General features: G+C 71.3%; 155 protein-coding genes and 3 pseudogenes. 81 read left to right on the top strand and 77 right to left on the bottom strand.

Going from position 1 to position 177,120, the window contains the following annotated elements:
- The first annotated feature begins 58 nt into the window (after positions 1–58).
- Entirely contained in the window at positions 59–2,920 is a 2,862-nt protein-coding gene (gene pglX, locus AB0D67_RS16355; protein ID WP_362935252.1) for a BREX-2 system adenine-specific DNA-methyltransferase PglX, read from the top strand.
- A 62-nt stretch (positions 2,921–2,982) separates the two neighbouring features.
- Here pglX and AB0D67_RS16350 read toward each other — a convergent pair whose 3' ends face one another.
- The gene (locus tag AB0D67_RS16350) at positions 2,983–3,195 is read right to left on the bottom strand and encodes a DUF397 domain-containing protein (protein ID WP_362935233.1); all 213 of its coding nucleotides are present in this window, start codon (positions 3,193–3,195) and stop codon (positions 2,983–2,985) included.
- Entirely contained in the window at positions 3,186–4,007 is an 822-nt protein-coding gene (locus tag AB0D67_RS16345) for a helix-turn-helix transcriptional regulator (RefSeq protein ID WP_362935230.1), read from the bottom strand. Before AB0D67_RS16345 ends, AB0D67_RS16350 begins: the two co-directional genes overlap by 10 nt.
- Positions 4,008–4,366: 359 nt before the next feature.
- On the opposite strand from AB0D67_RS16345, the gene AB0D67_RS16340 reads away from it, so the two are divergent.
- Positions 4,367–5,089 carry an ATP-binding protein gene (locus tag AB0D67_RS16340; protein WP_362935227.1) on the top strand — a complete coding sequence of 241 codons (723 nt, stop codon included), beginning with the start codon at positions 4,367–4,369 and terminating at the stop codon, positions 5,087–5,089.
- 74 nt (positions 5,090–5,163) lie between these two features.
- On the opposite strand, the pseudogene AB0D67_RS16335 reads toward AB0D67_RS16340, so the two are convergent.
- Positions 5,164–5,382: pseudogene (locus tag AB0D67_RS16335) on the bottom strand (transposase); the annotation flags it as partial.
- Between the two features lie 267 nt (positions 5,383–5,649).
- On the opposite strand from AB0D67_RS16335, the gene AB0D67_RS16330 reads away from it, so the two are divergent.
- Entirely contained in the window at positions 5,650–6,054 is a 405-nt protein-coding gene (locus tag AB0D67_RS16330) for a type II toxin-antitoxin system PemK/MazF family toxin (protein ID WP_362935224.1), read from the top strand.
- Between the two features lie 163 nt (positions 6,055–6,217).
- Here the strand turns inward: AB0D67_RS16330 and AB0D67_RS16325 are convergent, their stop codons facing one another.
- On the bottom strand, positions 6,218–6,859 hold the full coding sequence (locus tag AB0D67_RS16325) for an RloB family protein (protein ID WP_362935221.1): 642 nt from the start codon (positions 6,857–6,859) through the stop codon (positions 6,218–6,220).
- Positions 6,795–8,108, bottom strand: coding sequence for an ATP-binding protein (locus AB0D67_RS16320; protein WP_362935218.1), 1,314 nt, complete (start codon positions 8,106–8,108; stop codon positions 6,795–6,797). The genes AB0D67_RS16325 and AB0D67_RS16320 overlap by 65 nt, the downstream gene beginning before the upstream one ends.
- A 345-nt stretch (positions 8,109–8,453) precedes the next feature.
- Between AB0D67_RS16320 and AB0D67_RS16315 the strand changes: the two genes are divergently transcribed.
- The 5 genes from AB0D67_RS16315 to AB0D67_RS16295 all read left to right on the top strand — a co-directional run bounded on the left by AB0D67_RS16315 (position 8,454) and on the right by AB0D67_RS16295 (position 20,153).
- Positions 8,454–12,305, top strand: coding sequence for a hypothetical protein (locus tag AB0D67_RS16315; RefSeq protein WP_362935215.1), 3,852 nt, complete (start codon positions 8,454–8,456; stop codon positions 12,303–12,305).
- Positions 12,302–15,262 carry a BREX-2 system phosphatase PglZ gene (gene pglZ, locus AB0D67_RS16310; protein WP_362935212.1) on the top strand — a complete coding sequence of 987 codons (2,961 nt, stop codon included), beginning with the start codon at positions 12,302–12,304 and terminating at the stop codon, positions 15,260–15,262. The genes AB0D67_RS16315 and pglZ overlap by 4 nt, the downstream gene beginning before the upstream one ends.
- Complete coding sequence (gene brxD / locus AB0D67_RS16305) at positions 15,259–16,596, top strand: BREX system ATP-binding protein BrxD (protein WP_362935209.1); 1,338 nt, start codon at positions 15,259–15,261, stop codon at positions 16,594–16,596. Before pglZ ends, brxD begins: the two co-directional genes overlap by 4 nt.
- Before the next feature lie 40 nt (positions 16,597–16,636).
- Complete coding sequence (locus tag AB0D67_RS16300; protein WP_362935206.1) at positions 16,637–18,841, top strand: DEAD/DEAH box helicase; 2,205 nt, start codon at positions 16,637–16,639, stop codon at positions 18,839–18,841.
- A 214-nt stretch (positions 18,842–19,055) separates the two neighbouring features.
- Positions 19,056–20,153 (top strand): hypothetical protein, encoded by a 1,098-nt coding sequence (locus AB0D67_RS16295; RefSeq protein ID WP_362935203.1) that lies wholly within the window; start codon positions 19,056–19,058, stop codon positions 20,151–20,153.
- 158 nt (positions 20,154–20,311) lie between these two features.
- Here the strand turns inward: AB0D67_RS16295 and AB0D67_RS16290 are convergent, their stop codons facing one another.
- From AB0D67_RS16290 to AB0D67_RS16280, 3 genes are all read right to left on the bottom strand, one after another.
- Positions 20,312–21,457, bottom strand: coding sequence for a serine hydrolase (locus AB0D67_RS16290; RefSeq protein WP_362935200.1), 1,146 nt, complete (start codon positions 21,455–21,457; stop codon positions 20,312–20,314).
- 177 nt (positions 21,458–21,634) lie between these two features.
- Positions 21,635–23,125: a HAMP domain-containing sensor histidine kinase gene (locus AB0D67_RS16285; protein WP_362935197.1), complete on the bottom strand. Its 1,491-nt coding sequence runs from the start codon at positions 23,123–23,125 to the stop codon at positions 21,635–21,637.
- Between the two features lie 10 nt (positions 23,126–23,135).
- The gene (locus tag AB0D67_RS16280; protein ID WP_362935194.1) at positions 23,136–23,822 is read right to left on the bottom strand and encodes a response regulator transcription factor; all 687 of its coding nucleotides are present in this window, start codon (positions 23,820–23,822) and stop codon (positions 23,136–23,138) included.
- 383 nt (positions 23,823–24,205) lie between these two features.
- Here AB0D67_RS16280 and AB0D67_RS16275 point away from each other — a divergent pair, with 383 nt between their 5' ends.
- Complete coding sequence (locus AB0D67_RS16275) at positions 24,206–24,661, top strand: helix-turn-helix domain-containing protein (protein WP_362935191.1); 456 nt, start codon at positions 24,206–24,208, stop codon at positions 24,659–24,661.
- A gap of 11 nt (positions 24,662–24,672) precedes the next feature.
- Positions 24,673–25,158, top strand: a complete 486-nt coding sequence (locus AB0D67_RS16270; protein ID WP_362935188.1) for a PIN domain-containing protein — start codon at positions 24,673–24,675, stop codon at positions 25,156–25,158.
- Here AB0D67_RS16270 and AB0D67_RS16265 read toward each other — a convergent pair.
- The 3 genes from AB0D67_RS16265 to AB0D67_RS16255 all read right to left on the bottom strand — a co-directional run bounded on the left by AB0D67_RS16265 (position 25,128) and on the right by AB0D67_RS16255 (position 28,507).
- Positions 25,128–26,024 carry a hypothetical protein gene (locus tag AB0D67_RS16265; RefSeq protein ID WP_362935185.1) on the bottom strand — a complete coding sequence of 299 codons (897 nt, stop codon included), beginning with the start codon at positions 26,022–26,024 and terminating at the stop codon, positions 25,128–25,130. The genes AB0D67_RS16270 and AB0D67_RS16265 overlap by 31 nt on opposite strands.
- A gap of 131 nt (positions 26,025–26,155) precedes the next feature.
- Positions 26,156–27,631: an ATP-binding protein gene (locus AB0D67_RS16260; protein WP_362935249.1), complete on the bottom strand. Its 1,476-nt coding sequence runs from the start codon at positions 27,629–27,631 to the stop codon at positions 26,156–26,158.
- 129 nt (positions 27,632–27,760) lie between these two features.
- Positions 27,761–28,507, bottom strand: coding sequence for a methyltransferase domain-containing protein (locus tag AB0D67_RS16255; RefSeq protein WP_362935182.1), 747 nt, complete (start codon positions 28,505–28,507; stop codon positions 27,761–27,763).
- 370 nt (positions 28,508–28,877) lie between these two features.
- Between AB0D67_RS16255 and AB0D67_RS16250 the strand changes: the two genes are divergently transcribed.
- Positions 28,878–29,558 (top strand): hypothetical protein, encoded by a 681-nt coding sequence (locus tag AB0D67_RS16250; protein WP_362935179.1) that lies wholly within the window; start codon positions 28,878–28,880, stop codon positions 29,556–29,558.
- 2 nt (positions 29,559–29,560) lie between these two features.
- Positions 29,561–30,730, top strand: coding sequence for a copper amine oxidase (locus AB0D67_RS16245; RefSeq protein WP_362935176.1), 1,170 nt, complete (start codon positions 29,561–29,563; stop codon positions 30,728–30,730).
- 145 nt (positions 30,731–30,875) lie between these two features.
- On the opposite strand, the gene AB0D67_RS16240 is transcribed toward AB0D67_RS16245, so the two are convergent.
- The 4 genes from AB0D67_RS16240 to AB0D67_RS16225 all read right to left on the bottom strand — a co-directional run bounded on the left by AB0D67_RS16240 (position 30,876) and on the right by AB0D67_RS16225 (position 34,111).
- Positions 30,876–31,970: a pirin family protein gene (locus AB0D67_RS16240; RefSeq protein WP_362935173.1), complete on the bottom strand. Its 1,095-nt coding sequence runs from the start codon at positions 31,968–31,970 to the stop codon at positions 30,876–30,878.
- A 104-nt stretch (positions 31,971–32,074) separates the two neighbouring features.
- On the bottom strand, positions 32,075–32,422 hold the full coding sequence (locus AB0D67_RS16235) for a GNAT family N-acetyltransferase (RefSeq protein WP_362935170.1): 348 nt from the start codon (positions 32,420–32,422) through the stop codon (positions 32,075–32,077).
- A 155-nt stretch (positions 32,423–32,577) separates the two neighbouring features.
- Positions 32,578–33,345 carry a pirin family protein gene (locus AB0D67_RS16230; protein ID WP_362935167.1) on the bottom strand — a complete coding sequence of 256 codons (768 nt, stop codon included), beginning with the start codon at positions 33,343–33,345 and terminating at the stop codon, positions 32,578–32,580.
- A gap of 205 nt (positions 33,346–33,550) precedes the next feature.
- Positions 33,551–34,111: a YceI family protein gene (locus AB0D67_RS16225; RefSeq protein ID WP_362935164.1), complete on the bottom strand. Its 561-nt coding sequence runs from the start codon at positions 34,109–34,111 to the stop codon at positions 33,551–33,553.
- Positions 34,112–34,238: 127 nt separating this feature from the next.
- Here AB0D67_RS16225 and AB0D67_RS16220 point away from each other — a divergent pair, with 127 nt between their 5' ends.
- The 3 genes from AB0D67_RS16220 (at position 34,239) to AB0D67_RS16210 (ending at position 39,437) form a co-directional block, all read left to right on the top strand.
- A complete protein-coding gene (locus AB0D67_RS16220; protein ID WP_362935161.1) occupies positions 34,239–34,721 on the top strand; it encodes a MarR family winged helix-turn-helix transcriptional regulator in 483 nt (160 codons plus the stop codon).
- A gap of 340 nt (positions 34,722–35,061) precedes the next feature.
- On the top strand, positions 35,062–37,557 hold the full coding sequence (gene glgB / locus AB0D67_RS16215; RefSeq protein WP_362935158.1) for a 1,4-alpha-glucan branching protein GlgB: 2,496 nt from the start codon (positions 35,062–35,064) through the stop codon (positions 37,555–37,557).
- A 248-nt stretch (positions 37,558–37,805) separates the two neighbouring features.
- Positions 37,806–39,437: a glycosyl hydrolase family 18 protein gene (locus AB0D67_RS16210; RefSeq protein ID WP_362935155.1), complete on the top strand. Its 1,632-nt coding sequence runs from the start codon at positions 37,806–37,808 to the stop codon at positions 39,435–39,437.
- 176 nt (positions 39,438–39,613) lie between these two features.
- Here AB0D67_RS16210 and AB0D67_RS16205 read toward each other — a convergent pair whose 3' ends face one another.
- Positions 39,614–41,368 carry a ricin-type beta-trefoil lectin domain protein gene (locus AB0D67_RS16205; RefSeq protein ID WP_362935152.1) on the bottom strand — a complete coding sequence of 585 codons (1,755 nt, stop codon included), beginning with the start codon at positions 41,366–41,368 and terminating at the stop codon, positions 39,614–39,616.
- 494 nt (positions 41,369–41,862) lie between these two features.
- On the opposite strand from AB0D67_RS16205, the gene AB0D67_RS16200 reads away from it, so the two are divergent.
- Both AB0D67_RS16200 and AB0D67_RS16195 read left to right on the top strand, forming a co-directional pair.
- Positions 41,863–42,978 carry a MerR family transcriptional regulator gene (locus AB0D67_RS16200; protein ID WP_362935149.1) on the top strand — a complete coding sequence of 372 codons (1,116 nt, stop codon included), beginning with the start codon at positions 41,863–41,865 and terminating at the stop codon, positions 42,976–42,978.
- A 131-nt stretch (positions 42,979–43,109) separates the two neighbouring features.
- Positions 43,110–43,334 (top strand): annotated as a pseudogene (locus AB0D67_RS16195) (transposase); the annotation flags it as partial.
- Between the two features lie 43 nt (positions 43,335–43,377).
- On the opposite strand, the gene AB0D67_RS16190 reads toward AB0D67_RS16195, so the two are convergent.
- Together AB0D67_RS16190 and AB0D67_RS16185 are read right to left on the bottom strand one after the other, a co-directional pair.
- The gene (locus AB0D67_RS16190; protein WP_362935146.1) at positions 43,378–44,124 is read right to left on the bottom strand and encodes an aminoglycoside phosphotransferase family protein; all 747 of its coding nucleotides are present in this window, start codon (positions 44,122–44,124) and stop codon (positions 43,378–43,380) included.
- Between the two features lie 209 nt (positions 44,125–44,333).
- Entirely contained in the window at positions 44,334–44,684 is a 351-nt protein-coding gene (locus AB0D67_RS16185) for a hypothetical protein (RefSeq protein ID WP_362935143.1), read from the bottom strand.
- A gap of 247 nt (positions 44,685–44,931) precedes the next feature.
- Between AB0D67_RS16185 and AB0D67_RS16180 the strand changes: the two genes are divergently transcribed.
- Positions 44,932–45,786: a helix-turn-helix transcriptional regulator gene (locus tag AB0D67_RS16180; RefSeq protein ID WP_362935140.1), complete on the top strand. Its 855-nt coding sequence runs from the start codon at positions 44,932–44,934 to the stop codon at positions 45,784–45,786.
- 5 nt (positions 45,787–45,791) lie between these two features.
- Positions 45,792–46,034, top strand: coding sequence for a DUF397 domain-containing protein (locus tag AB0D67_RS16175; RefSeq protein WP_362935246.1), 243 nt, complete (start codon positions 45,792–45,794; stop codon positions 46,032–46,034).
- A 73-nt stretch (positions 46,035–46,107) separates the two neighbouring features.
- Here the strand turns inward: AB0D67_RS16175 and AB0D67_RS16170 are convergent, their stop codons facing one another.
- Both AB0D67_RS16170 and AB0D67_RS16165 read right to left on the bottom strand, forming a co-directional pair.
- Entirely contained in the window at positions 46,108–46,623 is a 516-nt protein-coding gene (locus AB0D67_RS16170) for a hypothetical protein (RefSeq protein ID WP_362935137.1), read from the bottom strand.
- Positions 46,613–47,176, bottom strand: a complete 564-nt coding sequence (locus tag AB0D67_RS16165; RefSeq protein ID WP_362935134.1) for a MarR family transcriptional regulator — start codon at positions 47,174–47,176, stop codon at positions 46,613–46,615. The genes AB0D67_RS16170 and AB0D67_RS16165 overlap by 11 nt, the downstream gene beginning before the upstream one ends.
- A gap of 177 nt (positions 47,177–47,353) precedes the next feature.
- Between AB0D67_RS16165 and AB0D67_RS16160 the strand changes: the two genes are divergently transcribed.
- Positions 47,354–49,462 carry a S8 family serine peptidase gene (locus AB0D67_RS16160; protein WP_362935131.1) on the top strand — a complete coding sequence of 703 codons (2,109 nt, stop codon included), beginning with the start codon at positions 47,354–47,356 and terminating at the stop codon, positions 49,460–49,462.
- A gap of 30 nt (positions 49,463–49,492) precedes the next feature.
- On the top strand, positions 49,493–51,193 hold the full coding sequence (sppA, locus tag AB0D67_RS16155; protein WP_362935128.1) for a signal peptide peptidase SppA: 1,701 nt from the start codon (positions 49,493–49,495) through the stop codon (positions 51,191–51,193).
- Between the two features lie 99 nt (positions 51,194–51,292).
- Here the strand turns inward: sppA and AB0D67_RS16150 are convergent, their stop codons facing one another.
- From AB0D67_RS16150 to AB0D67_RS16130, 5 genes and pseudogenes are all read right to left on the bottom strand, one after another.
- Complete coding sequence (locus AB0D67_RS16150) at positions 51,293–51,787, bottom strand: flavin reductase family protein (RefSeq protein WP_362935125.1); 495 nt, start codon at positions 51,785–51,787, stop codon at positions 51,293–51,295.
- 166 nt (positions 51,788–51,953) lie between these two features.
- A complete protein-coding gene (locus AB0D67_RS16145; protein ID WP_362935122.1) occupies positions 51,954–52,886 on the bottom strand; it encodes an ABC transporter substrate-binding protein in 933 nt (310 codons plus the stop codon).
- Between the two features lie 37 nt (positions 52,887–52,923).
- Positions 52,924–53,595, bottom strand: coding sequence for an ABC transporter permease subunit (locus tag AB0D67_RS16140; RefSeq protein ID WP_362935119.1), 672 nt, complete (start codon positions 53,593–53,595; stop codon positions 52,924–52,926).
- Positions 53,592–54,266, bottom strand: coding sequence for an ABC transporter permease subunit (locus AB0D67_RS16135; protein ID WP_362935116.1), 675 nt, complete (start codon positions 54,264–54,266; stop codon positions 53,592–53,594). Before AB0D67_RS16135 ends, AB0D67_RS16140 begins: the two co-directional genes overlap by 4 nt.
- Positions 54,267–54,474: 208 nt before the next feature.
- A pseudogene (locus tag AB0D67_RS16130) lies at positions 54,475–55,548 on the bottom strand (ATP-binding cassette domain-containing protein); the annotation flags it as partial.
- 330 nt (positions 55,549–55,878) lie between these two features.
- Between AB0D67_RS16130 and AB0D67_RS16125 the strand changes: the two are divergent.
- Positions 55,879–58,035: a hypothetical protein gene (locus AB0D67_RS16125; RefSeq protein ID WP_362935113.1), complete on the top strand. Its 2,157-nt coding sequence runs from the start codon at positions 55,879–55,881 to the stop codon at positions 58,033–58,035.
- A 39-nt stretch (positions 58,036–58,074) separates the two neighbouring features.
- Here AB0D67_RS16125 and AB0D67_RS16120 read toward each other — a convergent pair whose 3' ends face one another.
- The 5 genes from AB0D67_RS16120 to AB0D67_RS16100 all read right to left on the bottom strand — a co-directional run bounded on the left by AB0D67_RS16120 (position 58,075) and on the right by AB0D67_RS16100 (position 63,142).
- Positions 58,075–59,247 (bottom strand): lipid-transfer protein, encoded by a 1,173-nt coding sequence (locus tag AB0D67_RS16120; protein ID WP_362935110.1) that lies wholly within the window; start codon positions 59,245–59,247, stop codon positions 58,075–58,077.
- A gap of 154 nt (positions 59,248–59,401) precedes the next feature.
- On the bottom strand, positions 59,402–59,812 hold the full coding sequence (locus AB0D67_RS16115) for a MaoC/PaaZ C-terminal domain-containing protein (protein WP_362935107.1): 411 nt from the start codon (positions 59,810–59,812) through the stop codon (positions 59,402–59,404).
- Positions 59,812–60,906 carry a bifunctional MaoC family dehydratase N-terminal/OB-fold nucleic acid binding domain-containing protein gene (locus AB0D67_RS16110; RefSeq protein ID WP_362935104.1) on the bottom strand — a complete coding sequence of 365 codons (1,095 nt, stop codon included), beginning with the start codon at positions 60,904–60,906 and terminating at the stop codon, positions 59,812–59,814. The genes AB0D67_RS16115 and AB0D67_RS16110 overlap by 1 nt, the downstream gene beginning before the upstream one ends.
- A complete protein-coding gene (locus AB0D67_RS16105) occupies positions 60,903–62,057 on the bottom strand; it encodes an acyl-CoA dehydrogenase family protein (RefSeq protein ID WP_362935101.1) in 1,155 nt (384 codons plus the stop codon). The genes AB0D67_RS16110 and AB0D67_RS16105 overlap by 4 nt, the downstream gene beginning before the upstream one ends.
- Complete coding sequence (locus AB0D67_RS16100) at positions 62,057–63,142, bottom strand: acyl-CoA dehydrogenase family protein (protein WP_362935098.1); 1,086 nt, start codon at positions 63,140–63,142, stop codon at positions 62,057–62,059. Before AB0D67_RS16100 ends, AB0D67_RS16105 begins: the two co-directional genes overlap by 1 nt.
- A gap of 408 nt (positions 63,143–63,550) precedes the next feature.
- On the opposite strand from AB0D67_RS16100, the gene AB0D67_RS16095 reads away from it, so the two are divergent.
- The 4 genes from AB0D67_RS16095 to AB0D67_RS16080 all read left to right on the top strand — a co-directional run bounded on the left by AB0D67_RS16095 (position 63,551) and on the right by AB0D67_RS16080 (position 68,114).
- Complete coding sequence (locus AB0D67_RS16095) at positions 63,551–64,090, top strand: TetR family transcriptional regulator (protein WP_362935243.1); 540 nt, start codon at positions 63,551–63,553, stop codon at positions 64,088–64,090.
- Positions 64,091–64,279: 189 nt separating this feature from the next.
- Positions 64,280–65,437 carry a steroid 3-ketoacyl-CoA thiolase gene (locus AB0D67_RS16090; RefSeq protein ID WP_362935095.1) on the top strand — a complete coding sequence of 386 codons (1,158 nt, stop codon included), beginning with the start codon at positions 64,280–64,282 and terminating at the stop codon, positions 65,435–65,437.
- A 198-nt stretch (positions 65,438–65,635) separates the two neighbouring features.
- Positions 65,636–66,754, top strand: coding sequence for an Lrp/AsnC family transcriptional regulator (locus AB0D67_RS16085; protein WP_362935092.1), 1,119 nt, complete (start codon positions 65,636–65,638; stop codon positions 66,752–66,754).
- A gap of 157 nt (positions 66,755–66,911) precedes the next feature.
- Positions 66,912–68,114 carry a cytochrome P450 gene (locus AB0D67_RS16080; RefSeq protein WP_362935089.1) on the top strand — a complete coding sequence of 401 codons (1,203 nt, stop codon included), beginning with the start codon at positions 66,912–66,914 and terminating at the stop codon, positions 68,112–68,114.
- 98 nt (positions 68,115–68,212) lie between these two features.
- Here the strand turns inward: AB0D67_RS16080 and AB0D67_RS16075 are convergent, their stop codons facing one another.
- The 4 genes from AB0D67_RS16075 to AB0D67_RS16060 form a co-directional block, all read right to left on the bottom strand.
- Positions 68,213–69,109, bottom strand: a complete 897-nt coding sequence (locus tag AB0D67_RS16075; RefSeq protein WP_362935086.1) for a haloalkane dehalogenase — start codon at positions 69,107–69,109, stop codon at positions 68,213–68,215.
- 63 nt (positions 69,110–69,172) lie between these two features.
- Positions 69,173–69,754 carry a TetR family transcriptional regulator C-terminal domain-containing protein gene (locus AB0D67_RS16070; RefSeq protein WP_362935084.1) on the bottom strand — a complete coding sequence of 194 codons (582 nt, stop codon included), beginning with the start codon at positions 69,752–69,754 and terminating at the stop codon, positions 69,173–69,175.
- A gap of 144 nt (positions 69,755–69,898) precedes the next feature.
- Positions 69,899–70,879, bottom strand: coding sequence for a polyprenyl synthetase family protein (locus tag AB0D67_RS16065; RefSeq protein ID WP_362935081.1), 981 nt, complete (start codon positions 70,877–70,879; stop codon positions 69,899–69,901).
- A gap of 86 nt (positions 70,880–70,965) precedes the next feature.
- A complete protein-coding gene (locus AB0D67_RS16060; protein WP_362935078.1) occupies positions 70,966–71,847 on the bottom strand; it encodes an NAD(P)-binding domain-containing protein in 882 nt (293 codons plus the stop codon).
- Positions 71,848–71,934: 87 nt separating this feature from the next.
- Here AB0D67_RS16060 and AB0D67_RS16055 point away from each other — a divergent pair, with 87 nt between their 5' ends.
- The 3 genes from AB0D67_RS16055 (at position 71,935) to AB0D67_RS16045 (ending at position 73,761) form a co-directional block, all read left to right on the top strand.
- A complete protein-coding gene (locus AB0D67_RS16055) occupies positions 71,935–72,564 on the top strand; it encodes a TetR/AcrR family transcriptional regulator (RefSeq protein ID WP_362935075.1) in 630 nt (209 codons plus the stop codon).
- A gap of 110 nt (positions 72,565–72,674) precedes the next feature.
- Positions 72,675–73,415, top strand: a complete 741-nt coding sequence (locus AB0D67_RS16050) for a TetR/AcrR family transcriptional regulator (protein WP_362935073.1) — start codon at positions 72,675–72,677, stop codon at positions 73,413–73,415.
- A 4-nt stretch (positions 73,416–73,419) separates the two neighbouring features.
- The gene (locus AB0D67_RS16045; protein WP_362935071.1) at positions 73,420–73,761 is read left to right on the top strand and encodes a DUF6204 family protein; all 342 of its coding nucleotides are present in this window, start codon (positions 73,420–73,422) and stop codon (positions 73,759–73,761) included.
- Positions 73,762–73,850: 89 nt separating this feature from the next.
- Here the strand turns inward: AB0D67_RS16045 and AB0D67_RS16040 are convergent, their stop codons facing one another.
- Positions 73,851–74,879 (bottom strand): GDP-mannose 4,6-dehydratase, encoded by a 1,029-nt coding sequence (locus AB0D67_RS16040; protein ID WP_362935068.1) that lies wholly within the window; start codon positions 74,877–74,879, stop codon positions 73,851–73,853.
- Positions 74,880–75,167: 288 nt separating this feature from the next.
- Here AB0D67_RS16040 and AB0D67_RS16035 point away from each other — a divergent pair, with 288 nt between their 5' ends.
- The 5 genes from AB0D67_RS16035 (at position 75,168) to AB0D67_RS16015 (ending at position 80,541) form a co-directional block, all read left to right on the top strand.
- On the top strand, positions 75,168–76,412 hold the full coding sequence (locus tag AB0D67_RS16035; RefSeq protein ID WP_362935065.1) for a glycosyltransferase family 4 protein: 1,245 nt from the start codon (positions 75,168–75,170) through the stop codon (positions 76,410–76,412).
- Positions 76,413–76,559: 147 nt separating this feature from the next.
- The gene (locus AB0D67_RS16030) at positions 76,560–77,273 is read left to right on the top strand and encodes a methyltransferase domain-containing protein (RefSeq protein ID WP_362935062.1); all 714 of its coding nucleotides are present in this window, start codon (positions 76,560–76,562) and stop codon (positions 77,271–77,273) included.
- Positions 77,270–78,322: a prenyltransferase gene (locus AB0D67_RS16025; protein WP_362935059.1), complete on the top strand. Its 1,053-nt coding sequence runs from the start codon at positions 77,270–77,272 to the stop codon at positions 78,320–78,322. Before AB0D67_RS16030 ends, AB0D67_RS16025 begins: the two co-directional genes overlap by 4 nt.
- A gap of 93 nt (positions 78,323–78,415) precedes the next feature.
- Positions 78,416–79,468, top strand: coding sequence for an enediyne biosynthesis protein UnbU (locus AB0D67_RS16020; RefSeq protein WP_362935056.1), 1,053 nt, complete (start codon positions 78,416–78,418; stop codon positions 79,466–79,468).
- A complete protein-coding gene (locus AB0D67_RS16015) occupies positions 79,465–80,541 on the top strand; it encodes a polyketide synthase dehydratase domain-containing protein (RefSeq protein ID WP_362935053.1) in 1,077 nt (358 codons plus the stop codon). Before AB0D67_RS16020 ends, AB0D67_RS16015 begins: the two co-directional genes overlap by 4 nt.
- On the opposite strand, the gene AB0D67_RS16010 is transcribed toward AB0D67_RS16015, so the two are convergent.
- On the bottom strand, positions 80,448–81,095 hold the full coding sequence (locus AB0D67_RS16010) for a class I SAM-dependent methyltransferase (protein ID WP_362935050.1): 648 nt from the start codon (positions 81,093–81,095) through the stop codon (positions 80,448–80,450). The genes AB0D67_RS16015 and AB0D67_RS16010 overlap by 94 nt on opposite strands.
- Positions 81,096–81,222: 127 nt before the next feature.
- Here AB0D67_RS16010 and AB0D67_RS16005 point away from each other — a divergent pair, with 127 nt between their 5' ends.
- From AB0D67_RS16005 to AB0D67_RS15995, 3 genes are read left to right on the top strand one after another with little or no spacing between them, the layout of a single operon-like run.
- The gene (locus tag AB0D67_RS16005) at positions 81,223–81,687 is read left to right on the top strand and encodes a pyridoxamine 5'-phosphate oxidase family protein (RefSeq protein WP_362935047.1); all 465 of its coding nucleotides are present in this window, start codon (positions 81,223–81,225) and stop codon (positions 81,685–81,687) included.
- 10 nt (positions 81,688–81,697) lie between these two features.
- Positions 81,698–81,892, top strand: coding sequence for a ferredoxin (locus AB0D67_RS16000; RefSeq protein ID WP_362935044.1), 195 nt, complete (start codon positions 81,698–81,700; stop codon positions 81,890–81,892).
- 10 nt (positions 81,893–81,902) lie between these two features.
- Entirely contained in the window at positions 81,903–82,988 is a 1,086-nt protein-coding gene (locus AB0D67_RS15995) for a Zn-dependent alcohol dehydrogenase (RefSeq protein ID WP_362935041.1), read from the top strand.
- Between the two features lie 133 nt (positions 82,989–83,121).
- Here AB0D67_RS15995 and AB0D67_RS15990 read toward each other — a convergent pair whose 3' ends face one another.
- Entirely contained in the window at positions 83,122–83,709 is a 588-nt protein-coding gene (locus AB0D67_RS15990; protein WP_362935038.1) for a Uma2 family endonuclease, read from the bottom strand.
- Positions 83,710–83,960: 251 nt separating this feature from the next.
- Between AB0D67_RS15990 and AB0D67_RS15985 the strand changes: the two genes are divergently transcribed.
- From AB0D67_RS15985 to AB0D67_RS15975, 3 genes are all read left to right on the top strand, one after another.
- On the top strand, positions 83,961–84,584 hold the full coding sequence (locus tag AB0D67_RS15985) for a hypothetical protein (protein WP_362935036.1): 624 nt from the start codon (positions 83,961–83,963) through the stop codon (positions 84,582–84,584).
- Between the two features lie 186 nt (positions 84,585–84,770).
- A complete protein-coding gene (locus tag AB0D67_RS15980) occupies positions 84,771–85,133 on the top strand; it encodes a type II toxin-antitoxin system RelE/ParE family toxin (protein WP_362935033.1) in 363 nt (120 codons plus the stop codon).
- Between the two features lie 2 nt (positions 85,134–85,135).
- Positions 85,136–85,486 (top strand): helix-turn-helix transcriptional regulator, encoded by a 351-nt coding sequence (locus AB0D67_RS15975; protein WP_362935030.1) that lies wholly within the window; start codon positions 85,136–85,138, stop codon positions 85,484–85,486.
- Between the two features lie 223 nt (positions 85,487–85,709).
- Here AB0D67_RS15975 and AB0D67_RS15970 read toward each other — a convergent pair whose 3' ends face one another.
- From AB0D67_RS15970 to AB0D67_RS15945, 6 genes are all read right to left on the bottom strand, one after another.
- Positions 85,710–86,717, bottom strand: a complete 1,008-nt coding sequence (locus tag AB0D67_RS15970; protein ID WP_362935027.1) for a sugar phosphate isomerase/epimerase family protein — start codon at positions 86,715–86,717, stop codon at positions 85,710–85,712.
- Positions 86,714–87,973, bottom strand: coding sequence for a Gfo/Idh/MocA family oxidoreductase (locus tag AB0D67_RS15965; protein ID WP_362935025.1), 1,260 nt, complete (start codon positions 87,971–87,973; stop codon positions 86,714–86,716). Before AB0D67_RS15965 ends, AB0D67_RS15970 begins: the two co-directional genes overlap by 4 nt.
- Complete coding sequence (locus AB0D67_RS15960; protein WP_362935022.1) at positions 87,973–89,031, bottom strand: ABC transporter substrate-binding protein; 1,059 nt, start codon at positions 89,029–89,031, stop codon at positions 87,973–87,975. Before AB0D67_RS15960 ends, AB0D67_RS15965 begins: the two co-directional genes overlap by 1 nt.
- A 140-nt stretch (positions 89,032–89,171) precedes the next feature.
- On the bottom strand, positions 89,172–90,281 hold the full coding sequence (locus tag AB0D67_RS15955; protein ID WP_362935019.1) for an ABC transporter permease: 1,110 nt from the start codon (positions 90,279–90,281) through the stop codon (positions 89,172–89,174).
- Positions 90,278–91,792, bottom strand: coding sequence for a sugar ABC transporter ATP-binding protein (locus AB0D67_RS15950; RefSeq protein ID WP_362935016.1), 1,515 nt, complete (start codon positions 91,790–91,792; stop codon positions 90,278–90,280). Before AB0D67_RS15950 ends, AB0D67_RS15955 begins: the two co-directional genes overlap by 4 nt.
- A 241-nt stretch (positions 91,793–92,033) precedes the next feature.
- A complete protein-coding gene (locus tag AB0D67_RS15945; protein WP_362935013.1) occupies positions 92,034–92,930 on the bottom strand; it encodes an SDR family oxidoreductase in 897 nt (298 codons plus the stop codon).
- A 409-nt stretch (positions 92,931–93,339) separates the two neighbouring features.
- On the opposite strand from AB0D67_RS15945, the gene AB0D67_RS15940 reads away from it, so the two are divergent.
- A complete protein-coding gene (locus AB0D67_RS15940) occupies positions 93,340–94,401 on the top strand; it encodes a dihydrodipicolinate reductase (protein WP_362935010.1) in 1,062 nt (353 codons plus the stop codon).
- 387 nt (positions 94,402–94,788) lie between these two features.
- On the opposite strand, the gene AB0D67_RS15935 is transcribed toward AB0D67_RS15940, so the two are convergent.
- The 3 genes from AB0D67_RS15935 to AB0D67_RS15925 form a co-directional block, all read right to left on the bottom strand.
- Positions 94,789–95,826, bottom strand: coding sequence for a hypothetical protein (locus tag AB0D67_RS15935; RefSeq protein WP_362935007.1), 1,038 nt, complete (start codon positions 95,824–95,826; stop codon positions 94,789–94,791).
- Between the two features lie 136 nt (positions 95,827–95,962).
- Complete coding sequence (locus AB0D67_RS15930) at positions 95,963–96,469, bottom strand: flavin reductase family protein (protein ID WP_362935004.1); 507 nt, start codon at positions 96,467–96,469, stop codon at positions 95,963–95,965.
- 208 nt (positions 96,470–96,677) lie between these two features.
- A complete protein-coding gene (locus AB0D67_RS15925) occupies positions 96,678–97,736 on the bottom strand; it encodes an MBL fold metallo-hydrolase (protein ID WP_362935001.1) in 1,059 nt (352 codons plus the stop codon).
- Positions 97,737–97,826: 90 nt separating this feature from the next.
- On the opposite strand from AB0D67_RS15925, the gene AB0D67_RS15920 reads away from it, so the two are divergent.
- The 7 genes from AB0D67_RS15920 (at position 97,827) to AB0D67_RS15890 (ending at position 108,564) form a co-directional block, all read left to right on the top strand.
- Positions 97,827–98,720: a glutathione S-transferase C-terminal domain-containing protein gene (locus tag AB0D67_RS15920; RefSeq protein ID WP_362934998.1), complete on the top strand. Its 894-nt coding sequence runs from the start codon at positions 97,827–97,829 to the stop codon at positions 98,718–98,720.
- A gap of 349 nt (positions 98,721–99,069) precedes the next feature.
- Positions 99,070–101,607, top strand: coding sequence for a glycoside hydrolase family 9 protein (locus AB0D67_RS15915; RefSeq protein WP_362934995.1), 2,538 nt, complete (start codon positions 99,070–99,072; stop codon positions 101,605–101,607).
- Between the two features lie 110 nt (positions 101,608–101,717).
- Entirely contained in the window at positions 101,718–102,392 is a 675-nt protein-coding gene (locus AB0D67_RS15910; protein WP_362934992.1) for a phenylalanine--tRNA ligase beta subunit-related protein, read from the top strand.
- A gap of 227 nt (positions 102,393–102,619) precedes the next feature.
- On the top strand, positions 102,620–106,309 hold the full coding sequence (locus AB0D67_RS15905; RefSeq protein WP_362934989.1) for a multifunctional oxoglutarate decarboxylase/oxoglutarate dehydrogenase thiamine pyrophosphate-binding subunit/dihydrolipoyllysine-residue succinyltransferase subunit: 3,690 nt from the start codon (positions 102,620–102,622) through the stop codon (positions 106,307–106,309).
- A gap of 186 nt (positions 106,310–106,495) precedes the next feature.
- Entirely contained in the window at positions 106,496–106,672 is a 177-nt protein-coding gene (locus AB0D67_RS15900; protein WP_362934986.1) for a DUF6104 family protein, read from the top strand.
- 294 nt (positions 106,673–106,966) lie between these two features.
- Entirely contained in the window at positions 106,967–107,764 is a 798-nt protein-coding gene (locus AB0D67_RS15895) for a DUF4097 family beta strand repeat-containing protein (RefSeq protein ID WP_362934983.1), read from the top strand.
- The gene (locus tag AB0D67_RS15890; protein ID WP_362934980.1) at positions 107,761–108,564 is read left to right on the top strand and encodes a helix-turn-helix transcriptional regulator; all 804 of its coding nucleotides are present in this window, start codon (positions 107,761–107,763) and stop codon (positions 108,562–108,564) included. The genes AB0D67_RS15895 and AB0D67_RS15890 overlap by 4 nt, the downstream gene beginning before the upstream one ends.
- A 129-nt stretch (positions 108,565–108,693) precedes the next feature.
- On the opposite strand, the gene AB0D67_RS15885 is transcribed toward AB0D67_RS15890, so the two are convergent.
- A complete protein-coding gene (locus tag AB0D67_RS15885) occupies positions 108,694–109,656 on the bottom strand; it encodes a zinc-binding dehydrogenase (RefSeq protein ID WP_362934976.1) in 963 nt (320 codons plus the stop codon).
- Positions 109,657–109,848: 192 nt separating this feature from the next.
- Entirely contained in the window at positions 109,849–110,781 is a 933-nt protein-coding gene (locus tag AB0D67_RS15880) for a hypothetical protein (RefSeq protein ID WP_362934973.1), read from the bottom strand.
- A gap of 497 nt (positions 110,782–111,278) precedes the next feature.
- On the opposite strand from AB0D67_RS15880, the gene AB0D67_RS15875 reads away from it, so the two are divergent.
- Positions 111,279–112,400 (top strand): serine protease, encoded by a 1,122-nt coding sequence (locus AB0D67_RS15875; RefSeq protein WP_362934970.1) that lies wholly within the window; start codon positions 111,279–111,281, stop codon positions 112,398–112,400.
- Between the two features lie 283 nt (positions 112,401–112,683).
- On the opposite strand, the gene AB0D67_RS15870 is transcribed toward AB0D67_RS15875, so the two are convergent.
- Complete coding sequence (locus AB0D67_RS15870; protein ID WP_362934967.1) at positions 112,684–113,421, bottom strand: SSI family serine proteinase inhibitor; 738 nt, start codon at positions 113,419–113,421, stop codon at positions 112,684–112,686.
- Between the two features lie 415 nt (positions 113,422–113,836).
- On the opposite strand from AB0D67_RS15870, the gene AB0D67_RS15865 reads away from it, so the two are divergent.
- From AB0D67_RS15865 to AB0D67_RS15850, 4 genes are all read left to right on the top strand, one after another.
- Positions 113,837–115,393 (top strand): hypothetical protein, encoded by a 1,557-nt coding sequence (locus AB0D67_RS15865; protein ID WP_362934964.1) that lies wholly within the window; start codon positions 113,837–113,839, stop codon positions 115,391–115,393.
- Positions 115,394–115,624: 231 nt separating this feature from the next.
- On the top strand, positions 115,625–116,836 hold the full coding sequence (locus AB0D67_RS15860) for a serine protease (protein WP_362934961.1): 1,212 nt from the start codon (positions 115,625–115,627) through the stop codon (positions 116,834–116,836).
- Positions 116,837–116,953: 117 nt separating this feature from the next.
- Positions 116,954–118,120, top strand: a complete 1,167-nt coding sequence (locus AB0D67_RS15855; protein ID WP_362934958.1) for a hypothetical protein — start codon at positions 116,954–116,956, stop codon at positions 118,118–118,120.
- A 641-nt stretch (positions 118,121–118,761) separates the two neighbouring features.
- Entirely contained in the window at positions 118,762–120,291 is a 1,530-nt protein-coding gene (locus tag AB0D67_RS15850; protein ID WP_362934955.1) for a hypothetical protein, read from the top strand.
- A 90-nt stretch (positions 120,292–120,381) separates the two neighbouring features.
- On the opposite strand, the gene AB0D67_RS15845 is transcribed toward AB0D67_RS15850, so the two are convergent.
- Together AB0D67_RS15845 and AB0D67_RS15840 are read right to left on the bottom strand one after the other, a co-directional pair.
- Positions 120,382–121,572, bottom strand: a complete 1,191-nt coding sequence (locus AB0D67_RS15845) for a hypothetical protein (protein WP_362934952.1) — start codon at positions 121,570–121,572, stop codon at positions 120,382–120,384.
- Positions 121,573–122,008: 436 nt separating this feature from the next.
- On the bottom strand, positions 122,009–123,208 hold the full coding sequence (locus AB0D67_RS15840) for an NADP-dependent malic enzyme (RefSeq protein ID WP_362934949.1): 1,200 nt from the start codon (positions 123,206–123,208) through the stop codon (positions 122,009–122,011).
- Between the two features lie 269 nt (positions 123,209–123,477).
- Here AB0D67_RS15840 and AB0D67_RS15835 point away from each other — a divergent pair, with 269 nt between their 5' ends.
- Positions 123,478–124,011 (top strand): CGNR zinc finger domain-containing protein, encoded by a 534-nt coding sequence (locus tag AB0D67_RS15835; protein ID WP_362934946.1) that lies wholly within the window; start codon positions 123,478–123,480, stop codon positions 124,009–124,011.
- On the opposite strand, the gene AB0D67_RS15830 is transcribed toward AB0D67_RS15835, so the two are convergent.
- Positions 123,978–124,286: a S24/S26 family peptidase gene (locus tag AB0D67_RS15830; RefSeq protein WP_362934943.1), complete on the bottom strand. Its 309-nt coding sequence runs from the start codon at positions 124,284–124,286 to the stop codon at positions 123,978–123,980. The two genes, AB0D67_RS15835 and AB0D67_RS15830, sit on opposite strands and share 34 nt — an antisense overlap.
- Before the next feature lie 91 nt (positions 124,287–124,377).
- On the opposite strand from AB0D67_RS15830, the gene sodN reads away from it, so the two are divergent.
- The 3 genes from sodN to AB0D67_RS15815 all read left to right on the top strand — a co-directional run bounded on the left by sodN (position 124,378) and on the right by AB0D67_RS15815 (position 126,195).
- Positions 124,378–124,779 (top strand): superoxide dismutase, Ni, encoded by a 402-nt coding sequence (sodN, locus tag AB0D67_RS15825; protein WP_179825179.1) that lies wholly within the window; start codon positions 124,378–124,380, stop codon positions 124,777–124,779.
- A 226-nt stretch (positions 124,780–125,005) separates the two neighbouring features.
- A complete protein-coding gene (locus AB0D67_RS15820; RefSeq protein ID WP_179826373.1) occupies positions 125,006–125,398 on the top strand; it encodes an anti-sigma factor in 393 nt (130 codons plus the stop codon).
- Positions 125,395–126,195, top strand: a complete 801-nt coding sequence (locus tag AB0D67_RS15815; protein ID WP_362934940.1) for an RNA polymerase sigma factor SigF — start codon at positions 125,395–125,397, stop codon at positions 126,193–126,195. The genes AB0D67_RS15820 and AB0D67_RS15815 overlap by 4 nt, the downstream gene beginning before the upstream one ends.
- Before the next feature lie 26 nt (positions 126,196–126,221).
- Here AB0D67_RS15815 and AB0D67_RS15810 read toward each other — a convergent pair whose 3' ends face one another.
- Complete coding sequence (locus AB0D67_RS15810) at positions 126,222–126,611, bottom strand: hypothetical protein (RefSeq protein WP_362934937.1); 390 nt, start codon at positions 126,609–126,611, stop codon at positions 126,222–126,224.
- 77 nt (positions 126,612–126,688) lie between these two features.
- Here AB0D67_RS15810 and AB0D67_RS15805 point away from each other — a divergent pair, with 77 nt between their 5' ends.
- Together AB0D67_RS15805 and AB0D67_RS15800 are read left to right on the top strand one after the other, a co-directional pair.
- A complete protein-coding gene (locus AB0D67_RS15805) occupies positions 126,689–127,657 on the top strand; it encodes a diacylglycerol kinase family protein (RefSeq protein ID WP_362934934.1) in 969 nt (322 codons plus the stop codon).
- Positions 127,658–127,939: 282 nt separating this feature from the next.
- Positions 127,940–128,194 carry a WhiB family transcriptional regulator gene (locus AB0D67_RS15800; protein WP_362934931.1) on the top strand — a complete coding sequence of 85 codons (255 nt, stop codon included), beginning with the start codon at positions 127,940–127,942 and terminating at the stop codon, positions 128,192–128,194.
- A gap of 33 nt (positions 128,195–128,227) precedes the next feature.
- Here AB0D67_RS15800 and AB0D67_RS15795 read toward each other — a convergent pair whose 3' ends face one another.
- Positions 128,228–129,691 carry a histidine kinase N-terminal domain-containing protein gene (locus AB0D67_RS15795; RefSeq protein ID WP_362934928.1) on the bottom strand — a complete coding sequence of 488 codons (1,464 nt, stop codon included), beginning with the start codon at positions 129,689–129,691 and terminating at the stop codon, positions 128,228–128,230.
- Positions 129,692–129,758: 67 nt separating this feature from the next.
- On the opposite strand from AB0D67_RS15795, the gene AB0D67_RS15790 reads away from it, so the two are divergent.
- The 6 genes from AB0D67_RS15790 (at position 129,759) to AB0D67_RS15765 (ending at position 138,010) form a co-directional block, all read left to right on the top strand.
- Complete coding sequence (locus AB0D67_RS15790) at positions 129,759–130,931, top strand: 8-amino-7-oxononanoate synthase (protein WP_362934925.1); 1,173 nt, start codon at positions 129,759–129,761, stop codon at positions 130,929–130,931.
- A 76-nt stretch (positions 130,932–131,007) separates the two neighbouring features.
- Entirely contained in the window at positions 131,008–131,727 is a 720-nt protein-coding gene (locus AB0D67_RS15785; protein ID WP_362934922.1) for a GntR family transcriptional regulator, read from the top strand.
- A gap of 135 nt (positions 131,728–131,862) precedes the next feature.
- Positions 131,863–132,585 carry a dethiobiotin synthase gene (gene bioD, locus AB0D67_RS15780; RefSeq protein WP_362934919.1) on the top strand — a complete coding sequence of 241 codons (723 nt, stop codon included), beginning with the start codon at positions 131,863–131,865 and terminating at the stop codon, positions 132,583–132,585.
- A 138-nt stretch (positions 132,586–132,723) separates the two neighbouring features.
- A complete protein-coding gene (locus tag AB0D67_RS15775; RefSeq protein ID WP_362934916.1) occupies positions 132,724–134,931 on the top strand; it encodes a transglycosylase domain-containing protein in 2,208 nt (735 codons plus the stop codon).
- A 186-nt stretch (positions 134,932–135,117) separates the two neighbouring features.
- The gene (locus tag AB0D67_RS15770) at positions 135,118–136,167 is read left to right on the top strand and encodes an aldo/keto reductase family protein (RefSeq protein WP_362934913.1); all 1,050 of its coding nucleotides are present in this window, start codon (positions 135,118–135,120) and stop codon (positions 136,165–136,167) included.
- A 190-nt stretch (positions 136,168–136,357) separates the two neighbouring features.
- Positions 136,358–138,010, top strand: coding sequence for an acetolactate synthase (locus AB0D67_RS15765; protein ID WP_362934910.1), 1,653 nt, complete (start codon positions 136,358–136,360; stop codon positions 138,008–138,010).
- Positions 138,011–138,205: 195 nt separating this feature from the next.
- On the opposite strand, the gene AB0D67_RS15760 is transcribed toward AB0D67_RS15765, so the two are convergent.
- Positions 138,206–139,918 (bottom strand): serine/threonine protein kinase, encoded by a 1,713-nt coding sequence (locus tag AB0D67_RS15760; RefSeq protein ID WP_362934907.1) that lies wholly within the window; start codon positions 139,916–139,918, stop codon positions 138,206–138,208.
- 363 nt (positions 139,919–140,281) lie between these two features.
- Between AB0D67_RS15760 and AB0D67_RS15755 the strand changes: the two genes are divergently transcribed.
- Positions 140,282–140,665 carry a hotdog domain-containing protein gene (locus AB0D67_RS15755; RefSeq protein ID WP_362934904.1) on the top strand — a complete coding sequence of 128 codons (384 nt, stop codon included), beginning with the start codon at positions 140,282–140,284 and terminating at the stop codon, positions 140,663–140,665.
- A 14-nt stretch (positions 140,666–140,679) separates the two neighbouring features.
- Here AB0D67_RS15755 and AB0D67_RS15750 read toward each other — a convergent pair whose 3' ends face one another.
- The 13 genes from AB0D67_RS15750 to AB0D67_RS15690 all read right to left on the bottom strand — a co-directional run bounded on the left by AB0D67_RS15750 (position 140,680) and on the right by AB0D67_RS15690 (position 154,094).
- Positions 140,680–140,892 carry a biotin/lipoyl-binding carrier protein gene (locus AB0D67_RS15750; RefSeq protein WP_362934901.1) on the bottom strand — a complete coding sequence of 71 codons (213 nt, stop codon included), beginning with the start codon at positions 140,890–140,892 and terminating at the stop codon, positions 140,680–140,682.
- A gap of 48 nt (positions 140,893–140,940) precedes the next feature.
- On the bottom strand, positions 140,941–142,272 hold the full coding sequence (locus AB0D67_RS15745; RefSeq protein ID WP_362934898.1) for a biotin carboxylase N-terminal domain-containing protein: 1,332 nt from the start codon (positions 142,270–142,272) through the stop codon (positions 140,941–140,943).
- A 110-nt stretch (positions 142,273–142,382) separates the two neighbouring features.
- Positions 142,383–143,687 carry an HD domain-containing phosphohydrolase gene (locus AB0D67_RS15740; RefSeq protein WP_362934895.1) on the bottom strand — a complete coding sequence of 435 codons (1,305 nt, stop codon included), beginning with the start codon at positions 143,685–143,687 and terminating at the stop codon, positions 142,383–142,385.
- 56 nt (positions 143,688–143,743) lie between these two features.
- A complete protein-coding gene (locus AB0D67_RS15735) occupies positions 143,744–145,102 on the bottom strand; it encodes an HD-GYP domain-containing protein (protein ID WP_362934892.1) in 1,359 nt (452 codons plus the stop codon).
- Between the two features lie 457 nt (positions 145,103–145,559).
- Positions 145,560–146,564, bottom strand: coding sequence for an NAD-dependent epimerase/dehydratase family protein (locus AB0D67_RS15730; RefSeq protein WP_362934889.1), 1,005 nt, complete (start codon positions 146,562–146,564; stop codon positions 145,560–145,562).
- 73 nt (positions 146,565–146,637) lie between these two features.
- Positions 146,638–147,396, bottom strand: a complete 759-nt coding sequence (locus AB0D67_RS15725; protein WP_362934886.1) for a phosphotransferase — start codon at positions 147,394–147,396, stop codon at positions 146,638–146,640.
- On the bottom strand, positions 147,393–148,241 hold the full coding sequence (locus tag AB0D67_RS15720; protein ID WP_362934883.1) for a class I SAM-dependent methyltransferase: 849 nt from the start codon (positions 148,239–148,241) through the stop codon (positions 147,393–147,395). Before AB0D67_RS15720 ends, AB0D67_RS15725 begins: the two co-directional genes overlap by 4 nt.
- Positions 148,242–148,278: 37 nt before the next feature.
- Positions 148,279–148,791 (bottom strand): topology modulation protein, encoded by a 513-nt coding sequence (locus tag AB0D67_RS15715; protein ID WP_362934880.1) that lies wholly within the window; start codon positions 148,789–148,791, stop codon positions 148,279–148,281.
- Between the two features lie 90 nt (positions 148,792–148,881).
- Positions 148,882–149,955, bottom strand: coding sequence for a hypothetical protein (locus AB0D67_RS15710; protein WP_362934878.1), 1,074 nt, complete (start codon positions 149,953–149,955; stop codon positions 148,882–148,884).
- On the bottom strand, positions 149,940–151,682 hold the full coding sequence (locus AB0D67_RS15705; RefSeq protein WP_362934876.1) for a carbamoyltransferase C-terminal domain-containing protein: 1,743 nt from the start codon (positions 151,680–151,682) through the stop codon (positions 149,940–149,942). The genes AB0D67_RS15710 and AB0D67_RS15705 overlap by 16 nt, the downstream gene beginning before the upstream one ends.
- Positions 151,679–152,635, bottom strand: coding sequence for a thymidylate synthase (locus AB0D67_RS15700; protein ID WP_362934874.1), 957 nt, complete (start codon positions 152,633–152,635; stop codon positions 151,679–151,681). The genes AB0D67_RS15705 and AB0D67_RS15700 overlap by 4 nt, the downstream gene beginning before the upstream one ends.
- A 593-nt stretch (positions 152,636–153,228) precedes the next feature.
- Positions 153,229–153,657, bottom strand: a complete 429-nt coding sequence (locus AB0D67_RS15695) for a hypothetical protein (RefSeq protein WP_362934871.1) — start codon at positions 153,655–153,657, stop codon at positions 153,229–153,231.
- Positions 153,654–154,094, bottom strand: a complete 441-nt coding sequence (locus AB0D67_RS15690; protein ID WP_362934868.1) for a hypothetical protein — start codon at positions 154,092–154,094, stop codon at positions 153,654–153,656. The genes AB0D67_RS15695 and AB0D67_RS15690 overlap by 4 nt, the downstream gene beginning before the upstream one ends.
- Before the next feature lie 232 nt (positions 154,095–154,326).
- On the opposite strand from AB0D67_RS15690, the gene AB0D67_RS15685 reads away from it, so the two are divergent.
- The gene (locus tag AB0D67_RS15685) at positions 154,327–155,730 is read left to right on the top strand and encodes a hypothetical protein (RefSeq protein ID WP_362934865.1); all 1,404 of its coding nucleotides are present in this window, start codon (positions 154,327–154,329) and stop codon (positions 155,728–155,730) included.
- An 18-nt stretch (positions 155,731–155,748) separates the two neighbouring features.
- Entirely contained in the window at positions 155,749–156,225 is a 477-nt protein-coding gene (locus tag AB0D67_RS15680; RefSeq protein ID WP_362934862.1) for an SAM-dependent methyltransferase, read from the top strand.
- 280 nt (positions 156,226–156,505) lie between these two features.
- On the opposite strand, the gene AB0D67_RS15675 is transcribed toward AB0D67_RS15680, so the two are convergent.
- The 3 genes from AB0D67_RS15675 to AB0D67_RS15665 all read right to left on the bottom strand — a co-directional run bounded on the left by AB0D67_RS15675 (position 156,506) and on the right by AB0D67_RS15665 (position 158,592).
- The gene (locus AB0D67_RS15675) at positions 156,506–157,450 is read right to left on the bottom strand and encodes an NAD-dependent epimerase/dehydratase family protein (RefSeq protein ID WP_362934859.1); all 945 of its coding nucleotides are present in this window, start codon (positions 157,448–157,450) and stop codon (positions 156,506–156,508) included.
- Positions 157,451–157,500: 50 nt separating this feature from the next.
- The gene (gene rsrA, locus AB0D67_RS15670) at positions 157,501–157,767 is read right to left on the bottom strand and encodes a mycothiol system anti-sigma-R factor (RefSeq protein ID WP_362934856.1); all 267 of its coding nucleotides are present in this window, start codon (positions 157,765–157,767) and stop codon (positions 157,501–157,503) included.
- Between the two features lie 102 nt (positions 157,768–157,869).
- Positions 157,870–158,592, bottom strand: coding sequence for a sigma-70 family RNA polymerase sigma factor (locus AB0D67_RS15665; protein WP_362934853.1), 723 nt, complete (start codon positions 158,590–158,592; stop codon positions 157,870–157,872).
- Positions 158,593–158,755: 163 nt separating this feature from the next.
- Here AB0D67_RS15665 and AB0D67_RS15660 point away from each other — a divergent pair, with 163 nt between their 5' ends.
- Positions 158,756–159,496: a methyltransferase domain-containing protein gene (locus AB0D67_RS15660; RefSeq protein WP_362934849.1), complete on the top strand. Its 741-nt coding sequence runs from the start codon at positions 158,756–158,758 to the stop codon at positions 159,494–159,496.
- A gap of 112 nt (positions 159,497–159,608) precedes the next feature.
- Here the strand turns inward: AB0D67_RS15660 and AB0D67_RS15655 are convergent, their stop codons facing one another.
- Both AB0D67_RS15655 and AB0D67_RS15650 read right to left on the bottom strand, forming a co-directional pair.
- Positions 159,609–159,938 carry a TraR/DksA C4-type zinc finger protein gene (locus tag AB0D67_RS15655; protein ID WP_362934846.1) on the bottom strand — a complete coding sequence of 110 codons (330 nt, stop codon included), beginning with the start codon at positions 159,936–159,938 and terminating at the stop codon, positions 159,609–159,611.
- A 193-nt stretch (positions 159,939–160,131) separates the two neighbouring features.
- Positions 160,132–160,893: an SOS response-associated peptidase gene (locus AB0D67_RS15650; protein ID WP_362934843.1), complete on the bottom strand. Its 762-nt coding sequence runs from the start codon at positions 160,891–160,893 to the stop codon at positions 160,132–160,134.
- Between the two features lie 59 nt (positions 160,894–160,952).
- Here AB0D67_RS15650 and aroA point away from each other — a divergent pair, with 59 nt between their 5' ends.
- The 3 genes from aroA (at position 160,953) to AB0D67_RS15635 (ending at position 164,724) form a co-directional block, all read left to right on the top strand.
- Positions 160,953–162,236: a 3-phosphoshikimate 1-carboxyvinyltransferase gene (gene aroA, locus AB0D67_RS15645; RefSeq protein ID WP_362934841.1), complete on the top strand. Its 1,284-nt coding sequence runs from the start codon at positions 160,953–160,955 to the stop codon at positions 162,234–162,236.
- A gap of 46 nt (positions 162,237–162,282) precedes the next feature.
- A complete protein-coding gene (gene rsgA / locus AB0D67_RS15640; protein WP_362935239.1) occupies positions 162,283–163,419 on the top strand; it encodes a ribosome small subunit-dependent GTPase A in 1,137 nt (378 codons plus the stop codon).
- Between the two features lie 447 nt (positions 163,420–163,866).
- Positions 163,867–164,724, top strand: a complete 858-nt coding sequence (locus tag AB0D67_RS15635) for an SGNH/GDSL hydrolase family protein (protein WP_362934839.1) — start codon at positions 163,867–163,869, stop codon at positions 164,722–164,724.
- Here AB0D67_RS15635 and AB0D67_RS15630 read toward each other — a convergent pair.
- Complete coding sequence (locus AB0D67_RS15630; protein ID WP_362934836.1) at positions 164,711–165,901, bottom strand: helix-turn-helix domain-containing protein; 1,191 nt, start codon at positions 165,899–165,901, stop codon at positions 164,711–164,713. The two genes, AB0D67_RS15635 and AB0D67_RS15630, sit on opposite strands and share 14 nt — an antisense overlap.
- Before the next feature lie 114 nt (positions 165,902–166,015).
- Positions 166,016–166,459, bottom strand: coding sequence for a DUF4442 domain-containing protein (locus tag AB0D67_RS15625; protein WP_362934833.1), 444 nt, complete (start codon positions 166,457–166,459; stop codon positions 166,016–166,018).
- A gap of 142 nt (positions 166,460–166,601) precedes the next feature.
- Between AB0D67_RS15625 and hisN the strand changes: the two genes are divergently transcribed.
- The 6 genes from hisN (at position 166,602) to AB0D67_RS15595 (ending at position 172,164) form a co-directional block, all read left to right on the top strand.
- A complete protein-coding gene (gene hisN, locus AB0D67_RS15620) occupies positions 166,602–167,405 on the top strand; it encodes a histidinol-phosphatase (protein WP_362935236.1) in 804 nt (267 codons plus the stop codon).
- Positions 167,406–167,590: 185 nt separating this feature from the next.
- The gene (gene pstS, locus AB0D67_RS15615; RefSeq protein ID WP_362934830.1) at positions 167,591–168,700 is read left to right on the top strand and encodes a phosphate ABC transporter substrate-binding protein PstS; all 1,110 of its coding nucleotides are present in this window, start codon (positions 167,591–167,593) and stop codon (positions 168,698–168,700) included.
- A 4-nt stretch (positions 168,701–168,704) separates the two neighbouring features.
- Positions 168,705–169,685 carry a phosphate ABC transporter permease subunit PstC gene (gene pstC / locus AB0D67_RS15610; RefSeq protein WP_362934827.1) on the top strand — a complete coding sequence of 327 codons (981 nt, stop codon included), beginning with the start codon at positions 168,705–168,707 and terminating at the stop codon, positions 169,683–169,685.
- On the top strand, positions 169,682–170,563 hold the full coding sequence (gene pstA / locus AB0D67_RS15605; protein ID WP_362934824.1) for a phosphate ABC transporter permease PstA: 882 nt from the start codon (positions 169,682–169,684) through the stop codon (positions 170,561–170,563). Before pstC ends, pstA begins: the two co-directional genes overlap by 4 nt.
- A 13-nt stretch (positions 170,564–170,576) precedes the next feature.
- On the top strand, positions 170,577–171,353 hold the full coding sequence (gene pstB, locus AB0D67_RS15600; protein WP_362934821.1) for a phosphate ABC transporter ATP-binding protein PstB: 777 nt from the start codon (positions 170,577–170,579) through the stop codon (positions 171,351–171,353).
- A 67-nt stretch (positions 171,354–171,420) separates the two neighbouring features.
- Positions 171,421–172,164, top strand: coding sequence for a response regulator transcription factor (locus AB0D67_RS15595; RefSeq protein ID WP_362934818.1), 744 nt, complete (start codon positions 171,421–171,423; stop codon positions 172,162–172,164).
- A 172-nt stretch (positions 172,165–172,336) separates the two neighbouring features.
- On the opposite strand, the gene AB0D67_RS15590 is transcribed toward AB0D67_RS15595, so the two are convergent.
- On the bottom strand, positions 172,337–173,224 hold the full coding sequence (locus AB0D67_RS15590; protein WP_362934815.1) for a phenylalanine 4-monooxygenase: 888 nt from the start codon (positions 173,222–173,224) through the stop codon (positions 172,337–172,339).
- Positions 173,225–173,343: 119 nt separating this feature from the next.
- Between AB0D67_RS15590 and AB0D67_RS15585 the strand changes: the two genes are divergently transcribed.
- Complete coding sequence (locus tag AB0D67_RS15585; RefSeq protein ID WP_362934812.1) at positions 173,344–173,808, top strand: Lrp/AsnC family transcriptional regulator; 465 nt, start codon at positions 173,344–173,346, stop codon at positions 173,806–173,808.
- A 50-nt stretch (positions 173,809–173,858) separates the two neighbouring features.
- Here the strand turns inward: AB0D67_RS15585 and AB0D67_RS15580 are convergent, their stop codons facing one another.
- Entirely contained in the window at positions 173,859–174,719 is an 861-nt protein-coding gene (locus AB0D67_RS15580) for an aminoglycoside phosphotransferase family protein (protein ID WP_362934809.1), read from the bottom strand.
- 330 nt (positions 174,720–175,049) lie between these two features.
- Between AB0D67_RS15580 and AB0D67_RS15575 the strand changes: the two genes are divergently transcribed.
- Positions 175,050–175,595, top strand: coding sequence for a PadR family transcriptional regulator (locus AB0D67_RS15575; RefSeq protein ID WP_362934806.1), 546 nt, complete (start codon positions 175,050–175,052; stop codon positions 175,593–175,595).
- 46 nt (positions 175,596–175,641) lie between these two features.
- The gene (locus AB0D67_RS15570) at positions 175,642–176,979 is read left to right on the top strand and encodes an FAD-dependent monooxygenase (RefSeq protein ID WP_362934803.1); all 1,338 of its coding nucleotides are present in this window, start codon (positions 175,642–175,644) and stop codon (positions 176,977–176,979) included.
- Positions 176,980–177,120 lie beyond the last annotated feature (141 nt).

Here is a 177,120-nt window from a genome sequence, read left to right as displayed (position 1 = left end):
AGCCACTACCGCCGACGAGGAGATCCGCTCCCTCAAAATCTACGAATGTAGTACCGGGATGGAGACGGACGCGGCGGTGCTGCGGATGGCGGGCGGGCAGCGCAGGCTGTTCGGGGTCCGGCACGAACAGGAGGACCTGTTCGAACAGGCGGCGGAGGCCGGTTCCGCCGGGGCGGACGAGGCGCGGGACGAGCTGGCCGAGTTCGCGTACGACACCGAGGACGTCCACGAGTTCCCGGGCATCCTGCGGGAGGGCAGCTACCACGTGGTGGTGGGGAACCCTCCGTACATCACGGTCAAGGACAAGAAGCTCAACGCGCTGTACCGCAGCCTCTACAGCGCCTGCGCCGGGGCCTACGCGTTGTCGGTGCCGTTCGCCCAGCGGTTCTTCGAGCTGGCGAGGCGCGCGGACAACGACGGCCGGGGGGCCGGGTACGTCGGGCAGATCACGTCCAACTCGTTCATGAAGCGCGAGTTCGGCAAGACCCTGATCGAGGAGTTCTTCGCCAAGGAAGTGGAACTGACCCACATCATTGACAGTTCCGGCGCTTACATTCCTGGCCACGGGACTCCCACAGTCATAATTTTTGGACGCAGCAGGAAATGGAAGCGTCGCGAAAAAATACGCGTCATCATGGGAATTCGAGGCGAGGCCCACCAACCCAAAAACCCGGCGGACGGACTAGTATGGAAATCCATAGTAGTCCAGATAGATCATCCAGACAGTGAATCTGACTGGCTTTCAACAGCAGACGTTCTGCGCTCGGAGATGAATGAGCACCCCTGGAGCCTCAGTGGAGGCGGAGCGAAAGAGCTACTAGGGTGTATCGAGAGAGCAGCCAAGACCCGCCTCACCAGCGTCGCATCTAACATCGGCTTTGGCGCAGTCACTCGGGAAGATAGCGCCTACATGATAGGTGAAGGCGCCCTACGCCGCCACAGAGTACCCGAGGCACTGCGACGCCCTTTAGTCGAAGGCGAAGCCATAAGAGACTGGAGTCTTTCCGACCCAATAACATCATTGTGGCCCTATGACACCGAAACCCTTGAAGCCAAGATAGATAGAAACTCATATATTTTAATATGGCCATATCGCACTATTCTTTCAAGTCGGATCGCCTTTGGGAAAACGCAAATATCCCGAGGATTGAACTGGTATGAATATTCGATGTTTTTCCGCAATCGATTCAAGCCGGATTATGTTATATCTACATCGGCCGTCGCGACACACAATCACTTCATACTTGACCGCAGGAAGAACGTCTTCAAAGACACTGCCGTAACAATTACGCTACCAGAAAAGGAGGATGAAGATAGGTATTTAGAAATAACCGGAATCCTGAATACCTCCACTGCATGTTTCTGGCTTAACTTAGTATGCCACGACAAGGGAAACAGGGGTGGCGAGAGATCCAGCGGACGCTACGCCTGGGAAAGATATCACCAATATAATGGAACACGCTTAGCCGAGTTTCCATTGCCGAAAACACTCCCACTGGAAAATAGCAGAAAGCTGGATTCTCTAGCCCAACATCTAACAACGATTAGCGCTGAGGAAATAACCACAGAAGCTATGCCGGCTCGGGAGCGGTTGAAGGCCGCTCAGGACGAATGGCATTCCGTTCGGGCTCAGATGATCGCGCTTCAGGAAGAACTGGACTGGGAGGTCTACTCCCTCTACGGGCTGCTGGACGACGACCTGACCGCCCCGGCCGACGCCGTACCGGAGTTGAAGCTCGGTGAGCGGGCCTTCGAGATCGTGCTCGCGCGCAGGATGGCGCGCGGGGAGACCGAGACGCAGTGGTTCAAGCGGCACGGCTCCACCCCCATCGTCGAGCTGCCCGACCACTGGTCCCCCGAGTACCGCGCCGTGGTGGAGCGGCGGATCGCGCTCATCGAGACCGACCGCAACATCGGCCTGATCGAGCAGCCCGAGTGCAAGCGCCGCTGGGCCATCGAGGGCTGGGACGCCATGCAGGCCAAGGCCCTGCGGGGCTGGCTGCTCGACCGATGTGAGGCACGGGAGCTGTGGTTCCACCACCTGGACGGGATCGAGCAACCGCGCGTGCTCACCACCGCCCAGCTCGCCGACCTGCTCCGGCCGGACGCCGACTTCGTCTCCGTCGCCGAGCTGTACGCGCCCGGGAAGGACCTGGAGAAGGTCGTCGCCGACCTGGTGGCCGACGAGCACGTGCCGTACCTCGCCCAGCTCCGTTACAAGGACTCCGGCCTGGTCAAGCGTGCCGACTGGGAGGACGTCTGGGAGCGGCAGCGCCGCGAGGACGCCGCGCAGGCCGTGGCCGACGCCGCCGGGGAGGCGGCGAAGCGACAGCGGGAGGTCGTCGAAGCCCTCGACGCCGCGGACGACGCGGCGGAGAACGGCGGGAAACACGATGAGGAGCGCGAGCGCGCCCACGCGGAGTGGGTCAGGCTGAGCTCCGAGCACCGGAAGGCCGAGGACGAGGTCAGGCGGATCAGGAACGCGATCCCGGTGCCGCCGAAGTACGGCTCCGGCGACTTCCTCAAGACCTCTTACTGGCGTAACCGGGGCAAGCTCGACGTCCCCAAGGAGCGGTTCGTCTCCTATCCGCACGCGAGCCGCGACGGCGACCCGGCGCTCCTGCTCGGCTGGGCGGGCTGGGACCACCGCGAGCAGGCTCAGGCCCTCGCGACCCTGGTCGTGGACCGGGAGCAGAGCCACGGCTGGGGCGCCGAGCGGCTGGCCCCGCTGCTCGCCGGCCTGCGCGAGGTGCTGCCGTGGGTCCGACAGTGGCACGACGAGTTCGACCACATGTACGGCGCCACCCCGCCCGACCTCTACGAGGGTTTCCTCGTGCAGACCCGTGACCGCCTGCATCTCACCGACGACGACCTCACCGCCTGGCGTCCCCCGAAGACCGCCCGCGCCCGCAGGCAGTAGCGAGCAGAAGCGAGGAGCCCTCGGCATCGAATGCCGGGGGCTCCTTTCGTCCGCACGGGACGTCAGAAGTCGAACTCGCCCTTCTTCGCACCGTCGATGAACGCGTCCCAGACGCTCGCGCTCACCACGAACGGCGCCTGCTCCGGCGCCTCGGTGTCCCGCAGCCCGACCCGTCCACCGGACAGCGGAGCGACCTCCAGGCAGTCGCCCTGGTTGGACGCACTCTTGGTGGCCTTGCGCCAAGCCGCCGTCTTCAGCTCGTCACTCAGCTCCACGACTTCGCCGCCTTCCTGATCAGCTCGACTGAGGCATGTCGCGGGTCCGCCTCAGCTCGAATGGTGTCATATCGCGCGCGGATCGCCTCGACGTTTTCCGGCCGGTCCGTCACGTGCCCGTTGATCGCCGACTCGATATATACCGTGTCCGGCCGTCCCTGGGTCTGCGCAATGGCGAACGCCCCCGATGTCCCCTTGGTGGAGCCGAGCGCCAGAGGGACGACCTGGATTCCGATGCGCGGGGATTCCACAGAATCCAAAAGGCGCTCAAGCTGACGGCGCATGACGTCCTCACCTCCGACGGGGCGCTGGAGGACGACCTCGTCGAGAACGACCCAGAGCATCGGCGACTGAGGACGGGAGAGAATTCCCTGCCGTTCCAACCTGGCTTCCACCGCCTTCTCCACCTGCTCATCCGTTATGCCCGGCTCACCGCGCAGGACCGCTCGGGCATATTCCTCGGTCTGCAGCAGGCCTGGGACGACGAGCGGTTGCCAGGTATGCAAGGTGTGGGCCTCCCGCTCGACGTCCAGCCAGCCGCGGAACCACGGCGGGCTCGCGGCCCGGGTGACGTGCTCCCACAGTCGTACCAGCTCACCGCCCGCCCGCAGGGCGTCATCGCACAGGCGCGCGAAGTTGCGGCTCGGGGTGCGCTCCCCTCTCTCGATGAAGCCGATCAGGCTCTGGCTGAACATGGTGATCTCCGCCAGCCGATCCTGAGTCAGGCCGGCCCGCTTGCGGTATCTGCGGACTTCGGCGCCGAATACCTCCAGCGGCTTCGCGTCGGGACTGATTTCAGAGAATGCGGACATTTCAGCTCCGTCCGGCAGGGGAACGACACGCCCAAGCACAGAAAAACACAGTTTCAGCACAAGCTGTCGGGTTGATGTGCTTCGGCTTCCATACCCAACGTAGCCATTCGGGAGCACGCTGTGAAGGGCATCGCCTCGCGCACGATCCCGCCCGGGAGCCCTTTCACCTATCTAGAAGAGACGCCTTTCAACTGCTCGCGAGAAACACCGGAAATATACGGATAAAGGAGGAATTAATGGCCGTCGAAAGAGCGGGACCCGGCCATTCGGCCGACCGGCCCTGCCGTTCCGCGGGCACGGGTTTGTCACCTTCCGGCAACCCCCACGCGGACAGGCCGGACCACCCTCAGCAGTCTCCCGTGTCACTGACCCGGCGCGGACGGCACCGGCGCGGCGCACCCGTCACGGCGGCCCAGCCCGGCCGCTGGGACGGCGTCCACCGCGACTCCGCCCGGCGTCTGGACCAGACCGAGCCCGCCTGGACCGTCTGGTACGGCGTCGGCACCCGCCGCTTCTACGCCGTCGCCGCCTGGCCCGCCCCGGAACCGCTGATCGTCCACGCCCGCACCCCGGACGAGCTTCGACACCTGATGCGCGGCACCGAACGGGCGGCCCAGCCGTACGGCGCCCCCGTCCCCGCCGACCGGCCTGCTCCACCACCGCTGTCACAAGGAGGCACGATGCCCGGAACGCCGTACGGCCCGCGCACCGCGCAGTGGACGCTCCCCCACGACCTGTCGGTCATCGGCAAGACACGCGGCCTGGTGCAGGAGACGCTCACCGCCTGGGGCCTCGGCCGCCTCGCCGACGACGTGGTCCTGGCCGCCGGCGAACTGCTGGCCAACGCGGTCTCCTACGGCGAGCCCCTGGTCCGGCTCACCCTCCGAGCCGAGGACACGGCGCTGTGGGTCGAGGTGACCGACCGCGGCCCCGAACTGCCGCGCCGCCTGAACCTCGGACTCGACGCCGTCCACGGCCGCGGCCTGACCATCGTCGAAGCCCTCTCCGACGCCTTCGGCGTCACCCCCCTCCCCGACACCCCCGGCAAAACCGTCTGGGCCCGTTGGAGCCTTCCCCGCTGAGCCTTTCCGCCCGCGACCCAGCCCACACGGTGCCCGGCGTCAAGGAACCGGCCGATCATGCGCGCGGCCGGCTCCGGCTTGGTCGCGAAGACGGTGCCCTCGCCCAGTCCTGCCGCCCGGCAGCGGTCCGGGTCGCACGTCCACGAGCGCGGGACGTAGAGCTCGCGGTCGATGGCCGCGTGTCCGCGGCGGCCTGCATAGACGAGGCAGACAGCGACCTGAGCGTTTTCGATCCTCCCGGCCGTGCCGGTGTACCGGCGCTGGACACCCACGGTGTGCGTGCCCTTCTTCACGTCCGCACCCGACGCCGGGGTTCAACCCGCGCGAACCGGCCCGCTACCCGGGACATCAGGACCTCGAACGCCTCCTGCCAGCGGGCAGGGTCTACGCTGTGACTCGCGGCCACCGCATGATCTTCAGTCTTCACACACCGATGATCAACGGTGCCGCACCCGTCTTCACCGCCCCTCGATCACGACCTGCGAAGACGGGGCCGCATCCCTTCCGTGTCCCGCACGGGGCACGCAGCGTTCGCCAGCCGTCTCGTGCCAGGAGGACACATGCAACGCGGTGAAGTCTGGTGGGTCGACTTCGATGAGCGACGCCCGGTCGTGCTGCTCTCGGACGAGAAGTCATCCGGATTTCAGGCGATGCAGGTCGTTGCGCCAGCGGGCGTCGACGTCAGCGGCCTGGGCGTTGAAGTGGCCGTAGGAGCCCCGGAAGGACTGCCCTTCGAAGGCGTGCTGCGGTTCGCGTTCCCGCGTCCAGGCTTTACTCCGTGCACATGGCTGACCACCGTGGCCCGGGATGACCTGATCGAGCGGGCGGGCGTGTTGTCCTCCGTAAAGCTCAGCGAGGTTGGAGAAGCCCTCCGTGCCGCTGGAGAGAGGAGGGAGTGGACCCCGATGACGGCTGCCAGGATCAGCGAGATCAAAGATGCCCGCCGTCTCGAAGGACTCGAGTAGCGGACGCCTGTGCTGCCCAGCTCGATCTCGTCGACGACTGAACGCTGCCCCCTCTCCACCGCACTCCAGCAACAAGATCACGATCTACGGCCGGCGTATTAGAGCGTTCCCGTGGGAAGCGAGGACCGGCACCGATGAGCAGGCCGGGCGTCCGCTCTCGGATTCACGGGCGGTCGGGGCCGGACCGCCCCGGATCGGCCCGGAGGAGTGTCGTCAACTGCCACACGTTGGTCGAGGGGTTCCGCCCATGGTCGTCGCCCTCGCGGTCGAGCTCCCGCGCCCTGTCGCAGGCGTCGGCGACCCCGTCGGCGAAGTCGGAGAAGCGGGTGTCACCCTCGCTCCAGGCCGGCAGGATGTCCTTCAGCTTCCTCTTGGCCTCATCGGCCGTCTGGAACGGCTTGCGGTGGTCGTCGTGGTGCAGGATCAGCCAGAACTCGAAACACGGCGTGGACAGGCCGAGGTGGAGTTTCTTGCCGTCCTTGCTCTCTTTGCTTCCCATGTGGGCCTCGTGGAGCATTTTGTCGGTGAGCGTCTGGTCCAGCTCGGTGTCCTGGACGCACCACACCGCGTCGTACTCGTCCGACACGCGGGCGACGGCCTTTCGCACCCTGGTGACGTGGTCGCCCTTGATGACGTCCACCTCGATCTGCGGGCCGCGCCGGGATCTCATGCCGGAGAAATATCCTTTCTCCGTGGTCCCCTCGACCAGGATCAGATAACTTCCGCGCTCCCTTTTCTCGTCACCCCTCCGAGTGAGGGACGTCCTGGAGCTGACCTTCGTGGATTTGCTCGTCCGGGGGGACATCGCCTGCCTCTCCGCGCGCTGCCAGCGCCGCCGCGAATAACTCGTCATTGACGATCGGGACAGCACCATAGCGGCCCGTGAGGTATCGGCGCTCCCGGTTCTCCTGCGTCGCGTTGAAAGCGGAGAGGGGAAACAGCTCCGTCGCCCCGCATTCGTCCTTCTCGGTGAACCAGACGTGATCCCGACGCAGCACCTCCTCCCCTTGGATCCGGCCGAGCAGCGTGGTGTCGTGGCTGCTGAAAACGAGCTGCGCCCCCCGGGGGTTGGTGACGGGGTCGCGGAAGAGTTTGACGAGCTGAGCGGAGAGATAGGGGTGAAGGCTGGCGTCCAGCTCGTCCACGAGAAGAGGCGTCCCCCGGTCGAGGGAACGGAAGACCGCCGGCCCCAACTCGTAGAGGGTCCTCGTCCCGAGGGACTGGTCTCCCAGCCCCAGGGCGAACGTGCCGCTTTCTCCCTTGTGATTGAAAAGAATGTTCTTACGCCGCTGCCCCGGATACCAGTCCGCAGTTGCCGGGTCTGCCGAGCGCGCGGCGAACTCCGCCTCCGACTCCTCGACGATCTCGGCCGACTCGATCCCGGTGTCCGCGGCTCTCAGCAGTGCGTTCAGCCGGTCGAGGTAGCCGGGGCGCTCGGCGTACTCAACGACGGAAGGGAAGCGGGGGTATCTCGTCGCCAGGGGCTTGCGATCCAGGAGGTTGGCGAACCACTGATAGACCGTCCGCACCGCAGGCTGCCGCGATCTGGCCGCGACGGACAGGAAGAGGACGTTGGACTCGGTGATCTCCTGCACCTGCCGCATCGAGTCCGGGGAGTCGTCCTCGAAGTATTCGTCCCCTTGCCGGTTGAATATCACCTTTTCTTGCCCTTGCGGGTAACTGTACATCCACTCCTCGGTCACCCTGTCGTCGTCGACCGAGAATCCGTAGGTGTGCCTGATCTCCCGCAGGAGCAGGTCGACCACATATGTCGACGGCTCCTTTCGGGTATCCGGGTCCAGGGCGAAGGAGTGCCGGCGGATTCCGGTGCCCGGCTCGCTCTCCCGGAACGAACCGCGCACCATGTTGCGCATGTAGACCAGTGCGTCGATGACGTTGGACTTGCCGGAGGCGTTGGGGCCGAAGAGCCCGGCCACCCGGACTGCCTCACGGTTGACGGCATCCGGATCGTCGGCGTCGCCGGAGGGAACCAGCAGCAACTGCTGTTCATCGCGGAGTGAACGATGGTTCGCCACACGAAAGCTCAGCAACATCGGCGCGCCGACCTCCTTTCCATGGGGAATCTCCCCTGCTCACACGGAATAACCGCGCGGATGAGCAGGTGCAACTGTACGGGAAGGCCCTTCGGGTTGTCCCTTCAAGGGCGGGGTAGGGCCCGTTCTTCCCGTGCGATCGGCCGAAGGCGTGACGCTTCGTGCATTCCATATCCCGAAATGCCATTAGCCAACCAACCAAAGCCCCAGAAAGTGACTTTGGAGGACATAGAAGACAAGAAGTAAGTTAGCCCCCAGAGGACCCTCTTCCCTCTTCCCCCTGCCCTTCCCATCCGACTACCTTTGTGAGTTCACAATTCTCCGCGCGACCAAAAAGTGAGGACCATGACGTCGCCGAACCAGCCGCCGTTGCTCCGGGACCTCATCGACATCCCCGAGGAGATGAGCGACAGCGATTTCGTGCTCAAGCTGGCCGAGGGGGTCGGCGACGCCGAATCGACGCTGCGCGACTACGTCATCACCGACGACCTGCTCAGGAGCTTCGACCGCGCGTTAGGGCTGATCAAGGCCGCGGTCGGCGGGCACAGTTCGAAGGCCGCCTACCTCCACGGCTCGTTCGGCGCCGGCAAGTCGCACTTCATGGCCGTGCTGCACGCCCTGCTCCGCGGCGAGAAGGCCGCGCGGGAACGGGTGGAGTTCGCCGGACTGCTGGCCAAGCACGACTGGCTGGTCGGCAGGCGCTTCCTGCTTGTACCGTTCCACCTGCTCGACGCCAAGTCGCTGGAGCACCGGGTGCTGGGCCGCTACGTCGACTACGTCCGGTCGATCGAGCCCGGCGCCCCCATCCCGGCGGTGCACCGTACCGACGCCCTGCTGGAGCAGGCGCGGCACCTGCGCGGACGGATCGGCGACGAGGCGTTCATCCGCGGACTCCCCGGCGACGAGGAACCCGACGAGTGGGGCGAGACCGCGGCCTTCTGGACCCCGGAGAAGCTCGACGCGGCGTTCGCCGGGGCGCACGCCGACGCCTCCGACCGCGACGCCGAGCACCCCGTCACCGTGACCGAAGGGGACACCCTGCGGCGCCGCCTGGTGAACGACCTGCTGCAGACCTGGAACGTGGGGTTCTTCACCAACGCCAAGGAGGACGCCGAGGGGTTCGTCTCCCTCGACCGCGGCCTACGGGAGATCAGCGCGCACGCCAAGGACCTCGGCTACGACGCCCTGGTGCTCTTCCTCGACGAGCTGATCCTGTGGCTGGCCAACTCGGTGGGCGACTCCCGGTTCGTGGCCCGGGAGGTGCAGAAGATCACCAACTTCGTGGAGTCGGGGGACGCGACCCGGCCCATCCCGGTCGTCAGCCTCATCGCCCGCCAGCGCGACCTGCGCGAGCTGGTCGGCGAAGAGGTGGTCGGCGCCGTCGAGCTGGGCTTCCAGGACACCCTCGACCTGGCCAAGGGACGCTTCGACACGATCACCCTGGAGGACCGCGACCTGCCGGTGATCGCCCAGCAGCGCCTCCTCGCCGCCAAGGACGAGGAGGCGCGGGCCGCGCTGACCCGCGCTTTCGACCAGACGAGCAAGGTGCGGCGGGAGGTGTGGGACACCCTGCTCGGCTCGGGCGACGCCACCGGCGCCGACATCGAGGCGTTCCGCCGGACCTATCCGTTCAGCCCGGCCTTCATGGACACGCTGGTGCACATCTCCAGTGCCCTGCAGCGTTCCCGCACGGCGCTGAAGCTGATGCGGCGCATCCTCATCCGCCGCCGCGACGACCTGCGCCTGGGTGAGCTGGTCCCGCTCGGCGACCTCTATGACGTGATCACCGAGGGCGGTGACGAGCCGTTCACCCACAAGCTCAAGGTGGAATTCGAGGCGGCGCAGAAGCTCTACGACACCAAGCTCCGCCCGCACCTGCTCGCCCAGTACGGCGGCCTCACCGAGGAGGAGGTCGCCCGGGTACGGCGCGGCGACGCCTCCGACCCCCGGCTGGCCGGACGGGTCAAGGCGTTCACCGGCGACGACAGGCTGGTCAAGACCCTGCTGCTGTCGGCGCTCGCGCCGACGGTGCCGGCCCTGCGCAACCTCACCGCCAGCCGTCTGGCGGCGCTCAACCACGGCAGCATCGTCAGCCCGATCCCCGGCGGCGAGGTCGGGGTGGTCGCCCGCAAGGTCGAGGACTGGGCGGGCCGGTTCAACGAGATCAAGTTCACCAGGGGCGACGACCCGGGCGTCGGCCTGGAACTCGTCGGCGTCGACGTCGACTCGATCCTGGAGAACGCCCGCAACGCCGGCGCCGACACCGCGGGCAGCCGTAAGAACCTCATCCGCAGGCTCCTGTACCGGGAGCTGGGCGTGACGGAGACCGGGCACTACGACGGCGACCGGTTCGACTTCGTCTGGCGGGGCAGCCGGCGCTCGGTGGAGGTGGTGTTCGGCAACGTCCGCGACCACGACGACCTGCGTGACGACGCCTTCCGTCCGGCCGGTCCTGCGAGCTGGCGGGTCATCGTCGACTACCCCTTCGACGAGGGCGACTACACCCCGGCCGACGACCGGAACCGGGTGCAGACGATGTTCTCCGGCGGCTTCCGCGCTCGCACCCTGTGCTGGGTGCCCGCGTCCCTGTCCGCCGAGCGCGCCCAGGACCTGCGCAAACTCGTGACGATCGAGTACGCCCTGCACGGGCAGCGCTTCGAGGAGGTCGCCAAGGACCTCAGCCCCACCGACCGGCACCGAGCCCGCCAGACGCTCACCGGACAACGCGACGTGCTGCGGAGCAGGCTGGCCGACACCCTCCGGCAGACGTACGGCCTGACCCTCAAGCAGCAGGGCGACGTCGTCACCGGCTTCGACGACCACCTGCTCTCCCTGACGGAGGAACTGCACCCCCGTCTGCCTGCGGGCGCGGCCTTGGACGACGCCATGGAGGGCCTCGCGGTACAGATGATGGCGAGCCAGTTCCCGGCGCACCCCGACTTCGACCCCGACCGCGTCGGAGCGGCCGCCGTGGTCAGACCGGCCGAGGCCAAGCTCGTGCTCGACCACGTCCGCCGGGCCGTGGAGGATCCGGACGGGCGGGTGGAGGTCGACAAGCCGCACCGCGCCACGATGCGCCGCATCGCCAACCCCCTGCTGCTCGGCGAGATGCACGAGGCCGCCTTCGTCGTCGGTTCCCACTGGCGTCACCACTTCCACCGCTGCGCGAGCCAGGACGGGGTGACCGGCGACCTGAAGGTCTCCGCGCTGCTCGGCTGGATCGACCGGCCCGAGGCGCGCGGCCTGGACCGGCTCGTCGCCAACCTGGTGATCGCCTGCTTCGCCGAGCAGACCGACCGGGCCTGGATCCACCACGGTGGCCCGGTCAGCCCCGAGCTGACCCAGATCCGCGAGGACATGGCGCTCCGCGAGGAGCGGCCTCCCGGGGAGGAGGTCTGGGAGGCGGCACGTGAGAGGGCGGCGAAGGTCCTCGGTCTGAACCCCCCGGCCGCGCGGCGGGCCCGGCTGGCGGGGATCTTCGCCCGCGAGCTCTCCGAAGTGGCACGCCGCTACCGCGACGCAGCGCACGCGCTGGTGGCCGAACTGGAGGCGCATCAGGAGCTGCTCGGTCTCGACCTCAACGCCGAGGAAGGGCGGCTGGCCACCGCCCGCCGGGCCGTCGACCTCCTCGACGGACTCGGCTCACAGCGCGACAAGCTGGAGGTCATCGAGCAACTCGCCACGGCCGACGTCGGGCGGGCACCTGAGCGGGTCGGTGCGAGCATCAAGAGCGCCCCCGCGGTGGTGGCCGCCCTGCGCGCGGCCCGCTGGGACAACTTGTCCCTGGTCGGCGGGCTGCGTGAGCCGTACGGAAGCCGGGGGCGGACACTCGTGGAGACCCTGCGGCAGGTGGCGCTCGCCGACGAGCTGACGTTGCCGCAGTCGCTGGCGTCGGCGCTGGCCGAGGCAGGTTCCACCGCGACCGGGCTGATCGGCGAGGCGCTGAAGTCCGACCCGCCTCCTCCCCCTCCTCCGCCTCCCGCGACGCAGGTCGTCTACACCGGTCCGGTGTCGCTGCTGGAGGAGAAGCTCTCGCAGCTGATCGCCGATGCCCGCGCCCTCCCCACGGTGGGTGCCGAGCTGGAGCTGCGGCTGTCGGACCTCCTCGCCCACGCGCGCACCCTCGCGGAGAGCGACCCCGGCACCGTCGTCGAGATCTCCATGCGTCCGGTGCCCCGTCCCGGGGCCGGGGCGTGAGCGTCGCCGCGGGCGCGTCCCGCCCGCTACCACTGACCGCCGCCGCCCTGGAGCAGGAGATCGCCCGGCTGTTGCGCAGGTACGCCCAGAGCGACCAGCGGGTGCTGCTCGTCCGCGCCGACCCCGAGTGGACCGGACCCGCCGGGATCACCGTGGACGGCAGACAGGTCCACATCACCGGGTGCGTCTCCCCCCTGGCGGTCATGGAGCGGGTCTCCGCGCACCTGGACCGCGACGGCGACTCGGTATTGGCCGTGCTCACCGACGCCGAGGAGAGCACGCTCGGCACCGGCCTGCTGAGCAGGGTGATCCGCCAGCGTGTCTTCGTGGTGGAGCCCTGGCGGCTGGTCGAGGAGAGCTTCGGCGCCCAGCAGACGGACCCGCGGCTGGCCGCGGAGGGATGGGCGGCCGAGGCCCTGATCGACGCGATGCCCCCCGGCGGATGGCCGCGGCTGACGGGCGCCATGCTGACCCGGGAGACCGCGCTGGGACGACTCGCGGCCCGGCGGCTCCGGCTCGACCGGCAGGGAGTCGCGGACGGCGAGCCCAATGCCGCCGCGCTCCTGCTCTGGAGTACCGACACGGTGGCCGTGGAGGCGTTCCGGAGCCTGCGCGTCACCGAACGCGAGGGATTGACGGCGTGGCTCCGGGAGATCGCCGGACACCCCGCTGACATCCTGTTCCGGCTGGTCGACGGTGACCGCGTCGGCGACGCCCTGCCCTTGGGACTGCTGTGCGGGGCGCTGTGGCACCCCGACGCGCAGAGCGTCGCGCAGCGCGCTCAGGGAGGCGTGCTCGCCTACATCTCGGCCCTGGGCACATCGGCGGCCCGTGCGGGCGGCTCGCGTCCGCCGATCGAGGATGCGAGTGTCCGCGGCTTCGCCGCCGCCGCGGAGGACGTGGTGGCCCGGCTGCTTCGCGCGGAAGGCTCCACGGACGAGACACGGCTCGCCGAGGCGGTCCTCGACCGGGCCGAGGATCTCCTCGTGCAGTTCGACGCCCGCCAGGCGGCCCGGCACAGTGACCTGCTCCGTTCGGGTTTCGAGGACCGGATCGAGGTTGTCGCGGAGACGCTGTCCGCCGCGCTGGAGGAACTCCGGCCCGGCCGCGGGGCGACGGCCGCCGGTACGGCGGAGCCGGCCGTGCGGTCGGGGGTGGCCGCGTTGGCCCAGGCCACCTCCCGGCTGCGGACGCACACCCTGGCCGGCAAGCGGCACCACCGGGTGCGCCGCGCCGAGATGGCCCAGCGGCTCGTGCGGTGGCTGTGGCGACCGTACGACCCGGCGTCGCAGGTCAGTGGGGTCGGCGTCGCCGTACAGGCGCAGATCGACGAGTGGGGGTGGGTCGACCGCGCCAGGGACGACGTCTGGCTCGGCGAGCCGCGCAGCGCGGCGCTCAAGGACGCCTACCGGAGACTGCACGATCTCGTCCTCGACCGGGGGCGCGCGCTGAACGAGGCGTTCGCCGCGAAACTCGCCTCCTGGGCCGCCACCGGCCCTGGTGACCTGCTCACCGTCGACACCCTGCTCCCCCGCGTGGTGGCGCCCCTGGTCACCGACGCCGCGGACCACCGGCGGCCGGTGCTGTTCGTCGTCCTGGACGGGATGAGCGCCGCCGTCGCCACCGAGCTGGCGGAAGAGCTGCGGGCGCAGAACTGGGAGGAGTACGACCCGGTGCCGCGCGCCACCGGCCGGGCCCGGAGGCGCGCGGTCGTGGCGGCACTGCCCACCGTCACCAGGGTCTCCCGGGCCAGCCTGTTCGCCGCCCGGCTGACCGCGGGCGGCGCGGCCGACGAGCGCAAGGCGTTCGAGAGCCACCCGTTCTGGGGCGGGAGACCGGTCAGGCTCTTCCACAAGGGCAGCCTCTCCGGCGAGGCGGGCCGATCCCTGGGCGAGGACCTCACCGAGGCACTGGGCGACGAGTCGGTCCACGTGGGCGTGGTGCTCAACACGATCGACGACACCCTCGACAGAGGCCGGGGCCGGATCGACGACGCGTGGACGCTCTCCGACATCGGCGCTCTGCGCACCCTGCTGGAGTTCGCGCGCTTCCAGGGCAGGGCGGTCATCCTGACGAGCGACCACGGCCACGTACTGGAGCGGAACGGGACCCTGCGGGCCGTTCCGGGCGCCCCCTCGGCCCGCCACCGGGAGTCGGCCGAGCCGGCCGGTGACGGCGAGGTGGAGCTCTCCGGTCCCCGAGTCGCCGGTGGGCGGATCGTCGCCCTGTGGGACCCCGGGCTCCGCTATCTTCCCGCCAAAGCCGGCTACCACGGTGGCGCGTCACTCGCAGAGGTCACGATCCCCCTGCTGGCGTTCCTGCCGTTCGGCTCGTCCGTCCCGGCCGGGTGGCGAGCCCTTCCCGACCAGCGGCCCGAGTGGTGGTCCCTGGAGGCGGAGGCGGCTGAGACGCCGCAGGTCCCGGAACCACAGGAGGCCCGGATGCCGGTCGGGCCCCGGCGCAGGGGCAGGAAGTCAGCCGACGTCCCGGCGGGCCCGACGCTGTTCGACGATCTGGACGTGCCGGAGACACCCGGTGGGACCGGGGGCTCGGGTGGCCTCGTGGCGACCGGACGGCCCGGGACCGGTGCGGCTCCGACCGCGCCCGCGCCGAACGGGGACGAAGCTCTCGTCGCCGAGTTGCTCGCCACCGAGATCTTCGCCGCGCAACACCAGATGACGCCCCGCCGGGTGCCCAAGGCCAAGATCCGCGCCGTCCTGCTCGCCCTGCTGGGCGCCGGCGGGCCTCTGCCCCTGCCCGTCGTCGCCGAGAGCGCCGGGGAGCATCCCGTGCGGGCGGCGGGATTCGTGGCGACCCTCCAGAGGGTCCTCAACGTCGACAACTATCCGGTGCTGTCCATCACCGACAACGGGCGCAGCGCGCGACTCGACCCGCACCTCCTCAGGGAGCAGTTCGGTCTCGGCTCCCGGCCCGCACTCGGGGCGGCGGAGCGATGAGCGTTCCGGTGAGCGCCGCCCGGCGACGCGAGGTCATCGACGCGCTCCGGCAGGGCGCGGTCCCGCAGGCGGGTCTCGACCTGCTGGCGGTCGGCCTAGGCAGGTTCGAGACCACCGTGGCCGACGAGCTCGGCACGCTGGCCTCGGGCGGCTCGGTCTTCAAGGCGGTCCGCGGCGAGTACGGCTCGGGCAAGACCTTCTTCACCCGCTGGCTGGCCGAGCAGGCCAAGCGCAGGGGGATGGCTGCGGCCGAGGTGCAGGTGTCGGAGAACGAGACTCCCCTGCACCGGCTGGAGACCGTCTACCGGCGGCTGACCGAGCGTCTGGCCACCGCGAGCTACCCGCCCAGCGCACTGCGGTCCGTCGTCGACGCCTGGTTCTACGTGCTGGAGGAGGACGCCCTCACCGCCGGCGCCGAGCCGTCGGCGCTCGGTGAAGCCGTCGAGGAACTGCTCACCGAACGCCTGGCCGAGGTGAGCCGCTCGGCTCCCACCTTCGCCGCGGCCCTGCGCGGCTACCGCGCCGCGTCCACCGCCGGGGACGCGGCGACCGCCGACGCGATCCTGGCGTGGCTCGGCGGGCAGCCGAACGTCGCCGCCTCCGTCCGCCGTACGGCCGGCGTACGCGGCGATCTCGATCACTTCGGCGCGCTCGGTTTCGTCCAGGGGCTGCTGGCCGTACTGCGTGACTCCGGACATCCCGGCCTGGTGCTCGTGCTGGACGAGGTGGAGACCCTGCAGCGGGTCCGCTCGGACGCCCGGGACAAGGCGCTCAACTCTCTGCGGCAGCTCATCGACGAGGTGCACTCCGGCCGCTTCCCGGGGCTCTATCTGCTGATCACCGGAACGCCCGCCTTCTTCGAGGGGCCACAGGGGGCGCAGCGGCTGGCTCCTCTCGCACAGCGGCTGGCCACCGACTTCACCGGCGACCCGCGCTTCGACAACCCGCGGGCCGTCCAGATCCGGCTGCCGGGCTTCACCCTGTCGTCCCTCGGTGAGCTGGGAACGAAAGTCCGCGACCTCTACGCGGGCGGGGCCTCCTCGCCCGGCCGCGTCGCCTCTGTGGTGGACGACGCCTACGTGGCGGACCTCGGCCGCGCGGTGACCGGGGAACTGGGCGGCCAGGTGGGGGTCGCCCCCCGCCTGTTCCTGCGCAAGCTCGTCGACGTCATGGACCGCGTCGACCAGTTCGCGGACTTCGACCCGCGCCGGCACTACGCGCCCACGCTGTCCTCCACGGAGCTGACCGAGGTGGAACGCAACGCCGTCGCGGGGTACGGCGCACCCTCCGGGCATGGCGCGGTGTCCGCGGACGCCGTGGAACTGGACCTGTGACCGCCGTGACCGGGACCGCAGGCACCGGGACGGTGCACCGGTGAGCGAGCCGGTTCCGCTGCATCCGACGCTGGTGCACCACATCGTCAACACGCTCGGTTGGTCCTCGTTGCGGCCGCTCCAGCGGCAGGCCCTGCCTCCGCTGCTGGCGGGCGAGGACGTCCTGCTCCTCGCGCAGACCGCCGGGGGGAAGACCGAGGCCGCGGTGTTCCCTCTGCTGTCGATGATGGCCGAGGAGGGATGGCGGGGCATCTCGGTGCTCTATGTCTGCCCGATCAAGGCGCTGCTGAACAACCTGCTGCCGCGTCTGGAGCGGTACGCCGGGTGGCTCGGCCGCCGCGTCGCCCTGTGGCACGGGGACGTCACCTCCGCCCGGCGTGCCGCCGTCCTGCGTGATCCTCCCGACGTCCTGCTGACGACCCCGGAGTCTGTGGAGTCCATGCTCGTCAGCACCAAGGTGGACCACACGGTGTTCCTCGCCGGAGTGCGTGCCGTCGTGGTGGACGAGGTCCACTCCTTCGCTGGGGATGACCGGGGCTGGCATCTGCTGTGCGTGCTGGAACGCCTGGCCCGGGTCTCGGGACGGCCGATCCAGCGCGTCGGCCTGTCCGCGACGGTCGGAAACCCCGACGAACTCCTCGCCTGGCTTCAGGGGTCCGGGCGCGGCAGCCGCGCGGCGCGGGTGGTCACACCGGACGAGCGGCCTTTCCCCTCCGAGCGGGCCTCCCCTGCTCCACCCGTATCCGGGTCCCTGGAAACCGGCCGGCCCGCAGGTGACGTGGAAACCGGCCACGCCGGTCCGCCCGCGGGCGACGTGGAGCTCGATCACGTCGGGTCCCTGGCCAACGCGGCCAAAGTCATCGCGGCCCTGCACCGCGGGGAGAAAAGGCTCGTCTTCTGCGATTCGAGACGCGTGGTGGAGGAACTGGGGGCGCTCCTACGAGCCCTGGGCGTGACGACGTTCCTCTCCCACGCATCGCTGTCCGCCGAGGAGCGCCGCCGAGCCGAACACGCCTTCGCCGAGGCGCGGAACTGCGTCATCGTCTCCACCTCCACGCTGGAACTCGGCCTGGACGTCGGGGACCTGGACCGGGTCATCCAGATCAACGCGCCCGCCACGGTGTCCTCATTCCTGCAGCGGATGGGCCGTACCGGCAGAAGGCCCGGCTCGACGCGCAACTGCCTCTTCCTGGCCGACGACGACGAAGGGCTGCTCTCCGCCGCGGGGCTTCTGCACCTGTGGGGACGTCACTGGGTGGAACCGGTCACACCACCACCCGAACCGCGGCACATCGTCGCGCAGCAACTCCTCGCCCTGTGCCTCCAGGAACGCCGGATCGGAGATCACACATGGCCGGAATGGTGGCCCGGCCTGGAGCCCTTCGGCCCCTCCGGCGCCGCGGCGGCACCGATCCTGCGGCATCTTCTGGACACGGGGTTCATCGAGACCGACGGCGGCATGCTCTTCATCGGTCCCGCGGCGGAGAACGCCTTCGGTCACCGTAACTTCATGGAACTCACCAGCGTCTTCACGTCCTCGCCACAGTTCACCGTCCTGCACGGCCGGGCGGAGATCGGCCGTGTCGACCCGTCGCTGCTCTCCGACCGGCGGGAAGGACCTCGCCTGCTGCTGCTCGCGGGCCGGAGCTGGCATGTCACCTGGACCGACTGGAAGCGCCGCCGATGCCATGTCGAGGCCGCTGAGCGCGGTGGACGCGCCCGATGGCAGTCGGGCGGCTCACCGAGAGGCTCCTCCTTCCAGCTCATGCGGGCCGTGAGGCAGGTGCTTCTGGGCGCGGACCCTCCCGTACGGCTCACCCGTCGCGCCGTCGAAGCTCTGGCCGACGCACGGGAACACCACGTGGACGCCGTCCACCCGGGTGGGACGGTCATCGTGCGCGGGGACGACGTCCGCTGGTGGACCTGGGCCGGATACCGCGCCAACATGACCCTGCGGAGCACCCTTTCGTCAGTGACCGACCCCGTACAGGAGGCCACCGACGCCTGGCTGCGGCTCCGGCCGGATGTGTCGAGGGAGAGCTGGGCCCGTGCCGTACGCGACGCGGCGGAGAGGCTGAGCCTTCCCACGCCCGCCCCCGATGCCCTGACGGGCTTGAAGTTCACCGCGGCCCTCCCCGCGCGGCTCGCCGAGCGCACCCTGGCCGCCCGGCTGGCCGACATCGACGGAGCAGCCGCCGTCTTGGGAGAATTACAGCGCTTCATGGTCCGAGCGTCGGCGCCCTGACGGTTTCCAGGGAACCGCGGATTTCCAGGGCCGGCTCGGCACGGCGGCCAAGACATGACCGGCCGAGGGTATATCGGTGGATATCCCGGCGGCGGCGCGGCAGGATCCTTCCTGCCCCCGGGAACGACCCCCGGGGGACGGCCATCCGGCCGCCGTACTGCACGACCCCGGCGAGGACGGCGGAGTCTCGCCCGGGGCCCCGAGGAGATCCCCCATGGAAGCGATCCTGCGCGCGGCGAGCGAGGCGGCGGGCGTCGAGCTGTCCGATCCGGTCGATCTGGGCGGCAACCCCCGCAGCACCGTGCTGCGCTGCCGTACGGCCGGCGGGGGAAGCGTGGTCGTCAAGGCGTACGCCGCCGAACCCGACGCGCTGTACGGCTTCACCGCGGAGGCCGCCGGGCTCTCGCTGGGCCTGGCCGGTCCCGAACTGCTGGGCGTGGACCCCGCCGTCCCGCTCGTGGTGATGTCCGACCTCGGGACCGCGCCGACCCTCGCCGACGTGCTCCTCGGAGACGACCCCGAGGACGCCGCCGACGGGCTGCTGGCCTGGTCGGGCGGGCTCGGCCGGCTCGCCGCCGCGTCGGTGCCCCATCGGGCCGACTTCACGGAGCTGCGGGCCCGGTACGGCGGGCTCATGGCGGACCGGGCCCGGCACGGCGCGCCCCCGGTGGAGGACGAGCCGTGGATTCCGGCGCTCGCCCCCCGGCTGTCCGAACTGCTCGACGAGCTCGGCCTCGCCGCTCCGCCCGGGCTGGCCGAGGACCTGGCGCTGGCCGGGACGGTGGAGCACGACGAGTACCCGGCCTTCACCCCGGGTGACACCTGCCCCGACAACAACCTGCTCACCGACGACGGTCTCCGGCTGATCGACTTCGAGTCGGCGGCCTACGAGTCGGTCTTCCTGACCGCCGCGTACTGCCGGATGCCCTTCTCCTCCTGCTGGTGCGTCTTCACCCTGCCGGACGGCATGGCCGAGAAGATCGAGGAGACGTACCGGGCGGAGGTCGTCACGATCTACCCGGCGCTGGCCGACGACGCGGTGTGGAACGCCGGAGTCCGCCGGGCCGTCGCCGTCTGGACGGCGCACACGACGACGTTCCTGCTGCCCCGGGTGACGGAGGAGGACCGGCTCATGCACCGGACCCGGCGGCCGGTGGCGACGATGCGGCAGGTGATCCGGCACCGCTGGGAGACGGCGAGCGCGCTGACGGAGTTCCCGGCGTTCGCCGAGACGATGCGCCTGCTGCTGCGCGAGGTGGCCGGCCCATGGAAGGTGACCCCGCTGCCGGGTTATCCGGCGTTCGGCGGCTGAGCCGGCCCGCCGGGAGGGGGCTTCCCGCCCTGCCCGGCCCGCTGAGTCGGCCCGCCGGGGGCTTCCCGCTCCGCCCGGCCCCACGACCGGCGCCGTCGCGGTCGTACCGGCCGCGATCGGGCCGGTACGACCGCTCGGGGCGGGTCGCCGTCGCGTCGTCAGCGGGTCCTCGCCACCTCGGCGGCGATCGCGCGGAACGCCGTCAGGGTCTCGCCCTGGTCCGCCGGCTGGGACAGTCCGCCGTCCCCTTCGCCCGGGGAGCCGGAGGCGGACGACTTGACGATGACGACCCGCTTCCCGGGCGAGACGTAGATGTACTGCCCGCCGAAGCCCGCGGCCATGAAGTCGCCCTCGCCGCCATCTCCGAGCCACCAGTGCAGGCCGTAGGCGGGGTTGAAGGAGGCGGAGGGCCTGGTCGACTCCCTGACCCAGGAGGCCGGCACCACCTGGCGGCCGTGCGCCTTGCCGCCGTTCATGTAGAGCAGGCCGAACCGGGCGAAGTCGCGGTCGGTCGCGTAGTAGCAGCAGTAGCCGAGGCTGTCGCCGTCGCCGTCATGGGTGAGGCTGGCGGTGGACTCCATGCCGGCGGGCTTCCAGATCTTCTTCTCGACGTAGTCGTGGTACGGCACGCCCGTCGCCCGGCTCACCAGCCTGGCGAGCACGAAGGAGTTCATGCTGGTGTACTCGAACCTGGTGCCGGGCTTCCAGCCGTTCACCCGCCGCGCCGCCAGATCCTTGACCGACCGGCCACGCAGGGCCGCCAGGTGCACCTTCGGCACGTCGGTCTTCTCGTCCCACTCGATCCCCGACGACATCCGCAGGAGGTCGCGGATGGACACGCCGTCGTAGCCCGAGCCCTTCAGCTCGGGGAGATACCTGGTCACCGGGTCGTCGATCGAGCGGATGCGCCTCTCCCGCAGGGCGATGCCGACCGCGGCCGAGGTGAAGGACTTCCCGACCGACCACGACTGGAAGCGCGTGTCGCGGCCGGCGTCCCTGTACCGCTCGTACACGATCTTCTGGTTGTCGAGCACGACGAATCCGTCGGCCTTCGAGCGGGTGAGGAAGTCGTCGAGGGTGTACGTCCTCCCGTCGAAGGTGTAGCTGACGGAGAGCTTCCGGGGCGCGCTGCGCAGCGTGACCGGTTTCCCCGACGGCCGCACGAGGTCGGACGCGGCCGGCGGCTCGGCGGGGGCCTGCCGTACGGATGACGAGGGAACCGGCACCGCCACAGCGGGGGCCGCCGGGACGGCGAACGCCAGGGCGGCCGCGGCCGCGCAGACGGCGAGGAGTCTCTTGGGCATTCCAGCGCTCCAGGGAAATGGTCGGATCAGGGTACGGAAGGCATGGAGGGAGCGGGCTCGGAACGCCCGGCTCCCGGCCGGACATGATGTCGGGGTTTCATGGCAGTTCTCTGGCAAGCCCCGGACGCGCGGTTCCGCCCGGTTCCGGGCGTCCCCACCGGCCGGTCCCCCCGGCCGTCACTCCAGCCAGGACCGGGTTCCGGCCGTCCCTGCCGTCTCAGCCGGACCGCCGTGGCCCATCGGAAGCCGTACCTCGATCCGGGTTCCGGAGGTGGAACCCGGTTCGGCCACGGCGGCGGTGCCGCCGTGCAGCGTCGCCTGCTGGCGGACCAGGGTGAGGCCGAGCCCGGAGCCGGGACTGCCCGCGCGGCGGTGGAAGCGGGTGAAGACCCGCTCCCGGTCGGCCGGGGCGATCCCGGGACCGCCGTCCCGGACGGAGAGCACGGCGGTCCCTCCGTCGGCGGACAGGGTGACCGTGACCTCGGCGCGGCCGTGGCCGTCGGCGCCGTGGACCGCGGCGTTGTCGAGCAGGTTGTCGGCGATCACCCGGAGCCCCTCCGCCCATCCCCGCACGGGCACGTCGTCCGCCGTCGAGACGGTGATCACGGCATGGGGATGCCGCCGCCGGGCGTCCTCGACCGCGGCCGTCACGACCTCGGTCAGCTCCACGTCGGTGAAGGTCGCGGGATCCAGCAGTTCCCCCTGCGCCAGCCGCCGCAGCATCGTGATCAGCCGGTGCGTCCGGCCGTGCTCCGCGGCCAGGTCCGCGACGATCTCGGACCGCTCTCGCGGGTCGAGTCCGGGGTGTCCGAGGAGGGAGAGATTGGTGCCCATGCTGGTCAGCGGGGTGCGCAGCTCGTGCGCCGCGGTGGCCGCGAAGGCGCGGGCGGCCTCCAGCGCCTCACCGGTACGCGCGACCGCCGCGTCACGCCGGTCCAGCAGCCGGTTGAGCACCTGGGCCAGCTCGTCGATCTCGGCGACCCCGGAGGTGGTCGTCAGCCGGGTTCCCGCCCGCGGAGGCAGGTCGATCGTCCGTGCCTGCCGGTGCAGCGCCGCCAGCGGCCGCACCGCGAACCTGCCGAGGCCGAACCCCGCGACGGCGCCCGCCGCCGCCGCGAGCAGCGTGGTGACCGCCAGCCGCCGTCGGAGCAGCGCCAGCTGTCCGGCGAGGCGCTCGTCCGGCTCGAAGACCGACAGCCGGGCGCTGCGGCCCTCCACCCCCAGGGCGGCGGTCACGAACCGCCATCGCCGCCCGTCGGCGACGAGGTCGGCCGGGCCGGCCGTACCCGTGCCGGTGCCCGGCGGCGCGGCCGCACCGGTACCGGTGCCCGGCGGCGCGGTCGGCGCGTCCCCGATGACGAGCGGCTCGGCGCCGGCGACGTCGAGGCGGATCCCGCCCACGCCCTCGGCTCCGGCCGCGGCGGCGGCGAGCCGCTGCCTGAGGAAGTCGGGGGGAAGCTCGGGCAGGATCCGGGCCCGCCACGAGTACGCGGAGGCCGTCGGCGCAAGCGCCCGCAACCGGGCCGTGAGCTGCCTGTCCCGCTCGGCGCGCAGGTCGCCGGAGACCAGGTTCAGCACGAGCACCCCGGCCAGCAGCACCAGGAGCGGCACCAGGACGGCGAAGAGGAGGGCGAACCGCGTGGACAGCTTCTTGGGCACGGATCTCATGGCATGGACCTCACGGGGACGGGTCGCGCAGCACGAAGCCGACGCCGCGCACCGTGTGCACCATGCGCGGCTCGCCCCCGGCCTCCAGTTTGCGCCGCAGGTATCCGACGAAGGTGTCCACGGCGTTGCCGGTCACCTCGAACTCGTATCCCCAGACCCGCTCCAGCAGCACCGCCCGGGACAGCACGATGCCGGCGTTGAGCGCCAGCACCTCCAGCAGGTCGAACTCGCGTCTGGTCAGCCCGACCTCGCGGCCGTTCACGGTGACCCGGCGGGCCTGCGGATCGACGGTCAGCGGGCCCACCCGGACCACCGTACCGGGGAGGCGACCGGCCCGGCGCAGCAGGGCGCGCAGCCGCAGTACCAGTTCCTCCAGCTCGAACGGCTTGACGACGTAGTCGTCGGCTCCGGCCGCCAGCCCGGCGACCCGGTCGGCCACCTCGTCCATGGCCGACAACATCAGCACCGGCGTCTGCCAGTCCCGGGTCCGCAGGCGGGCGCACACCTCGATCCCCGACAGGCCGGGCATCGACACGTCGAGGACGACCGCGTCCGGCGCGGCGTCGCGGGCGAGCTCCAGCGCCCGTTCCCCCGAGTCCGCGGTCTCCACGTCGAAGCCCTCCAGGGTCAGGCCGCGCCGGAGGGAACGCAGGATCGCCGGGTCGTCGTCGACGACGAGGATTCGGTATCGGGCCATCGGAACGCTCTCGTACACGGTGTCGGGGGCGGCGCGCGGGTTCACCGAGGGCCGGACCTCCCGGAACCTCGCGATGCCCCGGAGTCCTCCCGGCCGAACCGCGCGCGAACGGTCATCACCGGCCGTCCGCAGCCGCGGGGAACCGGAGAACCACACGGGGCCTTGATCGACAGCGTAGGCCCTGACAACGCCTTCCGGGCGTCACCCGGACGAGCGACCTCGCCGCCACCCGTCCTGTAGCGCATGGCCACAAGCAGGCGGACCACAGTGATGCCCACGGTAAGGCCTCCGCGCAGGGGCCGGCCGTTGGAGGTCAGGCCGACGAATCTTCAGGTTGCGTTCGCTTCGGCTGTTGCGGATACTGCGAATGAGGAGGTGTCACCATGGCAAATGTCCAGGCCAAACGCGTACATCCGGGCACCATCGACGCCGAGGTGGCCGCGCGTGCCATGCGCCGCATCAAGGACTACCTCATGCGGCATCCCGAGGAGACGGTCGTCCCGGTCACGAGTGAGCATGGCGGTGAAGACGCGGTGATCCTGCCCCGTGAGGCCGTGAGCCTGCTCGCCTTCATCCTTGCTCAGGCGGCAGATGGACGCGGTGTCACCGTCATGCCCTCGCATGCCGAGTTGACCACTCAGCAGGCAGCGGAGATGCTGAACGTCTCGCGCCCTTATCTGATCAAGTTGCTGGAATCTGGAGAAATCCCATTCCGGCTGGTCGGCAGGCACCGACGGATAACTTGCCAGGATCTCCAGGAGTACAAGCGGCGAGACGACGCCAAGCGGCGAAGCGCCGCTGACCGGCTTGCCACGCTAGGCCAAGAACTGGGCATCTGACCGTGACGTTCGTGGCGATTTACGATGCCAATGCACTTTATGGCAATACGCTTCGTGACCTTCTTATTCGCCTCGCCACGACAGGTCTCGTACGGGCGAAATGGACCAACGAGATCCTCGACGAGATGCAACGCAACCTGGCCGCCAACCGCCCGGGCATCTCCAGGGAAAAGTTGAACAACCTGCGCGCACTCATGATTTCGGCTGTTCGCGACTGCCTTGTCGAGGAGTACGAACCGCTTGTCGACACCCTGAAGCTTCCCGACCCGGACGATCGGCATGTCCTGGCCGCAGCGATCAGGGCTGGTGCGCGGATGATCGTCACCTCCAACCTCAAGGATTTCCCGCCGGAGTGCCATATCCACCGCAGCCGACACCGACGGCTGCCCGCCCCGGGACGCGCCGGGAGGGCTCAGCGGCGCCGGCGCCCGGGACGGGCGACGGCGCCTGGCCGTACCGAAGGATCTCAGTCGCCGGTGGAGCCGTTGACGGTGTAGTTGAACGCGACGTCGCCGGGTGTCGTGACCTTCTCCTCCGGAGGGGAGACGATGGGAGTCTGGGTGCCCCAGTCGGTCAGGCGGGCGTCGCTGACGTGGACGACGTCGCCGGTGACGCCCTTGCGGCGCGGCTCGGTCCACGAGCTCCACGCGCGGCGCACGAGGTGGTCCTGCCCGAGCCAGACCCGCCACGAGAGCCTGGTCTTCAGGCGGGCGGCATCGAGGGGCGCGCCGGAGGCGAGGCGCAGACCGGGGAGCGCCTTGCCCAGCGAGGCGAAGGTGATCTTCCCCTGGTAGAGAGTGGTGCGGACGCCGTCGTAGGTCCCGCCGGAGTGCCTGGACGCGGCGGTGGCGAGCAGGGTCCTGACCACGGCCGGGTCGTCGAGGGCGAGGCTGCCGGAGGCGAGCCGGGGGCGGGCCGAGTCCGTCAAGACGACCCAGTCCTTGCCCGCGGGCAGGGTCGGGAAGAGCGCCCCGGTGCCGTAGGCGCGGTCGGCGAAGGAGATCCACCGCGTGGTGCCGTCCGTCGAGTCGGTGGCGACGATCCTCCCGCCGCCGAACCGGGCGACGCCCTCGGTCCGTGAGACGGTCCTGTGGCCGCGCTCCGACCCGGAGACGACCGTGTCGGTGAGGGTCTCGGCGAACTCCACGCCGCGACTGCCGGCGAGCTGGCGCTTGAGCGCGTCGGCCGCGCCGGAGGCGGTGGAGGCGGCGCCGGAGACTGTGGCGACGGTGGAAGCGGCGGAGGCGGTGGGAGCCGGGACGGCCTGGGCGTTCGCGACGCCTCCGAGTCCGATGGCGAGAACCGGGGCCGTCAGCGCGGCGGCCGTCACGGCGAGCCGCCGTCCCCTCGAAGTGGCCTTCATCGAAAGCGCCCTTTCCTATTGTCAACTACCGTCGTCCGGCGAAACCGGCGCTTGATCTTCCCAATCGAAGATCACAATGCGGTCACGGCAGGTTTGACCTTTCCGTCACGTGACATGTGGTCGAAACCTCGTCACGCATCCTGTCGGTAGAGCCGCGCCAGGTCGACCAGGACGACGTCGTCCGCCTCCCGGGCCACCTCGTGCAGCCCATCGTTGAAGCCCGCGCCACTGAAGCAGATCAGGCGGGTGCCGGCGGTGTCGTAGCGGCCGGATTCGGCGACGAGAGAACGGATGCGCCGGAGCCGGTCGATGTGTCCCATGCCCATCGTGTCGTTCAGCTTGGCCTCGCCGATGGCCAGCAACGGGGCCTTTCGCCCGTCCGCGATGCCGACGACCGCGACGTCGATCTCGTGACCGGTACGGGATCGGGGATCGTGGACGACCCCCTGGCCGACACGGGCGGGCAGGCCGCCGAACAGATCGGGATCGGCGTGGTGCAGCGCCCATTCCCGGCAGATCTGCTCGAAGTGCGGCCCGAGGACGTTACTGGCGAAACGCCGACGGCTGGCCTGCCAGACCCGCTCCGCCGATCCAGGGCGTTCGAGCTGGTCCCAGACCGGGCGCATGATCGCGTGGTGGAAGGCGATCAGCGGCTCCGCGATGCGGTAGGTGGATCGGTTCTCCCGGAAGACGTCCGCCTCCCGGCGCAGCAGACCGGCGTCCTCCAGGACGTTGATGGGGTGGGCGATGTCGACCGCCTTGCGCTCCAGATATCCCGCCATCCCTCCCCGGGTGGTGTTGCCGTCCGCCACCGCGGCGAGAACTGACAGGTACAGGGCGGTGTCCCGCAGGTCGGGCTCCTCTGCCAGCAGGTAACGGGCCTCGCGGAACAATGGCGTCTCCGGATTCAGGACCGTCCGCACCACCCAGGCGTCGAAGTCCTCAGGACCTCTCGGGGAGTCGCCGCGGGCGAACTCGCGCCGGTAGGCGGGGGTGCCGCCCACCACCGCGTTGACCTTCAGGGCCAGGAGCGGGTCCGAGATGCCCCAGAACTCTGCGGCGAGCCGGTGGTCGAGGGTGCGCACGACCAGTTCCAGACCCGCCCGGCCGCGCAGCGGGGCGTTGCCGGACAGCAGCCTGCCCATGAAGGGCAGCGCGGACCCGCACAGCAGCAGGCGCGTCCGCGAGGTGGTGCGCTGCTCACGCAGCGGCCGGAACGCCTCCTGGATCAGGGAGGGCAGTTCCGGATTGGCGCGGGCGAGGTAGGGGAACTCGTCGATCACCACGGGGGTGGGCCGCTCCCGGCCCAGATCGAGCAGGACGTCGATCGCCTCACCCCAGTTCGCGAAGTGAAACGGACTTGCCGACCGTACATGCTCGGTCAGCGCGGCACCGATCCGTCGCAGCGACTCGGCGTCCGTGGCCTCCGTCGCCCCGAAGTAGAACCCTCCGGCGGCCCGGCACGCCGCGTCGAGCAGGAAGGTCTTGCCCTGGCGGCGGCGCCCGGAGACGACTCCGAGGGTGGCGCCGGGCTGCGGGTCGGCGATGAACCGTGTCAGCGCCGCCCATTCGTGCACCCGGTCGAACATCTCCACCGGTCTGTCCATCTCCACCCGCCAGCTTGTAGGGGTACAGTTCTATAAACTGTACCCCTACAAGCTGGCGGGACGCGGCAGACACGGCGATCCCCGTGCTGCGCATAGGCGGTCCTGGTGTAGGCGGTCCTGTCGCCCGGTTCAGGTCCGGCGGGCGATGGTGACGATCACGCGGCTGTCGCCGGTGACGGGGCCGCGGAACCAGTCGCCGTACTGCCCCTCGACGGCGAGACCTGCCTCGGCCAGGAAGGCGTTCAGGGCGGGCACGTCCAGGAAGCGCAGGCTCGCCCGGTCAACGCGCAGGACGGCGCCGTCCGGCTCGGCGGTCGTCTCGGTGAACGTCACGACGTCGCCGGCCACCGACTCGACCTCGTGCCACATGCGCAGGACACGACCGGAGGCGTCCACGATCTCGGCCGCGTTGACGTCGGCGGAGTCGCCGGGGTTCCAGGTCTCCCAGGCCCGCGCCTGCGGGTGACGCGTCTCGAACGCGAACCGGCCGCCGTCGCGCAGCGCCGTACGGATCGCGGCCAGCGACGCGCGCAGCTCGTCATCGCCTACCAGGCACTGGAATGCGTTGCTCGCCATCGTCGCCAGGTCGAACTCACGGTCCCAGGAGATGTCGGCAGCGGTGCCCTCGTACCACTCGACGTCGGTCCGTCGACGGGCCCGCTCCAGCGCGGCGCGGTCCGGGTCGATCCCGGCGAGCCGTCCGGAGTGGCCGCGCTCGCGGGCGTGGTGCAGCATCGATCCGGTGCCGCAGCCGACGTCGAGCACGGCGTCGGCGGCCATCACGAGGTCGTCGTAGAAGGCGTCGGAAGGGTAGCGGGCGGCGTCCCAGGGATATATCAGGTCGTACAGCGCGGCGGCGTCTGCGTCGGAGAACATCCGGGCAGTATTCACCGGCCGTGGCCCGCGGCCAACCGGTTATCCGCCCGTACGGCCCGCCACCGGGACCCCGCCCGCTCCGGCCGGTTGTGTGGCTCGCCCGTATCCCGGGCCACCGTACGGCCCGGCCAGCGAGACCGCCGGTCGGCCCCGGGACCCGCGGGGTCGGGATACGGGAGGTAACGCGTCCGGTCATGGTCGCCCGGCGGGAAGCGGCGGACCATGCGAGAGAGACCATCCGGCAGCGGCCGCCGAACGCACAAAACCAGCAATACCGATCAACAGGACAATGCGCCGTCCGGCCCGACCGGAGGCACCGCATCGATTACCCTTCGCAGTTACACGTCAACAATCCGTAAAGAAGGCGCTCATGGGACGACGACGGACCACCGTGGCGGTCGCCGCCGCGGGGCTGGTGTCCGCCGCGGTGGCGGCGGTGCTGTTCCTGCCCGGCGAGCAGGGGTCGCAGGCCGCGCGGACGGCGGTGCGGACGCCCGCCCCCGGAGACCCGCTGACCGGCCAGGAGGTCGCGCTGGCGAGCGCGGTGGCTTCGGCCGGCTCGCGGGCGCACATGGCCGCCGGCCGGGTCGATCTGCTCTACGTCGAACGCGACGACGACAAGGACGCCGAGGAGCGACGCCAGGCCGACGCCTACCTGTACGACTACGGATCCGACCGGCTCATCGTGCGGAAGGTGGACATCGGCCTGCGGAAGGTCGTGGAGGAGACGGTGAAGCAGGGTGTACAGCCGCCTCCCTCCAAGGTCGAGGAGTCACGGGCCATCGGGCTGCTGCTGGACGACCCCCGGTACGGCCCGGTCGTACGGCGGTCCTTCGCCCAGGCGGGCGGCCGTGAGCTGCGGTCGCCGTCCGACCTGGGCGTACGGGGGCTGATCTTCACCCCGGCGCAGGAGGAGGCCGGCGGGGCCGCGCAGTGCGACACGCACCGGTGCGTACGGCTGTTCGTCCGGCTTCCCGACGGCACCTGGCTGGACACCAGCCGGATCGTCGTCGACCTGTCCGCCAAGAAGATCCACACCCTGGAATGGTGACCGTGCCCCTCCCCCCGGCCCTCCCCCGTCTCCTCACCCTCCCGGCGCTGCTGCTCCTCCTCGCCCTGCTTCCCGGCCCCGCAGGGCAGGCCGCTGCGCAGGCTCCGGCAGCGCAGTGCGGTGCGCCGTACCGGATCGACCAGGCCCTGCCGAACGGCGCGCGCTGGCAGATGTGCTGGGAGATGCGCAACGTCGAGGGGCTGACGCTGAACAAGGTCGTCTATACACCCAGGGGCGGCCGGCAGGTCAGCGTGCTGCGCACCGCCGCGCTGGCCCAGATCCACGTGCCCTACGACAGCGGCACCCCGCGCTACCACGACATCGGCGCCCTCGGCGCCACCGCCGTCCCGCTCCAGGCCGCCGACTGCCCCGGCGGCGAACGGCGCGGGCAGTTCGTCTGCGTCACGACCCGGCCTCGCGGCCACGCCTACCTCAAGGGCGGCGACGGCGAGCCGGCCAGGACGGCCCAGGGGCGCGAGCTGGTGGTGTTCTCCGCCTTCCAGGTCGGCTGGTACACCTACCTCGTCGAGTGGGGCTTCTCCGACGACGGCGCGATCACCCCCCGGGTGGGCGCGACCGGAGCGCTGTCGGGGTTCACCACCACCCCCGAGCACGGCTGGCCCATCGGGGTGGGCCGCGCGACGTTCGAGGAGAGCCACAGCCACAACATCTTCTGGCGCCTCGACTTCGACATCCAGGGCAGGCAGGACGACGTCGTCGAGCAGTACGACTTCTCCGGGTCCGGCACGGCCAAGCGGAAGATCTCCCACACCACGTTCACCCGGGAGGGCAAAGCCACGAACAGCCCGATGCGCTGGTGGCGGGTGGTCGATCCCCGGGTCCGCAACGCCGACGGGCACCCCGTCTCCTGGGAGATCAACAACACCGACAGCTCCCAGTACCGAGGCCCGGCGAACGAGAAGTTCACCCAGGCCGACCTCTACGTCACCCAGTACCGCGCCTGCGAACGGCTGGCGACCACCAACCCCTCGCCCGGCTGCGCCACGTCCGTGGACCGCTACGTCAACGGGGAGCGGATCACCGACCCGGTGGTCTGGGTGAACGTCGACTACCACCACGTCGCCCGCGACGAGGACGGCGACACCATGCCGACCCACTGGCAGGGCTTCCGCATCACCCCCCGCGACGTGACGGCCAAGAACCCCTACTGAGCACCGCTTCCCCGACCCGGGGCGGTTCCCGCCGAGACGACGCGAACCGCCCCGGCACGTCGGTCGAGAGCGTGGCCGCTCCGGCACGTCGGCCGAGGGTGTGGCCGAGACGGCGTGAACCGTCCCGGCGTGAACCGTCCCGGCGTCAGCCGAGGGTATGGCCGTGGCGGTCTCGGGCCTTGAGGCGGACGGTGGGCATCACCGGCGCCGGGAGCGGGTCGTCATCACAACCGTCCACCGTGCCGAATCGGCGGTCGCCCCGCATCCACTCGTCGCGGGCCCGGAGGATCTCCTCGTGGGTGCGTCCCACGAAGTTCCACCACATCACCAGCGGCTCCTCGAACGGCTCGCCCCCGAGCAGGAACAGCCTGGTCTCCCCGGCGGCCTCGACGGAGATCTCGGAGCGGCCCCGCCCGAGATACAGCAGCGAGCCGGGCGTGAGAACCGTGCCGGGTTCCGTGGACACTCGAGATTGCGGGGACGCGCCGGGTTCCCGGACCGGGTGGCGTTCCGAGGACGCGCCCGATTCCCGGGACGGGTGGCGTTCCGGAGCCGTGCCCGTGCCGGTGACGGTCGCGGTGCCGGACATGACCAGGACCGCGTTCTCGAACGCCGGGTTCAGCGGGATCCGGCACCGTCCGCCGGCGGGCAGCAGCACCTCCGCGCCGACCAGCGGGGTGTGCACCAGCGCGGGCGACCGTACGCCGCCCAGCTCGCCCGCCACGACGGTGACGGTCGCGTCCCCGTCGCGCAGCGTCGGCAGGGCGGGGTGGTGCTCGAAGCGGGCCTCGCCGTGGCGGGCGTCTTCGGGCAGCGCGATCCACAGCTGGAGCCCGTGCATGACCGGCGGATGGTCCAGGGGCGACTGCTCGGAGTGCGCGATGCCGTGACCCGCCGTCATCAGGTTGAGCTGCCCCGGCGTGATCGGCTGGGCGCTGCCGAGGCTGTCGCGGTGCATGATCTCACCTTCGACCAGCCAGGTGACGGTCTGCAGGCCGGTGTGCGGGTGCGGGGCGATCTGCATGCCGGGCCGGCCCGCGACGTCGTCCGGGCCGAAGTGGTCGACGAAGCACCAGGCTCCCACCATGCGGCGCGGACGCTGCGGCAGCAGCCGTCGCACCGTGGTGTAGCGGCCCAGCGGCACGTCGTGCCCGGGAAGGAGGACGCTCTCCGGCTCGGGCCCCTCGGCGACCGCGCAGCCGTACACCGCCTGGTCCGCGTCTCTGCCGGGATCGCTCATCTGGGGTTCGGTCCTTCCGGCTGTGGGGTCGGGCGCCGGGCCGGAACCCCGCGCATCGACGCGAGGTTCTCCGTTCGGCACCGGGGGGAGGCCACGGGCGAACCCTACGGCGCGGCCGGCCGGTCCGGCTCACCGGCGGGAAGGCCGAAGCGGGCCCGCTGGTCTGAGGGCACGAGGTCCAGGTAGTCCGGGTGACGCTCGATGTAGCGGCGGACGAAGGGGCAGAACGGCAGCACCGACAGCCCGTCGGCGCGAGTGGCGTCGAGGGCACCGCGCACCAGGATGGAGCCGAGGCCGCGTCCCTCGAAGCGCGGGTCCACCTCCGTATGGGTGAAGGACCGCCTGTCCCCGGCCCGCCGGTACTCGGCGAACCCGGCGACCTCTCCGTCCACGACGACCTCGAAGCGGCCCGCCTCCGGGTTGTCGGCGACCCGCGGCTCTGTCTGCTCCATGTTCACGACGTTCACGGCTCCCCTGCTCGGTGTTCACTCATCATCCCGCTCCGTCCCACGCGCCGCGATCCGGGACCGGCCGACCCGGGACGGCGGTCCCGGGTCCGGTCGTTCGGGCGGCTCAGGCGCCCGGCGGCTCAGGGCACCCGGGCGGCTCAGGCGGCGAGGGCCGCGTGCATCTCCCACACCAGGATCTCGGCGGGCTCCACGGCCGTGACCCGCTGTCCGCCGGTCGCGGTGAAGCGGACGGCGTCGCCCTGGCCGAGGGCGCCGGCGCCTTCGAGGGTGACCGTTCCCCTGGGCACGAACAGGTGCAGGAACGGCGCCTCGGGGAGCTCGACGCTCCGGCCGGGCTCCAGGCGGGCGGCGTGCAGGGCGGCGTAGCGGTTCTTGATGCGGATGGCCGAGGCCCCTTCGTGCTGGGGCATGCCCGAGGCGACCGGGACCAGGCCGCCGGCCAGCAGTTCGCCCTCGATCTCCAGCTGCTCGTAGCCGGGGGCGATGCCGGGCTCGTCGGGCACCACCCACATCTGCACGAAGTGCACCGGCTCGTCGTGGACGTCGCCGGAGAGGCGCCAGGAGTCGTTCTTCTCCGAGTGCAGGATGCCGGTGCCCGCGCTCATCCGCTGGGCCAGCCCCGGATAGATGACGCCGTTGTGGCCCTCGGAGTCCTGGTGGACGAGGGAGCCGCGCAGCACCCAGGTGACGATCTCCATGTCACGGTGCGGGTGGGTGTCGAACCCGGTGCCCGGGTGCACGACGTCGTCGTTGTTGACCAGCAGCACCCCGTGGTGGGTGTTGGCCTCGTCGTAGTGCCCGCCGAAGGAGAACGAGTGCTTGGAGTCCAGCCAGCTGATCTTGGTGGCGAACCGCTCGTCGGCGCGGCGGATGTCCACGGCCGGGGTGGGCGGGGTGATGGTCATGGTTTCCCCTTTCCGGGACGGATTGTGCTGCTGATCTCGGAAGACTCGATGAGATGGGGCGGGCGCCGTACGGCTGTCCGTGGCACCCGTACGCCGGGTGTCGCGGAGCGCGCCGGTCTCGGGCGACGTGCGGGTCTCCGGTGGCGCCGGTCCCGGGCGGTCTGCCGGGGTACGGCGGGCGGGGGTGCTCCGGGGTGGCGGGGCGTCAGGCGTTCTTGATGGCGGAGATCTCGAACTCCAGGACGATCTTGTCGCCGACCAGCACGCCGCCGGTCTCCAGGGCGGCGTTCCAGGTGACGCCGTAGTCCTTGCGGTTGATCGTCACGGAGCCCTCGAAGCCGACGCGCAGGTTGCCGAACGGGTCGGCCGCCGTGCCCTCGTAGGTGAAGGGGATCGTCACCCGGTTGGTGAGGCCCTTGATGGTGAGGTCGCCGGTCAGGTCGAACTCGGTCTCGCCGGTCTGGCGGACGGCGGTGGAGACGAAGGTGATCTCCGGGTGCTCCTCCATGGCCAGGAAGTCGTTGCTCCGCAGGTGCTCGTCGCGCTGGGCGTTGCGGGTGTCGATGCTGGCGGCCTTGATGACGACCCTGGCGGACGAGGCGGACGGGTCCTCACCGTTGATCACGGCGGTGCCGTCGAACTCGTTGAACGCGCCGCGGACCTTCGTCACCATCGCGTGCCGGGCGACGAACCCGATGCGGCTGTGGGCCGGGTCGATGGTGTAGGTGCCGGTGAGCTTGGCGAAGCCGGTGGTGGTGACGGTCATGGCTCTTCTCCTTCTGGATCCGCCATCCGGTTGGATGACGTGTCATTCACACGCCCACAACGTACATGACACGTCATTCATTCCGCAATCCCGATGACGTGTCATCCACTTGGGTAGGGTGGGACGCATGGACAGCCCTCAATGGCTCCGCGAGGACGAGCAGCGCGCCTGGCGGGCGTACATCCGGATGCACGGGCAGCTGACGGCCCTGCTCAACCGGCAACTGCAGGCCGACTCCGGCCTCTCCCTGGCCGACTACGGCGTGCTCGTCGAGCTCACCGAATCCCCGGACGGGCGGCTGCGGCCCTTCGAGCTCCAGCGCGAGCTGCAGTGGGAGCAGAGCCGCCTGTCGCACCACCTGACCCGGATGCAGCGCCGTGGCCTGATCGGCCGCCAGGAGTGCCCCGAGGACGGCCGGGGGGCGTTCGTCGTGCTCACCGACGCCGGCCGCGAGGCCATCACCGCCGCGGCCCCCGGGCACGTCGAGGCGGTCCGGAGCCTGTTCTTCGAGGGGCTCACCGCCGAGCAGGTCACCGCGCTCGAACGGCTGTCCATCCAGGTGACGGCCCGGATCGAGACCTCGGCCGGCGACTGCGCCGAGCCCGCCTGAGGGCGGCGCCGGCCGTACACCGGGGCTCCGGCCGCACCCCGGGAATGCCGCCTGCCGTACCTCCCGGAGACGTCACCCTCCGGACGGCCGACATCGTGAAGTGCGGGGCGGAGACCGGGAAGTACGCGGTGGACGTCGTGAAGGGCGCGGCGGGTTTTGCGGGCGGCGTCCGCCGGGTGGGACCCTACGACCAGGCAGTGGGCAGCCGGCAACGGACGAACGGACTTCCCCGCCTGCGTCTCCCACGTTTATCCGACACGCATGGTGATAGCGGACAAGGGCATGGGTTGAGGTGCCCGGGGAGGGCAGGGTAGGGGACACCGAGCTACGGGAGTGATCCATGAACGCGCACCTGGACCTGAACCGCCTGGCGGGAGGGGCACACCACGACCCGCACTCGATCCTCGGGGCGCATCCCGGGCCGAAAGGCGTGACGGTCCGGGCGCTGCGTCCCCTGGCGCAGAAGGTCCAGCTCGTGCTGGACGACCAGGTCCACGACATGGAGCACGTGGCGTACGGGGTCTTCGAGGTGACGCTCCCCGGGCTGGACAAGGTCCCCGACTACCGGTTCCGGGTCTCCTACGCCGGGGCCGAGCCGTACGAGATGACCGATCCCTACCGGCACTGGCCCACGCTGGGCGAGGTGGACCTGCACCTGATCGGCGAGGGGCGTCACGAACGGCTGTGGGAGGTGCTCGGCGCCCGGATCATGCGGCACGAGGACACCGACGGCGTGGCCTTCTCCGTGTGGGCGCCGAACGCGCGGGGCGTCCGGGTGATCGGCGACTTCAACCACTGGGACGGCTCGGGCCACCCGATGCGGTCGCTGGGCTCCTCGGGGGTGTGGGAGCTGTTCGTCCCCGGCCTGGGTGAGGGCGAGCGGTACAAGTTCTCCGTCCTGGGCGCCGACAGCGTCTGGCGGGCCAAGGCCGACCCGATGGCCCGGCGCACCGAGGTGCCGCCCGCGACGGCCTCGGTGGTCGACGCCTCGTACCACGAGTGGCAGGACGCCGAGTGGATGCGCCACCGTGACGGGCGCGTCGCGGTGCAGGAGCCGATGAGCGTCTACGAGGTGCACCTCGGGTCGTGGCGGCCGGGCCTGTCCTACCGCGATCTGGCCACCCAGCTGGTCGACTACGTGGTGGACATGGGGTTCACGCACGTGGAGCTCATGCCGGTGGCCGAGCACCCGTTCGGCGGCTCGTGGGGCTACCAGGTGACGTCCTACTACGCGCCGACCTCCCGGTTCGGCACGCCCGACGAGTTCCGCCACCTGGTGGACAGCCTGCACCGGGCGGGCATCGGGGTGCTGGTCGACTGGGTGCCCGCGCACTTCCCGAAGGACGAGTGGGCGCTGGCGCGGTTCGACGGGACGCCGCTGTACGAGCACGGCGACCCGCACAGGGGCGAGCACCCCGACTGGGGCACCTACGTCTTCGACTTCGGCCGCCGGGAGGTGCGCAACTTCCTGGTCGCCAACGCGCTGTACTGGCTGCGCGAGTTCCACATCGACGGGCTGCGGGTGGACGCGGTCGCCTCCATGCTCTACCTCGACTACTCGCGGCGCGAGGGCGAGTGGACGCCCAACCAGTACGGCGGGCGGGAGAACCTCGACGCGGTGGAGTTCCTCAAGGAGATGAACGCGGTGGTCTACCGCGACCAGCCGGGGATCGTCACCATCGCCGAGGAGTCGACGGCCTGGCCCGGCGTCTCGCGGCCGGCGCACCTGGGCGGCCTCGGGTTCGGGTTCAAGTGGAACATGGGCTGGATGCACGACAGCCTCGCCTACCTCGCGCACGAGCCGGTCTTCCGGCAGTACCACCACCACCAGATGACGTTCTCCCTGATGTACGCCTACTCGGAGAACTTCGTGCTGCCGCTGTCGCACGACGAGGTGGTCCACGGCAAGGGGTCGCTCCTCGGCAAGATGCCCGGCGACGAGTGGCAGCGGTTCGCCAACCTGCGCGCGCTGTTCGCCTACATGTGGGCCCACCCCGGCAAGCAGCTGCTGTTCATGGGCGGGGAGTTCGGCCAGGGCTCGGAGTGGTCGGAGACGCGCGGGCTCGACTGGTGGATGCTCGACTTCGACCTGCACCGGGGCGTGCAGCGGCTGGTGCGCGACCTGAACCGCGTCTACCGGGAGACCCCGGCGCTGTGGACGCAGGACGTCTCCCCCGACGGCTTCCGCTGGATCGACGCCGACGACGCGCAGGGCAACGCGCTGTCGTTCCTCCGCCTGGCGCCGGACGGCTCGGCCGTCGCCTGCGTGGTCAACTTCTCCGGCTCGCCGCACGACGACTACCGTCTCGGCCTGCCGTGGGGAGGCGCGTGGGAGGAGGTGCTCAACACCGACGCCTACGAGTACGCCGGCAGCGGGGTGGGGAACTTCGGCTCGGTGGAGGCGGTCGAGGAGTCCTGGCACGGCCAGCCGTACTCGGCACGGCTGCGCGTCCCGCCGCTGGGCGCCGTCTGGCTCCGGCACGCCGGGGAACGCGTCGAGGATCCGGCCGGCGAGGCCGCGGCCGCGCTGACCGCGGCGGCGGCCGTGGTGGAGGAGGTGGCCGAGGAGGTCCTGGCCGAGGAGACCGCCGTCGGCGACGTCCCGCCCCCGGACGCGGAGCCCGCGGCGTCGGAGACCGTCGCGGAATCGGTGGCGTCGGAGACCGTCGCGGAGCCGGTGGCGTCGGAGGTCGTCGCGAAATCGGCGGTTCCGGAGACCGTCGCGGTCACCGGGGGCGGCGAGGGCGTGATCGTGGAAGCCCTGGCCGCGACCCCGGAGGCGTCCGCGGGGCCGGCGGTTCCGGAGACCGTGAGCCGGCCCGACAGCGGCCGGTAAGTTTTTCCGACTCTCTTCTCACCGTCTCCGGCGGCCCCTGCCGCCGCCTCCGCGCCGCGAACGGGCCGGTCACACAGGTTGTGGCCGGCCCGTTCGGCGTTTCCGGACAGTCCCGGGCAGGCCGCGTCCGGCCACGAGGATGCGAACAGGGCATTGACCCCGGGGCAACGGGAATCTACGCTCTGCTAATCAATAGGAAACTTTCCTATATGTACGGGGGCTAGGAACTCTCTGACCTGGAGCGACCCTTGCGAAGACTCACCATCGGCTCCTTCATCGCCGCAGCGGCGCTGCTCGTCCCCGTCGGGATCGGCACAGCGACCGCCGCCACCCCGGCCACCGCCACCTACGTGACCGCCTCGGACTGGGGCAGCGGTTTCGAGGGCAAGGTCACCGTCAAGGCGGGCACGAGCCCCCTGACCAGCTGGAAGGTCGAGTTCGACCTGCCGGCCGCCAACTCGATCTCCTCGGCCTGGGACGCCGACATGACGAGGAGCGGCAGCCACTACACCTTCGTCAACAAGTCGTGGAACGGCGCCCTGGCCGCGGGCGCCTCGGTGAGCTTCGGCTTCAACGGCGCGCCGGGCGGGCTGTCCGGCGTGCTGAACTGCAAGCTCAACGGCGCCCCCTGCGGCGGCGGCCCCGTGGACCCCTCCCCCACGGCGACCCCGACGGTCACCCCGACCGCGACGCCCACGGCGACCCCCACCGCCACGCCGACCGCGACCCCCACGGTCACCCCGACCGACGACCCCGGCACCCCGGGGAGCAAGAAGCTCGTCGGCTACTTCACCCAGTGGGGCGTCTACGGCCGCAACTACCACGTGAAGAACATCGCCACCAGCGGCACCGCGGCGAAGCTGACCCACATCCTGTACGCGTTCGGCAACACCACGGGCGGCCGGTGCACGATCGGCGACTCCTACGCCGACTACGACAAGGCGTACACCGCCGACCAGAGCGTGGACGGCGTCGCCGACACCTGGGACCAGCCGCTGCGCGGCAACTTCAACCAGCTCCGCAAGCTCAAGAAGGCCTACCCGCACCTGAAGGTCATCTGGTCGTTCGGCGGCTGGACCTGGTCCGGCGGGTTCACCCAGGCGGCGGCCAACCCGGCGGCGTTCGCCGAGTCCTGCTACAACCTGGTGGAGGACCCGCGCTGGGCCGACGTCTTCGACGGCATCGACCTCGACTGGGAGTACCCCAACGCCTGCGGCCTGACCTGTGACACCAGCGGCCCGAACGCCTTCAAGAACGTGGTCTCCGCGGTGCGGGCCAAGTTCGGCTCCAGCGCGCTGGTCACCGCGGCGATCACCGCCGACGGCTCCTCCGGCGGCAAGCTCGACGTCGCCGACTACGCGGGCGCGGCGTCGAACCTCAACTGGATCATGCCGATGACCTACGACTACTTCGGCGCCTGGGACGCGAAGGGCCCGACGGCTCCGCACTCGCCCCTCACCTCCTACACCGGCATCCCCAAGGACGGCTTCAACTCCGACGCCGCGATCCAGAAGCTGAAGGCCAAGGGCGTCCCGGCCTCCAAGCTCCTCCTCGGCGTCGGCTTCTACGGCCGCGGCTGGACCGGCGTGACCCAGGCCGCGCCCGGCGGCACCGCCACCGGAGCCGCCCCCGGCACCTACGAGGCGGGCATCGAGGACTACAAGGTCCTCAAGAGCAAGTGCCCGGTCACCGGCACCGTCGCCGGCACCGCCTACGGCTTCTGCAGTGGCCAGTGGTGGAGCTACGACACTCCGACCACCATCGCCGGCAAGATGAGCTACGCCAAGAACCAGGGTCTGGGCGGCGCCTTCTTCTGGGAGACCAGCGGCGACACCACCAACGGTGAGCTGGTCAGCGCGATGGCGAACGGTCTCCGGTAAAGTTTCGACCGCTCGGCCCTCCGTGCGCCCAAGGCCGCGGGGGGTCGAGCCATGTCGGCTCCCCCGCCCCGGTCGGCGGGGTCGCTCCGGGCACGATATCCACGGCGCGATCGACGGGCCTCTCCCCCGCCGGGACGTGGTCGTCCCGGCGGGGGCGGGTCAGCGCGTCGCGCCGGTCAGGCGCGGGTCCATTTCTGGTTGTTCTGGCCGTTGCACGACCAGATCTGTGCCTTCGTGCCGTTGGCGGTGCCGTTGCTCGACACGTCCAGGCACTTGTTCGCGCCGACGGCCGTGATGGTGCCGTCGGAGTTGAAGCGCCACTTCTGGTTGCTCTGCCCGTTGCAGTCCCAGATGATCACGCCGGTGCCGTCCGCGGTGCCCGCGCCGTTGACGTCGAGGCACTTGTTCCCGTAGACGCGCAGCTCACCGGAGCCGGTCGCGGCCCACTGCTGGTTGCCCTGGCCGTTGCAGTCCCAGATCTGCACCTGCGCGCCGTTGGCCTGGGAGACGCCGTTGACGTCCAGGCACCTGCCGGAGGCCACACCCCGGATCGCGCCCGACGCGGGAGCGGTGGGGGTGGCCGTGGGCGAGGCGGTGGTCCCTGCGACGGTGATCAGAACCGCCTCACGGGCGGGCACGGAGGTCGTATAGCTCCCGGTGAAGGTGCCCGCGTCGGCGCCGGTCCACAGGTTCCGTACGGTGGCCGCTCCGCTCAGGCCGAGGTCGGACCAGCGGGCGGTGATGGACGCGGCGGACGTGGTGCGGTTCAGCAGGAGCACCGCGCGCCGGCCGTTCCCCGACAGCACCTTGCTGTACACCTGACGGCCGCTCTGGTCCTCGGCCACCTTCACGCCCTGCCGTCCGAGGGGGTCCTGGTCGACGGCCAGCACCTCCCGGTTGGTGAGGATCGCCCTGGTGTCGGCGCTCATCGTGGCGAGGTTGTTGCCGGCCAGCAGCGGAGCCCCGGAGATCGCCCACAGGCCCATGTGCGTACGGTTCTGCGCGGCCGAGAAGCCGTTCATGCCGACGACGAGCATGTCGGGGTCGTTGTAGTGGCCGGGGCTCTGCGCGTTCGGGTGCTGGGCGGAGTCGAAGTTGGCCAGCACCCGGTCCATCGAGGCGTTCTGGCCCCAGTAGATGATGTCCCCGCTGGTGCGCCACATGGTGGAGATGGCCGGCGCCCAGTCCCACGGGTTCTGGGCGCCCCAGTTGCAGACCGACAGCACCAGCGGCCTGCCGGTCTGCTCGGTGGCGCGGTCGATCGCGGCGCTGATCGACCGGTAGGCGGTGCGGGCGTCGAGCCCCTCGGCCTGGCCGCCGCACCAGTCGACCTTGACGAAGTCGAAGCCCCAGCGGGAGAACTGCAGGAAGTCCTGGTCGTAGTGGCCCTCGCTGCCGGTGTTGGGGGCGGCCGGGCGACCGGTCGGGTAGTAGTAGCCGCAGCCGTTGCGCCCGGCGTCGGTGTAGATGCCCGCCTTGAGGCCTTTGCTGTGGATGTAGTCGGCGATCGCCTTCATGCCGCCCGGCCATTCGGCCGTGTCGACCGTGATGTTCCCCGAGGAGTCCCGGGTTCCCTGCCACCAGCCTTCGTCGATGTTGACGTACTCGTAGCCGGCGTCCTTCATCCCCGACGACACCATCGCGTCCGTCTGGGCCTTGATGACGTTGTAGTTGATCTGCGCGGCGAAGGTGTTCCAGGACGCCCAGCCCATGGGGGGCGTGGCCACCGCCGCGACGGCCGCGGCGGGCACGGCGACCGCTCGTGCCGCGGTGTCCGGGAGGGCCCAGATCGCCGAGGCTAGAGCGAGGACCACCGTCTGTACGGCGACGACCAGCCGGAGCAGGGGCCGGGGGCCAGATCGCGCCGGAGCCCGGTGATCAACACCGGCGTCGCCGGCGGGGCGTCGCCGTACGGGGCCACGTGGTCGCATGGTGCCTCCTCGTCTCCGGGGTGCTCATGCCGGGGCCACGTGGTGACGAGGCGAGGCGTCCGCCTCACTTCGCCGGCGACCGGCCGGGCCACAATCCGGGAATGGGACGTTCTGGTTGGTGTTAGCGCTAACACAAGTGCCGCGCCGCCACCCTCTCCGCGAGGAGGGGAAGGCGGCGGTACTGAAGGCGAGCGAATACGACACCCGAGACGCCGTCAAGCCTCCGGCCCCCCCTGCCGCCCGCCTCCCTGCTGCCGCGTCCCCACCGTCCCACCGCGGGTGAAACGTTCATCCGTGGGGCGCCCCCGGCGTCTTCCAGCGGTGAGCTCGTCAGCGCGACGGCGAACGGCTCCGGTGAAGTCTCGCTCGCTCGGCCCTCCGTGCGCCCAAGGCCCCTGCGGGTCGAGCCATGTCTGAGCCCCTTCGCGTCCGGCTCCTGCTGCCCCGGTGAGGCGCTTGACCCTCACGCGGCGTCAGGCCGCATAGTCGGTGCCGTGGAGGATCACTGGACGGTGGGACGCGTGGCCGGGCTGGCCGGCGTGAGCGTCCGCACGCTGCATCACTACGACGAGATCGGGCTCGTCCGGCCGTCGGCGCGAACCGCGGCCGGGTATCGGGCCTATTCAGCGGACGACGTGGAGCGACTGCGGGAGGTGCTGGCCTATCGGCGGCTGGGATTCGGGCTGCGGGAGGTCGCCGAACTGGTCGGCGACCCGTCAACCGACACGGTCGCGCACCTGCGCCGGCTGCGCGGCCTGCTGCTGGAGCGGCGTGATCGCGCTGACGCCATGGTGACGGCCATCGACAGGGAACTCCGGGCGCGGGAGAAGGGACTGAAGGTGACACCGGAGGAGCAACTGGAGATGCTCGGCGCACGGCTGTACGACGCGATCGGCGGCGCTTACCCCGCGACACGGCGTACCGAGCCACGGATCGCCGCGCGGATCTGGAACGCGCTCGGGGACGCAGAGACGGTGCTGAACATCGGGGCCGGCACGGGCTCCTACGAGCCCGTTGACCGCAATGTGACCGCGGTGGAGCCGTCGGCGGTCATGCGGGGGCAGCGACCCGCCGGTGCGGCGCCGTGCGTGGCCGCCTTCGCGGAGAGCCTGCCGTTCGAGGATCGGTCCTTCGACGCCGCGATGGCCGTCTCCACCGTTCACCACTGGGGAGACCCGATGGCGGGGCTGCGCGAGATGCGGCGCGTGGCCCGCCGGGTGGTGGTCCTCACCTTCGACACCGACGAGCCCGGATGGCAGAACAGGTTCTGGCTCACCCGCGACCACCTGCCCGAGTTCGCCGCCGTCCTCGCGGGGTTTCCCTCGCTCGCCGGGATGGCCGGCGCGATCGGCGCCCGCGCCGAGCCGGTGCCCGTCCCGTGGGACTGCGCCGACGGCCTGTTCGAGGCGTACTGGCGCCGACCGGCGGCGTACCTGGAGGATCACGTGCGCCGTACGATGTCGGTGTGGACGAAGGTCGGGCCCGAGGCCGAGCGGCGGGCGGTGCGAAGCCTCCGCGACGACCTCGACTCCGGCCGGTGGGCCGAGCGCAACCACGACCTCGCCGACCTCGACGCGGCGGATCTCGGCCTCCGCCTGCTCATAGCGTGAACCGCGTCGCAGCCCTGCTCATCATCGAACCGTCGCTGCCGGTCTTGCCACACCGTACAGATCATCCGGGCCGCAAACGCCTGGACAACCGGAAGGTCCTGGCGGGCATCTTGTTCGTGCTCTGCACCTGTTACCGCCGGATGGTCGGGGCCGCAGGGGCCAAACCGGTCATCGCCCGCCGTGGCACCCCGCACGGCTCCGGCCTGGGTGGGCATCGCTGGGTGATCGAGCAGACGATCGCCCTGTTGCATTGGTTCCGCCGCCTGCGCATCCGCTGGAAGATTCGCGACGACCTCCACGAAGCCTTCATGACCCTCGCCGTCGCCATCTTCTGCCGGCGACGCCTCATCCACTGATCGTTTCGTTGGGACTTTTCATAGCAGTCGGGCCCGCGCAGCCTCACAGCCGGGATCTCAGCACGTCGATCTCGCAGCCCGGCGCGAACGGGTCGAAGCCGTGCTCGATCAGCCAGCGAACATTCAGCAGACTTCGCAACGACCACCACGCGCGGATCACGTCGAGGTCGACGTCGGTGCCGTAGCCGGCGACGACATCGCCGAGGTGCTCCTCGTGTCCAAGCGTCAAGGTGGCGAGGTCGTACAGGGCATCACCTTGGCCCGCCTCGGACCAGTCGATGATGCCCGTGATCCCGTCGCCGTCGACGAACACGTGGTCGATCTGCAGGTCGCCGTGCGTGAAGACCGGTGTCCACGGCCGGAGCGCGGCCTCGGCGACCTGGCGGTTACGGGTGACCAGGTCGGCGGGCAGAACGCCGTTCGTCACGAGCCACTCGCACTCGCCATCGAGATCCGCCGCCAACTCGTCGAGGCCCCGGCCGGCCTGGCCGGGCCTGGGCGGCAACGGCGCGTCGTGCAACCTTCGGATGGCGGCGCCCGCCGCAGCCCACGCCGCCGGGGACGCGGTCGACGGCTCGCCGAGGCGGCCGAGCGCCGTCCCTGGGACTGCGGCGATCGCGAGCACCGGCGGCTTGTGCCACAGGAGCTTCGGGGTCGGGACCGGCGCCAGGGCCATCGCCTCGACCTCGACCTCGATGCGCGCCTGATCGGCGTCCACTTTCAGGAACACGTCGCCGACGCGCAGGGTCGCGCGCTCGGAATGGGCCACGACCATTTCGACCTCATCCATGGGCGACCAGTATCCCGGGGGTGATCGCCGACGTCACCGGGTTTATCGCGTGCGATTGCGCGGCTGACCGTGTCCCGCTACCAAGCGGCCTCGTGCGCGACACCGCCCGCTGACCAGGTCAAGTCCACCACTTTCATTAGGAGCCCTAAGCCCGCCGATCGGCCGGCACCGTGGATCCATTTGATGACGGCTCTGTCAGTGGAGCGCAGTCACCTATCGTCTCCGAGCCAGACGAGGCCGGCGCGGAGACGCGACGCGGCGCTGTGGGCGCTCCTCCATCGGCCGAATCCGTCGGCCACGCCGACGGTCGCCGCCGTGCCGCACGGCAGGGCCAGCCCGTAGGCCACCACCTTCGCGATGATCTCCTCGCCGTCCTCCTCGACCCCCTGGACCAATGCGAACATACGAGGCAGGCCGCCGGCCAGCGTCCGCACCTCCTCCCTGGCAAGAGACGGGTCGAGTTCCCAGGACGAATCGTCCCCACTGCTTCCGATCTCGCCTCGCGGCGAGCACGCGCCGTGGTAGACAGGCGGATGGTCGGAACCGTTGAAGTGCTCCATCTCAGGTGCTTCCTTCCGGCGTCTCGGGCCGGGGTGGGCGTGGCCTCCAAGCGAAGCCCACCCCGGCCCTCTTTTCTTCTTTGGTGTTCAAGCGATAGTTCAGTGGTGGGACTCGGTGCCACTTTCACTCTCTGCGACCGTCTCGTTGCTTCAGGTATAGTTACACGCAGTCACGAGAGTTCACAAGATGTATAAGCCAACCTGGCAAAGTCGTGACCCGTAGAACACAGCCTGGAAGGAGAGGAGCATGGCTGCTCCGAAGTGGGTGACGCTCCGCGCGCAGTGGCTCGGCCAGCAACTCCGCGAACTCCGTGAGGCCAACTCTCTGCTGCTCAAGGATGTGGCCGAGTACCTTCAGCGCGATCCGTCGACCGCGAGCCGCTTCGAGTCGGGGGAGTATCCGATCCGGCGTCCGGATCTGCTGGCGCTTCTCGATCTGTACGGCGTCGCCGACAGCGGACGCCGCGAGAGCCTGATGAAGCTCAGCCAGGAGGTCTGGCAGAAGGGCTGGTGGGACGGATACGCCACCGAGGTCGCCGGTGCGCTCATCGACTACGTGTGGTTGGAGTCTCGGGCACGCGAGATCCGCGCATTCGACAACGTCCTGCTCCTTGGCCTCTTCCAGACGGAGGAGTACGCGCGAGCGGTGATCGAGGCAGCGGAGTCCGGCGCGGAAAAGCACCAGATCGAGCGATGGGTCGAGCTGCGAATGACTCGGCAGGAGATCCTCAAGGACGAGGACCCGCCCCGGCTATCAGTGATCATCGATGAGGCGGTGCTGCGCCGCGAGGTCGGTGGTCCCGAATGCATGGTGAACCAGTTGCACCATCTGATCGAGCACGCCTCCCAGCCGAACATCGAGATCCGGGTGCTCCCGTTCAGCGCCGGAGCACATGCCAGCCCCACGGGCGCTTTCCGCATACTGCAGATGAAGGATCCCTATCCAGAGGTCGCCTATGTGGAGACCCCGAAGGGCGCCGTATACGTGGAATCACCCGATACAGAGCGTTTCATGCTGACGTACGATGATTTGCGAAAGCTCACCCTCGCGCCCGAAGACTCGGCCGAGCTCATCTCAGCACTGGCGGAAGAGATGCGGTGAACGTGATGGAAAAGCATGGTGCGCCCACCCCCGCGGATTTGGCCAATGTCGCCTGGCACATCAGCACGAAGAGCGAGAACGGCGGCGGAAGCTGCGTGGAGGCCGGACCCCTGGCCGACGACAGCGGACGGATCGCCGTACGCCACAGCCACCACCCCGACGGCCAAGTGATCCTCTACACCCGCGCCGAGTGGGACGCCTTCATCGGCGGCGTCAAGGACGGAGAGTTCGACTTCCCCGCCCGGTGACCCCGCCGACGCGCCCGTGTTCCGTCCGGGTGCCGTCCATTTCCTCTCCGCCGCGTGGCGCGACGGCGGCCCGTCAGGGCTCTATCCACTCCCTCATCGACTGCCAGGGCGCGGTGTCGAAGATCAGCGTGATCGAGGTGATCGCGCCGTCGTCGAGGCGGAAGTGCTCGGCCGTGCGCTGGGTGCCGGCCGGTGTCGCGGTGTGCACGTCGTAGACGAGCGTCGCCTCCGCCTCGCCGTACAGCTCGCTGATCAGGTCGACCCCCGTCACGATCGACACGAACCCCGGCAGCGTGGCCAGGTGCCCCGTGCGGTCGTCGGAGGTGATGAACGGGCTCTGGAAGCGGAACGGCTCACCGAGGTACGCCGCCGCCGCGGTCGCGTCGCCACGGAAGCGCGCCTCGTGGTAGCCCCGTACGGCGTGGCGGGTCCGCTCCGGGGTGCCAGGGGCGCCGGTGGGACCGGTCGTGTCGGTGGTCATCACGCCGTCCGTTCCGGCCGGAACGTCAGTGGTCATCGCGCCGCCCGTTCCCGCCAAGGTGTCGGTGGTCATGGTGCCGGCCGCTCCGGCCGGGGTGTCAGTGGTCATCGCGCTGTCCGTTCTGGCGGAGGTGGGCGGAGAGGCGGATCTGGTTGTCGGCCAGCCGCAGACAGAGGTCGCGGAAGACGACCAGCTCCTCGGGCGTGAACCCCCGGAACATCGCCCGCATGGCCGCCTGCGCGGGCTTGCGGAAGGCGTCCAGCCAGGCCCGCCCGGCGGGCGTGATCTCGGCGAGGACCGAGCGCCGGTCCGTCTCGTCCGGGACCCGGCGGACCAGACCGTCGCGTTCCAGCGTGTCCACCAGTCCGGTGACGTTGCGCGAGCTGACCCCGGCGGCGCGGGCGAGCTCGCCGATGCTGAGCCTTCTCTCCTCGCCGTCCAGGCGGACCAGCACGTCCAGCGCGCCCGCGCTGACGCCCCGGCCCTCGGAGCCCTGGGTGCGCGTGCGCTCGATGGCGCGGTAGGCGGTGCGGACGGCCGAAGCCGCCTCGAAGGCGAGCGGGTCGCCGCCGTCGGCGATGAGCCGGGCCATCGTGGCCCTGGCCCGGGGGTCGTAGTGGAAACCTGCCGGATCGACTTCAAAGTTATGTACGTCGTTCATAGTTATGAAGCAGATTAGTACCTACTTCCATAAATGACCAGCCGACGGTCTCGCGTCCAGGATCGCCCGCCCCTGGACGCGGCCTAGGAAGATCCTGAAATCCGCCGCGAAGGTATTCACCGGAGGCGGAACGCTGCCTAGACTCCGAATCGCCCGTTTTCATCCCCCGGAGGACGTGTGCGACTTCGCGCTCTCGTGGCCATGGCGATCATGCTCACCATCACCCCGGCCGCGCCCGCGCTCGCCGCCGACTCCCTACCCGTCGCGCCGCCGCCCGCCGTCGCGCCCCCGGTCACGGACGCCGCCGTTACGGTCCCGGCCGCCACCGGTACGGCACCGCCCGCCGTACCGGAGACGTCGGCACAGGAGACGCCGCCGGTGGAGCGGCCGAAGCTGGAGGCCGGGCTCGGCGGCGATAAAGACGAGGCCGGTGGCGAAGACGGCGGCGGTCGGGTCATCGTCGAGGTGGCCGCGCCCGCCGAGGCCGCGCCCGTGGCCGGCGAGGCGCGGACGCTCCCCGATGCCGAGGTCGTGCTGCAACCGCCGGACGCCTCCTTCCTGGTCGTCGAGGGCACGGGCGAGGCCCTGGAGAAGCTGGCCGCCGACCCCCGGGTGGTGTCGGTCCGGCGCGACCGCGCCTACTCCGCCGCCTCGCTGTCCTCCGGGCTGAAGCTGATCGGAGCCGACCGGGCCGTCGCGGAGGGCGCGACCGGCGAGGGCCGCACGATCGCGGTGGTGGACACCGGGATCGACGCCGGCCACCCCGCATTGGGCGGGAAGGTCGTGGACGAGGCGTGTTTCTCGGCGACCGGCGACGGCGCGAAGTCCCTGTGCCCCGGCGGGCAGAACACGCAGACCGGTCCGGGCGCGGCCGACGCGAGGACGGCGGCGTGCGTGAGCGGCACGGTCAACCTGTGCGACCACGGCACCCACGTGGCGGGCATCGCGCACGTGGTCGCGCCGGGCGCCGACATGGTGGCGGTCCAGGTCTTCAGCCGGTTCGACGGCGTCGAGGAGTGCGTCACCGAGAACGCGTGCGTGGGCGCCTACGAGTCCACGATCCTGCTCGCCCTCGACCACCTCATCAAACTGAAGGACACCTCCCGGCCCGGCCTGGTCGCGGTGAACCTCAGTCTCGGCGGCGGTTTCTACGAGGGGGCCTGCGACGGTGCGCCCGAGATCGGTCCGCTGAAGGAGCGGATCGACGCGCTGCGCGCCCGGGGCGTCGTCACCGTCGCCGCCGCGGGGAACGAGGGCGTGACGGGCGGCGGCGCGCCGGCCTGCGTCTCCAGCGCGGTGACCGTGGGCGCGGTGGGCGACGACGACCGGGTCCCCTCCTGGTCCAACCACGGTCCGACGCTGGACCTCTTCGCGCCGGGCCTGGAGATCGACTCCGCGGTGCCCGGCGGCGGCACCGCCGTCTACAGCGGCACCTCGATGGCGGCCCCGCACGTCACGGGCGCGCTGGCCGCGCTGGCGCAGAAGTCCGCCGACGCCTCCCCCGACGCGCTTCTCGGCAGGCTGACCGCGGCGGGCCGCCCGATCGTCTACGGCGGGGTCACCACCCCGCGTCTCGACGTGTACGGCGCGCTGACCGGCCAGGCTCCCGGCCCGCCGGCCACCCAGGAGCCCGGCGACCCGGGCGACGGGGACGGTCCGGACGACGCCCCCGTCCCGGATCCCAGTTCCGGCCCGGCCCCGGACCCGCGGGACGACGCCCCGGCGCCGTCCGAGCCCGAGCCCGTCCCGCTGCCGACGGTGACGGTCACCGTGACGGTCACCGCCGCGCCCGTCACCGTCCCGCCTCCCGGATCCCCGGCGTCCGCGCCCGCCGTATGCACCCGGGGCAGGGGGACGGAGCGCCTGACCGCGGCGCAGTGGGCCGTCGAGATGACCCGGGGCAAGGGTGTGCTGAGTGACGGGACGCTCGGCTGCTATCTGCGGCTCGTCTCCAAGGCGAGCGCGGTCTTCCCCGAGGCCGTCCGCGCCTCCACGCCCGGCACGGCCTACCGGGTGCTGCGCCCGGCGAAGCGTACGGCGCGGGCCGCGCTCGACGGTGAGTTGCTGGCCGCCTGGCTGAACTGGGCGCACGGCGCGGCCGAGCTGACCGCGAAGGCCGGCCGTACGGGCTCGGCGGAGAAGGCGGGAAGCGCGAGGGCGGGGAGCGCGAAGGCCACGGTCGGGAGCGTCATCGCCGCGGCGGAGAGGCGGCGTCTGGCCGGCGCCTCGCTCGCCGCGTCCACCTCGATGCTGCGAAAAGAGGTGAATGTCCGCCGTACCGCATAAGTAGCTTTTTGGTCGCCTAGTGTGTTAGCCATGGACGCGACCAAGGTGATCATCGATTCCGTCGACCGGTTCCGGCAGCGGCGCACCGCCCCGCTGGTCCTGGAACTCGACCTCACCGAGGGCCTGCTCGACGGCCCCCCGGCCGACCCGCTGAACGCGGTGCTGTCCATGCGCAGGCCGCGGCTGAGCGACGTGCTGTCCGGCCTCAAGCGCGCCCGGACGGACACCCGGGTCAGGGCCCTGGTCGTCAAGATCGGCACCCGCCCGCTGGGACTGGCGATGGTGCAGGAGCTGCGCCAGGCCGTGACCCGGCTGCGCGAGGCGGGCAAGCTGACGGTCGCGTTCGCCGAGACGTTCGGCGAGTTCGGCGCGGGCACCGTCCCCTACTATCTGGCCACCGCCTTCGAGCGGGTCTACCTGCAGCCGTCGGGCGACGTGGGCCTCACCGGCGTCGCGATCGAGCAGCGCTTCCTGAAGGGCGCGCTCGGCAAGCTCGGCGTGGACTACCAGGTCGGCCAGCGGCACGAGTACAAGACCGCGGCCAACACCTTCACCCAGGACCACATGACCGAGGCGCACCGCGAGTCGATGGGCCGGATCACCGAGTCGATCACCGAGCAGGTCGTCGCGGGCGTCGCCGAGGGCCGCGGGATCGAGCCCGCCAAGGTCCGCGAGCTGGTGGACCGGGGCCCGTTCATCGGCGCCGAGGCCGTCGAGGCGGGCCTGGTGGACCGGATGGCCTACCGCGACGAGGTCTACGCCGAGGTCAAGAAGGCCGCCGGTGAGGACTCCCAGCTCCTCTACGTCACCCGCTACGCCCGCGGCCCGCTCGCGAAGAAGCTGCCCCGCCCCGGCGAGGACGTCGTCGCGCTGGTCCACGGCAACGGCGCGGTACGGCTCGGCCGCAGCGGCCGCAGCCCGCTGGGCGGCGGTGGGGCGATGGGCTCCGACACCGTCTGCGCCGCTCTGCGCGCGGCGCGCAACGACGACCACGTCAAGGCCGTCGTCTTCCGGGTGGACAGCCCCGGCGGCTCCTACGTCGCCTCCGACGCCATCTGGCGCGAGGTGGTGCTGACCCGCGAGGCGGGCAAGCCGGTCGTGGTCTCGATGGGCGACCTCGCGGCCTCCGGCGGCTACATGGTCTCGATGGCCGCCGACGCGATCGTGGCCCAGCCGGGCACGCTCACCGGCTCCATCGGCGTGTTCGGCGGCAAGGCCGTCATCGGCGGGCTGCTTGAGAGGCTCGGGATCTCCTCCGAGACGGTCGGCGAGGGCGCCAACGCCGGGATGTTCTCGCCCACGAACGCCTTCTCCGAGGAGCAGTGGGCACGGGTCAACACCTGGCTGGACCGGGTCTACGACGACTTCGTGGCCAAGGCCGCCGACGGCAGGGACCTGCCGCGCGAGCGCGTCCACGAGCTGGCCAGGGGCCGGGTCTGGACCGGTGCGGACGCCCACGCGCACGGGCTCGTCGACGAGCTCGGCGGCCTGGAGGACGCTCTCGCCCTGGCGCGGAAGAAGGCGGGCCTCGCCGCCGACGCCCAGGTGCGGGTCTACCCCAGGCTGAGCCCGCTGGAGCGGCTGCGCCCGGCGGAGTCGAGCGAGGACAAGGCGGCCGCCGTGGCCCGGGTCCGGCTGGAGTCGTGGGGACCGATCTCCCACCTCGCCGCCGAGCTGGGCCTGCCGTCGTACGGCCCGCTCATGCTCCACGGCTCCTGGACGATCCGCTAGCCACCGGGTTCCGCCGGCGCTCCGGTACCGCGGCGGAGGCCGGGGCGGTGTACGCGCCCGGCTCCTGAGCGGGTGACCAGGTGGTGCGCGCCCGGCGCTTCAGCGGGCGTCCGGGCCTCCTACGGGGCGGTAGCGGCCGCGGAGCCGTACGAGCGGGGTGAGCGACGCCTCGACGTAGCTCACCCCGAGCACCCGGGCGATGTAGATCGTGTGGTCGCCGGCCGGGACGACGTGCGTCGTCTCGGCCTCCAGCGCGGCCACGCCGCCCTCCACGACGAGCGCCCCACTCAGCTCGCCCCGGTGGTGCGGCGTCCCGGCGAGCAGCAGCCGCGCGCCGGGGCGGCCCGGGGTGGCGAAGCGGCTGGCGATCGCCTTCTGCCCGGCCGACAGCACGCTGGCCGCCCAGCGGTCGCGGCGCAGCAGCAGCTCGTTGAGGTAGCCGGTGTTCGCGAGGCTCACCATCACCAGCTCGGGGTCGAGCGAGACGGACGTGAAGGTGCCGACCGTTCCGCCCACGTCGTCGCGTTCGTCGTTGACGGTGACCACCGTCACCGCGGTCGCCACCCCCGCCATGGCCTCGGTGAACTCACTCATACCGCCATCATCCCGGACCCCGGCCACCGGTCCCGCCACGCGAACGGTCCCGGGACGCGGTACAGCGAAGCGCCCCGGGCGCGGACACGGCGCGGCCCGCGCCACCGGGTGGCGCGGGCCGTACGCGAGCTGTCGGACCCCTGAGCGGGTCCGGTGGGAGACCAGGTCAGGAGGCGAGGCCGTTCTTGGTCAGCCACTCCTTGGCGACCACGGCGGCGTCGTCCTTGTCCACCGCGACGCGCTTCATCATGTCGACGAGGGACTGGGTGTCGAGCTTGGCGGAGATCGCGTTCAGCGTGGTCCGGACCGTGTCGTTCGTGGCCGCCTTGTTGACCAGCGGGGTGACGTTCTGGGCGCTGAAGACGTTCTTGGGGTCCTCCAGCGCGACCAGGTCGTTGAGCACGATCTTCGGGTCGGTCGTGAAGACGTTGCCGGTCAGGACCGTGCCGCTCTTGATGGCGTCGGCGGTGGTCGCGCCGGTCGGCTTCCACTCCTTGAACTCCAGGCCGTAGACGTCCTTGAACTGGGCCTCGCGCCGCTTCTTGAACTCGGGCGGGCCGCCGACGGCGTTGTCCTTGGAGACCTTGGCGAGGTCCTCGATCGTGGTGAGCTTGTACTTGGTCGCGCTCTCCTTGGTGACCGTGAGGGAGTCCTTGTCCTCGGCGGCGGCCGAGTCGAGGATCTCCACCTCGGCCGGGAGCTTGGACTTCAGCTCGTCGTTGACCTCGTCCTTGGAGGCGGCGGTGCTCTTCGGGTCGAGGAACGCCAGCAGCGCCCCGTTGTACTCGGGCAGCACGGTCAGGCCGCCGCTCTTGACCTGGTCGTAGACGATCTCACGGCTGCCGATGTTGGGCTTCTCCTCGACCGTCACGCCCTTGGCCTCCAGCGCCTGGGCGTAGATGGAGGCGAGCAGGACGCTCTCGGGGAAGTCGAACGAGCCGACGACGGCCTTGCCGCCCGCCCCGGAACCCGATCCCGAGCCGGATCCGGTGGCGGCCGGGCTCGCGGAGGCGCTGGTCAGGGGGTCTCCCCCGCCGCACGCGGTAAGTGAGAGCATCGCGGACAGGACGACCGCCGCGGTGCCGAACAGACGCTTCATCGTGCATTTCCCTTTCAAGCGGGAGGTTATTAGTAGATTAGCGGACACGCTGCCTCCGGCTCACGCCCGGCGACACCGCCATCCGCTGTGCCAACGTGAACAACAGCTGTACGGCGAGCGCGAACAGCACCACCAGCACGGCTCCGCCCGCGACGCTCGCGTAGTCCTTCGTCGCCAGGCCGTCGATGATGAAACGGCCCAGCCCGCCGAGCCCGGCGTAGGCCGCCACGGTCGTGGTCGCCACCACCTGGACGGCCGAGAGCCGCAGCCCGAGCAGGATCAGCGGAAGCGCCACCGGCACCAGCACCCTGCCCAGGACCTGGCCGCCGCGCAGGCCCATGCCGTACGCGGCGTCCCTCAGGTCGGGGTCCACGCCCCGGACGCCCTCGTAGGCGTTGACCAGGATGGGCGGCGCCGCCAGCGCCACCAGCGGGATGAGCACCGGCAGGACCGTGGTGGTGCCGAGCAGCAGCACGAACAGCACGAGCAGGCCGAGGGTGGGCATCGCGCGGGCGACGTTGACCGTCGCCACGATGAGATAGGCGCCCCGGCCGGTGTGGCCGATCCACAGCCCCAGCGGCAGCGCGATCAGCGCGGCCAGGGCCAGCGCCGCCGTGGAGAACGCCAGGTGCTCCAGGAGCCGGGCCGGGATGCCGTCGGGCCCCGACCAGTGGGCGGGGTCGCCGAAGAAGTCGGTCAGCCAGTTCACGCGTTCCCCCTCGCCCGCTGCCAGGGGGTGAGCAGCCGCTGCGCGGCGAGCAGGAGGCCGTCCACCAGCAGGGCCAGCGCCACGATGAGCACGATGCCCACGACCGCCGGGGTGGGGAAGTCGCGCTTGAACGCGTCGGTGAACAGGTTGCCCAGCCCGCCCTGGCCGATGAGCGCGCCCACGCTGACCAGGCTGATGCTGGAGACCGCGACCACGCGCAGGCCCGCCAGCACCACCGGGACGGCGATCGGCAGCTCGACCCGTAGCAGCCGGCGCAGCGGGGTGAAGCCCATCGCGACCGCCGACTGCCGGACGTGGTCGGGGACCGAGGCGATGCCGTCCACCACGGCGGGGATCAGCACGGCCACGCCGTAGAAGCTCAAGGGGATGATCACGGTCGCCGGGCCGAGGCCGGTCACCGGGAGCAGGAGCATGAAGACCGGCAGGGACGGCAGCGCGTAGACGACGTTCATGAAACCGGCCGTCGGCTGGTAGAGCCAGCGCCAGCGCACACAGGCCAGCCCGATCGGCAGCGCGACGAGGAGTCCGAGCACGACCGGCAGCAGCGCCATCACGACGTGCTGCTGGAGCAGGGAGTCGATGCTGCCGGCCCGGCCGGTGCTCCAGTTGCGCCAGATCCAGTCCCAGCGGACCAGTGGCTCACCGTCCATCCGCGGCCTCCCGGGCTGCGCCGGTCTCCCCGGTCTCCCCGGTCTCCCCGGCCGCACCGGCGTCCCTGGCTCCGCCGGCCGTTCCGGTGTCCGCACCGGGCCCGGTCGATCCGGCTCCGTCGGCCATGCCGGTGCCCGCGCCGGGTCCGATGGATCCGGGTTCGGCGGGCCTCTCCGCCACGCGGGAAGCCTCCTCGGCCGCCATGACCAGCGCCTCGTCCAGCACCTCGCGGGTGACCACGCCCTCGGCCCGCCCGGAGTCGTCCACCGCGATCGCGTTCCCCGAGGGCGACAGCAGCGCCGCGTCCAGCGCCGCGCGGAGCGAGTCGCGGCCCCTGACGAACGTCCCGTACGGCGCGAGCCGCACCGCCTCGAACGTCCCGCTCTCCGGCAGGTCGGCGGTGGCGGCCCAGCCCAGGGGCTCACCGTCCGGGCCGACCACGGCCAGCCAGGGCTCCGCCGTACCGCGCGCCGAGGCGACATCGGCGGAGACCGGAACGGTCAGGCCGTCGCGCAGCCGCAGGCCCTCGCCGGGGACGAACGACAGCCGCCGGATGCCCCGGTCACGGCCGAGGAACTCCCGGACGAAACCGCCGGCGGGTCTGGCGAGCAGCGTCGCGGGGTCGTCGAGCTGCGCCAGGCGCCCGCCGACCTGCAGCACCGCCACCCGGTCGCCGAGCTTGACGGCCTCGTCGATGTCGTGGGTGACGAACACGATCGTCTTGTGCAGCTCGGACTGGAGCCGCAGCAGCTCGTCCTGAAGGCTCGCGCGCACGATCGGGTCCACCGCGCTGAACGGCTCGTCCATCAGCAGCACCGGCGGGTCGGCCGCGAGCGCGCGGGCCACGCCGACGCGCTGCTGCTGGCCTCCGGACAGCTGGAAGGGGTAGCGGTTCGCGAGCCCGGTCTCCAGGCCCACCCGCTCCAGCAGCTCCATCGCCCGGTCCCGGGCCTTCTTCCGGTCCCAGCCGAGGAGATGGGGAACGGTCGCGACGTTGTCCACGATCTTCCGGTGCGGGAAGAGGCCGGCCTGCTGGATCACGTAGCCGATGCCCCGGCGCAGCGTGGGCGGATCGACGGTGGTGACGTCCACACCGTCGAGGAGGATGCGGCCCTCGCTCGGGTCGATCATCCTGTTGATCATTCGGAGGGACGTCGTCTTGCCGCATCCCGAGGGACCGACGAACACGGTTATCCCGCCCGTGGGGACTTCGAGGCTGAGGTCGTCCACGGCGACGGTTCCGTCTGGATATCGCTTGGTGACACGGTCGAATGTGATCATGCGTAACCTTTTGCTCGCCGGCGGGGCGTGGGACCCCCTGCCCACAACCGCCCCATGGTCTAACGCGGGACCGACAAAGGTGATGTATCCAACTCAACCCTCCCATGGCCCCCACCAGGGGGCCGCTCAGGCTAGCAAGCCCTCCGGAGAAAGGGCAGTCAATAGTGCGATTGGGCCCGCCGACCCGGCATGATTACCCATATCGTGGGGAGTGACTCATCTGACACACATGGATCAACAGCCACACCGGCACCGCAGGTATTCCGCTCGTCCGGGTTCATCGTCAGATGCCCCGCCTGAACCATCCGAACCACCAGAGGAACCGGTCCCGTGACCCAACCCCTCCTCGGTCTGCGCCCGCGCGGTGGCCCCGTCACCGAGGTCACCGAGCTCTACGACCGTCACGCCGCCGGACTGTTCGCGTACTGCCACGACCAGCTCGGTGATCCCGGCGCCGCGGCCGGCGCGCTGACGGCCGTCTTCGCCGCCGTGGAGGCCGCGGGACCACGACACGCCACCGTGGCCGCGGAGGCCCCCGCGTCGTACCCCGCGGAGAGTTCCGCCGCGGAAGCCGCCGGGCCGCACGCCGCCGCGGAGGACGCCGGACCGCCGCGTGCCGCCCTCTACGCGCTGGCCCGCCGCGAGATCCAGCACCGCGACGTCGTCTACGCGCCGCCGGTCGTCGGAGCCGACCTGGTGGCGTCCTTCGTCGGGCGGATCCTGCGCGACCTGCGGCCCCACCAGCGCGAGGTGCTGTACCTGTCCGGCGTGTGCGAGATGGACGCCTTCGAGCTCTCCTGGGTGCTCGACGTGGCCGCCGACACCGCCGACGAGCTGACCGTCAGCGCCTGCCGGCGCTTCGCCCAGGCACTGCGCCCGGCCCTGGCCTCGATGAGGGTGCCGGACCACATGGCCGAGGTGTTCGGCGCCCTGGACGCCGCGCCCATCCGCGACGTGCTCGCCCGCGCCCCCTGGGCCGTCCCGCCGCCGGGACTGCGCGCCACCGTGCTGGGCGCCACCGCGCCGGGCACGCCGGGTACGGCCTCGGCCCCGTCAGGGGTCCGGCCGGTGACGCGGCCGGGTACGGTTCCCGCTCCGCCGGGGACCCGGCCGGGTACGGCCTCCGCCTCGCGTCCCTCCGGTCCCCCGCTCAGGGCGCTGTGGCCCGCGCCCCCGGTATGGCCGCTCCCGCCCTCCGCGGCCGACGCGCTGACCGGCACCACCGTGTTCCCGCTGCCCGGCGGCCCGGCGGGCGGCCCGCGCGACGGCTCGCCCGTCGCCCCGAGCCCCGCGGGCTCTCCGGGTTCCCTGAGCTCCACGGGCTCCGCGGGTTCTCCCGGCGCCTCGGACCTCTCCGGCTCCCCCGGCTCCCCCGTGCGGGACCGTGCATCCGACCCGCTCTCGCCACCGGACCCGGACGCGGTCTCCGCGCACGAGGCCACCACCGAGCCCATGCCCCGGCTCAGGGACTCGGTCCTGACCTCGCTCGACGACATGTCGCCCCGCGCCCGGCGGGCGAGGCTGCGCCGGCCCTCGCCGCGCGGCTCGGCTCCCGGCCCGGCTCCCCTGCCCGCCCCGGTCCCCGGGGACGTGCTCGAGCCCGAGACGCCGCCGTCGTCGCCACCGCCGTCACCGGACGGGTTCCCCTCCGTGGGAAACCTGTTCCAGCCCCTCACCCCCGAGGCGCGGGCGGCCCTGATCCGGACCGACAGGCTGGTCGCCGCCGCGCCGCGTGAGGAACGCGACCGCGACGGGCGGAGCACGGACCGCGGACGGCGGCAGGGCCCCGATCAGCGGGTGGACCAGGAGCGCCGCGAGGACTCCGGACCGCAGTGGGAGCACGGGCGGCGGCTGCCCGGCTGGCCGCTGCGGACCGACGAGCTGGACGACCTGCCCGCCTCCGGCGCCGCGGCGTCCCCGGCCCCCGACCGGGCGCCGTACGACGAGTGGCCGATCGTCGACTGGACCGCGCCGGAACGACCCGTCCGCGTGCACGGGACGGACCGGGCCGCGGGCACCGGGCGGCCCCTGAGCGGCCGGGAGCCCGAGGGGACGGCCGCCGCCGGGACGAGCGGCCTCCGGACGGCCGCCACGGAGACGCACGCCCTCCGGACGACGGGGACGCCAGGCCTCCGGACGGCCGCCGCGGCCACGACCGACTTCCAGGAGGTCGCCGCCTGGCGAGCCGAAATGCTGGCGAACACCGGGGACCTCGGGGACCCCGTGAAGCTCGGGGACCCTGTGAACGCAGAGGTCGGAGCCACGGTCGTGACCGGGGTCCGGACCGAGTTCCCGGAGACGGGCGCCCGGATGTCCCGGGCGTCCCGTACGGCGCGGACCGGCGGACGATCGCACCGCAGGACCAGGCGCCGGCCGGGCAGGCACGCCGAGCGTCACCACGACTGGGTCTGGGAGCTCGCAGGCTTCCTCATCTGCGTGGCGATCGCGATGATCGTCTTCCTCGCCATGCCCGCCCTGACACCGTGACGCCGTGGCGCGGCGGCCCTGCCCCGGGCGGTGCGCGTCTCAGCCCGCCGACAGGATCAGCCCGCTGGTCGGCACGCCGGTGCCCGCGGTGACCAGGACGTTGCGGACGTCCGCGACCTGGTTGGCCGCGGTGCCCCGGACCTGCCGTACGGCCTCGGAGATGCCGTTCATGCCGTGGATGTACGCCTCGCCGAGCTGCCCGCCGTGCGGGTTGACCGGCAGGCGGCCGTCGATCTCGATGCCGCCGTCCGCCACGAGGTGGCGCGCCTCGCCCCGCCCGCAGAACCCCAGCTCCTCCAGCTGGAGGAGCACGAACGGCGTGAAGTGGTCGTACAGGATGGCCGTCTGCACCCCCTCGGGCCCGAACCCCGCCTGCTCCCACAGGCGGCGGCCGACCACCCCCATCTCCGGCAGGCCGGTCATGTCGTCGCGGTAGTAGCTGGTCATCATCATCTGCCCGGCCCCGGACCCCTGGGCCGCGGCGGTGATCAGTGCCGGGGTCCGCCGCAGGTCGCGGGCGCGTTCGGCCGAGGTGACCACGAGCGCCACCGCGCCGTCGCTCTCCTGGCAGCAGTCGAGCAGGTGCAGCGGCTCGACGATCCACCGCGACGCCTGGTGCTCGGCGAGGGTGATCGGACGGCCGTGGAACCACGCGGCGGGGTTGGTGGCCGCGTGCCGCCGCATGGCGACGGCCACCCGGCCGAAGTCCTCGGACGTCGCGCCGTGGACGTGCATGTACCGGCGGGCGAACATGGCGACCCACGCCGCCGGGGTCATCAGACCCTGCGGCACGTGCCAGCTCATCTCCAGGCCCAGGGACGACGGCGCGCCGCCGAGCCCCGGGTCGGGCCGGCCGTACCTGCGGCCGGAGCGCTCGTTGAACGCCCGGTAGCAGACGACGGTCTCGGCGGCGCCGGTCGCGACGGCCATCGCCGCGTGCATCACCGTGCCGCACGCCGCGCCGCCGCCGTAGTGGACCCGGGAGAAGAAGGTCAGGTCGCCGATGCCCACCTCGCGGGCCACGGCGATCTCGTCGTTGGCGTCCTGGGTGTAGGTGACCAGGCCGTCCACGTCCGACGGGCCGAGACCGGCGTCGTCCAGCGCCGCGAACACCGCCTCGGCGGCGAGCCGGAGCTCCGACCTGCCCGACTGCTTGGAGAACTCGGTCGCGCCGATGCCGGCGACGGCCGTACTCCCCGAAAAGGAGACCACGGTGGGGCCTTTCTTCGAAGTCTTCAAAGGGGCGCGGTTCTGCGGGATGTCAGGGTTCGTCCGGGATGCCGGGGGCGCGGTTCTCCGGGGTCCGGAAACCGGCCCTCCGGGAGAGGACGCGGCCGGGAGGGGTGCGTGTGGTCTTCGGGGCGGATCAGCGGTCGGGGAGGGCGAAGCGGACGGTGCCGGAGGCGTGGTCGCCCAGGCTGACCCTGCCCCGCACCTCGACGGTGAACTCGCCGTCCTCCCGTCCGACGACGGCGCCGGTGAAGGTCAGCCGGTCCCCGGCGTAGGCCGGAACGCCCAGTTTGACGTTGATGCCGCGGATCAGCGCCTCTGGGCCCGCCCAGTCGGTGACGTAGCGCTCGACGAGGCCCATCGTGGTCAGGATGTTGAGGAAGACGTCCTTCGATCCCTGGGCCCTGGCGCTCGCCGGGTCGTGGTGGACGGGGGTGAAGTCCATCGTGGCCAGTGCCGTCGAGACGACCGTGGTGGGGGTCAGATCGATCGCGAGCTCGGGGAGCGCCACTCCGACCTGGACCTCGTCTTCGGTAAGCGTCCGCATCACGTCTCCCGGGGGACCCAGAGGGGCAGTATGAGGTTGTCGTCCTTCTGGCGATACGTCACACGCAACGGCATACCGATACCCACTTCCGAGGGAGGGCAGTCCACGACGGCGCCCACGATCCGCACGCCCTCCGGCAGCTGGACCACCGCCACCGCGAACGGCGTCTCCCATCCCGGGACCGGCGGACTGTGGTGCACCACGTAGCTGTAGACCTCGCCCTCACCGCTCGCCACGACGTACGTCCGGCCGGCCGAGCGGCACGAGGGGCAGACCGGACCTGGGGGATGCCGGAGCTCGCCGCAGTCGGCGCATCTCTGGATCCGCAACTCGCCTCGGGCCACACCCTCCCAGAAGAAGGCGGTGTCGTCGCCGACGGCCGGTCCCAGCGGGTACGGCTGCCGGGTATCGGTAGTGGTTATGCGCTCCTCGGGATGAAATTTCAGTACCCGGAACAGCATCTCGGCCACCCGTTCGCCCTCCGAGTACCAGGTGACGTTCCAGGTGACGAAGTAGCCCTCGCCGAGGGCCGTCCGTTTCGGCCCGGACAGCCCGGTGAGCCGGGTGGCCGGGACCGGCCGCTCGCCGAGCCTCAGGTAGCGGTCGTAGGTCTGCTCGCAGTTCGTCGCGACCACCCCGGTGTAGCCGGCGGCGTCCAGCGCCGCGAGCACGTCGCCGATCGGGTCGCCCGCCCGCTCGGTGGGTCCGGCGAGGCCCGGCATGGTCCAGACCTGGATCATCGCCGGGGGCGCCACGATCTCCCCGTGGACGCCCGCGGCCGCGGCATCCGCGTCGGTGTGGAGGGGGTTGGCGTCGCCCATGGCGGCGGCCCAGTGCCGGATCAGCGGGAGGTTGACCGGGTCGGCCGCGGCGTCGCCGTACACCTCGCCGACCGCCCTCTGTTTCCCGGCCAGCGCGACGAGCCGTTCGTGGAAGCCCGGGTCCGGGGCCCAGGCGGGACGTCCGGCCGGGTCCGGCGCGTCCTGACCGGACGTCCGGGCGTCCTGGGCGGGGCCGGGCGTCCGGGCGTCCTGGGCGGCGGGGCCTCGCCGGTCCCCGGGGGAAGGCGGGACGGGAGGGTTCGCGGCGGTCATCGGGGCGGCCTCGGCAGGTTCAGGCCCAGCATGGCGATGAGCTCGCGCTGGACCTCGTTGACGCCGCCGCCGAAGGTCAGCACGATCGCGCCCTTGACGCCGCGGTCGAGGCGCTCGGTGAAGCCGGCCGTCTCCTCGTCGTCCGGATCGCCGTACCGGGCCAGGACGTCCCCGACGATCCGGCCGACCTCCTGCATGCGCTCCGAACCGTAGATCTTGGTGGCCGAGGCGTCGGGGGCGCCCAGCCAGCCCGAATCCATGCCCGCCGCGACCTGCCAGTTCAGCAGCTCGTTGGTCCGCAGGCAGGCGTACACCCTGGCCAGCGCGCGCCGTACGGCGGGTTCGGCGATCAGCCCGGTGGCGCGGGCCCATCGCAGGAACCGGTCGTGGACGTGCGCGATGTTGCCCGCCGGGCCGAGCGTGACCCGCTCGTGGTTGAGCTGCTCGACGATCAGGTCCCAGCCCCGGTTCTCCTCCCCCACCACCATGTCCACCGGCACCCGCACGTCGGTGTAGTAGGTGGAGTTGGTGTGGTGGCGGCCGTCCATGGTGGTGATCGGGGTCCACGAGAAGCCCGGGTCGGCGCAGTCGACGATCAGCATCGTGATGCCCCGGTGCTTCGCCGCGGCCGGGTCGGTGCGGGCGGCCAGCCAGATGTGGTCGGCGTGGTGGGCGCCCGAGGTGAAGATCTTCTGCCCGTTGACGACGTAGTGGTCGCCGTCGCGGACCGCGGTGGTGCGCAGGGCCGCGAGGTCGGTGCCCGCCTCGGGCTCGCTGTAACCGATGGCGAAGTGGCACTCCCCGGCCAGGATGCGCGGCAGGAAGGACTCCTTCTGCGCGGCCGTGCCGTACCGCATGATGGTCGGGCCGACGGTCTGGACGGTGATGATCGGGTAGGGCACCTCGGCGCGGGCGATCTCGTTGGCGAAGATCTGCTGCTCCACCGGGCCGTATCCGCCGCCACCGTACTTCTCCGGCCAGCCCAGGCCGAGCTTGCCGTCGCGGCCGAGTCTGCGGCAGTGCCGCATGTAGGCCGGGCCGAACGGATCGGCGGCGATCTCCCGGCGTTCCTCGTCGGACAGGCAGACGGTGAAGTACTCGTGCAGCTCGTGGCGGAGCCGCCGCTGCTCGGGGGTCAGGTCGATCATCATCAGAGGAGCGCTCCGATCGCGTCGAGCCGGGCCTCCACGCCGCCCAGCAGGTGGGCGTGGTGCTTGCCCCAGGCGAAGTGGCGGTGCAGCGGGTAGGCCACGTCCAGGCCGATCCCGCCGTGCAGGTGCTGGCAGGTGTGCAGCGCGGCGAGCGCCGCGTCCGTGACGGTGAGGGCCGCGACGGACAGGTCCGCGTCGGCCTCGGCGTCCATGCCCTCGGCCAGCCGCCACACCCCGGACCACATGGCGACGTCGAGGGTGCGGGCGGCGATGTAGACGTCGGCGATCTGTACGGTGACCGCCTGGAACTCGGCCAGCGCGCGGCCGAACTGCCTGCGGTTCCTGATGTGCTCGGTGGTCAGCGCGAGCGCCCCGGCCAGCACGCCGGAGGCGACGGCGACGATCCCGGCGAGCGCCAGCAGGCGCAGGTCCGCGGCGGCCCGGCCGTCCGGCCCGCCCACGGGCTCGCCCGGGGAGTCGTGGAGGGCGAGGGTGGCGGCGGGCTCGCCGGTGGAGACGCGCACCGGCCGCAGGGTCGCCGTCCCGGGGGCGACGAGGAACAGGCCGACGCCGTCCGCGGTGGCCGCGGGGATGAGGATCGCCGACGCCTGGGCGGCGTAGGGGACGGTTCCGGCCCGCCCGGTCAGCAGCCACCCGTCGCGGCCGGGGCGGGCGGTCACGACGGGGGCGGCACCGAGGTCGCGGCCGGGGCCGCGCAGCGCGGCTGTCAGCACCGCCCTCCCCTCGGCCAGGGGGGCCAGCGCCGCGCGCTGCTCCGGGGAGCCGTGCCGGGCGACGGCCAGCCCGGCGACCAGGCTCGCCAGGAGCGGCGCGGGGGCCACGTGCGCCCCGGCCTCCCGCAGCAGGACGGCCGCCTCCACCGGTCCGAGCCCCGCGCCGCCCGCCTCCTCGGGAAGGCATGCGCCCAGCAGCCCGGCCTGGGCGAGGGAGCGCCAGAGCCCCGCGTCGTACGGCGCGCCGCCCGCCTCGTGGGCCTCGATCCGTTCGGTGGCGGCCTCCCGGCCGAGGAGGCCCCCGGCGAGGGTGCGCAACTCACTCTGTGTCTCGTCAAGGGTGAAGTCCACGGGCGCTCCAAGGGGCTCGCTCCAGGGGATGAAACGCTCAAGCCAACCGATCCGGAAACTAGAACAGATTTCAATCCCCGTCCAGGGGCGGCCGACGGGAACGCACGGCGACGTGCGGCGGACGGGCGTCTTCAGTGGAAGGACCGATGGCTCTCGTAACCGGTGGGTAACCCACTGGGACGAGCGGAGATCAGATAACGTGTTCTCATGCGTGTCCCGCGTACGACCATCGGAGCATCCGCGGCCGCCCGCGCCCCGCACGCTCCGGCCCCCGGATCCCCCCGCCCGGCCGCTGCCAAAGGCGCCTCGGGCGCGACCAAGGGCGCCCCGGGGGCGCGGGGAGCGCAGGGTGAGCCCGCGGCGTCCGGCGGCGTCCGCTCCAGGAGCCAGCACCAGCGCCGCAAGCGCATCATCCAGGCGGCCGCCGCGCTCGCCTCCCGCGGCGGCGTCGAGGCCATGCAGATGCGCACGGTCGCCGAGCGTGCCGGGGTCGCCCTCGGCACCCTCTACCGCTACTTCCCATCGAAGATGGACCTGGTCGTCGCGGTGGTCAGCGAGGAGTTCGACCTGCTCGAAGGCAGCATCGAGCGCCGTCCTCCAAGTGCGGCCACTCCCGCGGGCCGGGCCGTCGACGTGCTGATGCGCGCCACCCGCGGCCTCATGCGCGAGCCCGAGCTGGCCGACGCGCTCATCCGCTCACTGATCATGGCCGAGGTCGACACCCCGTTCGGCGACCGGATGACCGGCCTGCTGCTGCGCGCCGCCGGGGACCGCCCGGGAGACCGGCTGACGACGGAGACCGCCACGGAGGAGCAGGCCATCCTGGCCGGCTCCCTGTCCAGCGTCTGGGTGCAGGAGCTGCTGGAGATGCTCCGCGGTCGCCGTACGCACGAGCAGGCGCAGCGCCGCGTCGAGATCGCGGCCGACCGGCTGCTCGCCGGCTTCTGACCTCTCGTCCGCCTCCCGGAGGGCCCCCGGGCGACCCTTCGCCGGCGCTCCCGCCATGCCCCCGGGGAGCCCCCTCGGGACGCCCTCTCCCGCCGGAGACCTCGACCCGGCCCTTCCCTCCTCCGCCTTCCGCCCGAAACTAGAACGAGTTACAGTCACAGGGCGGGCGCGGTCGGGATGGGAGGCCGGATGGGCGCGGTGATCGTCGAAGCCGTCAGAACCCCGATCGGCAGGCGCGGCGGCCTGCTCGCGGGCCTGAAACCGCAGGCGCTGCTCGCCGCCGCGCTGAACGGCGTGATCGGCAGATCCGGGATCGACCCGGCGGCCGTGGACCAGGTCTTCGCCGGGTGCGTCACCCAGGCGGGCGAGCAGGGCGGGCACGTGGGCCGGTACGCCTGGCTCTACGCCGGCCTGCCGTACGGGACGGGTGTGACCACGGTCGACGCGCAGTGCGGCTCCTCGCAGCAGGCCGTGCACCTGGTCGCCGCCCTCATCGAGGCGGGCGTCGTCGAGGTCGGGGTGGCCTGCGGCGTCGAGGTGATGAGCCGGGCCCCGCTGGGCAGCAACGTGCTCCCGGCCGACCCCCGGCCCGAGGACTGGGCCATCGACATACCCGACCAGTTCACCGCCGCCGAGCGGATCGCGCGGCGGCGCGGGCTGACCCGCGAGCGGCTCGACGCCTTCGGCGTCCGGTCCCAGCGCCTGGCCGCCCGCGCGTGGGCCGAGGGCCGCTTCGGCCGGGAGATCGTCCCGGTGACGGCCCCGGTCCTCGGCGAGGACGGACGGCCCACCGGCGAGAGCCGCGTCGTCACCGCCGACCAGGGGCTCCGCGAGACCACCGCCGAGGGGCTGGCGCGGCTGCGGCCGGTGATGGGAGAGGGCGGACTGCACACCGCCGGGACCTCCTCGCAGATCTCCGACGGCGCGGCGGCGGTGCTGCTGATGAGCGAGGAGGCCGCCGCCCGGTACGGCCTGCGCCCCCGCGCCCGGATCCGCGCCCAGGCGCTCGTCGGCGCGGAGCCGTACTACCACCTGGACGGGCCGGTGGAGGCGACCGCCAGGGTGCTGTCCGCGGCGGGCATGCGGATGGAGGACGTCGACCTGTTCGAGGTGAACGAGGCGTTCGCGTCGGTCGTCCTGTCCTGGGCGTCGGTGCACCGGCCGGACATGGACCGGGTCAACGTCTGCGGCGGAGCCATCGCGCTCGGCCACCCGGTCGGCGCGACCGGCGCCCGCCTGGTCGTCACCGCCCTGCACGAGCTGGAGCGGTCGGACTCCTCGACCGCGCTGGTGACGATGTGCGCGGGCGGCGCGCTGTCCACCGCGACCGTCCTGGAACGGTCGTGACACGCCCGCGGCCGTCCCCGGAAACGCGCCGCGCCCGCGGACGGGCGGGGGCGGGCGGGGACACGGGGCGGTGCGGGGCCGGGCCGTACGGTCCGGCGACCGTCCGCGGGCCCGTGGGTTCTGTCCGCGTTCCCCCGCCGGGGGTGATCACGAAGCCGTACGCTTGCGGCGACCCGTTCCCCTCATGAGGATGACGCCATGCAGCCACTCGGTGAAGCCGATCTGCGGGTGGTCGCCGCCCTGCAGGTGAACGGGCGGGCCACCTGGGACCGCATCGGGCGCGTGCTGGGCGAGCCCACGCGCAACGTCGCCAGGAGGGCGACCCGGCTGATCGACTCGGGTGTGCTCTCGGTGATCGGGCTGGTCGACGACCGGCGGCTCGGGTCGTCGGTGCTGCGGCTGCGCTGCCGTCCCGGGACGGTGATCGACGCGGGCGAGGCGCTCGCCGAACTGCCCGAGACCCGGTTCGTCGCGCTGGTGTCGGGTTCGGTGGACTGCACGGCCGAGCTGTCCGTGGCCGACGACGCCATGATCGACCTGCTGTTCCGGGGCATCCCGTCGATCGACGGGGTGGTGGAGAGCGTCGCCTATCCGGCGCTGCGTTACTTCAAGACCCCCCAGGAGTGGCACCTCGACGTGCTGACCCCGCAGGAGGTGGAGGGGCTGCGCGAGCAGTGGGCCCCGCTGCCGGGCCGCCTGCAGCGCCCGCGCGAGGCGCCGCCGGCCGAGGACGCGCGGATCATCGCGGCGGTCGTCACCGACGGCCGCGCCACCCACGCGGAGGTCGCGTCCGCCGCCGGGATCAGCGAGTCCACGGCCCGCCGTCGCCTGGACTCCCTGCTGCGCCGGGGGATCCTGCGCATCCGCGCCGAGATCGAGCCCCCCTACCTGGGACTGCCGGTCGAGGCCGTGCTCTGGCTGCGGGTGGCCGAGTGCGAGGTGGAGGCGGCCGGGCACGCGCTGGCGGCTCTCCCGCAGGTGCGATACCTGGTGGCGGTGGCCGGCGACCACCAGCTCGTGGCGCACGTGGTCGTGCCGGGCCGGCCCGAGCTGTACGAGTTCCTGCGGGGCATCGGCGGCCTGCCCGGCATGCGGGCGATCGAGACCACGGTGGTGCTCCGGCCGCTCAAGCGCGGCTTCATGATCAAACGCGACGGCCGGGTGGAGCGCTGGGTCGGCCCGATCGGGACGTACGGCGGAGCCCCGGGAGGGAACGCGGAGGAACGCCGGGAGGAGGCACGGAAACCGGTGGAGGACGCGGAGGAACGCCGGAGGGAGACGCGGAGGCCGCTCCTTGACTCGCCCAGCGGTACATAATAGAACGCGTTACAGCAGGCGCCCCACCAAGCGCTTGATCGGTTAGGTCGGCGGGACGGGCGGGCACGCCCGTCACCCGCGGCGTGGCGCACGTCGTCAGCACGTCGTCAGCACGACGCCCCGCGAGGACGCGCGGGCGATTCCCCCGGGGAGGGCCATGGACATCAACCTCGTCGACCAGGATCTCTACGCGCGCGAGGGCGCGCCCCACGACCAGTTCGCCTGGCTGCGGGCCAACGACCCGGTCCACCGGCACGGAGGCGGCGACCCCGGCTGGCCCGACTTCTGGGCGGTAACCAGGCACGCCGACGTCGTGCAGGTCTCCCGCCGCCCCGACCTGTTCTCCTCCAGCAGGAAGCTCGCGCTCTTCGACGAGATGCCGGAGGAGCAGCGCGAGTTCCAGCGGTTGATGATGCTCAACCAGGACCCGCCGGAGCACACCCGGCGCCGTTCACTGGTCAACCGGGGCTTCACCCCGCGCGTCATCGGCGCCCTGGAGCAGCACATCCGCGACATCTGCCACGCCCTCGTGGACGAGGCCAAGGGCCGCCCCTCGGTCGACTTCGTCCGGGACATCGCCGCCCCGCTGCCGCTGTACGTGATCTGCGAACTGCTCGGCGCCCCCGTCGAGGACCGCGACAAGCTCTTCAGCTGGTCCAACCAGATGATCGGCGCGGAGGACCCCGACTACGCGGCCGACCCCGCCGAGGGACGCGACGCCGCCGCGGAGGTCTACGCCTACGCCAACCGGCTCGCGGCCGAGCGTCGCGAGGATCCCCGCGACGACATCATCACCAGGCTCCTGCGCCCCGACGACGACGGCGAGGTCCTCGACGAGAACGAGTTCGACCTGTTCGTGCTGCTGCTGGTGGTGGCGGGCAACGAGACGACCCGCAACGCCGCCTCCGGCGGCATGCTGGCGCTCTTCGAGCATCCCGAGCAGTGGCGGCGCCTGGTCGCCGACCCCTCGCTGGCCGGCACCGCCGCCGACGAGATCGTCCGCTGGGTCTCCCCGGTCAACCTCTTCCGCCGTACGGCGACCGCCGACACGGTGATCGGCGAGCAGGAGGTCAGGGAGGGCGACAAGGTCGTGGTGTTCTACACCTCCGCCAACCGCGACGAGGACGTCTTCGCCGACCCGGGGACGTTCGACATCGGCCGCACCCCCAACCCCCACATCGGCTTCGGCGGCGGCGGCGCCCACTTCTGCCTCGGCAACCACCTGGCCAAGCTGGAGCTGCGGGTGCTCTTCGAGGTGCTGGCCGAGCGGCTGCCGAACCTCGCCCAGGCTGGCCCGGCCCGGCGGCTCCGCTCCAACTTCATCAACGGCATCAAGGACCTCCCGGTCACCGTCTCCTGAACCCCCGCGGCCGGCCGGGGAGGCCGGCCGGCCGCGACACGGGCTCCGGGCGGGCGAGCGGTGCGGGGTCGCCCCGCCTCCCGCCTCCCGCCTCCCGCTCAGAGGCTCCTCAGGAAGTCGGCCAGGGCGGCGCCGATCTCGTGCGGTGAGTCCTCCTGCACATAGTGGCTGCCCGCCACGGTGACCTCGCGCTGCGCGGGCCAGGTGCGGGCGAACTCCAGCGCCCTTCCCACCAGCAGCGCGCCGGGCCGCGCCGACACGAGCAGCTTGGGCACCCGGCTCGTGGACAGCCAGGCGCCGTACGACTCGACGATCTCCGCGACGTCCTCGGGTGTTCCCTCGATCGGCAGTTCCCGGGGGAACATCAGCGTCGGGACGCGCGAGTCCGGGGTCGGGAACGGCGCCCGGTAGGCCGCCATCTCCTCTTCTCCCAGAGGGCGCAGCACGCTTTTGGGCAGGACCGTCTCCACGAAGAAGTTCTCCTCCAGGACGAGGCGCTCACCGTGCGCCGACCGCATCGCCCGGAACAGCGCGTCGCGGCCCTCCGGGAAGTCGCTCCAGAGCCTGGGCTGGACGATGGCCTCCATGTAAGCGATCGCCCGCACCCTCTCCCGGTGCCGCTCGGCCCAGTGGAAGCCCAGCGCGGAACCCCAGTCGTGCAGCACCAGGGTGACGTCCGCGTCCAGGCCGAGCGCGTCGAACCAGGCGTCGAGGTGGCGGACGTGGTCGGCGAACCGGTACCGCCCGTCCGGCGCGGGGCCCGAGTCCCCCATGCCCACCAGGTCGGGCGCCAGGCAGCGGCCCTGGTCCTCGACGTGCGGGATGACGTTGCGCCACAGATAGGACGACGTCGGGTTGCCGTGCAGGAAGACGATCGGTGCGCCCTCCCCGACGTCGACGTAGCTCATCTCGGTCCCGGCCACGCTGACACGGCGGCGCGGGTGGGGGTCGGCGGCGGGGATCTCCGGGCGGATCCCGGCGGGTGCGGAGGTCATGACGAACGGCCCTTCGAGGGGAGACGGGAGAAGACTTCAGGGGAGACCGGGGGAGAACGGACGTCAGCGCAGCACCGACGAGAACACGATCCGCTTGAAACGTTCGAGCGGCTCGGCACCGCGTTCGACCTTCATCCGCAGGATCGCGCCCTGCCACGAGGCGAGCAGGAAGTCGGCCAGGTCGAGCGCGGGCAGGTCGAGACGGATCTGCCCGGCCGCGGCGGCCTCCTCCAGGCAGTCGGCGAACGGCCGCCGCCATTCGGAGAAGATCTCCGACAGTCGTGTGCGCAGCGCCTCGCTGTGCTCGGCCGACTCCAGGCTCAGGTTGCCGATCAGGCATCCGTCACGCCAGCCGCGCTCCTCGAACCGGGCGGTGATGGCGTCGAAGTACGCGCGCAGCCTCGTCAGCGGCGGCAGGTCGCCGTCGCGCAGGGTGGTCTCGACGAGCACGCCGACATCCGCGAAGTACCGGTCGAGGATCTCCAGCCCGAACGCCTCCTTGGACGCGAAGTGGTTGGTGAAGGATCCCTGCGGCACTCCGGCCGCCGCCGTGATGTCGCGCACGCCGGATGTGGTGAACCCGCGCCTGCGCACGGTCTCCAGCCCTTCGCGCAGGATCTGCTCTTTGTTGGATGTCCTGGCCATGGCGTCCAATATGTACGACCGTATTAATCGTGTCAACCCGGTGCCGCATGGACGCTCCGGGCCCGGCCGGCGTGCGGCGTGCGGCGTGCGGCCGGACGGCGCCCGGCCGGGCGGACCGTCCCGCTCCGCCGGTCCCGGCCCCCTTCACCGCGCCAGCAGGGACTCCGTCCGGTCGACGTAGGCGCCGGGCAATGCGTACAGGGCGGCGGCGACCTCCGGGTCGGCGACGGCGGGCAGCGCGGCCAGGGCGTCCGCCGCCAGGCCCCGGCAGTACTCCAGCGTGTCGGCGACCATGCGGCCCTCGCGCAGGCGGGCGAGCAGGAGCGTGATCTCCTCCTCCGTCAGCCGCCTGCCGAGGAAGGACCGCAGCTCCCCGCGGTCGTGCCGGAGCGCCAGCAGCAGCGGCAGGGTGTAGACGCCCTGCCGCAGGTCGTTGCCGACCGGCTTGCCCAGCCGGTCGGCGGTGGAGGCCAGGTCCAGCAGGTCGTCCAGGACCTGGAAGAGGACGCCGAACCGCTCGCCGTACGCCGCCATGGTCCACCCGTCCGGGTGGGCCACCGCGCAGCTCGCCCGGAACAGGGAGGCGGTCTTGCCGGTGATGGACCGCAGGGCCGCCTCGGGGGTGCGCCCGGGGTCGAACAGGTCGGCCGTCTCCTGGAACTGCCCCTCGGCGAGCTCGACGACCACCGCGGCGAGCGTCCCGGCCACGTGTTTGGAAGCCGAGGTCAGTGCGGCGAGCCAGGCACGGGCGAGCATGAAGTCGCCGACGACCAGCGCCCGGGCGTCGCCGAGTTCGGCGTTGAGGGTCCGCACCCCGCGGCGCTGCGCGGCGCCGTCCATGAGGTCGTCGTGGACCAGCGACCCGGCGTGGACCAGCTCGACGCAGGCCGCCGCGGTGACCGTCCGGCCGTCGATCCGCCCGCCCAGGGCGAGCGCGGTCGCCAGCGTCAGCGCGGCGCGCAGGCGCTTGCCGCCCGCTCCGGTGATGTGCCCGGCCGCCCGGTTGACGAGCGGCAGCCGCGAGGAGGCGCTCAGCCGCCGGATGCGCTTCTCCACCCGCGCCAGCCCCGCGGAGACGGCGGGGACGGCGAGGATCTCCTCCGGCCGCACGGCGTGGACGGGCATGGCGCCTCCTCATGGCTCACCTCATCGACCGCCTCCACGGTGCCGGATGGTCGCTGAGGCGACGCTGAGCGCCGCTGAGACCCCTCTCAGCCCGCGCGCTCCGGAAGCTTCCGCATCACCTCGAACAGGCTGGTGAAGCTGGAGTCGGCGTGCCCGGCCGCCACGCCCCGCCGGAAGATCTCCAGGACGGCGCCCGGCAGCGCGACGTCGACGCCGGCCGCGTGGACGGTGTGCGTGACGTGCTCGACGCTGGCCACCCCCATGGCCAGCCGGTCCACATCACCGGGGTGTTCTCCGGCGTCGATCCGCGGCGTGTAGAACTCCATGAACCCCGGGACCGACGCCGCGGTCCGCGCGGCGTACGGCAGGAACTCCGCCGCCGTGATGCCGTTGGCGTCGGCCGTCGCGAGCGCGTGCAGCCAGCTGAGCATCGAGGTCCAGAAGATGTCCATCTGGAGCTGGTAGTACAGCGCCGCCAGCCCGGGATCCTCTCCCCGGTAGTCGGCGCCGGTCAGCACCTCCAGGGTCGGGCGGTGCCGTTCGAACACCTCCCGGGGGCCGCTGTAGAAGGTGGAGGAGGCCGGGTCCCCGATGCCGGACGGCGGCACCTGCACGCCACCGGTCAGCTGCCGGGCGCCGTGGGCGGCCAGCCACTCCGCCCCCTTCCGTGAGCGGTCCGGGGTGTCGGAGCTCAGGTTGACGATCACCTTGCCGTCCAGGTGCGCCGCGGCCGGTTCGAGGATCGCGTACATCGCGTCGTAGTCCGTCAGGCTGAGGACCGCCACCTCGCCCGCGGCCAGCGCGTCGCCGACCGTGCCGGCCAGGATCGCGCCCCCGGCCACCAGCTCGCCGGCCTTCTCCGGGGTCCGGTTCCACACGGTGACCTCGTAGCCCCGGCCGAGGAACGCCCGCGCCATCGCCCGGCCCATCGGCCCGAGCCCGATGACCGCCACCTTCCGCACGCTCATCGCGCCTCCCTTCTAAAACGAACGTTCTATTCAGAGAGGACCGTAGCACACCTCTAAAACGAACGCTCTATTCGGTAGAATCGCCGGATGAAGACCAGCGCACGACAGCGCGGGGCGGCCGACCCGCACGGCGCTCTCGGCACCCGCGACCGGATCGTCCGTACCGCCTCACGGCTGATGCAGCGGCAGGGCTACGACGGCACCGGGATCAAGCAGATCTCCCAGGAGGCCGAAGCCACGCTCGGCTCGGTCTACCACTTCTTCCCGGGCGGCAAGCAGGAGCTGGCCGTCGCCGCGATCCGGCACGGCGAGAAGGAGTTCGCCGACGAGCTGCGGGAGACCCTCGACGGCGAGGACGACCCGGCCGAGGCCGTCGTCGCCTGCACCCGCAGGCTCGCCGAGGGCCTGCGCGCCTCCGACTGGGTGGACGGCTGCCCGGTCACGGCCACCGCCCTGGGTACGGCGGGCCGGATGCCCGACGTGCAGCGGGCCGCCGCCGAGGCGTTCGCCCACTGGCGGCGGCTGGTCTTCGACCGGCTCCGCCTCGCGGGCCTGGCCGAGGACGACGCCCACGACCTGGCGCACACCGTGATCAGCACGCTGGAGGGCGCCGAGCTGGCCGCCCAGGTCTCCCGGGACGACCGGCCGCTGCACGCCGCCGGCCGGCACCTGGCCCGGCTGATCGACCTCCACCGGCCGGGCGCCGCACGCTCCTGACCGGACGGCGGCCGCACCGGGCCGGCCGGCGCCGGACGTCGGTCGCGAGGCCGCAGGCGGACCGGGAAATAATTTGCAGTGGACTCCAATTTTGCAATACGTTCCACCTCGTGGCCGAGGGACTGAGGGAGCGCAAGAAGCGCCGGACGAAACTGCACATCTCCGAGGTGGCCATCACGCTGTTCGTGGAGCGGGGCTTCGACCGCGTCACGATCGCCGAGGTGGCCGAGGCGGCCGAGGTGTCGGTCAACACCGTCTACAACCACTTCCAGGCCAAGGAGGACCTCGTCTTCCCGCCCGAGGAGGCGTCCGCGGAGCGGCTGGTCGAGATGGTGCGGGACCGCCCGCCGGGTGAGCCGGCCGCGCGGGCGATGCTGTCCGTCCTCCGCGCCGAGCTGCGCCGCGGGAACCGCAGGGTCGGCCTGGCCCACGGCTTCGGGCGCTTCCTGGAGATGACGCGCGCCGCCCCGACCCTCGTCGCCCGGTTGGAGGAACTGGCCGGGCGGATGGTCGCGGCGCTCGCCACCGTGCTGGCCGAGGAGACGGGCGCCGCGCCGGACGACCCGCTGCCGGGTCTCGTCGCCTCCCAGCTCGGCTGGGTTCACGAACAGGTCCTCCGGGAGATCGGCCGGCGTGCGGCGGCCGGGGAGGATCCCGGCGTCACCGCCGAGGCCGCGCTGACCCTCCTCGACGCGATCGAGGGGCTGCTCGGCGAGGCGGTCCTGACGTACGCCCCGGGGAGGCCGCCCGGAGACGCCGGAGACGCCCGGCGCGCTCCCGGGAGGCCGTCCGGAGCGTTCTCACACGCCCCCGGGAGACCGCCCGGCGGGCCTTCCGACGACGAAGGATGACGACGTGGCAGAGCACACGTTCCGCGTGACCATTCGCGGCAGGTTCGACGGGCTGGGCGACGACGACCGGGCCGCGCTCCTCGCCGGGGTCGGCGACCTCGACCCCACCAGGATCGCCTTCACCGACGAGGGCACGCTGGTCTACGACCGGAGCCTGTCCTGGTTCGCCTTCCGCTGCCAGGTGTACGGCGACGCCGGCGACGGTGAGGCCGCGGACGTCGCGGACGCCGAGCGGGCCGCACTCGACGCCCTCGCCGCGCACGGCTACGGCTTCCGGGACACGCAGTCGACGGTGACGGACATGAGCGCCGTCCCGATCCGCAGGAAGGGCCGCCGGACGGGCTGACCCGGGCCTTCCGCAGAGCCCGGCCCTTCCGGGGGCGTCCGGACCCTTCCCGGCCCTCCGGAACCCGGGGCGTCCCCGCTTCGGCCGGGTCAGGGCCAGGAGGAGTCCTGGCCGGGGTCGCCGCCCTCGGACAGGAGCCTGACGTCGGACTCGACCATCATCGCGACGAGCTCCTCGAAGGGGACCGTGGGCTCCCAGCCGAGCTGCACCCGGGCCTTCTTCGGGTCGGCGCAGAGCAGGTCCACCTCGGCGGGACGGCGCAGGGCCTCGTCGCACACCACGTACCGCTCCCAGTCGAGGCCGGCGGCGGCGAAGGCGGCGACCACCAGGTCGCGGACGGTGTGGGTGCGGCCGGTGCCGATCACGTAGTCCTCGGGCGCGTCCGCCCGGAGCATCAGGTGCATGGCGCGGACGTAGTCGCCGGCGTAGCCCCAGTCGCGGCGGGCCTCCATGTTGCCCAGGCGCAGCTCGTCGGCCAGGCCGAGCTTGATCCTCGCCACGCCGAGGCTGACCTTGCGGGTGACGAACTCCGCGCCCCGGCGCGGGGACTCGTGGTTGAACAGGATCCCGGACACGGCGTACATGCCGTAGGACTCGCGGTAGTTCTGGGTGAGGAAGTGCCCGTACGCCTTGGCGACGCCGTACGGCGAGCGGGGGTGGAAGGGCGTGGCCTCCGTCTGCGGGGTCTCGCGGACCTGGCCGAACATCTCCGAGGACGACGCCTGGTAGAAGCGGATCTGGCCGGAGCCGGCCGCCGTCCGGGAGGAGGAGACGCCGGAGCAGACCCGGATGGCCTCCAGCATGCGCAGCACGCCCATGCCGGTGACCTCGGCGGTCAGCTCGGCCTGCTCCCAGGACATGGGGACGAACGAGATGGCGCCCAGGTTGTAGACCTCGTCGGGCTGGACCTTCTCCACGGCGGAGATCAGCGATCCCTGGTCGAGGAGGTCGCCCCGGACGAGCCGGACGTCCTGCAGCAGGCTGCGGACCCGCGAGACGCGCGGGTTGGCCTGGCCCCGCACCAGGCCCCAGACCTCGTAACCCTCGCCCAGCAGGTGCTCGGCCAGGTAGGAACCGTCCTGCCCGGTGATGCCGGTGATCAGTGCGCGCCTGGCCAACGCGTCCTCCTTGCTGGTGGATGAGACTTTTGCCCCTCATATGGCGTGTGACGGCGAATGTACCGTCCTGCCGTCGGCATGGGCATCATGCCGACCGCGCCATAGCTAGAACGCGTTACATAGAATAATGCTCTGTCGCCCTGACATCGCAGATGGGACCGGGTGCGACGGACTGCGGGAACGATTACACCTCGGGTCGGCGAGACCTACTGAATGGTAGGGTCCGGAGGGAAAGGTCGTCTTTCACGGTACCTGTCCCCTTCCGGACAGGATAAGGAAGGGGTCGCCGTGCCAGGGGCGGATTCGCTGCGCGTCGCGCTGCTGTCGTACCGCAGCAAGCCGACATGCGGTGGCCAGGGCGTCTACCTGCGCCATCTCAGCAGGGAGCTGGTCGCTCTCGGCCACCACGTCGAGGTCTTCTCCGGCCAGCCCTACCCCGAGCTCGACGAGGGCGTCATCCTCAACAAGGTCCCCAGCCTGGACCTCTACCGCGACGAGGACCCCTTCCGCACCCCCGGCCTCCGCGAGTACCGCGACTGGATCGACCTCCTGGAGGTCGGCGCCATGTGGACCGCCGGCTTCCCCGAGCCGCTGACCTTCACCCTCCGGGCGTACCGCGAGCTGAAGAAGCGCGTCGGCGACTTCGACGTGGTGCAGGACAACCAGACGCTCGGCTACGGCCTGCTCGGCATCCAGAAGCTCTTCCCGGTGGTCGGCACCATCCACCACCCGATCAGCGTTGACCGGCGGATCGAGCTGAAGGCCGCGTCGGGACGCAAGCGGCTGTCGCTGCGACGGTGGTACGGCTTCGTCCGGATGCAGGCCAAGGTCGCCCCCCGGCTGAAGCCCATCCTGACCGTCAGCGAGTCGTCCCTGGCCGACATCCACCGCGACTTCAACGTGCCCCAGGCCAACATGCGGCTCATCCCGCTCGGCGTGGACACCCGCTACTTCCACCCCCGCCCGGACATGCCGAAGCGGCCCGGCTCGATCGTCGCGGTGGCCAGCGCCGACTCCCCCATGAAGGGCGTCGCGACGCTGCTGCGCGCCGTGGCGAAGCTGGCGACCGAGCGTGACGTGAACCTCACCGTGGTCAGCAGGCCGACCCCGGGCGGGCCGACCGAGAAGCTGGTCGCCGAGCTGTCCCTCCAGGACCGGGTGCGGTTCGTGCACGGCATCTCCGACACCGAGCTGGGCGAGCTGATCGCCACCTCGGAGATCTCGGTCGTCCCCTCCCTCTACGAGGGCTTCTCGCTGCCCGCCGTCGAGCACATGGCCTGCGGCACCCCGCTGATCGCCAGCCGTACCGGCGCTCTGCCCGAGGTGGTCGGCGACGCGGCCGTCCAGGTGACGCCCGGCGACCCCGAGGAGCTGGCCGCCGCGCTGCGCCGCCTGCACGACTCCCCCGAGGAGCGGGCGGCGATCGGCAGGAAGGGCTACGACCGGGCCATGGAGCGCTACACCTGGAACGTCGTCGCCCAGCGGACCGTGGACGCCTACCGCGAGGCCATCCGGGCACGCCGCGGCCGGTGACGCCCCCGCCGCCTCACCCCCCGGAACCCCCGAATCCCCCGCCCCCCGAACCCTCAGAACCCCCCGGAACTCCTGGAACCCCTCGGGTCAGAGCCTTCGGGCCCTGACCATCCCCTCCACCCCCGACCATCTGAAGAGGAGCGGCGAGTGCTGACTGTCGACTTCGGCCGGCTGCCCGTCGGACCCGGAACCCGGGTCCTGGATCTGGGCTGCGGCGCCGGGCGGCACGCCTTCGAGGTGCTGCGCCGGGGCGCCGACGTGGTGGCCTTCGACATGGACGCCAAGGAGCTCGAAGGCGTCGCCACCATGTTCACCGCCATGGACAAGGCCGGAGAGGTGCCCCCCGGCGCGACGGCGCGGACCGTGACCGGCGACGCGCTCGACATGCCGTTCGAGGACGCGGGCTTCGACCGGGTGATCGCCGCCGAGGTGCTGGAGCACATCCCCGATGACATGTCCGCGATGCGGGAGATCCTCCGCGTGCTCAAGCCCGGCGGCCTGGCCGCCGTCACGGTGCCGAGCTTCCTGCCGGAGCGGATCTGCTGGGCCCTCGACGAGGCGTACCACACGGCCCCCGGCGGCCACGTCCGCATCTACACGCTCGCCGAGCTGAGCGCCAAGCTCAAGTCCGTCGGCTTCGAGATCGGCCCCCACCACCACGCCCACGGCCTGCACGCGCCGTACTGGTGGATCAAGTGCGCCGTCGGTGTGGACAACGACGACCACCCGCTGGCCAAGGCGTACCACGAGCTTCTCGTCTGGGACATCATGAAGCGCCCAGCCGCCACCCGGATCGCGGAGGCCGTCCTCAACCCCCTCATCGGCAAGAGCGTGGTGCTCTACGTCCGCAAGCCCGCATGAGCGACTCCGTCATGGAGTGGGGGCGGGTCGTCCAGACCGCCCGGAGCATCGCGGCGTTGCAGGAACCCGACGGCGGCGTGCCGTGGCCCGAGGGGCACGTGGACGCCTGGAACCACGTCGAGTGCCTGATGGCGATGAGCGTGGCGGGACTCACCGGGCCGGTGCGCCGCGGCTACGGCTGGCTGGCCCGCACCCAGCGGGCCGACGGCTCCTGGCCGATGAAGCTGGTCGGGGGCCGCGCGGCCGAGCACGGCGGCGAGTCCAACCACGCCGCCTACGTCGCGGTCGGCGTCTGGCACGAACTGCTGGTCACCGGTGATGAGGCCTTCGCCCGTGAGATGTGGCCGGTCGTCCGCGCCGCGCTGGACTTCGTCGTCGGCCTGCAGACCACCCGGGGCGAGATCGTCTGGGAGCGTACGGCGAGCGGCGAACCCGCCGGGTACGCCCTGCTGACCGGGTGCGCCTCCATCCACCAGGGATTGCGCTGCGGCGTGCTGCTGGGCGAGCGCCTGGGCGACCCGCAGCCCGACTGGGAGCTCGCGGCCGACCGGCTCGGCCACGCCCTCGCCGCCCACCCCGAGGCGTTCGCCGACAAGAGCCGCTTCTCGATGGACTGGTACTACCCGATCCTCGGCGGCGCCGTACGCGGGGAGGCCGCCCGGACGCGGCTGGCCGAGGAGTGGGACACGTTCGTCGTGCCGGGCCTCGGCATCCGCTGCGTCTCCGACCAGCCGTGGGTGACCGGCGCCGAGTCGTGCGAGCTGGTGCTCACCCTGGACGCCCTGGGCGACCGGAAGCGGGCGCTGCGGCTGTTCGCCGACATGCAGCACCTGCGGCACGAGGACGGCTCCTACTGGACCGGCTGGCAGTTCGTGAACGGCAGGCACTTCCCGGACGAGCGCTCGGCCTACACCGCCGCGGCCGTCGTGCTCGCCGCCGACGCGCTGGACGGCCGCACACCCGCCGGGGGCGTCTTCCGGGACGCCGGCGGGTACACGGACCGCCCCACGGCGGACTGCGGGTGCAGCCACGCGGGCTCCCGCGCCTGATCCGTCCCGGGCCCTCCAGGCTGGCGTTTTCTTTGCCGGGCATCCGAAACGCGGTGCTTGAAGGCCCGGATGCGCGTTACTACGTTCGGGCCTGTGAGCGATGCCGAGGGTGCCCGGACGGGGGTCGCCGGACTCCCGCCCGCGAGGGCGCGGCGGACGGGGCTGCGCTGCCTCGCCGGCTCGCTCACCCTGGTGACCGTCCTCGGGCACCTCGTCCCCGGTTTCGAGCAGCCCTGCCTCGCGCCGGTCGCGGGCGCGGCCACCGGCGTCGCCGCCGAGTTCGCCCTGGAGAGCCTGGACGCGTGGGCGTACCTGCGCAGGCCCCGCTACCTCCGCCCCCGGAGCGGGCGGAGGGGCGGGACGCTCGACTTCTTCCTGCCGTCGTACGTCACCGGCCTGCTCTGCGCGATGTTCCTGTACGGCGGGGGCCGCCTGTCCCCCGTGGTGATGGCCACGCTGGTCGGTGTCAGCGGCAGGTACGTCCTCCGGTTCCGCGGGACGGGCGGGCCCGTCCTGAACCCCGCGGCCCTCGGCACGGCCACGGTGCTGCTGCTGTGGGCCGGCACGCCGCCGCCGTACCGGTTCGCCGCGGGGGTTCCGGGGCCGTTCGACGTGGTGGCGCCACCGGTCGTGCTGGGCCTGGGGGTGGCGCTGCACGCGGGACTGACCGGCAGGCTGCCGGTGCTCGCGGGCTGGGCCGGCGGGTTCGCCGCGCAGGCCGTCGCGCGGGGCTGCCTGTCCGGCGTCTCGGTGATGGACGCCCTGCTGCCGATGACCGGCCCGGCCTTCGCCCTCTACACCGTCTACGTGGTCGCCGACCCGGAGACGACCCCCGCCGGCCGCCGTGCCCAGGTCGTGTTCGGCGTGGCCACCGCCGCGGTCCACGGCCTGCTGGTCGCGCTGGGCGTCCTGGGCGTCGCCCACGGGCCGTTCCTCGCCCTCGTGGCCGTCTGCGCCTGCCGCGGCGCGCTCCTGGCCGTGCGGGCGCGGAGGAGGCGTCGCGCGGCCCGGCCCTCCGCCCCCCTGATCGTCCCCGCGGCTTCCCCGGGGGTCGCCGTACCAGCCGAAGGCGCCGTCTCCCTCGCCGCCCCCGGATCGGCGGGCGGCCCGGCGGGGTCCGGGGTTCCGGCGGGTCGCGGCGGATGAGCACCGGGACCGCAGGGACCGCCGGAGCGGGCGGGGCGGGCAGGGACGGCCGGGGACGGTTCCTGACCGGGGCGCGCGTCCACGTGCCCGGGGTGGATCTCGTCGCCGACAGCCGCCTGTCCCTCGCCGATGACCCCTACCTGGCCGACTACCGCGTCGACGGCCGCGCGACGCTCCCCGCCGTGGTGGCCCTGGAGGCCATGGCGCAGGCCGCGTGCGCGCTCGCCGGGCGGCCGCTGGACGAGATCACGCGGATGGCGTTCGACCGGCCGGTGGCCGTGCCCGACGACGGCGGCGCCGTGATCCGGGTGCGCGCCCTGCGGTGCGGGCCGCTGATCGAGACGGTGCTCCGCTGCGAGGAGACGGACTTCCACGTCGACCACTTCCGCGCCGCCTTCCCGCTGGAGCCGACCGACGGGACGCTGGAGGTCCCCCGGCTCGGCCCGGACGGCCCCCCGCTTTCGGCCGCCGACCTGTACGGCGCGGCCGGCCTCCCCGGCGGCCCGGCGTGCTTCCCCACCGGCCGGTTCCGCCGGGTGATCCGGCTCACCCTGGCCGGGCCGCGGGGCTGCCGGGGCGAACTGCGAGGCGACGACGCCCTGGGCTGGTTCGGCGCCGGGTACGGCAGGCCGGTGCTGGGCAGCCCCGGGCTGAACGACGCGGTGATCCACGCGTTGCAGGCGTGCGTGCCGCGTCACCGGCTGCTGCCCTCGGGGGGCGAGCGCCTCCTGGTGCGGCCCTCGCAGGGGGACGTCCGGCTGCACGCCGTCGGGCGCGGCCGCCGGGGGGACGAGCACGTCTGGGACGTCACCGCGACCGACGTGCGGGGCCGGCTGGTGGTGGCGTGGACCGGCCTGCGGCTGCGGGAGGCGGACCCCGCGGGGTGGGAGCCCCCGCCGGAGGCGGCAGGGGAGCCGGCCGGAGGGCCCGCGGAGCCGCAGGAGCCGGAGTCGGAGGAGGAGACGGAGGAGGCGAAGGGTCAGCCGGCGCCGGGAGCGACCCTCTCCAGCACGCGCAGCGAGCCGGTGTGCCTGACCTCCTTGAACTCCCCGGAGGCGAGGACCCGCTGGTAGACCCGGTACGGCGCCTGCCCGCCGTCGGCCGGGTCGGGGTAGATGTCGTGGAAGGCGAGCGCGCCGCCCGGCATGACGTGCGGCGCCCATCCCTCGTAGTCCCTGGTCACCGGCTCCTCGGAGTGCCCGCCATCGATGAAGAGCATCCCCAGCGGGGTGTTCCACAGCGCCGCGACCCGGTCGGAGGCGCCGACGACCGCGATGACCTCCTCCTCCAGGCCGGCCGAGGCGATCGTCTGGCGGAAGGTGGGCAGCGAGTCCATCTTGCCGAAGCGGTGGTCCATCAGCGAGGGGTCGTGGTAGGCCCAGCCGGGCTGGATCTCCTCCGAGCCGCGGTGGTGGTCGACGGTGACGACGACGGATCCCGCCTGCCGCGCCCCCGCGCCGAGGTAGATCGCGGACTTGCCGCAGTAGGTGCCGATCTCGCAGATCGGGCCGCGCGCGCCGTACTCGGCGGCGGTCTCGAAGAGGGCGAGGCCCTCGGCGTCGGGCATGAAACCCTTGGCGCGCCGGGCCGCGTTCCGCAGCTCGGCGGGCATGGTCGGGATGCTCATCGGGGCAGCCTACCCAGAACCGGCATCTTTCCGACGAACAACCCGTGACACCGTGTCAGCCCCAGAAACCGAACAACATTCCAAACAACCCTTGCCCGCCCCTGTGCCCCATGTTCTACTTTGCTCCGTGAACCAGCGCGCCCGCATCGCGATGGCGGAGGACGAGGTCACGGCCTTCGTCGCCGCGTCACGGAAACTCCAGCTCAGCACGATCAACCCGGATGGGACGCCGCACCTGGTGACCATGTTCTACGGGCTGACCGGCGGCAGGATCTCCTTCTGGACGTACGGCAAGGCCCAGAAGGCGCGCAACATCGAGCGGGACGCGCGGGTGACCTGCCTCATCGAGGCCGGTGAGGACTACTTCGACCTGCGCGGCGTCCTGCTGTACGGCACCGCCCGGCGGATCGGCGATCCCGAGGGCGTCCTCGGCGTGGGCATGGACGTGGCGCGCCGGATGGCCGGAATGCCCTCCGACGACGAGGCACTGCGGGGCTACGTCGAGGAGACCGGCCGCAAGAGGGTCGCCTTCGTCGTCGAGCCCGGCCGGGTGGTCTCCTGGGATCACCGTAAGCTCGCCTCACCGGCATAAGGAGGTCCCCATGAGAATCACCGTCGACTACATGGTCTGCGAGGCCAACGCCGTCTGCACCGGGCTCGCCCCCGAGGTCTTCGAGCTCGACGACGACGACCAGCTGCACCTGCTGCTGCCCGAGCCGCCCGCGGAGCTGTCGGACCGGGTCCGGCACGCCGCGCGGTCCTGTCCCAAAGCCGCCATCTCCCTAGCGGAGAACTAGGAGGATCCCCATGCGTGGTGCGCTTCTGCACGCCGTCGGTGACGACAAGCTGGACATCCGCGACGACTTCACCCTCGCCCCGATGGGCCCGACGGACGTCCGGATCAAGGTCAGGGCGACCGGCGTGTGCCACTCCGACCTCTCGGTGATCAGCGGCGTGCTGCCCATGCCGCTCCCGGTCATCCCGGGCCACGAGGGCGCCGGAGAGGTGCTGGAGATCGGCGACCACGTGACCTCGGTCCAGCCGGGCGACCGCGTCATCGTCAACTGGACCCCGGCCTGCGGCCACTGCTTCAACTGCCTGGCCGGCCAGCCGTACCTGTGCATGACCTACGTGATGGAGAGCTTCGTCAACGCCCGGTTCCGCTACGGCGGCGACACCCCGGCGTTCGGGATGGCCGGGTGCGGCACCTGGTGCGAGGAGATCGTCGTGCCCTGGCAGGGGGCGATCAAGGTCGATCCGGAGATCCCCTACGAGATCGCGGCGCTGATCGGCTGCGGCGTCACGACCGGCGTCGGCGCGGCGCTCAACACCGCCAAGGTGCGGCCCGGCTCGACGGTCGCGGTGGTCGGCGCCGGCGGCATCGGCCTGTCGATCATCCAGGGGGCGCGGATCTCCGGCGCGACCACCATCCTGGCGATCGACCCCCTCGAGTCCAAGCACGAGCTGGCGAAGAAGGTCGGCGCCACGCACGCCGTCACCCCCGACCAGCTCCAGGACGCCGTCGCCACGCTGACCGGCGGCCACGGGTTCGACCACGGCTTCGAGGCGGTCGGCAAGTCCGCCGCCATCATGACCGCCTGGCAGGCCACCCGGCGCGGCGGCGACATGATCGTGGTGGGCGCGGGAGCCGTCGACGACACCGTCCCGCTGAACGCCTTCAGCCTCCTGTTCGAGGGCAAGAACATCCTCAGCTCGATGTACGGCGGGTCCGACGTCCGGCACGACTTCCCCTTCCTCGCCGGGCTGTACAAGGCCGGCAAGCTCGACCTGGAGAGCATGATCAGCGCCCGGATCAGGCTCGCCGACCTCAACGACGCCGTGGCCGCCCTGCGCGGCGGCGAGGTCCTGCGCCAAGTCGTCGTCCTGGACTGACCGACCGCCGGGCACGGGTGCCGCGCGGCCTCCTCGGTGCGGGAAGGAGGCGGTCGCGCGGGTGAACTCCCGACGTCCCGGAACACGGGCATGAGGGGTCCGGCCGCCTACCCGGCTGGACCCCGCGCCGGAGCTACTTCCCGACCAGCCTGCCGGTGTCGATGGTCAGATCCCATGGCGCGGGCAGGTCGAGCGGCTTGCCAAGGGTGTCGGTCAGCTCGTCGGCGTAGCCTTGGGGGTTCGGTCGGCTGAGCAGCCTGAAGCGGTCCGCGAAGGCATCTATCACCAGATAGAGCGGAACCCCCGCCAAAGCGCAGTTTCGGGGCTTGGTGATGTGGTCATCGTGGCTGCTGCTCGGGGAGACGACCTCGGTGACCAGGAATGTGTCGTCGGCGTAGATGTGGCTGGGATCCCACAGCCGCGGCTCGGAAGGGACCACGATGATGTCGGGTTCGTAGCGATCCGCCTGCGCCTGCAGGAAAATCCGAGCTTCGGGATAGATCCGCCAGCCCTTCGTCATCACGAAGGGCATGAGTTGGGCCGTGAGCTGGTAGACGATGTCGGCATGGGCGATGGTCGGCATCTCCCTCACCACGATCCGGCTGTTGACGATCTCGATACGGTGTTTCTCGAACCGCTCGACGAGCTGCAGATAGAGCTGCTCGAGTTCTTCCTGGTCGGTGATCTGGTAGTTGAGGGGTTCGTCCGTGACCAATGCCATGGCTTCACCGTTCCCTCCGCGCGGGTGGGCGTAACGTGTCCGGAACGACACCCAAAGTAACGACGCGGACGCGTCCCCGCCCAGGTTTCGGTGGAATTCCCGCCGGAGCCTCCGAGCCGATCGTGTGGGGCGCGCCCCGCACACTGCCACGTCTCCCCCTCAACGCGCCGCCGGATGACCTGTCCGGAGCGATCAATGGCGACATAGGCTCGGCGATGACACCGGGTTCGACTGGCGAAGGGTTGGACGCTGTGACCACGCCCGAGTCCCGCCCCCTGCCGTCGTGGCGGGTCCGCCCGACCGTCATGCGATTGCTGGAGACGCTCCGGCCCAACCCGGCGTACGTCCTGAGCCGCACCAACGACCTTCTGGCGGCCACCCCCGGGGGCCTGCGGCTGCTCCACGGCATCGCCGACTGGCCGGAACGGCGGCGCAACACCATCCGGTACACCTTCCTGCACCCGGCCGCCCGGGACCTGTGGGTGGACTGGGAACGGAAGGCCAAGGGGTGCGTCGCCCAGCTGCGGGCGATCGCCGGCGCCGACCCGGACGCCCCGGACCTCGCCTCGCTCGTGGGCGAGCTGATCGTGAAGAGCCCCGACTTCAACCGGCTCTGGGAGCGGTACGAGGTGCACACGATCGGCGACGGCACCAAGACGCTCCGGCACCCGGAGGTCGGCACGATGACGCTCTCGCACGAGGGGCTGTCCCTGAACCGCGCGCAGGGCCAGCGCCTCGTCGTCTACATGGCGCCGCCCGGCAGCCCCGACCACGACGCGATGACACTCCTCGACCTCACCGCCCCCGATCCGCCCGGCGCCTCCGGTGGTTCCGGCCGGACGGCGCCCGTCTCATCGTCCAGGGGACAGCGCTGACCGGAGCCACCGGATCGGCACGGCGGCACGCGCAGGACGGCGCCCTGGCCCCTTCGCCCGGCGAGAACCGGGACACCACCGGTTTAAGCTGCGCGGAGGAGGTTCGCCCAATCACCCTCTGTCACAGTCGCCATGGAAGTAGGCTCCTCATCGAGTTAAGGCTATCCTTGAATTCTGGAGGCTTCCGTGACATGGACGGTGAAGGTCACAGATGAGTACGCCGCCTGGTTCAGAACTCTGATCAAGGAGGATCTCGATTCAGCGACCCAGGTCGCACAAGCCGTCACGGCTTTGCGCGAAGAAGGACCCACGTTGGGCAGGCCGCTGGTCGACCGGCTCAAAGGAACAGGCCTCCACCATCTGAAGGAACTACGCCCAGGGTCACGGGGTCGCTCAGAAATCAGAATCATCTTTGCATTCGATCCGACCAGGGCCGCCTTGCTGCTACTGGGCGGCGACAAGGCGCGGAACTGGGACCGGTGGTACAAGGAGAACATCCCCATTGCCGTCCGGCTCTACATGGAATACACAGGCGAGGACGAGGAGTGAGCATGCCCGAGCGGACGCCCGGAGACTGGGAAGACCTGGAGCGGGAGCTGCACGCGGCCGGAGTCGATCCCGCCGAGATCGAAGCGGGCGCGAAGCGTCTTCTGGCCGAAGCCAGAGGTCATCAGCTGGCCGGGGCACGCAAGCAACTGGGGCTCGGTCAGAAGGACGTCGCAGCGGCGATGAATGTGAGCGTTGCCCGGGTCTCCCAGATCGAACACGGCGAGGTCACCTCCATCGAGGTCATCGCCCGCTATGTCGAAGCGCTCGGCGCTCGGCTCGACCTGGTCGCCGACTTCGGCGACCGGACCTTGCGGCTGCCCGTATCCGAGAGGTCTGTGGACAGCGCCGCCTGATCGTCCCGTTCGTCGAAGGCGGGTGGCACGACACTCGGGCGGGCGGCGGTTCCACGGGTCGCGATGAGATCGGGGCAGCCCGAACCGTGCCGGAGTCGATCTTTCCGAAGCCCTGCGGGAAAAACGGGACCCGCGTCCGGACATGGGACGGAGCCTCGGTCGATCACCGCGCCGGCCGCCGCCGTACCCCGTATCCGTACGGCGGCGGCCGGCGTGACGGTCGTCAGTCGGTGGAGAAGGCCGCGTCGAAGGACGCGGTGGGCGGGGTGATCGCGTTGAGGGCCCGGATGAGGGCCAGCGCGTCGGGGGCGCCGTCCAGCCGGTCCATGCCCGCGTCCTCCCACTCGATGGAGATCGGCCCGTCGTAGCCGATCGCGTTGAGCGCGCGGAAGCAGTCCTCCCAGGGCACGTCGCCACGGCCGGTGGAGACGAAGTCCCAGCCGCGGCGCAGGTCGGCCCAGGCCAGGTGGGAGGCCAGCCGCCCGCGCCGGCCGTCCCCGGTGCGGACCTTGGCGTCCTTGCAGTCGACGTGGTAGATCCGGTCGGCGAAGTCCAGGATGAACCCGACCGGGTCGATCTCCTGCCAGACCATGTGGGAGGGATCCCAGTTCAGCCCGAAGGCCGGGCGGTGGCCGATCGCCTCCAGCGTCCGCACGGTGGTGTGGTAGTCGTAGGCGATCTCGCTGGGGTGCACCTCGTGGGCGAAGCGCACGCCGACCTCGTCGAAGACGTCCAGGATCGGGTTCCACCGGGCGGCGAAGTCGGCGTAGCCGTCCTCGATCATCGACGGCGGCACCGGCGGGAACATCGCGACGGTGTGCCAGATGGACGAGCCGGTGAATCCGACCACCGTGTTCACGCCGAGCTTCGCGGCGGCGCGGGCGGTGTCCTTCATCTCCTCGGCGGCGCGCCGCCGTACGCCCTCGGCCTCGCCGTCACCCCAGATCCGCGCGGGCAGGATGCCCCGGTGCCGCTCGTCGATCGGGCTGTCGCAGACGGCCTGGCCGACCAGGTGGTTGGAGATCGTCCAGACCTTCAGGTCGTACTTGGCCAGCGTCTCCTTCTTCCGCTCGACGTAGGAGTCGTCGGCCAGGGCCTTGTCCACCTCGAAGTGGTCACCCCAGCAGGCGATCTCCAGCCCGTCGTAGCCCCACTGGGCGGCCAGCCGGCACACCTCCTCGAAGGGCAGGTCGGCCCACTGACCGGTGAACAGCGTGATGGGTCGGGTCACGATTCCTCCTCCGGAGTCTGCGGAACGGCGTCCGATGCGGTGGCGTCCGGTACGGCGGAGCCCTCGGCCGGGGTGTCCTCCACCGCGGTGAACCGGCTGCCGTCCGCCGCGCTCGCCTCGACCGCGGCCAGCACCCGCTGCACCCGCAGGCCGTCGGCGAACGACGGTGACGGCGCCCGGCCGGCTGCGACCGCCTCGACGAAGTCCTTCACCTCGTGGGTGAAGGTGTGCTCGTAGCCGAGGCCGTGGCCGGGCGGCCACCACGCCCCCGCGTAGGGGTGGTCGGCCTCGGTCACGATGACGCGGCGGAAGCCCGCCTCGGAGGCGGGCAGGGTGTGGTCGTGGAACCACAGCTCGTTCATGGCCTCGAAGTCGAAGGCCAGGCTGCCGGCCGAGCCGTTGATCTCCAGGCGCAGCGCGTTCTTGCGGCCGGTGGCGAACCGGGTCGCCTCGAACGATGCCAGAGCCCCGCCCTCGAAGCGGCCGATGAACAGCGCGGCGTCGTCCACGGTGACCTCGCCGGTCTCCTGTGCGGCGCCGCCCGCGGACAGCCCGGCGGAGCCCTCGGCCAGCGGGCGGCGTTTGACGAACGTCTCGGTCAGCGCCGACACGCCGGTCAGGCGGCGGCCGGTGACGAACTGGGCGGTGTCGATGATGTGGGCGCCGATGTCGCCCAGCGCGCCGGACCCTGCCTTGTCCCGCTGGAGCCGCCACACCAGCGGGAAGTCCGGGTCGACGATCCAGTCCTGGAGGTACTGGGCCCGCACGTGGCGCAGCTCGCCCAGGCGGCCCTCGGCCACCCACTGCCGGGCCAGCGCGACGGCCGGGACCCGGCGGTAGTTGAAGGCGACCATGGCGTGCACGCCGCGGGCCGCGGCGCGCGTCGCCGCCTCGACCATCGCCTCGGCCTCCGCCACGGTGTTGGCCAGCGGTTTCTCGCAGATGACGTGCTTGCCGGCCTCCAGGGCGGCGATCGCGATCTCGGCGTGGGAGTCGCCCGGGGTGCAGATGTCCACCACCTGCACGTCGTCGCGGGCGATGAGGTCGCGCCAGTCGGTCTCGGCCGCCGCCCAGCCCAGGTCGCGGGCGGCGGCGGCCACGGACTCCTTCGACCGGCCGGCCAGCGCCGCCATCACGGGCCTGACCGGCAGGTCGAAGAACGCGCCGGCGCTGCGCCACGCCTGGGAGTGGGCACGTCCCATGAACGCGTACCCGACCATGCCGATCCCCAGCGTCGGTGAGTCGTGTGCGGCCATCAGGACTCGAACCCCAGCGGCAGGTACTTGTCGACGTTCTCCTTGGTGACGGTCCCCGACGCCAGCGTGATCGACTGCGGCACCTCGTTCTCCAGCAGGTCGCTCATGCCCTTGCCCTGCGCGATCAGGCGGGCCAGCTTGATCGCCGAGGCCGCCATCGTGGGGCTGTAGGTCACCGTCGCCTTGAGCACGCCTGTGTCGGCCTGGATGTCGCGCATCGCGTTGGCCGAGCCGGCGCCGCCCACCATGAAGAACTCGTTCCGCCCGGCCTCCTTGATCGCGGCCAGCACGCCGATCCCCTGGTCGTCGTCGTGGTTCCAGATCGCGTCGATCTTCTTGTGGGCCTGCAGCAGGTTGCTCGCCACCTTGGTGCCGGACTCCACCGTGAACTGCGCGTCCTGCTTGGCCGTCACGGAGAAGCCGTACGTCTTCAGCGCGTCCTCGAAGCCCTTGCTGCGGTCCTGGGTCAGCGGCAGCGTCGCGATGCCCTGGATCTCCAGGATCACCGGGTTCGACGCGCCCTTCTCCTTGAGCGTCTTGCCGATGTAGTGGCCGGCCGCGACGCCCATGCCGTAGTTGTCGCCGCCGATCCAGGTCCGGTACGACAGCTTGTCGGGGAACACCCGGTCCAGGTTGATCACCGGGATGCCCGCGTCGGCGGCCTGCCGGGCGACCTGGTTGAGCTGCTCGCCGTCGTTGGGCAGGATGACCAGCGCGTTCACCTTCGCCGCGATCAGCGACTCCACCGCCGAGATCTGCGCGTTGATGTCGTTGGTCGGCTCGACCGGCTTGAACTCCACGTCGGAGTACTGCTTGGCGGCGCTCTCGGCGTTCTTGGCGATCGCGGCGATCCAGCCGTGGTCGGCGGCCGGCGCGGAGAAGCCGATCACGACCTTCTCGCCGGGCTTGTCGTTGTCACCGGCGGGCGCGGGCGCCGCGGGCGGCGAGGTGGCCGCCGTACTGGCCGGGGTGTTGCTCGTGCAGGCCGTGACCAGCGCTCCGGCGCCGATCGCCGCGCCGCCGAAGAGTAGCCCCCGGCGGCCGACCGGTGTGGACATGTTGGTTCTCCTTGCTCCCGTGGAGGGTGGTGAGAGGTCTCGCGGACGAAGGGACGGTACGGCTGGCCGTACGGCGCCGCGGGTCTGTACGGCGTCCGCGGGCCGTACGGCGCGGCGGGCCGTACGGCCGGCGGCGCGGGTCAGGTCGGTGAGCGCAGGCTGCGCCGCTGCAGCAGCACGGCCACCACGATGATCAGTCCCTTGGCGACGAGCTGGTCGCTGGTGTTGAGGCCGTTGAGGATGAACAGGTTGGTGATCACCGTGAAGATCAGCAGACCGAGGATCGAGCCGATGATCGAACCCCGGCCGCCGGTCAGCAGCGTGCCACCGATGATCACCGCGGCGATCGCGTCCAGCTCGTACAGGTCGCCGTGGGTGGAGGAGCCGGTGGTGGTCCGCGCCATGATCAGTACGGCGGCGATGCCGCAGCACAGCCCGGACAGCGTGTACAGCCACATCGTGTGGCGGCGCACGTCGATGCCGGCCAGCCGGGCGGCCTCGGGGTTGCCGCCGACCGCGTAGGTGCGGCGGCCGAACGTGGTGCGGTTCAGCAGGATCCAGCCCGCCGCCACCACGACCGCGAAGATGTAGACCAGCAGCGGGATGCCGAGCACCCGCGTGGTCGACAGGTCCACGATGGCCTGGTTGCCCTGCTGGACGAGCTGGGTCCTGCGGTCCGACATCCGCTGGGCCAGGCCGCGGGCGGCCACCAGCATGGCGAGCGTCGCGATGAACGGCACCAGCCGCCCGTAGGCGACGAGCAGGCCGTTGACCAGCCCGGCGCCGGCGCCGACCAGCACCGCGCACACGATCATGACCAGCGGGCCGTAGGACTGGGTGGCCAGCGTGGTCGCCCACACCGACGCCAGCGCCATGACGGCCCCCACCGACAGGTCGATCCCGCCGCCGATGATGACGAACGTCGCGCCGACCGTGATCACGCCGATCGTCGCGGCCAGCGACAGGATGGCGACCAGGTTGGAGGTGGTGGCGAAGGCGTCGGGCACGGTGACCAGGCCCACCACGGCGAGCAGTGCCAGGGCGACGACCAGTCCCAGGTGCGGCACCTCCCCCAGCCGGGACAGCGGGGTCACCCGGCCGGCGGCGGGCCTGTGGACGGCCGTCCCCACCCGGTCGTCCTCCCCGGCCGGTGGCCCGGCGACGTCCACGGGGCTCGCGGGGCTCCCGGGGTCCACGGGGCTCTCGGGGCTCGCGGAGCTCGCGGGGGCCCGGCCCTGCGGTTCGGTCACAGCGCACCGCCTTCCATGATCATGTCCAGCACTCGATGTTCGTCCAGGTCGCGGGCGTCACCCTGGTGGATGGCCGCCCCCTCGCGGATGACCAGCACCCGGTCGGCCAGGCCCAGCACCTCGGGTACCTCGCTGGAGACCAGCAGCACGCCGAGGCCGGAATCGGCCAGCTCGCGGATGACGGCGTACAGCTCGGCCCGCGCGCCCACGTCCACGCCGCGGGTGGGCTCGTCCAGCAGGAGCAGCCTGCGCTCGTTGAGCAGCCAGCGGGCCAGCACGACCTTCTGCTGGTTGCCGCCGGACAGCGTCTTGACCGGCCGGTCCGGGTCGCCCGGCCGGACGTCCAGCCGCTCGACGAGGGCGCGGGCGTCGGCGGCCTCGCGGCGCCGGTCGAGCCAGCCGAGCCGGGAGTAGCGGCCCAGACCGGCCAGCGAGATGTTCCTGGTCACGCTCTGGTCCAGCAGCAGCGCCTGGGACTTGCGCTCCTCGGGGGCGAGGCCCATGCCGAGCCGGACGGTGCGGCCGGTGCCGCCCCGGCCCACCGGTCGCCCCTCCAGCAGGACGTTCCCGGTGTGGCGGCGCGCGCCGTAGACGGCCTCGATGATCTCCGAGCGGCCGGAGCCGACCAGCCCCGCCAGGCCGACGATCTCGCCGGCCCGCACCGAGAAGGAGATGCCGGACAGGACGCCGGGGACGGTGAGGTCCTCGACGCGCAGGACCTCGGGGCGGCCCTCATGGCTCCCGGGGTCCGGCCGGGGCGGGAAGACGTGCTCCACGGACCGGCCGGTCATCAGGGAGACGATCTCGCCGGTCGGGGTGGTCTTGGCGGGCAGGCCGACGGCGACCGTACGGCCGTCCTTGAGCACCGTCACCCGGTCGCCGATCTCGCGGATCTCCTCCAGCCGGTGGGAGATGTAGATCACCGCGACCCCCTGGGCGGTCAGCTCGCGGATGATCCGGAACAGGTTCGCCACCTCGTCGTGGGCCAGCGCCGCCGACGGCTCGTCCATGACGATCAGACGGGTGTCGCGCGACAACGCCCGCGCCATGCTCACCACCTGCTTGGCCGCCGGGGACAGCCGGCCGACCTCGGTGCCGGGGCGGATCTCGCCGTGTCCCAGCCGGGTCAGCAGGCCGCGCGTGGCGCGGCCGGCCTCGGACTGCCCGACGAACCCGAGGCGGGACGGCTCGTGGCCGAGGAAGACGTTCTGCGCCACGGTCAGCCCGTCGACCAGGTCGAGCTCCTGGTAGATCGTGGAGATGCCCAGCCGGATCGCGTCGATCGGGCTCGCCGGGCGCACCTCCTCGCCTCCGAGGATGATGACGCCCTCGTCGGGCCGGTGCGCACCGGCCAGGACCTTGATCAGGGTGGACTTCCCGGCGCCGTTCTGGCCGAGCAGGCAGTGCACCTCGCCGGGCAGGACCTCCAGGTCGACGCCGTCGAGCGCGCGCACGCCGGGGAACCGCTTGACGATCCCCTTCATCTGCAGCAGGGGGGTGACGGCGGACATGGAACCTCGCTGGGGGTCGGGGGTCTGGCCGCATCCGGAGCCGGTGCAGCAGAAGGTAACCCCCTTCTTCTAGCGTTGTGAAGACCTTTCGCCGAAAGTCACCAAACTTTTGCAGAAATCCGCAAAAGTCCGCCTGGCCGTACGGCCGGCGGTCCGGGCGAGGGTGCGCGAGCCGCCGGGAACCGTCCCTGAACAGCGAAGAGGGCGCCCCGGTCGGGGCGCCCTCTTCGACGGACGGAGGTCAGAGCATGGCCCGCAGCGACGCTCCGGCCTGCTCGCCGAGGGTGGTCGGGGTGAGGTAGGGCTGCTCGGCCATGATCGCCTGCCAGTTGTCCCGGATGTCCTCGACGGTGTGGTCCTCCTGCCGCCAGCCGGGCCCCTCGGCCACGAACACCCGGGCGATCCGGCCCGCGCCGACGCTGAAGACCTCGCCGCTGGTCTCGCAGGACTCGTGTGCAAGGTAGGCGACCAGGGCGCTGATCCTGCCCGGCGTGAACCTCTCCTCGAACTCGGCCGGCAGCAGCGACTCGGTCATCCGGGTCCAGGCGATGGGCGCGATCGCGTTGGCCCTGATCCCCGCCCTGGCGCCCTCGATGCCGAGCGTCTTGGTGAAGCCGACCAGCCCCATCTTGGCGGTGGAGTAGTTGGCCTGGCCGAAGTTGCCGAACAGCCCGGCCGGCGAGGAGGTGTTGACGATCCGGCCGTAGCCCTGCTCCTTGAGGTGGGGGAAGGCGGCCCGGGTGACCAGGAACGAGCCGCGTACGTGGACGGCGAGGACCTGGTCGAACTCCTCGACGCTCATCTTGCCGAAGGACTTGTCGCGCAGGATGCCCGCGTTGTTGACGACGACGTCGATCTTCCCGAAGGCGTCGATCGCGGCCTGCACGATCGCGGCGGCGCCGTCCGGGGTCGCGACGTCGTGGGTGCTGACGACGGCCTCCCCGCCGTTCTTGGCGATCAGCTCGGCCACCTCGGCCGCCGGGCCGGTGGAGGATCCGGTGCCGTCCAGCGCACCGCCGAGGTCGTTGACGACCACCTTCGCGCCACGCTCGGCCAGCGTCAGCGCGTGCGAGCGGCCGAGACCGTGCCCGGCGCCGGTGACGATCGCGACCCTGCCGTCGAACCGCAGCTCCGTCATACGGACTCCCTGGAGAATATAGTTCTGTTTTTCGCAGAATATCCGGCAAAGCCGTCGAATGCCATCTTTCGCCCGACAGGGCGCGTCTCCGAAAACCTGTCCGCCGCCTCTCCGTAAGTCCGCCCCGCGTCTCCCTGGGACGGCCCCCCGTCGCCGCTTTCTCCCGGATGCCCGGAGAAGGCCGCCAGAAGGCCCGGGGAAGGATCGCAGAAGGCTCACAGAAGACTCGGAGAAGGCCCCGGAGAAGACCGGTCCGCCGACCGGAAAACGCGGCCGAAGTGAAACCGTCGCGGATAGCGGGCGGACATGTGAATTTCTGCTAAAGTTTCTGCCCCCGCACAGGGCGAGGGTCATTGATGGCACTCCTCCGACCGCACCCCCGCCCCGATAACCGGGCTGGAGGCATGGCATGGCCACACAGCCGCCCCTCCGCGTGGTCCAGTGGGCCACCGGCGCCGTCGGCCGCTACTCGCTGCGCAGTCTGATCACCCGCCCCGAGTTCGAGCTCGCCGGGGTGCTCGTCTACGACCCCGACAAGGCCGGGCAGGACGCCGGCACGCTCGTCGGCCTGCCCGGGACCGGCGTCGCCTGCACCGACGACGTCGACCGCATCCTGGCCCTGGACGCCGACTGCGTGCTGCACATGCCGCTGCCCGCCGCGTTCTTCGGCGAGAGGAGCGCCACCGACGACGTCGAGACGATCTGCGCCCTCCTCGCCTCGGGCAAGAACGTCATCACCACCACCGGCTTCGTCTACCCCGCCTGCCACGGCCGCGGGCTGGTCGACCGCCTGGAGGACGCCTGCCGCCGGGGCGGCTCCTCGCTGCACGGCACCGGCATCAACCCGGGCTTCGTGAGCGACCTGCTCCCCCTGGCGCTGAGCGGGCTGTCCAGCCGGATCGACCACATCTACGTCCGCGAGTCGTCCGACTTCCGGGGCCACCCGTCCCGCCAGATCGTGGTGGACCTGTACGGCTTCACCCGCTCCGCCAAGGACTACGCCGTGGCGGTGCGCCCGTTCCGCGCCCTGCAGCGCTCGCTGTTCGCCGAGAGCGTCCAGCTCGTCGCGGGCCACCTCGGCGTGACCCTCGACGAGGTGGAGGAGAGCGACGAGTTCGAGCTCGCCACCGAGGAGTTCGAGATCGCCGCGGGCCCGGTGCGGGCCGGCACGGTGTGCGCGTCCCGCTGGACCTTCAGCGGGCTGGTCCGCGGCCGGCCCTTCATGACCGTGGAGTGCGTCTACAAGGCCGACTCCACCCGGGTGAGCCGCTGGTCCGCCCCGGGGTTCACCGTGCACATCGAGGGCGTCCCGCAGATGACGCTCGCGGTGGAGGAGATGTCCCACGGCCTGGCCGGGGCCGCCGCGCACGCCGTCAACGCGGTGGCCGCCGTCTGCGCGGCCCCGCCCGGCATCCGCACCGTCCTGGACCTGCCCCTCACCACCGGCCGGGGCACAGTACGGCTCGCCTGACGGAGGCCGTACGGCCCGCGTACGGGACGGGTACGGGACGGGTACGGGACGGGTACGGGACGGGTACGGCCTGGCCGGCGGGTGCGGACGGCACGGCCCACGGATGGGGGCGGGCGGGCCGGCTCCGGAACGCGCGGCGGAAGTCGCGCCGCAGCGACCATAAATAAAATGAAATAGGCGATATTTGCGGACAATCGCCTTTTACCGCCGGACCCGGCGACGGCACGACCGCGCCCGCGGCGCGGCCGTGCCGGTACGGTAATCGCCCGATTCCCGGGCCCCGCGCGATTATCCCGGGGAGCCGCTCCCCGTCGCGTTCGGGACCCGTCGCCGATGTCCTTTCCGGTGCCCGTTTCCGTCCCCGGGGACGCGCCCCGGGAACGGGGCTCAGAAGAGCCAGTCGAGCAGGCCGCCCCCGCGCTCCTTCTCGGGCGGCGGGTTCTGGGCCGGCGCGGTGGCCTCGGCCGGGGCGGAGGGCTGCGCGGGCTGCGTGGGCTGCTCGGGCGCGGTGCTCTGCCGGGAGTCGGGCGCCTCGGCCGACGGGGCGGAGGTGACGCGCGGCTCGCGCTCGGTGCCGCGCCGCTCCTCGCGTTCCCCGGTGGGCGCCGAGGTGCGCCTCGCGGTCGGCGTGGCGCGCGCCCGTTCCGGGCGGGGCGCCCTGGTCCGGGGCGCGGCGGGACGGGAGGTCTCCGGCGCGGCGGTGGCCCGCTCCTCGGCGGAGGGCGGCGTGGTCTCCGCGGGCTGCGCCTGATCCGTCGGCGCGTCCGCCGGTCCCTCCGTCGGCACGGCGGTGGGCGCCGGGGGCATCTCGGCCTTCACGCACCGGCCGCCGGCGGAGCATCCGGGCTCGGGGGCCGACCCCACGGACGACAGGAACCAGCCTCCGGCGAGGCCCACCGCCACCACGCCCGTGACGGCCGCCAGCAGGAGCCTGCCCCGGCGGCGGCGGGGCAGGTCGTCGCCCTCGGGTCCCCATATCGCACGGGCCACGTCGCGGTCGGCCTCCCGGTCCGCCGCGGCCATCTCGTCGCGATCGGGCGTCCACTGGGCCGTGAACGGCCCGTCCGCTCCCCTCGTTTCGTCCGCCCCGAGCGCGCCGGGCTCCGCGAGCTCCGCGGGCTCCACGGGCTCTCCGAGCTCCACGAGCTTCGCGAGCCCCGCGGCCGCGTCATGTGAGGCGTCGCCGTCGAGCACCAGGTCCGGGGACCGGAGGTGATAGGCGACCGCCCCGGGCTCCCGGAGTTCCACGAGGTCCGGGGACTCGCCGTCGCCGTCCGGTCCCCGCTCCTCCGCCGTGTCCCATCCGTCGGACAGCACGTCCCCCGCCGGGGGCACCGCCTCCCCCGACCGCGCGACCGGTTCCATGGGGCCGGTCTGCTCGCGGGCGTCCTCCTCGTACGGCTCCCGGTCGGGATGGTGCCGCATGACATACGGCCTCGGTAAGTTCTCCGGTTCCACAGCGTCCCTCCCCGTGGTGAATTTCGGTCCTGGGATTTCCTAGCAGACTTCACAGGGAGCTGTCCGAAAAATCCACCCATGTCGGTGATTTGACGTCTGTGGCTCAGGAGTGCGGGACGAAGTGACCGAAGCGGCCGCGATGGTAGAGAAGGGGCAGTCCCCCGGGATCGGTGCGGGCCTCGGTGACCAGGCCCACGACCAGCACGTGGTCGCCGATGTCCACGGTCGAGTGGGGCGCGCACACCAGGTGGGCCGACACCCCGGCCAGCAGCGGCACCCCCGGCGGGGCCAGCTCCCAGACGGTGGGGGCGGCGAAGCGGTCGACTCCCCGGCTCGCGAACCGGGCGGCCAGTTCCGCCTGGTCATCGGCCAGGACGTTCACCGCGAAGCAGCCCGCCTCGCGGAGCCTGGGCCAGGTCCTCGACCCCCGGCCGACGTAGAAGGAGACCAGCGGCGGCTCAAGGCTGACCGAGGAGAACGAGGTGGCCGTCAGTCCGACGGGCCCCTCCTCGCACTGCGCGGTGATCACGACGACCCCGGCCGCGTGCAGGGCCAGTGCCCGCCGGAACCGCTGGGCGTCGATCGCCCGGCGTGAGATGGCCTCGGTCACCGTTCCTCCTCGTCCTCTCCGGCGTCACACCCGCCCGCAAGCCGTCACGCCCGCCCGCACGACGCGACGTCCGTTCGCCCGCCCGACGTGACGTCCGCCCATAACCCGATAACAGCACTGCGTCTTCCCGAAGTGTCATAAATCTCCCCTGAACCAGAAACCCCAGAACGGCCCGGAACAGCCCGGAACAGCCCGGAACGGATCGCGGTCAGGCGGGGAACCAGAGCTCGGGCTCGCCCGCGACCCGGCGCAGCCGCCCGGCGGCCTCCAGCCACACCAGGTGCGCCAGCGTCTCGTTGTTGGCCCCCCGCCGCATGTACGAGGGGATGCTCTCCCAGGGCCGTGACCACGTCAGCCGGGTCGCCGTGTCCCAGCAGGAGACGCCGTCCGCCGCGCCGACCACCTCCTCGATCTCTGCCAGCCTCTCGTGGTGGTGGGCGATCACGTCGCCCACCCGGCCGGCCAGCTCCAGGAAGCGGTACTCGTGCGCGGGCAGCACCTCCTCCACGTCGAGCCGGCCCACCGCCGCCAGCGCCTCCAGGTAGTCGGCGAGCGGGTTGGGCCCGGACTGCGGGTGCACGGCGACGATCGGCGTGATCCGGGGCAGCACGTGGTCGCCGGAGAACAGCAGCCGCCGCTCCGGCTCGGCGAAGCACAGGTGGCCCGGCGAGTGGCCCGGCGTCCACACCGCCCGCAGGTCCCAGCCGGGCAGGCCGAGGCGTTCGCCGTCCTCGATCAGCCGGTCGGGCTTGGCCATGCTCACGAAGTGCCGGATCATCATGGACGCCCCGGCGAGCTCGTCCAGGGACGGCTCCGGCACCCCGGACCGTGCCAGCAGGCCGCGCTCACGCCGTACGAGGTCGTCGGCCAGGCTCTCGTCGTAGCGGCCGGCCAGCAGCCGGGCGTCCGCCGGGTGCAGGCCGATCCACGCGCCCGACGCCTCGCGGACCCGCCCCGCCAGCCCGTAGTGGTCGGGGTGCATGTGGGTCACCAGGACCGCCCGGACGTCGGTGATCTCGTACCCGGCGACCCCCAGCCCGGCGACCAGCGCGCCGTACGCCTCCTCCGTGTCCCACCCGGCGTCCACGATCGCCACCCCGCCGGGGAGTTCGAGGGCGTAGACCAGCACGTAGCGCAGGGGGTTGATCGGGATCGGCACCGGGATCGACCACACCCCCGGCCGCACCCGCTCCACCTCGGGGAAGCCCCCGCTCCGCCACGCCTGGCGCTGGGCCTCGTTCGCCGGGGTCACCGTCTCTCTCCGCATGTCCCGCTTCTCCCTTCGTCACCCCTGCTCTCCCGTGATTCTGCCGGGTTACCGAACCATGTTCTACTGCGGTGCCGTACGGTCGGGAGCATGGACCTGGCACGCGAGACCTCCGACACCGGGCGCTTCGTCCGGCAGCCGAACCGGTTCACCACGCGGATCGAGGAGGGCGGCGAGCACCCGCCCGAGGCCGGCCGCTATCAGCTCTACGCCTCCTACGCCTGCCCGTGGGCGCACCGCTCGCTCATCGTGCGCGAGCTGCTCGGCCTCCAGGAGGTCGTCGGCGTGACGATCGTCGACCCGATCCGCGACGAGCGGGGCTGGCGGATCCCCGGCGGCGACCCCGTCAGCGGCGCGGAGTTCCTCTCCGAGCTCTACCTCGCGACCGATCCCGGCTTCGAGGGCCGCTACACCGTGCCCTGCGTCTGGGACGCCAAGGCCGGGGTCCTGGTCACCAACGACTACCCGCAGATCACGCTGACGCTGGAGACGGCCTTCGCGCCCTGGCACGCCGAGGGCGCCCCCGGCCTGTACCCGGCCGCGCTCCGCGCGGAGATCGACGCGCTGAACGAGCAGATCTTCCACGGCCTCAACAACGGCGTCTACCGCGCCGGGTTCGCCACCTCGCAGGAGGCGTACGAGGAGGCGGTCACCGACGTGTTCGCCACGCTCGGCACGCTGGAGGAGCGGCTCGCCGACCGCCCCTACCTGCACGGCGACGCCCTCACCGAGAGCGACGTACGGCTCTACCCGACGCTCGCCCGGTTCGACGCGGTCTACCACTCGCACTTCAAGTGCTCGGTGCGGCGGCTGACCGACCATCCGGCGCTGTGGGCCTACGCCCGCCGTCTGTACGCGATCCCGGCCTTCCGCGACACGACCGACTTCGACCACATCAAGCGGCACTACTTCGTGACGCAGCGGAACATCAACCCCACCGGGATCGTCCCTCTGGGCCCAGAGATCGACTGGACGGCCCCCTGACCGTCGCGCCGGCACGCACCCGCCGCGACGCCGGCGGCCCCTGACCGCCGGCCCCGATCACCGGACTCCGGTCACCGGACCCGGCGACCGGGCCATGACCGACAGACCCCGAGCGCCGGGCCCGGCCGATCGGCCCCCGCCCGGCCGACCGGCCGCTCCATGAAAGTTTCACCGGGCGCGCCGCCCGCCGGGCCGGTCAGCGGGCGCGCCGGGGGCCAGGCCGTTGACTCCCTGGGAAACACGCTGGAACCATCGGGCGTCCCATCCGTGGGAACGCTCCCACGACCCTCCCCGGGTCGTCCCCGGTTCCCAGAGCACCCGCTGACCGCGCGCCCCCGAAGGACACCACGTGATCAGACCCCCCGCCTGGCTCGCCCTCGCCGTGGCCGCCGCCGCGATGACCTTCTCCGCGACGCCCGCCACCGCCGCCGCCGAGGAGGGCCCGGAGCAGATCCCCAACGGCACCTTCGACACCGGTTCGGCCCCCTGGTGGAGCACCGGCAACACCGCCCTGGAGGTCGACGGCGGCCGGCTCTGCGCCGACGTCCCCGGCGGCACCGTCAACCCCTGGGACGTCATCGTCGGGATCAACGACATCCCGCTGGTCAAGGACGAGACCTACGCGTTCTCCTTCTTCGCCGCCGCCGACCCCGGGCACGTCGCCAAGGCCATCGTCCAGATGCCCTCCGACCCCTACACCGCCTACCTGTCGGTCAGCCCCGAGCTGAGCGTGTCGGGCAACGACTACGCCTACACCTTCACCTCCCCCGTCGACCAGCCCAAGGGCCAGGTGGTCTTCCAGCTCGGCGGCGGCGCCACGCCCTGGCGCTTCTGCCTGGACAACGTGTCCCTCAAGGGCGGCGCCGAGCCCGACGTGTACAAGCCCGACACCGGCCCGCGGGTCCGGGTGAACATGGTCGGCTACCTCCCCTCGGGGCCGAAGAACGCCACCCTGGTCACCGAGCGGACCGAGCCGGTGACCTGGCGGCTGAGGAAGGGCGACGAGGTCGTCGCGACCGGCGAGACCGCCCCGCGCGGAACCGACGCCACCTCCGGCCAGAACGTCCACTCGATCGACTTCGGCTCCGTCGAAGCCGCCGGGACCGGCTACACGCTGGAGGCCGACGGCGAGACCAGCCGCCCCTTCGACATCGGCCGCGACCTCTACGACCGGATGCGGGACGACGCGCTGAAGTTCTTCTACCCCCAGCGCAGCGGCATCGAGATCCGCGACGACCTCCGCCCCGGGTACGGCAGGCCCGCCGGCCACCTGGGCGTCGCGCCGAACCAGGGCGACGTGAAGGTGCCCTGCCAGCCGGGCGTCTGCGACTACACGCTCGACGTCAGGGGCGGCTGGTACGACGCCGGAGACCACGGCAAGTACGTCGTCAACGGCGGCATCTCGGTCCACCAGGTCATGTCGGCCTTCGAGCGGGCCGCGGCGACGGGCGTCTTCTCCGACGGGCAGCTGAACATCCCCGAGAGCGGCAACGGGGTGCCCGACATCCTCGACGAGGCCCGCTGGGAGCAGGAGTTCCTGCTCAGCATGCAGGTCCCGGACGGCGAGCCGCACGCCGGGATGGCCCACCACAAGATCCACGACGCCAACTGGACCGGCCTGCCGCTGCTGCCGCATCTCGACCCGCAGAAGCGCGAGCTGCACCCGCCGTCCACCGCCGCCACCCTCAACCTGGCCGCCACCGCCGCGCAGGCCGCCCGGCTGTTCGCGCCGTACGACGCCGCGTTCGCCGAGCGCAACCTCAAGGCCGCCCGCAAGGCGTGGGCCGCGGCCAAGGCCGAGCCCGCCCTCTACGCCAGCGCCTCCGACGGCGTGGGCGGCGGCGCCTACGAGGACGCCACCGTGACCGACGAGTTCTACTGGGCGGCGGCCGAGCTGTACATCACCACCGGCGAGAAGGAGTTCGCCGACCACGTCCTCGCCTCCCCGCTGCACAAGGCCGACATCTTCAACCCCGAGGGCTTCAACTGGGGCAGCGTCGCCCAGCTCGGCCGCCTCGACCTGGCCTCCGTGCCGAACGCCCTGCCGGGCCGCGACGCCGTACGGGCGTCGGTCCTGGCCGGCGCGGACAAGTACCTCGCCATCCAGAAGGCGCAGCCGTACGGCATGCCGTACGGCCCGGCGAGCTTCGAGTGGGGCTCCAACAGCCAGGTGCTGAACAACGCGGTCGTGCTGGCCGTCGCCCACGACCTGAGCGGCGAGGCGAAGTACCGCGACGGAGCGGTCGAGACGATGGACTACATCCTCGGCCGCAACGCGCTCAACCAGTCGTACGTCACCGGCTACGGCGAGGTCGCCTCGCACAACCAGCACAGCCGCTGGTACTCCCACCAGCTCGACCCGTCCCTGCCCAACCCGCCGCGCGGCACCCTGGCCGGCGGCCCCAACTCCGGCCTGCAGGACCCGACCGCCCAGGCCAAACTGCGCGGCTGCGCCCCGCAGTTCTGCTACATCGACGACATCGAGTCGTGGTCGACCAACGAGCTGACCATCAACTGGAACGCCCCGCTGGCCTGGGTGGCGGCCTTCGTCGCCGACGACGCCCCCGCGGCCTCCTGCGAGGTCTCCTACACCCGGCACGGTGCCTGGCCCGACGGCTTCACCACCCAGGTCACCCTCCGCAACACCGGCACGAAGGCGATCGACGGCTGGACGCTGAAGTGGTCCTTCGTCGGCGGCCGGAAGATCACCGGTGCCTGGAGCGCCGAGGTCGACCAGAAGGGCGCGGCGGTCACCGCGCGGAACCTGAGCTGGAACAAGAAGATCGCCCCCGGCGGGTCGGTCACCTTCGGGTTCAACGGGAAGTCCGCCCCGGGCGCCGACCCGGCCCCCGAGCGGTTCCTCCTCAACGGCTCCCCCTGCCGCTGAGCGTCCCTCGCCCTCCCCGATCCCCGGCCCCTCCCCGGCGGCGCACCCGCCGCGGAGGGGCCGGTTCCACGTCCGCGGACCGTCCCCGCCGTCCCGCCTAAACTGGGCCCGTGATCGACGACATCCGGGTGGACCCCTCCGTCACCTCCCTGCGGCCCGACTTCGCGGTCCTGGTCATGGGCGTGTACGGCCTGCGCAACGGCCCGACCGACGACCGGTCGCGGGACTGGCTGGCCGAGGCCGCCCGCGACGCCGTACCGGCCGGAGACCCGAGGATCGAGGCGTGGCGGGAGGCCTACCGCGCCTTCGGGGCCAAACCGCAGCGGACCCGGCCGTCGGTGGACGCGCTGGTCCGGCGGATGCCGCTGCCGGAGGTCAACCTCGCGGTCGACGCCTACAACGCGGTCAGCGTCCGGTACGGCCTGCCGATCGGCGGCGAGGACCTCGGCCGCTACGAGGGGGCGGCCAGGCTGGTCCGGGCCGAAGGCGACGAGCCGTTCGAGACGACCGACCGGGGCGAGCCGGCCGTCGACCACCCCGAGATCGGCGAGGTGGTCTGGCGCGACGACCGCGGCGTCACCTGCCGCCGCTGGAACTGGCGTCAGTGCGTGCGGACCCGGATCACCGAGGAGACGACCGACGCGCTGTTCCTGCTGGAGCGGCTCGAACCCATGACGATCGGGGAGCTGACCGCCGCCGGCGACGAGCTGGCCGGGCTCCTGCGGGCCGTCAGCCCCGGCGCGCGCGTCGGGACGAGGATCGTCGGCCCGGCCGATGGCGAATGATCCGGTCCGGCGGGCGGCAGGCGGCCCGGACCGGCCGACGACGAGTGACGAGGATCGCATCTCCCGGACAGAGCCCTCGGGCGTGACCGTTTTCGACTACCCTGGGAAGGTCGGGCGGCGAGGTGCCGCCGGAATGGCGCAGGTCCGGGTCCGGGCGAGTAGCCTTGGACCGGTTCTCCATCATCAACATCATCAACGCCGATCTGCGGAAGAGGGCGATTTCCGCCGTGTCGTCTGAGTCGTCGCGGACAAACCCGCTGGCAGCCTTTGGTCAGAACGAATGGCTGGTCGACGAGCTGTATCAGAAGTACCTCCAGGATCCCGAGTCCGTCGACCGGGCCTGGTGGAACTTCTTCGCCGACTACACCCCTGACTCCGGGGCCGGTCGTGCCGCGCCCCCGGGCACGGCCGCCGCCGCGCCCGCCACCCCCACCCCGGCTGCGGCCCCGGCGACCCCGGCCCCCGCACCGGCAGCCCCCGCGCCGAAGGCGGCGGCCCCAGCGGCCGCCACGACCACCCCGGCGGCCAAGACCAAGCAGGAGACGAGCGTGCCCGCCGCCGGCGCCGAGGAAGTCCGACTCAGGGGGGCCGCCGCCCGTACGGCGTCCAACATGGAGGCCAGCCTCCACGTGCCCACGGCGACCAGCGTCCGCGCGGTCCCGGCGAAGCTGCTCATCGACAACCGCATCGTGATCAACAACCACCTGTCGCGCGGTCGCGGCGGCAAGGTGTCGTTCACACACCTGATCGGCTTCGCGGTCGTCAAGGCCCTCGCGGCCCTGCCGGAGATGAACTTCTCCTACACCGAGGTCGACGGCAAGCCGGTGCTGGTCAAGCACGAGCACGTCAACCTCGGCCTGGCGATCGACATCCAGAAGGGCGACACCCGCCAGCTCCTCGTGCCGTCCATCAAGGGCGCCGAGAACATGGACTTCCGCCAGTTCTGGGTCGCCTACGAGGAGATCGTCCGCAAGGCCCGGGGCGGCAAGCTCGCCGTCGAGGACTTCGCGGGCACCACGATCTCCCTGACCAACCCCGGCACGATCGGCACCGTCCACTCGGTGCCGCGCCTGATGCCGGGCCAGGGCACGATCATCGGCGTCGGCGCGATGGAGTACCCCGCCGAGTACCAGGGCGCCTCCCCCGAGACGCTCTCCCGGCTCGCGGTGAGCAAGGTCATGACGCTCACCAGCACCTACGACCACCGGATCATCCAGGGCGCCCAGTCGGGCGACTTCCTGCGCCAGATCCACCGCCTGCTCCTGGGTGAGGAGGGCTTCTACGACGAGATCTTCGAGGCCCTGCGCATCCCCTACGAGCCGGTCCGCTGGGTCCAGGACATCTCGGCCACCCACGACGACGACGTGGCCAAGTCCGCCCGGGTCATCGAGCTGATCCACGCCTTCCGGGTCCGCGGCCACCTCATGGCCGACACCGACCCGCTGGAGTACAAGCAGCGCAAGCACCCCGACCTCGACATCAAGTCGCACGGGCTGACCCTGTGGGACCTCGAGCGCGAGTTCGCCACCGGCGGCTTCGGCGGCCGCCCGCTGATGCGGCTGCGCGAGATCCTCGGCGTGCTGCGCGACTCCTACTGCCGCACCATCGGCGTGGAGTACATGCACATCCAGAACCCCGAGGAGCGGGCCTGGATCCAGGCGCGGGTGGAGCGCCCGCACGCCAAGCCCGACCGGGACGAGCAGCTGCGCATCCTGGAGCGCCTGAACACCGCCGAGGCGTTCGAGACGTTCCTGCAGACCAAGTACGTCGGCCAGAAGCGGTTCTCGCTGGAGGGCGGCGAGTCGCTGATCCCGCTGCTCGACTCGGTGCTGAGCGCCGCCGCCGACGACAAGCTCGACGAGGCCGTCGTCGGCATGGCCCACCGCGGCCGCCTGAACGTCCTGGCCAACATCGTGGGCAAGTCCTACGGCCAGATCTTCGGCGAGTTCGAGGGCAACATCGACCCGCGCAGCGCCCACGGCTCCGGCGACGTGAAGTACCACCTGGGCGCCCGCGGCGACTTCGTCTCCGCCGACGGCTCCAAGCTCAAGACCTCGGTCGTGGCCAACCCCTCCCATCTGGAGACGGTCGACCCGGTCCTGGAGGGCGTGGTCCGCGCCAAGCAGGACCTCCTGGAGCGCGGCGAGGAGGGCTTCACCGTCCTTCCGGTGCTGGTCCACGGCGACGCGGCCTTCGCCGGCCAGGGCGTGGTGGCCGAGACGCTGAACCTGTCGCAGCTGCGCGGTTACCGCACCGGCGGCACCGTGCACATCGTGGTCAACAACCAGGTCGGTTTCACCACCTCCCCGGCCTCGTCCCGGTCGTCGGTCTACGCCACCGACGTCGCCCGGATGGTCCAGGCGCCGATCTTCCACGTCAACGGCGACGACCCCGAGGCCGTGGTCCGGGTCGGGCGGCTGGCGTTCGAGTACCGCCAGGCGTTCCGCAAGGACGTCGTCATCGACCTGATCTGCTACCGGCGGCGCGGTCACAACGAGACCGACAACCCGAGCTTCACCCAGCCGCTGATGTACGACCTGATCGACGCCAAGCGCTCCATCCGCAAGCTCTACACCGAGGCGCTGATCGGCCGGGGCGACATCACGGTGGAGGAGGCCGAGGGCGCGCTCCGCGACTACCAGGCCAAGCTGGAGAACGCCTTCGCCGAGACCCGCGAGGTCGACAAGGAGGCGACCGGCGAGTTCACCCGCCCGGTCGACGTCGACGGCAGCATCGAGTGGTCCCACGACGACGTCCAGACGGCCGTCTCCGAGGAGACCGTCAAGCGGATCGTCGACACCCAGCTCAACCTCCCCGAGGGCTTCACCGTCCACCCGCGTCTGCAGCCGGTGCTGCAGCGCCGCGGCCAGATGGTCGCCGAGGACCGCGTCGACTGGGGCACGGGCGAGACCCTGGCCTTCGGCTCGCTGCTGATCGACGGCCACCCGGTCCGCCTGGTCGGCCAGGACTCCCGGCGCGGCACCTTCACCCAGCGGCACGCCGTGCTGGTCGACCGCCTCACCGGCGAGGAGCACACCCCGCTCAAGACGTTCAACCAGGGCACGACGAAGTTCTACGTCTACGACTCGCTGCTCAGCGAGTACGCCGCCCTCGGCTTCGAGTACGGCTACAGCGTGGAGCGTCCCGACGCGCTGGTCTGCTGGGAGGCCCAGTTCGGTGACTTCGTCGACGGCGCGCAGTCCGTCATCGACGAGTACATCACCGCCGGCGAGCAGAAGTGGGGCCAGCGCTCCGGCGTGACCCTGCTGCTGCCGCACGGCTACGAGGGCCAGGGCCCCGACCACTCGTCGGCCCGCATCGAGCGCTTCCTGCAGATGTGCGCCTACGACAACATGACCGTGGCCCAGCCGACCCTGCCGGCCAACTACTTCCACCTGCTGCGCTGGCAGGCGAAGTCGAACCGGCACCGCCCGCTGGTGGTGTTCACGCCCAAGTCGCTGCTGCGGCACAAGGCGGCGGTCTCATCGGTCTCCGACTTCACCTCGGGGGCGTTCCGGCCGGTGCTGGGCGACGCCACGGTGAACCCGGGCGACGTCCGCAAGGTCGTGCTCTGCTCCGGCAAGATCTACTACGACCTGGCCGCGGCGCGCGACGCGCAGGGCCGCAACGACGTGGCGATCGTCCGCCTGGAGCGGCTCTACCCGTTCCCGACGAACCCGCTCGCGACGGAGCTGGCGCGCTACGGCGACGGCGTCGAGCTGGTCTGGGCGCAGGACGAGCCGCTCAACATGGGGCCGTGGCCGTTCCTGACGCTGAAGATGGCGGAGAAGCCCGACGTGTTCGGCGGGCGTCCGATCCGGCGGGTCTCCCGCAGGGCCAACTCCTCCCCGGCGACCGGCTCGCACTCGGCGCACGAGCGGGAGCTGCAGCAGATCCTGGCGCAGGTCTTCGGCTGATCGCCGTCCCGGCCCAGGTCGCAGCCCGGCCGTCCCGGCTCAGGCCGCGAACCCGGCCGGCCCCGTCTCCCGCCGGATTCCCGGAGGAGGCGGGGCCGGAACCGGGCACCGCTTCCCGGAAGTCCCCCGCATGCTCCGTGCGGGGGACTTCCCCGTTACCGCCCCTTTCCACCTTCGAGGAGAACGATGTACTTCACCGATCGCGGCATCGAGGAGCTCGCCGCCCGCCGTGGCGAGGAGGAGGTCAGCCTCGCCTGGCTGGCCGACCGGCTGCGCGAGTTCGTCGACCTGAACCCGGAGTTCGAGACCCCGGTGGAGCGGCTGGCCACCTGGCTCGCCCGGCTGGACGACGAGGACGACTGACCCGGCCGGCCGCGATCCGGACGGGCGGCGAACGCGCCTCCGGCGGCCTTTCCCCGGGGTGGGCGGTGAGCACAGCTTCCGGCGGACGGGTTCCCGGGATGGGCGGTGAGCACGGCTTCCGGCGGACGGTTCCCGGCCGGAACGGCGGTGAGCACGCTTCCGGCGGAGGGGCGGGCGGGTTCGGTGGATGATGGACCTGCCGGGCACCGACGACGGAAATGACCGGTTTCGACGCGATATATCTTGACCTCCGTCGGCGACGCGACATATCGTGTTCTCAAGGAGGTCACCGACATGCGGCAGTGGACCATCGACAAACCCGGACAGCTCACCTTCGACGCGGTCAGCGGGCTCAACGTCCGGATCGTCGCGGGCAGACTGGCGGTACTGGCCAGCGACGGCCCCGCCACCCTGGACGTCACCGGCATCGACAGCCCTCCGTTGATCGTCACCCACGACGACGACGGCACCCTCACCGTCGCCTACGGCGACCTCACCTGGGACGGCCTGCTGAGCTGGCTGCGGTCCGGGCGCCGGGAGGCCACGCTGACGTTGACCGTACCCCGGGAGTGCCCGATCGCCGTGGGAGTGGTCTCCGCCTCCGCGGTCGTCACCGGCTTCGAGAACCGCACCACGGTCAGGAGCGTCTCCGGGGAGATCGTGCTCGACGGCGTGAGCGGCGAGACCCACGCGGACACCGTCTCCGGCTCCGTCGAGAGCCGCGGCCTGGCGGGCGACCTGTCGGTCAAGAGCGTCTCGGGTGAGCTGACCGTGGCCAAGGGCACGCCCCGCCGGCTGCGCGCCAACACCGTCTCCGGCCGGATCACCGCCGACCTGGAGCTCCCGCCGACCGGCCACGTGACGCTGCACAGCGTCTCCGGCGACATCGTGCTCCGCCTGCCGCACGACGTCGAGGCCGACGTCACGATCCGCTCCACCTCCGGCAGGCTGGCCAGCGCCTTCGCCGGGCTCGCCGAGTCCGGCCAGCCCGGGATCAGGACGCTCGGCGGCAGGCTCGGCGGCGGCATGGCGTCCCTGTCGGCGGCCACCGTCACCGCGGACGTCACGCTTCTGAAGGGAGAACGCGCATGAGCCCGGTCTTCGGTCACGGACGGCTCCGGCTTTACCTGCTGAAACTGCTCCAGGAGAGCCCCCGCCACGGCTACGAGGTGATCCGGCTGCTGCAGGACCGCTTCCTCGGCGTGTACTCCCCCTCCCCCGGCACGATCTATCCGCGCCTGGCCCGGCTGGAGGAGGAGGGCCTGGTCACCCACGAGGTGGTGAACGGCAAGAAGATCTTCACGATCACCGACCGGGGCCGCGAGGAGCTGGACGCCCGGATGGACGAGCTCGCCGACCTGGAGCAGGAGATCTCCGACTCCGTCCGCGACATCGCCCGCGAGGTCAAGGAGGACGTGCGAGACACGGTCCGCTCGCTGCGCGAGGAGCTCACCCAGATGGCACGCGACATGCGCCAGGGCGCCGGACAGCAGGGCGCCGGACAGCAGGGCGAGGGCCGCCGGGACCACCGCGACCACCCGGACGACCAGCGCAACCAGCGCGAGGCGTGGCGGGAGCAGAAGGCCGAGTGGCAGCGCCAGAAACAGGAGTGGCAGCGTCAGAAGACCGAATGGCAGCGCCAGAAGCAGGAGTGGCAGCGGCACGCCGGCGAGCTGAAGCAGGAATGGAAGCAGGAGTGGAAGCGCCTCTGGGCCGAGGGCTTCCCCGGGCAGGGCCCGTCGGGTGACCCCCGGCTCGGGCAGATGCTGGCCGAGTTCGCCGAGGAGGTCCGTGCCGACGCGGCCGGCCGCCGGGTGACCGAGGAGACCCTGGCCACCGCGCAGGACGCGCTCTACGACGCCGCCCGCCGCATCCGCGACGCCCTGCGCTGAGCCGCGCATCGACCCGCGGGTACGGCCCGCGGGGTCCGGAACGTGCCGGGGCGGCGCCGGCGGGCGACGGCCGCGCCGCCGGTCCCGCTCGGTACGGCCCGCCCGGTGGCCGGCCGTACCCTGTCCGGTTCAGCCTCCCGCGGTGAAGACGACCTTCCCGAAGAGGTCGCCCTTCTCCATGGCCGCGAACCCCTCGGCGGCGTCGGTCAGCGGGAGCGTCCGGTCGATCGGCGGGCGGACGCCGGTCTGCTCCAGGAACCGGGCGAGCCGGGCGAGCTGGTCACGGGTGCCCATGGTCGAGCCGACCACGGAGAGCTGGAGGAAGAACACCCGGTTCAGGTCGGCCGGCGGCACCGCTCCGCTGGTCGCGCCGGAGACCACGATCCGCCCGCCGGGCCGCAGCGACTTCAGCGAGTGGTCCCAGGTCGCCTGGCCGACGGTCTCCATCACCGCGTCCACCCGCTCGGGCAGCCGGGCCCCGCTCTCGAAGACCTGATCGGCGCCCAGGTCGAGGGCGCGGGACCGCTTCTCCTCCGAGCGGCTGGTGGCCCAGACCCGGTAGCCGCCCGCGCGGCCCAGCGCGATCAGCGCGGTCGCCACGCCGCCGCCCGCGCCCTGGACGAGCACGGTGGAGCCGGGCTCCAGACCGGCCTTGTCGAACAGCATCCGGTAGGCGGTCAGCCACGCGGTCGGCAGGCAGGCCGCCTCCTCGAACCCGAGCGCGGCGGGCTTGGGAACCAGGTTGCGCCGCGGCACGGCCACCCGCTCGGCGAACGTCCCGTCGTACGTCTCCGACAGCAGGGACCGCTTCGGGTCGAGCGTCTCGTCGGGGCCGTTCCCGATCACCGCGTGGACGATGACCTCGTTGCCGTCCTCGTCGACTCCGGCCGCGTCGCAGCCCAGGATGATCGGCAGCCGCTCCTGGCGGATGCCCACGCCCCGCAGCGTCCACAGGTCGTGATGGTTGAGCGCGGCGGCCCGGACCGTGACGGTGGTCCAGCCGTCGGGGACCTCGGGTTCGGGTCGCTCACCGAGCGTCAGTCCGGCGAGGGGGTTGTCGGGGTCGGTCTGTGTGGCGGTTACGGCGAACATGGCCGCACCCTACGCCTCCGGCCCGCGCCTCCCGCGGCACCCCCGCCCGCCCGGCGGGTCCTTCGGCACATGCGGGCCGCCCGACCCGGCAGACCCTTCGGGACACGCGGGTCGTCCGACCCGGCAGGCGAGACCGGGACGCGGCGACCCGGACCCGCCGACCGGCCCGCGTCGCCTGCGCCGGACGGCTCCTCACGGGACCGGGGTGCGGCCGGGCCGGAACCGGACGCCGTCGATCACCCGCTCGACGTGCCCGCGCTCGCCGGAGGCGGCGACGTACACCCCGTCGCGGCAGGTCTCGGCGGAGAAGCGGCGCCGCTCCCCGATCATCGCCATCCGGATCCTTCCGGCGTCGCAACCCGGCATCGGCGCCATCACCACCAGCGTCTCCCTGGCGCCCCCGAACCACAGCTGCGGCCCCGCGGGTTCCTCCCCGAACAGCTCCCCGGGCCGGGCCAGCCGCAGCGGAGGCCCGGCCGTCAGCACCAGGTAGCCGTTCCCGGTCGTCCTGCCGCGCAGGCCACGGGCCCACAGGAGCCGGTCCTCGAAGGCCATTCCCTCTTTGGAGTCGTGCAGCGCGACGTACCAGGGGGCGAAGTCGAACAGCAGCACGTCGCCTTCGGCGGGGCTCACCGGGGGCCACAGGGTGACCCGTTCCGCCATCGACCGGATCGGCGAGCCGTCCCGTTCCGGCCCGCCGGACGGGGCGACGAGCAGCCGGAACAGGCCGGGACGCCCGTCGGGCCATCCGCCGTACGCGGGCCGTACGCCCAGCTCCGCCAGGCCCAGCCCGGCCGGGTAGCTCAGCTCGGCCGCGGTGCCGTCGGGGAAGACGAGATCCAGGATCTCCCTGCCGTCCCGGTGCCGGGCCCGCGGACGCAGCACGTTGGGCGCCGGATCGTCGGACAAGGCCGGGGAGGCCCCTCCGGTGGGCGCCGCCGACGACGGGGACGGCCTGGACGGCGGGGACGGCGGGACCTCTCCGGGCTCGGGGCCGGACAGCAGGCCGGAGACCGTCACGGCCGCGAGCACGAGCAGTACGGCGATCCCGGCCCCGGCCCCGGTCCGCCGCCGGGCGCCCTCGGGCCGTCCCGTCTCGATGATGTCGTCTCGCTCGCCGGCCATGCCGCTGCCGCCTTCGTACGGGTGGTGCACTCCGCGTCCCATCATCGAGTCACGGAGGTCTCGGCGCCCTCGTCGGGGCGGTCACAGGTCGGCGTCTTTCCATTCCGCGCCGCCTTCGCACCGCCGCCCCGTCCGCATCTGAACCGAACCACCGCGCCGCCCACGCCTTGCACCGCGCCCCTTCCCATGCGTTCCGCACCGCGTCGCCCCAATCGACTCACGTGCCCCCGGTTACCGGGGAAACGAATTCCCGCCAGTGGTGACGATGGTGCTTCAGACCATTCCGCGCGATCCTTACAGGCACCCCCACCAGGGGATATACCTTTTCGGCAAATCATAACCAATCGCTATTCACATAACGCCTTCGCATCACGTGGAACCATTTCAGACTTTTTCGCGTCATTTCATCGCCGAAGCCTTGATCAATTCAGTAGCGTTCCGAGCGTTTTCCTGGCGAGCGGAAGTCCCGACCCTCGCCGAGAACGAAAGGAGCTCCATTGAATCCCCGAGCACGGCGCCTCGCGATCCCCCTCACCGGTGCCCTCATGGTCACCGGCGTGATCGGCGCCACCTCCGGCGCGCAGGCGAGCGCGTCGCCCCCCAGTGACGTGGTGAGTTCCTCCGCTTCGGAGACCCCCGTCGAGGCCACCTCCTTCTGGTCACCGGAGCGGATGCGCCGGGCCACCGACGCCTCCCGCGACCTCGACCTGAGCGTCAGGGGCGGTACGGCGTCCAAGGCCGCCGGGCAGCCCGACGGCAAGGCCGGATCGGTCCCGCCGATCGGGCAGGAGGGCGGCAGGTCCACCAGGAGCAGGAGCGTCAACCTGCCCAACACCGTCGGCCGGGTCTTCTTCACCCTGCCCGGCTCCAACCCGGCGGACCCCAAGAGCTGGAAGTACTGCTCCGGCAGCTCGATCCAGGGCAGGTACCGCAACCTGGTCGCCACCTCGGCGCACTGCGTCTACGACGTGAAGAGCAACAAGTTCTACGACAACTGGGTCTTCATCCCCTCCTACTGGGACGGGGACCAGGCGTGGAACGGCAAGAACCCGTACGGCATCTACGCCGCCAAGTGGTTCAACGCGCACGACGACTTCGTGGTCAAGGAGGACTACGACTTCGACTACGCGTTCGTCAACGTCAGCTCCGGCTACAAGGTCGACTGGGAGAAGGGCACCGACGGGAAGTGGAAGCCGGCCATCAAGAACGTCGGCCGGCTCGGTGACAACGTCGGCGGCCAGGGCTTCGCCTGGAACCAGAAGGTGAAGAACGACATCTTCTCCTTCGGCTACCCGGCCGGCCTGCACCCCAACGGCGACAAGCCCTTCAGCGGGCGCACCATGAAGTGGTGCTACGGCACCGCGGCCGCCATGCCCGCGGCCCCGCAGTACAACATCCAGGAGCACGTCGGCTTCAGGTGCGCCTTCACCGCGGGCGCCAGCGGCGGTCCCTGGCTGCTGAAGTACAAGAACTCCACGCGGACCGGCTACATCAACGGCGTCAACAGCGTCGCGTGGGACACCGACAAGAACGACCGCTACGACAGGATCTCCTCGCCGTACTTCGACACCGACACCTACAAGGTCTACAGGACCGCGGCCAACCGCTGGACCGGTTGACGGGGTGGCGCGAAACCCCCGCCGGGCGGCCGCAAGGCCATTCGGCCGCCCGCCGTGACGAGGGGCCCGGTCTCCGTGGAGACCGGGCCCCTTCGTGGTCCGGGGGCCCGCGGTTTCGGGATTCCGCGGCCCTCACCCGGGGCTTGCGGTGCGCTGCGGCACCGGGGGTTCACGACGCCCTCGGGCATCGGCGCCTCACGGCGCGGGGCGCCGCGAGGCACTCATGGGAACCGGATCCCCTTCTCCGGGATCCGGATCACCTCGGTTCGGGTCCGGACGTCTCCTAGAAGGCGAAGACCGAGCCGGTGCTGGCCCGCATCACGCAGGAGTTGCCGAAGGTGTGCTGGTACCTGATGCTGCGGCCGTCCCAGATGCCGCTCGCGGTCACGGTGACCGGGTCGTACTGCATCGTGCACGCCACCCCCGGCTGCGGCCGGAGCGCGGTGAACTCGCCGTTGACCATGCTGAGCTCCGCGCACGCCCTGGCCCCCTGCGGGTGCGAGCCGCGCGGCGGGTCGCAGACGAGCAGAGCGGACCGCGCCGCGGAGGCCGAGAACTGCTCCCCCGGTGTGACGGTCAGCACGAGCACCCGCATGTTCTCCGGCGACATCAGGGGCGCCGGCCTGCGCGGATCGGCCATGGACTGCGGGGAGACGGCGGGCCCCTGCTGCGCCACGGGAGCCGCGGGCGGCCGCTGCCGGGCCGAGGGGGGCCGCTGGCCGGTCGCGGACGGACGCTGCTGGTCGGCGGGCCGCTGCTGGTCGGTGGCGCGGGGTGGTGCGGCCGGTTCGATCCGGATGGTCTTCCAGGGACGCCTGCGCCGGGGCGGCGCGGCGTTGCGGTTCCGCATCCGCTGGACCCGCGGTGGTACGGGTTTCAGCGAGGAGGCTCCGGGCGTCCTCGCGATCCCGGTCTCCCGGGTTCCGGACGCGGCGGTGGCGGCGGTCGCCGCGGCGGTGGTGAGGGCGGTGCTGGAGATCAGGACGAGACCGGCGGCTGCCAGGCAGTGGAGACGTGACATGGAATCCCCCGAGGACGGCGTTGCGTGGGCGGGCCGGAACGAGGTGACCGGCCTGACCGGGGGGATGGATCAAGGCTCTGAACTGCGGGAATGCTACAACGCCCGGCCGCTTCCTGTCTCGCGGCGACGCACCTTCCGGGAAAAGATCGTGGACCGTTCCGCCGTCGCGGCGGCGGCGCGCAGCCCCAGCTCAGCGCGGCGTACGGCCGACTTCGAGGCAGTCGATCAAGAGGAAGTAGATCAGACGCCGGTTCGCGGCTTTCGGTTCCATGGTTTTGGTAACGACCCCGTAACGGTCCTCCTTGACTGTCCGCTTTCGGTCTCTTTAAACCATCTTTGCCGAGTACGGTCTCCTCTTGTCTCTTTACGCATGCATGAGTCAACCCGAGCGACTCATGACAAAGAAGGAGCTAGATTGAACTCCCGAGCCAAGCGCCTGGCCCTCCCCGCCGGTGGCGCCCTCGTCGCGGCCACCATGATCGCGGCCCCTCTCGCGGGCACCGCCCAGGCCGCGCCGAAGCCCGACGTCAAGTCGGCCGCGCTCACCCCGTCCGGCAACGCGAAGGCCATCGCGGCGTACTGGACCCCCTCCAAGCTGAAGTCGGCGAAGACCTTCACCGCCGACTCCACCATCTCGGCCAAGCTGACGAAGACCGGCGCCGCCAAGGCCGCCGCCGACGGCAAGCCGGGCCAGATCTCCCCGACCGGCGAGGGCGGCAAGACCGCCGGCCGTTCGAAGAACGTGAACCTGCCCATCACCGTCGGCAAGGTCTTCTTCGTCGACGACAAGGGCCAGGAGCGCTGGTGCTCCGGCACCTCGATCCAGTCGAAGTTCCGCAACCTGGTCGCCACCGCCGGCCACTGCGTGTACGACACCGACACCAACAAGCCGTACGACAACTTCGTCTTCATCCCCGGCTACTACCAGGGCAAGGCTCCCTGGGGCGTCTACGTCGGCTCCAAGGTCAACACCCACGACGATTTCACGATCTTCGAGGACTACGACTACGACTACGCCTTCGTCAACGTCTACAACGGCATCAAGCAGCAGCCCGAGAAGGAAGTCGACTACAAGACCTACAAGGCGCACGTCGACAAGGGCGGCGCGGGCCGCGAGGACGCCAGGGCCGTCGACCGCCAGACCTACGAGGAGTGGACCAAGAAGGGCGGCCTCGGCAAGGTCGACGGCGTCGACAAGGAAGACCAGGTCGGCCCGCAGTACAAGGGCGCCATCGGCGTCGCGGTCGAGACCGACAAGGCCGCCTGGGACAAGGCCGCCAGCCGGGTCTTCGGCCTGCACGACGGCAAGGTGACCCTGCACGGCCAGGAGCTGGACCAGGAGAAGTGGCCCAGGACCGGCGCCCGCCTGGAGCCCCGCGTCGAGCAGCTCACCAAGAGCGAGTACGAGGCGTACAAGGGTCCGGGCGTCAAGCAGATCGACCGCCGGGGCAACTACACGGTCACCCACTACTTCGTGATCAAGTACATCGCGAAGACCTCGTCCGCGAAGTACACGATCTTCCGCTACTACATCACGTACGTGACCGACGCCGGCCGCCTGGGTGACAACGTCGGCGGCCAGGGTGTGGCCTGGAACCAGAAGCTGGGCAAGAAGGTCTTCACCTTCGGCTACCCGACCCAGGGCCACCCCGACGGCAGCCGCCCCTACAGCGGCCAGACCATGAAGTGGTGCTACGGCACGACCGTGGCCGCCCCCGTGGTCTCGAAGTACAAGGCCCAGGAGCAGCAGGCCATCAAGTGCGCCTTCACCCCCGGCGCCAGCGGCGGCCCCTTCCTGCTGCGGTACTCGAACAGCAAGCGGATCGGCTACCTCAACGGCGTCGTGAGCCTGACGGTCGACAGCGACAACAACGACCGCTACGACCGGACGACCACGCCGTACTTCAACGGTGAGACCGCCGCCATCTACAAGCACGCCGCCAACCTCTGGACCGGGAAGCTCCCCTCCTAGTCCTCGCGGTGCGAAGCAGCGGAAGGGCCGGGTGCGCAAGCCCCGGCCCTTCCGGGTCTCCCGGGTCTTGACGGAGCGCTTATGCGCCCGGCGGCAGGCTGACAGGGCGACCGGGCCAGAGCGAATCGGTTGGCCGACCTGCCCAAAACCAAATTGATCTGGAAAAATAGTTTTTCACCGCCTCCCCAGTCCCTCCGCCCCCAGCTCCGTCCCCCCGGAAGGAAGCCCTTCATGTCCTCCCGCGTCCGGCGGCTCACCGCCACGCTCGGTGCGCTGTTCGCCGCCTGCGTGACGCTGGCGTCCGCGTTCGCCGGGAGCGCGGGAGCGGACGCGGTGGCCTCCCCCTGGGCCGGCACGCCCAACGGCATCACCTCCGTCACGCTGACCAAGACCGACGCGGACATGAAGCGGATCGCGGAGTACTGGAACCCTGACCGGCTGAAGAAGGCCCAGGACAACACGCCCGCCACCCCCGAGGTCAAGCCCAGCGGCGGCTCCACCTCCAGCGCGTCGGCGTCCCCGGCGTCCAGCGCGACGGCGAGCGCCACCGCGACGGCCGCAGGCGGGATGCCCATTCCCGCCGGAGGCGCCGCCGTCCCCGCGGCCGGAACGACCGCCGGGAGCGCGAAGACGACCAAGGACGCCACGTCCTCCGTCATCAGCCCCAGCTTCCCGAAGAAGAAGCAGCAGACCGGCGGCAACCCGATCACCGTCGGCAAGGTCTTCTTCCGGATCGGCGACAAGGACTACTGGTGCTCCGCCTCGTCGGTGGCCGCCGCCAACCACCGGCTGGTCGCGACGGCCGCGCACTGCACCTATGACGCCAAGCAGGACAGGTTCGCCGAGTACTGGATCTTCATCCCCGGTTACGCCGACGGCGGCACCCCGTACGGCATCTACGTCGGTCACACGCTCAACCTGCACTCCAAGTTCATCGCCCAGGGCGACTACGACTACGACTACGCGTTCATCACCGTGCACGACGGGTTCCGCTGGAAGCCCGGCAAGACCGCCGGCGCCTACACGATGGAGGACGTCGGCGCGCTGGAGGACAACGTCGGCGGGCAGGGACTGATGGTCAACCGCGGCGTCGGCCTGTCCACCTTCGCCTTCGGCTACCCCGCGGCCCCGCAGATCGACGGCAGCAGGCCGTACGACGGGCGGACGATGAAGCGGTGCGACGGGCGCACCTACCGGGCCAACGCCCCGGCCCGCCTCGTGGACCGCGGCATCGCGTTCCGCTGCGGGTTCACCGCCGGGGCCAGCGGCGGCCCCTGGCTGGTCTACTACGACCCCGCCAACGGCGTCGGCTACCTCAACGGCGTCAACAGTTTCGCCTGGGACACCGACACCGACAAGAAGTACGACCGCATCTCCTCGCCGTACTTCATGGCCTCGACATACGTCGTCTACCACTGGGCCGCGCACCAGACCGCGAGCTGAGTCCCGAAGGGGCGGATGAGGGGGATCCGCCCCCTCCGCCTGCGGGATCTTGGTAGGTTTCTTCCTTGTCTTCCCGCAGTTTCCGGATCATCCGGAAAACGGTGCAGCACAAGGAGCATGTCTGTGAAGCGTTCCCTCCTCCCCCTCGGCGGCGCCGCGCTCGTTCTCGGCCTGCTGGCCGGTGGCACGGCCGGCACCGCCCAGGCAGCCCCCGACTGGGCCACCGACTCCATGGCGACCAACAGCGCCTCGGCCGTCTCGGTCATCAACTTCTGGGCCGCCTCGAACTTCGCCGCCCTCAAGAGGGCCACGGCCTACAATCCCGACCCCGGCGGCGTGAAGATGAAGGCGGGCGGCGGCTTCTCCGCCGACGGGCGCCCCGGCAGCGTCGGCCCGACCGGCTCGGAGAGGCCGGCCCAGGGCCGCGTCACGAACGTCAACCTGCCCCGCACGGTCGGCAAGGTGTTCTTCGTCGTCAACGGCCAGTACCGCTGGTGCACGGCCACCTCGATCCAGTCGAAGTACCGCAACCTCGTCGCCACCGCCGGTCACTGCGTCTACGACCCGGAGACCAACAGCGACACGATGAGCAAGTGGGTCTTCGTCCCGGGTTACTACCAGGGCAAGGTGCCGTGGGGCATCTACGTCGGCAAGACCGCCTACACCCACTACGACTTCGCCAACTACGAGGACTACGACAAGGACTACGCCTTCGTCACCGTCTTCAACGGCGTGGCCTTCGACGGCATCAAGCAGGTCAGCCGGGGTGACTTCCAGAAGTTCACCGGTCCCAAGTGGGGCGGCGGCGGCCGCTACTACGTCCTGCGGTCCAAGGACGTCGGCGCGCTGGGCGACAACGTCGGCGGCCAGGGCGTCACCTGGAACCAGCCGACCGGCAAGCCCGTCTACGCCTTCGGCTACCCCGCGGCCCCGCACCCCGACGGCGACAAGCCCTACAGCGGCGTGACGCCCAAGTACATCTACGGCAAGCCGTCCGGCAAGGTCTACGTCTCCCCCGAGCACAAGGTCGAGGAGCACATGGGCCTCAAGGGCTCCTTCACCCCGGGCGCCGACGGCGGTCCGTGGCTGACGCAGTACAGCAGCGGCCGGCGTCTCGGCTACGTCAACGGCGTCACCAGCCTCTTCGGCGACCAGGACAAGAACGACCGCTACGACCTGATCACCTCGCCGTACTTCGACGGCGAGACGGCCGACATCTACCGCCAGGCCGCCAACGTATGGTCCGGCAAGATCGTCGGCCCGAACGGCGAGCTGTACCGGTAGGCCGTCCGTCCCTCAGAGCCCCTGGCGGGCTCTGAGGACGCTTCTCCACCCCATCCACGGGACCTGGCAGAGATCTCTGCCAGGTCCCGTCGGCGTTTACGGGGGTTGCACGACGGGTTTCCCGGTTTTCCGGCGGATTCCGGGGCTCCGGGCGGGATCCGGGGGTTCCACGGCGGCGTCCGGGAGGAGCGGGATCGGGCCACCCCTCCACAGAAAGCGGACTTTCAGCTATATAGAGGACGATCCACGCAGAGCCAAAAGGCAAGATCTCGGGGGTTGGAGGTCCGCTCGGGGTGGGGATCGGGCGCGTTAGACGTGGTTCGGCCGGATTCGGTGCCATCGGTTCCATGTGATCTGCGTCACATTGACATGATCACGTTCCGCGACCGGACACTCACCCCGCTTGGAGCACGTCCGCGACGAGATCATGACTATCTGCGGAAACAGGTCCGGCAAACCCCAACCGTCACAACGGTTTCATCGCGCGGCGAAGGTAACAGAACGGTCTCGGCGCCGCTCATACCCTTCTTACCCACCAAAGCGGCTTCCGATTCACAAGATCCGCCCTGTATGTTTCTGGCTATCCCTTTACTGACGCATGGGACGCAAGAAGCGTTCCACATCAGACCAAGGAGTTTCCCTTGAAGCGCATCCTCCTCCCCGCCGGTGGCGTCGTCCTCGCCTCCGGCCTGCTGGCCGCCGGCCTCGCCGGTACCGCCAACGCCGCTCCCGACTGGGCCTCCGACACGATGGCCAAGGACGCTCCTGCTGCGCAGGACGTGGCCGAGTTCTGGCTCGCGAAGAACGGCGACACGATCAACCTGGCCAAGGCCACTCCCTACACCTGGGAGACCAAGGCCACCCCGCAGCTGAAGGCCGGTGGCGGTTACACCGCTGACGGCAAGCCGGGTCTCGCCGCCCCCATCGGCGAGGAGAAGAAGACCGCGGCCAAGGTCAAGAACATCAACCTGCCGAAGACCATCGGCAAGGTGTTCTTCGAGGCCCCCGACGGCAGCCTGAAGTGGTGCTCCGCCACCTCGGTGCAGTCGAAGTACCACAACCTCGTCGCCACCGCCGGCCACTGCGTCTACGACGACAAGGCCAACGGCAGCGTCATGAACAAGTGGGTCTTCGTCCCGGCCTACTACCAGGGCAAGGCTCCCTTCGGCGTCTACGTCGGCAAGACCGCCTTCACGCACTACGACTACTCCGTGTTCAACGACCGCGACCGCGACTACGCGTTCGTGACCGTTTACAACGGTGTCCAGATCGGTGGCGGCTCGGCCAAGGAAGTCTCCAAGGCCGACTACGCCAAGTTCGAGGGCAAGAAGGAAGTCAAGCCGGTCGAGATCTCGAAGGCTGACTTCGAGAAGTGCCAGCTCAACCTCGGCGACTGCTACTCCGAGGGCAAGGACGGCGCCCCGCAGGTCGCCGGCCCGGACTACCCCGGCGCGGTGCTCGAGCGCGTTGAGGTCACCGAGGCGCAGTACAAGGCCGCCAAGGTCGGCCCCGGCAACGGCAACAAGCTGGGCGAGCCCGAGGTCGAGCCGCTGACCTACAACGAGGCCATCAAGTACTACGAGGCCCACCAGAAGAACCCGGCGAAGTTCCCCGGCACCGTCAACGTTGACGACAAGACCAACGCTTTCGTCACCCACTACTTCGTCCAGAAGTGGGTGAAGCCGGGCACCTCCCAGAAGTACTTCAAGAACACCTACTGGGTGTTCGACGGCTTCATCAAGGACGCCGGCAAGCTCGGCGACAACGTCGGTGGCCAGGGTGTGGCCTGGAACCAGAAGACCGGCCAGAAGGTGTTCGTGTTCGGCTACCCGGCCGACGCGCACCCCGACGGCAACAAGGCCTTCACCGGTGTCACGCCGAAGTGGTGCTACGGCACCACCTCCGCCAAGGTGTACGTCTCCGCGGCCGAGAAGGTCGAGGAGCACGTGGGCCTGAAGTGCTCGATGACCCCGGGTGCCGACGGCGCTCCGTGGCTCATCAAGTACAGCAACACCAAGCGTCTCGGCTACGTCAACGGCGTCACCAGCCTGTTCGGCGACCAGGACAAGAACGGCCGCTACGACCTGAGCACCTCCCCGTACTTCGACGGTGAGACCGCGACGGTCTACAACCAGGCCAACGCTGTGTGGTCCGGCTCGATCGTCAAGTAAGTCTGACGATCACCTGAGCTAGGGGGTCCAAACCTCAAGCTCACCTGCTCCACCTGAGGGGCCCGGCTCTTGCCGGGCCCCTCAGTCTTTTCAGACGGCCGTGCTCCCGGTCCGCTCCCCCAGCTCCCCCAGCTCCCCCAGCTCCCTCACCACGCTCTCCCCCGCGAACGGCGCGAACCTCCGCCGCAGGTCGTCCGCGTACGACCGGCTGCGCGCCGACTGGAGGTCGCGTGACAGCTCCAGCGCCTCCCCCGCCGCCGAGCACGCCTGCTCCAGGTCGCCGCTGCGCAGCCATCCCGCCGCGAGCAGGGACAGGTTGAACATCCGCCCCCGCACGTACCGCCCGTCCATGTCGAGCGACCGTGTGGCGTGCCGTACGGTGGCCGGGCCGTCGCCCAGGTCGCGGAAGCAGTGGGCGAACTTCGCCGCGAGGTACGCCTCGTCGAAGTAGGAGATCCAGCCGGGCTCGTCGCCGCCCCGGCGGCGGTCGAAGGCCAGCTCGGCCTCGTGCAGCGACGCGGCGCACGCCGTACGGTCGCCCTTGACGGCGTGCGCGTGCGCCTCCATCACGTGCGCCTCGGCGAGCAGGGTGAAGATCCCGGCGCGGCGGGCCGAGAGCTGGGCGGCCCGCGCGAGGTCGAGGGCGTGCGCCGGCTGCCCGACGTACACCGCCTGGTGGCTCATCCCGGCGAGGATCTCCCCGCCGAGGCCGTGGTCGCCCGCCTCCCTGGCCAGCCGGAGCGCCTGGATGAGGTAGCGCTGGGCCAGGCCGTGCCGTTCCAGGTCGTAGGCCATCCACCCGGCCAGCCGGGTCAGCTCGGCCGCGGCGGACGCCAGGGCCCGGCCGGTGGTCTCGCCGTAGGAGCCGTCCGACAGCAGCGGGGCGACCGCGGTGTCGAGGTACCTGACGACGGCGGGGCGGATCCGGCCGCCGCCGAACCTGTTGTCCAGCTCGCCGAAGGATCGGGTCACCTCCCGGATGGCCGCGATGTCGGCCGTGCCCACCCGCCGGTGGCCGCCCGCGGCGGGGGCGGACTCCAGCGGGAGGGTCAGCCAGCGCAGCGCGCCGGTCGAGCCCGCCCCGACCGCGAAGGCCGAGTCGATCAGGAACCTGCGTCTCTCCACGTCTCCGTGCCACAGTGCCGTCACGGTCGTGATCGCCTCCTGCCAGGTATGGGGGAACTCCTGCCCGGGGGCGTCGGCCCCGCGGGACGGCCTCGGGCGGATGAACCCCGCCTCTGCCATGAGCCGCCGAAGTGAGTGGTCGGGCCGGTGTGTCATCGCTCTCCTGCCGTGAGCACCGCTGAGCACCCGTGCGCGCCGTACGTGCCGCGCGCCGCGGAGACGGCCACGGGAGCACGGCGCGGGTGCCGGACGGGCACGGCGTGGGCACCGCGGGGGCGCCGGGAGGGTTCGCACCCCGTGCCGGTGTCCGCCCCTCCCGCACGTCTTGCCGGGATAGTGACGGAGCGCTCTGTTTATAGCACGTTCCGTTACCGACTTTTAGGGATTCCGGGGAACATCCACCGAAGGGGAGCATCCGCCGAAGAAGAGCGTCAACTGAAGGGGACACCGGCCGATGGGGGATCACCGCTGAGGGGGACACGGCCGAAGGGGGAACGTCGGCCGAGGCCGTACAGCGCGCACGACGCGTACAACGCGCGACGCCCCCCGCCGGTCGGGCGGAGGGCGTCGTGTCGAGGGGACCGCCGGGGGTCTACCGGCGGGCGACCCCGTCGAGCCGGGCCTGCGCGGCGACCGCGGCGGTGACCGCCGGGGCGACCCGCTCGTCGAACGGGCTGGGGATGACGTGGTCGGCCGCGAGGTCGTCGCCGACCACCGCCGCCAGTGCCTCGGCCGCGGCGACCTTCATGTTCTCGGTGATCGCGGTGGCGCGGACGTCGATCGCCCCGCGGAAGACGCCGGGGAAGGCCAGCACGTTGTTGATCTGGTTGGGGAAGTCGGAGCGGCCGGTCGCCACCACCCGGGCGTACTTCGCGGCGATCTCCGGGTAGATCTCGGGCGTCGGGTTGGACAGCGCGAAGACGATCGAGCCGGACGCCATGGAGGCGACGGCCTCCTCGGAGACGGTCGATCCCGACAGGCCCACGAACACGTCGGCGCCCGCCAGGGCGTCCTCGGTGGAGCCGCGCAGGCCGGCGCGGTTGGTGTCGCGGGCCAGGGCCTCCTTGACCGGGTTCAGCCGGTCGCGGCCGTCGTGGATCAGGCCGCCGGAGTCGGCGACCGCGAGGTCGCCGATCCCGGCGTCGAGCAGCATGCGGCTGACCGCGACGCCTGAGGCGCCGGCCCCGGCGACGACGGCCCGCAGCTCGCCCAGGGAGCGGCCGGTGAGCCGGGCGGCGTTGCGCAGCGCGGCGAGCACGACGATGGCGGTGCCGTGCTGGTCGTCGTGGAAGACGGGGATGTCGAGCAGCTCGCGCAGCCGGGCCTCGACCTCGAAGCAGCGGGGCGCGCTGATGTCCTCCAGGTTGACGCCGCCGAAGGAGGGCGCCAGCCGGGCGACGGTCTGGACCAGCGCGTCGACGTCGGTGCAGTCGAGGCAGATCGGCACCGCGTCGACCCCGGCGAACTGCTTGAACAGCAGGGCCTTGCCCTCCATGACCGGCATCGCGGCGGCCGGGCCGATGTCGCCGAGGCCGAGGACGGCGGTGCCGTCGGAGACGACGGCGACGACGTTGGGCACCCAGGTGTAGTCGTCGGCGAGCTCGGGGCGTTCGGCGATGGCGCTGCAGACCCGGGCCACGCCGGGGGTGTAGGCGAGCGCCAGGTCGGCGGCGTCGCGGACCGGGACGGTGGAGCGGATCTCCATCTTCCCGCCGCGGTGCAGGGCGAACGCCGGGTCGAGATCGAGGCGGTCGGGAGATTCGACGGAAAGCGAGGATGGCGTGACGGCCAAAGCGACCCCTGTGGTTAAGTCGGACGGAAGGACTTGTTCCTACGTGGACGGTGCGGAAGCAGCCCGGCCCGGCTTCGGTGGCAGCCCGGGGCCTGCTTGCCGGAAACACTCGTCCGGAGGGTTCGGGGGTCACCCGTCGCTCGATTCTGCCACATCGACGGGCCGCGAATGGTGACAGATAGCGCTTAGTTTGTTTCGCATGGTGGCGGCCGTGACAGCGTGTAATACTCGAACCCCTGCACATCGCTTACAGCAAAGACGGACCACCGGTGGATCTGACCTCCTACGCCGAGCTGGCTGTGCTGCTCATCAACAGCCCCGACCGACTGACCGGAATGGACGGGCTCCGGTCCGTCCTCGAAGAGGGCAACCGCTACCGCCCCGGTTGCCGCATCATGCGAAGCGACCTCGACGCCCTGCGCGACCTGCGCGAGGAGCTCGTGGCCGTGTTCGAGACCGCCGCGCTCGGCGACGAGCAGGCGGTCGTCGACCGGCTCAACTCGCTGCTCATCCAGCATCCCGTCCAGCCGCAGATCTCGGGCCACGACGGCGAGCGCTGGCACCTGCACCTCACCGAGGGCGGGCGGATGGCCGACCAGTACGCCGTGGGCGCGGTGATGGGCCTGGCCACCATCGTCACCGACCTCGGGGTGGACCGGCTGGGCCTGTGCCAGGCCGCGCCGTGCCGCCGTGCCTACCTCGACACCTCCTCCAACCGCTCACGCCGCTACTGCTCCGAGCGGTGCGCCAGCCGGGCCAACGTGGCGGCCTACCGGGCGCGCAAGAAGGTCAGCGGCCAGTAGCGCAGCACCACCCCGCCGACCAGCAGCTCGGGCGGCAGGGCGCCGAAGTCCCAGCTGTCGCGCCGGCCCGGGGCGCGCTGGTTGTCGCTCTCCAGCCACCACCGCCCGTCGTCCTGGCGCCAGGCGGCGCGCTTGACGATCAGCCGCTCCGGGTCGTCCGGCAGCCGGGCGACGACGAGGCCGCCCTGCCGTACGGCGGCGCCCCGCCGTACCCAGAGCCAGTCCCCGGGGCGCAGGGCGGGCAGCATCGAGTCTCCCTCGACACGCACTCTCATCGGTCTCCTCCCCCTGCCGCGGCGGGAATTCCGAGGCGAGTAAGGTCTGTTGTGGACCATGCCTAATCCAGCATCAAGGAAGGATTTTCCGATGCTTGCACGACTTCTGCGACCCAAGCACGTGGCGTCGGCGCACTGCGACCTGCCGTGCGGCGTCTACGACCCGGCCCAGGCTCGCATCGAGGCCGAGTCGGTCAAGGCGATCATGGAGAAGTACGCCGCGAACGACGACCCGGTCTTCCGTACCCGCGCGCTCATCATCAAGGAGCAGCGGGCCGAGCTCGTCAAGCACCACCTGTGGGTCCTGTGGACCGACTACTTCAAGCCGCCGCACCTGGAGACCTACCCCCAGCTCCACCAGCTGTTCTGGGAGGCCACCAAGCTGGCGGGCGCGGCCGGCGGCAAGGGCACGGTCGACCCGGCGCAGGCCGACGAGCTGCTCGGCAAGATCGACGAGATCTCCAAGATCTTCTGGGCGACCAAGGCCGCCTGAGCGGATCACCGCTGGTCGGACCACCTCAGGCCCCGTGCGACGCGTGTTCGCACGGGGCCTGACCTGTTGGGATGTCCCATTCAGGTGTCTTAGGGTGTTCTTGAGGTGCTAATTCGCCCCGATCGCGAGTCCAAACGGACCGCTCACCCCGGAGGGGCTGTAGGTTGCAGTCAGCGACTCTGCGAGGAGGAACGTGACCGAACACACCGAGACACCCGCTGTCGGCATGGGCGGGATCCGTGACGTGGTGAGCGTCCGGTTGCCGGCGGCGAGTGCCTATCTGTCCGTGCTGCGTACGGCCACCGCCGGGCTGGCCGCACGGCTGGACTTCACGCTGGACGAGATCGAGGATCTCCGGATCGCGGTCGACGAGGCGTGCGCGATGCTGCTGGGCGAGGCGGTGCCGGGCACGGACCTGACCGCCGAGTTCGAGCTCACCGGTCAGGTGATGCAGGTCCGGGTCGAGGTCAGCACGGTCGGCGGGTCCACGCCGAAACGCGATGACTTCGCCTGGATGGTGCTCACCGCCCTGACCGACGACGTCGACGCCGTAACCGACTCCCCCGACCGCATGGCGATCGTGCTACGCAAGCGCCGAGGCGCGGCGAGGCCGGCGTGACGGAAAGGACTCGTGCCATGGCCGCCAGCGATCACGCGGTACCCGACCGGGTCCGCGCGCGCCTGCTCTTCGCGGAACTGGCGGAGTTGACCCCCGACGACTCGCGGCGCCAGCGTATCCGCGACGAGCTCGTGGAGCTTCACCTGCCCCTGGTGGAGTACCTCGCCCGCCGGTTCCGCAACCGGGGCGAATGGCTCGACGACCTGACCCAGGTCGCCACAATCGGCCTGATCAAGTCGATCGACCGTTTCGACCTCGACCGCGGGGTGGAGTTCTCCACCTACGCCACCCCGACGATCGTGGGCGAGATCAAGCGGCACTTCCGCGACAAGGGCTGGGCGGTGCGCGTGCCGCGCCGGCTCCAGGAGCTGAAGCTGTCGCTGACCAAGGCGATCAGCGAGCTGTCGCAACGGGAGGGCCGCGCGCCCACGGTGAGCGAGCTCGCGGCCTTCCTGAAGATGTCCGAGGAGGAGGTGCTCGAAGGGCTGGAGTCGGCCAACGCCTACTCCACGGTCTCGCTCGACGCCCCCGACTCCGGTGACGACGACGCGCCCGCGGTGGCCGACTCGCTCGGCATCGTCGACGACTCCCTGGAGGGCGTCGAGTACCGCGAGTCGCTGAAGCCGCTGCTCGAACGGCTGCCGCCGCGCGAGAAGCGGATCCTGCTGCTGCGGTTCTTCGGCAACATGACGCAGTCGCAGATCGCCACCGAGCTCGGCATCTCCCAGATGCACGTCTCGCGGCTGCTGGCCAGGACCCTGGCGCAGCTCCGCGAGGGCCTGACCGCCGAGGACTAGGAGCGCGAGACCGGCCGGCAGGGGGGTCAGTCCGGCCGGTCGTCCCCGTAGAGGGCGTGGGTCGTCGGCGGGGACAGCAGCGTGACCAGTCCGGCCAGCGCCGCGGCGACGAGCGGGACGCCCATGGCGCCCTGGCCGGACTGGATCAGCGTGATCGCGACGATCGCGGTGAAGATCTGCGCCACCACTCCGGGGCCGCGCGCCCACCTCTGGCTTCCCAGCAGGCCCCACGCCACCCACAGCAGGGCCGCGCCGACGGCGATCCCGAACCCGGCGACGAAGAGGGAGCTGACGGTGTCGGACGGCTTGCCGATCACCGTCTCGACGCCGACGTAGCCGCCGAGGATAAGTGCGAGGGTTCCTTCGAGCGCCACGACGGCGGCGGCGACGGCGAGGGTGACGGGGCGGTTGGGCACGCCCCAACCCTATCGCCGGGCCGTCCCGGTCCCCCTTTCCCCGTCATAACTCTCGTATCGGCGGATACGCTGGCGTTATGCGCGCCCTCCTCCTGGTGAATCCCAAAGCGACGACGACCAACCGGCGGACGCGCGATGTGATCATCAGGGCGCTCGGTGCGAGCGTGGACCTGACCGTCGAGGAGACCGGCTACCGCGGCCACGCCGCCCTGCTCTCCCGCAAGGCCCGCGAGTCGGGGTACGACGCGGTGGCCGTCCTGGGTGGCGACGGCACGATCAACGAGACGGTGAACGGCCTGCTGGACGATCCCGGTGATCCCTTGGAGCCGCGGCGGGGGCCGCGCACCTCCGCCGACCGGCCGGCGCTGCTGGTGATCCCCGGGGGGAGCGCCAACGTCTTCGCGCGGGCGCTCGGCCTGCCCAACAGCCCGGTCGAGGCGGCCGGCGCGGTGCTGGAGGCGCTGCGCGAGGGGCGGCGGCGGACCGTCGGCCTCGGGCACGCGTCCTGGAACGGCGAAAGCCGCCACTTCACCTTCTGCGGCGGCATGGGGTACGACGCCGAGGTGATCCGGGCGGTCGAGGGGCTGCGCGGCACGGGATACCGGGCCACCCCGGCCCGCTACGTGAACACCGCGCTGCGGCACTACCTGTCGACCGACCGGCGGCGGCCCGCCATGTCACTGGAGGGTCCCGGGGTGCCGCCCGCCGAGGGCGTCTTCCTGGCGATCGTCTCCAACACCTCGCCCTGGAGCTACGTGGGGTCCCGGCCGGTCTGCCCGACCCCGTGGGCGAGCTTCGAGACCGGCCTCGACATGCTGGGGCTGCGCCGGCTGGGCCTGCCGACGATGCTCGACCTGGTGCCGCAGATCCTCGGCCACCGCGAGAACCTGCCCGTCGGCCGCCACCTGGTGCAGCTGCATGACGAGAGCGAGTTCACGCTCACTGCGGAGCGGCCGGTGGCCTTCCAGCTCGACGGCGACTACCTGGGGGAGACGGAGCGGGTGACCTTCCGTTCCATCCCGGACGCGTTACAAGTCCTGGTCTAGATAGTTACATAGTGTAATTGTGTGACGCATCCGACATGCACGGGCGGCAAAACATTCGGGCAAACCTCTTGCGTGTACTGAGCGTGGCTGACAATCTCAACAGTGACGTCGGAACGTAGGACCTTTGAGCGGACACCTCGCTCCCAGGCCACCGGCGATCGAACGGACACGCCCCGAACCGAACAGGGTCCGGGTCACTGTTCGCCATGGTTAGTGAAACTCTTCACAAAGTGAGCCGACGGAGCCTGCGGCAAGGGGCTCCTCTTACGAAGGAGTGGACGCATGGACTGGCGCCACCGCGCTGCCTGCCGTGACGTGGACCCCGAGCTGTTCTTCCCCATCGGCAACACGGGCCCCGCTCTCATGCAGATCGAAGAGGCCAAGCAGGTGTGCAACACCTGCCCGATCATCGATGCCTGCCTGAAGTGGGCCCTGGAGTCCGGCCAGGACGCCGGCGTCTGGGGCGGCCTGAGCGAGGACGAGCGCCGCGCCCTCAAGCGCCGCACCGCCCGCGCCCGCGTCCGCAGCGGAGCCTGACCGGCCCTTCTCAGGGCGCCTGACCGATCCTTCTCAGGCCGCGGGCAGGGGGATGTCGAGGGTCACCTCCGTCCCCCCGCCCGGCCTGGGATCGATGGCCAGTCGCCCGGCCAGCTCACCGACCACCAGCGTCCGGACGATCTGCAGGCCCAGGCTGGTGGTCGACTCCGGGTCGAACCCCTCCGGCAGGCCGCGTCCGTCGTCCGAGACGACCACCCGCAGCCGCTCGTCACCCCGTGACACGATCACCTGGAGCAGGCCCGGCCGGTTGGCGAACCCGTGCTGGACGGCGTTCTGCAGCAGCTCGGTGAGGACCATCGCCAGCGGCGTGGCCACCTCCGAGGGCAGCACCCCGAACGCCCCGACCCGGCGCGGCGTCACCTTCGCCTCCGTGGCCGCCACCTCCCCCGTCATCGCGATCACACGGTCGGCGATGTCGTCGAAGTCGACCTGCTCCTCGGGCGTGTGGGACAGCGTCTCGTGCACGATCGCGATCGACCCGACCCGGCGCACCGCCTCCTCCAGCGCCTCCCGGCCCTCCGGCACCCGCAGCCGCCTGGCCTGGAGCCGCAGCAGCGCGGCGACCGTCTGCAGGTTGTTCTTCACCCGGTGGTGGATCTCCCGGATCGTGGCGTCCTTGGTCATCAGCTCCCGCTCGCGCCGCCGCAGCTCGGTGACGTCGCGGATGAGCACCAGCGCGCCGATCCTGCCGCCGCCGACGACCAGCGGGATCGCCCGGAGCTGCACGACCGTGCCGCCCGACTCGACCTCGGTCTCCCGGGGCTCGCGACCGCTTGCCACGATCATCAGGTTCTCGTTGATCGGCTCGTCCGAGTAGCACAGCGCGGCGGTCGTCCGGCCCAGCTCCGCCCCGACCAGGTCGGCGTTGAGGCCGAGCCGCCGGTAGGCCGACAGCGCGTTGGGCGAGGCGTAGGTGACCCGGCCGGCGCGGTCGAGGCGGAGCAGCCCGTCGCCCACCCGGGGCGAGCGCACCAGGATGGGCTCGGCCCCGGAGAACGGGAACCGCCCCTCGGCCACCATCTGGGCCAGGTCGGAGGCGCTCTGCAGGTAGGTCAGCTCCAGCCTGGACGGGGTGCGCGCCGACGACAGGTTCGTCGAACGCTGGATCACACCCAGGAAGTGGTCGGACCGCCGTACCGGGATGGTCTCCTCACGGACCGGGACGCCGCTCGACCAGTCGGGGTCGCCCTCCCGGCAGATCCGGCGCTCGTTCCACGCCGTGTCGATGAGCGGACGCTCGCCCTTGCCCACCGTCACCCCGACGATGTCGTCGTGGTAGACGGTGGGGCCCGTGGTGGGGCGCATCTGGGCGATCGCGATCCACCCGGAGGCGTCCCGCAGCGGGATCCACAGGATGAGGTCCGCGAACGACAGGTCGGCCAGGAGCTGCCAGTCGGAGACCAGCGAGTGCATCCACTCGATGTCCGCTTCGTCGAGCGCGGTGTGGCGAACCGCCAGGTCGCTTAGAGTCGGCACTCGTGCATCATGCGTTCTTTGCCGGTCCGAACGCGAATCGGGCGGGTCCGGCTGGAAGGATTCCTCCATGGAGCAGAGCCCCCGGCACGTCCCGGACCCGCTCGCGCGGCTGCGCTCGGCGGCGGCGGACCGCGAGGCGGCCGGGCTGAGGAGGGCCCTGCGCCCCCGCACCCCGGACGACGACGGCATGATCGACCTGGCCTCCAACGACTATCTCGGCCTGGCCAGGGACGCCCGGCTGGCCGAGGCCGCCGCGGAGGCCGTCCGCGCCTGGGGCACCGGGTCCACCGGCTCCCGCCTGGTCACCGGCTCCACCGCGCTGCACGCCGAGCTGGAGGCCGCCCTGTGCGGCTTCACCGGCTCCCCGGCCGCGCTGGTGTTCTCCTCCGGCTATCTCGCCAACCTCGCCGCGGTCGCGGCCCTGGGCCGGGACGCGCTGGTGGTCTCCGACGCCGGGAACCACGCCTCCATCATCGACGCCTGCCGTCTGTCGCGCTCGCGGGTGGCCGTCACCCCGCACGGCGACGCCGAGGCGGTGGAGAAGGTCCTCGCCGGCCGGACGGAGGAGCACGCGGTCGTGGTCACCGACGCGCTCTTCTCCGTCGACGGCGACCTCGCCCCGCTCACGGCACTCCACGAGGCCACCGTACGGCACGGCGCGCTGCTCGTCGTCGACGAGGCCCACTCGCTCGGCGTGCTCGGCCCCGGCGGGCGGGGCGCGGTGTACGAGGCGGGTCTGGCCGGTGAACGTAACGTTGTGAAAACGATCACACTCTCCAAGTCCCTGGGATCCCAGGGAGGGGCCGTGCTCGGCGCCCCCGAGGTGATCCAGACCCTGCTGGACACGGGTCGCCCGTTCATCTTCGACACCGGCCTGGCGCCCGCCTGCGTTGCGGCGGCACTCGCCGCTCTGGATATCCTTCGGAACCAGCCCGAACTGCCCGGACGCGTGCGAGCCAGGGCGAGGGAGCTGGCCTCTGCGGCCCGCGAACTCGGCCTGGAGACGAACGACCCGGCGGGTGCGGTCGTCCCGATCGTGCTCGGCCATCCCGAGACGGCGCTTCGGGCCGCCCTCATCTTCGCGGACCACGGAGTGCGCGCCGGATGCTTCCGGCCGCCCTCGGTGCCGGTCGGCCGCTCTTGCCTGCGGCTTACCGCGCGGGCCAATCTGACTTCCGATGAACTTGCGGTGACCGGGGACGCACTCACCGCCGTGGCCGAGACGAAGGTGACCATGTGAGTGAGCGAAGCGGACGGGTCCGGCGGGCCCGGTGTCTCGGGCACGCCCGTTCCACGCCGTCCGGCGAGGTGCTCCCGTGACGGACGACTCCCCCCGGATCCCGAAATACTACGACGTCAAGCGCAACCTGCTCACGCTCACCAAGACCCTGCCCGCGGGCAGCGCGCTGCCCCCGGAGCGGACGCTCGCCGTACGCTTCGAGACCTCCCGCACCACCGTGCGCCAGGCCCTGTCGGAGCTGGTGGTCGAAGGCCGCCTGGTGCGCATCCAGGGCAAGGGGACGTTCGTCGCGCACCCCAAGGTCGCCCAGGTCCTCCAGCTCACCTCCTACACCGGTGACCTGCGGACCGTCGGCCTGGAGCCGGACACCAAGATCCTCGACATCAGCTACGTCACCGCCGACGAGCCGCTGGCCCGTCGCCTGGCGATCAACCCCGGCGGGCGGGTGCTGCGCATCCACCGGCTGCGCCTGGCCAACGGCGAGCCGATGTCGATCGACACCACCCACCTGTCGGCCAAGCGCTTCCCCCGGCTCCGGCGCGAGATGGAGGTGCACTCCTCGCTGTACGAGACGCTGCACAACGCCTACAACGTGCGGCTGACCGACGCCGAGGAGATCATCGAGACCGTGCTGGCCACGCCGTACGACGCGCAGGTGCTGGGGGTGGACGTCGGCCTGCCGATGCTCCTGCTCACCCGGCACGCCTTCGACGCCGAGGGCAACCCGGTGGAGTGGGCGCAGTCCCTCTACCGGGGAGACCGCTACAAGTTCGTCACCCGGCTGCGCCGCCCCTGACCGCCTGCCCCGCCCGGTCACACCGTACGGCGGGGCGGCGGCGGGTGTGGCGGGACGGCGGGGTGCCGTCCTGGCACTCCCGGAAACGGTCCGTGGCCGGGGCGCGGGAGCCCGGGGCCTCCTAAGGTGAGGTGGGTGAGCATTCTCGTGGTCACCGGTACCGACACCGGAGTGGGCAAGACGGTCGTCACCGCGGCCGTGGCGGCGCTCGCCAGGGAGCGGGGCTCCTCGATCGCCGTGGTGAAGCCCGCGCAGACCGGGGTGGGCGAGAACGAGCCCGGGGACCTCGACGACGTCATCCGGCTGTCCGGGGTGACGACCACGTTCGAGTTCGCCCGGTTCCCCGATCCGCTGTCCCCCGCGGCGGCCGCCCGCGTGTCGGGCCTGCCGCAGGTCTCCCTGGCCCGCGCGGCGCAGCGGGTCAGGGAGCTGGCCGAGTCGCACCGGCTGGTGGTCGTCGAGGGGGCGGGCGGGCTGCTCGTCCGCTTCGACGAGGAGGGCGCGACCCTGGCCGACCTGGCCCGCGCCCTGTCCGCGCCGGTGCTCCTGGTGTGCCGGGCCGCGCTGGGCACGCTCAACCACACCGCGCTGACCCTGGAGGCGATGGCCCACCGCGGACTCGACCTGGCCGGGGTGGTGATCGGGTCCTGGCCCGCCGAACCCGGCCTGGCCGAGCGGTGTAACGTGGCCGACCTGGAGATGCTGGCCGCCCGGCCCCTGGCGGGGGCACTCCCGGAGGGTTCCGGCGCGCTCGACCGCGACTCCTTCGCCCGTACGGCCCGCGCGGGCCTGAGCCCGGCACTGGGCGGCGCGTTCGACCCCGCGGCCTTCCGGGGCCCCCTGGGCCGCCTGCCGTAGCATCGGAGCCGTCCGCCTGCGGTGATATCCGTACCGGTATGGATCCGGCGTCAACCGCAATATTGGACACGAACGGCCGGATCTGGTGTCCTCATCCTTTCAACGACCCCCTTGACGACCCAGATGAGGAGCCTTCCCGTGCGGCACCCCCTTGTCCCCTTCCGACCGGCGCCGGACGCCGCCTCCCGCGGCGGGAGCGCCTCGCGCGCCGCGCGCCTCCTGGTGGCGGCGACCGCCGCGGGCGCGCTGGTGGCGGCCATCGCGCTGCCGGCGGTCGGCGGCGCGGGGCTGGCCGTCATCACGGCGTCCGACGAGCTGAACCTCTCCCCGGCCGACCTCGTCGAGCCGCCGCTGGCGGAGAAGTCGACGGTGCTGGACGCCCGGGGCAAGGTGATCGCCCAGTTCTACGAGGAGTACCGCGAGGTCGTCCCGCTCGACCAGGTGGCCGACGCGATGAAGACGGCGATCGTCTCGATCGAGGACGACCGCTTCTACGAGCACGGCGCGATCGACCTCGAAGGAACGGCCCGGGCGCTGGCCAGGAACCTGTCCTCCGGCGGGGTGAGCCAGGGCGGCTCCAGCATCACCCAGCAGTACGTCAAGCAGGTGCTGCTCAACTCCGCCACGACCGAGCAGGGCAAGGTCAAGGCCCTGGAGGCCAGCTACGCGCGCAAGCTCAACGAGCTGCGCCACGCGATGGCGGTGGAGAAGAAGTACACCAAGGACCAGATCCTGGAGAAGTACCTCAACATCGCCTACTTCGGCGCGAGCGCCAACGGCGTGCAGGCCGCGGCCAAGCGCTTCTTCGGCCGGTCCGCGGCCAAGCTGACCCTGTGGCAGGCCGCCACGCTGGCGGCGGCCGTGCAGTCGCCCAACGACACCGACCCGAGCCGGGGCGCGGCGTACCGGAAGCGGCTGCTGGAGCGGCGCGACGTGGTGCTGGACCGGATGGCCCAGCTGGGGAAGATCACCCCGGCGGAGGCCGCGGAGGCGAAGAAGCGGAAGCTCGGCTACCGCGGCACCCCGCTGCCGGGCGGGTGCGGAGCGAGCCCGTACCCCTACTTCTGCCTCTACGTGCGCAACGAGATCCTCACCGACCCGGCCTTCGGCAAGACCTCGCAGGCCCGCAGCCGGTTCCTCAACCGCGGCGGCCTGACGATCCACACGACGCTGGACCCGAGGATGCAGGCCGCCGCCGACCGCGCCATCAAACGACGCGTGTACGCCTCGGACAACGCGATGGCCGCCGAGGCCCTGGTGCAGCCCGGCACCGGCGCGATCAAGGCGATGGCGGCCAGCCGCCGCTACGGCTCCTCCACGCGGAAGAACGAGATCTCCTACAACGCGGTCGCCGACCGGGCGCACGGCGGCCTGGCCGGATTCCAGGCCGGCTCGACGTTCAAGACCTTCACGCTCCTCACCGCGCTGAAGAAGGGCATGAAGCCCGACCAGGGTTTCACGGCGGGCGCGGGCTACCGCGCGCCGGGCTACTCGGCGTTCAAGAACTGCGCGGGCCAGAGCATCGGCGACCCGACCCACACCGTCACCAACGACGAGGGCTCGCCGGGCTTCAAGACGCTGCGCACCGGCACCTGGGCGTCGGTCAACACCTTCTTCGTGGAACTGGAGCAGCGCGTGGGGCTGTGCGACACCGTGCGGACCGCCCAGTCGCTGGGCATCCAGCGCGCCGACGGCAAGCCTCTGCAGGAATTCGAGACCTTCACGCTCGGGATCAACGAGATGGACCCGGTGACGGTGGCGTCCGCCTACGCGGCCATCGGGGCGCGCGGCAAGTACTGCCGGCCGACGTCCATCAGCCGGATCACCGACCGCGACGGCAAGGACAGCGTGCGGCGGCCCCGGTGCAGGCAGGCGCTGGAGCCCGAGATCGCCGACGCCGCGGCCGACATCCTGTCCGGGGTGTTCACCAGGGGCACCATGCGCGGCGTGGGCGGCATCGGCCGCGACGCCGCGGGCAAGACCGGCACCACCGACGCCTACGCCACCGCCTGGTTCGCCGGGTTCACCCCGGACCTCGCGGGCGCGGTGAGCATCGGCGACCCGCGCGGCTCGCAGAAGTACAAGCTCACCGGCGTCACCATCGGCGGCCAGTCCTACGGTTCCGTCGCGGGCGCCACCCTCCCCGGCCCGATCTGGAAGGACACCATGCTGGCCGCGCTGAAGGGCGTCCCCGCCACGTCCTTCCACCCGATCGACCGTGACCGGTTCGGCGGCTGCGGAAACGGCTGCGCCCCCCGGAGGCCCACCGGCGAGCGGGACGGCGACCGGGACCGGGGCGGGAACGGCGACGGGGACGAGAGCGGGCAGGTGGAGGTGTTCGGGTGAACGGCGCCGCCCGCGGCGCGGCGGGGTGACCGGCTCGGGCTCGGGAAGCGGGGTTCCGGAGCCGGGGTTCCGGGCTCCGGCCTCCGGGCTCCGGAGTCCGGAGCCGGGCCCGCCCCGCCCCGCCCTTCGCACGGCCCGCCTGCCGCCCCGGACACGATGATCGAATCCGGTGCTAGCGTGCCCGGCATGGAGTACCGCACGCTCGGATCGAGCGGACTGACCGTCAGCGCGATCACCTACGGCAACTGGCTCACCGCTTCCCCCCAGGCCGTCGAGGCCACGCGCCGGTGCGTGGAGGCGGCGCTGGACGCGGGGATCACCACCTTCGACACGGCCGACGTGTACGGCAACCCCGACTTCGGCGCCGGGGAGCGGGCGCTCGGCGCGGCCCTGGCCGGAGTCCGCCGGGAGTCGGTGGAGATCCTCACGAAGGTCTGCCTGCCCACGGGTCCCGGGCCCAACGACCGGGGGCTGTCGCGCAAGCACATCATGGAGAGCTGCAACGCCTCCCTGCGCAGGCTCGGCACCGACCACATCGACCTCTACCAGGCCCACCGGTACGACGGGAACACCCCGCTGGAGGAGACCATGACCGCGTTCGCGGACCTGGTCCGGCAGGGCAAGGTGCTCTACCTCGGCGTGTCCGAGTGGCGTCCCGAACAGATCGAGGCGGCCGCCGCCCTGGCCTCCGAGCTGAAGGTGCAGCTGATCTCCAACCAGCCGCAGTACTCGATGCTGTGGCGGGTGATCGAGAAGGAGGTCCTGCCGACCTGCGCGCGTCTGGGCCTCGGCCAGATCGTCTTCTCCCCGGTGGCGCAGGGCGCGCTGTCCGGCAAGTATCTCCCCGGCAGGCAGCCGCCCTCCGGCAGCCGGGCCGAGGACTCCCGGGGCGGGGTCTTCGTCGGCCGCTACCTCGGCGACCCGGTGCTGTCCGCCGTGCAGCGCCTGCGCCCGATCGCCGACGAGCTCGGCCTCACCACCGCCCAGCTCGCCGTCGCCTGGGTGCTGCGCGACCGCGCGGTCTCCAGCGCCGTCATCGGGGCGTCCCGGCCCGAGCAGATCCGCGAGAACGTCGCGGCGGCGGGCCGTACGCTCGACGTGGACGCGCTGGCCCGCATCGACGCGGTCTTCCTCGACCCCGATCACGGAGACCTCGTCGAACGCGACCCCGGAAAGATCGCCGCCCCGTTCGACGTGATGCCCGCCTGGCGGGTCCGGGACGCCGCGGCGGGGTGAGACCGTGGCCCCGGGGACGGCCCGGGGCCGGGCGCACGGGGGTGGTGACGCCGGGGACGCCGCTCCCTCGCGGGAAGTCCCATGGCCACCGGACCTGGGGAAGGCGGCTCCGGCGGCGTTAGGCGGGACGAATCTGGGCAGGGTGAACATCCCCTGTCCGGCTAAGTGACTGACTGGTAGGTTGCGCGGTATGGAGTCTCCAAAGCACGCGGGTGACATCGCCGTCGCCGTCTCCAAGGCGTACGGCATCGAGACCATGTTCACCCTTTCCGGCGGACACGTCTTTCCGCTCTACGACGGAGCGGTCCACGAGGGAATGCCCATCGTCGACGTGCGGCACGAGCAGAGCGCGGTCTTCGCCGCCGAGGCGACCGCCCGCCTGACCCGTAAACCGGGCCTGGCCGTGCTCACCGCCGGTCCCGGTGTCACCAACGGCGTCAGCGGAGTCGCCACCGCGCACTTCAACGGCTCCCCCGTGGTCGTCATGGGCGGCCGGGCGCCGCAGTCGCGCTGGGGGGCCGGCGCGCTGCAGGAGATCGACCATCCGCCGCTGCTCGCGCCGATCACCAAGCTGGCCTTCACCGGCTCGGGTCCCGACTCGGTGGCCGACGACGTGGAGATGGCCTTCCGCACCGCCCTCGCCCCGCACCGCGGCCCGGTCTTCCTCGACTTCCACATGGACCACCTGTTCGCCGCGGCGCCCCCGCCGGACCACGCCACCGAGACGCTGACCCCCTCGCCGCTGGAGCCCGACTCCGACGGGCTCGCCGAGGTCGCCCGGCTGCTCGCCGAGGCCGAGCGCCCGGTGCTGGTCCTGGGCTCCGACGTGTGGATGGACCGCGCCGAGGAGGTCGCCCTGGGCTTCGCCGAGGAGCTCCGCCTGCCGGTCATCCTGAACGGCCAGGGCCGCGGCATCCTGCCCGCCGGGCACGAGCTGCTGGTCACCCGGGCCCGCGGCATGGCGTTCTCCCAGGCCGACCTGGTGATCGTGGCCGGCGCCCCGCTCGACTTCCGCCTCGGCTACGGCTGGTTCGGCGGCAGGGACGGCGCTCCGCTCGCCAAGGTCGTCCACCTGGCCGACGCGCCGTCGCAGCTCGCGACGCACATGCAGCCCGTCGCGACCGCCGCGGGCGACATGTCGCTGGTCTTCTGGGGCCTCGGTACGGCCTGCGCCGACGCCGGGGTGTCCCCCAAGACCTACCAGCCGTGGCTGTCCCGGCTGTCCGAGGCCGCCGCCGCGGCCGTCGCCGGGGACGCCGAACTGCTGGAGTCCGCCTCCGACCCGATCCACCCGATGCGGATCTACGGCGAGCTGAACAAGGTCCTCGCCGACGACGCCGTGGTCATCGGCGACGGGGGCGACTTCGTCTCCTACGCCGGCAAGTACGTCGAGCCCAGGCGGCCGGGCAACTGGCTCGACCCGGGCCCATACGGCTGCCTGGGCACCGGCCTGGGATACTCCATCGCCGCCCGGCTGGCCCGCCCATCCTCGCAGGTGGTGCTGCTGCTCGGCGACGGCGCGGCGGGCTTCTCGCTGATGGACGTCGACACGCTCGTGCGTCACGGCCTGCCGGTGGTGATGATCTGCGGCAACAACGGCATCTGGGGCCTGGAGAAGCACCCCATGCGGATGCTGTACGGCTACGACGTGGCCGCCGAGCTTCAGCCGCAGTGCCGCTACGACCAAGTGGTCACCGCGCTCGGCGGCGGCGGCGAGCTCGTCACCGACCCGTCGGAGATCGGCCCGGCGCTGCGCCGCGCGTTCGACTCCGGCGTGCCGTACATGGTGAACATCGCCACCGACCCGTCCATCGCCTACCCGCGTAACACCACGGGCGTCTGACCCGGCGGGCCGGACGCCACAGGCGCCCGGCCCACCGGCACGGGCGTCACGGGCGCTCGGCCCACCAGGGCCCGGGCATCACGGGCGCCCGGAACGTCAGGCCCCGGGCGCCTCGGAAGAGCCGGCGTCGCGGACGCCCGGCCCGCCAGGGCTCGGGCGCCTTCGAGGACGTCGGCGTCGCGGACGCGCGGCCCGTCAGGGCTTGGGCGTCGCGGCCGGGGAGGCCGGCGGCGAGCTCTCCGGGCACTTGGGGTTGGCCAGCACGATCTCCACCGGCTTGCGCGGGTCCCACTCGGTTCCGGGGGCGGGGTTCTGCTCGACCACCCGCACACACCCGGCGTAGTCGATGTCGCCGCTCGCGGTCACCTTCACCTTCAGGCCCGCCTCCGCGAGCCGGGCCTTGGCGGCTCCCGGCTCCAGGCCCCGGACGTCAGGCACCTGAACCTTCTGCACGGTCGGGGGGGGCTTGGGCGACTTCGTGGGCGTCGGCTTGGGCGAATTCTTGGGCGTCGCCTCCGGCGTGGGCTCCTCCGTCGGCTCCGGCTCCTCGGTCTCCTCCGTCGGCGCGGTCGGCCTCGCCTGCTGGTGGGTGACGGCCGGGGCGGCGGTCTTCCTGGGCCTGGGCGGCCTGGAAGTCTTCGCGGGCGGCTCGGAGGGGGCCGTCGTGACCTCCGCCACCCGGTCGTTGTCCGGCGTCTCATCGCTGGAGGCCATCGCGTTGATGCCCACCGCGCCCAGGCCTCCGCAGAGCACGACCGCCGCGGCGACCGCGGCCAGCATCCCGCCCCGGCGGCGCGGCGCGCGCCCGGCGCGGCGACCGCGTCCCCCGGAGGCCGCCTCGACGGCCGCACCGGACGCCGCCGTCGTCGCGGCGGCCGACGCGATCCCCTGGGACGTCTGCTGCCCGCCCTGCCAGCCCGTCTGCGGCGCGGAACCCTGCCAGCCGGCCTGCTGCCCACCCTGGCCCTGCCAGCCCGTCTGCTGGCCGCTCTGGCCCTGCCAGCCCGCCTGCGCGGCGTTCCACCCTGTCTCGGGCGGGGGACCCGGCTGACCGAGCATCATCGGACCGGTCTTCGGCCCGAGCTGCCCGGCCTGCCGCGCGGCGGCGCTCATCGCGTCGGCGCTGGGGAAACGCCGGGCCGGATCCTTCGACAGCGCCTGCTCCACCAGGGCTCGGACCGCGGGCGGGACGTGCGGGGGCAGCGGCGGCGGGGCCTCCCGGATGTGCTTGAGCGCGATCGTGACGGGCGTGTCGCCGTCGAACGGCCGCTGCCCGGCGAGGCACTCGTAGGCCACCACGCCCAGCGCGTAGATGTCCACCGCCGGGGTGACCGGCGCGCCCTCGGCCTGCTCGGGCGCGCAGTAGGCGGCGGTGCCGAGCACCATGCCGGCGTCGGTCAGCCTGCTGGCGGCGTCGGATCTGGCGATGCCGAAGTCGGTGAGCACGAGCATGCCGTCGGGCCGCACCAGCAGGTTGCCGGGCTTGATGTCGCGGTGGACGATCCCCTGGTCGTGTACGGCCTGCAACGCCGAGGCCGCCTGGGAGATGAGCTCCATCGCCGGGCCCGGGGCGATGCTCCCCAGCCGGCTCAGCAGCCGGTCCAGCGGCTCGCCGTCCACGAACTTCATCACGAGGTAGGCCGTCGCCCCCGCGCCGGGCACCTCGTGGACACCGTAGTCGTAGACGTCGACGACGCCCGGATGGTTGATCGTCGCCATGGCCCGCGCCTCGCCCTGGAAACGCACGAGGAAACCGGGGTCGTCGGTACGGCCCGGAAGCAGCACCTTGACGGCGACGGTCCTGGCCAGGACCATGTCCTCGCCGCGCCAGACCTCGCCCATGCCGCCGGCGCCGATGCGGGTATCCAGGCGATACCGCCCCGCCAGCGTCGTGCCTTGGGCCACCATTACTCCCCCGTAACCCTTCCCGCTCCCACCCCAGGATTCTCCAAGAAAGCGGATCCGTGTCGCGCCACCGTAACGCCACGGTAACAAAACCCTGCGTGCCGGATGCCTCGCAAATAAGACGCGTGCCGTAGCATCGCACAAAACTCACAGCTTTTGCGGAGACTTGTACACCTTGCCCGACTCGTGAGGATAAGCGGAAATCTCTGGCGGTCCGCCGGAAGCCCCGGCGACCCGGCGACCGGACACGACGGCCCCGTCCGGAAGCCCTGCCGGCCGGACACGACGGCCCCGCGGGGAAGGCCCGGCGCGGCCGGCGCCGGCCGGACACGATGGTCCGGGGAGACGGACCCTATGCTGGCGCGCATGACGCTCGCTCCCGGCCTGCGCGCCCGGATTCTCATCATGGTCGAAACGTCGGACACCGCGGCGAAGGTCGGCAGCGGAGACGTCCCGGTACTGGCCACCCCCCGGCTGCTGGCCCTCGCCGAACAGGCCACCGTCCAGGCGGTCGCCGGAGCCCTCGGCCCCGGGCAGACCTCCGTGGGCACCAGGGTCGCCCTGGAGCACCTGGCGGCCAGCCCGGTCGGCACCCACGTCGAGATCGCCGCGGAGCTCACCGAGGTGGACGGCCGCCGCCTGGCCTTCGCCTTCACCGCCCGCGACCGGCGCGACACCGTCGTCGCCACCGGCACGATCGAGCGGGCGATCGTCGACCGCGAGCGCTTCCTCGCCAGAGCCGCCCGCTGACCGCCCGCGGCCCCCTACTCGATCACCGCGATGACGTCGCCCTCCTGGATGACGTCCCCCTCGGCCACCTTGAGCTGGACGACGACGCCGTCATCCTCCGCGATGACCGGGATCTCCATCTTCATCGACTCCAGGATGACCAGGGTGTCGCCCTCCTCGATGGTGTCACCCTCGGCGACGACGACCTTCCAGACGTTCGCCACCATCTCCGCGCGCACTTCAGCCACCGGAAACTCCCATTGCTCTCGTAGTACAAACGTGTCAGAGGGGCGCGTTCAGGCCCTCATGCGGGCCACCAGCCCGGTGTCGTAACCGCCGCCGACGAACTCGGGACGCGTCAGCAGCTCGGCGCAGAACGGCAGGTTGTTCTTGGGGCCCTCGACGAGGAAGGCCGCCACCGCCTTGCCCGCGCGCTCCAGCGCCTCGTCGCGGGTCTCGCCGTACACGCACAGCTTGGCCATGAGCGGATCGTAGAACGGTGTGACCGTGTTGCCGCCGGTGTAGCCGGAGTCCACCCGGACGCCCTCGCCGGACGGCTCCTCCCACACCGTGATCCTCCCGGGACCGGGGAAGAAGCGCTTGGGGTCCTCGGCGTACACCCGGAACTCGATCGCGTGGCCGCGCGGCGCCGGCGGCGGCTCGACAGCCTCGCCCGCGGCGATCCGCAGCTGCATCTCCACCAGGTCCACCCCGGTGACGAGCTCGGTCACCGGGTGCTCGACCTGCAGGCGGGTGTTCATCTCCAGGAACACGAAGTCCTGCCGGTCGGCGTCGACCAGGCACTCCACGGTGCCGGCGCCGAGATATCCGACCGCCTCGCCCGCCCGGACCGCCGCCGCCAGCATCCGCTCGCGCAGCTCCGGGGTGACACCGGGCGACGGCGTCTCCTCCACGACCTTCTGATGCCTGCGCTGCACCGAGCAGTCGCGCTCGCCCAGCGCGAGGACGGTGCCGTCGGCGAGACCGAGGATCTGCACCTCGACGTGACGGGCGCGCTCGACATAGCGCTCCAGCAGGATCGCCGGCGGCCCGCCGAACCGGGCGGCGGCCCGGGACGCCTGCTCGAACGCCTTGGCCAGGCCCGCCTCGTCGTGGGCGACGCCCATGCCGATGCCGCCGCCCCCGCCCGCGGCCTTCACCATGACGGGGTAGCCGATCCCGGCGGCGGCCGCCACGGCCTGGTCGAGCTCGGTGACCGGCTCGCGGGTCCCGGCGGCGACCGGCACGCCGGCGGCCTCCATGAGGTTCCGCGCGTTGATCTTGTCGCCCATCCGCTCGATCGCCTCGGGCGAGGGGCCGATCCAGGTCAGGCCCGCCTCGACGACGGCCCGGGCGAAACCGGCGTTCTCCGAGAAGAACCCGTAGCCGGGGTGGACGGCCTGGGCGCCCGACGCGCGGGCCGCCTCCAGCACCTTGCCGGCGTCGAGGTAGCTCTGCGCGGGATTGGCCGGGCCGAGGAGGATCGCCTCGTCGGCCTCCCGTACGAACGGCAGGTCGGCGTCGGCCTCGGAATACACCGCGACGGCCCGCAGGCCCATGCGCCGCACCGTGCGGATGATTCGCCGCGCGATTTCGCCGCGGTTGGCGACCAGAACGGACTCGAACACGTTGGTGGACCCCTTTCGACCGCTCCACCCTATGACCGTGGGCTCCGCACAACCCTTCGCCCGAAACCACCGATCACAGCGAGGCGATCTGTAGGAATTCCACAAATCCCTCAGGCGCGGTGCACCGGGACGTGCCTGCCGACGACCCGGGTCATCGCCTCGACGATCTCCGGGTCGTACTCGTCGCCGGCGCCGAGGCGGATCCGGTCGAGGGCCGCCGCGGCCCGGACCCGGTCGGTGGAACCCCCCACCAGGTCGTCGTAGGCGTTGGCCGCCTTGATGATCCGGCTGGCCTGCGGCGGGTCCTCCGCGCAGGAGTCGCACTGGCGGCGGACCGTCTCGGCCACCCGGTCCAGCACCCCGGTCTGCCGGATCACCTCCGCCCCCAGCTCCGCGATGCGCCGGGCCTGCCCGCGGTCGGTGAGCACGGTGGCCCCGCCGGGGATCGGGTCGCGCAGCGAGAGCTGGCCGATGTCGTGCATGAGCGCGGCGTACTCCAGCTCCAGCAGCTCGGGCTCGGCCATGCCCAGCTCCCGGCCGATCGCCACCGCCATCCGGCTCACCCGATGGGAGTGACCCGGCTCGACGTACCCGCCGACCTCGGTCACCCGCGCCAGCGCCCGGACCGTCTGCAGGTACGTCGCGCGGATCCCCGCGTACTTGCGGAAGGCGACCTGGGTGACCAGCAGCGGCGCGGCGAAGACCAGCAGCGCGGCCATGCCCATGCTGTGCGAGGCCAGCGCGAGCAGGATGCCGGAGGCGGACACCGCCGACCACAGCGGCGCGGCCGTCCGCAGCTCGTCGCGGAGGACCACCCGGAAGGCCGCCCGGACCCGTTCGGCCCGCAGCACGGCGGCCAGCGCCACGTCCGCCAGCACCATCAACGCGATGAGCAGGGCCATCACCCCGAGCGGCGGCCACCAGCCCCCTCCCGGCCCCCGCGTCAGGCCGAACAGCCCGTCGGCCAGCGGCCGGTAGGCCAGGGCCAGCAGCCCGCCGGTGAACAGCCTGCGCGCCATCGCGTCCAGCTTCGGCGGACGGCCCACCGCCAGGTGCGGCAGCGCCCCGGCCGTCATCCCGACCGCGAGCACCGCGACGACCTGTAACGCCGGGTGCCGCGCCGGGACGTCGCCCATGTCCAGCAGCAGCGTGTAGCCGAGCGCCGCCGCCGCGCCGATCGGCGCCACCTCCCGATTGCCCGGCATGGTGAGCCTCGCCAGCTCCCCGACCGCGATCAGCGCGCCGAACCCGACGGCGGTCTCCGGGTCGGTCAGCCCCGCGGCGGCGGTGTGCGCCACACCCGCCGCTGCCAGCACCCCGGCCACGCAGACCAGCAGGAACCGGACCGAGTCGAACCTGCGCAGGAGCCGGGCCGCCGCGCCGACGGCGGGAGAACCCGCCGCCCGGCGGCTCACCGCTCCGCGCGGGATGGTCGCGTCCGCCTTCTCACTCGCTGCGCTCGCCCGGCGGCTCACCGCTCCGACACCACCTGGATCGGGGCCGTGGGGTCGTCGTGGTCCTTGGTGACGGTCTGGGACGCGTCCGCCGGGAGCGGGACGACCTTGCGCGGCGGCTCCCAGCCGTCGCGGTCCACCGCCCTGACGAACGCCGCGACCATCACGGGGTCGAACTGGGTGCCCGCGCCCTTGCGCAGCTCGGCCACGGCCTCCCCCACCGGGCGGGCGCCGCGGTAGGAGCGGTCGGAGGTCATCGAGTCGAAGGCGTCGGCCACCGCGATGATCCTGGCGAACTCCGGGATCTCGTCCCCGGCCAGCCCCATGGGGTAGCCCCTGCCGTCCTGCCGCTCGTGGTGGTGCATGATCCCGGCGAACGCCTCGTCCAGGAAGTCGATGCCCCGCACGATCTCCAGCCCGCGCATGGGGTGGAGCTGGATGGCCGCGAACTCCTCCTCGGTGAGCGGCCCCTCCTTCTGCAGCACCTTGGTCGGCACGCCGAGCTTGCCGACGTCGTGCAGCATCCCCGCGTAGCGGATCGCCCGGAGCCGCTCGGGACCCATGCCGATCTCCTCGGCGATCATCCCCGAGGCGAGCGAGACGCGGGTGCAGTGCCCGCGGGTGTAGTAGTCCTTGGTCTCCACCGCCTGGCAGAGCGCGGCGATGGTGGCGTCGTAGGCGCGCTGCTGGGCGAGGTACTGGCCGAAGGCCCACCGGGCGACGAACAGCGGCAGCAGCACCAGCACCGCGGAGATCGAGTTCACCGTCGTCCACAGGCCGGCGATCAGCAGCCCGAAGGTCGCGTAACCGAGGTAGGAGACCAGGAACTGCGCCAGGCCGCGCAGCGGCACCTGGTGGGCCTGGCCGGTCGTCACGAGCACGACCGCGATCAGGACGAAGTTGAGCGGCACGAACGCCGCGGCGGCGCCCGCGAACGGCACGATCAGGTCGTCGAACCCGGCGATGGACGGGATGACGGGGTGGCCGCCCAGCAGCCGCTTGTAGACCCAGCCCGCGACGAACCCGCAGATCGCGAACTGGGCGCCGTTGAACAGCCGCTTGACCAGCGGCAGCCCCGGCCGGACGCTGAAGACCGCCGTCATGCCGACGAGCGCCGCGCCTTCGGGGCCGACGAGGACCACCGCGGCGAGCGCGGCCGAGAAGCTGACCGAGACCGCGGCCTGCCGGACGTTCAGAAGCGTGGGAACCGACTCGCAGACCAGGAACAGCAGGGCCAGCACCAGCAGCGTGGACCAGTCGAGCGGTGCGAGCCGGGCGCTCACCAGCACGCTGTGACCGATCAGCGCCCACGCGGTTCCGATGACCGCGACAAGGTAGACCTTGGCAAACCACGGCAGTCCACGCAAAGCAGCCACCCTCGGTTCTACGGGCGCGTGCTCAGGTCCAGGAGATCCCCGGACGCACCGGGCCGACCGTTTCCTTCAACATGCGCTGCCTCCACGTTGGTATCCGCGACTCAGGCTACAGAAGCGCGTGAGGCCCCGAGGGGAGGAGCGGGAATCGCAAGCAAAGCGTAACCAATTCATCACCACGAGCCACGGACATGAGTCGTGCTCAGAGAGTCGCCTGACGAGCCCTTGCCCAGGCGACCGTGGCCTTCAGCCCGGTCGCGCTACAGCCGCGACGGCAGCATGATAGACCTGCACAACATGCAGTCGTACGGCGGGCAGGACATCGTCCGTTCGCCCATCAAGCTCGGCGACGTCTACCCCGCCATGGTGGTCCCCAGCGGTAGCAGCCGCACGCATGCGAGCGCCCCGCTCCTTCCCACCGTGGAAGGGGTGGGGCGCTTTTATGTTGCTTCAGTTCCGTCTACACGGCAAGGCTAGAGGCAGCGTATTGGGCAGTGAGCCAATCGACTTGAGCGCCTATACCGGTGTGCAGGTTGGCGCTGGGGGCCCAGCCGAGGAGCTTCCGCGCGGTGGACGAGTCTGCACATGTGGCAGGGACGTCGCCGCTGCGAGGGTTGGTGATGTGGACGTTGATGGTCCGGCCCGTGATCTTTTGAGCGTGGTCGAGGATGTCGTTGAGGCTGGCGCTGGTACCGCCGCCGACGTTGATGATGGAGCTGGGCAGGTAAGCGGTGGCGGCGGCGATGGTGGCGCTGACTGCATCGTCGATGTAGGTGAAGTCGCGGCGCTGGTTGCCGTCGCCGTAGATGGACACCTTCTGGCCGGTCATGGCGGCGGTCACGAGCCGCTGGATGAACATGTCCTCGCGCTGGCGCGGGCCGTAGACGGTGAAATATCGCAGGGCCACCACGGTGGTGTCGCAGTCGGGGCGGGCAGCATGGGCCAGGCAGAGCTGTTCTTCGGCGAGTTTGGTGACGGCATACGGAGAGGCCGGACGCGGCCGGTCGGTTTCAGCGCTGGGGCTGCCGTCGGTGGCTCCGTAGACGCTGGAGGAGGAGGCGACGACCAGGCGAGGAGTGTGCAGCCGTGTGGCGGCGCGCATGAGTCGCTGGGTGGCGCTGATGTTGGATGCCACGTAGTCGTCGAAGTCGGCTCCCCAGGAGGGGTGAACGCCGGGGATGCCCGCCAGGTGGAAGACGACGTCGGCGTCCAGCAAGAGCGGTTCGATGGCGCAGGTGCGCAGGTCGCCGGGGATGAAGATGAAACCGGGCTGGTGGAGGATGGCGGCGAGATTGATCGCCGCGCTCTGGTGCTGGTCAGGACTGTGCCGATCGACACCGATGACGCCGACACCGAGGCTCAGCAAGGTCTGGCAGAGGTGGGAGCCGATGAACCCGGCGGCGCCGGTGACGACGGCCCGTCTGAGCGGGCCACGCGAGCTATCAGCGGTGGCCATTGTGAGCATGGAGTCCTCCGGTCAACGTGAGGGAATGAGGCCGCCCAGGTGGCGGCGGGTGTAGGACTCGCCGACGTCGGGGTCAGCGGTGCAAGTTCTCCAGGGCGGGGCGGACGGTCGGCCACGGATGCCGGTAGCCGCCCCTGCCGAGGTAGGGCAGGGTGAGCAGGTGGTGCAGGTCGGCGTAACCGATGAACCGGGCGAGCGGTACAGGTGTCAGGCCGGCGTCGGCCAGGGGCTGGTTGTAGCTGGTCAGGGCGGTGGTGAAGCTTTCGGGCGGAATTGAGCCGTGCGTCATGGCCACGGTGACCAGCAGCTTGGCCAGGTCGTAGCCGAAGGGGGCCAGCGTGAGATCGTCGAAGTCCACCATGACCGGCTCACCGCTGGCGGTGATGAGCACGTTGCGGGGGTTGGTGTCCTTGTAGAAGGCCGCCGGGGCGTCAGGATCGGGCTCCAGGAGCGGCTGGAGAGCGGCCAGCTCGTCGGAGGTGGCCAGGCCCGCGTGGTGACGACGGCGCAGCGCCGCCACCCGCGGGGAGACGAAGTCCGCCAGATCGCCCCCGCCGGGCAGCGGGTGCGCGGTGGTGAGGCGGGCCCGGTGCAGGTCGCTCGCATAGGCGGCGGCGTGGGCGTGGCCCAGCGCGGCGGCCACGGTGGGTACGTCGGCCAGGAGAGCGTGACGGCCGTTGATGAAGGCGAAGTCGATGTGGCCGGCGCGGAGGGCCACGATGGGCGGCAGCCGAAGCGACGGGGCGTGTTCGCTGAGCCAGGCATGGTGGGCGACGGCCCGTTGGAGTTTCTCCGGTGTGGAGTAGGGCTTGGTGAAGGGCGCGGGGCTCATGCGTGATCACCTCGCGTGGCGGTCAGATAGGTGATGGTGGAGGTAGCCAGCACCGGCTCGTCAGGGACCGCCGCGCGCAGCGCCGCGGCGATCACATCCGGGTCGCCGGCCATGGCGGACGGCAGCGTGTACTTAGGAGTGGTGGCCAGGTAAGCGGCCACGTGATCCAGGCCCGCGAAGACGAACCGGTGCTCTTCATGCTCGATACGCCCGATCCGCAGGAAGGGCGCGGTGAGGTCGGCGAGGTTGCCGCCGTGTGCGCTCTCGTACAGGCTCGGCCGCTGCGCTGCGTGGGGGTCAAGTCCTGCGGCGGCCACCAGGTGGTCGAGGGAGCGGTAGCTGTCGGCGGACTTGGTGACCAGAATGGCGGCGCCCCCCGGGGTGAGGATGCGGGTGATCTCGGCGATGACCGGGCGCGGGTCGGGCGCGTGGTAGAGGCAGAACGCAGCCACCGCCAGGTCGCAGGATGCCTCCAGAAGCGGCAGATGGTGAAAGTCGGCGCGCAGGTAGGTCACCGCGGTGTGGGCGTCCGGCGGCTGTGCGGCGCTGATGCGGGTGCGGGCGGCGGCCAGCATCGCCGGTGAGGCGTCGATGGCCAGAAGCTGCCGCGGCTGAACAGCTTCAGCCAGGACGCGGCCGCTGGTGCCACGGCCGCAGCCGATATCAGCGATCACCGCCTGCCGCGGGGCGGTCAGATGGTCGGCGGCCAGGTCAGCGATGACGTCGGCGACGGGCCGCCCCTGGGTCTTGGCGCGGTGCAGGGCCGAGGTGCGAGCGGCCAGGCGGGAGCCGTCGTGGTACAGGCTGGAGGCATCCGGTCCGGTGAAGGCGTTGCCGGTCGTCACGGGCGCCACCGGCCCGCATCACCATCACCCCGGCGGGTCAGCGGCCGGCGGCCACCTGCTCCAGCCAGCGGCGCGTCTGAGCGCGGCTGGTCAAGAACACCACCTGCTTGCCCGCGGCGAACTCGTTGATCTTCGCCAGCACCTTGGGCCGCATCCGCCGCCGGTAGGTGGCCACGTAGCGGATCACCCCCCAGTGGATGCGGTTGTAGACGCCGGAGGTGTGCTGGCCGGCTCCGTGCCGGGCCTGGCGGGAGAAGATCCCCCACAGTGCCGCCCTGGTGGGCACGTCCATCATCACCACGGTGTCGCACGCCGCTAGCCGGACGTGTAGCGAGGAGTTGTAGTTGCCGTCGATGACCCAGCGCGGCGCCGAGACCAGCTCGCGCTGGGCGGCTTCGAACTTCTCCGGCGGCAGTGAGTTCCACTCGTCGCCGTAGAAGATCGCGTCCAGGTGCGTGACCGGCGCGCCCAGCAGGCGGCCGAGTTCGCGGGCCACGTGGGATTTTCCGCTGCCCCCGGACCCGACGATGGCCACCCGGTTCATCTGCATGGTCTTCCACGATAGTCGGAGCAGGCAGGGAGGGTAGGGCGGTGACGCAGTCGCTCATCCGCCGGAAGGGAAGGAGCGCCGGAGTAGCGGTCATGAGCGCGCTCCGGACGGTCGGCGGGCCGAGCGGTTGACGACGAGGTCAGCCAGGATCGCCTCCAGCGTCCGGAGCTGGTGGCTGAGCCGGAACATCTCCAGCTTGGCCAGGCATGCCGCGATCAGGTCGGCGTGCCGGCCGGTGCCCGCGATGGTATACAGCCGGTGTACTGCGGCGATGACGTCGGCTCCGTCGCCGATGATCAGCTCCTCGGGGACGAACTCCTCCACGTGGGAGATCGCGGAAGGCGCCAGCGGTATGCACCCGGCCACCACCGCCTCGAAGATCCGCTGCGTCATCTGCCCGGCGGCGGCGTAACGGTCCGGTAGCAGCAGCACCGTGGCCAGGCTTTCGCCGTACATCCGGCCGACCTCGGCGAACGGCACCCGGCCGATGAAGTTCACGTCGGGCCAGGGGCGGGTGTCGCGCCATTTCCCGGCTACCTGATGCGGCAGGCGGGCCGCGGCCGGGGCGAAGTAGGCGGCGAACGCCTCGTCGCGGTCGTACTGGTTGCCGACGTAGCAGAGCGGGTAGGGCCGCGCCCGAGCTGCCAGTGCCGCCGGGTCGGCCGCTTCCAGCACGGCATCGTCCAGCGGGAACAGCAGCGAGCGGGCGCCCGCGGTCGGGGCGAGGGCGGCTTCGCACACGACGACGCCGGGCCGGTTCCGCCATGGGCTGTTGCCGGGTAGCTGCCGGTCCTTGTCCCAGATCACCGTCGGTGTCGCCCGGATGATCGTGTAGCGGTCCATGAGCTCCTGCTGGCGGTGCAGGTCGCAGGTGTGCAGCGCCGTCCGGCACGGGGTGGTGTTACGGCCGGGGATGGGCCAGCGCCATTCCAAAAACAGCACGTCGATCGCGGGGAACCCGTCGTCGAAGGTGGAGTGGCCGCCGAGATCGTCACCGGCCTCCAGCCGGTCCCGGTCGGCCTGGAGAAAGATCACCCGGTGTCCGGCGGCGATCAGCGCGTCGATCAGGGGACGTCGGTGGCTGCGCCCGCCATCGGGAGTGTCGGTGATCCCGGGACCGAGGAAACCCCAGAAGCTGTAGCCGATGATCACTTGGTCACCCACCTGCCGTCGAGCAGCAGGGCGTCCAGCCCCGAGGAGGCCAGGCAGTCCAGCGCCATGTCCGGGGTGCCGCAGATCGGCTTGCCCTTGACGTTGAGGGAGGTGTTGATCAGCACGGGGACGCCGGTACGGCGGGCGAACGCGGTCAAGACGGCGTGCATGAAGGGGTTGCCGTCCTTGGTGACGGTTTGCAGGCGGGCGGTGCCGTTGGCGTGCACGATCGCGGGGATCCGCGTCCGCGCCAGGGCGGTCACTCCGGAGGCCATCGACATGAACGGCGCCTCCTGGCCGAGGGTGAAGTAGTCGGCGGCGTGCTCGGCGGCCACCATCGGCGCGAACGGCCGGAACGGCTCCCGGAACTTCACCGTGTCATTGAGCCGGGCAACCACGCCCGGCTCCAGGGGGGAGGCGAGGATCGAGCGGTTCCCCAGCGCCCGCGGGCCGGCCTCGACGCGGCCCTGGAACAGGCCGACGATCCGGCCCTCGGCGAGCTGGGCGGCCAGGAACTCGGCGGGATCACCGTCCACCGGAAGCTCGGTGAGCTGTGGCCAGCGCGCGAGGTCGAGCCGATGACCTGTGAAGGACGGTCCGAGATAGCAGGCACCTGCGATCCCCGACAGCGGCCGCGGGCTCGTCTCAAGGTGGACGGCCGCGGCCGCGCCGATCGCCGTGCCGGCGTCGCCGGGCGCGGGCGGCACGAACACCTCCTCGAACAGCCCTTCCTCGATGATCTTTCCGATGGCGACGCAGTTGGTGGCCACGCCCCCGCCGACGCACAGCCGCCGCTCCCCGGTGCGTAGCCGGGCGAGCTTGGCCAGGTGCAGCATCACCTGCTCCGTGCGTTCCTGAAGGGCGGCGGCCAGATCCCGGTGAACCTGCGTGATCGGCTCGTCCGGCGCCCGGCGCGGACAGGTGCGCGCCGCGAAGGGGTCCGTCAGCCGGAGATAGGCCGACGACAGCACGCGCACGGCGAAGAACGCCGGGTTCAGCGCGAATCCGGTGTCGGTGATCGGGATCGCCCGCTGGAACAGGGCGCGGAATCGAGCTGGATCGCCGAGCGCGGCCAGCGCCATCACCGTGCCCTCTTCGTCGCCGCGCCGCCACCCCAGATGCATGGTCACCGCGCCGTAGGCGTAGCCGAGGGAGGCCGGATCATGCAGCGCGTACACCGGATCCACAGTCGGCCGGCCGGGCTGGGCCAGGCGTCCCACGGCGATGGTGGTGGTCTGCGTCTCACCGAGGCTGTCCACCACCAGGACGGCCGCGCTCGACCAGCCGGAGGCGGCGAAGGCGTACATCTGGTGAGTGCGGTGATGCAGCAGCGGCCGCACGCGAGCGCGTGGGAAGCGGCGGCCGAGCTCGCGGGCGCGGCCGAGGGTACGCGCCGCGACCCGGGCGAAACTCGCCGCTCTCGGGATCGCTCTGCCACTCGTGGCCGGATGCGTCAGCATCGTCAGGGCACCCGCCGCGGCGGGCAGGTAGCGCGGCCCGTGGAAGTTGTAGGCCACGTTGGTTACCTGGCTGGCGCTGATCGCGGTTTCCCTCAGCAGCCAGCCGATCGCCCGCTCGGGGTAGGCGCGGGTGTGCTTCACCTGCGACAGCCGTTCTTCTTCCACGAACCCGACCAGCTCACCGTTGACGAGGAGAGCCGCAGCGGAGTCGTGGGTGTAGGCGCACAGGCCGAGCACGATGGCGGGAGCGCCGCCGGGGGTGCGCAAGAGCGGGGTCATACGGTCACCACCGGCGTACCGGCACGGGCCCGCAGGTGGGTGTACCAGGCGCGTAGTCCCTCTCCGAGCGGTCCGTCGATCTCGTCGGCCGCCTGGGCGGCCTGGTCGCGGTCACTGTTCTTCCATTTCTGGTAGCTGGCCAGCACGGCAGCCATCCCATCCCACCCGGCGTGCCCCCCCCCCCCCACCGGCAGGCCCACCTGGACTGCGGTCAGCAGTTCACCGAAGCCCTCCCAGGAGGTGGCCACCAGCGACTCCATGACCGCGGCCGGACCGGCCGGTGCGACGGCGGCGGCTTTTTCCATGTCGTGCTCGTACAGGTGCAGCGAGTCCACGTGATGGCGGTAGGTGCCGAGTTCGGCTCCGAGCCATCCGGCCACCAGTTCGTGCAGCACGGTCGCCGTGAACATGTCGTACGGCAGCCCCAGCCACAGGTCGTTGCTGCGCATCGTCGTCACCATGTCCAGGCGGTCGCCGCGAAGGTGGAAGCGGTAGCCGAGGGTGCAGGGCACGTCGCGGTGGCCGCCGGCGTCGCGGGCCGGGTCGTAGAGCTGGATGACTGCTCGTCGGGAGTCCGGGTCGCCGCGCAGTGTGGCCAGAACCTGGGCGAGCTGGTCCACGTGCCCGTCCCAGCGCCGCATGCGCGGCCCGTATGCGCCGCGCAGGATGCCGTCGTCCTCGGCGAACTGCCGTAACCGGCTGTTGTAGTCGTAGATCCATGGGGCGTCGGACCCGGAGAGGATCCATACGCATTCGGCTACGGCGAAGGCGGTGTTCAGCACCCTTGCGGGCGATGGGGGAAGCAGCCGGGCGCGAGGTTCGTGGAGCAGCAGCCGCACGTCCAGGAGTTCACGGGTGGCCATGTCGCGCGGGCTGACCTTCTCTCCTCGCATGGTGATCTTTACTGCGCTGGTGAACAGGTCGGTGATGGTGTCGCCGGAGATGGTTGTCACTGGTGCTCCCCTTTCTGGCAGGAGGAATAGAGGTGGCGGGGCAGCCGCTGAGAGCGGTCTGTGGGGCGCCCCGCCGCGGCCGGGGGCAAAGGACACCCCCTCCTCGCCCGGGTTCCGGCCGCTTCTACTGCTCGCGACCCATTGAGCACTTCGCGTCGTCGCGCGCGGGAGGTTGGGACGCGGCGGCCACGCTGATACCCGGCTCCACGTGGCCGCCGCGCGTTCACGCCGCGCCCTTCACGGGTGAAATAGGGACGCGGCGTCCGCGCCTACGAGAGCTTGACCGCCTTCCGCGCACGCCTCCAGGAAGAGGTGAAAGGCCGGGCGTTTCGTGGTCGCGGGGCGGTACCTGGCGGACCTCTCCGGTCGCTCCGGATGCGGGCGTGCCGATGGGGATAGAGGTCCGCCAGGAGTCGAGTACGACATCGCCCATCTTGGCGATCAATCCGTGCATGGTAGGCGACTCGGCGCAGGGGCACATGATGGAGTCGGCCATGTGCCACGCAATGAAGACCCGCGTGTAGGGGAGCCACATGATGAGCCAAGCGGGGAAGAACTGCTGGCGTTGCGCGGCTTCTTCGACGCGGTGAGTGTCATACCGGGGCCGCATCGCGGTCCCTCCCTTCGATGAGCGCGGCCGCCAGGAAGGTGATGCGGCCGGTGGCCAGCAGCTCGGGCAGGGGGACGGATCGCAGGTCGCGGTACTGCTTGGCGAGCCGGTCAGCGGCGGTTTCGACGCTGTGGGCGTAGGTTTTCAGCGGCTTGTGGCGAGTGCTTCGAGCGTTAGGGATGGTCCACCAGATGACGGACTCGACGTGGGCGACGAGTCCGTAGAACACGGACACGACGACACCCTGGGGCAGGTTGTGTACGTCGGCGGGGATGTTGTGGCGGGTGATGAGCAGGCCGACCAGGTGCGCGGCCGCGGTCAGGGCTTGCTCGTGCTCGTTGGGTGAGGTTGTCGCGGTGGTAGGGGTCAGGCCCGCCTGGTGACGGCCGGGCATGCGGGAGTTTCCGATCATGAGGTCACCTGCCGGGCGACCTCAGCCTTCAGAGCGTCGAAAGTGTCGACGTCCACGGTGATTTCGGCGCCGGCGCGCAGCGCACCTCGGGGGAAGGCTTCCCGGCGGACAGCCCAGAGGCGGCCCTTGTCGCTGAGGATCAATCGCCAGCCAGGGATCGCCGGGCCGGGCATCGTGGATCTAACATCCATCATGGATCGGACCTCCATCCGATCAAGGACCCGGCCGGTCGTCGGACGCGCCGGGCGGGTCCGCCTTGTACAGGGAGAAAGGCGTTCGGGGCACGCCGTACATAAGGGATGGCTGCGGGTGCAAAGCAGCCCTGACCTCACGCGCTCCACAAGGCATCGGCCGTCATCCGCCTTTGCGCCGAGAAATGACAGCGGCATTTCAACTGAGAAGGGCCCGAGTAGCAGAGCGGTGCGCTCGTCGTCCACGCTGCCCAAATTACGGAGACCAGGGCACGTTGCGCATGGGGTCAAGGTCCGCAGGGTGGTCAAAGTGATCAAAGATCGTTTGCTGGGTTCGGAGCGCGGGGCTTCTGGTCATTCGCCTTAAGAACGTCGATGCTGGCGACTATGGTGATCAGTGCAGCACGAGAGTCGGTATTGCCGCAGGCGCAGAGTGATCAAATCGGTCAAAGATCCATTTGGCATGCGGAGGCGCATCATGGCGCGCGAACGAAACGAGCAGCTTGCCGTGCTCATTCAGGAGGCGGGCTGGTCGCGGGCGCAGGCCGCGAACGCGTTTAACCGTGTCGCGCAGGAGAGCAATCTGCCCGATTACGCGTGCATCGGCCGTTCCCACGTCAGCATGTGGGTCTCGGGGACGAAGCCGTCAGGCGCGGCACCCATAATCTTGTGTCAGGCACTGTCCCGTCGTCTGAAGCGTGTCGTCACACCAGATGAGCTCGGGTTCACAGTTCCCAATGCGCCGGCGCAGGAAGCATTGGAGTGGCGCACCGACCCGTTGATCGCGCTGACTGACCTGGGGAGAACGGACGTGGACGCAAAGCGGAGAGGTCTTCTGACGGGCGCGGTGTACTCAGTGGCCGCCCTCGCCCTGCCAGGCGAGGGATGGTGGGAGAAGATGGCTGGGCAGCCGCCCGCGCCGACGAAGCATCAGCGCGTTGGGCGCGGTGATGTGGTGACGGTTCAGGAGCTCACTGCGGCCTTCTCTCGGATCGACCAGCGGCGTGGTGGCGGTCACGGCAGGAAAGCGCTGGTGCAGTACTTACAGTCGGACGTCGCTACCTTCCTGCACGGAACGTTCCCTGATGAGCAGGTACGGCTCGACATGTTCTCTGCCGCCGCAGAGCTGGCTTACCTGTCAGGTTGGATGGGGTTCGACAACGGCGAGCATGCTCTGGCACAGCGGTATTTCATCTTGGCTGTGAAGCTAGCCGCCCATGCTGCCAACGCGTCGCTGATCGGTCACATTCTGCGTGCTATGGCACATCAAGCCATCGACCTCGGGTTCTTCGCGCAGGGCCTCGACTTGTCAGTAGCCTCCATGCAAAGCCGACGCTACGCCATGGCCACGCCCCGGGAGCGGGCGCTGCTCGGTGTCGTTCATGCTCGCGCTCTGGCCGCGAGCGGCAGTAAGCAGGCCGCAGCCAAGGCACTGCTGAGAGCTGAAGACGATCTCGCCTCAGCCAGTGCGGGCATCGAGGAACCGCAGCGCACGTTCTTCTTCGGGGAAGCCTCGCTGGCGCATGAGACCGCATGTACTTTGCGGGATTGCGGTGACCACCAGGGCGCCATCCGCCAGTTCCGACGCAGCGTCCGGACCCGAGGAAGCGCCTTCCGCCGCACGCACGTAGTGACGCTCGGGTACTTGGGAGCGACGCAGGTTGCCACCGGCGGCGTGGAAGAGGCGTGTGCCACCTGGAGCACCGCTCTGGACGCGATGGAGGAGGGCATCTACTCGGGGCGGGCACGGCAAGCGGTCGTTGACATGCGTAACCTTCTTTCTCCGTACCGGCGCCGCGGTATATCGGCGGTCGCTGAGTTGGACGCGCGAGCTGCTACGTGCTTGACCCACGTAGGTTGGTCTCGTCACGAGTCACGATGAAGGGATGAGGGCAAGCGCATGGCACAGTCGCTGGAGATCAAGCCCATCGGCGTCGTTGTCGGCGGACGCGCTGAGCCGACCGACGATCATTGGGGTGGAACGGCGATCATCCGTCTGAACCCAGACTTTCCTGTCGAGGTTGTCCAGGGACTTGAGGAGTTCTCTCATCTGCTGGTCGTCTGGCACTTTCATCAGGCGAAGCCTGATGATGTCGCTCTGCACGCTCGAAGCCCACGCAATGACCCCAGATGGCCGACTACGGGAACTTTCGTGCATCGTAACCATCGGCGGCCGAATCAGCTCGCGCAGTCCTTCCCGCGGCTTTTGAAGGTTGATGGTTTGGATTTGCATGTGACCGACTTGGATGCGATCGACGGTAGCCCTGTCTTTGACCTTGCGCCGTATTTCAAGGAGATGGGGCCGCGCGGTGAAGTGCGTGAGCCCAGTTGGCCGAGTGAGATGCTCAAGGATTACTGGGATGGTGCACAGAACTGATTCTCTCGCTGAAGGGTTCGCCGTGTGGCCGTCGCGGAACCGGTAAGGCGTGAGGCCTACTCATGCGAGAGGTTTCCTCTCATAGGACCCGTTCATCCTCGTGTCGTCGAGGGTGGGCGGGTCCTTTTCGTGTTCCCAGCGTGCTCCAGAGTTGGGAGTTACAGGGCCAAGCCGTGCTCGACGAGGCGGACCCGCAGCGGATTCGCCAGGCTGCGCACCAACTCGACGGCGCGGCCGTGCTCGTCGCGGATGACGCGGGTGATGTCGTAGACCGGCATGCTCAGAGCGTCGCCTGGCGAGCCCTTGCCCAGGCGACGGTGGCCTTCAGCCCGGTGGCGAGGTCGGTGTGCGGCCGCCACCCCAGCCCCTCGAAGGCGGGCGCCGGGTCGACCGCCATCGCCGGGAGGTCTCCCTGCCGCGCCTCGGCGAGCGCCGGCTCGTCGGGGGCTCCCGCCGCGGCCGCCACCAGCGCGTGCAGCTCGCGGTCGGTGGTTTGCAGGCCCGTGCCGAGGTTGAACCGGCGACCGCCCCCGGCCTCCCCGCAGGCGCGGACGAAGCCGTCCACCACGTCGTCGACGAAGATGTAGTCGCGGGTCTGGCCGCCGTCGCCGTACAGCACCGTGGGACGGCCGGACAGCAGCGCGTCGGTGAAGATGGCCACCACCCCGGCCTCGCCGCCGGGCGACTGGCGCGGGCCGTAGACGTTGGAGAGCACCAGCGTGGTGTAGTCGATGCCGTGCAGCGCCCGGAACGCCGCGAGGTACACCTCGGCGCTGAGCTTGGAGGCCGCGTACGGCGAGCGCGGGTCGGTCCGCGCGTCACCCGGTACCGGGATGACCTCCGGGACGCCGTAGACGGCGACCGAGGAGGCGAAGACGACCTTGCGAACACCGCCGTGGTGCGCCGCGTTGAGGACCGAGGCGGTTCCCTCGACGTTGAGGCGGGCGTCGTGCACCGGGTCGTCCACGCTCTTGCGCACGCTGATCTGCGCGGCGAGGTGGCAGACGACCTCCGGCCGCCACTCGGCGGCCAGCCCGGTCAGCGCGGGGTCGCGGACGTCCATCTCGTGGAGGGCGAACCGCGGGCTGCGCGCCGCCTCGGCGAGGTTGGCGCGGTCGCCCCCGGACAGGTCGTCGACGGCCGCGACGTCATGGCCGTCGGCCAGCAGCCGGTCCACCAGGTTGGAACCGATGAAACCCGCTCCACCGGTGACGAGAATCCGCATGCCGCCCCCACGATCGTTATGGCCATGGCCGTAGGAGAGATCCTAGGAGGTCATCCGGTCAGCTCGGAGCGGACCTGGTCGATCCGCCGCAGGACCTTGGCCCTCAGGTCCTCGGGCGCCCGGTCGCAGCCGCAGTGCTTGGCGACCAGCTGCTTGACGACCTGCTCCAGGCCGTACTCCTCCAGGCAGGGACCGCACTCGTCGAGGTGCTCGCGGATGTCGACGCACCTGCCGTCGTCGAGCTCGCCGTCGAGGTAGTCGTAGACCTTGTCCAGGACCTCGCGACAGTCCGTGCTGTGGGGCTTCCCGCAGCTCATGCGATCACCTCGCCCTGCTCGTCAGGGCCCGCGGGCGCACCCCGCGGAACCCGCTCGTCACGGCTCGCGGACACGCCCCGCGACACCCGCCGGCCGATCCGCTCACTTCGCGCCCTCCGCCGAGATCAGCCCGCGGTCGCGGGCGTAGTCCTCGAGCTGCGTCCGCAACTGGCGGCGGCCACGGTGGAGCCTCGACATGACGGTCCCGATCGGGGTGCCCATGATGTCGGCGATCTCCTTGTACGGGAACCCCTCGACGTCGGCGAGGTAGACCGCGATGCGGAACTCCTCGGGCAGCGCGGCGAGCGCCTGCTTGACGTCGCTGTCGGGGAGGTGCTCGAGCGCCTCGATCTCCGCCGACTTCAGCCCGGCGGAGGTGTGCGACTCGGCCCTGGCGAGCTGCCAGTCCTCGATCTCCTCGGCGCCCGACTGCTTGGGCTCCCGCTGCTTCTTGCGGTAGCTGTTGATGAAGGTGTTGGTGAGGATTCGGTAGAGCCACGCCTTGAGGTTCGTGCCCTCCTGGAACTGGTGGAAGGACGCGAACGCCTTGGCGAAGGTCTCCTGAAGGAGGTCCTCGGCGTCGGCCGGGTTCCTCGTCATCCTGAGCGCGGCGGAGTAGAGCTGGTCGAGATATGGCATGACATCCCGCTCGAACCGCGTGCTCCGCTGCTCCAGAGTCTCCTGGTCTGTCGCAGGGACCGGACCCACCCCCTTAAGATCGCCGGAGCCCTGCTGACGCGGGACTCCGTACTGAGCGGAGAATACCCGCTCGCCGGGAAGGGACCGGTCACCGGGGCGGGCCATGGGTTCGCTCAACGCGAGCATCGGCTTGCCTACCTCCGAAAGGATCGTTTGGTGTCCGCTGCAACATCCCCGACCGGTCACTTGTTCCCACAAGATGGAAGGTGACGATCAACCCGGTACGGGGAAAAAAATACGTACCGGCAGGTAGCCAGACCACCGGAAACCCCGACGCCAGGAGCCGCTCGTGCTGCCCATCCCGGCCGAAGAGCTGAACGGCACAGGAACCCTCGGCCCGTACTGGACCTTCTACCGCGCGGTCGCCTCCGAACAGCTGTCCCGCTGGCTGCCGGAGGGCCCGTCGACGGTCCTCGACCTGTCCGGCGGCCGGGGCCGCTGGTCCGCGCAGGCGGCCAAGGCGGGGCACCGGGTGCTGGAGGTGGTCGACTTCCGCCGCACCGGGGAGGGCCCGGCGCCGCTGCACGACGCCTCCCGGGTCGGCCAGGTCCGCTCCGACGACCTGCGCTTCCTGCCCGACGGCAGCGTGGACGCCGTGCTCGCCGAGGAGCGCGCGCTGTCGATAGAGCTTATGGCCGAGTCGGCGATCGCCGACGTCGCACGGGTGCTGCGGCCGGGCGGGCGGGCGCTGGTCAGCGTCGACTCCCTCGTGCTGGGCATGGCGATCCTCGCCGAGCAGAACTTCTGGGCCCACCTGCGCCAGACCGGCGAGGTCATGCTCGTGCCCTGGCCCGACGGCAGCATCACCCGCTGCTTCAGCAGCGCCCAGCTCCGCGAGCTGCTGACCGGCGCGGGCCTCGAGGTGGAGTGGATACGGCCGCGCACGGTGCTGTCCCCCTCGACGGTGGACCACGTGCTCGCCTCCGACCCGCGCGCCCTGACCTGGCTGGTCAACACCGAGCTGGACGCCCACCCGGACGACGACGACACCGTGGGCATCCACCTGGTCGCCAGCGCCCGCCGTCCCTGAGCCGCCCGCCGTCCCTGAGCCGCCCGCCGCACGGGCCCCCGGGCCGCCCGCCGTACGGCCGCGCTCCGCCGGGGCCCCGTACGGCCCGCGCCCCGCTCGGTCCTGGCCCGGGTCAGCGCCTGCGCTCGCGCCTGGACTGGCACGGCACGCAGCGTTCGGCCTCGGGCCGCGCCTGGAGCCGCCCCTCGGGGACGGTCGCGGCGCAGTCCACGCACAGGCCGTAGCGCCCGCCGTCCAGCCGGGCCATGGCCTCCACGACCGCGCGGCGGTGCTGGACGGCGGCCTCCAGCAGGGCGCGGTCGCGATCGGTCTCGGTCAGGACCGACCCGCCGTCGGGTCCGGAACGGTCCCTGACCGAGGGGTCCCCGCGCAGCACCGCGATGGACCGGTCGAGTTCGGCGAGCACGCTCTCCAGGCGCATACGCGCGGTCGCGGCGTCCACGGCTCCGCACCTCCGCAAAGGCAGGCGGCCTGTGAAGGGGGACCCCGACTTCTCCCGGCAGGCACGAAAGGGGGACGAGCCGCCGCGGCGGAACCCGGAGCCCGGAAGGCCCGGGAACCCCGCGGCGAAACTCGCTTTCCTCAGCGGATGCCCACTTGACGTGGTTTTTACACGTGTCCGCTACGGAGGGTTCTCAGAAGAGCACTTTAGAGTCACCCTCCCCCTCGCCGAGGGGCTCGATCAGCTCGGGGCCGTTGTTGCGCACCGAGTTGACCGCGGTGGAGACCGGGTACGCCGCGAGACCGGCCGATCCGGCCGGCACGAGGAACTCCCGCGCGTCGGCCGTCCCGGGATCGAGCCAGTCGGACCAGCGGTCACGCTCGATCAGCATCGGCATCCGGTCGTGGATGGCTCCCAGCTCGTCCTCGGCGGTGGTGGTGATGACCGCGCAGGTCACCAGCCACGCGAGCGGGTCGTCCTCGGGGCGGCCGCGGTCCCGCCAGAACTCGTACAGGCCCGCCATCGCCATGACCCCGCCGTCGGCCGGATGGATGAAGTAGGGCTGTTTCTTCGGCTTCTTCGCGGTCCCGGCGCCCTCGACCACGCCCCACTCGTAGTAGCCGTCCGCCGGGAGCAGGCACCGCCGCTCGGCGAAAGCCTTGCGGAACGACGGCTTCTCGGCGACCGTCTCCACCCGCGCGTTGATCATGCGCGCGCCGATGGACGGGTCCTTGGCCCAGGAGGGCACCAGGCCCCACCGCATCACCCGGAGCTGCCGGACCGGATGTCCCTCGGGTTCGTCCTTGGGCGCCCGGCTCAGCACCGTGTAGACCGGTTTGGTGGGCGCTATGTTGTAGTCGGGCCGGAGCTCCTCGTCGGCAGCCCCGTCGACCTCGACCTGGAACTCCTCAAGAAGCTGCTGCTTGGCCCGCGCAGACGCGTATCTCCCGCACATACCATCACCTTGCCACGCGTTCCGGTACGGGGTGGCGACACCCCGGTAGGCTTTGCACCATGTCCGCTCCGCTGTGGCCCGCGCCGACCGCCGCCGACCCCGTCCGCGCGACCGTCCCGCTGCCCGGTTCCAAGTCGGTGACCAACCGCGCCCTGCCCCTCGCCGCGCTGGCCGACGGCCCCGGCACCGTACGGCTGGCGCTGCGCAGCCGCGACGCCGACCTGATGGCCGCCGCGCTGCGCGCCCTCGGCGCCACGCTCACCCCTTCGGGCGAGACCGCGTCGAGCGTCGACTGGGAGGTCGTCCCCGGGCCCGTCACCGGCGGGGCACGGATCGACGTGGGGCTCGCCGGCACGGTCATGCGGTTCGTGCCGCCGATCGCCGCGCTGGCCGACGGGGAGGTCTTCTTCGACGGCGACCCGCACGCGCGCAGGCGCCCGATGGGCGTGATCCTGGACGCGCTGCGCGCCCTCGGCGCCGACGTGCGGGGCGACGCGCTGCCGTTCACCGTCCGGGGGCCGCTGACCGGCGGGGAGGTCACGCTCGACGCCTCCGGCTCCTCCCAGTTCCTGTCGGGCCTGCTGCTGGCCGCGGCCCGGTTCGACAAGGGCGTGACCGTACGGCACGCCGGCCCGCCCATCCCGTCGCAGCCGCACATCCGGATGACCGTCCGGATGCTGCGCGAGTTCGGCGTCGTGGTCGACGACTCCGAGCCGGACGTCTGGCGCGTCGAGCCCGGCCCGATCCGCGCCCGGGAGTTCACCGTCGAGCCCGACCTGTCCAACGCCGCGCCGTTCCTGGCCGCCGCGATGGTCACCGGCGGGTCGGTCACCGTCCCGGGCTGGCCCGGGGAGACCACCCAGCCGGGCGACCAGCTCCGCGGGCTGCTCGCCGACATGGGCGCCTCGGTCGAGCGCACGCCCGCCGGCCTGACCGTGACCGGCACCGGCCGCGTCACCGGCGTCGAGGCCGACCTGCGCGACGTGGCCGAGCTGACCCCGACGATCGCCGCGCTGGCGGCCCTGGCCGACTCCCCCAGCCGGATCAGCGGCGTCGCGCACATCCGCGGGCACGAGACCGACCGGCTGGCCGCGCTGGTCACCGAGATCAACCGGCTCGGCGGCGACGCGGCCGAGACCGACGACGGCCTGGTGATCCGGCCGCGCCCGCTGACCGGCGGGGTGTTCCACTCCTACGCCGACCACCGGATGGCCACCGCCGGAGCGGTGATCGGCCTGGTCGTGCCGGGTGTGGAGGTGGAGGACATCGCCACCACGGGTAAGACCCTCCCGGAGTTCGTCTCCATGTGGGAATCGATGCTGGGCGGCGGTGACGCCCCGTGACGGGCGGGAAGACCGGATCGGCCGAGGGCAGAACGAGGCGGGAAAGCTGAAGAAGCGGCAGTACGACGAGGACGACGTCAGGATCAGGCCGGGGAAGGGCTCCCGGCCCCGCACCCGTATCCGCCCGGCCCACGAGGACGCGGTCGAGGGGATGGTGGTGGCGGTCGACCGCGGCCGCTACACCTGCCTGGTCGAGACCGGCGACGGCAGGGGCCGCCGCCGCGGCAGAGGCGGTAAGAGCGGGAAGGGCGGCGGGGACGCCGCGGCGACCGGCCTGACCGTGGTCGCCATGAAGGCCCGCGAGCTGGGCCGCAAGGGGATCGTGGTGGGCGACCGGGTGGCCCTGGTCGGCGACGTCTCCGGCGCCCCCGACACCCTGGCCCGGGTCGTCCGCGTCGAGCCCCGCAGCTCGATCCTGCGCCGCTCGGCCGACGACACCGACGACGGTGACGGCGCCGGCGTCGAGCGCCCGGTGGTGGCCAACGCCGACCAGCTCGTGATCGTGACGGCCCTGGCCGACCCGCCGCCGCGCCCCCGCATGATCGACCGGATGCTGGTGGCCGCGTTCGACGCCGACATCGAGCCGCTGCTCTGCCTCACCAAGTCCGATCTGGCCCCGCCCGACGAGCTGGTCTCCCTCTACGCCCCGCTGGGCGTCCCGTACGTGGTGCTGCGCAGGGGCGCCTCGCTGGAGGAGATCCGCGAGCACCTGCGCGACCGGGTCAGCGTCCTGGTCGGCCACTCGGGGGTGGGCAAGTCCACCCTGGTGAACGCCCTGGTGCCGGACGCCAACCGGGCCGTCTCCCACGTCAACGCGGTGACCGGCCGGGGCCGGCACACCTCGACCTCGGCCGTGGCGCTGGAGCTGCCCGACGGCGGCTGGATCATCGACACCCCGGGCGTGCGGAGCTTCGGCCTGGCCCACGTGTCGGTGGAGACCGTCCTCGCCGGCTTCCCCGACCTCGTCGAGGGCACGGTCCACTGTCCCAAGGGCTGCACCCACCTCGACGACGACTGCGCGCTGGACGCCTGGGTGGCCGCCGGGCACGCCGACCCGGTCCGGCTGCTGTCCCTGCGCCGCCTGCTCGCCAGCCGCGAGGGCGCCCCCGACGACCTGCTCGCCGGCCGCGAGGGCACGGCCGACGACGAGCAGCCGGGCGGCCCGGACGACCGCCGCCGCTGAGCGTCCCCGAGCATCTCCGTCGGCCCCCGAGGCCGCGGCGGCTCCGGTGATCCTCCGTGTCCTCCGCACCGCGGCCGGGGGCGTCTCCCCGCGGGTTTGTGATCCGTCACAGGTTTGACCGCCGAGATTTACCACTCCCCACACTTCCCAGAAGACCGCCGTCAGCTCATGGTTTGAGAGAGACGTAGGCGATCACTGGAGTCCCCCTCATGCGCCGCCGCACCTTCATCGCGTCCTTCTCCGCCGTCCCTCTCCGCCCTCGCCCCCGCCGGAACCCCGCGGCGGCTCGCCCCGCGCGGAACCATGCGGCGGAACGCCGTGCGCGCCTCGTCCACGCCCGCGGGTGAGAGCCCGGCCCCCCTTTCTCTCCCTCTCTCCTCTCCCGGGACATCGCATCCCCTCCTCCCAGCTCGGCGACAGCCGACACCCCCCCGAAGGGAGTCCAGCGTGATCCGATCAGTGATCACCGCGCTCATCATGGTGGCCGCCACGACGGTCGCCCTCGTCTCGCCCGCCCGCGCCGCGGCCGGCGAGGTCTACGTGGCCCTGGGTGACTCGGCCGCCGCCGGGCCGCTGGTGCCCGACCAGGTGCTGCCCGACCTCGGATGCTGGCGCTCCAACCGCAACTATCCCCACCTCACCGCGCAGGCCATCGGGGCGTCGGTGTTCCGCGACGTCACCTGCTCGGGCGCCGACACCAAGGACATGTACGACCCGCAGCGCACCGACCTCGGCTCGGTGCCGCGGCAGCTCGACGCGGTCAGCGCGGACACCACCCTGGTCACCGTGCAGATCGGCGCCAACGACGTGGGCCTGACCGGGTTCATCGAGGACTGTCTCAACCTGCTGCCGCCGCCCGTCGGCGACGCCTGCAACGACGACTACGTGGTGAACGGGCAGGACGCCTGGCGGGTCAAGACCGACGCGCTGCGTCCGAGGCTGACCGCCCTGGCCGCGGACATCCGGGCCCGCGCGCCACGCGCCAGGATCTTCTTCGTCGGGTACGGGACCTACGCCCCGCCGAACGGCTGCTATCCGCGGGTCCCGATCATCAAGGCCGACGCCAACTACATCCGCGCCACCCTGCAGTACTTCAACCGGATGCTGGCCGAGCAGGCCGCGGCGGCGGGCGTCGGCTTCATCGACCTGGAGACGCCGAGCATGGGCCACGACCCGTGCGCCTCGTCTGGCACCCGGTGGATAGAGCCCTACGTCCCCGCCTCGCCGGCGGCGCCCTTCCACCCCAACGCGCGCGGCATGCGCGGCTTCGCGGACGTGGTGATCCCCGCGGTCAGCGGGGCGTGAGCCGCCTGGCCGCCAGCGCGGCTCCGATCCGCTGGAGCTGCGCCGGATGGGCCGGGTCGAGCCCGGTCAGGCTCACGGCCCGCCGCAGCCGGTAGTCGACCGTATTGGGGTGCACATGCAGCAGCTCGGCCGCGCGGCGGCGGTCGAGCCCGTTCTCCAGGTAGACCTTGAGCGTCCGGAGCAGGTCGGGGTTGTCCAGCAGCGGGTCGAGCAGGCCCGCCAGCTCGGCGGTGGCCGGGCTCGGCCGGGTGAGCTGGTACTCCAGCAGCACGTCGGTCAGCCGGTAGGCGCCCGGCGGGTGCCCGAAGGCCCGCGCCACCTCCAGGACCTCCTCGGCCGTCTTCGCGGCGGCCGGGACCTCGGCGGGGACGGCCCGTTCGGCCGCCGCCCAGACCGGCGCCCCGGCCGCCCGGGACATCTCCTCGACGACCCCGGTCGCCTCCGGCGCCTCGCCGGAGGCGACCGGGAGCAGCACGAGCCCGCCCGTCGCGTCGAGCACGAAGAGGACCTGCTCGGTGGCGTGCCGCTGCACGGCGGCCCTGATCCTGGCCAGTTTGCGCCGCGCGGCTATGGCCCCGCCGGGCTCGTCCTGTTTCTCGTCGGGGTGCTCGGCCACGAAGATCGCCATGACGAGGTAGGCGGGCGCCGGCCGTACGGCCGCCAGGGCCGCGGGGTCCCCGCCGAGCAGCGCGGAGACGGCGGCGTGCATGGCGTGCTGCTCCTGGCTGAGCATGCCCTCGCGCTCCCCGAGGTAGGCGGCGGACACGGCGGAGGTCACCGCCTCGGTGTAGGCGAAGACGAGGCGGTTCATGTCGAGCACCGCGGCGAAGTCGGCCGGTGTGGCGAGGGCGATCAGGTGGTCCCAGACCCGGCGGGCACCCAGGTGGTAGGCGGCCAGCAGGGCTTCGAGCGGCACCCGTTCCTGGGCCCGGCGCGCGGCCGAGGCGCGTACCGGGGCCAGTTCGGCGGGGAGGGGCGGGCGCCCGTGGCGGAACATCCCGCAGATCATCCGGAGGTTGTGCTCGGTGATCCAGGTGATGTCGCCGTCGAGCTCCTCCCTGGGCAGCCGCCGGTAGATGGGGATCTCTTCGACGAAGGCGCGCACGAGCTGCCTGGCCAGGCCGGCCGCCTGACGTTCCAGCAGCTCGTGCACGGGACATCCGGCCAGGACGAGCACACCTGTCACTGTCTCACACCGGGTTGTGATATCCACCTTTTCGGAGCATTTCGCACCGAACGGCCCACGTCGGCGGGGCGCCCCGGGGCGCCGTCTCCCGTGCCGGGCGGCGCGTCAGCGGTTGGGGCGCAGGGTCCAGGTGACGGTCATCTCCGACACCGGGGTGCCGTCGGCTGTGGCGATCCCGACGCCGACCTCGAACTCCGGGCGCCGCCCCGCGTCCAGTTCGGCCAGGACCTCCTCGCGGGAGGCGCGGAGACGGGCCTCGGCGACGACCTCGCCCATCGCGAGCTTCACATAGCGGATCGTCGCGCCCGCGGCCAGCGGGGTGGCCCGCGGCAGCTGGTCGCCGAACGCCGAGAGCATCGCGGCGCCGGAGGCGGACTCGGCGAGCGTGAACAGGGCTCCGGCGTGCGGGCCGCCCACGTGGTTGTGCAGGTCGGCGCGGTCGGGCATGCGGGCGACCGCCCTGCCCGGCTCCACCGTGTCGAAGGAGATGCCCAGCGTCCGCGCGAACGGCACGCTCTCCAGCATGAAGGTGCCCACGTCAAAGGTCATGCCCGGAATGCTACTGGCTGGTAACCCTGAACTCGACGGGGGATTTACGCGGTATCCGGCCGACTGACGACCCGCGACACAATTCCCCGCCTTGTTCCCCGGTCTCCTGTACCGGGCCGCCGACGCGATAGCGTTGCTCTCCGTGACGGGTTACAACGACGATCTACGCCTCGCGCACGTCATGGCCGACGCCGCCGACGACCTGACCCTCCGCCGGTTCAAGGCCGTGGACCTGCGGGTGGAGACCAAGCCGGACCTCACCCCGGTCAGCGACGCCGACCAGGCGGTCGAGGAGTCCATCCGGAGCACGCTGCGCCGCGCCCGGCCGCGCGACGCGGTGATCGGCGAGGAGTTCGGCAAGACGGGGTACGGCGTGCGGTCGTGGGTGATCGACCCGATCGACGGCACGAAGAACTACGTGCGGGGCGTCCCCGTGTGGGCCACGCTCATCGCCCTCATGGACGAGGGCAGGGTCGTCGTGGGCCTGGTGTCCGCCCCCGCGCTCGGCCGCCGCTGGTGGGCGGCCCGGGACAGCGGCGCGTGGACCGGCCGGAGTCTCAGCAGGGCCACCCGCTGCCGCGTCTCCTCCGTCTCCCGGCTGGAGGACGCCTCGTTCTCCTACTCCAGCCTCGGCGGGTGGGAGGAGGCCGGCCGGCTCCAGGAGTTCCTCGACCTCAACCGCTCCGTCTGGCGCAGCCGCGCCTACGGCGACTTCTGGTCGCACATGATGGTCGCCGAGGGGTCGGTCGACGTGTCCGCCGAACCGGAGCTGTCCCCCTGGGACATCGCGGCGCTGACCGTGATCGTCGAGGAGGCCGGCGGCACCTGGACCGACCTGTCGGGAGTCCCCGGCCTGGACGGCGGCAGCCTGGTGTGCAGCAACGGCCCGCTGCACGGGGACGTCCTCAAGCGTCTCGGCGGAGGACCGCTCACCCTGCCCGTCTGAGGAGACCGTGCCGCCGGATATGACCTGACGAATCAGGTCATATCCGTTTTTGTGAACCAGGCCACGTCTTCCCTCCGACGGTGACCGTAGAGGTTCATTCTCCGTTCACCTTCGTACGGGCTTCGAGTCATCTTGCCTCCCTACCGTCCTTGAGTGTTGAAGGACTTAGTGGGAGGAACCCAACCGTGAAGTATGCAGGCCGGCTCGCCGCGGTCACCCTCGTCGGCGCGCTCTCGCTCGCTGCGTGCGGCACCGATAACAACAGCGCCGACGGCGGCACCTCCAGTGCCGCGGCTCCCTCCGCCGGGTCGGACGCCGGTCTCAGCGGCACGATCAACGCCGCGGGCTCGTCGGCGCAGGCCAACGCCATCGACGAGTGGAAGAAGAACTTCCAGCAGACCAACTCCGGCGTCAGCGTCAACTACCAGCCGAGCGGCTCCGGCGCCGGCGTGCAGGCGTTCATCCAGGGCACGGTCGCCTTCGCGGGCTCCGACTCCGCCCTCAAGGACGACAAGAACGAGCCCGCCCAGGCCGACGCCCGCTGCAAGACCGGCAAGGCGATCAACCTGCCGATGGTGACCGGCCCGGTGGCCGTCGTCTACAACCTTCCGGGCGTCGAGGGCCTGCAGCTCTCCCCCAAGACCCTGGCGGGCATCTTCAACAGCAAGATCACCAAGTGGGACGACGCGGCGATCAAGGCTGACAACCCGGACGCCAAGCTCCCCTCGACCCCGATCCAGGCGTTCCACCGCGCGGACGAGTCGGGCACCAGCGACAACTTCACCAAGTTCCTCTCCAAGACGGCCGGCTGGCCGTACGAGCCCGCCAAGGCGTGGCCGGCCGAGGCCAAGGGCCAGGGCGCCAACGGCTCCGACGGCATCGCGCAGGCCGTCAAGGGCGCCGAGGGCGCGATCAGCTACGTGGAGCTCTCCTACGCGGAGAACTCCAGCCTGACCAAGGCCAAGGTCGCCAACGGCTCCGGCGAGTTCGTCGAACTGACCCCCGAGAGCGCCGCCAAGACGGTCGAGGCCGCCGAGGTCGCCGGTCAGGGCAACGACCTGAAGCTCGACATCGACTACGCCACCAAGGCCGCCGGCGCCTACCCGATCGTCCTGGTGACCTACGAGATCACCTGCGAGAAGGGCCTGCCCGCCGAGGACGCCAAGCTGGTCAAGGCCTTCCTGACCTACACCGCCAGCGACGAGGGCCAGAAGGCCCTGACCGGCCTGGGCTACGCCCCGCTGCCGGCGTCGCTGCTCACCAAGGTCCGGACCGCCGTCGAGGCGATCTCCTAGGGTCATGACGGCTACGACTCACACCCGCGACGGCGGATCGGCCCTGGGCCGGTCCGCCTCGCGGCGCAGCCGGGGCGAGGCCCCCTTCCGCTACGCCGCCATGGGCGCCGGAATCCTCCTGCTGGCGATCATGGCGGCCATCGCCGTCTTCCTCATCGTCGAGGCGATCCCCGCCCTGCGGGCCAACACCGGCGGCTTCCTCACCACCCAGACGTGGGAGCCGAACGCGACCCGGCCCAGCTTCGGCATCGCCGCCCTGGCCTTCGGCACCGTGTTCAGCGCGCTCCTCGCGCTGGTCATGGCCGTCCCGGTCGCCGTGGGCGTGGCGCTCTTCATCTCCCACTACGCCCCCCGCCGCATGGCCGGCGTCCTGGGATACGTCGTCGACCTGCTCGCCGCCGTCCCCAGCGTCGTCTACGGCCTGTGGGGCATCACGTTCCTCGCCCCCTTCATGGTGGCCCCCTCGAACTTCCTCCACGACCACCTGGGCTTCATCCCGCTGTTCGGCGGCGACATCGTCGCGGGCCGCTCGATGCTGACCGCGTCGATCGTGCTCGCCGTCATGATCCTGCCGATCATCGCGGCGATCTCCCGCGAGGTGTTCCTCCAGGTCCCCAGGGCCCACGAGGAGGCGGCCCTGGCCCTCGGCGCGACCCGCTGGGAAGTGATCAGGATGGCGGTCCTGCCGTACGGGCGGCCCGGCGTCATCAGCGCGGCCATGCTCGGCCTCGGCCGCGCCATGGGCGAGACGATCGCGGTCGCGCTCATCTTCCAGGCGACGTTCGACATCAGCTTCCGGATCCTCACCCCTCAGGGCAACAGCATCGCCGCCAACATCGCCAACAGGTTCGGCGAGGCCACCCAGATCGGCCGCGGCGCGCTGATCGCCTCGGGCCTGGTGCTGTTCGTCATCACCCTGCTGGTGAACACGGGCGCCCGCCTCATCGTCGCCCGCCGCAAGGAGTTCTCCGGAGCCGCCGCGTGACCACGCACACCGTCCAGCACGTCTCGGCCGGCCGGCGCATCAAGGACCGGCTGGCGCAGTCCCTGGTATACCTGGCGTTCGCCGTCGCCGTCATCCCGCTGATCTCCGTCCTCTGGCTGGTGATCAAGAACGGCCTCGCCCGGTTCGACCTGGACTTCCTGACCCACTCGATGCGCGGCATCGGAGCCCGGGACATCGGGGGCGGCGCCTACCACGCCATCCTCGGCACCCTGGAGCAGGTCCTCCTCGCCTCGCTGATCTCCGTCCCCGTCGGCCTGCTCACCGCGATCTACCTCGTGGAGTACGGCCGCGGCGGCCGGCTGAGCCGAATGATCAGCTTCTTCGTGGACGTCATGACCGGCATCCCCTCGGTGGTCGCCGGCCTGTTCGTCCTCGCCTTCTGGGTCCTGGCCCTGGGCATGCCGTTCTCCGGCTTCGCCGGCGCGCTCGCCCTGTCGATCCTGATGATGCCGACCGTGGTCCGCTCCACCGAGGAGATGCTCCTGCTGGTCCCGAACGACCTGCGCGAGGCCTCCTACGCCCTGGGCGTGCCCAAGTGGCGGACCATCCTCAAGGTCGTGCTCCCGACCGCCCTCACCGGCATCGTGACCGGCGTCATGCTCGCCATCGCCCGCGTGGCAGGGGAGACGGCCCCCCTCATGCTGACGGTCTTCTTCACCGACTCCATCAACTCCGACCCGTTCAACGGGCCGCAGATGGGCCTGCCGCTCTACGTCTTCGACCAGGCGAGGCGTCCGACGGACATCGCCGTCGACCGCGCGTGGACCGGAGCGCTCACGCTCATCGTGATCGTCATGCTGCTCAACCTGGTGGCGCGCCTCATCGCCTGGTGGCGTTCGCCGGCCAGGGGCCGATAGGAGGAACCCGTAAATGAGCCAGCAGATCCAGGTCTCCGGCCTCGACGCCTACTACGGCAAGCACAAGGCCATCGAGGACATCTCGATGACCATCGAGCCCAACACCATCACCGCGTTCATCGGCCCCTCGGGCTGCGGGAAGTCGACCTTCCTGCGCACGCTGAACCGCATGCACGAGGTCATCCCCGGCGCGCGCGTGGAGGGCAAGGTCCTGCTCGACGGCGAGGACCTCTACGGCTCCGGCATCGAGCCGGTGTCGGTGCGCCGGATGATCGGCATGGTCTTCCAGCGCCCCAACCCGTTCCCCACGATGTCCATCTACGAGAACGTCGCGGCCGGCCTCCGGCTCAACGGAAGGCACTCCAGGTCCGAGGTCGACGGCATCGTCGAGACCTCCCTCAAGGGCGCCAACCTGTGGAACGAGGTCAAGGACCGCCTCGGCAAGCCCGGCGCCGGCCTGTCCGGCGGCCAGCAGCAGCGCCTGTGCATCGCCAGGGCCATCGCCGTACGGCCCGAGGTCCTGCTGATGGACGAGCCCTGCTCCGCCCTGGACCCGATCTCCACCCTGGCGATCGAGGACCTGATGGCCGAGCTGAAGAGCAGGTTCACGATCATCATCGTGACGCACAACATGCAGCAGGCCGCCCGGGTGAGCGACCGCACCGCCTTCTTCAACCTCGCCGGGCAGGGGCAGCCGGGCCGCGTCATCGAGATGGACGAGACCTCCCGGATCTTCACCAACCCCTCCCAGAAGGCGACCGAGGACTACATCACCGGCCGCTTCGGGTGAGCAGACCGCACCGTCCGGGCGAGCCGGCCACGCCGTCCGGGTGAACCGACCGCATTGGAGGGACCGGGTGACCCAGCCGCAGACGGCACCCGAGGTGAACGGGGACCCCCGGACGGCGCCGCTGCTGCTGGTGGCCGATCCGGAGACGTCTCTGGTCCAGGGGCTGTCCGACGCCCTCGAACGCGAGGGCGTCGAGGTCACGGGCGTGACCGACGGCGCCCAGGCCCTGTTGCAGGCCGGCGCCCTCCAACCCGACGTCGTGCTGGTCAGCGCCTCACTGCCGGTCATCGGAGCGGTGGAGTTCGTCCGCGCCGTACGGCTCGCCCGGACCGTCCCGGTGCTGCTCGGCGTGGGCGAGGGGCACGCCGAGCAGGCCGTGCAGGCGCTCGCCGCCGGAGCCACGGCGTGCGTGGCCCGGCCGTACCGGGTTCCGGAGCTCCTGCCCCTGGTGCAGGGCGCGTTCTCCGGCGAGCCGGGAGGCCGCCGGACGCTCGTCGTCGGCCGGGTGGAGCTCGACGTGAACGCCTACCTGGTCAGGGTGGACGGCCGCGCCGTCCACCTGCCGCTGCGCGAGTTCGAGCTGCTGCACTACCTGATGCGCAACGCCCACCGTACGGTGACCCGCGAGCAGATCATGCGCCACGTCTGGAACTCCACCGAGAACACCTCGACCAACACGATCGCGGTCCACGTCAAGCGTCTGCGGGCCCGGCTCGGCGACACCGACGACCGGCTGATCCAGACGGTGCGCGGGGTGGGCTACCGGCTGGTCGACAGGACGGCCCAGGACCGGCCCGTCGGAACACCGTGAGCGTGGACGGCGGACGGTCCCGGCCCGGCTCGTGACCGGCCCGGCGGGGCGTCGCAAGGAGGATCCTCAGCCGATTCCAGCCCGGCCGGGGCGGGCAGGGGGCACGAACGCGAACGGCCGGGCCGTCGGCGAGGGGGGCCGTCGGCGATCCGGCCGGATCGTGGGTGACCGCTCAGCGGGCGCCGGCGATCAGTTTCGCGATGGAGTCGTCGTCGCAGTCCGCCCAGAACCCGCCGACCACGTCCTCCAGGTGCTCCAGCGAGTCGGCCCGGAACAACACATCCTGATATTTCGTGATGTCGTACTTGGTGGTGCCCATGGCGGCCAGGTCCAGCGGCCGGATGTCCATGCCGCGGAACTCCTCGATCTCCCCGTAGGAGGACAGGATGCCCGCGCCGTACGCCCGCAGCTCGCCCTGGTCGGTCATGACGCCGAACTCCATCGTGAACCAGAAGATCTTGGAGACGAACTCCAGGGCGTCCTCGCTCTCGACCCGCCGCGCCGCACCGCCGGCCAGCCGGTAGAGCCGCGCGTACCGGTCGGAGGCCAGCGCGTTGGCGTGCCCGATCACCTCGTGGATCACGTCCGGCTCCGGTGTGTAGAGCGGCGTGGAGTGGTGCCGGATGTACTGCGTCGAGTGGAAGAACCCGTCCGCCAGCACACCGTAGAAGTCGCGGAGCGGCACCAGCCCGGCGGCCGGGAGGTACCGGAATCCGGTCAGCGGCTCCAGCAGCTCGCTGACCTCCTGCAACTGCGGAATGCGGTCGGTGGGCAGCCGCAGCCGCTCGACCGCGTCCAGATACTCCGCGGTCGCGTACTTATGATGCTTGACCGCCAGCTCCCTGCTCACCAGCGCCCACACCTCGTGTTCCTGCCCGGTGTAGTCGGCCGTGGGGATCGGCGCGCCGGGAACGTGGTTCACGGCGAGGCCGGCGATGGCGTTACGGCGGGCCCGGTAGACCGGGTCGGAGAAACCGGGGTGGCTCGCGGCGAGCTCGACCTCGACCGTGCCGTCGTCGCGGGTCGCCACCGGTGCGAAGTACTGCGCTTCCTCGAACATAAGGAAATGACAGCAATTGCGCGAATCATTGGCAAGAGCGAGCAGTTGTAGTGGGCGTTTCGCGCATGAATGCGAGCTCATATCTGGTTTCGACTGGTCATATCGCCTAGTCTGATGCGGTGCCGATCGACAGGCTGGACAGCCGCCTCCTGATGACCATGCGCGCCCACCCCCGCGTCGGCCTCACCGAGCTCGCCCGTCTGCTCGGCGTGGCCCGCGGCACCGTCCAGGCCCGCCTCGACAAGCTCATCGCGCGGGGCGTCATCACCGACTTCGGGCCCACGGTCACCCCCGAGGGCGCCGGATATCCGATCCTCGCCTTCGTCTCCCTGCAGATCGCCCAGGGCCGCCTGGCGGAAGCCGTACGGGCGCTCGAAGCGGTCCCCGAGATCCTTGAGGTGTACGGCACCAGCGGCCAGGCCGACCTGCTCTGCCGGGTGGTCGCCCGCAGCACGCCGGACCTCCAGGAGGTCATCGCCCGCATCCTGACCTCGCCGGCGATCCAGCGCTCGGACACCACGATCGCGCTGTCCGTACAGGTGCCGTACCGGATCGAGCCGCTGCTGGACGCCTCACAGGGTTGACCCCGCGGGAGCCGCGCGGGCGAGCCCCGGCGGATCCCTCTTCGGCAGGCTCAGGTGAGAAGCACCTGGTCGAGGACATGGTCGCCGATGGCCGCCATGCCGGGGGCGTCGGCCGAGTGAGCGGCCAGGGCGGTGCCCATGACGAGGGCCCAGCCCCGCGCGCGCTCCCAGGTCACCTCGTCGGCGTCCACCCGTGATCGGAAGACCTCGCGAGCGTCCTCCTCGAACACGAGCCACGCGGCGGCGAGGTCGGTGGCGGGATCGCCGCTGGTGAGGTCGCCGAAGTCCAGGACGGCCGCCAGCTCCTCCCCGTCGGCCAGGAGGTTTCCCGGGTGCGGGTCGCCGTGGAGCCAGAGCGCGGGGCCCTGCCAGGGCGGGAGGGCGGCCAGCTCCTCCCAGAGGGGGAGAAGCTCGGCTGATCGGGGAATGGACCGCAGGCGTCGCCGTACCGCTTCGTCGCGGTCGGCGAGCGGGACGCCGCGGACGGGGTTACGCGGTGCGTCGGATGGTGCGGGCCGGTGGAGGTCCGTCATGAAACCGGCCAGCGGAACGGCGATGCCGGAGCGGGCGGGCGGCGGCACCTCGGCGACCGTACGGCCTTCGAACCAGGGCGCGATCGTCCACGGCCACGGGTAACCCTCACCGGGCACGCCGACCCTGACGGGCACGGGCAGCGCGGTCTCGACGTACCCGGCCAGGACCGGCAGCCAGCGTTGCTCGTTGACGATGAGGTCGACGGCGACCTGGCGGCGCGGCAACCGTACGGACAGGTCCGCCCCCAGACGGTAGATGACGTTGTCCCACCCGTTGGCAATGAGGGTGAGCGGGCCCGCCAGGTCCGGGTGCTGCGCACGGATCAGGCGGTCGACGAGGTCGGCGTCGATGTCGGCTTCGGCCGCGGGGGTGTTCACGCGGCAACGATAGTGCGGCACGGCCCTGACAGACGGGGGCGCTTCCGTGGCGCGCTCGGCGACCGGTACGAGAACGGCCCGTCCGCCGGCCGGGGAACCGCGTTCCGCCCGATGACGACGGCGCTTCAGCGCCTCGGTCCACATCACGGTGGACGTCGTCGGGTCAGAAGATCCGATCGAGCGTCGGCTGACCGCCCGTGCAGACGGCATGACTCCGCCTCTCCGGCACCGGGAACAGCGGAGCCGCGCCAGGCGCCCCGCGAAGGTTTCCCTACTCATTTTTGAGTACTCGTCATTGACTTCCTCTCCTACTTGTATTTGAGTACTCATATGCGAGCTACACGCCTCTTCATCCTCGGCGCACTGGCCGACGGCGGCCCCATGCACGGCCACAGGATCCGTACCGCCGCGCAGATCGACCGGGTGGAGCTCTGGGCGGACGTCAAACCCGGCTCGCTCTACGGCGCGCTGCGCCGGATGGCCGACGAAGGCGTCGTCGAGGTGGTCCGCACGGAGCAGGAGGGCAACCTCCCGGCCCGCACCGTCTACGCGATCACCGACAGAGGCCGGACGGAACTGCTCTCGGTGATCAGATCGGTCCTCGCCGACACCGGCCTGCGACCGGACCCGATCCAGCTGGTACTGCTCCACGGCGGTCAGATCGACCCCGGGGAGCTGCTAGCGGCCGTCCGGCAGCGGCGCGACTCCTACGCGACGCAACTCGGCTTCTGGCGGAACCTGCGTCTCGAAGCCGATCGGCACCTGACCAGGCTGGAGGCCATCGCCTTCGAGCAGACCCTCATGCGGCTCGAAACAGAGGTGGCATGGCACGACCGTCTGCTGGCGGAACTCGCCGACGCGGCGGAGCAGACCTGAAACCCGGGCCCGCCGAGAGCGGGCCCTCACGGAAGGGAGGACCCCCATGTCCTCTGGACTGTCCTCTGGACGCTTGGACGTCGCCGTGATCGGCGGCGGGATAGGCGGGCTCTGCCTCGCACAGGGCCTGAAGCGGGCAGGCGTGAACGTCACCGTCTACGAGCGCGACCTCTCACCCGACGCACGGCTCCAGGGCTTCCGGCTGAACATCGAGCCGACCGGAAGCACCGCCCTGCACGCCTGCCTGCCACCTGTGCTGTGGGAGACACTGGTGGCCACGGCGGGCGCCTCGGGGTCCGGGATCGGTTTCCTCGACGAGCGGATGCGGCCGCTGGTCCTGATCGGCGAGGACCGCCCGGAGGGGGACCCGCTGGACCCCGCGACCGGTGAACACGCGGTCAGCCGCGTCACACTGCGCAAACTGCTCCTCGCCGGCCTGGACGACGTCGTCCGCTTCGGCAAGGAGTTCACCTGCTTCACCCGGAACACCGACGGGACCGTCACGGCGGAGTTCGCCGACGGCACCGCCGCCACCGCCGACGTGCTCGTCGCGGCCGACGGGACGAAGTCCCGGGTATGGGCGCAGCTCCATCCCTCGGCCGGCCGTGCCGAACTGCCCGCGACAGCCGTGGGCGGCAAGCTCTTCCTCACCGATGAGAACCGGCGCTGGTTGCCGGAACGGCTGCTCGCCGGCAAGAACGCCTTCTGGCCACGGCGGGATTTCCTGTTCACCGCCGTCTTTCACAGGCGAGAGAATCCGTCGTCGATCATCGAAAGGCTCGGCGAACGGGTACGGGCCCTCGGCCTGGACCCGGAACACCTGCTGGCGGAGTCGCATGACGATGACTACGTGCTGTGGGCGTTCATCGCGCATCGCGACTCCCTCCCCGCGGGCTTCGACCCGGCCGGGGCGTCGATGAAACCTTCCCAGGTGCAGGAACTCCTGACCGAACGGACGGAGGGCTGGCACCCCGATCTACGCCGGCTGATCAGCGACTCATCCCCGGACACCCTGTTCCCCACCCGGTTCAGCGCCGCCGAGCCGCTCGATCCCTGGGAGACCGGGCCCGTCACAGGGCTGGGGGACGCCGTCCATCACATGCCGCCGGTGGGCGGGCTGGGAGGCAACACGGCGCTGCGCGACGCGCAACGGCTCTGCACCGCGCTGGTCACGGCGGACCGAGGGGAGAGACCCCTGCTTCAGGCCCTGCACGCCTACGAGGCGGACATGCTGCGGTACGGGTTCCGGACAGTCCGCGAGTCGGTACGCAACACCGAGGCCGCCATCACCCGCAATACGATGAAACGGTCCGCGAGCCGCTGCTTCTTCCGGGTCTGCGGAGCCGTCCCGCCTCTCGGACGCGCGGTGTTCCAGGGACGCTGAGAGGCACGGTCCGCCTCGACTCACAGACCGTTTCAGCAGGAACAGAAAAGGGCCGCTTCCCCGGATTCACCGGGGGAGCGGCCCCTTTCTTTTGCCCGGCCCCCCCGGACCGGCCAGCCCCACCCCCCGAAAACATGCACA

It is taken from the genome of Streptosporangium sp. NPDC048047, assembly GCF_040653115.1.
In the GTDB taxonomy this organism is placed as follows: Bacteria; Actinomycetota; Actinomycetes; order Streptosporangiales; family Streptosporangiaceae; genus Streptosporangium.
Note: the sequence above shows the minus strand (reverse complement) of the source record. Positions and strands in the feature narration are given on the sequence as shown.

Bases quoted from the DNA above. Each gene is read 5' to 3' on its own strand.
- AB0D67_RS15950 (WP_362935016.1), bottom strand. From the start codon at position 91,792: ATGTCCGCCGTCACCCCCCTGCTGCAGATGAAGGGGATCGTCAAGCGG.
- sodN (WP_179825179.1), top strand. From the start codon at position 124,378: ATGCTTGCACGACTTCTGCGACCCAAGCACGTGGCGTCGGCGCACTGC.
- AB0D67_RS16230 (WP_362935167.1), bottom strand. From the start codon at position 33,345: ATGACCATCACCCCGCCCACCCCGGCCGTGGACATCCGCCGCGCCGAC.
- AB0D67_RS15860 (WP_362934961.1), top strand. From the start codon at position 115,625: ATGTCCTCCCGCGTCCGGCGGCTCACCGCCACGCTCGGTGCGCTGTTC.
- AB0D67_RS16280 (WP_362935194.1), bottom strand. From the start codon at position 23,822: ATGGCCCGATACCGAATCCTCGTCGTCGACGACGACCCGGCGATCCTG.
- AB0D67_RS16315 (WP_362935215.1), top strand. From the start codon at position 8,454: ATGACGTCGCCGAACCAGCCGCCGTTGCTCCGGGACCTCATCGACATC.
- AB0D67_RS16295 (WP_362935203.1), top strand. From the start codon at position 19,056: ATGGAAGCGATCCTGCGCGCGGCGAGCGAGGCGGCGGGCGTCGAGCTG.
- AB0D67_RS16325 (WP_362935221.1), bottom strand. From the start codon at position 6,859: ATGTCCCCCCGGACGAGCAAATCCACGAAGGTCAGCTCCAGGACGTCC.
- AB0D67_RS15725 (WP_362934886.1), bottom strand. From the start codon at position 147,396: ATGAGCCCCGCGCCCTTCACCAAGCCCTACTCCACACCGGAGAAACTC.
- AB0D67_RS15880 (WP_362934973.1), bottom strand. From the start codon at position 110,781: ATGGCCGGCGAGCGAGACGACATCATCGAGACGGGACGGCCCGAGGGC.
- AB0D67_RS15570 (WP_362934803.1), top strand. From the start codon at position 175,642: ATGTCCTCTGGACTGTCCTCTGGACGCTTGGACGTCGCCGTGATCGGC.
- AB0D67_RS16220 (WP_362935161.1), top strand. From the start codon at position 34,239: ATGGACAGCCCTCAATGGCTCCGCGAGGACGAGCAGCGCGCCTGGCGG.
- AB0D67_RS16235 (WP_362935170.1), bottom strand. From the start codon at position 32,422: ATGGAGCAGACAGAGCCGCGGGTCGCCGACAACCCGGAGGCGGGCCGC.
- AB0D67_RS16190 (WP_362935146.1), bottom strand. From the start codon at position 44,124: ATGGATGAGGTCGAAATGGTCGTGGCCCATTCCGAGCGCGCGACCCTG.
- AB0D67_RS16055 (WP_362935075.1), top strand. From the start codon at position 71,935: ATGAAGACCAGCGCACGACAGCGCGGGGCGGCCGACCCGCACGGCGCT.
- AB0D67_RS16275 (WP_362935191.1), top strand. From the start codon at position 24,206: ATGGCAAATGTCCAGGCCAAACGCGTACATCCGGGCACCATCGACGCC.
- AB0D67_RS15760 (WP_362934907.1), bottom strand. From the start codon at position 139,918: ATGGTGGCCCAAGGCACGACGCTGGCGGGGCGGTATCGCCTGGATACC.
- AB0D67_RS16090 (WP_362935095.1), top strand. From the start codon at position 64,280: ATGGGCGCGGTGATCGTCGAAGCCGTCAGAACCCCGATCGGCAGGCGC.
- AB0D67_RS15855 (WP_362934958.1), top strand. From the start codon at position 116,954: ATGTCTGTGAAGCGTTCCCTCCTCCCCCTCGGCGGCGCCGCGCTCGTT.
- AB0D67_RS16145 (WP_362935122.1), bottom strand. From the start codon at position 52,886: ATGAAGCGTCTGTTCGGCACCGCGGCGGTCGTCCTGTCCGCGATGCTC.
- AB0D67_RS16065 (WP_362935081.1), bottom strand. From the start codon at position 70,879: ATGCCCGTCCACGCCGTGCGGCCGGAGGAGATCCTCGCCGTCCCCGCC.
- AB0D67_RS16165 (WP_362935134.1), bottom strand. From the start codon at position 47,176: ATGAACGACGTACATAACTTTGAAGTCGATCCGGCAGGTTTCCACTAC.
- AB0D67_RS15885 (WP_362934976.1), bottom strand. From the start codon at position 109,656: ATGTTCGCCGTAACCGCCACACAGACCGACCCCGACAACCCCCTCGCC.
- sppA (WP_362935128.1), top strand. From the start codon at position 49,493: ATGGACGCGACCAAGGTGATCATCGATTCCGTCGACCGGTTCCGGCAG.
- AB0D67_RS16205 (WP_362935152.1), bottom strand. From the start codon at position 41,368: ATGCGACCACGTGGCCCCGTACGGCGACGCCCCGCCGGCGACGCCGGT.
- AB0D67_RS16250 (WP_362935179.1), top strand. From the start codon at position 28,878: ATGGGACGACGACGGACCACCGTGGCGGTCGCCGCCGCGGGGCTGGTG.
- brxD (WP_362935209.1), top strand. From the start codon at position 15,259: ATGAGCGTTCCGGTGAGCGCCGCCCGGCGACGCGAGGTCATCGACGCG.
- AB0D67_RS16105 (WP_362935101.1), bottom strand. From the start codon at position 62,057: ATGATGATCGACCTGACCCCCGAGCAGCGGCGGCTCCGCCACGAGCTG.
- AB0D67_RS15900 (WP_362934986.1), top strand. From the start codon at position 106,496: ATGTACTTCACCGATCGCGGCATCGAGGAGCTCGCCGCCCGCCGTGGC.
- AB0D67_RS16070 (WP_362935084.1), bottom strand. From the start codon at position 69,754: ATGGCCAGGACATCCAACAAAGAGCAGATCCTGCGCGAAGGGCTGGAG.
- AB0D67_RS15845 (WP_362934952.1), bottom strand. From the start codon at position 121,572: ATGACACACCGGCCCGACCACTCACTTCGGCGGCTCATGGCAGAGGCG.
- AB0D67_RS16135 (WP_362935116.1), bottom strand. From the start codon at position 54,266: ATGGACGGTGAGCCACTGGTCCGCTGGGACTGGATCTGGCGCAACTGG.
- AB0D67_RS16010 (WP_362935050.1), bottom strand. From the start codon at position 81,095: ATGAGCATCCCGACCATGCCCGCCGAGCTGCGGAACGCGGCCCGGCGC.
- AB0D67_RS16175 (WP_362935246.1), top strand. From the start codon at position 45,792: ATGGAAAAGCATGGTGCGCCCACCCCCGCGGATTTGGCCAATGTCGCC.
- AB0D67_RS16260 (WP_362935249.1), bottom strand. From the start codon at position 27,631: ATGGACAGACCGGTGGAGATGTTCGACCGGGTGCACGAATGGGCGGCG.
- AB0D67_RS16015 (WP_362935053.1), top strand. From the start codon at position 79,465: ATGAGCACCGGGACCGCAGGGACCGCCGGAGCGGGCGGGGCGGGCAGG.
- AB0D67_RS16115 (WP_362935107.1), bottom strand. From the start codon at position 59,812: ATGCGGACGCTTACCGAAGACGAGGTCCAGGTCGGAGTGGCGCTCCCC.
- AB0D67_RS16330 (WP_362935224.1), top strand. From the start codon at position 5,650: ATGCAACGCGGTGAAGTCTGGTGGGTCGACTTCGATGAGCGACGCCCG.
- AB0D67_RS16170 (WP_362935137.1), bottom strand. From the start codon at position 46,623: ATGACCACTGACACCCCGGCCGGAGCGGCCGGCACCATGACCACCGAC.
- AB0D67_RS16085 (WP_362935092.1), top strand. From the start codon at position 65,636: ATGCAGCCACTCGGTGAAGCCGATCTGCGGGTGGTCGCCGCCCTGCAG.
- AB0D67_RS15975 (WP_362935030.1), top strand. From the start codon at position 85,136: ATGCCCGAGCGGACGCCCGGAGACTGGGAAGACCTGGAGCGGGAGCTG.
- AB0D67_RS15575 (WP_362934806.1), top strand. From the start codon at position 175,050: ATGCGAGCTACACGCCTCTTCATCCTCGGCGCACTGGCCGACGGCGGC.
- AB0D67_RS15925 (WP_362935001.1), bottom strand. From the start codon at position 97,736: ATGCGGAGAGAGACGGTGACCCCGGCGAACGAGGCCCAGCGCCAGGCG.
- AB0D67_RS15890 (WP_362934980.1), top strand. From the start codon at position 107,761: ATGAGCCCGGTCTTCGGTCACGGACGGCTCCGGCTTTACCTGCTGAAA.
- AB0D67_RS16180 (WP_362935140.1), top strand. From the start codon at position 44,932: ATGGCTGCTCCGAAGTGGGTGACGCTCCGCGCGCAGTGGCTCGGCCAG.
- AB0D67_RS16285 (WP_362935197.1), bottom strand. From the start codon at position 23,125: ATGAGATCCGTGCCCAAGAAGCTGTCCACGCGGTTCGCCCTCCTCTTC.
- AB0D67_RS15650 (WP_362934843.1), bottom strand. From the start codon at position 160,893: ATGTGCGGGAGATACGCGTCTGCGCGGGCCAAGCAGCAGCTTCTTGAG.
- AB0D67_RS15920 (WP_362934998.1), top strand. From the start codon at position 97,827: ATGGACCTGGCACGCGAGACCTCCGACACCGGGCGCTTCGTCCGGCAG.
- AB0D67_RS16080 (WP_362935089.1), top strand. From the start codon at position 66,912: ATGGACATCAACCTCGTCGACCAGGATCTCTACGCGCGCGAGGGCGCG.
- AB0D67_RS15665 (WP_362934853.1), bottom strand. From the start codon at position 158,592: ATGCTCGCGTTGAGCGAACCCATGGCCCGCCCCGGTGACCGGTCCCTT.
- AB0D67_RS15755 (WP_362934904.1), top strand. From the start codon at position 140,282: ATGACGCTCGCTCCCGGCCTGCGCGCCCGGATTCTCATCATGGTCGAA.
- AB0D67_RS15695 (WP_362934871.1), bottom strand. From the start codon at position 153,657: ATGATCGGAAACTCCCGCATGCCCGGCCGTCACCAGGCGGGCCTGACC.
- AB0D67_RS15590 (WP_362934815.1), bottom strand. From the start codon at position 173,224: ATGTTCGAGGAAGCGCAGTACTTCGCACCGGTGGCGACCCGCGACGAC.
- AB0D67_RS16060 (WP_362935078.1), bottom strand. From the start codon at position 71,847: ATGAGCGTGCGGAAGGTGGCGGTCATCGGGCTCGGGCCGATGGGCCGG.
- AB0D67_RS15770 (WP_362934913.1), top strand. From the start codon at position 135,118: ATGGAGTACCGCACGCTCGGATCGAGCGGACTGACCGTCAGCGCGATC.
- AB0D67_RS16240 (WP_362935173.1), bottom strand. From the start codon at position 31,970: ATGAGCGATCCCGGCAGAGACGCGGACCAGGCGGTGTACGGCTGCGCG.
- AB0D67_RS15685 (WP_362934865.1), top strand. From the start codon at position 154,327: ATGGCGCGCGAACGAAACGAGCAGCTTGCCGTGCTCATTCAGGAGGCG.
- AB0D67_RS15990 (WP_362935038.1), bottom strand. From the start codon at position 83,709: ATGGCATTGGTCACGGACGAACCCCTCAACTACCAGATCACCGACCAG.
- AB0D67_RS16345 (WP_362935230.1), bottom strand. From the start codon at position 4,007: ATGTCCGCATTCTCTGAAATCAGTCCCGACGCGAAGCCGCTGGAGGTA.
- AB0D67_RS15680 (WP_362934862.1), top strand. From the start codon at position 155,749: ATGGCACAGTCGCTGGAGATCAAGCCCATCGGCGTCGTTGTCGGCGGA.
- AB0D67_RS15790 (WP_362934925.1), top strand. From the start codon at position 129,759: ATGGAGCAGAGCCCCCGGCACGTCCCGGACCCGCTCGCGCGGCTGCGC.
- AB0D67_RS15960 (WP_362935022.1), bottom strand. From the start codon at position 89,031: ATGTCCACACCGGTCGGCCGCCGGGGGCTACTCTTCGGCGGCGCGGCG.
- AB0D67_RS15940 (WP_362935010.1), top strand. From the start codon at position 93,340: ATGGCCACACAGCCGCCCCTCCGCGTGGTCCAGTGGGCCACCGGCGCC.
- aroA (WP_362934841.1), top strand. From the start codon at position 160,953: ATGTCCGCTCCGCTGTGGCCCGCGCCGACCGCCGCCGACCCCGTCCGC.
- AB0D67_RS16290 (WP_362935200.1), bottom strand. From the start codon at position 21,457: ATGCCCAAGAGACTCCTCGCCGTCTGCGCGGCCGCGGCCGCCCTGGCG.
- AB0D67_RS15715 (WP_362934880.1), bottom strand. From the start codon at position 148,791: ATGCAGATGAACCGGGTGGCCATCGTCGGGTCCGGGGGCAGCGGAAAA.
- pstC (WP_362934827.1), top strand. From the start codon at position 168,705: ATGACGGCTACGACTCACACCCGCGACGGCGGATCGGCCCTGGGCCGG.
- AB0D67_RS15730 (WP_362934889.1), bottom strand. From the start codon at position 146,564: ATGCTCACAATGGCCACCGCTGATAGCTCGCGTGGCCCGCTCAGACGG.
- AB0D67_RS15870 (WP_362934967.1), bottom strand. From the start codon at position 113,421: ATGTCACGTCTCCACTGCCTGGCAGCCGCCGGTCTCGTCCTGATCTCC.
- AB0D67_RS16255 (WP_362935182.1), bottom strand. From the start codon at position 28,507: ATGTTCTCCGACGCAGACGCCGCCGCGCTGTACGACCTGATATATCCC.
- pglX (WP_362935252.1), top strand. From the start codon at position 59: ATGGAGACGGACGCGGCGGTGCTGCGGATGGCGGGCGGGCAGCGCAGG.
- AB0D67_RS16025 (WP_362935059.1), top strand. From the start codon at position 77,270: ATGAGCGACTCCGTCATGGAGTGGGGGCGGGTCGTCCAGACCGCCCGG.
- AB0D67_RS16225 (WP_362935164.1), bottom strand. From the start codon at position 34,111: ATGACCGTCACCACCACCGGCTTCGCCAAGCTCACCGGCACCTACACC.
- AB0D67_RS15705 (WP_362934876.1), bottom strand. From the start codon at position 151,682: ATGACCCCGCTCTTGCGCACCCCCGGCGGCGCTCCCGCCATCGTGCTC.
- AB0D67_RS15625 (WP_362934833.1), bottom strand. From the start codon at position 166,459: ATGACCTTTGACGTGGGCACCTTCATGCTGGAGAGCGTGCCGTTCGCG.
- AB0D67_RS16185 (WP_362935143.1), bottom strand. From the start codon at position 44,684: ATGGAGCACTTCAACGGTTCCGACCATCCGCCTGTCTACCACGGCGCG.
- AB0D67_RS15895 (WP_362934983.1), top strand. From the start codon at position 106,967: ATGCGGCAGTGGACCATCGACAAACCCGGACAGCTCACCTTCGACGCG.
- rsrA (WP_362934856.1), bottom strand. From the start codon at position 157,767: ATGAGCTGCGGGAAGCCCCACAGCACGGACTGTCGCGAGGTCCTGGAC.
- AB0D67_RS16320 (WP_362935218.1), bottom strand. From the start codon at position 8,108: ATGTTGCTGAGCTTTCGTGTGGCGAACCATCGTTCACTCCGCGATGAA.
- AB0D67_RS15935 (WP_362935007.1), bottom strand. From the start codon at position 95,826: ATGCGGCACCATCCCGACCGGGAGCCGTACGAGGAGGACGCCCGCGAG.
- AB0D67_RS15675 (WP_362934859.1), bottom strand. From the start codon at position 157,450: ATGCGGATTCTCGTCACCGGTGGAGCGGGTTTCATCGGTTCCAACCTG.
- AB0D67_RS15820 (WP_179826373.1), top strand. From the start codon at position 125,006: ATGGGCGGGATCCGTGACGTGGTGAGCGTCCGGTTGCCGGCGGCGAGT.
- AB0D67_RS16110 (WP_362935104.1), bottom strand. From the start codon at position 60,906: ATGACCGCCGCGAACCCTCCCGTCCCGCCTTCCCCCGGGGACCGGCGA.
- AB0D67_RS16150 (WP_362935125.1), bottom strand. From the start codon at position 51,787: ATGAGTGAGTTCACCGAGGCCATGGCGGGGGTGGCGACCGCGGTGACG.
- AB0D67_RS15945 (WP_362935013.1), bottom strand. From the start codon at position 92,930: ATGACGGAGCTGCGGTTCGACGGCAGGGTCGCGATCGTCACCGGCGCC.
- AB0D67_RS16000 (WP_362935044.1), top strand. From the start codon at position 81,698: ATGAGAATCACCGTCGACTACATGGTCTGCGAGGCCAACGCCGTCTGC.
- pstB (WP_362934821.1), top strand. From the start codon at position 170,577: ATGAGCCAGCAGATCCAGGTCTCCGGCCTCGACGCCTACTACGGCAAG.
- AB0D67_RS15995 (WP_362935041.1), top strand. From the start codon at position 81,903: ATGCGTGGTGCGCTTCTGCACGCCGTCGGTGACGACAAGCTGGACATC.
- AB0D67_RS16265 (WP_362935185.1), bottom strand. From the start codon at position 26,024: ATGAAGGCCACTTCGAGGGGACGGCGGCTCGCCGTGACGGCCGCCGCG.
- AB0D67_RS16075 (WP_362935086.1), bottom strand. From the start codon at position 69,109: ATGACCTCCGCACCCGCCGGGATCCGCCCGGAGATCCCCGCCGCCGAC.
- AB0D67_RS15830 (WP_362934943.1), bottom strand. From the start codon at position 124,286: ATGAGAGTGCGTGTCGAGGGAGACTCGATGCTGCCCGCCCTGCGCCCC.
- AB0D67_RS15965 (WP_362935025.1), bottom strand. From the start codon at position 87,973: ATGGCCGCACACGACTCACCGACGCTGGGGATCGGCATGGTCGGGTAC.
- AB0D67_RS15765 (WP_362934910.1), top strand. From the start codon at position 136,358: ATGGAGTCTCCAAAGCACGCGGGTGACATCGCCGTCGCCGTCTCCAAG.
- glgB (WP_362935158.1), top strand. From the start codon at position 35,062: ATGAACGCGCACCTGGACCTGAACCGCCTGGCGGGAGGGGCACACCAC.
- AB0D67_RS15800 (WP_362934931.1), top strand. From the start codon at position 127,940: ATGGACTGGCGCCACCGCGCTGCCTGCCGTGACGTGGACCCCGAGCTG.
- AB0D67_RS15805 (WP_362934934.1), top strand. From the start codon at position 126,689: ATGCGCGCCCTCCTCCTGGTGAATCCCAAAGCGACGACGACCAACCGG.